The 230,686-nt window shown below is 60.1% G+C and carries 201 protein-coding genes, 1 tRNA gene, 1 pseudogene and 1 riboswitch (1 of these 204 running past the window's edge); of the genes and pseudogenes, 97 read left to right on the top strand and 106 right to left on the bottom strand.

Going from position 1 to position 230,686, the window contains the following annotated elements; genetic code table 11:
• From trpE to ACQ4MY_RS16255, 10 genes are all read right to left on the bottom strand, one after another.
• Window positions 1-1,477: anthranilate synthase component I (gene trpE, locus ACQ4MY_RS16210; RefSeq protein ID WP_440095810.1), on the bottom strand; the 1,477-nt coding region annotated here is incomplete at its 3' end.
• Between the two features lie 70 nt (window positions 1,478-1,547).
• Window positions 1,548-2,366: a phosphoglycolate phosphatase gene (locus ACQ4MY_RS16215; protein ID WP_212550057.1), complete on the bottom strand. Its 819-nt coding sequence runs from the start codon at window positions 2,364-2,366 to the stop codon at window positions 1,548-1,550.
• Entirely contained in the window at window positions 2,363-3,037 is a 675-nt protein-coding gene (gene rpe / locus ACQ4MY_RS16220; RefSeq protein ID WP_007918813.1) for a ribulose-phosphate 3-epimerase, read from the bottom strand. The genes ACQ4MY_RS16215 and rpe overlap by 4 nt, the downstream gene beginning before the upstream one ends.
• 79 nt (window positions 3,038-3,116) lie before the next feature.
• Window positions 3,117-4,265, bottom strand: coding sequence for an iron-containing alcohol dehydrogenase (locus tag ACQ4MY_RS16225; protein WP_008084118.1), 1,149 nt, complete (start codon window positions 4,263-4,265; stop codon window positions 3,117-3,119).
• A gap of 226 nt (window positions 4,266-4,491) precedes the next feature.
• Window positions 4,492-5,316, bottom strand: coding sequence for an ABC transporter permease (locus ACQ4MY_RS16230; protein ID WP_008084123.1), 825 nt, complete (start codon window positions 5,314-5,316; stop codon window positions 4,492-4,494).
• A gap of 13 nt (window positions 5,317-5,329) precedes the next feature.
• Window positions 5,330-6,577 (bottom strand): ABC transporter permease, encoded by a 1,248-nt coding sequence (locus ACQ4MY_RS16235; protein ID WP_034155096.1) that lies wholly within the window; start codon window positions 6,575-6,577, stop codon window positions 5,330-5,332.
• A 198-nt stretch (window positions 6,578-6,775) separates the two neighbouring features.
• Window positions 6,776-7,819, bottom strand: a complete 1,044-nt coding sequence (locus tag ACQ4MY_RS16240; RefSeq protein ID WP_008085222.1) for an ABC transporter substrate-binding protein — start codon at window positions 7,817-7,819, stop codon at window positions 6,776-6,778.
• Window positions 7,820-7,867: 48 nt separating this feature from the next.
• Complete coding sequence (locus tag ACQ4MY_RS16245; protein ID WP_440095812.1) at window positions 7,868-8,992, bottom strand: ABC transporter ATP-binding protein; 1,125 nt, start codon at window positions 8,990-8,992, stop codon at window positions 7,868-7,870.
• A 348-nt stretch (window positions 8,993-9,340) separates the two neighbouring features.
• Window positions 9,341-9,970 carry a response regulator gene (locus ACQ4MY_RS16250; RefSeq protein ID WP_008085218.1) on the bottom strand — a complete coding sequence of 210 codons (630 nt, stop codon included), beginning with the start codon at window positions 9,968-9,970 and terminating at the stop codon, window positions 9,341-9,343.
• Between the two features lie 118 nt (window positions 9,971-10,088).
• Entirely contained in the window at window positions 10,089-12,482 is a 2,394-nt protein-coding gene (locus ACQ4MY_RS16255; protein ID WP_008085216.1) for a PAS domain-containing sensor histidine kinase, read from the bottom strand.
• Window positions 12,483-12,555: 73 nt separating this feature from the next.
• On the opposite strand from ACQ4MY_RS16255, the gene ACQ4MY_RS16260 reads away from it, so the two are divergent.
• Window positions 12,556-13,545, top strand: a complete 990-nt coding sequence (locus tag ACQ4MY_RS16260; RefSeq protein WP_440095813.1) for an alpha/beta hydrolase family protein — start codon at window positions 12,556-12,558, stop codon at window positions 13,543-13,545.
• A gap of 100 nt (window positions 13,546-13,645) precedes the next feature.
• On the opposite strand, the gene ACQ4MY_RS16265 is transcribed toward ACQ4MY_RS16260, so the two are convergent.
• Genes ACQ4MY_RS16265 through ACQ4MY_RS16275 form a run of 3 tightly spaced genes read right to left on the bottom strand, consistent with a single transcriptional unit; the run spans window position 13,646 to window position 16,102 of the window.
• The gene (locus ACQ4MY_RS16265; RefSeq protein WP_440095815.1) at window positions 13,646-14,413 is read right to left on the bottom strand and encodes a DnaJ domain-containing protein; all 768 of its coding nucleotides are present in this window, start codon (window positions 14,411-14,413) and stop codon (window positions 13,646-13,648) included.
• A 1-nt stretch (window position 14,414) separates the two neighbouring features.
• Entirely contained in the window at window positions 14,415-15,086 is a 672-nt protein-coding gene (gene murU / locus ACQ4MY_RS16270; protein WP_440095816.1) for an N-acetylmuramate alpha-1-phosphate uridylyltransferase MurU, read from the bottom strand.
• Window positions 15,083-16,102: an aminoglycoside phosphotransferase family protein gene (locus ACQ4MY_RS16275; RefSeq protein ID WP_440095817.1), complete on the bottom strand. Its 1,020-nt coding sequence runs from the start codon at window positions 16,100-16,102 to the stop codon at window positions 15,083-15,085. The genes murU and ACQ4MY_RS16275 overlap by 4 nt, the downstream gene beginning before the upstream one ends.
• 130 nt (window positions 16,103-16,232) lie before the next feature.
• Here ACQ4MY_RS16275 and ACQ4MY_RS16280 point away from each other — a divergent pair, with 130 nt between their 5' ends.
• From ACQ4MY_RS16280 to ACQ4MY_RS16330, 11 genes are all read left to right on the top strand, one after another.
• Window positions 16,233-19,031, top strand: a complete 2,799-nt coding sequence (locus ACQ4MY_RS16280) for an LPS-assembly protein LptD (protein ID WP_440095819.1) — start codon at window positions 16,233-16,235, stop codon at window positions 19,029-19,031.
• Window positions 19,012-20,328 (top strand): peptidylprolyl isomerase SurA, encoded by a 1,317-nt coding sequence (gene surA / locus ACQ4MY_RS16285; protein WP_440095821.1) that lies wholly within the window; start codon window positions 19,012-19,014, stop codon window positions 20,326-20,328. Before ACQ4MY_RS16280 ends, surA begins: the two co-directional genes overlap by 20 nt.
• Entirely contained in the window at window positions 20,325-21,314 is a 990-nt protein-coding gene (gene pdxA, locus ACQ4MY_RS16290; RefSeq protein ID WP_008085203.1) for a 4-hydroxythreonine-4-phosphate dehydrogenase PdxA, read from the top strand. The genes surA and pdxA overlap by 4 nt, the downstream gene beginning before the upstream one ends.
• Complete coding sequence (gene rsmA / locus ACQ4MY_RS16295) at window positions 21,311-22,129, top strand: 16S rRNA (adenine(1518)-N(6)/adenine(1519)-N(6))-dimethyltransferase RsmA (RefSeq protein WP_008085201.1); 819 nt, start codon at window positions 21,311-21,313, stop codon at window positions 22,127-22,129. Before pdxA ends, rsmA begins: the two co-directional genes overlap by 4 nt.
• 113 nt (window positions 22,130-22,242) lie before the next feature.
• Window positions 22,243-22,623 carry a Co2+/Mg2+ efflux protein ApaG gene (gene apaG / locus ACQ4MY_RS16300; protein ID WP_008085199.1) on the top strand — a complete coding sequence of 127 codons (381 nt, stop codon included), beginning with the start codon at window positions 22,243-22,245 and terminating at the stop codon, window positions 22,621-22,623.
• A complete protein-coding gene (locus ACQ4MY_RS16305) occupies window positions 22,623-23,504 on the top strand; it encodes a symmetrical bis(5'-nucleosyl)-tetraphosphatase (protein ID WP_008085196.1) in 882 nt (293 codons plus the stop codon). The genes apaG and ACQ4MY_RS16305 overlap by 1 nt, the downstream gene beginning before the upstream one ends.
• 33 nt (window positions 23,505-23,537) lie before the next feature.
• Window positions 23,538-23,867, top strand: a complete 330-nt coding sequence (gene glpE, locus ACQ4MY_RS16310) for a thiosulfate sulfurtransferase GlpE (protein ID WP_008085194.1) — start codon at window positions 23,538-23,540, stop codon at window positions 23,865-23,867.
• A gap of 297 nt (window positions 23,868-24,164) precedes the next feature.
• Window positions 24,165-26,087: a PrkA family serine protein kinase gene (locus tag ACQ4MY_RS16315; protein WP_007910115.1), complete on the top strand. Its 1,923-nt coding sequence runs from the start codon at window positions 24,165-24,167 to the stop codon at window positions 26,085-26,087.
• Between the two features lie 121 nt (window positions 26,088-26,208).
• Window positions 26,209-27,480, top strand: a complete 1,272-nt coding sequence (locus ACQ4MY_RS16320; RefSeq protein WP_008085192.1) for a YeaH/YhbH family protein — start codon at window positions 26,209-26,211, stop codon at window positions 27,478-27,480.
• Window positions 27,477-29,039 carry a SpoVR family protein gene (locus ACQ4MY_RS16325; protein WP_440095822.1) on the top strand — a complete coding sequence of 521 codons (1,563 nt, stop codon included), beginning with the start codon at window positions 27,477-27,479 and terminating at the stop codon, window positions 29,037-29,039. The genes ACQ4MY_RS16320 and ACQ4MY_RS16325 overlap by 4 nt, the downstream gene beginning before the upstream one ends.
• 63 nt (window positions 29,040-29,102) lie before the next feature.
• A complete protein-coding gene (locus tag ACQ4MY_RS16330; protein WP_440095823.1) occupies window positions 29,103-30,326 on the top strand; it encodes a multifunctional CCA addition/repair protein in 1,224 nt (407 codons plus the stop codon).
• A gap of 105 nt (window positions 30,327-30,431) precedes the next feature.
• Here the strand turns inward: ACQ4MY_RS16330 and folK are convergent, their stop codons facing one another.
• Window positions 30,432-30,947: a 2-amino-4-hydroxy-6-hydroxymethyldihydropteridine diphosphokinase gene (gene folK, locus ACQ4MY_RS16335; RefSeq protein WP_158832506.1), complete on the bottom strand. Its 516-nt coding sequence runs from the start codon at window positions 30,945-30,947 to the stop codon at window positions 30,432-30,434.
• Window positions 30,938-31,294, bottom strand: a complete 357-nt coding sequence (gene folB, locus ACQ4MY_RS16340) for a dihydroneopterin aldolase (protein ID WP_008085185.1) — start codon at window positions 31,292-31,294, stop codon at window positions 30,938-30,940. Before folB ends, folK begins: the two co-directional genes overlap by 10 nt.
• 74 nt (window positions 31,295-31,368) lie before the next feature.
• Here folB and plsY point away from each other — a divergent pair, with 74 nt between their 5' ends.
• On the top strand, window positions 31,369-31,938 hold the full coding sequence (gene plsY, locus ACQ4MY_RS16345) for a glycerol-3-phosphate 1-O-acyltransferase PlsY (RefSeq protein ID WP_158832502.1): 570 nt from the start codon (window positions 31,369-31,371) through the stop codon (window positions 31,936-31,938).
• 23 nt (window positions 31,939-31,961) lie between these two features.
• Here the strand turns inward: plsY and tsaD are convergent, their stop codons facing one another.
• Window positions 31,962-32,987 (bottom strand): tRNA (adenosine(37)-N6)-threonylcarbamoyltransferase complex transferase subunit TsaD, encoded by a 1,026-nt coding sequence (tsaD, locus tag ACQ4MY_RS16350; protein ID WP_008085183.1) that lies wholly within the window; start codon window positions 32,985-32,987, stop codon window positions 31,962-31,964.
• A gap of 199 nt (window positions 32,988-33,186) precedes the next feature.
• Here tsaD and rpsU point away from each other — a divergent pair, with 199 nt between their 5' ends.
• The 16 genes from rpsU (at window position 33,187) to ACQ4MY_RS16430 (ending at window position 53,972) form a co-directional block, all read left to right on the top strand.
• Window positions 33,187-33,402, top strand: coding sequence for a 30S ribosomal protein S21 (rpsU, locus tag ACQ4MY_RS16355; protein WP_002551877.1), 216 nt, complete (start codon window positions 33,187-33,189; stop codon window positions 33,400-33,402).
• A gap of 486 nt (window positions 33,403-33,888) precedes the next feature.
• Window positions 33,889-35,853 (top strand): DNA primase, encoded by a 1,965-nt coding sequence (gene dnaG / locus ACQ4MY_RS16360; RefSeq protein WP_440095825.1) that lies wholly within the window; start codon window positions 33,889-33,891, stop codon window positions 35,851-35,853.
• A 67-nt stretch (window positions 35,854-35,920) separates the two neighbouring features.
• The gene (gene rpoD / locus ACQ4MY_RS16365) at window positions 35,921-37,765 is read left to right on the top strand and encodes an RNA polymerase sigma factor RpoD (protein WP_008085181.1); all 1,845 of its coding nucleotides are present in this window, start codon (window positions 35,921-35,923) and stop codon (window positions 37,763-37,765) included.
• Window positions 37,766-37,891: 126 nt separating this feature from the next.
• Complete coding sequence (locus ACQ4MY_RS16370; RefSeq protein WP_440095826.1) at window positions 37,892-41,638, top strand: EAL domain-containing protein; 3,747 nt, start codon at window positions 37,892-37,894, stop codon at window positions 41,636-41,638.
• 15 nt (window positions 41,639-41,653) lie between these two features.
• Window positions 41,654-41,730, top strand: a tRNA-Ile gene (locus ACQ4MY_RS16375).
• A gap of 401 nt (window positions 41,731-42,131) precedes the next feature.
• Window positions 42,132-42,758 (top strand): PBECR2 nuclease fold domain-containing protein, encoded by a 627-nt coding sequence (locus tag ACQ4MY_RS16380; protein WP_440095827.1) that lies wholly within the window; start codon window positions 42,132-42,134, stop codon window positions 42,756-42,758.
• Window positions 42,759-43,054: 296 nt separating this feature from the next.
• Entirely contained in the window at window positions 43,055-43,516 is a 462-nt protein-coding gene (locus tag ACQ4MY_RS16385) for an Lrp/AsnC family transcriptional regulator (protein ID WP_008085178.1), read from the top strand.
• A 221-nt stretch (window positions 43,517-43,737) separates the two neighbouring features.
• Window positions 43,738-45,420, top strand: coding sequence for a flavin monoamine oxidase family protein (locus tag ACQ4MY_RS16390; protein ID WP_440095828.1), 1,683 nt, complete (start codon window positions 43,738-43,740; stop codon window positions 45,418-45,420).
• A gap of 12 nt (window positions 45,421-45,432) precedes the next feature.
• Window positions 45,433-46,227 (top strand): carbon-nitrogen hydrolase family protein, encoded by a 795-nt coding sequence (locus ACQ4MY_RS16395; protein WP_440095829.1) that lies wholly within the window; start codon window positions 45,433-45,435, stop codon window positions 46,225-46,227.
• Window positions 46,228-46,265: 38 nt separating this feature from the next.
• Entirely contained in the window at window positions 46,266-48,680 is a 2,415-nt protein-coding gene (pqqF, locus tag ACQ4MY_RS16400; protein WP_440095830.1) for a pyrroloquinoline quinone biosynthesis protein PqqF, read from the top strand.
• A gap of 156 nt (window positions 48,681-48,836) precedes the next feature.
• A complete protein-coding gene (gene pqqA, locus ACQ4MY_RS16405) occupies window positions 48,837-48,911 on the top strand; it encodes a pyrroloquinoline quinone precursor peptide PqqA (protein WP_003422658.1) in 75 nt (24 codons plus the stop codon).
• Window positions 48,912-48,992: 81 nt separating this feature from the next.
• Window positions 48,993-49,904, top strand: a complete 912-nt coding sequence (gene pqqB / locus ACQ4MY_RS16410) for a pyrroloquinoline quinone biosynthesis protein PqqB (protein ID WP_008085173.1) — start codon at window positions 48,993-48,995, stop codon at window positions 49,902-49,904.
• Window positions 49,905-50,038: 134 nt separating this feature from the next.
• Window positions 50,039-50,791, top strand: coding sequence for a pyrroloquinoline-quinone synthase PqqC (gene pqqC / locus ACQ4MY_RS16415; RefSeq protein ID WP_042561405.1), 753 nt, complete (start codon window positions 50,039-50,041; stop codon window positions 50,789-50,791).
• Window positions 50,788-51,063 (top strand): pyrroloquinoline quinone biosynthesis peptide chaperone PqqD, encoded by a 276-nt coding sequence (gene pqqD / locus ACQ4MY_RS16420; RefSeq protein ID WP_008085169.1) that lies wholly within the window; start codon window positions 50,788-50,790, stop codon window positions 51,061-51,063. The genes pqqC and pqqD overlap by 4 nt, the downstream gene beginning before the upstream one ends.
• Window positions 51,035-52,195, top strand: coding sequence for a pyrroloquinoline quinone biosynthesis protein PqqE (gene pqqE, locus ACQ4MY_RS16425; protein WP_440095832.1), 1,161 nt, complete (start codon window positions 51,035-51,037; stop codon window positions 52,193-52,195). The genes pqqD and pqqE overlap by 29 nt, the downstream gene beginning before the upstream one ends.
• Complete coding sequence (locus tag ACQ4MY_RS16430; RefSeq protein ID WP_440095833.1) at window positions 52,161-53,972, top strand: prolyl oligopeptidase family serine peptidase; 1,812 nt, start codon at window positions 52,161-52,163, stop codon at window positions 53,970-53,972. The genes pqqE and ACQ4MY_RS16430 overlap by 35 nt, the downstream gene beginning before the upstream one ends.
• Window positions 53,973-54,083: 111 nt before the next feature.
• Here the strand turns inward: ACQ4MY_RS16430 and ACQ4MY_RS16435 are convergent, their stop codons facing one another.
• Together ACQ4MY_RS16435 and ACQ4MY_RS16440 are read right to left on the bottom strand one after the other, a co-directional pair.
• Window positions 54,084-54,242 carry a YqaE/Pmp3 family membrane protein gene (locus tag ACQ4MY_RS16435; RefSeq protein WP_003228885.1) on the bottom strand — a complete coding sequence of 53 codons (159 nt, stop codon included), beginning with the start codon at window positions 54,240-54,242 and terminating at the stop codon, window positions 54,084-54,086.
• Window positions 54,243-54,437: 195 nt separating this feature from the next.
• Window positions 54,438-55,721 carry an aspartate aminotransferase family protein gene (locus tag ACQ4MY_RS16440; RefSeq protein ID WP_440095834.1) on the bottom strand — a complete coding sequence of 428 codons (1,284 nt, stop codon included), beginning with the start codon at window positions 55,719-55,721 and terminating at the stop codon, window positions 54,438-54,440.
• Between the two features lie 169 nt (window positions 55,722-55,890).
• Here ACQ4MY_RS16440 and ACQ4MY_RS16445 point away from each other — a divergent pair, with 169 nt between their 5' ends.
• Entirely contained in the window at window positions 55,891-56,805 is a 915-nt protein-coding gene (locus ACQ4MY_RS16445; protein ID WP_008085162.1) for a LysR family transcriptional regulator, read from the top strand.
• A 227-nt stretch (window positions 56,806-57,032) separates the two neighbouring features.
• On the opposite strand, the gene ACQ4MY_RS16450 is transcribed toward ACQ4MY_RS16445, so the two are convergent.
• The 11 genes from ACQ4MY_RS16450 to bioB form a co-directional block, all read right to left on the bottom strand.
• The gene (locus tag ACQ4MY_RS16450; protein ID WP_440095836.1) at window positions 57,033-58,811 is read right to left on the bottom strand and encodes an acyl-CoA dehydrogenase C-terminal domain-containing protein; all 1,779 of its coding nucleotides are present in this window, start codon (window positions 58,809-58,811) and stop codon (window positions 57,033-57,035) included.
• A gap of 197 nt (window positions 58,812-59,008) precedes the next feature.
• Window positions 59,009-60,805, bottom strand: a complete 1,797-nt coding sequence (locus ACQ4MY_RS16455; RefSeq protein WP_440095837.1) for an acyl-CoA dehydrogenase C-terminal domain-containing protein — start codon at window positions 60,803-60,805, stop codon at window positions 59,009-59,011.
• A gap of 89 nt (window positions 60,806-60,894) precedes the next feature.
• Window positions 60,895-62,184 carry a GGDEF domain-containing protein gene (locus ACQ4MY_RS16460; protein WP_008085156.1) on the bottom strand — a complete coding sequence of 430 codons (1,290 nt, stop codon included), beginning with the start codon at window positions 62,182-62,184 and terminating at the stop codon, window positions 60,895-60,897.
• A gap of 197 nt (window positions 62,185-62,381) precedes the next feature.
• Window positions 62,382-64,484, bottom strand: coding sequence for a cytochrome-c peroxidase (locus ACQ4MY_RS16465; RefSeq protein WP_440095838.1), 2,103 nt, complete (start codon window positions 64,482-64,484; stop codon window positions 62,382-62,384).
• Window positions 64,485-64,757: 273 nt separating this feature from the next.
• Window positions 64,758-66,563, bottom strand: a complete 1,806-nt coding sequence (locus ACQ4MY_RS16470; RefSeq protein ID WP_008085151.1) for a phenylacyl-CoA dehydrogenase — start codon at window positions 66,561-66,563, stop codon at window positions 64,758-64,760.
• Between the two features lie 274 nt (window positions 66,564-66,837).
• Complete coding sequence (locus tag ACQ4MY_RS16475) at window positions 66,838-67,134, bottom strand: pyrroloquinoline quinone biosynthesis protein PqqE (RefSeq protein ID WP_158828765.1); 297 nt, start codon at window positions 67,132-67,134, stop codon at window positions 66,838-66,840.
• A 108-nt stretch (window positions 67,135-67,242) separates the two neighbouring features.
• Window positions 67,243-67,923 (bottom strand): dethiobiotin synthase, encoded by a 681-nt coding sequence (gene bioD, locus ACQ4MY_RS16480; protein ID WP_158828763.1) that lies wholly within the window; start codon window positions 67,921-67,923, stop codon window positions 67,243-67,245.
• Window positions 67,920-68,729 (bottom strand): malonyl-ACP O-methyltransferase BioC, encoded by an 810-nt coding sequence (gene bioC / locus ACQ4MY_RS16485; RefSeq protein ID WP_158828761.1) that lies wholly within the window; start codon window positions 68,727-68,729, stop codon window positions 67,920-67,922. The genes bioD and bioC overlap by 4 nt, the downstream gene beginning before the upstream one ends.
• Window positions 68,722-69,453, bottom strand: a complete 732-nt coding sequence (locus ACQ4MY_RS16490; protein ID WP_440095841.1) for an alpha/beta fold hydrolase — start codon at window positions 69,451-69,453, stop codon at window positions 68,722-68,724. The genes bioC and ACQ4MY_RS16490 overlap by 8 nt, the downstream gene beginning before the upstream one ends.
• A complete protein-coding gene (bioF, locus tag ACQ4MY_RS16495; RefSeq protein ID WP_440095842.1) occupies window positions 69,446-70,624 on the bottom strand; it encodes an 8-amino-7-oxononanoate synthase in 1,179 nt (392 codons plus the stop codon). Before bioF ends, ACQ4MY_RS16490 begins: the two co-directional genes overlap by 8 nt.
• 130 nt (window positions 70,625-70,754) lie before the next feature.
• Complete coding sequence (gene bioB / locus ACQ4MY_RS16500; RefSeq protein ID WP_008084274.1) at window positions 70,755-71,810, bottom strand: biotin synthase BioB; 1,056 nt, start codon at window positions 71,808-71,810, stop codon at window positions 70,755-70,757.
• Between the two features lie 91 nt (window positions 71,811-71,901).
• On the opposite strand from bioB, the gene ACQ4MY_RS16505 reads away from it, so the two are divergent.
• The 4 genes from ACQ4MY_RS16505 to ACQ4MY_RS16520 all read left to right on the top strand — a co-directional run bounded on the left by ACQ4MY_RS16505 (window position 71,902) and on the right by ACQ4MY_RS16520 (window position 76,846).
• Entirely contained in the window at window positions 71,902-72,636 is a 735-nt protein-coding gene (locus ACQ4MY_RS16505) for a ComF family protein (RefSeq protein ID WP_440095843.1), read from the top strand.
• A gap of 176 nt (window positions 72,637-72,812) precedes the next feature.
• Window positions 72,813-73,577 carry a TOBE domain-containing protein gene (locus ACQ4MY_RS16510; RefSeq protein WP_440095844.1) on the top strand — a complete coding sequence of 255 codons (765 nt, stop codon included), beginning with the start codon at window positions 72,813-72,815 and terminating at the stop codon, window positions 73,575-73,577.
• 70 nt (window positions 73,578-73,647) lie between these two features.
• Window positions 73,648-75,549 carry a PhoX family protein gene (locus ACQ4MY_RS16515; protein WP_440095845.1) on the top strand — a complete coding sequence of 634 codons (1,902 nt, stop codon included), beginning with the start codon at window positions 73,648-73,650 and terminating at the stop codon, window positions 75,547-75,549.
• Between the two features lie 322 nt (window positions 75,550-75,871).
• On the top strand, window positions 75,872-76,846 hold the full coding sequence (locus ACQ4MY_RS16520; RefSeq protein ID WP_008083831.1) for a serine/threonine protein kinase: 975 nt from the start codon (window positions 75,872-75,874) through the stop codon (window positions 76,844-76,846).
• A gap of 12 nt (window positions 76,847-76,858) precedes the next feature.
• Here ACQ4MY_RS16520 and mtgA read toward each other — a convergent pair whose 3' ends face one another.
• On the bottom strand, window positions 76,859-77,581 hold the full coding sequence (gene mtgA / locus ACQ4MY_RS16525) for a monofunctional biosynthetic peptidoglycan transglycosylase (protein WP_008083830.1): 723 nt from the start codon (window positions 77,579-77,581) through the stop codon (window positions 76,859-76,861).
• 74 nt (window positions 77,582-77,655) lie between these two features.
• On the opposite strand from mtgA, the gene ACQ4MY_RS16530 reads away from it, so the two are divergent.
• From ACQ4MY_RS16530 to trmB, 4 genes are all read left to right on the top strand, one after another.
• A complete protein-coding gene (locus ACQ4MY_RS16530) occupies window positions 77,656-78,027 on the top strand; it encodes a DUF423 domain-containing protein (protein ID WP_440095847.1) in 372 nt (123 codons plus the stop codon).
• Window positions 78,028-78,244: 217 nt separating this feature from the next.
• A complete protein-coding gene (thiS, locus tag ACQ4MY_RS16535; RefSeq protein ID WP_178116854.1) occupies window positions 78,245-78,445 on the top strand; it encodes a sulfur carrier protein ThiS in 201 nt (66 codons plus the stop codon).
• A gap of 60 nt (window positions 78,446-78,505) precedes the next feature.
• Window positions 78,506-79,300: a thiazole synthase gene (locus tag ACQ4MY_RS16540; protein ID WP_007913621.1), complete on the top strand. Its 795-nt coding sequence runs from the start codon at window positions 78,506-78,508 to the stop codon at window positions 79,298-79,300.
• Window positions 79,301-79,309: 9 nt separating this feature from the next.
• Window positions 79,310-80,035, top strand: a complete 726-nt coding sequence (trmB, locus tag ACQ4MY_RS16545) for a tRNA (guanosine(46)-N7)-methyltransferase TrmB (protein ID WP_008083818.1) — start codon at window positions 79,310-79,312, stop codon at window positions 80,033-80,035.
• Window positions 80,036-80,276: 241 nt separating this feature from the next.
• Here the strand turns inward: trmB and ACQ4MY_RS16550 are convergent, their stop codons facing one another.
• The 11 genes from ACQ4MY_RS16550 to ACQ4MY_RS16600 all read right to left on the bottom strand — a co-directional run bounded on the left by ACQ4MY_RS16550 (window position 80,277) and on the right by ACQ4MY_RS16600 (window position 87,977).
• Window positions 80,277-80,825 carry an RNA 2'-phosphotransferase gene (locus tag ACQ4MY_RS16550; RefSeq protein ID WP_440095960.1) on the bottom strand — a complete coding sequence of 183 codons (549 nt, stop codon included), beginning with the start codon at window positions 80,823-80,825 and terminating at the stop codon, window positions 80,277-80,279.
• 133 nt (window positions 80,826-80,958) lie between these two features.
• Complete coding sequence (locus ACQ4MY_RS16555) at window positions 80,959-81,282, bottom strand: DUF3392 domain-containing protein (protein ID WP_008083808.1); 324 nt, start codon at window positions 81,280-81,282, stop codon at window positions 80,959-80,961.
• Between the two features lie 35 nt (window positions 81,283-81,317).
• A complete protein-coding gene (hemW, locus tag ACQ4MY_RS16560; RefSeq protein WP_158834168.1) occupies window positions 81,318-82,523 on the bottom strand; it encodes a radical SAM family heme chaperone HemW in 1,206 nt (401 codons plus the stop codon).
• The gene (gene rdgB / locus ACQ4MY_RS16565; protein WP_007913634.1) at window positions 82,520-83,116 is read right to left on the bottom strand and encodes an RdgB/HAM1 family non-canonical purine NTP pyrophosphatase; all 597 of its coding nucleotides are present in this window, start codon (window positions 83,114-83,116) and stop codon (window positions 82,520-82,522) included. The genes hemW and rdgB overlap by 4 nt, the downstream gene beginning before the upstream one ends.
• Window positions 83,113-83,547: a DUF4426 domain-containing protein gene (locus ACQ4MY_RS16570; protein ID WP_008083800.1), complete on the bottom strand. Its 435-nt coding sequence runs from the start codon at window positions 83,545-83,547 to the stop codon at window positions 83,113-83,115. Before ACQ4MY_RS16570 ends, rdgB begins: the two co-directional genes overlap by 4 nt.
• 25 nt (window positions 83,548-83,572) lie before the next feature.
• The gene (gene metW, locus ACQ4MY_RS16575) at window positions 83,573-84,193 is read right to left on the bottom strand and encodes a methionine biosynthesis protein MetW (protein ID WP_007913638.1); all 621 of its coding nucleotides are present in this window, start codon (window positions 84,191-84,193) and stop codon (window positions 83,573-83,575) included.
• Window positions 84,194-84,200: 7 nt separating this feature from the next.
• A complete protein-coding gene (metX, locus tag ACQ4MY_RS16580) occupies window positions 84,201-85,340 on the bottom strand; it encodes a homoserine O-succinyltransferase MetX (protein WP_008083796.1) in 1,140 nt (379 codons plus the stop codon).
• 220 nt (window positions 85,341-85,560) lie between these two features.
• A complete protein-coding gene (locus ACQ4MY_RS16585; protein ID WP_440095848.1) occupies window positions 85,561-85,851 on the bottom strand; it encodes a DUF167 domain-containing protein in 291 nt (96 codons plus the stop codon).
• The gene (locus ACQ4MY_RS16590; RefSeq protein WP_250605812.1) at window positions 85,848-86,438 is read right to left on the bottom strand and encodes a YggT family protein; all 591 of its coding nucleotides are present in this window, start codon (window positions 86,436-86,438) and stop codon (window positions 85,848-85,850) included. Before ACQ4MY_RS16590 ends, ACQ4MY_RS16585 begins: the two co-directional genes overlap by 4 nt.
• A gap of 10 nt (window positions 86,439-86,448) precedes the next feature.
• Window positions 86,449-87,267, bottom strand: coding sequence for a pyrroline-5-carboxylate reductase (gene proC, locus ACQ4MY_RS16595; protein ID WP_008083786.1), 819 nt, complete (start codon window positions 87,265-87,267; stop codon window positions 86,449-86,451).
• Between the two features lie 23 nt (window positions 87,268-87,290).
• The gene (locus ACQ4MY_RS16600) at window positions 87,291-87,977 is read right to left on the bottom strand and encodes a YggS family pyridoxal phosphate-dependent enzyme (protein ID WP_440095850.1); all 687 of its coding nucleotides are present in this window, start codon (window positions 87,975-87,977) and stop codon (window positions 87,291-87,293) included.
• 56 nt (window positions 87,978-88,033) lie between these two features.
• On the opposite strand from ACQ4MY_RS16600, the gene ACQ4MY_RS16605 reads away from it, so the two are divergent.
• Together ACQ4MY_RS16605 and rarD are read left to right on the top strand one after the other, a co-directional pair.
• Complete coding sequence (locus tag ACQ4MY_RS16605) at window positions 88,034-89,068, top strand: type IV pilus twitching motility protein PilT (protein ID WP_008083784.1); 1,035 nt, start codon at window positions 88,034-88,036, stop codon at window positions 89,066-89,068.
• A 132-nt stretch (window positions 89,069-89,200) separates the two neighbouring features.
• Window positions 89,201-90,088, top strand: coding sequence for an EamA family transporter RarD (rarD, locus tag ACQ4MY_RS16610; RefSeq protein WP_440095852.1), 888 nt, complete (start codon window positions 89,201-89,203; stop codon window positions 90,086-90,088).
• Window positions 90,089-90,310: 222 nt separating this feature from the next.
• Here the strand turns inward: rarD and ACQ4MY_RS16615 are convergent, their stop codons facing one another.
• Window positions 90,311-90,829, bottom strand: coding sequence for a glycine cleavage system protein R (locus tag ACQ4MY_RS16615; protein ID WP_007910018.1), 519 nt, complete (start codon window positions 90,827-90,829; stop codon window positions 90,311-90,313).
• A 754-nt stretch (window positions 90,830-91,583) separates the two neighbouring features.
• On the opposite strand from ACQ4MY_RS16615, the gene ACQ4MY_RS16620 reads away from it, so the two are divergent.
• Window positions 91,584-93,761 (top strand): malate synthase G, encoded by a 2,178-nt coding sequence (locus ACQ4MY_RS16620; RefSeq protein ID WP_440095854.1) that lies wholly within the window; start codon window positions 91,584-91,586, stop codon window positions 93,759-93,761.
• Window positions 93,762-93,907: 146 nt separating this feature from the next.
• Here ACQ4MY_RS16620 and ACQ4MY_RS16625 read toward each other — a convergent pair whose 3' ends face one another.
• Window positions 93,908-94,354 (bottom strand): response regulator, encoded by a 447-nt coding sequence (locus tag ACQ4MY_RS16625; protein ID WP_008083781.1) that lies wholly within the window; start codon window positions 94,352-94,354, stop codon window positions 93,908-93,910.
• A gap of 258 nt (window positions 94,355-94,612) precedes the next feature.
• Between ACQ4MY_RS16625 and ACQ4MY_RS16630 the strand changes: the two genes are divergently transcribed.
• The 8 genes from ACQ4MY_RS16630 (at window position 94,613) to ACQ4MY_RS16665 (ending at window position 103,778) form a co-directional block, all read left to right on the top strand.
• Window positions 94,613-96,547, top strand: coding sequence for a DUF294 nucleotidyltransferase-like domain-containing protein (locus ACQ4MY_RS16630; RefSeq protein WP_440095856.1), 1,935 nt, complete (start codon window positions 94,613-94,615; stop codon window positions 96,545-96,547).
• The gene (locus ACQ4MY_RS16635; RefSeq protein ID WP_440095857.1) at window positions 96,544-97,251 is read left to right on the top strand and encodes a 3'-5' exonuclease; all 708 of its coding nucleotides are present in this window, start codon (window positions 96,544-96,546) and stop codon (window positions 97,249-97,251) included. Before ACQ4MY_RS16630 ends, ACQ4MY_RS16635 begins: the two co-directional genes overlap by 4 nt.
• A gap of 245 nt (window positions 97,252-97,496) precedes the next feature.
• Window positions 97,497-97,973, top strand: coding sequence for an RNA polymerase sigma factor (locus ACQ4MY_RS16640; protein WP_440095858.1), 477 nt, complete (start codon window positions 97,497-97,499; stop codon window positions 97,971-97,973).
• Entirely contained in the window at window positions 97,970-98,944 is a 975-nt protein-coding gene (locus tag ACQ4MY_RS16645; protein WP_440095859.1) for a FecR domain-containing protein, read from the top strand. The genes ACQ4MY_RS16640 and ACQ4MY_RS16645 overlap by 4 nt, the downstream gene beginning before the upstream one ends.
• Window positions 98,945-99,152: 208 nt before the next feature.
• Window positions 99,153-101,591 (top strand): TonB-dependent siderophore receptor, encoded by a 2,439-nt coding sequence (locus tag ACQ4MY_RS16650; protein ID WP_440095860.1) that lies wholly within the window; start codon window positions 99,153-99,155, stop codon window positions 101,589-101,591.
• Between the two features lie 74 nt (window positions 101,592-101,665).
• Window positions 101,666-102,796 carry a PepSY-associated TM helix domain-containing protein gene (locus tag ACQ4MY_RS16655; protein WP_440095861.1) on the top strand — a complete coding sequence of 377 codons (1,131 nt, stop codon included), beginning with the start codon at window positions 101,666-101,668 and terminating at the stop codon, window positions 102,794-102,796.
• On the top strand, window positions 102,793-102,972 hold the full coding sequence (locus ACQ4MY_RS16660) for a hypothetical protein (RefSeq protein WP_440095862.1): 180 nt from the start codon (window positions 102,793-102,795) through the stop codon (window positions 102,970-102,972). The genes ACQ4MY_RS16655 and ACQ4MY_RS16660 overlap by 4 nt, the downstream gene beginning before the upstream one ends.
• A gap of 176 nt (window positions 102,973-103,148) precedes the next feature.
• Window positions 103,149-103,778 carry a glutathione S-transferase gene (locus ACQ4MY_RS16665; RefSeq protein WP_008078080.1) on the top strand — a complete coding sequence of 210 codons (630 nt, stop codon included), beginning with the start codon at window positions 103,149-103,151 and terminating at the stop codon, window positions 103,776-103,778.
• Window positions 103,779-103,959: 181 nt separating this feature from the next.
• On the opposite strand, the gene creD is transcribed toward ACQ4MY_RS16665, so the two are convergent.
• Window positions 103,960-105,330 (bottom strand): cell envelope integrity protein CreD, encoded by a 1,371-nt coding sequence (creD, locus tag ACQ4MY_RS16670; RefSeq protein WP_440095864.1) that lies wholly within the window; start codon window positions 105,328-105,330, stop codon window positions 103,960-103,962.
• 141 nt (window positions 105,331-105,471) lie between these two features.
• Here creD and ACQ4MY_RS16675 point away from each other — a divergent pair, with 141 nt between their 5' ends.
• Entirely contained in the window at window positions 105,472-106,473 is a 1,002-nt protein-coding gene (locus ACQ4MY_RS16675) for an acyltransferase family protein (protein WP_440095865.1), read from the top strand.
• A gap of 2 nt (window positions 106,474-106,475) precedes the next feature.
• Here ACQ4MY_RS16675 and creC read toward each other — a convergent pair whose 3' ends face one another.
• The 3 genes from creC to rloA2 form a co-directional block, all read right to left on the bottom strand.
• Entirely contained in the window at window positions 106,476-107,894 is a 1,419-nt protein-coding gene (gene creC, locus ACQ4MY_RS16680) for a two-component system sensor histidine kinase CreC (RefSeq protein WP_440095867.1), read from the bottom strand.
• On the bottom strand, window positions 107,894-108,574 hold the full coding sequence (gene creB, locus ACQ4MY_RS16685; protein WP_440095868.1) for a two-component system response regulator CreB: 681 nt from the start codon (window positions 108,572-108,574) through the stop codon (window positions 107,894-107,896). Before creB ends, creC begins: the two co-directional genes overlap by 1 nt.
• Before the next feature lie 68 nt (window positions 108,575-108,642).
• Window positions 108,643-109,146 carry a retropepsin-like aspartic peptidase RloA2 gene (gene rloA2, locus ACQ4MY_RS16690; RefSeq protein ID WP_440095869.1) on the bottom strand — a complete coding sequence of 168 codons (504 nt, stop codon included), beginning with the start codon at window positions 109,144-109,146 and terminating at the stop codon, window positions 108,643-108,645.
• A gap of 245 nt (window positions 109,147-109,391) precedes the next feature.
• Between rloA2 and ACQ4MY_RS16695 the strand changes: the two genes are divergently transcribed.
• Entirely contained in the window at window positions 109,392-110,279 is an 888-nt protein-coding gene (locus tag ACQ4MY_RS16695; RefSeq protein WP_440095870.1) for an acyltransferase, read from the top strand.
• 1 nt (window position 110,280) lies between these two features.
• Here ACQ4MY_RS16695 and ACQ4MY_RS16700 read toward each other — a convergent pair whose 3' ends face one another.
• On the bottom strand, window positions 110,281-110,838 hold the full coding sequence (locus ACQ4MY_RS16700; RefSeq protein WP_008078091.1) for a DUF2780 domain-containing protein: 558 nt from the start codon (window positions 110,836-110,838) through the stop codon (window positions 110,281-110,283).
• A 150-nt stretch (window positions 110,839-110,988) separates the two neighbouring features.
• On the opposite strand from ACQ4MY_RS16700, the gene ACQ4MY_RS16705 reads away from it, so the two are divergent.
• Window positions 110,989-111,624 carry an RNA polymerase sigma factor gene (locus ACQ4MY_RS16705; protein WP_440095871.1) on the top strand — a complete coding sequence of 212 codons (636 nt, stop codon included), beginning with the start codon at window positions 110,989-110,991 and terminating at the stop codon, window positions 111,622-111,624.
• Complete coding sequence (locus ACQ4MY_RS16710; protein WP_440095872.1) at window positions 111,621-112,295, top strand: anti-sigma factor; 675 nt, start codon at window positions 111,621-111,623, stop codon at window positions 112,293-112,295. The genes ACQ4MY_RS16705 and ACQ4MY_RS16710 overlap by 4 nt, the downstream gene beginning before the upstream one ends.
• 120 nt (window positions 112,296-112,415) lie before the next feature.
• Here ACQ4MY_RS16710 and fdhA read toward each other — a convergent pair whose 3' ends face one another.
• The 8 genes from fdhA to ACQ4MY_RS16750 all read right to left on the bottom strand — a co-directional run bounded on the left by fdhA (window position 112,416) and on the right by ACQ4MY_RS16750 (window position 122,532).
• The gene (gene fdhA / locus ACQ4MY_RS16715; RefSeq protein WP_008086916.1) at window positions 112,416-113,615 is read right to left on the bottom strand and encodes a formaldehyde dehydrogenase, glutathione-independent; all 1,200 of its coding nucleotides are present in this window, start codon (window positions 113,613-113,615) and stop codon (window positions 112,416-112,418) included.
• A gap of 153 nt (window positions 113,616-113,768) precedes the next feature.
• The gene (gene purU, locus ACQ4MY_RS16720; protein WP_008086918.1) at window positions 113,769-114,626 is read right to left on the bottom strand and encodes a formyltetrahydrofolate deformylase; all 858 of its coding nucleotides are present in this window, start codon (window positions 114,624-114,626) and stop codon (window positions 113,769-113,771) included.
• A gap of 234 nt (window positions 114,627-114,860) precedes the next feature.
• The gene (locus ACQ4MY_RS16725; protein ID WP_053124537.1) at window positions 114,861-115,493 is read right to left on the bottom strand and encodes a sarcosine oxidase subunit gamma; all 633 of its coding nucleotides are present in this window, start codon (window positions 115,491-115,493) and stop codon (window positions 114,861-114,863) included.
• Between the two features lie 161 nt (window positions 115,494-115,654).
• Entirely contained in the window at window positions 115,655-118,672 is a 3,018-nt protein-coding gene (locus ACQ4MY_RS16730) for a sarcosine oxidase subunit alpha (RefSeq protein WP_160042124.1), read from the bottom strand.
• The gene (locus tag ACQ4MY_RS16735; protein ID WP_016986286.1) at window positions 118,669-118,998 is read right to left on the bottom strand and encodes a sarcosine oxidase subunit delta; all 330 of its coding nucleotides are present in this window, start codon (window positions 118,996-118,998) and stop codon (window positions 118,669-118,671) included. The genes ACQ4MY_RS16730 and ACQ4MY_RS16735 overlap by 4 nt, the downstream gene beginning before the upstream one ends.
• Before the next feature lie 13 nt (window positions 118,999-119,011).
• Complete coding sequence (locus ACQ4MY_RS16740; protein WP_440095873.1) at window positions 119,012-120,262, bottom strand: sarcosine oxidase subunit beta; 1,251 nt, start codon at window positions 120,260-120,262, stop codon at window positions 119,012-119,014.
• Between the two features lie 20 nt (window positions 120,263-120,282).
• Complete coding sequence (locus ACQ4MY_RS16745; protein ID WP_008086924.1) at window positions 120,283-121,536, bottom strand: serine hydroxymethyltransferase; 1,254 nt, start codon at window positions 121,534-121,536, stop codon at window positions 120,283-120,285.
• A gap of 285 nt (window positions 121,537-121,821) precedes the next feature.
• Window positions 121,822-122,532, bottom strand: a complete 711-nt coding sequence (locus ACQ4MY_RS16750) for a TraX family protein (RefSeq protein ID WP_440095874.1) — start codon at window positions 122,530-122,532, stop codon at window positions 121,822-121,824.
• 126 nt (window positions 122,533-122,658) lie between these two features.
• Between ACQ4MY_RS16750 and ACQ4MY_RS16755 the strand changes: the two genes are divergently transcribed.
• From ACQ4MY_RS16755 to ACQ4MY_RS16765, 3 genes and pseudogenes are all read left to right on the top strand, one after another.
• On the top strand, window positions 122,659-123,699 hold the full coding sequence (locus ACQ4MY_RS16755) for a threonine aldolase family protein (protein WP_064119210.1): 1,041 nt from the start codon (window positions 122,659-122,661) through the stop codon (window positions 123,697-123,699).
• 304 nt (window positions 123,700-124,003) lie between these two features.
• A pseudogene (locus tag ACQ4MY_RS16760) lies at window positions 124,004-124,538 on the top strand (REP-associated tyrosine transposase).
• A 179-nt stretch (window positions 124,539-124,717) separates the two neighbouring features.
• Entirely contained in the window at window positions 124,718-125,542 is an 825-nt protein-coding gene (locus tag ACQ4MY_RS16765; RefSeq protein ID WP_440095875.1) for an SDR family oxidoreductase, read from the top strand.
• A gap of 100 nt (window positions 125,543-125,642) precedes the next feature.
• On the opposite strand, the gene gbcB is transcribed toward ACQ4MY_RS16765, so the two are convergent.
• Entirely contained in the window at window positions 125,643-126,743 is a 1,101-nt protein-coding gene (gene gbcB / locus ACQ4MY_RS16770) for a glycine-betaine demethylase subunit GbcB (RefSeq protein ID WP_007911227.1), read from the bottom strand.
• A 297-nt stretch (window positions 126,744-127,040) separates the two neighbouring features.
• On the opposite strand from gbcB, the gene gbcA reads away from it, so the two are divergent.
• The gene (gene gbcA, locus ACQ4MY_RS16775) at window positions 127,041-128,336 is read left to right on the top strand and encodes a glycine-betaine demethylase subunit GbcA (protein WP_008083155.1); all 1,296 of its coding nucleotides are present in this window, start codon (window positions 127,041-127,043) and stop codon (window positions 128,334-128,336) included.
• 755 nt (window positions 128,337-129,091) lie between these two features.
• Here gbcA and ACQ4MY_RS16780 read toward each other — a convergent pair.
• From ACQ4MY_RS16780 to ACQ4MY_RS16810, 7 genes are all read right to left on the bottom strand, one after another.
• Window positions 129,092-129,658 (bottom strand): N-acetyltransferase family protein, encoded by a 567-nt coding sequence (locus tag ACQ4MY_RS16780; protein WP_440095876.1) that lies wholly within the window; start codon window positions 129,656-129,658, stop codon window positions 129,092-129,094.
• Between the two features lie 154 nt (window positions 129,659-129,812).
• Window positions 129,813-130,583 (bottom strand): electron transfer flavoprotein subunit beta, encoded by a 771-nt coding sequence (etfB, locus tag ACQ4MY_RS16785; protein WP_440095877.1) that lies wholly within the window; start codon window positions 130,581-130,583, stop codon window positions 129,813-129,815.
• A gap of 9 nt (window positions 130,584-130,592) precedes the next feature.
• Window positions 130,593-131,813, bottom strand: coding sequence for an electron transfer flavoprotein subunit alpha (gene etfA, locus ACQ4MY_RS16790; RefSeq protein WP_440095878.1), 1,221 nt, complete (start codon window positions 131,811-131,813; stop codon window positions 130,593-130,595).
• Window positions 131,813-133,762 carry a dimethylglycine demethylation protein DgcB gene (dgcB, locus tag ACQ4MY_RS16795; protein WP_440095879.1) on the bottom strand — a complete coding sequence of 650 codons (1,950 nt, stop codon included), beginning with the start codon at window positions 133,760-133,762 and terminating at the stop codon, window positions 131,813-131,815. Before dgcB ends, etfA begins: the two co-directional genes overlap by 1 nt.
• Before the next feature lie 163 nt (window positions 133,763-133,925).
• Window positions 133,926-135,986, bottom strand: a complete 2,061-nt coding sequence (gene dgcA / locus ACQ4MY_RS16800) for a dimethylglycine demethylation protein DgcA (RefSeq protein WP_440095881.1) — start codon at window positions 135,984-135,986, stop codon at window positions 133,926-133,928.
• 15 nt (window positions 135,987-136,001) lie between these two features.
• The gene (locus ACQ4MY_RS16805; protein ID WP_008083165.1) at window positions 136,002-136,532 is read right to left on the bottom strand and encodes a DUF5943 domain-containing protein; all 531 of its coding nucleotides are present in this window, start codon (window positions 136,530-136,532) and stop codon (window positions 136,002-136,004) included.
• A gap of 78 nt (window positions 136,533-136,610) precedes the next feature.
• Window positions 136,611-137,588, bottom strand: a complete 978-nt coding sequence (locus tag ACQ4MY_RS16810; RefSeq protein ID WP_008083166.1) for a dipeptidase — start codon at window positions 137,586-137,588, stop codon at window positions 136,611-136,613.
• 234 nt (window positions 137,589-137,822) lie between these two features.
• On the opposite strand from ACQ4MY_RS16810, the gene ACQ4MY_RS16815 reads away from it, so the two are divergent.
• The 4 genes from ACQ4MY_RS16815 (at window position 137,823) to ACQ4MY_RS16830 (ending at window position 139,444) form a co-directional block, all read left to right on the top strand.
• Window positions 137,823-138,224, top strand: coding sequence for a lysozyme inhibitor LprI family protein (locus ACQ4MY_RS16815; protein ID WP_008083168.1), 402 nt, complete (start codon window positions 137,823-137,825; stop codon window positions 138,222-138,224).
• 212 nt (window positions 138,225-138,436) lie between these two features.
• A complete protein-coding gene (locus tag ACQ4MY_RS16820; RefSeq protein WP_008083170.1) occupies window positions 138,437-138,691 on the top strand; it encodes a type II toxin-antitoxin system RelE family toxin in 255 nt (84 codons plus the stop codon).
• Entirely contained in the window at window positions 138,675-138,998 is a 324-nt protein-coding gene (locus ACQ4MY_RS16825; protein WP_008083171.1) for a helix-turn-helix domain-containing protein, read from the top strand. The genes ACQ4MY_RS16820 and ACQ4MY_RS16825 overlap by 17 nt, the downstream gene beginning before the upstream one ends.
• A 29-nt stretch (window positions 138,999-139,027) precedes the next feature.
• The gene (locus ACQ4MY_RS16830) at window positions 139,028-139,444 is read left to right on the top strand and encodes a DUF3010 family protein (protein WP_440095883.1); all 417 of its coding nucleotides are present in this window, start codon (window positions 139,028-139,030) and stop codon (window positions 139,442-139,444) included.
• Between the two features lie 143 nt (window positions 139,445-139,587).
• On the opposite strand, the gene ACQ4MY_RS16835 is transcribed toward ACQ4MY_RS16830, so the two are convergent.
• Entirely contained in the window at window positions 139,588-140,532 is a 945-nt protein-coding gene (locus ACQ4MY_RS16835) for a GlxA family transcriptional regulator (RefSeq protein WP_027610647.1), read from the bottom strand.
• Between the two features lie 206 nt (window positions 140,533-140,738).
• Here ACQ4MY_RS16835 and ACQ4MY_RS16840 point away from each other — a divergent pair, with 206 nt between their 5' ends.
• The 6 genes from ACQ4MY_RS16840 to ACQ4MY_RS16865 all read left to right on the top strand — a co-directional run bounded on the left by ACQ4MY_RS16840 (window position 140,739) and on the right by ACQ4MY_RS16865 (window position 146,178).
• Window positions 140,739-141,683: a choline ABC transporter substrate-binding protein gene (locus ACQ4MY_RS16840; protein ID WP_093429894.1), complete on the top strand. Its 945-nt coding sequence runs from the start codon at window positions 140,739-140,741 to the stop codon at window positions 141,681-141,683.
• Between the two features lie 75 nt (window positions 141,684-141,758).
• Entirely contained in the window at window positions 141,759-142,646 is an 888-nt protein-coding gene (locus tag ACQ4MY_RS16845; RefSeq protein WP_090286996.1) for a 3-keto-5-aminohexanoate cleavage protein, read from the top strand.
• A gap of 158 nt (window positions 142,647-142,804) precedes the next feature.
• Window positions 142,805-143,770 carry an L-carnitine dehydrogenase gene (locus ACQ4MY_RS16850; RefSeq protein WP_011336297.1) on the top strand — a complete coding sequence of 322 codons (966 nt, stop codon included), beginning with the start codon at window positions 142,805-142,807 and terminating at the stop codon, window positions 143,768-143,770.
• Window positions 143,771-143,903: 133 nt separating this feature from the next.
• Window positions 143,904-144,380 (top strand): thioesterase family protein, encoded by a 477-nt coding sequence (locus tag ACQ4MY_RS16855; protein WP_440095884.1) that lies wholly within the window; start codon window positions 143,904-143,906, stop codon window positions 144,378-144,380.
• 24 nt (window positions 144,381-144,404) lie between these two features.
• On the top strand, window positions 144,405-145,568 hold the full coding sequence (locus ACQ4MY_RS16860) for a gamma-butyrobetaine dioxygenase (RefSeq protein WP_440095885.1): 1,164 nt from the start codon (window positions 144,405-144,407) through the stop codon (window positions 145,566-145,568).
• Window positions 145,569-145,914: 346 nt separating this feature from the next.
• Window positions 145,915-146,178: a hypothetical protein gene (locus ACQ4MY_RS16865; RefSeq protein WP_400754496.1), complete on the top strand. Its 264-nt coding sequence runs from the start codon at window positions 145,915-145,917 to the stop codon at window positions 146,176-146,178.
• Window positions 146,179-146,341: 163 nt separating this feature from the next.
• On the opposite strand, the gene ACQ4MY_RS16870 is transcribed toward ACQ4MY_RS16865, so the two are convergent.
• Window positions 146,342-147,445 carry a GlxA family transcriptional regulator gene (locus ACQ4MY_RS16870; protein ID WP_007949927.1) on the bottom strand — a complete coding sequence of 368 codons (1,104 nt, stop codon included), beginning with the start codon at window positions 147,443-147,445 and terminating at the stop codon, window positions 146,342-146,344.
• Between the two features lie 540 nt (window positions 147,446-147,985).
• Window positions 147,986-149,362 carry an L-serine ammonia-lyase gene (locus ACQ4MY_RS16875; protein WP_440095887.1) on the bottom strand — a complete coding sequence of 459 codons (1,377 nt, stop codon included), beginning with the start codon at window positions 149,360-149,362 and terminating at the stop codon, window positions 147,986-147,988.
• A gap of 436 nt (window positions 149,363-149,798) precedes the next feature.
• Between ACQ4MY_RS16875 and ACQ4MY_RS16880 the strand changes: the two genes are divergently transcribed.
• The 3 genes from ACQ4MY_RS16880 (at window position 149,799) to choV (ending at window position 152,833) form a co-directional block, all read left to right on the top strand.
• Window positions 149,799-150,746, top strand: a complete 948-nt coding sequence (locus tag ACQ4MY_RS16880) for a choline ABC transporter substrate-binding protein (protein ID WP_158833444.1) — start codon at window positions 149,799-149,801, stop codon at window positions 150,744-150,746.
• Window positions 150,747-150,812: 66 nt separating this feature from the next.
• A complete protein-coding gene (gene choW / locus ACQ4MY_RS16885) occupies window positions 150,813-151,658 on the top strand; it encodes a choline ABC transporter permease subunit (RefSeq protein ID WP_008085763.1) in 846 nt (281 codons plus the stop codon).
• Window positions 151,655-152,833: a choline ABC transporter ATP-binding protein gene (gene choV / locus ACQ4MY_RS16890; protein ID WP_008085766.1), complete on the top strand. Its 1,179-nt coding sequence runs from the start codon at window positions 151,655-151,657 to the stop codon at window positions 152,831-152,833. The genes choW and choV overlap by 4 nt, the downstream gene beginning before the upstream one ends.
• A gap of 253 nt (window positions 152,834-153,086) precedes the next feature.
• On the opposite strand, the gene betT is transcribed toward choV, so the two are convergent.
• Window positions 153,087-155,084, bottom strand: coding sequence for a choline BCCT transporter BetT (gene betT / locus ACQ4MY_RS16895; RefSeq protein ID WP_038363124.1), 1,998 nt, complete (start codon window positions 155,082-155,084; stop codon window positions 153,087-153,089).
• 429 nt (window positions 155,085-155,513) lie between these two features.
• On the opposite strand from betT, the gene betI reads away from it, so the two are divergent.
• From betI to yccS, 9 genes are all read left to right on the top strand, one after another.
• Window positions 155,514-156,107, top strand: a complete 594-nt coding sequence (gene betI, locus ACQ4MY_RS16900; protein WP_008085771.1) for a transcriptional regulator BetI — start codon at window positions 155,514-155,516, stop codon at window positions 156,105-156,107.
• Window positions 156,108-156,195: 88 nt separating this feature from the next.
• Entirely contained in the window at window positions 156,196-157,668 is a 1,473-nt protein-coding gene (gene betB / locus ACQ4MY_RS16905) for a betaine-aldehyde dehydrogenase (RefSeq protein WP_440095889.1), read from the top strand.
• Between the two features lie 178 nt (window positions 157,669-157,846).
• Window positions 157,847-159,550 (top strand): choline dehydrogenase, encoded by a 1,704-nt coding sequence (betA, locus tag ACQ4MY_RS16910; RefSeq protein ID WP_008085774.1) that lies wholly within the window; start codon window positions 157,847-157,849, stop codon window positions 159,548-159,550.
• 281 nt (window positions 159,551-159,831) lie between these two features.
• Window positions 159,832-161,274 carry a TldD/PmbA family protein gene (locus ACQ4MY_RS16915; RefSeq protein WP_158833454.1) on the top strand — a complete coding sequence of 481 codons (1,443 nt, stop codon included), beginning with the start codon at window positions 159,832-159,834 and terminating at the stop codon, window positions 161,272-161,274.
• A complete protein-coding gene (locus ACQ4MY_RS16920) occupies window positions 161,274-162,611 on the top strand; it encodes a TldD/PmbA family protein (protein WP_440095890.1) in 1,338 nt (445 codons plus the stop codon). The genes ACQ4MY_RS16915 and ACQ4MY_RS16920 overlap by 1 nt, the downstream gene beginning before the upstream one ends.
• A 190-nt stretch (window positions 162,612-162,801) precedes the next feature.
• Window positions 162,802-164,229: a multidrug transporter subunit MdtD gene (mdtD, locus tag ACQ4MY_RS16925; protein ID WP_158833458.1), complete on the top strand. Its 1,428-nt coding sequence runs from the start codon at window positions 162,802-162,804 to the stop codon at window positions 164,227-164,229.
• Window positions 164,230-164,547: 318 nt separating this feature from the next.
• Entirely contained in the window at window positions 164,548-165,933 is a 1,386-nt protein-coding gene (gene dbpA, locus ACQ4MY_RS16930; RefSeq protein WP_008085781.1) for an ATP-dependent RNA helicase DbpA, read from the top strand.
• A 131-nt stretch (window positions 165,934-166,064) separates the two neighbouring features.
• Window positions 166,065-167,243 carry an NAD(P)/FAD-dependent oxidoreductase gene (locus ACQ4MY_RS16935; protein WP_440095892.1) on the top strand — a complete coding sequence of 393 codons (1,179 nt, stop codon included), beginning with the start codon at window positions 166,065-166,067 and terminating at the stop codon, window positions 167,241-167,243.
• 219 nt (window positions 167,244-167,462) lie between these two features.
• Window positions 167,463-169,655, top strand: coding sequence for a YccS family putative transporter (yccS, locus tag ACQ4MY_RS16940; RefSeq protein WP_440095893.1), 2,193 nt, complete (start codon window positions 167,463-167,465; stop codon window positions 169,653-169,655).
• A 112-nt stretch (window positions 169,656-169,767) separates the two neighbouring features.
• Here the strand turns inward: yccS and ACQ4MY_RS16945 are convergent, their stop codons facing one another.
• The gene (locus ACQ4MY_RS16945) at window positions 169,768-170,505 is read right to left on the bottom strand and encodes a substrate-binding periplasmic protein (protein ID WP_008081017.1); all 738 of its coding nucleotides are present in this window, start codon (window positions 170,503-170,505) and stop codon (window positions 169,768-169,770) included.
• 255 nt (window positions 170,506-170,760) lie between these two features.
• Here ACQ4MY_RS16945 and ACQ4MY_RS16950 point away from each other — a divergent pair, with 255 nt between their 5' ends.
• Complete coding sequence (locus tag ACQ4MY_RS16950) at window positions 170,761-171,213, top strand: GNAT family N-acetyltransferase (RefSeq protein WP_440095895.1); 453 nt, start codon at window positions 170,761-170,763, stop codon at window positions 171,211-171,213.
• Window positions 171,214-171,335: 122 nt separating this feature from the next.
• Here the strand turns inward: ACQ4MY_RS16950 and ACQ4MY_RS16955 are convergent, their stop codons facing one another.
• The 3 genes from ACQ4MY_RS16955 to ACQ4MY_RS16965 form a co-directional block, all read right to left on the bottom strand.
• The gene (locus ACQ4MY_RS16955) at window positions 171,336-171,632 is read right to left on the bottom strand and encodes a winged helix-turn-helix domain-containing protein (protein WP_440095896.1); all 297 of its coding nucleotides are present in this window, start codon (window positions 171,630-171,632) and stop codon (window positions 171,336-171,338) included.
• Between the two features lie 77 nt (window positions 171,633-171,709).
• The gene (locus ACQ4MY_RS16960) at window positions 171,710-172,201 is read right to left on the bottom strand and encodes a M48 metallopeptidase family protein (protein WP_158833468.1); all 492 of its coding nucleotides are present in this window, start codon (window positions 172,199-172,201) and stop codon (window positions 171,710-171,712) included.
• Between the two features lie 45 nt (window positions 172,202-172,246).
• Window positions 172,247-174,370 (bottom strand): putative bifunctional diguanylate cyclase/phosphodiesterase, encoded by a 2,124-nt coding sequence (locus tag ACQ4MY_RS16965; protein ID WP_440095897.1) that lies wholly within the window; start codon window positions 174,368-174,370, stop codon window positions 172,247-172,249.
• 321 nt (window positions 174,371-174,691) lie between these two features.
• Here ACQ4MY_RS16965 and ACQ4MY_RS16970 point away from each other — a divergent pair, with 321 nt between their 5' ends.
• Window positions 174,692-175,360, top strand: coding sequence for a polysaccharide lyase family 7 protein (locus ACQ4MY_RS16970; protein ID WP_158833472.1), 669 nt, complete (start codon window positions 174,692-174,694; stop codon window positions 175,358-175,360).
• 189 nt (window positions 175,361-175,549) lie between these two features.
• On the opposite strand, the gene ACQ4MY_RS16975 is transcribed toward ACQ4MY_RS16970, so the two are convergent.
• From ACQ4MY_RS16975 to tkt, 7 genes are all read right to left on the bottom strand, one after another.
• Window positions 175,550-175,924: a DUF6124 family protein gene (locus ACQ4MY_RS16975; protein ID WP_440095899.1), complete on the bottom strand. Its 375-nt coding sequence runs from the start codon at window positions 175,922-175,924 to the stop codon at window positions 175,550-175,552.
• 401 nt (window positions 175,925-176,325) lie between these two features.
• A complete protein-coding gene (gene fba / locus ACQ4MY_RS16980; protein ID WP_007913760.1) occupies window positions 176,326-177,390 on the bottom strand; it encodes a class II fructose-bisphosphate aldolase in 1,065 nt (354 codons plus the stop codon).
• A gap of 252 nt (window positions 177,391-177,642) precedes the next feature.
• The gene (locus tag ACQ4MY_RS16985) at window positions 177,643-177,975 is read right to left on the bottom strand and encodes an MliC family protein (RefSeq protein ID WP_440095900.1); all 333 of its coding nucleotides are present in this window, start codon (window positions 177,973-177,975) and stop codon (window positions 177,643-177,645) included.
• A gap of 57 nt (window positions 177,976-178,032) precedes the next feature.
• Window positions 178,033-178,254: a hypothetical protein gene (locus ACQ4MY_RS16990; RefSeq protein WP_007913756.1), complete on the bottom strand. Its 222-nt coding sequence runs from the start codon at window positions 178,252-178,254 to the stop codon at window positions 178,033-178,035.
• Window positions 178,255-178,288: 34 nt separating this feature from the next.
• A complete protein-coding gene (locus tag ACQ4MY_RS16995) occupies window positions 178,289-179,452 on the bottom strand; it encodes a phosphoglycerate kinase (protein ID WP_008081033.1) in 1,164 nt (387 codons plus the stop codon).
• A gap of 12 nt (window positions 179,453-179,464) precedes the next feature.
• Window positions 179,465-180,517: an erythrose-4-phosphate dehydrogenase gene (gene epd, locus ACQ4MY_RS17000; protein WP_093429868.1), complete on the bottom strand. Its 1,053-nt coding sequence runs from the start codon at window positions 180,515-180,517 to the stop codon at window positions 179,465-179,467.
• A gap of 161 nt (window positions 180,518-180,678) precedes the next feature.
• Window positions 180,679-182,676, bottom strand: coding sequence for a transketolase (gene tkt, locus ACQ4MY_RS17005; protein ID WP_440095902.1), 1,998 nt, complete (start codon window positions 182,674-182,676; stop codon window positions 180,679-180,681).
• Between the two features lie 270 nt (window positions 182,677-182,946).
• Between tkt and ACQ4MY_RS17010 the strand changes: the two genes are divergently transcribed.
• The 4 genes from ACQ4MY_RS17010 (at window position 182,947) to ACQ4MY_RS17025 (ending at window position 187,548) form a co-directional block, all read left to right on the top strand.
• Window positions 182,947-183,942 carry an ArsR/SmtB family transcription factor gene (locus tag ACQ4MY_RS17010; protein ID WP_440095903.1) on the top strand — a complete coding sequence of 332 codons (996 nt, stop codon included), beginning with the start codon at window positions 182,947-182,949 and terminating at the stop codon, window positions 183,940-183,942.
• A gap of 18 nt (window positions 183,943-183,960) precedes the next feature.
• On the top strand, window positions 183,961-185,151 hold the full coding sequence (metK, locus tag ACQ4MY_RS17015) for a methionine adenosyltransferase (RefSeq protein ID WP_008081040.1): 1,191 nt from the start codon (window positions 183,961-183,963) through the stop codon (window positions 185,149-185,151).
• A 236-nt stretch (window positions 185,152-185,387) separates the two neighbouring features.
• Window positions 185,388-187,055 (top strand): NAD-dependent DNA ligase LigB, encoded by a 1,668-nt coding sequence (gene ligB / locus ACQ4MY_RS17020; protein WP_440095904.1) that lies wholly within the window; start codon window positions 185,388-185,390, stop codon window positions 187,053-187,055.
• Between the two features lie 97 nt (window positions 187,056-187,152).
• Complete coding sequence (locus ACQ4MY_RS17025) at window positions 187,153-187,548, top strand: DUF1090 domain-containing protein (protein ID WP_008081047.1); 396 nt, start codon at window positions 187,153-187,155, stop codon at window positions 187,546-187,548.
• Window positions 187,549-187,715: 167 nt separating this feature from the next.
• On the opposite strand, the gene ACQ4MY_RS17030 is transcribed toward ACQ4MY_RS17025, so the two are convergent.
• Complete coding sequence (locus ACQ4MY_RS17030) at window positions 187,716-188,165, bottom strand: c-type cytochrome (RefSeq protein WP_008081049.1); 450 nt, start codon at window positions 188,163-188,165, stop codon at window positions 187,716-187,718.
• A 127-nt stretch (window positions 188,166-188,292) separates the two neighbouring features.
• Between ACQ4MY_RS17030 and mltA the strand changes: the two genes are divergently transcribed.
• The gene (gene mltA / locus ACQ4MY_RS17035) at window positions 188,293-189,477 is read left to right on the top strand and encodes a murein transglycosylase A (RefSeq protein ID WP_008081051.1); all 1,185 of its coding nucleotides are present in this window, start codon (window positions 188,293-188,295) and stop codon (window positions 189,475-189,477) included.
• Window positions 189,478-189,616: 139 nt separating this feature from the next.
• Here mltA and ACQ4MY_RS17040 read toward each other — a convergent pair whose 3' ends face one another.
• On the bottom strand, window positions 189,617-190,000 hold the full coding sequence (locus tag ACQ4MY_RS17040; RefSeq protein ID WP_008081053.1) for an MAPEG family protein: 384 nt from the start codon (window positions 189,998-190,000) through the stop codon (window positions 189,617-189,619).
• Between the two features lie 39 nt (window positions 190,001-190,039).
• Entirely contained in the window at window positions 190,040-190,873 is an 834-nt protein-coding gene (locus ACQ4MY_RS17045; protein WP_440095906.1) for an EamA family transporter, read from the bottom strand.
• A gap of 314 nt (window positions 190,874-191,187) precedes the next feature.
• On the opposite strand from ACQ4MY_RS17045, the gene ACQ4MY_RS17050 reads away from it, so the two are divergent.
• Together ACQ4MY_RS17050 and ACQ4MY_RS17055 are read left to right on the top strand one after the other, a co-directional pair.
• Entirely contained in the window at window positions 191,188-192,357 is a 1,170-nt protein-coding gene (locus ACQ4MY_RS17050; RefSeq protein ID WP_158833494.1) for an MFS transporter, read from the top strand.
• A gap of 261 nt (window positions 192,358-192,618) precedes the next feature.
• Window positions 192,619-193,881, top strand: coding sequence for a cation:proton antiporter (locus ACQ4MY_RS17055; protein WP_158833496.1), 1,263 nt, complete (start codon window positions 192,619-192,621; stop codon window positions 193,879-193,881).
• An 83-nt stretch (window positions 193,882-193,964) separates the two neighbouring features.
• Here the strand turns inward: ACQ4MY_RS17055 and ACQ4MY_RS17060 are convergent, their stop codons facing one another.
• Both ACQ4MY_RS17060 and ACQ4MY_RS17065 read right to left on the bottom strand, forming a co-directional pair.
• Window positions 193,965-195,248, bottom strand: a complete 1,284-nt coding sequence (locus ACQ4MY_RS17060) for an amidase (protein ID WP_440095907.1) — start codon at window positions 195,246-195,248, stop codon at window positions 193,965-193,967.
• The gene (locus ACQ4MY_RS17065) at window positions 195,235-195,651 is read right to left on the bottom strand and encodes a VOC family protein (protein WP_440095909.1); all 417 of its coding nucleotides are present in this window, start codon (window positions 195,649-195,651) and stop codon (window positions 195,235-195,237) included. The genes ACQ4MY_RS17060 and ACQ4MY_RS17065 overlap by 14 nt, the downstream gene beginning before the upstream one ends.
• Window positions 195,652-195,763: 112 nt before the next feature.
• On the opposite strand from ACQ4MY_RS17065, the gene ACQ4MY_RS17070 reads away from it, so the two are divergent.
• Window positions 195,764-196,660 (top strand): LysR family transcriptional regulator, encoded by an 897-nt coding sequence (locus tag ACQ4MY_RS17070; RefSeq protein WP_008081061.1) that lies wholly within the window; start codon window positions 195,764-195,766, stop codon window positions 196,658-196,660.
• Here ACQ4MY_RS17070 and ACQ4MY_RS17075 read toward each other — a convergent pair.
• Both ACQ4MY_RS17075 and ACQ4MY_RS17080 read right to left on the bottom strand, forming a co-directional pair.
• Complete coding sequence (locus tag ACQ4MY_RS17075; RefSeq protein WP_440095910.1) at window positions 196,636-197,517, bottom strand: formate/nitrite transporter family protein; 882 nt, start codon at window positions 197,515-197,517, stop codon at window positions 196,636-196,638. The two genes, ACQ4MY_RS17070 and ACQ4MY_RS17075, sit on opposite strands and share 25 nt — an antisense overlap.
• A gap of 185 nt (window positions 197,518-197,702) precedes the next feature.
• Entirely contained in the window at window positions 197,703-198,110 is a 408-nt protein-coding gene (locus tag ACQ4MY_RS17080; protein ID WP_016984776.1) for an acyl-CoA thioesterase, read from the bottom strand.
• A gap of 198 nt (window positions 198,111-198,308) precedes the next feature.
• Window positions 198,309-198,408, top strand: a riboswitch (S-adenosyl-L-homocysteine riboswitch).
• Window positions 198,409-198,431: 23 nt separating this feature from the next.
• Between ACQ4MY_RS17080 and ahcY the strand changes: the two genes are divergently transcribed.
• The 4 genes from ahcY to ACQ4MY_RS17100 all read left to right on the top strand — a co-directional run bounded on the left by ahcY (window position 198,432) and on the right by ACQ4MY_RS17100 (window position 203,972).
• Window positions 198,432-199,841 carry an adenosylhomocysteinase gene (gene ahcY / locus ACQ4MY_RS17085; protein WP_440095911.1) on the top strand — a complete coding sequence of 470 codons (1,410 nt, stop codon included), beginning with the start codon at window positions 198,432-198,434 and terminating at the stop codon, window positions 199,839-199,841.
• A gap of 173 nt (window positions 199,842-200,014) precedes the next feature.
• On the top strand, window positions 200,015-200,860 hold the full coding sequence (metF, locus tag ACQ4MY_RS17090) for a methylenetetrahydrofolate reductase [NAD(P)H] (protein WP_008083100.1): 846 nt from the start codon (window positions 200,015-200,017) through the stop codon (window positions 200,858-200,860).
• Between the two features lie 193 nt (window positions 200,861-201,053).
• Window positions 201,054-201,866 carry a substrate-binding periplasmic protein gene (locus ACQ4MY_RS17095; RefSeq protein WP_440095912.1) on the top strand — a complete coding sequence of 271 codons (813 nt, stop codon included), beginning with the start codon at window positions 201,054-201,056 and terminating at the stop codon, window positions 201,864-201,866.
• A 222-nt stretch (window positions 201,867-202,088) separates the two neighbouring features.
• Window positions 202,089-203,972 carry a DEAD/DEAH box helicase gene (locus ACQ4MY_RS17100; protein WP_440095913.1) on the top strand — a complete coding sequence of 628 codons (1,884 nt, stop codon included), beginning with the start codon at window positions 202,089-202,091 and terminating at the stop codon, window positions 203,970-203,972.
• Window positions 203,973-204,303: 331 nt separating this feature from the next.
• Here the strand turns inward: ACQ4MY_RS17100 and ACQ4MY_RS17105 are convergent, their stop codons facing one another.
• From ACQ4MY_RS17105 to ACQ4MY_RS17115, 3 genes are all read right to left on the bottom strand, one after another.
• On the bottom strand, window positions 204,304-204,879 hold the full coding sequence (locus tag ACQ4MY_RS17105) for a YceI family protein (protein WP_008083105.1): 576 nt from the start codon (window positions 204,877-204,879) through the stop codon (window positions 204,304-204,306).
• 31 nt (window positions 204,880-204,910) lie between these two features.
• A complete protein-coding gene (locus ACQ4MY_RS17110; protein ID WP_007913713.1) occupies window positions 204,911-205,462 on the bottom strand; it encodes a cytochrome b in 552 nt (183 codons plus the stop codon).
• Between the two features lie 339 nt (window positions 205,463-205,801).
• Entirely contained in the window at window positions 205,802-207,565 is a 1,764-nt protein-coding gene (locus ACQ4MY_RS17115) for a flavin monoamine oxidase family protein (RefSeq protein WP_440095914.1), read from the bottom strand.
• Window positions 207,566-207,787: 222 nt separating this feature from the next.
• On the opposite strand from ACQ4MY_RS17115, the gene ACQ4MY_RS17120 reads away from it, so the two are divergent.
• Together ACQ4MY_RS17120 and ACQ4MY_RS17125 are read left to right on the top strand one after the other, a co-directional pair.
• Window positions 207,788-209,194, top strand: a complete 1,407-nt coding sequence (locus ACQ4MY_RS17120) for an adenosylmethionine--8-amino-7-oxononanoate transaminase (RefSeq protein ID WP_150793237.1) — start codon at window positions 207,788-207,790, stop codon at window positions 209,192-209,194.
• Between the two features lie 209 nt (window positions 209,195-209,403).
• Window positions 209,404-210,123, top strand: a complete 720-nt coding sequence (locus tag ACQ4MY_RS17125; RefSeq protein ID WP_440095915.1) for a 16S rRNA (uracil(1498)-N(3))-methyltransferase — start codon at window positions 209,404-209,406, stop codon at window positions 210,121-210,123.
• Between the two features lie 111 nt (window positions 210,124-210,234).
• Here ACQ4MY_RS17125 and trhA read toward each other — a convergent pair whose 3' ends face one another.
• A complete protein-coding gene (gene trhA, locus ACQ4MY_RS17130) occupies window positions 210,235-210,852 on the bottom strand; it encodes a PAQR family membrane homeostasis protein TrhA (RefSeq protein WP_007913708.1) in 618 nt (205 codons plus the stop codon).
• A 187-nt stretch (window positions 210,853-211,039) separates the two neighbouring features.
• Here trhA and ACQ4MY_RS17135 point away from each other — a divergent pair, with 187 nt between their 5' ends.
• Entirely contained in the window at window positions 211,040-211,954 is a 915-nt protein-coding gene (locus ACQ4MY_RS17135; RefSeq protein WP_440095916.1) for a LysR family transcriptional regulator, read from the top strand.
• Between the two features lie 137 nt (window positions 211,955-212,091).
• Here the strand turns inward: ACQ4MY_RS17135 and madM are convergent, their stop codons facing one another.
• From madM to pilG, 16 genes are all read right to left on the bottom strand, one after another.
• A complete protein-coding gene (gene madM / locus ACQ4MY_RS17140; RefSeq protein ID WP_095049482.1) occupies window positions 212,092-212,856 on the bottom strand; it encodes a malonate transporter subunit MadM in 765 nt (254 codons plus the stop codon).
• A gap of 1 nt (window position 212,857) precedes the next feature.
• Window positions 212,858-213,274 carry a malonate transporter subunit MadL gene (gene madL / locus ACQ4MY_RS17145; RefSeq protein WP_212550144.1) on the bottom strand — a complete coding sequence of 139 codons (417 nt, stop codon included), beginning with the start codon at window positions 213,272-213,274 and terminating at the stop codon, window positions 212,858-212,860.
• A 66-nt stretch (window positions 213,275-213,340) separates the two neighbouring features.
• On the bottom strand, window positions 213,341-214,261 hold the full coding sequence (gene mdcH, locus ACQ4MY_RS17150) for a malonate decarboxylase subunit epsilon (RefSeq protein WP_440095917.1): 921 nt from the start codon (window positions 214,259-214,261) through the stop codon (window positions 213,341-213,343).
• A complete protein-coding gene (locus tag ACQ4MY_RS17155; RefSeq protein WP_440095918.1) occupies window positions 214,258-214,878 on the bottom strand; it encodes a malonate decarboxylase holo-ACP synthase in 621 nt (206 codons plus the stop codon). Before ACQ4MY_RS17155 ends, mdcH begins: the two co-directional genes overlap by 4 nt.
• Window positions 214,872-215,657: a biotin-independent malonate decarboxylase subunit gamma gene (gene mdcE / locus ACQ4MY_RS17160; RefSeq protein ID WP_440095920.1), complete on the bottom strand. Its 786-nt coding sequence runs from the start codon at window positions 215,655-215,657 to the stop codon at window positions 214,872-214,874. The genes ACQ4MY_RS17155 and mdcE overlap by 7 nt, the downstream gene beginning before the upstream one ends.
• The gene (locus ACQ4MY_RS17165) at window positions 215,654-216,505 is read right to left on the bottom strand and encodes a biotin-independent malonate decarboxylase subunit beta (RefSeq protein ID WP_064388093.1); all 852 of its coding nucleotides are present in this window, start codon (window positions 216,503-216,505) and stop codon (window positions 215,654-215,656) included. The genes mdcE and ACQ4MY_RS17165 overlap by 4 nt, the downstream gene beginning before the upstream one ends.
• Complete coding sequence (locus tag ACQ4MY_RS17170) at window positions 216,498-216,797, bottom strand: malonate decarboxylase subunit delta (protein ID WP_007913697.1); 300 nt, start codon at window positions 216,795-216,797, stop codon at window positions 216,498-216,500. The genes ACQ4MY_RS17165 and ACQ4MY_RS17170 overlap by 8 nt, the downstream gene beginning before the upstream one ends.
• Entirely contained in the window at window positions 216,797-217,669 is an 873-nt protein-coding gene (locus ACQ4MY_RS17175; RefSeq protein ID WP_440095921.1) for a triphosphoribosyl-dephospho-CoA synthase, read from the bottom strand. Before ACQ4MY_RS17175 ends, ACQ4MY_RS17170 begins: the two co-directional genes overlap by 1 nt.
• A complete protein-coding gene (gene mdcA, locus ACQ4MY_RS17180) occupies window positions 217,669-219,339 on the bottom strand; it encodes a malonate decarboxylase subunit alpha (RefSeq protein WP_440095923.1) in 1,671 nt (556 codons plus the stop codon). Before mdcA ends, ACQ4MY_RS17175 begins: the two co-directional genes overlap by 1 nt.
• Window positions 219,340-219,607: 268 nt before the next feature.
• On the bottom strand, window positions 219,608-219,973 hold the full coding sequence (locus ACQ4MY_RS17185) for a DUF6124 family protein (RefSeq protein ID WP_440095925.1): 366 nt from the start codon (window positions 219,971-219,973) through the stop codon (window positions 219,608-219,610).
• A 534-nt stretch (window positions 219,974-220,507) separates the two neighbouring features.
• Window positions 220,508-220,978: a chemotaxis protein CheW gene (locus ACQ4MY_RS17190; RefSeq protein ID WP_283438483.1), complete on the bottom strand. Its 471-nt coding sequence runs from the start codon at window positions 220,976-220,978 to the stop codon at window positions 220,508-220,510.
• Window positions 220,971-226,868 carry an Hpt domain-containing protein gene (locus tag ACQ4MY_RS17195; protein WP_440095926.1) on the bottom strand — a complete coding sequence of 1,966 codons (5,898 nt, stop codon included), beginning with the start codon at window positions 226,866-226,868 and terminating at the stop codon, window positions 220,971-220,973. Before ACQ4MY_RS17195 ends, ACQ4MY_RS17190 begins: the two co-directional genes overlap by 8 nt.
• An 11-nt stretch (window positions 226,869-226,879) precedes the next feature.
• Window positions 226,880-228,928, bottom strand: a complete 2,049-nt coding sequence (locus ACQ4MY_RS17200; RefSeq protein WP_053124698.1) for a methyl-accepting chemotaxis protein — start codon at window positions 228,926-228,928, stop codon at window positions 226,880-226,882.
• A gap of 143 nt (window positions 228,929-229,071) precedes the next feature.
• Complete coding sequence (locus tag ACQ4MY_RS17205) at window positions 229,072-229,611, bottom strand: chemotaxis protein CheW (protein WP_007913675.1); 540 nt, start codon at window positions 229,609-229,611, stop codon at window positions 229,072-229,074.
• Window positions 229,612-229,621: 10 nt separating this feature from the next.
• On the bottom strand, window positions 229,622-229,987 hold the full coding sequence (gene pilH / locus ACQ4MY_RS17210; RefSeq protein WP_053124759.1) for a twitching motility response regulator PilH: 366 nt from the start codon (window positions 229,985-229,987) through the stop codon (window positions 229,622-229,624).
• 60 nt (window positions 229,988-230,047) lie between these two features.
• Window positions 230,048-230,452 (bottom strand): twitching motility response regulator PilG, encoded by a 405-nt coding sequence (gene pilG, locus ACQ4MY_RS17215; protein ID WP_007913673.1) that lies wholly within the window; start codon window positions 230,450-230,452, stop codon window positions 230,048-230,050.
• Between the two features lie 225 nt (window positions 230,453-230,677).
• Here pilG and gshB point away from each other — a divergent pair, with 225 nt between their 5' ends.
• A protein-coding gene (gene gshB, locus ACQ4MY_RS17220; protein ID WP_122604418.1) for a glutathione synthase crosses the window boundary here: on the top strand, window positions 230,678-230,686 show its 5' end (the start). The gene runs 963 nt beyond the window's last position; only the first 9 of its 972 coding nucleotides appear in the window; it begins with the start codon at window positions 230,678-230,680; its stop codon lies beyond the right edge, outside the window.

Genomic DNA, 230,686 nt, shown 5'->3' on the forward strand with positions numbered 1-230,686 from the left:
AGTCCGGGGTTTGTTCGGCCAGGGCCACGGCGCGGAACATGGCGCGGCGTTTGTTCAGGGTTTCTTCCCATTCCAGGGCCGGCACCGAGTCGGCAACGATGCCGCCACCGGCCTGCACGTGCAGTTCGCCGTTTTTGATCACTGCGGTGCGGATGGCAATCGCGGTGTCCATGTTGCCGTTCCAGGCGAAGTAACCGACCGCACCGCCATACACACCACGCTTGACCGGCTCCAGTTCGTCGATGATTTCCATCGCACGAATCTTCGGAGCGCCGGACAAGGTGCCCGCCGGCAGAATTGCCCGCAGTGCGTCCATCGCCGTCAGCCCATCTTTCAGCTGGCCGGTGACGTTGGAAACGATGTGCATCACGTTGGAATAACGCTCGATGACCATTTTCTCGGTGAGCTTCACCGAACCAATCTCCGAAACACGCCCCGTATCATTACGGCCCAAATCGATCAGCATCAAATGCTCGGCGATCTCTTTGTCGTCCGACAGCAGGTCTTCTTCCAGCGCCAGATCGGCTTCTTCGGTCGCGCCACGTGGGCGTGTGCCGGCGATCGGGCGCACGGTAATCAAATTGTCTTCGACGCGCACCAGCACTTCCGGCGAACTGCCGACGACGTGGAAGTCGCCGAAGTTGAAGAAGTACATGTACGGCGTCGGGTTGAAGCAACGCAGCGCGCGGTACAGATCAATCGGTGCAGCCTTGAAGTCGATCGACATGCGCTGCGACGGCACGACCTGCATGCAGTCACCGGCGAGGATGTATTCCTTGATGGTGTCGACGGCTTTTTCGTAATCGTCCTGAGTAAAACTGGAACGGAATACTGGATCAGCCGATTGCTGCTTGCTGAAATCCAGGCCACGGCGCGGGGTGATCGGCTGGCGCAGTTGCTCCAGCAATTCCTGCAAACGTGCCTGACCTTGTTCGAAAGCATCGGCCTGCGCAGGGTCGGCGAGAACGATCGCGTGCATCTTGCCGGCAAGGTTGTCGAACACCACGACGGCGTCGGACACCATCAGCAGAATATCCGGCACGCCCAGTGGGTCCGGGTTCGGGCACTTGCCCAAGCGTTTCTCGACATAACGCACGCAGTCGTAACCGAAGTAACCGACCAGACCACCGTTGAAGCGCGGCAGACCGGCAATGGTCGGCACGTTGTAGCGCGTCTTGAAGGATTCGACGAAGGCCAGTGGGTCTTCAACGTCGTGGCTTTCGGTCTCGACGCCATCAACGGTGATGCTGACGTGATGATCGTGAACGCGCATGACCGTGCGGCACGGCAGACCGATGATCGAGTAACGCCCCCACTTCTCGCCACCCTGCACCGATTCGAGCAGGTAGGAGTTGGGCTGGTCGGCCAGTTTCAGGTAGATCGACAGCGGCGTGTCGAAGTCGGCCAGGGTTTCGCAGGCCAACGGAATGCGGTTGTAGCCGTCAGCGGCCAAGCGCAGGAATTCTTCGCGGATCATAAGGTGCCTCGTGGTGTGAGGTGCTATCAGTCAGGTATGCAAACGCGCCGGCAGGCCGGCCAGAAAGGAGTCAGGCGCGCCAACGCCAGCGGGCCAGGGCCTTGATGACTTTCATCCAGAGTTTGCGAGTGACCACCACGATGGCGTTTCCAGAATGGGATTGAGAAGCGTCGGGCAACGTTATCTCAGCGGCCGAACCGAGGCAACCGGGAATTAGCTTGCGCAGATCGTCGATCACCAGCGCCGGCGATTCTTCGGCAATCGGTCGGCCATGGTTGTAGCCATAACTCAGCGCCACGCACTTTACCCCCGCCGCTTTCGCCGCCAGCACATCGCTGCGCGAGTCGCCGACGAACAAGGATTGCGAGGCCGGGATGTTGGCCATTTTCATCACGAAGAACAGCGCCGCCGGATCAGGTTTCTTCTGCGGCAAGGTATCGCCGCCGATGATCCACTTGAAGTAGCGGCCGATCTTCATCTGATCCAGCAGCGGCGCGACAAAGCGCTCCGGCTTGTTGGTGATCAGCGCCATGGCCACGCCTTGCTTTTGCAGCCACTTGAGCGTGTCGCGCACGCCGGGATAGACCACGGTCAGCTCATGGCTGGCGCCATAAGCCTCCATGAACACTTCCAGCGCATGTTCGGCCTCGACGTCATCCACCGCCGAATGATCGATGCCACCGGCCAAAGCACGGCGCACCAGTACCGGCGCGCCGTTGCCGACCCATTCGCGCACCGCTTCGATGCCGGCAGGTTGGCGGCCGAGGGAGAGCAGCATGGTGTCCACCGCCGCTGCCAGGTCTGGAACCGAGTCGATCAGCGTGCCATCCAGATCGAACATCACCAGCCGAGGCAGTTTTCCCGGGAACAGCTGCTCAAACCCGCTCATGGGCGCGCCAGCGCCAGTTCGGAACGCATCTTGTCGATGACTTCCTGATAGTTCGGCGCATTGAAGATTGCCGAGCCGGCGACAAAGGTGTCAGCGCCAGCGGCAGCGATTTCGCGGATGTTGTTGACGTTGACGCCGCCGTCGATTTCCAGACGGATGTCACGGCCCGAAGCATCGATGATCGCCCGCGCTTCACGCAGTTTGTCGAGGGTACCGGGAATAAATTTCTGCCCGCCGAAGCCTGGGTTGACGCTCATCAGCAAGACCATGTCGACCTTGTCGATCACGTACTTGAGCACGTCCAGCGGGGTCGCCGGGTTGAACACCAGGCCGGATTTGCAGCCGCCTTCACGGATCAGCTGCAGCGAGCGATCAACGTGCAGCGTGGCTTCCGGGTGGAAGGTGATGTAGGTCGCGCCGGCTTCGATGAAGTCGCCGACGATACGATCCACCGGGCTGACCATCAGGTGCGCGTCGATCGGCGCGGTGACGCCGTACTTGCGCAGCGCCGCGCAGACCATCGGGCCGATGGTCAGGTTGGGTACGTAGTGGTTGTCCATGACGTCGAAGTGGACGAAGTCGGCGCCAGCGGCGAGAACATTGTCTACTTCCTCGCCGAGGCGGGCGAAGTCGGCGGAGAGAATCGACGGAGCAATTACGAAGGGCTGCATGACGCACCTTTTCTGAGCTAAATCACGATGGCGCGCATTGTAGCCTCATGCATTGCTGCGCGCACCGTGACCGCGATGATCAGTACGCCGCTCGGTAAATCTTCTCGATATCGACGGCGCTGAGTTTGCGCGGGTTATTGCGCATCAAGCGCTCGATCCCCGCGGCTTCCACCGCCATGGCCGGGATCGCTTCTTCCGGGACACCGAAACTGCGCAGGCCAGCGGGGATTTCCACCGCCGCGCACAAATCGGTCATCGCCTGCACGGCTTTATCCGCCGCCTCGGCTGCACTCAGATGAGCGGTCTTCACCCCCATGGCTTCGGCAATATCCTGCATGCGCTCGACGCAGGCCATCTTGTTCCAGGTCATGACATACGGCAGCAGCAAGGCATTGCTCACACCATGGGCAATGTTGAAGCGCCCGCCCAGCGGATACGCCAGCGCATGCACCGCACCGACCCCGGCATTACCGAACGCCATGCCGGCCATCAGGCTGGCAGTGGCCATGTCTTCGCGCGCTTGCAGGTTGGCGCCGTTGGCGTATGCCTTGGGCAAGGCTTTGGCGATAAGTTTGATTGCGCCGATGGCCAGCGCGTCGGTGATCGGTGAGGCATTCACCGACAGATAGGATTCGATGGCGTGTACCAGCGCGTCGACGCCACTGGCGGCGGTGACGCTGCGTGGGCAGGTCAGGGTCATTTGCGGGCTGACCAGCGCGACGTCGGGTAATAGATAGTCGCTGACGATGCCTTTCTTAAGTTGCGCGACTTTGTCCGAAAGGATGGCGACGTTGGTCACTTCGGAACCGGTGCCGGCGGTGGTCGGGATGGCGATCAGCGGCGGGCCTTTGCGCGGCACCTGGTCGACGCCGAACAGATCCTCCAGCGCACCGTGATATCCGGCGTAGGCCGCAACACTTTTGGCGATGTCGATGGCACTGCCGCCACCGAGGCCGATCAGGCCGTCATGCCCGCCCTCACGATAGACGCGCATACAGTCTTCAACGATGGCGATTTCCGGGTCTGGCAATACGCGGTCGAAAATCTCGTACTCGCGCCCGCCCAATTGGCACAGCGCCAGCTCGACGGTGCCGGATTTGACCAGCGCGGCGTCGGTGACGATCAGCGGGTTGTCGATGTCGAGGCGTGTGAGTTCGGCGGCCAGTTGTTCGATGGCGGCGGCGCCGGTGATCAGTTTGTGAGCGATTTTGAACTGGGACAGACTCATCGTGCGCAGCCTCTTATAGATGTGGGAGCTGGGCACAAGATTAGCTGGGGATTTGGGGTTGTCTGCTATTCACTCCATGAATGACCCAGTCGCGAGGACGGTACTCCCTGATTGTTCCCACGCTCTGCGTGGGAATACAGCCGGGGACGCTCTGCGTCCCATCCTCGAGCGGGAACGCGGAGCGTCCCGAGAGGCATTCCCACGCAGAGCGTGGGAACGATCAGCGTCAGACCTGGGCGGTGCGCAGTTTTTCGCTGCGGCCACGTAGCCATTCCAGGGTCAGCAGCAGGATGACCGAGAAGGCAATCAGCAAGGTCGCCGCAGCGGCAATCGTCGGACTGAGGTTTTCGCGAATCCCGCTGAACATCTGCCGAGGCAACGTCGCCTGCTCGGGACCTGCCAGAAACAACGTCACCACCACCTCGTCAAACGACGTCGCGAAGGCAAACAACGCCCCGGAGATCACTCCCGGCGCAATCAACGGTAAGGTCACGCGACGGAACGCGGTCAGTGGCGATGCACCGAGACTCGCGGCGGCACGCACCAGGTTGTGATTAAACCCCTGCAAGGTTGCCGACACCGTGATGATCACAAACGGCACGCCCAGCACCGCGTGCACGACGATCAGCGAGAAGAAGCTGTTGCCCAACCCCAATGGCGCGAAGAACAGGTAACTCGCCACACCAATGATCACCACCGGCACCACCATCGGCGAGATCACCAACGCCATCACCAGCGCTTTACCGGGAAAGTCACCGCGAGTCAGACCAATCGCCGCCAGCGTACCGAAGATCATCGCCAGCACCGTCGCCGCCGGGGCGACGATGATGCTGTTCTTCAGTGCGCGCATCCATTCCGCCGAGGCGAAGAAGTCGTGGTACCACTGCAGCGAGAAACCCTGCAGCGGATAGACCAGAAAACTTCCCGAGTTGAACGACAGCGGAATGATCACCAGCACCGGCAGAATCAAGAACAACAGAATCAGGCCGCAGAGAATCCGCAGGCTGTAGAACCACACCCGTTCGATGGGCGACATGTAAGGACTCAGCATCTCAAATTCCCCCTTAGCTCAGGCGCAGGCGACTGGCGCCTACCAGCCAGCTGTAAATCAGATAAAGCACCACGGTCGCCAGCAGCAACAACCCGCCCAGTGCGGTGGCCATGCCCCAGTTGATGCTGGTGTTGGTGTAGAAGGCGACGAAGTAGCTGACCATTTGATCGTTCGGGCTGCCGAGCAGCGCCGGGGTGATGTAGTAGCCGATGGCGAGAATGAACACCAACAGGCACCCGGCGCCGACACCGGCGTAGGTTTGCGGGAAGTACACCCGCCAGAAACTGGCGAACGGGTGGCAGCCGAGGGAAATCGCCGCGCGCATGTAGGTCGGCGAGATGCCTTTCATCACGCTGTAGATCGGCAGGATCATGAACGGCAGCAGGATGTGCACCATCGAGATGTACACACCGGTGCGGTTGAACACCAATTCCAGCGGTTTATCGATGATGCCCATGGCCATCAGGCCGCTGTTGATCAGCCCGCCCGATTGCAGCAGCACGATCCATGCGGCGACGCGCACCAGAATCGAAGTCCAGAACGGCAGCAGCACCAGAATCATCAGCAGGTTGCTCTGCCGCGATGGCAGGTTCGCCAGCAGATAGGCCAGTGGATAGGCGAGCAGCAGGCAGATCACGGTGATGACCAGGCCCATCCAGAACGTGCGGGCGAAGATGTCGAGGTAGATCGCCTGATCCGGGGTGGCCGGGGCGATTTCGCCGAGGTCGTCGATGCGGTGGTCGACGGACGCCAGCAAGTAGTACGGTGTGATGCTGCTGGTGTTGCGTTTGACCGCTTGCCAATAGGCCGGGTCGCCCCAACGTTCGTCGAGACCTTCCAGCGCTTCTTTATAAGAGGCCGGTTCGCTGGCGAAAGGCAGCGCCCGGGCGGTTTTGGTCAGCAGGCTGCGGTAGCCGGCCAATTCCATGTTCAAGCGCTTGGACAGATCGCCCAGCGTCTGGTTTTTACGTGCTTCGGCGAGGTCTTCGCCGGCGGCTTTGTAGACCGGTTCAGCGGGCAGGCCGCGGCCGTCCCAACTGGCGATGGCCGCCACGGTGCGCGGCATGCCGCCGACCACTTCCGGGTTGCCGACGCTTTTGTAGAGCAGCGCCACGATCGGCACCAGAAACACCAGCAACAGAAACAGCACCAACGGCGCGATCAGCGCTTGAGCCTTCCAGCGGTTGACCCGCTCGGCGCGCTTGAGCTTCTGCTTCAAGGTGGGGCTGTTGCCCTCGTTCAGGGGAACGGCGATGGCCATGACGTACTCCGCAAATCTTTGATCGTTACAGAGGCGGCGAACCACCTCGAACTTTAGCTACTGATCGTTCCCACGCTCTGCGTGGGCACGCATCCAGTGACGCTCTGCGTCACACGAGGACGCGGAGCGTCCCGGGCGGCATTCCCACGCAGAGCGTGGGAACGATCATCCGGTACACCGTCGGCCCGTGTGACGTGCTTATTTCGCAGCCCAGGAGTTGAAGCGCTGTTCCAGTTGCTCGCCGTTGTCAGCCCAGAAGCTGACGTCGATCTGCACCTGGTTGGCGATGTTTTCCGGGGTGGTCGGCATGTCTTTCAGGACATCCTTGGCCAGCAGAGGAACAGCCTGGGTGTTGGCCGGGCCGTAGGCGATGTTTTCCGAGTAGGTTTTCTGCTGTTGCGGCTGTACCGAGTAGGCGATGAACTTCTTCGCCGCTTCCGCGCGTTTGGCGTCCAGACCTTTCGGGATGGCCCAGGCGTCGAAGTCGTAGATGCCGCCGTTCCACACCACTTTCAGGTTGGATTCTTTTTGCACGGCAGCGATGCGACCGTTGTAAGCCGAGCTCATCACCACATCACCGGAAGCGAGGTATTGCGGCGGTTGCGCGCCGGCTTCCCACCACTGAATGCTTGGTTTCAGCTCATCAAGTTTCTTGAACGCGCGATCCTGGCCGCCCTTGCTCGCCAGCTCTTTGTAGACATCTTTCGGCGCCACACCATCGGCCATCAAGGCGAATTCGAGGGTGTACTTGGCGCCTTTGCGCAGGCCACGCTTGCCCGGGAATTTCTTGGTGTCCCAGAAATCCGCCCAGCTGGTCGGCGCGGTTTTCAGCTTGTCGGCGTTGTAAGCGAGTACGGTCGACCAAACGAAGAAGCCCACGCCGCACGGCTGAATCGCGCCTTTGACGTAGTCTTCGGTCTTGCCGAACAGTGCCGGGTCGAGTTGTTCGAACATGTCTTCGTCACAACCACGGGACAGTTCTGGCGATTCGACTTCGACCAAGTCCCACGACACGCTCTTGGTGTCGACCATGGCTTTGACCTTGGCCATTTCGCCGTTGTATTCGCCGGCGACGATCTTGCCGTTGCCCGCCGCTTCCCACGGTGCATAGAAGGCTTTGACTTGCGCCGCCTTGTTCGCCCCGCCAAACGACACCACGGTCAAATCCGGGCCAGCGGCCATAGCGCTTGCCGCACCCATCAGGCCCAGGGTCAGGGCGGTGAACTTCAGGGATCTCAACATTTATTGTTCTCTCCACGTGCAGGGTTGGTGTTGGTGTTGCCGGGGCGATCAGTTCGCCTCTAGAAGAGGATCGAGCGCGCGTACGTGCTCGACCTGCCAGCCAAGCGGAACCACGTCACCGACCGCGAGCGCAGGATCGAGCTCGGCAATCGGTTGTTTCACGAAGAAGTCGGTCTTGCCGCAGACTTCCAGGCGCACCCGGACGTGGTCGCCCAGATAGATGAATTCCGCCACCCTCCCTGAGAAGCGGTTGACGCATTGATCGCTCGAACCGTTGAGGCTGACGCGCTCCGGACGGATCGACAGGGTCACCGGTTCGCCGGTCTGGCCGACATTGACCGCCAGCGCCTCGACCTTTTCGCCACGGCCCAACTCGACCACGCAACGCTCGCCGGTCTGGCTGAGCAGGCGGCCGTTGAGGCGGTTGTTCTCACCGATGAAGTTGGCGACGAAGGTGTTTTTCGGTTCTTCGTAGAGGCTGCGCGGCGGGGCGATCTGCTGGATTTCGCCCTGATGAAATACCGCGACGCGGTCAGACATGGTCAGCGCTTCACCCTGATCGTGGGTCACGTAGACCACGGTCACACCGAGGCGCTGGTGCAGGTGTTTGATTTCCATCTGCATGTGTTCACGCAATTGTTTATCGAGGGCACCGAGGGGTTCGTCCATCAGCACCAGTTGCGGTTCGAACACCAGCGCTCGAGCCAATGCCACACGTTGCTGCTGACCACCGGACAACTGCGCCGGATAGCGCGAAGCGAACGCATCGAGCTGCACCATGCTCAGGACTTTCTTGACCTTGTCGTTGACGTCGCTTTTGTTCAGGCCACGGACGGTCAGCGGGAACGCGAGGTTTTCAGCGACGGTCATGTGCGGGAACAGCGCGTAGTTCTGAAACACCATGCCGATGTCGCGCTTATGCGGCGGCACGTTATTGATCGAGCGCCCGGCCAGCAGAATCTCGCCGGCAGTCGGCGTTTCGAAACCGGCGAGCATCATCAGGCTGGTGGTTTTCCCGGAACCGGACGGCCCGAGCAGGGTAAGAAATTCGCCTTTGCGAATGTCCAGGTTGAGGTCTTTGACGATCAGGTTCTCGCCGTCGTAGCTCTTCTGCACTCCACGAAAGCTGACCAGCACATCACTGGCCCCTGCGTTTGTATCGACCTGGCTCATACCCACACCTTTGTTGTTGATGACTGCTTGTGGATTAAGCCTAGTGGTTGCTGACAGGCACGCAAATCGGGGCGCAGGAGAGAATCGCCTCAGCCGGATGGAAGGTTGGGGGTAGGGATTGCCCTACAAGGATGGCGCTAACGGATACGGCAGTGAGAAGGGACAAGCTGCGAGCCGCAAGAACAAGCAAAAACGCCTGTCGCTAATGGATATGCCTACATTCTCAGGCTACACAGAGAATCCTGTGGGAGCTGGCTTGCCAGCGATAGCGGTAGTTCAGCCTGCATGGATGTGAATGACATTCCGTCATCGCTGGCAAGCCAGCTCCCACAAGGTTTTGTGATGTATCTAAAGGAGTTTGTGTTCCATCGCGTATTTGACCAGTTCGGCCAGCGAGGTGATGTTGAGCTTCTGCATCAGCCGCGCTTTGTGGGTGCTGATGGTTTTGCTGCTCAGCGCCAGTTGCTGGGCGATGTCGTTGACGTTGGCGCCTTGGGCCAGGCGCTCGAACACCGAGAATTCGCGTTCGGACAATAGCGAATGCAGCGGCCGGGCATCGGTCAGGCCGACTTCGAAGACCATGCGATCGGCCAGATCCGGATCGATGTAGCGCCCACCCGCCGCGACTTTGCGGATCGCCGTGAGCAGCAGCGCCGGATCGCTGTCCTTGGTCGCATAACCGGCCGCGCCGACCTTGAGCGCGCGCGCGGCCATCTGCGCTTCGTCATGCATCGACAGCACCAGAATCGCCGGTGGATTGTTCAGTGCGCGGATGCGCGGGATCGCCTCCAGACCATTGACCCCGGGCATGGAGATGTCGAGCAGCACCACTTCGCACGGTACATGGCGCAGGGTTTCCAGCAGTTGCTCACCATTGCTCGCCTCGCCCACCACTTGCAGATCCTTGGCCAGGCCGATCAACTGCTTGATGCCCTCGCGGACGATGGTGTGGTCTTCGGCTACCAGAACACGGATCACTTGCACTCTCCTCGGTTGTTGTTTTCAGGGCAAAAGATCGCAGCCTGCGGCAGCTCCTACATTGATCGCATTCCCCTGTAGGAGCTGCCGCAGGCTCGGGCCGCGATCGGACGATCTTTTAGCGATCCAAAGGCACCCACACTTTAAGACTGGTGCCCTCCCCCGGCTCACTCTCCAGCACCAACCGCCCACCCATGATCAACACCCGCTCACGCATGCCGACCAAACCAAACGAAGTTGGCCTACCCGTAGCGGCGACAAATCCTACGCCATCATCGGCAACCGTCAGGCACAACTCATCGCCCGCAAGCTCCAGCGTCAGTTCCACAGTATGCGCCTGAGCATGACGCATCACGTTGGTCAGCGCCTCCTGCAAAATCCGGAATAAGCCAATGGCCTTGGCATCACTGAGCGCCGGCAGATTGTCCGGCACCTGCACCAGACACGGAATCTGCGTGCGCGCTTCAAATCGCCGCGCCTGCCACTCGATCGCCGACGCGATCCCGGCATCGAGAATCGGTGGGCGCAACGCCGTCGCGACATCCCGCACCAGCTGGAACAACTGCGCGATCAGGCGCTTCATGCTGTTCAGCCGTTCATTCAGCCCTGGGTCGAGTTGCGCGTAGGCCAATTCGCACATCGATGTCTCCAGTTTCAGCACCGTGAGCATCTGCCCCAGCTCATCGTGAACTTCGCGGGCGATGCGCGCCTTCTCTTCTTCGCGCACGCTCTCCAGGTGCGCCGACAGTTCGCGCAGTTGCTCTCGCGACGCCGCCAGCTCCAGCTCGATGCGTTTGCTTTCGCTGATGTCCCAGACGATACCGTCCCAGACATACGCGCCATCTTCCAGTTGCCGGGTGATCGCCTTGATCTCGGCCCAACGCTGTTCGCCCTGCCGGGTGAGGATTCTGCCCTGCCACGACCAGTCGCTGTCGGTGTCCAGCGCCTGATCCTGGGTGCGGTGATAACTGGCCCGGTCGTCCGGATGGACCAGACTGCGCAGGCCCATATCGCGATGGGCGATGACGGCCGGGGCATAACCGACAAGGCTCTCGCTGCCTTCGCTGATGTAGGCAAAGTCGATCTGCCCGGTCACCGGCGCACGCTCCAGACGAAACACCAGCCCCGGCACGTTGGCGGCGATGCCTTGCAGCCGCGCCTCGCTTTCCTGCAACGCGGCCAGGGCGCGACGGCGCTCGGTGACGTCAGTCAGGTAAACCACCAGATACTCACTGTCACGAAAACGCAAAAAGCTCAGCGAAACATCCGCCGGCAAAATACTGCCGTCAGCGCGCACGCAACTGGTTTCAAAACTCAGCGGCCCTTCTTCACTGGCCCGCGCACGCTTCCACAGGTTGAGCCAGCGATCCATGTGCAGGCCCGGTTCGAAGTCGATCAACGGCCGCTCGATCAATCCGCCTGCGGAGTAACCGAGCATGTTCTCTGCCGCACGATTGGCGTAGCGCACATGGCTGTCCCAATTGACCCAGAGGATGCCGACGGTGCTTTGATCGATGGAAAACTGCGTCAGCCTCAGCGCTTCTTCGCTGGCGGCGCGCAAAGCGATGTCTTCGCGGGCGGCGAGCAGGCGCTGTTCGAGGCTGTGCTGTTGGCGCCGCTGCCAGAACACGATCGCCACGCAACTGAGCAGCATCACCGCAAACAACAGGCTGAGGTTCTGCCAGAAACCGGGCGACTCCGACAGTCGCGGGTATTTCGGCTGCAGCCATTGATTGTGCAGGCGCTCCAGATCTTTCGCCGGGATCGCGCGCAAAGCGCTTTGGACGATACCGGCCAGTTCCGGCCAATCCCGACGCGAGGCGACCCGCAACAATTGCGGCAGACCGATATCACCGACCACCACCAGTTCGGCGAACTCCGGCTCTGCTGACAATCGACCGAGTTGCGCCTCATCGACTACCGCATAAGACGCCTGCTGACTCAGCAACAATTGCAGCGCCTGACGTTCGAGCGGCACGCCTTGCAGGTTGAGATGGGGATAGTTGCCCCGCAGATAATCGGCGGTGGTGCTGGGCATGCGCACGGCGACGCGGGTCTGGCCGTCGAGTTTTTCCAGATCGATCGTGCCGCTGGCTTTCTGGTCGCTGACCACCAGTTGCGGCACACGCATGTACGGATCGGAAAATTGCCAGAGACGCAACGCGCCCGGGGTTTGCATCAGGCCCGGGGCGATGTCGATTTCGCCCTCGCGCACCGCTGCTTCCAGTTGCGCAAGGTCTTGAAAATTGCGCCAGCTCAGTTCGACATCGAGCACCCTGGCCAATGCTTTCATCAGTTCGACGTTGGCCCCGGACAGCTTCTGCAAACGCCGGTCGTATTGCGCAAACGGCGCCTGCAAGACCAGACCGACGCGCAACTCATGGTGCTGCGCGAGCCATTGCTGCTGGCTCGGCGACAATTGTGCGACCGGTGTCGGCGGCGCAGGCGCTGTCCAGCCCATCAAGGGAAACCACAAACAGCCGATAACCCACAGGCAGCAAAATCGCTTCATTGACGTCTCATACACTGACAAATTCTGACCAACCCATTAGGCTGCCGGGATACTTTCTGGCCTGGAATAACCGATGCCCTCTGTTTACCGCCTGGCAATGCCAGCATTGTGCCTGTCGCTGATCCTGCCTTGTGCGTTTTCCGTCGAAGCCGCCGATCCGGCGCCTGCCGCCACGGCAGAAAAACCCGCCGAAGAAAAACCGCTCGAACGCCAGCCACTGCTTGAGCGTAGTCAGGAAGAGGCCGTCGCACTCGGCCGTACGGTTCCGGCGCAAGAGCAGCAACAGTTGCAGGCTGGCGGCGAGACGTTCCTCGCCCTGTGGAAAAACGCCAACACCGCTGAACCCAAAGGTGCGGTCATTATTATCCCCGGCGCCGGCGAAACCGCTGACTGGCCTCAGGCAATCGGCCCGTTGCGGCAGAAACTGCCCGACGCCGAGTGGAGCAGCCTGAGTATCAGCCTGCCTGATCTGCAAAGCGATGCGATCGCACCGCGCGTCATTGAGCCCGTCGCCGCGCCGAAAGCGCCGGAAACCGGCAGCAAGGATGCCACCACCGCACAACCGATCGAGCAGGCCGCAGGCGGTGAAGCAGAGGTCGCCGATCAAGTCGTCGCCGAGACCGTGGAAGAACAGGAAAAGGCAGACGGCGAGCGCATCTTCACGCGCATCGACGCGGCTATTGCCTACGCCGAACAACAGGGCGCGCGCAGCATTGTCGTGCTCGGTCATGGCACCGGTGCTTATTGGGCGGCGCGTTATTTGAGCGAGAAACAGACCGCGCAGGTGGCGAAGTTTGTGATGGTCGATGCGCAGACACCGGCCAAGGCCAAACCGGCACTGGCCGAATTGACGCCGACGCTGAAATTGCCGACGGCGGATATTTTCTACATGGACAAGGTTCTGGATCGCAATGCCGCACTGGAGCGCATGCAGGCGAGCAAGCGTTTGAAGACCTCGGCGTTCAGCCAGGTGGCGTTGCAGGTGTTGCCGGACAAGAAGGCTGAGCAGGAACAGTTGTACCGTCGGGTGCGCGGCTGGTTGAATCCACAGAACAGCGACTGATAACAGCAAAAGCAAAAGATCGCAGCCTTCGGCAGCTCCTACAGGAAACGTGTTCCAAGGTAGGCGCTGCCGCAGGCTGCGATCTTTTGATCTTCAACGGTCAGCGAAAATCGCGTCGCTCGCGGATCAGCGTGTAGGCACTGTGCAGCTCCCGCGTCTTCTCGGTCGCTTCCCGCACCTGCGACGGCGTCGCGCCCGTGCCGGCAATCTTGTCCGGATGATGCCGACTCAGCAGCCGCCGGTATGCGCGTTTGATCTGCGCCGGTTCGCTATTGGCTGAAACACCGAGCAAACGCATCGCTTCCTGATAACTCACCGCCGCGCTGACAATCGGTCGCTTGCCGGGCTCGTAATCACTGGCCAACGCCTGCACCTGATGCGTCGTCCAGCCCAGCCACTTGCCCCATTGCGCCAACAACTCACGCTCATTGACGCCCGCGCGGCCATCGGCCCAGACCATCCGCCAGCAAGCACGCAAAACCCCTTCAGACGCGTGCGGCTGCGTACTCAGGCGTTTCAGATAACCACGCAGATTATCGCTACCAGACTTGCCACGGTTGAACGCGGCAATCGCCCGACGCGTCGCCGGCTCACTCATCTCCAGCGCGCGCATTTCGTTGCGCGCCTGGTGGATATGCCCGTCGGTAACACGGCCATCGCTCTTGGCCAGACGCCCAAGCAACACAAACAACAATTCGTCATTGCGCAGCATCGGCCGACCGCCGAGCTTCTCGCGCAAATGCCCCCAGCTCTGCAAGTGCAAACGCCGATCCAGCGCCTGTCCCAACAAAGCACCAAGCATGGCCCCCGGAATGCTGGCAATCGCAAAACCCGCACCGGCTCCAATCAGAGTCCCTGGCCACAACATCTCAGCGACTCGCTTCTATCAAGGTTTCGGCTTCGGCCAGACGCTCGTGGGTGCCGACATCGACCCAGTGACCTTTCAAGCGTTCGCCGCTGACCTCGCCTTGCGCCATGGCTTGGCGTAGCAGCGGTGCCAGTTTGAAAGCACCGTCGCTGCAGCCGTCGAACAATTGCGGATGAAGCACGGCGATGCCGCTGTAGGTCAGGGTCGCAGCATCTGCCTGGCCATCAATCACCTGACCGTCGACCAGGGAAAAGTCGCCAGTCAGGTGATGCCCCGGGTTGTCCGCCAGCACCAGATGCGCCAGGCCGTTGATCGGCTGGTGCAGCACGCTGAAGTCGTAATCGGTCCAGATATCCCCGTTGACCACCAGGAATGCGTCGTCGCCAAGCAATGGCAGCGCACGGAAAATCCCGCCGCCGGTTTCCAGCGGCTCGCCTTCCGGCGAGTACTGAATGCTCACGCCAAACTGCGAACCGTCGCCCAGATAATCCTCGATCTGCTGGCCGAGCCAGGCGTGGTTGATCACGATCTCGTCAAACCCTGCGGCCGCGAGGGCGCGCAGGTGATATTCGATCAGGGGCACGCCGCCAGCACGCACCAGCGGTTTCGGGGTGGTCAGGGTCAGCGGGCGCATGCGCTCGCCTTTGCCAGCCGCCAGAATCATTGCCTTCATGCTGTTGCTCCACCCCGCAGGCTGGTGAACAACGCTTGCAGCTCCGCCAGCTCAGGACGACGCGCGATCACTGCTTCTATATAAGAGAAGAAGCGCGGCACGTCGGCCAGATAGCGCGGCTTGCCGTCGCGATGGCAGATGCGCGCGAAAATGCCGATGACTTTCATGTGGCGCTGCACGCCCATCAGGTCGCTGGCACGCAGGAAGTCCTCAAAGTCCGGGTGTACCGGAATGTTCAGCGCCGAAGCTTGCTGCCAATACTTTTCCAGCCAGCCACGCACACGCTCTTCCGACCAGCTGAGGAAGGCGTCCTTGAACAGGCAGGTGACGTCGTAGGTCACCGGGCCGTAGACCGCATCCTGGAAATCCAGCACGCCGGGGTTCGGCTCGCTGAGCATCAGGTTGCGCGGCATGAAGTCGCGGTGCACCAGCACTTTGGGCTGGGCCAGGGCGCTGTCGATCAACAGGTCGCTGATCTGCTGCCACTGTTGTTGCTGAGTCGAATTGAATTCGACGCCCAGTTCACGCTTCACGTACCACTCAGGGAACAGTTCCAGCTCACGGCGCAGCAATGCGACGTCGTAACTCGGCAGCGGCGCAACCATCGGCAACTGCTGAAAAGCCAGCAATGCTTTCATGGCATCGTCGAATAACGCATCGGCATTTTCGCCATCGATCACGTCGAGATAGGTCTTGTTGCCCAGGTCATTGAGCAAAAGAAAGCCGCGCTCGAGGTCTTCGGCATAAATTTTCGGCACATTAATTCCGGATTTCGCCAGCAAAAACGCGATATCCACGAACGGTTTGCAGTTTTCCTGGGGCGGCGGCGCATCCATCACGACGAAGCTGCGACCAGCGCCTTCCCACCGGAAGTAGCGGCGGAAACTCGCGTCGCTACTGGCCGCGGTCAACGTGGCCGGGGGCACAGCGCCCCAGCCCTGATCTGCAAACAGGATTGCCAACTGCTCATCGAGCCAAACTTTCAGGTGTTGCAAGCGTACATCTTGGTCAGGCATTGCAAGGGTCTCCGACGGCGCTAGCCGTCAAGCGGGTCATGCTTTATTATCCAGCATCTTTTTCAGACCATCGAGAGGCGTGCGGCCCACACCGCGGGCAGATGGCACGCAGGAAGCCCGGACTAATAAGATGGCATTGAAATCCCCCGCGTTTCGTAAAAAATTTCCGTTGTTGGTAACCGGCAGTCTGCTGGCTATGCAACCTCTGGCCAGTCAATTCGTTGTTGCCGCCGAGCAGTATGACTGCTCCGTCTCGGCTTCGGGTGGTTGGGCCTGTGCGCCCAAATCAACCGCTGCTGCGTTGCCGCCACGTCCAGTGCATGACGGCAGTGCCGTCAGTGCCACCGGCGAAGCGGCGAGCGAGAACGGTTCGACTGCCGACACAGCCCCTAAAACGGCACTGGTCACCGAAGCCAAAGGCCGCGGCCTGAAATCCCGTAGCGAAGACTTCAGTCACCTCGACTGGGTTCCGCGCGAGAAGCTCACCGCCGCTCAACTGGCCGAGACCGGTCCGTACTGCTCTGGTGCCTATATCGAACCGATTCGTCCTGGCATGAATGACAAGACGAACAAAAGCGATGCTCCGACCTTTATCGGCGCAAAAGCCTCGCGCTATAACACCGATGATCAAGTCGGTACGCTGGCCGGTGATGTCGTCCTGCGTCAGGGCAGCATGCAGGTTGAATCCGACGAGGCGAGCCTGTATCAGGCCGAGAGCCGCGCCGAACTCAATGGCGACGTGCGCATCCGTGACAACGGCGCACTGATCGTCGGCGACCACGCCGACGTTCAGCTCGACACCGGTGAAGCCAAGGTCGACAACGCCGAATACGTGATGCACAAATCACGCATCCGCGGTAATGCGCTGTACGCCAAGCGTGCCGAAAACGCGATCATCCGCTTGAAGGACGGCACGTACACCACGTGCGAACCGAACAGCAACGCCTGGCAGCTCAAGGGCAACAACATCACCTTGAACCCGGCCACCGGCTTCGGTACCGCGACCAACGTGACGCTGCGCGTAAAAGACATTCCGATCCTGTATACGCCGTACATCTACTTCCCGATCGACGACCGTCGCCAGTCGGGCTTCCTGCCGCCGACCATCGGCACCGGCAGCGACACCGGCTTCATGCTGGTCACGCCGTACTACTTCAACCTGGCGCCTAACTACGACGCCACGCTGTACCCGCGTTACATGAGCAAGCGCGGCATGCTGGTCGAAGGCGAGTTCCGTTACCTGACCAAGTCGAGTGAAGGTCAGTTCGGCGCGGCGTATCTGAACGACGAAGATACCGATCGCAGCAAACAGACCGACTACGAAAAAAATCGCTACATGTACAACTGGCAGCACAAGGGTGGTCTCGACTCCCGCGTGATGACCCAGGTTGACTACACCAAGATCAGCGATCCGTACTACTTCCAGGATCTGACCACTGATCAGATCGGTGTGAAAAGCGAAGACTTCGTCAACCAGCAGGGTTCGGTGACCTATCGTGGCGACAGCTATACCGCGCGCCTGAATGCCCAGCAGTACCAGTTGGCTACCGTTTCGAACATCACCCCGTATGGCCGTCTGCCACAGATCACCTTCAACGGTCGGCTGCCGTATCACCCGGAAGGCTTGAATTTCGATTACGAGACCGAGCTGGTTCGTTTCGATCGTGATCTGGAAAACGGCAACTTCACCAACGAAGACGGAACAGTCGAGAGTCGCCTCGACAACAACATTACCGGCCTCGCTCGCGCCAACGGCGATCGTCTGAACCTGAAGCCGGGTGTCAGCCTGCCGATGAACTGGACCTATGGCTTCCTGAAGCCATCGCTCAAGTATCAGTACACCCAGTACCAACTGGATCTGGACGGCAAAGGCAAATCGCAGATTGATGCGATGACTGCCGAGCAGCAGAAGCTCAACGGCAAGTTCGACAGCAACCAGAACCGTGGCGTACCGATCGCCAGCATCGACAGCGGTCTGTACTTCGACCGAAACACGTCGTACTTTGGCAAGAACTATCGCCAGACCCTGGAGCCGCGCCTGTTCTACCTCTATGTACCCGAGGTTGATCAGGAAGACATTCCAGTGTTCGACACCAGCGAATACACCTTCAACTACGCCTCGCTGTTCCGCGACAACCGTTTCTCCGGCTCCGACCGTGTCGGCGACGAAAACAAACTGTCGCTGGGTGTAACCAGCCGCTGGATCGAAGACGACGGCTTCGAACGTCAACGCATCAGCGTCGGCCAGGCCTTGTACTTCAAGGATCGTGAAGTTCAACTGCCAGGCATCGATGCCAAGACCCGAGACGACGCCAGTGCCAACGTCTCCCCATACGCACTGGAGTACGAATACCGCTGGAATCGCGATTGGCGTACCACTGCCGACTACAACTGGGATCCGGACAGCCGTAGCCCACGGTCCGGCAGCGCAATGTTCCACTACCAGCCTGAAGACAACCCGAACAAGGTGGTCAACTTCGGTTATCGCTATCGCAACGACCAGGTCCGTTACGACCAGAACACCGGTAAATGGTCGGTGGGTGGTGGTGATTACGGCAGCCCGGGCGACAAGAACTACGTCAAGGACTACTACAAGATCCAGCAGCATGACTTCTCGGTCATCTGGCCGATCGTTCCACAGTGGAGCGCGATCAGCCGCTGGCAGTACGACTACAACCGCAACCGTACGCTGGAAGCCTTCGGTGGTTTCGAATACGACAACTGCTGCTGGAAACTGCGCCTGATCAACCGTTACTGGGTCAGCTATGACGAATTCAGTCAGAACGCCCCGGAAAACGAAAAAGGCGACCATGGCGTCTTCCTCCAAATTGTTCTGAAGGGACTCGGCGGCCTCACCGGCGCCAAGGTAGAGAGCTTCCTCGACAAAGGCATTCAAGGTTATCGTGAACGTGAAGACCAAGCTTTCTGATTGTCTGCGCCCGCTGATGCTGGGCGCGCTGTTCCTGGGTACTGCGGCCAACGCCGCAGTACAGTCCATCGATAAAGTGGTAGCGATCGTCGACAACGACGTGGTCATGCAAAGCCAACTGGACCAGCGTGTCCACGAAGTTCAGCAGACCATCGCCAAGCGTGGCGGCGGTTTGCCGCCTCCAGGCGTGCTGGATCAACAGGTGCTTGAGCGCCTGATCGTCGAAAACCTGCAACTGCAGATCGGCGAACGCTCCGGCATCCGCATCACCGATGAAGAACTGAACCAGGCTGTCGGCACCATTGCCCAGCGCAACAACATGACTGTGGATCAATTCCGCGCCGCTCTGGCTCATGACGGTCTGTCTTACGACGACGCCCGTGACCAGATCCGTCGCGAAATGGTCATCAGCCGTGTACGTCAGCGCCGTGTGGCAGAGCGCATCCAGGTGTCCGAGCAGGAAGTGAAAAACTTCCTCGCCTCCGACCTGGGCAAAATGCAACTGTCCGAAGAACTGCACCTGGCCAACATCCTGATTCCTACCCCGGAAAGCGCCAGCTCTGAAGCGATTCAGAGCGCCGCACGCCAGGCGATGGAGGTTTACCAGCAGCTCAAGCAGGGTGCTGACTTCGGCCAGATGGCCGTTGCCAAATCCGGCAGCGACAACGCACTCGAAGGCGGCGACATGGGCTGGCGTAAAGCCGCGCAACTGCCACCTCCCTTCGATCGCGAGCTGAGCAGCATGGCTGTCGGCGACGTGACTCAGCCAGCGCGCACACCGGGTGGTTTCATCATTCTCAAGCTGTTGGCCAAGCGTGGCGGCGAGACCCAGACCCGTGATGAGGTGCATGTGCGCCACATCCTGGTCAAGCCAAGCCCGATTCGCGACGAAGCCAAGACCAAGGCCCTGGTGCAATCGCTGTATGAACGCATCGTCGCCGGTGAAGATTTCGCCACCCTGGCGAAAAGCTACTCCGAAGACCCGGGTTCTGCGCTCAATGGCGGCGACCTGAACTGGATCGACCCGAACGCACTGGTTCCGGAGTTCCGCGAAGTGATGGCCAATACCCCGCAGGGTCAGCTGTCCAAGCCATTCCAGACCCAATACGGCTGGCACGTTCTGGAAGTCCTTGGCCGTCGCGCCACTGACAGCACTGAACAGGCCCGCGAGCAGCAAGCAATGACCGTACTGCGTAACCGCAAATACGACGAAGAGCTGCAAACCTGGCTGCGTCAGATCCGTGACGAAGCGTACGTAGAGATCAAACTCCCTGGTGCAGACCAGGCAGCGCAGTGAAACCCAAGCGTTTCGCGCTGACACCCGGCGAACCAGCCGGCATCGGTCCCGACCTGTGCCTGCTGCTCGCCTCGCAAGCCCAGCCACATCCCCTGATTGCCATCACCAGCCGCGACCTGCTCATCGAGCGGGCCGCGCAGCTGGGGCTGGCCATCAACTTGCTGGATGTCGGCCCGAATCACTGGCCGGACGCTCCGGCACCCGCCAATAGCCTGTATGTCTGGGATACACCGCTCAGCGCCCCCGTGGTTGCCGGGCAACTGGACAAGGCCAACGCCGCGTTCGTCCTCGAAACCCTGACCCGTGCCGGTAACGGCTGCCTCAACGGCGATTTCGCCGGGATGATCACGGCGCCTGTGCACAAAGGCGTGATCAACGAATCGGGCATCGCGTTCTCCGGGCACACGGAATTTCTCGCAGACCTGACCCATACCGCACAGGTAGTGATGATGCTGGCGACACGCGGTTTGCGCGTGGCACTGGTCACCACTCACCTGCCCCTGCGCGAGATTGCCGATGCGATCACGCCGGAACGGCTGGAACGGGTCACGCGAATTCTGCACAGCGATCTGCAAAACAAATTCGGCATCGCCCAGCCACGCATTCTGGTCTGCGGACTCAACCCGCACGCTGGCGAAGGCGGACACCTGGGCCATGAAGAAATCGACATCATTGAACCGACATTAGAGCGCCTGCGCGGCGAGGGCATGGACCTTCGTGGCCCGCTGCCTGCCGACACTCTGTTTACCCCCAAATATCTGGAGCACTGCGATGCAGTGCTGGCGATGTACCACGACCAGGGCTTGCCTGTGCTTAAGTACAAAGGCTTTGGCGCTGCGGTCAACGTGACCCTGGGCCTGCCGATCATCCGCACATCGGTCGACCACGGCACTGCCCTGGATCTGGCCGGCAGCGGCAAGATCGACACCGGCAGCCTGCAAGTCGCCCTGGAAACCGCCTACCAGATGGCCGAGACCCGTTTATGACCGAGCAATACCAACACAAGGCGCGCAAACGCTTTGGCCAGAACTTCCTGCACGATGCCGGCGTTATCGACCGCATCCTGCGCTCCATCAGCGCCAAGCCTGACGATCGTCTGCTGGAAATTGGCCCGGGCCAAGGCGCATTGACCGCCGGCCTGCTCAACTCCGGCGGGCAACTCGACGTAGTGGAACTGGACAAGGATCTGATCCCGATCCTCAACCAGCAGTTTGCCGGCAAGAGCAACTTCAACCTGCACCAGGGCGATGCGCTGAAGTTCGACTTCAACACGCTCAACGCCGCGCCGAACAGCCTGCGCGTGGTCGGTAACCTGCCGTACAACATCTCGACGCCGCTGATTTTTCACCTGCTGAACAACGCCGGCATCATTCGCGACATGCACTTCATGCTGCAGAAAGAAGTGGTCGAGCGTCTGGCCGCAGGCCCGGGCGGTGGTGACTGGGGTCGGCTGTCGATCATGGTTCAGTACCACTGCCGCGTAGAGCACCTGTTCAACGTCGGCCCGGGCGCGTTCAACCCACCGCCGAAAGTCGACTCGGCGATCGTTCGACTGGTGCCACATGCTGTGCTGCCGCACCCGGCCAAGGATCACAAGTTGCTCGAGCGGGTTGTGCGCGAAGCGTTCAACCAGCGTCGCAAGACCCTGCGCAACACCCTCAAGCAATTGCTCAGCAATGCCGAGATCGAAGCCGCCGGCGTCGATGGCAGCCTGCGTCCGGAGCAACTGGACCTGGCCGCGTTCGTACGCCTGGCTGACCAGCTCGCGATCCAGGTCCCGGCCTCCCCCGCCGCCGACTGACAAACGATGAACGCTATCGGGCAGGACGCCACTCTGGTTTACTGCCCGATACTTGCCTAGACTGATTCCCCATCAGCTACGCCCCGCGTTCCGCTTCGTTTAAGGCCTCTTGCATGTCCGATTCCCGTTACCAGGTCGATGTCAGCGTCGTCACCCACTATCTGGCAGACCAATCGCAACCCGAGCACGACCGCTTCGCCTTCGCCTACACCATCACCGTGCAGAACAATGGCGAGCAACCTGCACGTCTGATGTCGCGGCACTGGGTGATCACCGATGGTGATGGCCATGTCGAAGAAGTGCGTGGTGCAGGCGTAGTGGGTCAGCAACCGTTGATCGATGCCGGCCAGAGCCACACCTACAGCAGCGGCACGGTAATGACCACCAAGGTCGGCACCATGCAGGGCACCTATGAAATGGTCGCCACTGACGGCAAACATTTCGACGCCATCATCAAACCTTTCCGCCTGGCGGTGCCCGGAGCCCTGCACTGATGGCGACGTATGCCGTTGGCGACCTGCAAGGCTGCCTCGAGCCGCTCAAGTGCCTGCTCAAGCAAGTCGCATTCGATCCGATGCTTGACCGGCTGTGGCTGGTGGGTGATCTGGTCAACCGTGGGCCGCAGTCGCTGGAAACCCTGCGCTTTCTCTACGGCATGCGTGAATCGCTGGTCTGCGTGCTGGGCAACCATGATCTGCATCTGCTGGCTGCGGCGAAAAACATCGAGCGACTGAAGAAGTCCGACACCCTGCGCGAGATTCTTGAAGCGCCAGACTGCGCCGAACTGCTTGAATGGGTACGCCAGCAGAAGCTGATGCACTACGACGAACAGCGTGATGTCGCCATGGTCCACGCCGGCATTCCGCCGCAATGGTCGCTGCGTCGTGCCTTGAAGTGCGCTGACGAAGTCGAAACCGCGCTGCGTGATGACAACCTGCTTCCAGCCTTTCTTGACGGCATGTACGGCAACGAGCCGGCGAAATGGGACAACGACCTCAAAGGTGTGACGCGCCTGCGCGTGATCACCAACTATTTCACGCGCATGCGTTTCTGCACCGCCGAAGGCAAACTCGACCTCAAGAGCAAGGAAGGTCTCGACAGCGCGCCAGCAGGTTACAAACCGTGGTTTCAGCACAAGGAGCGCAAGACCAAGGGCCTGAGGATCATCTTCGGCCACTGGGCGGCCCTTGAAGGCAATATCCACGAGCCAGGCATCTCGGCACTGGATACCGGTTGTGTCTGGGGCGGCAGCCTGACCCTGATGAACGTCGACAGCGGCGAACGCCTGTCGTGCAAATGCGATGAACATGGCGGCCTCGCCCCCACGGTCGCACCACTTATCCCCGAAACGTCGCCAGTCAACGCACCGCGTTAGACTGCGCATTCAGCCGAGCAACAGGAACCCGCCATGAGCGAATTCAAACGAATCCCCCCGGAGCAGGCCCAGGCCCTGCGTGAGCAAGGTGCTGTCGTCGTCGACGTTCGCGACCCGGCGACTTTCGCTGCCCTGCACATCAGCGGCTCGAAGCATCTGGACAATCATTCCCTGCACGCCTTCATTCAAGGCGCTGACCTCGATGCACCGACCGTGGTCGTCTGCTATCACGGCAATTCCAGCCAGGGCGCTGCGGCGTACCTGATCAGCCAAGGCTTTTCCGACGTCTACAGCATGGACGGCGGCTTCGAGTTGTGGCGTACGACTTATCCTGCGGAAACCGCGCAAGGCATCGCCGAATAATTTTTTTGTCACGCGCAGGCCCCGGCTGCCGTGGGCCTGCGCGGGCAGACGAACGGTCTTGCCACAACTAATTACGTATCTCGCCTTTACCTCCTGAATTCCCAACTATCCTTAAGCCCAGGCCATCCAAAACAGGGGAGAGCCGGTACACCGGCGCACGGGTCATCGGGAGTGACTTTCGCGATTGTCGATCGTGGAAGTGTTCTGGGGGGTAAACAAACAGCCGCCAAAACGGTTGTTTGCCAGCATCGACTGAGTGATCCGGCGTCGGCTCCACGTATCGAGCGAGGTGACGTCATGAGTATCTTTAGCCACTTCCAACAACGCTTCGAGTCCACACGCCAGGAAGAACTCTCGCTGCAAGAGTACCTGGAGCTGTGCAAGAAAGACCGTAGCGCTTACGTTTCCGCCGCCGAGCGTCTATTGCTGGCCATCGGTGAGCCGGAACTGCTCGACACCTCGACCAACTCGAGGCTGTCACGCATCTTCTCCAACAAGGTGATTCGTCGCTATCCGGCCTTTGAAGACTTCCACGGGATGGAAGAATGCATCGACCAGATCGTTTCGTATTTCCGCCACGCCGCCCAAGGCCTGGAAGAGAAGAAACAAATCCTTTATCTGCTCGGCCCTGTCGGCGGCGGTAAATCGTCGCTGGCCGAGAAGCTGAAACAGCTGATCGAGAAAGTGCCCTTCTACGCGATCAAGGGCTCGCCGGTATTCGAATCACCTTTGGGTCTGTTCAACGCCACCGAAGATGGCGCGATCCTCGAAGAAGACTTCGGTATCCCACGGCGCTACCTGAACACCATCATGTCGCCCTGGGCGACCAAACGCCTGGCCGAATTCGGCGGCGACATCAGCCAGTTCCGCGTGGTCAAACTGTACCCGTCGATCCTCAATCAGATCGCCGTGGCCAAGACCGAACCGGGGGACGAGAACAATCAGGACATTTCCGCACTGGTCGGTAAAGTCGACATCCGCAAACTCGAGGAATACCCACAGAACGACGCCGACGCCTACAGCTACTCCGGTGCGCTGTGCCGGGCCAACCAGGGCCTGATGGAATTCGTCGAAATGTTCAAGGCACCGATCAAGGTGCTGCACCCACTGCTGACTGCGACTCAAGAAGGCAACTACAACAGTACCGAAGGCCTCGGCGCGATTCCGTTTACCGGGATCCTGCTCGCCCACTCCAACGAATCGGAGTGGCACACCTTCCGCAACAACAAGAACAACGAAGCGTTCATCGACCGGATCTACATCGTCAAAGTGCCGTATTGCCTGCGCGTCAGCGACGAAGTGAAGATCTACGACAAACTGCTGTTCAACAGTTCGCTGGCCAAGGCGCATTGCGCACCCGACACCCTGAAAATGCTCGCGCAGTTCACCGTGCTGTCACGCCTCAAGGAGCCGGAAAACTCCAACATCTATTCGAAGATGCGCGTCTACGACGGCGAAAACCTCAAAGACACCGATCCGAAAGCCAAGTCGATTCAGGAATACCGCGACTCGGCAGGCGTCGACGAGGGCATGAATGGTCTGTCGACTCGCTTCGCGTTCAAGATTCTCTCCAAGGTGTTCAACTTCGACCCGCATGAAATCGCTGCCAACCCGGTGCACCTGCTCTATGTGCTGGAACAGCAGATCGAACAGGAACAATTCCAGGCCGAAACCCGCGAGCGCTACCTGCGCTACCTGAAAGAGTACCTGGCACCGCGTTATATCGAATTCATCGGTAAGGAGATCCAGACCGCCTACCTCGAGTCTTACAGCGAGTATGGCCAGAACATCTTCGACCGCTACGTGCTGTATGCGGACTTCTGGATTCAGGATCAGGAATATCGCGATCCGGAAACCGGCGAGATCCTAAACCGCGTCGCCCTGAACGAAGAACTGGAGAAAATCGAGAAACCGGCCGGCATCAGCAATCCGAAGGATTTCCGCAACGAGATCGTCAACTTCGTGTTGCGCGCCCGGGCCAACAACAACGGCAAGAACCCGACCTGGCTCAGCTACGAAAAACTGCGCGTGGTCATCGAGAAGAAAATGTTCTCGAACACCGAGGATCTGCTGCCGGTCATCAGCTTCAACGCCAAGGCCAGCAAGGAGGATCAGCAAAAGCACAACGACTTCGTCACTCGAATGGTCGAGCGCGGCTACACCGACAAACAGGTACGGCTTCTTTCCGAATGGTACCTGCGGGTACGGAAGTCGCAGTGAAGCAGCTGCAAGCTTCTAGCTACAAGCTGCAAGAACAAAGCGCGTAACCCAGAGATGCCCGGGAACCTGCTTTTACTTGCAGCTTGAAGCTCACAACTTGAAGCTGCCCGGAGGGCTTCCTATGAGTTATGTGATCGACCGACGTCTGAATGGCAAGAACAAGAGCACGGTGAACCGCCAGCGCTTCCTGCGGCGTTACCGTGATCACATCAAAAAGGCTGTCGAAGAGGCGGTCAGCCGGCGCTCCATTACCGATATGGAACACGGCGAACAGATCAGTATTCCCGGTCGCGACATCGACGAACCGGTGCTTCACCATGGCCGCGGCGGCAAGCAGACCGTGGTTCATCCTGGCAACAAGGAGTTCACTGCCGGCGAGCACATCGCCCGGCCACCGGGCGGTGGCGGCGGACGTGGTCCGGGCAAGGCCGGCAATTCCGGCGAGGGCATGGACGAGTTCGTCTTCCAGATCACTCAGGAAGAGTTTCTCGAATTCATGTTCGAGGACCTGGAGCTTCCGAACCTGGTCAAACGCAACCTCAGCGGCACCGACACCTTCAAAACCGTACGTGCCGGGATCAGCAACGAAGGTAACCCGTCACGCATCAATATCATCCGCACCCTGCGTTCGGCGCACGCGCGGCGCATCGCTTTATCTGGCAGCAGCCGGGCAAAACTGCGTGAGGCGAAAGAAGAACTTGAGCGACTGAAACGCGAAGAGCCGGACAACTTCGGCGATATTCAGGAACTTGAAGCGGAAATCGAGAAACTCAGCGCGCGCATTCATCGCGTGCCGTTCCTCGACACCTTCGACCTGAAATACAACCTGCTGATCAAGCAACCGAATCCCAGTTCGAAAGCCGTAATGTTCTGCCTGATGGACGTTTCCGGCTCGATGACCCAGGCGACCAAGGACATCGCCAAACGCTTTTTCATCCTGCTGTACCTGTTCCTCAAGCGGAACTACGACAAGATCGACGTGGTGTTCATCCGCCACCACACCAGTGCGCGGGAAGTCGATGAAGAGGAGTTTTTCTATTCAAGGGAAACCGGCGGCACCATCGTTTCCAGTGCATTGAAGCTGATGCAGGAAATCATGGCCGAGCGTTATCCGAGCAACGAATGGAACATCTATGCAGCCCAGGCTTCCGACGGTGACAACTGGAACGACGACTCGCCGATCTGCCGTGACATTCTGATCAACCAGATCATGCCGTTTGTGCAGTACTACACTTACGTGGAGATCACCCCGCGCGAACATCAGGCCTTGTGGTACGAGTACGAACGCATCGCCGACGCCTTTTCTGACACTTTTGCCCAGCAGCAACTGGTCTCGGCCGGGGATATCTATCCGGTCTTCCGTGAACTCTTCCAGCGCAGGTTAGTGACATGACCGCCAAAGAGCAGAAGCGCCAACCCATTTCCACCGGCTCCGAATGGACGTTCGAGCTGATCCAGACCTACGACCGCGAAATCGCCCGTATCGCGGCCGGCTATGCGCTGGACACCTATCCCAACCAGATCGAAGTGATCACCGCCGAGCAGATGATGGACGCCTATGCCTCGGTGGGCATGCCGCTGGGTTACCACCATTGGTCCTACGGCAAACACTTCCTCAGCACAGAAAAATCCTACAGTCGCGGGCAGATGGGCCTGGCGTACGAGATCGTGATCAACTCGGATCCGTGCATCGCCTATCTGATGGAAGAAAACACCATCTGCATGCAGGCCTTGGTGGTGGCCCACGCCTGCTATGGCCACAACAGCTTCTTCAAGGGCAATTACCTGTTCCGCACCTGGACCGACGCCAGTTCGATCATCGATTATCTGGTGTTCGCCAAGCAGTACATCATGCAGTGCGAGGAGCGCCATGGCATCGACGCGGTGGAAGATCTGCTCGACTCCTGCCACGCGCTGATGAACTACGGCGTTGACCGTTATAAACGCCCCTACCCGATTTCCGCCGAAGAAGAACGCCGGCGACAGAAGGATCGCGAGGAACACCTGCAGAAGCAGATCAACGATCTGTGGCGCACCATCCCCAAAGGCGCGGACAAATACAGCGACAAGGACAACGCACGTTTCCCGGCCGAGCCGCAGGAAAACATCCTCTACTTCATCGAGAAACATGCGCCGTTGCTTGAGCCTTGGCAGCGCGAAATCGTGCGCATCGTGCGCAAGATCGCCCAGTACTTTTATCCACAGCGTCAGACCCAGGTCATGAACGAGGGATGGGCGACGTTCTGGCACTACACGCTGATGAACGACCTGTATGACGAAGGGTTGGTCACCGACGGCTTCATGATGGAGTTCCTCACCTCGCATACCAGCGTAGTGTTCCAGCCGGGATTCGACAGCCCCTACTACAGCGGCATCAACCCGTACGCACTGGGGTTCGCCATGTACCGTGACATTCGGCGCATGTGTGAAGAACCTACCGAGGAAGACCGTCACTGGTTCCCGGAAATCGCCGGGACCGACTGGCTGTCGACCATCAAGTTCGCCATGAGCAGCTTCAAGGATGAGAGCTTCATCCTGCAATACCTGTCTCCCAAGGTGATCCGCGATCTGAAGCTGTTCAGTATTCTCGATGACGATCAGAAGGATGACTTGCTGGTGCCGGCGATCCATGACGAAACCGGTTACCGGATCATCCGCGAAACCCTGGCTGCGCAGTACAACCTCGGCAATCGCGAACCGAACGTGCAGATTTACAGCATTGATCGACGCGGTGACCGCTCACTCACCCTGCGCCATCAGCAGCACGACCGCAAACCGCTCGGCGATTCCACTGAAGAGGTACTCAAACACCTGCACCGTTTGTGGGGCTTCGATATTCATCTTGAGACGCTGCAGGGTGACCAGATCATGAAAACCCATCATGTACCGCCGCGCAACGAGCACAGCGAAGGGGATTACGGTCGGCTCGACTTGGCCGTCATTCATCTTTGAAACGGTTCTAACCTCCGTAAATCCGGCGCAAGGGTTATCCTGTCGGGCTAACGGAGGTTTTTTATGCAGATTTTCAAGGTTGGCGGTGCGGTTCGTGATCGCCTGCTGGGCAAACCGGTTACTGACATCGATTGGGTCGTGGTCGGAGCCAGCACGGAAGAAATGCTCGCCAAGGGCTATCGCCCGGTCGGCGCGGATTTCCCGGTGTTTCTTCACCCAAAAAGCGGCGAGGAATACGCCCTCGCCCGCACCGAGCGCAAAAGCGGCCGTGGTTATGGCGGCTTTACGTTTCACGCCAGTCCCGAAGTCACGCTTGAAGAAGATCTGATCCGTCGCGACCTGACCATCAACGCCATGGCCGAGGACGACCAACAGAACATCACCGATCCGTACCACGGTCAGCGCGATCTTGAAGATCGAATCCTGCGCCACGTTTCTCCGGCGTTCGCCGAAGATCCGCTCCGAGTGCTGCGCGTTGCCCGCTTCGCCGCCCGCTATGCCGAGCTTGGTTTCAGCGTTGCACCGGAGACGCTCGAACTGATGCGTCAACTCAGTGAATCCGGTGAACTGGAGGCGCTGACCGCTGAGCGCAGCTGGAAAGAAATCTCCCGCGCGCTGATGGAAGATCAGCCACAGGTATTCATCCAAGTGCTCCGCGACTGTGGCGCGCTCAAGGTGTTGATGCCGGAAGTCGACGCACTGTTTGGCGTGCCGCAACCGGAAGCACATCACCCGGAAATCGACACTGGCGTCCACACACTCAGCGTGCTGGAGCAATCGGCGCTGCATAAACAACCGCTGACGGTGCGCTGGGCCTGCCTGCTGCATGACCTCGGCAAAGGCCTGACGCCGAAGGAAGAGTGGCCACGGCATATCGCCCACGAGCACACCGGATTGGAGCTGATAAAAGCCGTAAACGAACGCTTCAAGGCGCCGAAGGATTGCCAGGAATTGGCCTTGCTCGTTGGCAAGTACCACACCCACGGACACCGGGCGCTGGAGCTGAAGGCTTCGACGCTACTGGAGTTGTTGCAGAGTTTTGACGTGTATCGCCGGCCGCAACGGTTTGAAGAGTTTATCGTAGCGTGCGAGATGGATGCGCGGGGCCGCAAAGGGCTGGAGCAAAGAAGCTACCCACAGGCGGATTATTTGCGCGGTGCGGCAAAGGCAGCGCGTGAAGTCGCGGTGCAGCCGTTGCTGGAGAAGGGATTCAAGGGGCCGGAGCTGGGTGAGGCGCTGAAGCGTGAGCGGCTCAAGGCCTTGAAGGCTTACAAAGACAACGCTTGAAGCAAGATCAAAAGATCGTCCGATCGCGGCCCGAGCCTTCGGCAGCTCCTACAGAGAGATTTAGATTTCCATGTAGGAGCTGCCGCAGGCTGCGATCTTTTGCTTTTAAAGGTCCTCAGGCGTGAGCTGCTTGCCGCGCCACTCAAACCGGACCGGCGCCAGTACCTGATCAATCTGCGCCTCGGCCCACAACGTCGCGAAGCTTTTTCCCACACCCGGATGCACACGATCCGGCGCAATCAGCGACAACGGCCACAGCACAAAGGCGTTTTTCAGTATTTCAGCGCGCGGCAGGATCAAGCCATCGAAATTACCCGCCAGATCGCCGTACAACAGCACGTCGATATCCAGCGGCAAGCCCTTGCGATCCGGCGCGTAACGACCGTTATCCGCCTCGATGAATTTCAAGCGTCGATCCAGTTCCATCAACGGCAGGTCGGTATACGCCGACACCACAAAGTTGAAGAACGGCCCGCTCTTGATCCCCACTGGCTGGCTCTCGAACACCGCCGAACAGCGGATATCCACCAGAAACGTCGCCAAAGCATCAAGACCGGCGCGCAAGTGGGTTTCACGCTCGATATTGCTACCGAGCCCGAGATAGACCTGAGTCAGCGACATCCGCGCTCGATCTCCACACCCACACCGCCCTTGGCCGCTGGCACCGCGCCAGGCTTGGTCAGTTTCAGGCGTACCCAAGTGATGTTGAACTCATTCATCAGCACTTCGACCAGACGCTCGGCGAACGTCTCGACCAGTTGAAACTGTGCCTGCTCGGCAAAGGCCTGAATCCGTGTGGAAACGCTGGCATAGTCGAGCGCCAGGGTCAGGTCGTCACCGGCCGCGGCCGGGCGATTGTCCCAGGCGAAGCTCAGATCAAGACGCAGGCACTGTCGGATGCCGCGCTCCCAGTCGTAGGCACCGATCACGGTGTCGACTTCCAGGCCCTCGATAAACACTCTGTCCAAGCACTTTTCTCCGTTGCACGACAAGGGCGCAATGCGCCGTTAGAATCAGGGCGTCCTCGCCCGGAATAGTTAGCATGTTTTGGTTACTGGCGACTTTCGCCTACCTGCTCGGCTCGCTGTCCTTCGCCATTTTGCTCAGCCGCCTGACCGGAAATCCGGATCCGCGAATGAGTGGCTCGGGTAATGCCGGCGCCACCAACATGCTGCGCCTGGTAGGTCGCAAACTGGCGATCCTGACCCTGCTGGGTGACCTGTGCAAAGGCCTGGTGCCGGTGCTGATCGCAGCGGCGGCTGGCCTTTCGCTGCAGGATCAGGCCTGGATTGGCGTGTGCGCCGTGATCGGTCACCTGTTCCCGTTGTATTTTCGCTTTCGTGGCGGCAAAGGCGTCGCCACCGCTGCCGGCATGCTGCTGGGCCTGTATCCGCCCGCCGCGCTGCTGGCCGTGTGCGCCTGGCTGCTGACGTTCTACCTGACCCGCACCAGCTCACTGGCGGCGCTGATCGCCACGCCGCTGACCCTGCCGTTGCTGGCTTGGCAGGAACCGGAGGCGCTGTTGCCGATGAGCGCGCTGACACTGCTGATCGTCTGGCGCCACCGCGGCAATCTACGCGACCTGTTTGCCGGGCGCGAACGGCATTTTTAAATACCGCTCATGAGCGCCGCTCATCACAACGCCGACAATTGCTCCATCGGCCAGCGCGCCTGCACGCTGATCGCCAGACTTTCCTGCTGACCGGCCTGCAAACGCTGGCAACCGGCAAACGCGATCATCGCGCCGTTGTCGGTGCAGAACTCTGGACGTGCATAAAACACATCGCCCTTCATGTCGCCGAGCATCTTCTCCAGCGAAACGCGTAAGGCCTTGTTGGCACTGACGCCGCCAGCGATCACCAGACGCTTCATGCCTGCCTGTTTCAGGGCGCGCTTGCACTTGATGGTCAAAGTCTCCACCACGGCCTGCTGGAACGCCAGCGCGATGTCGCAACGGGCTTGCTCGTTGTCGTCCCCGGCGCTGACGCACTGCTGCCAGGCGTTGAGCGCGGAGGTTTTCAGACCGCTGAAGCTGAATTGCAGGCCCGGGCGATCGCACATCGGACGCGGAAAGGTGAAACGTCCTGCAACGCCCTTCTCCGCCAACTTGGCGATTTCCGGCCCGCCCGGATAATTGAGGCCCATCATCTTCGCGGTTTTGTCGAACGCTTCGCCGGCAGCATCGTCGAGCGTCTCGCCGAGCAAGGTGTATTGACCGATGCCATCGACCTGAACCAGCTGCGTATGACCGCCCGAGACCAACAAAGCGACGAACGGGAATTCCGGCGGTTTTGGCTCCAGCATCGGTGCGAGCAAATGCCCTTCCATGTGGTGCACGCCGAGCGCCGGAATGCCCCAGGCAAACGCCAGCGCCTGAGCGCAGGAAGCGCCGACGAGCAACGCGCCAACCAGGCCAGGACCCGCGGTATAGGCGATCGCGTCGATCTCGGTGGGTACACAGTCCGCTTCGGCCAACACCTGACGAATCAAGGGCAGCATGCGTTTGACGTGGTCACGCGAGGCGAGCTCCGGCACCACACCGCCATAGGCGCGGTGCAGGTCGATCTGACTAAACAGTGCGTCGGCCAGCAGACCGCGCTCACTGTCATATAATGCGACGCCGGTTTCGTCGCAGGAGGTTTCTAATCCCAGTACTAGCATGGGTTTGCGCCTTGTTTAGGCTGACTTCGAAGGCGCGCATAATAGTCGCCGCGGGATGCCCCGACCAGCGGTTTTCGATCAGAGGCTTTGCATTCCGAGCGATGAGGGGTTAACATCCGCAACCCTTAAAAACCGACGTCTTCAAGTGCTCTTTTGCCGCGAGGATGTTGACCCCGGTAATGAATGAAGGTAGCTCTGGATGCCAGCCGTCAAAGTTAAAGAGAACGAACCCTTCGACGTAGCTCTGCGTCGTTTCAAGCGCTCCTGCGAAAAAGCCGGTGTACTGGCTGAAGTTCGTAGCCGCGAATTTTACGAGAAGCCAACTTCTGAGCGTAAGCGCAAAGCAGCAGCCGCTGTTAAGCGTCACGCCAAGAAAGTTCAGCGCGAACAGCGCCGCGCCGTTCGTCTGTACTAATACACAGACGTTCGTAGCAAGCTTCTTTGCCTAAGCCCGGCTCTCAGCCGGGCTAATGGCATTTGCGTAAAACGCTTGATGCTTCAACGTCGAAGCCGCACACGCGACTTAGACGAATCTGCTTCACACGTCAGACCTGGCTCTTTTGCCAGCGGTGCACGTCTTTTCTGACGAGCCTTTCAAGGCTACTGACGAGCACACCCACTGATTCCTCTCACGACGATCAGCCCAAGGCACCTGCATGCGTGCCCGCTTTATTGAGCTATCCGAGGCCCTCAACCGGCCGTCAGCGGATTCAGCGCAACACTTTCAAATAGTCGAAGACTGATAGGTACTAACGTCAGTGGATTTTCGGCAGATACACTTCCCGACAGCGATTACGCAGACGACACCGGTCGAGCCGCACCTTTTGCGTGCTTCAAACAACGACCCGCGTCCGGCAGCCTTACGCATCGGACTTATTGCAGCGCAGACGACGAGAACGCCATGGCCGGGCTGATACCCCAGAGCTTCATTGACGACCTGCTGAACCGCACCGACATCGTCGACGTGGTCAGTTCGCGCGTGCAATTGAAGAAGGCCGGCAAGAATTACACCGCCTGCTGCCCGTTTCACAAAGAGAAAACCCCGTCGTTCAGCGTCAGCCCCGACAAGCAGTTCTATTACTGCTTCGGCTGCGGCGCCGGCGGTAATGCCCTCGGCTTTCTCATGGATCACGACAACCTGGATTTCCCCCAGGCCATCGAAGATCTGGCGAAAGCCGCCGGCATGGAAATCCCCCGCGAAGAAAGCGGCCGCGAGCGCAAGCCACGGCAACCGACTGATTCGCCGCTCTATCCGTTGCTCACTGCCGCTGCCGATTTTTACAAACAGGCCCTCAAGAGCCACCCCGCGCGCAAAGCGGCCGTGGATTACCTCAAGGGTCGCGGCCTGACCGGCGAGATCGCCCGGGATTTCGGCCTCGGCTTCGCGCCGCCAGGCTGGGATAACCTGTTCAAACATTTGAGCAGCGACACCCTTCAGCAAAAAGCCATGATCGACGCCGGGCTGCTGATCGAGAACGCCGAAACCGGCAAACGCTATGACCGCTTCCGCGATCGCGTGATGTTCCCGATCCGCGACACCCGTGGCCGCATCATCGCCTTCGGTGGCCGCGTACTCGGCGACGACAAACCGAAGTACCTGAACTCCCCGGAAACCCCGGTTTTCCATAAAGGTCAGGAACTCTACGGCCTTTATGAAGCACGCAAGAACAACCGCAACCTCGATGAAATCATCGTCGTCGAAGGTTATATGGACGTCATCGCTCTCGCCCAACAAGGCCTGAAAAATGCCGTCGCAACGCTGGGCACCGCGACCAGCGAAGAACACTTGAAGCGCCTGTTTCGCGTCGTGCCGAACGTGCTGTTCTGCTTCGACGGCGACCAGGCTGGCCGCAACGCTGCATGGCGGGCACTCGAAGCAACGTTGTCGAGCCTGCAGGACGGGCGTCGCGCGCGATTCCTGTTCCTGCCCGAAGGCGAAGACCCGGATACCCTGGTGCGCGCCGAAGGCACCGATGCGTTCAAGGCGCGAATCAATCAACATGCTCAGCCGTTGGCGGATTATTTCTTCCAGCAACTGACCGAAGAAGCCGACCCGCGCTCGCTCGAAGGCAAGGCCCATATGGCCACCCTCGCCGCACCGTTGATCGACAAAGTGCCAGGCGCCAACCTGCGCATCCTGATGCGTCAGCGCCTGAGCGAAATCACCGGACTGAGCAGCGAGACCGTCAGTCAGCTGGTGCAAAGCGCGCCGCAGGAAGCGCCGCCCGCTTACGACCCGGGCATCAATTACGACGCAATGCCGGACTACAGCGACTACCATCAGCCGCAGGCACAGGACATGTATGTGCCGCAGCAGGAGTGGACGCCGAAGAAACCCGGCGCTGGCGGCAAGAAGTGGGACAAGAAGCCCTGGGACAAGAACGGCAAGCGTGGCGGCGATCGCGACCAACAACGCCCGCGCACGCCGATTGGCGTGGAATCGCCAACCCTGACCGCCCTGCGAACACTGCTACATCACCCGCAATTGGCTGAGCGCGTCGAGGACGCCGGGCACATTGCGGACGAAAATCAGACCAACGCCCAGTTGCTTGTGGCGCTGCTCGAAGCCGTACAGAAGAATCCCAAGCTAAACTCATTTCAGTTGATCGCGCGATGGCACGGCACTGAACAGGGTCGCCTGCTCAAGGCGCTGGCAGAAAAAGAGTGGCTGATTGATGGAGATAACCTTGAACAACAGTTTTTCGACACCATTACTAGCTTGTCAGCCCGCCAACGCGAGCGAAATCTTGAACAGTTACTCAGGAAAGCCCGTCAAAGCGAACTGAGTATTGAAGAGAAAAATCAACTGCGCGACCTTCTTAGTCGCAATGTTTCCGCATCAAACCCGACCTCAACTGGCGCGTGAGGTCATAGCTCAGGTATAATCCTCGGCTTGTTTTTTGCCCGCCAAGACCTTCAGTGGATAGGGTGTTATGTCCGGAAAAGCGCAACAGCAGTCTCGTATTATTGAGTTGATCAAACTGGGTCGTGAGCAGAAGTATCTGACTTACGCCGAGGTCAACGACCACCTGCCCGAGGATATTTCAGATCCAGAGCAGGTGGAAGACATCATCCGCATGATTAACGACATGGGGATCCCCGTACACGAGAGTGCTCCGGATGCGGACGCCCTTATGTTGGCCGACGCCGATACCGACGAGGCCGCTGCGGAAGAAGCAGCCGCCGCGTTGGCAGCGGTGGAGACCGATATCGGTCGCACCACTGACCCGGTGCGCATGTACATGCGTGAAATGGGTACGGTCGAGCTTCTGACTCGTGAAGGCGAAATTGAAATCGCCAAACGAATCGAAGAAGGCATCCGTGAAGTGATGAGCGCAATCGCGCACTTCCCTGGCACGGTTGACCATATTCTCTCCGAGTACACTCGTGTGACCACCGAAGGTGGCCGCCTGTCCGACGTCCTGAGCGGTTATATCGACCCGGACGACGGCATTGCGCCGCCTGCCGAAGTGCCGCCGCCTGTCGAAGCGAAAGTCGCGAAAGCCGACGACGAAACCGACGACGATGAAGCCGAATCTTCCGATGACGAAGAAGAAGCCGAAAGCGGTCCGGATCCGGTTATCGCCGCCCAGCGTTTTGGCGCGGTCGCCGACCAGATGGAAATCACCCGCAAGGCCCTGAAAAAGCACGGTCGCAGCAACAAGGCAACGATTGCCGAATTGCTGGCTCTGGCCGAGCTGTTCATGCCGATCAAACTGGTACCGAAGCAATTCGAAGGTTTGGTTGAACGTGTTCGCGGTGCCCTGGATCGTCTGCGTCAGCAAGAGCGCGCGATCATGCAGCTGTGCGTACGTGATGCACGTATGCCACGCGCCGATTTCCTGCGTCAGTTCCCTGGCAACGAAGTCGACGAAAGCTGGTCCGACGCCCTGGCCAAAGGCAAGAGCAAGTACGCCGAAGCCATCGGCCGTGTGCAGCCGGACATCATCCGTTGCCAGCAGAAACTGATCGCGCTGGAAACCGAGACCGGTCTGACCATCGCTGAAATCAAGGACATCAACCGTCGCATGTCGATCGGTGAGGCCAAGGCCCGCCGCGCGAAGAAAGAGATGGTTGAAGCCAACTTGCGTCTGGTGATCTCGATCGCCAAGAAGTACACCAACCGCGGCCTGCAATTCCTCGATCTGATCCAGGAAGGCAACATCGGCTTGATGAAAGCGGTAGACAAGTTCGAATACCGTCGTGGTTACAAGTTCTCGACTTATGCCACCTGGTGGATCCGTCAGGCGATCACTCGCTCGATCGCCGACCAGGCCCGCACCATCCGTATTCCGGTGCACATGATCGAGACGATCAACAAGCTCAACCGTATTTCCCGGCAGATGTTGCAGGAAATGGGTCGCGAACCGACCCCGGAAGAGCTGGGCGAACGCATGGAAATGCCTGAGGATAAAATCCGCAAGGTATTGAAGATCGCTAAAGAGCCGATCTCCATGGAAACGCCGATCGGTGATGACGAAGACTCCCATCTGGGTGACTTCATCGAAGACTCGACCATGCAGTCGCCAATCGATGTCGCCACTGTTGAGAGCCTTAAAGAAGCGACTCGCGAAGTGCTGTCCGGCCTCACTGCCCGTGAAGCCAAAGTACTGCGCATGCGTTTCGGTATCGACATGAACACCGACCACACACTCGAAGAAGTGGGCAAACAGTTTGACGTAACGCGTGAGCGGATCCGTCAGATCGAAGCCAAGGCGCTGCGCAAGCTGCGCCACCCGACGCGAAGCGAGCATCTGCGCTCCTTCCTCGACGAGTGATACCAGAACCCCCGGCCCAGGCCGGGGGTTTTGTTTATGTGGCAGATTAAATCCCGCGCATCCCCCCTCCCCCGCATACCCCGTCTACACTCGAAACAATCATCCCCGAGCCATAACGAGAGCGTTATGCCCAGATTGGCGTCCGTGCTTTTTTTGCTGTCACTGATGATCTGGACCGCAACGGCTGACGCGCTGACTCTGACCGATGAAGAACGTAGCTGGCTGGCGGCTCACCCGGACTTGCACCTGGGTGTCGATGCGTCGTGGCCGCCCTTTGAGTTTCGCGATGATCAGGCGCGTTATCAGGGCTTGGCGGCCGACTATATCGACGTGATTCGCCAGCGTCTGGCGATCAAACTGACGCCAATCGAACCGGTGAGCTGGACGGAGGTGCTGGAACAGGTCAAACAGGGCAAGATCGACCTGCTGCCGGGCATCATGTCCACCCCCGAGCGCCAGTCCTATCTGTCGTTCACCCGCCCCTATCTGGACTTCCCGATTGTCATCCTCGCCCACGTCGGCGGTGCTCAGCCGCGCAAACTTGAAGACTTGTACGGCCTGAAAATCGCCGTGGTGGAAAACTACGCGCCGCATGAGTTGCTGCGCACCCACCACCCGGACCTGAACCTGGTGGCCATGCCCAACGTCAGTTCCGCACTGCAGGCGCTGGCCACCGACGAAGTCGACGCGGTGGTCGGCGATCTGGCGTCCAGCGTCTGGAGCCTGCGCCAACTGAAACTCGATGGCCTCTACGTCAGCGGCGAAACCCCCTATCGCTACCAACTGGCGATGGGCGTACCGCGCGACAACAAGATATTGGTAGGGATTATCGACAAAGTCCTGGCTGATATGAGTCCGGCCGAAATCAGCAGCATTCAAGAACACTGGGTCGGCAACGTCCTCGATCATCGGACGTTCTGGTCAGATCTGCTGATTTACGGGCTGCCAGGCCTGCTGCTCTTGGTGGGCGTGTTGGCCGTGGTGATCCGCATCAACCGGCGTCTGAGTTCGGAAATTGCCCGGCGCATCGACCTCGAACAAGAACTGCGCAGCAGCGAGTATCACTATCGCGGTCTGGTGGAGAGCCTGTCGGCGATCGCCTGGGAAGCCCGGATGAGCGACTTCACCTACAGCTACGTCTCACCGCACGCCGAAGACTTGCTTGGATATCCGCTGTCGCATTGGCTGATTCCGGGGTTCTGGCGCAACATCATCTACCCGGCAGACCTGACTCGCGCCCAGAGCTTCTGCGACCACGAAGTGCTGGCCGGGCGCGATCACAGTCTCGATTACCGGGTGATCACTGCCGACGGTCGCTGCCTGTGGGTGCGCGACATCGTCAGCCTGATCGAGCACGGCCACGAACCGGTGATGCGCGGTCTGATGATCGACATCAGCGAAACCAAGCGCACCGAAGAAGCACTGCGCCTGTCAGAGCAGAAATTCGCTTCGGTGTTTCAGCAATGCCCGGACATTCTGGTGATTGCGCGGTTGTCCGACGGCTGCCTGCTGGAGGTCAACGAAGCCTTTGAGGAACAGATTGGATTGAAGGCCGAAGAAGTCATCGGCCAGACCGCCACCGACCTGAATATCTGGGGCATTCCCGGGGTCGGCCCAGGCCTTTTGCAGCGCTTGCAGGCGGGCAGCATTCGCAATCTGGAAATGCCCTTTCGCCGCAACAACGGCCAGGTATTCACCGGCCTGATTTCTGCAGAGCCATTCGACCTCGACACCACGCCTGCACTGGTGGTCGTGGTGCGCGACATTACCCAGCTCAAGGAAACCCAACAGCAACTGCAAACCTCCGAGGAGAAATTCGCCAAGGCCTTCCACGCCTCGCCGGACGGTTTGTTGCTGTCGCGCCAGAGCGATGGTCTGCTGCTGGAGGTCAACGAAGGCTTCAGCCGCATCACCGGTTTCAACAGCGCCATGTCAGTGGATCGCTCGGCACTGGATCTGGGCATCTGGGTCAATCTCAACGAGCGTAAACAGATGCTCGACCTGTTGCATCGCGACGGTTTTGTCCGCGACTTCACCTGCCATATCCGCCGCAGCGACGGGCAGATTCGCCTCTGCGAGGTCTCCAGCCGACCACTGCCGATCGGCGATGAAGACTGCATGCTGACCATCGCCCGCGATATCACTGAACGCCATCTGATGCAGGAAAAACTGCAACAAGCCGCGACCGTATTCGAGAGCACCGCCGAAGGCGTATTGATCACCGACACGCAGCAGCACATCAGCGCGGTCAATCGAGCCTTCACCGAAATCACCGGCTACAGCGAAAGCGAAGCGCTTGGTCATACGCCACGCTTGCTCGCCTCCGGCCTGCACGACAGCGCGTTTTATGCGGCGATGTGGCATCAGTTGACCGACGAGGGTCACTGGCAAGGCGAGATCTCCAACCGGCGCAAGAACGGCGAGCTGTACCCGAGCTGGCTGACCATCAGTGCCGTGCGCAACCGCGATAAATTCATCACTCACTTTGTCGCAGTGTTTGCCGACATTTCCAGCCTCAAGCACGCGCAGGCCAAGCTCGATTACCAGGCTCACCATGACCCACTGACCGGCCTGCCAAACCGCACGCTGTTTGAAAGTCGCTTGCTCATGGCGCTTAACAGTCAGCAGGAAAACGGCGGTCAGGGCGCGGTGCTGTTTCTCGACCTCGACCGCTTCAAACACATCAACGACAGTCTCGGTCACCCGGTCGGCGACCTGCTGCTCAAGGGCATTGCCGTGCGCTTGAAAGAGCAGTTGCGCGACATCGACACCGTTGCGCGCCTGGGTGGCGATGAATTCATCATCCTGCTGCCCGGCCTGCAACAGCCCAGCGACGCCGACAACATCGCCACCAAACTGCTCAACTGCTTCGGCGCGCCGTTCCAGGCCGGTGAACACGAGTTTTTCATCAGCGCCAGCATCGGCACCAGTCTTTATCCGCGCGATGGTTGCGACGTCGCCACGCTGGTGAAAAACGCTGACGCGGCGATGTACCGTTCCAAGGCCAAGGGCCGCAACCGCGTCGAAAGCTACACTCGCGACCTCACCGCCCAGGCCAGCGAGCGCGTGGCACTGGAGCACGAACTGCGCCGGGCCATTGAGCGCGATGAACTGTTTCTCTATTACCAACCGAAGATCAGCCTGGAAGATCACAGCTTGGTCGGCGCCGAAGCACTGATCCGCTGGCGTCACCCGACTTTCGGCGACGTGCCGCCGGAGCACTTCATCCCGCTGGCCGAAGAGAACGGCATGATCCTGCAGATCGGCGATTGGGTACTGGAAACGGCCTGCCGCCAGATGTTTGAATGGAATCAGGTCTACGACAGCCTCGGCCCGCTCTCGGTCAACCTCGCCGGCGCGCAACTGCGCCAGCCCAACCTGTTAGGGCGCATCGAACAACTGCTCAAGGACAACCGCCTGCAACCGGATTTACTGCAACTGGAAATTACCGAGAATTTCATCATGAGTCAGGCCGAAGAGGCGCTGGCGGTGCTGCACCAACTCAAACACCTCGGCGTGCAACTGGCGATCGACGACTTCGGCACCGGCTATTCCTCCCTCAGCTACCTCAAGCGCTTGCCGCTCGACATCCTCAAAATCGACCAGTCCTTCGTCCGCGGACTGCCTGACGACCCGCACGATGCCGCGATTGTCCGCGCCATCATCGCCCTCGGTCGCAGCATGCAATTCACCGTGATCGCCGAGGGCGTGGAAACCCAGGCGCAACAGCAATTCCTCGCCGCCGAAGGCTGCGAACAGATCCAGGGCTACATCGTCAGCCTGCCGCTGCCCCCGGAAGAATTCGCCGCTACGTTTCTGCGTGTAACCGTATCGGATTATTCGGATAGCACAGCCGAGAAACCGTCGCTATAATCCGCGACCTACTGAGGGCCTATAGCTCAGTTGGTTAGAGCAGAGGACTCATAATCCTTTGGTCCACGGTTCAAGTCCGTGTGGGCCCACCAAATTGAAAGCCGCGCTAAATGCGCGGCTTTTTCTTGGGCGAGTGGTTGGGGGTCAGTGTTGGCGAGCGCAATGTTCGGAAGACTTCCCCGAAGGCTGTAGGCAAGTTCCGAAGCTGTGGTTTTGAGAAGTGTTGCGCCTGTTTGGCGTTGGTTTGACGGGATACTCTTGAGACGTCGCTGCTTATCAGCGGTCGGGCTTGGAAACCCGTCGAAATCGGAAGCCACAGGCTTAATACCAATCAAGAACATGCCCGCCATGCCTAGGATCGCCATCGCGATCATGCACAAATTGCGCGGGCCTTTTAGCCGGGTATCTTTCCACCCACCAGCGCACTGTTAGGAATACAACTGCAAGGTCTGTAGGAGTATTCCTAACCTATGTTTTCTGCACCGTTTCTACCTTGTTGAGGACTTATTCCGACAGTAATCTCCGGACGCCTCCGCCCGCCCAGGATCGATTTCATGCTCGTGAATGCTGCGCCACTGATAAGGAAGCAGCCGACCAGCAAACCTGGATCGACCTCGCCTTACCCGATCTCAGAACCTTATCGAGAGAACTTCGGTCAGCCGCAATAGAAGAGGTAAAAAGGGCCGAGGACGCAGAAGGCGCGCTCAAAATCCTCTCGGATCACTTTGGGTTTGTCGACGAGTCATTATTGGCCGTTACCATCCTCACGCCCATCGGGAACGTCGCGATCCTGAGAGACAAACTGGCCCACATCGTCGAGAAACGTCCAGATTCCCGAGAACGTTATGTTCGACATGCCATAGATACGCTGACGGGACCTTTTGAAGTATGGAAAGTACTCTACGATAACGGCGGATACCGAATGGCATTCATTAACGCCTACGAGGCAAAAAACGACATGCTTGTCGTGGTCGATGTGCGAAACGGGCATGTCCTCTGGAACTACATGCACGCGCCCGCCAGAGCGATGAACAAACACCGCCAAGGCGAGCTTTTGTACAAGCGGTACATTCTTGAAGACAAAGAAAAGGGCAGCCATTTGGCTGCCCTTAATATTTGAATCCTGATATTTGCATCCTCAGGAAATGGGATGAAGAGGTCTCACCTTACACCGATGTTGCAGCATCGCTGAGGTACCTACGTCCACTAATGCCCTGCAAGGCAGCGGATTTCGCGCTCTTGCTGGCATTCTTGATAAATAGGCCAACCAAGTCAAATCAAATATCCGATGTATTGTTTCAGCGCAACGATGCCATCGATTCTTGGGTGAACAATTCAAACATCGCCTGCAAGCGTGTTGCAGACAGTGTCTGTAACATGCGTACTCACCGCCCCCACACCCATGGAACCGCCCCCTTGCCCGACACCCGCCCACCCGCGCTCGATGAAATCGATCGTCAGCTGATCGCCGCCCTGCAAATCAACGCCCGCGAAAGCGTGGCCATGCTTGCTCGGCAATTGGGCATTGCGCGCACCACCGTGACCTCTCGATTGGCGCGGCTGGAAAAAGCCAAAGTGATTACCGGCTATGGCGTGCGTCTCGGTCAGCGGGTGGTCGATGGCGGCTTGCAGGCCTACGTCGGGATCAAGGTGCAGCCGCGTTCCGGCAAGGAGGTGGTGCGCCGGTTGAGTGCGATGGCGCAGGTGCAGCAGTTGTGTGCGGTGAGTGGCGAGTTTGATTATGTGGCGTGGTTGCGCAGCGATTCGCCGGAGCAGCTGGATCAGTTACTCGATCAGATTGGCGGCGTGGATGGGGTCGAGAAGACCACGACTTCGATTATTTTGAGTAGCAAGGTTGATCGGGGGCAGCCGGTTTGAGTGTTGATCATGATTTTTCGGTTGGTGGATGGACCTCTTCGCGGGCAAGCCTTGCTCCTACAAGGGACAGTGTGTAGCGAATGATCGTCATACTGATCAGGTTATTGGCAAAACGACGACACTTTGCGTCTTATTAACGTGTTCCACGCTCCCTAGAATGGCTGGCATCTTTTCCTATACTCAGACGCGCATTCCGCGTCGGGTCGCCAGCAAGGTCAGCCATGAACAAGAACAATCGCCATCCTGCAGACGGTAAGAAACCAGTCACCATTTTCGGCCCGGACTTTCCGTTCGCGTTTGACGACTGGATCGAACACCCGGCCGGTCTCGGCACTATCCCTGAACACAATCATGGCGCAGAAGTGGCGATCGTCGGTGCGGGCATCGCTGGTTTGGTGGCGGCTTACGAGTTGATGAAACTCGGCTTGAAACCGGTGGTGTATGAAGCGTCAAAGCTGGGCGGGCGTTTGCGTTCGCAAGCGTTCAACGGCACTGACGGCATCGTCGCTGAACTCGGTGGTATGCGCTTCCCGGTGTCGTCCACCGCGTTCTATCACTACGTCGACAAGCTCGGCCTCGAAACCAAACCTTTCCCGAACCCGCTGACGCCAGCCTCCGGCAGCACCGTGATCGATCTGGAAGGCAAAACCCATTACGCGCGGAAACTGGCGGATCTTCCTGCGCTGTTTCAGGAAGTGGCTGACGCCTGGGCGGATGCGCTGGAGGCTGGCTCGCAGTTCGCCGACATCCAGCAAGCCATTCGCGACCGTGACGTGCCGCGCCTGAAAGAGCTGTGGAATACCTTGGTGCCGCTGTGGGACGACCGCACGTTCTATGACTTCGTCGCCACTTCCGAGGCCTTCGCCAAACTGTCGTTCCATCACCGCGAAGTGTTCGGTCAGGTTGGGTTTGGCACTGGCGGCTGGGACTCGGACTTCCCGAATTCGATGCTGGAAATCTTCCGCGTGGTGATGACCAACTGCGACGATCACCAACACCTGGTGGTCGGCGGCGTCGAGCAAGTGCCGCAAGGCATCTGGCGGCATGTGCCGGAGCGCTGCGTGCATTGGCCTGAAGGCACCAGCCTGAAATCCCTGCACCGTGGCGCGCCGCGCTCCGGCGTGAAGAAAATCGCTCATGCGCTGGATGGCCGTTTCGCGGTCACCGACAACAATGGCGACACCCGCGAATACGCCGCCGTGCTGACCACGTGCCAGAGCTGGCTGCTGACCACGCAGATCGAATGCGACGAAACCCTGTTCTCGCAGAAGATGTGGATGGCCCTCGACCGCACTCGCTACATGCAGTCGTCGAAGACGTTCGTGATGGTCGACCGTCCGTTCTGGAAGGATAAAGATCCAGAAACCGGCCGCGACTTGATGAGCATGACCCTCACCGATCGCCTGACCCGTGGCACCTATCTGTTCGACAATGGCGATGACAAACCGGGCGTGGTCTGCCTGTCGTATTCGTGGATGAGTGACGCATTGAAAATGCTCCCGCACCCGGTGGAAAAACGCGTAGAACTGGCGCTGAACGCACTGAAAAAAATCTACCCAAAAGTCGATATCGCCGCGCGAATCATTGGCGATCCGATCACCGTGTCGTGGGAAGCCGACCCGTACTTCCTCGGTGCCTTCAAAGGTGCCCTGCCCGGCCACTATCGCTACAACCAGCGCATGTACGCGCACTTCATGCAGGACGAGATGCCGGCCGAGCAACGCGGGATTTTCATCGCCGGCGACGACGTTTCGTGGACGCCGGCCTGGGTCGAAGGTGCGGTGCAAACCTCGCTCAACGCGGTGTGGGGGATCATGAAACATTTCGGCGGGTCGACACATAAAGCGAACCCGGGCCCCGGTGACGTGTTCAAAGACATCGGCCCTATCGCCCTGCCCGAGTAAGAGGAATCCCTGATGCGTGTAGCCCTTTACCAATGTCCACCGCTGCCACTGGAACCCGCCGCCAACCTGCAACGCTTGCATCAAGTGGCGATGGAGGCCAAGGGCGCGGATCTGCTGGTGCTGCCGGAGATGTTCATGACCGGCTACAACATTGGCCCCGAAGCGGTCAGCACCTTGGCCGAGGTCTACAACGGTGAATGGGCGCAGCAGATCGGGCGGATCGCCAAGGCTGCGGGTCTGGCGATTGTTTATGGCTATCCGGAACGCACCGCCGACGAGCAGATTTACAACGCCGTGCAACTGATCGATTCGCACGGCGAGCGCTTGTGCAATTACCGCAAAACGCATCTGTTCGGTGATCTGGATCGCTCGATGTTCAGCCCCGGCGACGATGATTTTCCGATCGTCGAACTCAACGGCTGGAAGCTCGGTTTCCTGATCTGCTACGACCTCGAGTTTCCGGAGAACACCCGCCGTCTGGCGCTCGCCGGCGCCGAGCTGATTCTGGTGCCGACGGCGAACATGATTCCGTTCGATTTCGTTGCTGACGTCACCGTGCGATCGCGCGCCTTCGAAAACCAGTGCTACGTGGCCTACGCCAACTATTGCGGCAGCGAAGGCGACATCCACTACTGCGGGCAAAGCAGCCTCGCCGCACCGGATGGCAGCCGCATCGCCCAGGCCGGACTCGACGAAGCGCTGATCATCGGCGAACTGGATCGACAGTTGATGCTCGACTCCCGCGCCGCCAACCGCTACCTCAGCGACCGCCGCCCGGAGCTTTACGGCGCGCTCAACCGGCGCTAATCCGCTAGCATTGGCACTTCACTGTTCTGGAAGTGCCCATGCCTGCGCCGACTCACCCCCGCCCCCACACTGAAACCCTGGCCAACGGCTTGCGTGTGACCCTGCGTCATTTACCCGGCCTGAAGCGCAGCGCCGCCGCGTTGCGCGTGGCTGCCGGTAGCCATGACGTGCCGCTGGAGTGGCCGGGGCTGGCGCATTTTCTCGAGCATTTGCTGTTTCTCGGCACCGAGCGTTTTCCTACGAGCGAAGGGCTGATGGCCTACGTGCAAGGTCAAGGTGGCCAGGTCAATGCCAGCACTCGCGAACGCACCACTGACTTTTTCTTTGAGTTGCCGACGCGCTCGTTCAGCGATGGGCTGGAGCGTCTGTCAGACATGCTCGCCAAGCCGCGTATGAATCTGGACGATCAGTTGCGGGAACGGGAAGTGTTGCAGGCGGAATTTGCCGCTTGGTCGCAGGATCCTGCAGCGCAGCAGCAGTTTTCCTTGTACGAAGGTTTACCCGCAGAGCATCCGTTGCGCGGGTTTCATGCAGGGAATCGGGACAGCCTGCACATTGAGCAGCCGGCATTTCAACAGGCGCTCAACGATTTCCATCAGCAGTTTTATCAGACGGGGCAGATGACACTGAGCTTGGTCGGGCCGCAGAGCCTCGAAGAGTTGAAAGCGCTCGCTGAGCAATTCGCGGCGGCTTTGCCGGTTGGGGATAACGTTGCGCAGGCGGCAACCGTGCCGCTGGCGGTGAAAAGTTATCAACAGGTCAGTGAGCGACGCGGCAATCTGCTGTTTGCGTTTGATGCCTTGCCTGAGTCATCCGTCGAGGCTTTGGCTTTTCTTTGTCATTGGCTGAACAGCTCAAAACCCGGCGGGCTGCTCGCGCATTTGCAGGAGCAAAAACTGGCAGATGGATTGAACGCCGCGCCGGTTTATCACTTCGACGGGCAAGCGTTGTTGCATCTGGAATTCACCGCTCCAGCGGAATCGTTAAACGCTATTCGCGAACAACTGCTCGATTGGCTGAGTTTCTTTGCTCAGCAAGATTGGACGCCATTGCGCAAGGAATACGCGGCCCTGCTTGAACGTCAGCAGCAAGTCAGCGGCGCCCTGCAACTGGCGCGGCTGGACAGTGAGCAATTGGAAAATGGCCTGTCCGAGACAGGCGTAACAGCCCTCTCACAGATCCTCGGCGAAATCGGCACTGTGGATAACTTCAGCGATCATTGGCACCTGCCTGCCGCCAATCCTTTCCTGCGAGCCAATGAACCGTTGGCCAATGCCGGACTGATTCGCGGCCAGACCAGCGCCCACCGAGGCCTGCGCACGTTCGCTCAGGATCGTTCGCGCGGCCGTCGTGAACGCTCGCCAATGCAGTTCAGCCAAGCGTTGCCGGACAGCACTGATGCAGGCGCGATTTATCTACGTTGGCAGATGGAGGCCGCCGCCAGCACTGATCTGCAATCGCGGTTGCAGCGCAGTCTTCGGCAAACGCAGCAAGATGCGCGTGAGGCCGGCGTCGAGCTGATTTTCAGCGCCACTGGCAATCAGTGGCTACTGAAACTCACCGGATTGCAGGAGCCAATGCCCGGCGTCCTCGAGCACGCGCTGAAATGTCTGACACAGGTTGACGCCGATTCATCGCTTGCTGAGCCGAAACCGCCGCTGATCCCCATTCGCCAACTGCTTGAAATGCTGCCGGAACATGTTCTGCCATCAGCCAAAACCGGCGATGACGCGAATCACCTGTGGACAACTTCGCGTTGGGACGGCCTCGCTCTGGGGCTCAACCCACACACGCAATCTGCCATGGGCCTGGCGCTGAGCCGTATTCCCGGGATCCCGGACAATCAGCTGCCAACGCCGACGACGATTAAAGAGCAAAAACACTGGAGCTACATCAATACCGGCGCCAGCGAACACGCCTTGCTGCTGTATTGCCCGACCGCCAACCGCGACATCGCCGACGAAGCCGCCTGGCGAATGCTCGCGCAACTTGGTCAGACGCCCTTCTACCAACGTCTGCGAGTCGAATTGCACTTGGGCTACGCGGTGTTCAGTGCGTTGCGCCAGATGCAAGGCCAGACCGGCCTCCTCTTCGGCGTGCAATCGCCAAATGCCAAACCTGCGGCGTTGCTTGGGCATATCCAACAGTTTCTCAACGGCATGCCCGCGCTGATCGAACAGCTCGATGAGGCCAGCCTCAGCCGCCACCGGCAAAACCTCGGCAATCAATTCGACGACGCCACACTGGCCAGCAAAGAGGCGGCTGAATTGCTCTGGCAGGCAAAACTCGCGGGCCACTCGTCGGATTTTCTTGAACAGTTGACCGCCGCCATCCATCAACTGGATCGCCAGACATTGCTCGCGGCTGCTCAACGCTTGATCAACGCAGACGGCGGCTGGCTCTGCCTCGCCAGCGATCCAGCGTGCGAAACCCCGTGGCAAGCGACAAATTGATCATTACCGAGGCTGCAAGGAGCTTTCTCAAAGATTCACGGGCATTTACCCGGAAATTTTGAGTAACATAGCAGCCTAACTATTTGGAACATCTCTGCGCTGCCGTGGACTATAACTATGGACAGCGCTATCCCACCCACCCTGAGGAGACACACCATGTCCTGGACAAAACCGGCTTACACCGACCTGCGTATCGGCTTCGAAGTCACCATGTACTTCGCCAGCCGCTGAGTTCTGCTTACATAGAACTGCAGTGCAACGCCTCGGCTCGCCGGGGCGTTTTATTTTCCGCGTTGAAATGATGGAGTGTTCATGTTCGTCCAGATTCTGGGTTCGGCCGCTGGCGGCGGTTTTCCGCAGTGGAACTGCAACTGCGTCAATTGCGCAGGCTTTCGCGACGGCAGCCTGAATGCCAAGGCCCGCACCCAATCGTCCATCGCGATTTCCGATGACGGCGTGAACTGGGTGCTGTGCAACGCCTCGCCGGACATCCGCGCGCAGCTGCAAAGCTTCGCCCCGATGCAACCGGGCCGTGCCCTGCGCGACACCGGCATCAGCGCAATCATCCTGATGGACAGCCAGATCGACCACACCACCGGCCTGCTCAGCCTGCGCGAAGGCTGCCCGCATCAGGTCTGGTGCACGGACATGGTTCACGAAGACCTCAGCACCGGTTTCCCGCTGTTCAAGATGCTCACGCACTGGAATGGTGGGCTGGACTGGAACCGCATCGAACTCGATCAGAGCTTCACTGTGGCGGCGTGCCCGAACCTGCGTTTCACCCCGCTGCCGTTGCGCAGCGCCGCGCCGCCGTACTCGCCGCACCGTTTCGATCCGCATCCGGGCGACAACATCGGCCTGATCGTGGAAGACCTGAACACCGGCGGCAAATTGTTCTACGCGCCGGGACTGGGCAAGGTCGATGCGCCACTGCTGGAAATCATGGCGAGCAGCGATTGCCTGTTGGTCGACGGCACAATGTGGGACGACGATGAAATGCAACGTCGCGGCGTTGGCACACGTACTGGCCGTGAGATGGGCCATCTGGCGCAGAACGGGCCTGGTGGCATGCTCGAAGTGCTGGAGCAACTGCCCGAGCAGCGCAAGGTACTTATCCACATCAACAACACCAACCCGATTCTCGACGAAGATTCGCCGGAGCGTGCGGAGTTGGCGCGGCGTGACGTTGAAGTGGCGTTCGATGGCATGAGTATTGTGCTGTAGCGGATGGCCCCATCGCTGGCAAGCCAGCTCCCACAAGGTTCTGTGGCGTACACAAAACCTGTGGGAGCTGGCTTGCCAGCGATGACGTCCTGACAGACACCACAGAATCCAACGGTTGTTCCCGGAGAACAGACATGACTGACACGCCAATGTCCCCCACCGAATTCGAAGCCGCCCTGCGCGCCAAAGGCGCCTACTACCACATCTACCACCCGTATCACGTGGCGATGTATGAAGGCCGCGCCACCCGCGAGCAGATTCAGGGCTGGGTCGCCAACCGCTTCTACTATCAGGTGAACATCCCCCTGAAAGACGCGGCGATCCTTGCCAATTGCCCGGACCGGGAAATCCGCCGCGAATGGATTCAACGTCTGCTCGATCACGACGGTGCCCCCGGTGAAGACGGCGGCATCGAAGCCTGGCTGCGCCTCGGTCAAGCGGTCGGTCTCGACCCGGATCAACTGCGCTCCCAGGAATTGGTATTGCCCGGCGTGCGTTTCGCCGTCGACGCCTACGTCAACTTTGCCCGCCGCGCCAGTTGGCAAGAAGCCGCCAGCAGCTCGCTGACTGAACTGTTCGCGCCGCAGATCCACCAGTCGCGCCTCGACAGCTGGCCGCAGCATTACCCGTGGATCGACCCGACCGGTTACGAATACTTCCGCACCCGCCTCGGTCAGGCCCGGCGTGATGTCGAGCACGGTCTGGCGATTACGCTGGAGCACTACAAGACGCGCGAAGGCCAGGAGCGCATGCTGGAAATTCTCCAGTTCAAACTGGACATTCTTTGGAGCATGCTCGATGCCATGAGCATGGCCTACGAACTGAACCGCCCGCCGTATCACAGCGTGACCGAACAACGCGTCTGGCATAAAGGAATCACCTTATGAGTTTCGACCGCAGCAAAGTACCGAGCTGGCGTCCCGGCTACCGCTTCCAGTACGAACCGGCGCAAAAAGGCCATGTGCTGCTGTATCCGGAAGGCATGATCAAGCTCAACGAAACGGCTGCGCTGATTGGTGGTTTGATTGACGGCGAGCGCGATGTCGCGGCGATCATTGCCAAACTCGATGAGCAGTTCCCCGGCGTGCCCGAGCTCGGTGATGACATCGAGCAATTCATGGAGGTTGCCCGTGCTCAGCACTGGATCGAACTTGCCTGATCTGCCGCCCAAGCCTGATATCGGCCTGCCGCTGTGGCTGCTCGCCGAGCTGACTTATCGCTGCCCGCTGCAATGCCCGTACTGCTCCAATCCGCTGGATTTCGCCGAGCAGGGCAAAGAGCTGACCACAGAACAATGGATCAAGGTGTTCCGCGAGGCGCGGGAGATGGGCGCGGCGCAACTGGGCTTTTCCGGTGGCGAGCCGCTGGTGCGTCAGGATCTCGCCGAGCTGATTCATGAAGCGCGGCAGTTGGGTTTCTACACCAACCTGATCACCTCCGGCATCGGCCTGACCGAGCAGAAAATCAGCGACTTCAAGAAGGCCGGCCTCGATCACATCCAGATCAGTTTCCAGGCCAGCGACGAGCAAGTGAACAACCTGCTCGCCGGCTCGAAAAAAGCCTTCGCGCAGAAGCTGGAAATGGCCCGCGCAGTGAAGGCCCACGGCTATCCGATGGTGCTGAATTTCGTCACCCATCGGCACAATATCGACAAGATCGACCGCATTATTGAGCTGTGCATTGCGCTTGAAGCCGACTTCGTCGAACTCGCCACTTGCCAGTTTTACGGTTGGGCGCAGCTCAATCGTGTCGGCCTGTTACCGACCAAGGAACAACTGGTGCGCGCCGAACGCATCACCAATGAATACCGCGCGAAGCTGGAAGCCGAAGGGCATCCGTGCAAGCTGATTTTTGTCACCCCGGATTACTACGAAGAGCGCCCGAAAGCCTGCATGAACGGTTGGGGCAGCATCTTTCTGACGGTCACCCCGGACGGCACCGCCCTGCCCTGCCATGGCGCCCGACAGCTGCCGGTACAATTTCCCAATGTGCGCGATCACAGCATGCAGCACATCTGGTACGACTCGTTCGGCTTCAACCGCTTTCGCGGTTACGACTGGATGCCCGAGCCGTGCCGCTCGTGCGATGAGAAAGAAAAAGACTTCGGCGGCTGCCGCTGCCAGGCATTCATGCTCACCGGTGATGCGAGCAACGCTGACCCTGTGTGCAGCAAATCCGAACATCACGGCGTGATCCTCAAGGCCCGCGAAGAAGCCGAGACCGCCACCCAAACCATCGAACAACTGGCCTTCCGCAATGAACGAAACTCACGCCTCATCGCCAAGGGCTGAGCCTTTCAGCGCTTCGCAAGCCGTCGCTGCCGGCATGGACTTCGCCGAGTTGCAACTCGGCGCCAATGGGCTGTTCTGGAATGAATATCGTCCGGAAGATGCCGCGTGCCGGATCTGGCATTGGCGCGATGGTGTGGCGAAATGTCTGACGCCGGATGGCTTCAGTGTGCGCAGTCGGGTGTACGAATATGGCGGTGGCGCGTTTTGTCTGACGCCGGATGGGGTGGTTTTCGTCGCTGAGGCGGATCAGCAGTTGTATCGGCAGACGCTGGATGGCGAGCCTGCGGCGCTGACATCGGGCGAGTGTCGTTATGGCGATGTGCATTTTGCTTTCGGCCAGGTGCTGGCGGTGGAAGAACAGCGTGATCAACATCGGCTGGTGGCAATTGATCTGGCGGATGGGACGCGACATTTGTTGGTTGAGGGCGCGGATTTTTATGCGGCGCCAACACTCAGCCCGGATGGCCAGCGTTTAGCGTGGATCGAGTGGAGTCGACCGCACCAGCCGTGGACATCGACTCGACTGATGGTGGCTGAGCGCCTGGCGGACGGTGCATTCAGTTCGCCGCGCTGCGTGGCTGGCGCCGAGATTGAAGAGTCCATTCAACAACCACGATTTGATGCTGAAGGTCGGCTGTATTGCCTGACTGATCGCGGTGGTTTCTGGCAGCCATGGGCTGAGACTTCTGATGGTTTGAAGCCATTGCCCGCTGCTCAGGCCGATCATGCACCGGCGCCTTGGCAACTCGGCGGCTGCACCTGGTTACCTGTTGAAGATTCAGTTTTAGCCAGTCGGAGTGAAGGTGGTTTTGGCCGTCTGACATTGGGCGATGAAGATTTCACCGGTGACTACAGCCGCTTCCGTCATCTGGCTCTGGATGCGCAATTTATCTACTGCATCGCGGCCTCGCCGATCAGCCCTTCGGCGGTTATTGCCATTGATCGAGCAACGCGTGAAGTGAAAGTGCTGGCCGGTGGCGTGGCGCCCCTGCCCGCCCAGCGCATCAGTCGTCCGCAAACGTTGCGTTATCCAAGCGGATCGGGCGAAGCGCATGGGTTTTTCTATCCGGCCATGAGCGGCGAGACGAAACCGCCGCTGGTGGTGTTCATCCATGGCGGCCCGACGTCGGCCTGCTATCCGATGCTCGACCCGCGCATTCAATACTGGACGCAACGCGGCTTCGCCGTCGCCGATCTCAACTATCGCGGCAGCAGCGGTTATGGCCGGGAGTATCGTCAGGCGTTGCATCTGAGCTGGGGTGAGGTGGATGTCGAGGACGCTTGCGCGGTAGTGAGCTATCTCGCCGAACAGGGTTTGATCGACGGTAATCGCGCGTTCATTCGAGGCGGCAGCGCAGGCGGTTACACCACGTTGTGCGCATTGGCGTTCAAGCAGGTATTCCGCGCTGGCGCCAGCCTTTACGGGGTCAGCGATCCGGTGGCGTTGGCTCGGGCGACGCATAAGTTCGAAGGCGATTATCTGGACTGGCTGATCGGCGATCCCGAGCGAGACGCCGAACGCTACGCCGCCCGCACGCCACTACTGCACGCCGACAACATCCGCGTGCCGGTGATTTTCTTTCAGGGTGAACTCGACGCAGTGGTTGTCCCGCAACAGACCCGCGACATGGTCACGGCACTGGAGCAGAACGGCATCCCGGTCGAAGCCCATTATTACCCCGACGAGCGCCACGGCTTCCGCCGCGCCACCAATCAGGCGCATGCGCTGGAACAGGAGTGGAAATTCTATCGACGGGTGATGGGATTTACAGACTGAAACCCTCTCCCTGTAGGAGCTGCGGCACGCTGCGATCTTTTGATCCTGATCCTCGAATTAAAATCAAAAGATCGCAGCGTGCCGCAGCTCCTACAGGTTTATGCCGCTGACTCAGCGCTTGGCGATGATGTACACCGCATGCACGATCCCCGGAATATACCCGCACAACGTCAGCAGAATGTTCAACCAGAACGCCCCGCCAAACCCGACCTGCAGAAACACGCCCAGTGGTGGCAACAGAATAGCGATGATGATGCGAATAAAATCCATGGGGCAGCTCCTGAATGGGGGTTGGCTCACTTGAGCCATACAAGCTAATCGACCCGCGCCGTTCGTCAGGGTTCAGTGCAACTGCCATTTGATCGCCACCACCTCACAAAAAAAACGCCCCACGCCAAAAGAATCAGGCGTGGGGCGTGCGTTATACCGCGAGACGGTTCTGGAAATCGGGTAGGAAACTTCAGCTCAGACGGCAATCCCTTTGCGGCATTGCAGCTGTGCGGTGCGCACGCGGGCGAACGCGCGACCCAGGCGCAGGAGCATTTCGTCGATGTTGGTTTTGCTCACGGTGAGCGCCGGGGTGAAGCGCAGGCAGTTGGCTTGCGGGGCGTTGAGCAGCAGGCCTTCGTGCAAGGCGGCGTGGACGACGGCGTCGGCGCAATCGTCCGACAGGGTCAGTCCGTAGAACAGGCCTTGGCCGCGCAGTTCGCCGTGGTCGTAGCGGTGCGCCAAGCGGGCCATGCCTTCGCGCAGGTGCTGGCCGTTGTCGTTGACCTGCTGGAGAAAGCTGCGATCGTGCACACTGTCGAGCACCACCAGCCCGGCTGCGGTCATCAGCGCGTTGCCGTGATGCGTGCCGCCGAGTTCGCCCGCCTCGAAACAGCAGGCCCTGCCCCGCGCCAGCAGCGCCGCCAACGGCACACCGCCGCCAAGCCCTTTGCCGAGCACGACGATATCGGCACGCACGCCGTAGGACTGTTCCGCGAGCAAGGTGCCACAGCGACCAATGCCGGTTTGCACTTCGTCGAGGATCAGCAGAATGCCCAACTCACGGCACAGTCGTTCGACACCTTTGAGGTAATGCTCGGTGGCCGGAACAACGCCGGCATCGCTCTGGGTCGGTTCAAGCATGATCGCCACGGTTTGCGCATCGACCGCCGCGTGCAGCGCTGGCAAGTCGTTGAACGGCACCGGATCGAACCCCGGCAGCAACGGCGCGAAACGATTGTGCAGATTGCAGCTGTCCGAAGCAGAAATCGTTGCCAGGCTGCGGCCATGACAACCCTGCTTCGCAACAATAATCCGCGAGGCGCCGCCGCGATGCAGTTGGCCCCACTTGCGTGCCAGTTTGATCGCCGCTTCACAGGCTTCGCTGCCGCTGTTGAGCAGGTAAGCCTGATCGCTGGCGGTAGCGGCGCACAGCCGCTCGGCGAGGCTGAGCATGCCGCGATTGTGCAGGTTGAAACCGGGATTGATCAGCGCCTGCGCCTGACTGCTGATGGCTTTGACCAGCGCCGACGGGCTGTGGCCGAGGCTGTTGGCGCCGCCGGCCTGAGAAAAGTCGAGATACGCGCGGTCGTTACTGTCCCATAGCCACGAACCCTGACCACGAACGAATACCTGCTGCGGCCGTTCGACACTGGGCATCAGCCGCTCGGCGTTAAGACTTTCGCTGTTTTCAGAGAAATTGGCCTCGAACGCGAGGTCATCAAGACTCGGCGCCTGGCGCCGCAAACTGAACAGATTCATTGCAAAAAACCTCGTTTGAGGTGTTTTGAACTGCCTATGTAAACACTGTCGAAGCGAACGCTATTCATCGCGCTTTCTGGCCCTGTAAGCCTTGTGAATGCGGTTAGACTAGGCGCACTGACGGCTTCGGGCCATTTCGATTTCTCAGCATTTTCGATAAGCATTACTTATGGATTTCAAACAACTGCGTTATTTCGTCGCGGTCTACGAAGAGGGCCATGTCGGCCGGGCGGCGGAGCGCCTGTCGATCTCGCAGCCAGCGTTGTCGCAGCAGATCCGCCAACTTGAGCAGAACCTCGACGTCACGCTGTTCGAGCGCAGCAGCAAACGTCTGCTGCCGACCCTCGCCGCACACACTTTGTACAACCATGCCTTGCCGCTGCTCGATGGTTTGCAACGGGCACGCGAGGCGTTGGGCAACTTCAAGGGACAGGCCTTGCGCACGCTGGCGATCGGCGTACTGCAAACGGTTCACACCAGTCTGGTGCCGCAAATGCTTGAGCGGGTGCGCAAGGCGCAGCCGCATCTGGTGGTGCAGATTTATGAATTGACTGGACTTGAGATCGAGCGGCGCCTGCTCAACGGGTCGCTGGACATTGGCATCAGTTATCTGCCGCCGCGCCAACCGGGCCTGCATGGCGTGATGCTCTATGAAGACGAACTGACGCTGGTGATCCCGGCGGATCATCCGTTGCGCGAATTCAAGAAAGTCTCGATGCGCCAGGCCGCCGAATTGCCGATGCTGCTGTTGGGCGAGGAGTTCCAGATCCGCCAGATCTGGCAGGCGCAACTCACAGCCTTGGGACGGCGCCCGCAAGTGCAGGCCGAACTGAACAATATGGTGGGGATTCTCGACAGTCTGCCGCACACCAAATTGGCGACGGTGCTGCCTGGGCGTTCGCAGAAGGAATACGACGATCAGGATCTGCTGTGGAAACCGCTGAGCGAGCCACGGGTGCCGCTGAAGGTGGGTCTGGTGTGTCGCGATGTGCAGCGCCAGCAGGCCTCGTTGGCTCTTTTGCGGACATTGCTGGAAGAAGTGATGGAACGCGAGATGAAGCCAACGCTTGATCCGCTGGCCTGACTACTTTTCTGCAGGCAAAAGAAAACCCCGCCGAAGCGGGGCTTTGCAGACTGTTTCCCTGACATCCATTTCACTCCGCCACCCTGGCAGAATCCTACGTGTCCGTGTTGTTGCTTTGCGCTTCCTGCGCGACGTCCATGAAATGTAGATTAGCTCTGGATCCAATTTCCGACTATGGGAGAACAGCAGCACGTCATGTAAGAGAATGCTTACATGACGTTACATCATCAGAATTGCGCCGCATCCAGCAGGAACAGCGACTCGCTGCCAGCCTTCACCGACGCGCTCAACGAGTGAATGCGCGGCAACAGACGGGCGAAGTAGAAGCGTGCGGTGCCGAGCTTGCTGGCGTAGAAATCGTCCTGCGCTTCTTTGCCCAGCGCAGCTTTGGCCATCAGTGCCCACATGTAAGCGTAGGAAACGTAGCCGAACGCTTGCAGATATTCGACCGAGGCCGCGCCGATTTCGTTCGGGTTGTTTTTCGCCCGATCCAGTACCCACGACGTCAGCTCGTCGAGGGTGTCGACGGCATCGTTCAGCGGCTTGGTGAATTCGCCCAGATCGGCGCTGGCAGTCGCGGTGAAGTGGCGGATCTCGTCAGCGAACAGCTTGTAGAACGCGCCGCCGCTGCCGACGATCTTGCGACCGACCAGATCCAGCGCCTGAATGCCGTTGGTGCCTTCGTAGATCTGGGTGATGCGCACATCACGCACCAGTTGTTCCTGGCCCCACTCACGGATGTAGCCATGGCCACCGAAAATCTGTTGGCCGTGCACGGTGGTTTCCAGACCGAGATCGGTGAGGAACGCTTTGGCCACCGGCGTCAGCAACGCGACCAGATCTTCGGCACGCTTGCGGGTCGCGGCGTCTTCGCTGAACTTGGCGGTGTCGAGTTGCATCGCCACGTAAGTGGAGAACGCACGGCCGCCTTCGTTCGAGGCTTTCATGGTCAGCAGCATGCGCCGCACGTCCGGGTGGACGATGATCGGGTCAGCGACTTTGTCTTTGTTTTGCGCGCCCGTCGGTGAACGGCTTTGCAGACGGTCGCGCGCGTATTCAACGGCGTTCTGATAAGAGCGCTCGCCGGTCGCCAGGCCTTGGATGCCGACGCCCAGACGCTCGTAGTTCATCATGGTGAACATCGCGTTGAGGCCTTTGTTCGGCTCGCCGACCAGATAACCCACGGCTTCGTCGAAGTTCATCACGCAGGTCGCGGAGGCCTGGATGCCCATCTTGTGTTCGATCGAACCGCAGTTCGCCGGGTTGCGCGCGCCGAGGCTGCCGTCGGCGTTGACCATGAACTTCGGCACGAGGAACAGCGAGATGCCTTTAGGGCCCGCCGGGGCGTCCGGCAGTTTCGCCAGCACCAGGTGAATGATGTTTTCGGTGAGGTCGTGTTCGCCACCGGTGATGAAGATCTTGGTACCGCTGACCTTGTAGGAACCGTCGGCCTGAGGCTCAGCCTTGGTACGAATAATCCCCAGGTCGGTGCCGGCGTGCGGCTCGGTCAGGCACATCGAACCGGCCCAGATGCCGGCGTACATGTTCGGCAGGTACGCGGCTTTCAGCTCTTCGCTGGCGTGGGCGTTGATCGACAGGCAGGCACCGGCGGTCAACATCGGGTACAGACCGAAGGACAGGCTGGCGGAGTTGACCATTTCTTCAACTTGCGCCGACACGGCTTTGGGCATGCCCATGCCGCCGAACTCTGGATCACCGCCCACGCCGACCCAACCGCCTTCGGCGTAAGTCTGATAAGCCTGTGGGAAACCGGCCGGGGTGGTGACGGCGCCGTCGGCCCAATGGCAGCCTTCTTCGTCAGCGGCACGGCTCAAAGGCGCGATGCTTTTGCTGGTGACCTTGCCGGCCTCTTCGAGAATGGCTTCAACGGTTTCGGCGTCGACGGTCTCGGCCAGTGCCGGCAGTTCGGCCCAGAGTTTGGCGACCTCGAACACTTCATTGAGGACGAAGCGCATATCGCGCAGCGGCGCTTTGTAGTCAGCCATGGCAAACCTCGCAAGATCTAAACGGTGATTCGTGGAATGATGTTTTCGTTGAGCCCGAGTGTACCTCAACAACTTTTGCGACACATAGGGTCAACCGGTGACTGATTTGTTATTTTTAGTCACCACAAAAAATCGCAGCCCCGCCAACCCCAAATTCCCTGTAGGAGCTGCCGAAGGCTGCGATCTTTTGATCTTCTTTAAAGCGCAAACAACTCCGCCGGCAACTTCATCAAACAATCACTCCCCGCCTCAATCGCCGCCCGATGCGCCGCCGTACGTGGCAACAAGCGCTTGAAGTAAAACTCGCACGTCGCCAATTTCCCGCGCAGATAATCCGCCTCGCCCTCGCCCGCCTCCAATTGCGCCTGCGCCACCCACGCCATGCGCAACCACAGATAACCGAGAATGATGTAACCGCTGTACATCAGATAATCCACCGACGCCGCGCCCACTTCATCAGGGTTCTTCATGGCCGCCATGCCGACCTTCATGGTCAGGTCGCCCCACTGCTGATTCAGCTCGTTGAGCTGCGCAACAAAACTGCCCAACTGCGGATGGTCAACATTGGTCGCGCAGAACTTGTGGACGATTTTGGTAAAGCCGCGCAGCAATTTGCCCTGACTGCCGAGCACCTTGCGCCCGAGCAGATCCAGCGCCTGAATGCCGTTAGTGCCTTCGTAAATCGGTGCAATCCGACAATCGCGAACCAACTGTTCCATGCCCCATTCACGAATAAAACCGTGGCCGCCAAATACCTGCATGCCGAGGTTGGTCACTTCCAGCCCGCTGTCGGTCATGAACGCTTTGCAGATCGGCGTGAGAAACGCCAGCAGGTCTTCAGCCTCCTGGCGCGCGTCGGCGTCGCTGTTCAGATGTGCGGTATCGAGCAACTGCGCGGTGAAGTAGGTCAGTGCGCGGTTGCCTTCGTTGAAGGCTTTCATGGTCAGCAACATGCGCCGCACGTCGGGGTGGACGATGATTGGGTCGGCGACTTTGTCCGGGGCTTTGGCGCCGGTCAGTGAGCGCATCTGCAAGCGGTCGTTGGCGTATTTGATCGCGCCCTGAAAGCTTGCCTCGCCCAGACACAAGCCCTGCATGCCGGTGCCGAGGCGCGCGTGGTTCATCATGGTGAACATGCAGTTGAGGCCCTTGTTCGGCTCGCCGATCAGGTAGCCCTTGGCGCCATCGAAGTTGAGCACGCAGGTGGCCGAAGCCTTGATGCCCATCTTGTGTTCGATCGAACCACAGGAAACACCGTTGCGTTCGCCCGCTTCGCCCGCCGTGTCCGGCAAGAACTTCGGCACGATAAACAGCGAGATGCCCTTGGTCCCGGCTGGCGCGTCCGGCAGTTTCGCCAACACCAGATGGATGATGTTGTCGCTCATGTCGTGCTCGCCGGCGGAGATGAAAATCTTGCTGCCGGTGACCGCATAACTGCCGTCAGCCTGAGGCACGGCGCGGGTCTTGATGATGCCCAGATCGGTGCCGCAGTGGGCTTCGGTCAGGCACATGGTGCCGGTCCACTGGCCGGCGGTGAGTTTGCTCAGGTAGGTTTCTTTCTGCTCGGCGCTGCCGTGGGCGTGGATCGCCGACATCGCGCCGTGGGTCAGGCCCGGGTACATGCCCCACGAGGTGTTGCTGGAGCCGACCATTTCGCTGATCACCAACCCCAGCGAACTCGGCAGACCCTGGCCGCCGTAGGTCGGATCTGCCGCCAGACCATGCCAGCCACCTTCGACATATTGTGCGAAAACCTGCTTGAAGCCTGTAGGCGTTGTCACCACACCGTTGTCGAAATGGCAGCCCTCCTCGTCACCGCTGCGATTGAGCGGCGCCAGAACGTTTTCGCAGAACTTCGCGCCCTCTTCGAGGATCGCGTTGATCATGTCCGGGCTCGCGTCATCCGCGCCGAGGGCGGCGTAGTTGGCGTGGAAGTCGAAGACGTGGTCGATCAGAAAGCGCATGTCGCGCAGGGGAGCTTTGTATTCAGGCATGGTGGCTTCTCCGTCAGCAGATTCCTCAACCTACTGCCGGCCACCACGCCCGACAATCATTGTGCAGACGCTGAATGCGCCGTCATCACTCAACCTGCGGCCGTGCCCATGCGCACCGCGCCACGGCGGTTCTGGCCGAACGCGACGACGCAGTTTCGCCCTGCGCCTTTGGCGCTGTAGAGCGCCTCGTCGGCTGATTTCAGGACTTGCTCGGGGTTGCGCTGCTCAACGCGCTCGGCGACGCCGATACTCACCGTCACCGACACGCTCGAAGCACCCGAGCCGGCGCGACGCTGACGTCCTTGTTGGTCGTCGTTCGGGCGGTTTTCCTGATTGCGCAGTTGAATGTTGTAGGACGCAATCGACTCGCGAATCACTTCCAGATGCGGCATGCACTCTTCAAGGGTTTTGCCTGCAAACACCAGGGCGAATTCCTCACCGCCATAGCGATACGCCCTACCGCCACCGCTGATTTTCGACAGCTTGCTGGCGACCAGACGCAGCACTTGGTCACCAACATCGTGGCCGTGGGTGTCGTTGAATTTCTTGAAGTGGTCGACGTCGCTCATCGCCAGCACATAGTTGCGGCCGAGGCGCTGCATGCGTTCGTTGAGTGCGCGACGCCCCGGCAGACCGGTGAGTTCGTCGCGGAAGGCCATTTGATAAGCCTCGTGCGCAACGGCGGCGGCGATCATCAACATCACCTGGCTGCACATGATGTTCAGGGTAAACGGCAGGATGAAGGTTTTCGGCAGCATCCAGAACACGCCGAGCAGGCCGACCAGTTGGGCCGCGTGCAGCGGGCGCGGGTTGCGCCAGTACTGCCAGGCCAAGAGCAGGAACGCCGAGATAAATACCGGATAGGACAGCTGGATCAGGCTCATCCAAGCGCCGTGCAGCGCCGGCCAGCGGATTTCCGAGAGCCACATCAACAGCGCCTGGGGATAACTTTGCTCAAGCCCCAACGCCACGCTGCCAAACGCGAGTAGAACGGCGAAGCGCGCGACCATGTCCTGAAACAGGTGCGTGCGCTCCTGCCACGCGGCAAACAGGCCAAACAGCAGCGGCAAGAGCAGACAGACCAGATGGAAGACCACGGCGGCGTCTTCGCGCACTTTGCCGTTGTCGCGGTAATAGTCGGTCTGGGTATCGAGCAGAAAGTAGGCGATGTACACCGTGAGCATCAGAAACAGTTCGCGCTGACGTCGGTATACCGCGCAGTAAGCGCCACCCAGCAACAGCACCAACGTCGGCAACACGTTGAACAGCGAAGTGAAGAACACGTTGAGGTCTTTGACGTACGCAGCCGCCAACCCCGCGAGTAACAACAGCAGCGAAGGTAAGAAATGACTGAAACGTACAGCGGAAGAACGCGGCAAGGGTAAAGCTCCGACCCGTCATGGCAAAAAAGATGGCATTGTGCCTGCAATGTGGCCAGTTAAGCACACAATGTGATCCAGATCACAGCCAGTCTCTTTAACGGCAGAAAACCCGACTATCTGAGCGTTTTGCCAAGTTTTTTGCCCTGCGCGGTGTGCTGGCCACCATGACTGATGGCCAGCCTTGGAAAAAACTCTTACAGATCGTTATAGAACGGCAGCAATGGCCCCTCCGCCGGGCTCCGTCCCTCGGCACCGTAGGGCTTGAGATTGAGCGAAGCATCCGCTGCTTGCCGCGTCGTGACCTTCGGACTGGCCGGACGCTGAGTCACGACATTTTCATCGCCGACATGGCCCTGCGGAATCACCAGTGACGGATGATCGAACGGCGCCCGCTCCCAGGCCACGCGCGGATCGGTCAGGCCGATTTCCATGAATTTCACCAGTGCATCGATCTCATCCGGGGTCAGGTTGAGGTTGGTCATGTCAGGATCGAGGTTCGAGGTGTTGTGCTGATTCGCCGAAGGATGCTCGAAACCGCTGGTGTTGTTGGCGTCCTCGCCACGGCGATCACCGCCGCGGTTATAAAACTCCATGACTTGCTTGAGCGTCGCGCGGCTGCCGTTGTGAAAGTACGGCCCGGTCAGCGCGATGTTGCGCAGGGTCGGCGTCTTGAAGGCGCCATCGACCGAATCGCGGAAGTTGACGTTGGGTTTGAGCGTGGCGTCGCACGGAATCGCTGCGCTCAGCGGTGCTTCGAAGGTGCAGACGTCGACATCCAGCGGATCGGCAATGCTGGCGCCCTGCAACAGCTTGTTGTACTGACGGCTGAATGACCACGGATTGCCCCAGGCATCTGTCCCGCCAAGCGCGAGGTCTTCGGAAGTCGGGCGCACGCCGGTGTTGTAGAAACCGTTGTCGTAGAGCGTGGTGAGGTTGTCGGCCATGACCATGCGCTCGATGCGTTCACGCGGGTGCATCAACAGGCGGCTGGCGGCATTGGTCAGCTCCGCACCGCCATGGCAGTTCACACATTTACCCTTGCCGAGAAACAGACTCATGCCCTGGACCTGCTGCGCATTCATGGCGGTTGAATCGCCTTGCAGGTAAGCATCGATGGGCGCCTGATCGGAGATCAACGTGGATTCGTACATCTGAATCGCCAGACCGAAGAACAACGGGAAATTGGCTTCCATCTGCGTATACGGCGCACCACCCACCAGCACGTTTTGCGTGGCGTTCCACAGGCGTGGCTGGAAGGCGTTCTTGATCAGTTCGCGATAGGTCGGGCGCCGCGCGCCGGACACCGAGGCGAGCACGGAATCGTTGGAGGAAATCCGTTGTTGCTTGAGCATCAACTGATCGAGCATGCGCCGGCCGATGTCGGCGAAAGTACGGCCGCCGCAGGACATCTCCACCCCGCTGCCCGGCGGGCCTACTGCTTGCGATGCGGCGGAAGCGTCGTTAAGCGCCAGCCGGACTTTGCTGGCCACGGTGCTGCGCTCGGCGGTTACGTAAATCCCTGCATCGGGATCGCGGTTGCCGAACGGCGAGAAGCCGTTGAACACGTTATTCGCGCGGCCATCCCAGAAATTGCGCACGTTGAACGCCGCGTTGATCACCGACGGCGCGTTACGCCCGGTGCTGCGGCGCACGTTGATGCCGCCGACCTGGAAAATACCGTCGGGCTGCTGGGTGCATTTGTCGAAGCGCGGCTGGTTGGGTTTGACGAAATTGGCGTCGAACACGCCCTGTGAGCCGATCACGTCATCGCTCGAATAGACGATCGGCGAATTGCGTTCCAGTGGATTGCTCAGCACATGGGTCGGGAAGTCGGTTTTCTTCAGCGTGTAGTTCGGCCCGCCCTTGCCGCCGGACAAGGTCGCGTAGGACGCCACGTCACCGGATATGTCGGAGGCCACGAAGGGCTTGTTGAAAATCGAGGCGACGTTAGCGTTGGTGTGTGCCTGGCCGGGGTTGAGCTGGTTGGTGATGCGGTGGTCGACGCCAGCGTGATAGTGGCAGGACGCGCACGCGGTGGCGCCATCGCTGCCGACTTCCATGTCCCAGAACAGCGCTTTGCCGAGCAGAATCGCGGCGGAGCGGTTGAGCACGTAGTCGGTCATCAAGTCCACCTTGCGCCCGCCTTCTGTCCCCGACGGATCGGGCGGCAGCATGCCACGCAGCGATTGCAGGCTCGGCACTTCCGGTACTGGCGGATCCACTTCGGCGGGCGTTGCGGCCATTGCGCCGGAGGCTGCGAGTGCGAGGGGTAGCCAGACAAGTCGGCTGATGTTCATGTGCTTCACCCTGACGGTTGTTGTTATGCGTTTTGCCGGGCGAGAGGCGTCGTGGAACAGCACAGGATTTCTCATGAGCGCCGGTTAATCCGGGCAGTGCAATTAATTGGCCATCTTACTTGGAAACATTTTGAATCAATAAACGCGGGGACAGCGCGCTGGCAGCCACCGTTTCTGCTGGGGAATCGTCCCCAGAGTCGGGGATAAATCCAACGCAAAAAAAAACCGCTGCACCCGAAGGCGCAGCGGTTTTTCAAGAGACTGCGTTAAGGCTTAGTAGCCCAGTGCGAAGTCTTCTTCTTTCATGTCCATCAGGTTGTTGGCACCCGACAGCATGGTCGCCACGTGCGTACGGGTACGCGGCAGGATGCGCTGGAAGTAGAAGCGCGCGGTTTGCAGCTTGGCGGTGTAGAACGCAGCATCGCCGGTGCCTTCTGCCAGCTTTTCAGCGGCCAGACGCGCCATGTCGGCCCAGAAGTAAGCCAGGCAGGCATAACCGGAGTACATCAGGTAGTCCACGGAGGCCGCGCCGACTTCTTCGCGATCTTTCATGGCGGCCATGCCGACCTTCATGGTCAGCTCGCCCCATTCCTTGTTGATTGCCGCCAGCGGTGCGACGAATTCTGCAACGGCTTCGTTGCCTTCGTTGTTCTGGCAGAACTTGTGGACGATCTTGGTGAAGCCTTTCAGGGCTTCGCCTTGCGTCATCAGCACTTTACGGCCGAGCAGGTCGAGTGCCTGGATACCGGTGGTGCCTTCGTACAGCATCGAAATGCGGCTGTCGCGAACGTTCTGCTCCATGCCCCACTCGGCGATGAAGCCGTGGCCGCCGTAGATCTGAACGCCGTGGTTGGCGGATTCGAAACCGACTTCGGTCATGAACGCTTTAGCGATCGGGGTCATGAAAGCCAGCAGTGCGTCGGCTTTCTTCTTTTCTTCTTCATCGACGCCGTATTTGACGATGTCGACCTGTTTGGCGGTGAAGTACACCATCGCACGGTTGCCTTCGGCGAACGCCTTCATGGTCAACAGCATGCGGCGTACGTCAGGATGAACGATGATCGGGTCAGCGGCTTTTTCCGGCGCTTTCGGGCCAGTCAGCGAACGCATTTGCAGACGATCGCGAGCGTATTTCAGGCCGCCCTGGAAACCAATTTCGGCGTGGGCCAGACCTTGCAGCGCGGTACCCAGACGTGCGGTGTTCATAAAGGTGAACATGCAGTTCAGGCCTTTGTTCGCCGGGCCGATCAGGTAACCGGTAGCGCCGTCGAAGTTCATCACGCAAGTGGCGTTGCCGTGGATGCCCATCTTGTGTTCCAGCGAACCGCATGTCACTGCGTTGCGCTCACCGACGGTGCCATCAGCGTTCGGCATGAACTTTGGAACGATAAACAGCGAGATGCCTTTGGTGCCAGCCGGTGCGTCCGGCAGGCGGGCCAGCACGATGTGGACGATGTTATCGGCCATGTCGTGTTCACCGGCCGAGATGAAGATCTTGGTGCCGGAAACCTTGTAGGAGCCGTCGGCCTGAGGTTCGGCCTTGGTGCGCAACATGCCCAGGTCGGTGCCGCAGTGCGGTTCGGTCAGGCACATGGTGCCGGTCCATTCGCCGGAAACCAGCTTGGTCAGATAGGCTTCTTGCTGCTCAGGCGTGCCGTGCTCGGAGATGGTGTTCATCGCGCCGTGCGACAGGCCTGGGTACATGCCCCACGACCAGTTGGCTTCGCCAACCATTTCGCTTACGGCCAGACCCAGCGACTCCGGCAGGCCTTGGCCGCCGTGCTCGACGTCGTGCGCCAGGCTTGGCCAGCCGCCTTCAACGAATTGCTTGTAAGCCTCTTTGAAGCCCGTCGGGGTTTTCACGCCGGACTCGCTCCAGGTGCAACCTTCGAGGTCGCCCACGCGGTTCAGCGGTGCCAGTACCTGCTCACAAAACTTGGCGCCTTCTTCGAGAATGGCGTCAACCATGTCCGGAGTTGCGTCTGCGCAAGCCGGAAGGCTCTGATAGTGCGCTTCGTAGCCGAGCAGCTCGTCACGAACGAAGCGAATATCACGCAAGGGGGCCTTGTAGTCAGGCATAGCGATAAACCTCTGCTGATGTAACCGGGAATGAACGACCGCGTTGATTTGTTGTGACGGTCAAACAGTTGTTTGAAACATACGTTTACGCCGAAATCTTGTCAAGCATCGATCTTTTGCCGTTCGTCATCACGTCCGGTAAACGCTGGGCACAGCAAACCGCCATTGGCTCAGGCGAGTCATCGGCGCTGAAAAAAGATTAGTTGAGGGAGAAGGACTTACAACGAAAAACGCCGCGACAAGGCGCGGCGTTCAGGAAACTGATGGCAAAAAATCAGGCAAATGTATCGATGATTGTCCCGAGCATTTCATCGGATGCCTTGGCAACCTTCACGCCCAGCTCCGCCTGGAGCTTGCCCTGAGACATCTCGACCATATTGCTGGCCAGATCAGATTGCTGAGCACGATCCACGCCACGCAGACGATCGACCTGCACTTCGGACGACTGGCTGATCACCGAGCGTTCAATCGTATTATTGGCAATCTGGCTGGCAGCCTGATCGACGCGGTTTTGCCCGCTCTGAATCGAGCTCAGACCGGCATAAAAAGCTGTGTTACCGGAGATTTCCATAACGGTTCTCATCCTTGGGAAGGATCAATGGCTGCCATTGAAGCAGAGGTGTCAGAAAAACACCCGTCAAAAACACTAATGGCACAGTGCCTGCCCATAGAGAAAAGCTTAGTCGAGCAAATCCAGCTGTAAATGATCGGCCACTGCTTCTGCGCTCAAAACCTTGAGTTTCGGCACGCGCCCCAGACACGGTGCCGGAATCCGCTCAGCCAATGTCGCCAGATTCTCCTCCAGCCGCGAGGTCTTTGGATCAATGATATTCGCCACCCACCCCGCTAACTGCAGGCCATCACGGGCGATTGCCTCAGCTGTCAGCAGCGCATGACTGATGCAACCCAGTCGCACACCGACGACCAGAATCACCGGCAGCTTCAACGCAATCGCCAAATCCGACAAATTATCCTGATCCGCCAACGGCACGCGCCAGCCACCCGCGCCTTCAATCAAGGTGAAATCGGCGTTCATGGCCAGAATCTCGCGCATCGGCGCCAACAACGATTGCACGGTCAGCGCCACACCCGCTTCACGCGCCGCCAAATGCGGCGCGATGGCCGGCTCGAACGCCACCGGATTGACCTGTTGATAAGTCAGCGGCACCGAACACTCGGCCAGCAGCGCTAGCGCATCCGAATTACGCAAACCCTTGGGCGTGACATCGCACCCGGACGCCACCGGTTTGCCTGCCGCCGTGCTCAAGCCTGCCGACCGCGCCGCGTGCAGCAACCCCGCGGCAACCGTGGTCTTGCCGACATCGGTGTCGGTTCCGGTGATGAAATAGGCTGCGCTCATACGGGTTTCTCCAACACGGCGTAGACCACCTGATAAGTCGCCGGCAACCCCGACGCCTCACGGAACTGCTCGTAAGCTTCAACCAAGCCGAGAATCCGCGCGCGCCCGGTCAAACCGCCCGGCCGTCCCGGATTCAGATTGTGTGCGCCCAAGGCTTTCAATTCATGGGTCAGGCTGCGCACATCCGGGTAATGCAGCACGTGCGCCTGTTTCTCCAGACTCAACGTGCGTAAACCGCTGGCCGCGCACATTTGCTCATAGCGAGCGAACTCGCGGAAGCGGTTGACGTGCACCAGCCCGTCGACCTGCCGCCAGCTGTCGCGCAACTCAAACAGCGTCCCTACACAAAGACTAGCAAACGCAAAAATTCCGCCCGGTTTCAGTACGCGAAAGGCCTCGCTGAGCACTGCTTCGAAATCCGCACACCACTGCACCGCGAGGCTGGAGAAGATCAGGTCGCAGGTCGAATCCTGCAACGGCAGCCGCTCGGCATCGCCAGCAATAAAATGCTGCGCACCACCCAACGGACGTGCGTGCTCGAGCATGCCCTCAGCAATGTCCAGCGCCACACCGTGGCTCTCGGCAAACCGCGAAGCCAACGCGCGGGTGAAGTATCCCGTGCCACAACCGAGATCCAGCCAGCGCGCCGGTACAAACTCCGTCGGCAAGCGCTGAATCAACTGTGTACCGACATCACGTTGCAACTCGGCGACGCTGTCGTAACTGGCCGCCGCGCGAGAAAAAGAGGCCGCGACCTGACGCTTGTCAGGCAAGCCGCCAGGCAGCACAAGAGACAAATCAGTCATCACCGCACTCATGTAAAAAAGCCTGGATCGCACCCGCCAGTCCGTGGGGGTCTTCCAGAAGAAACGCATGACTGGCCTGTTCGATCAGACCAATTTCGATATCCGGCAACAAGGCGAACAACGCCCCCGCTGCTTCCGCCGGCACCAAACCGTCCTGCCCGGCGAACAGATGCAACTGCGGCCCGCGAAACGCCTGCAGCGCATCGCGAGTATCCATTTGCGCAAGCAGCTCCAGCCCGGCCATCAATGCTGACGGCGACGTATTCGGCGCACCGCCGAGCAGCAATCGCGACAGGCCGCGCGGGTCTTGCGCGCCTTGAACACACAGCAAAGAGAACCGTTTGAGGGTCGTGCGCGGGTCGGCCTGGCAACCGGCGAGAAACGCGTCGAACGTCTCGCCCGCCATCGCACTCGGCCATTGCTCATGGGTAACAAAACAAGGATTGCTCGCCAGCGTCAGCAATCCGCAGCAACGCTCGCCACGCCGCGCCGCCAATTCGCAGGCGAGCATCCCACCCAACGACCAGCCACCGAGCCACACGTCCTGAGGAATGCGCTCATCAAGTTCGTCGAGCCAGTCTTGCAGATCGCGGGAATCCAGCTCGGGTAACGGCTCGATGTCGACTTTCAGGTGTGCATCGAGACCTTGCAACGCCGCCGCCAAGGGCTCCATCGGCGATACGCCGAGGCCCCAACCGGGCAGCAGAATCAGGCGATCACGCATGGCTTGGCTCCGACGAAAGTTGGGCAAAGCAATCGGCCAGTCCTGCTAACAATAGCTGCACCTGCGCTTCACTGTGGGCGGCGGTCAGGGTCACACGTAAACGCGCGCTGCCGGCAGGCACGGTTGGCGGACGGATCGCAGTAACCATCAGCCCGCGCTCGCGCAACATCTGCGACAAGCGCACCGCGCGCCCGGCGTCGCCAATCATGATCGGCTGGATCGGCGTGAAGCTGTCCATCAGCTCCAGGCCGATATGCTCGGCGCCTTGGCGGAACTGACGGATCAGCGTTTGCAGATGCGCCCGGCGCCAATGCTCGGTGCGCAGCAACTCCAGACTTTTCAGCGTCGCGCAGGCCAACGCGGGGGGCTGGCTGGTGGTGTAAATGTATGGGCGGGCGAACTGGATCAGGCTTTCGATCAGCTCCTCGCTGCCCGCGACGAAAGCGCCAGCCGTGCCGAAGGCTTTGCCGAGGGTGCCGACCAACACCGGCACGTCCTCCTGACTCAGTCCGAAATGCTCGACGATGCCGCCGCCATTCGCACCAAGCGGGCCGAAACCGTGCGCGTCATCGACCATCAGCCACGCGCCTTTGGCCTTGGCTGCGCGGGCGAGTGCCGGCAAGTCGGCCAGGTCGCCGTCCATGCTGAACACGCCGTCGGTGACCACCAGCGTGTTGCCGGTGGCTTTCTCCAGGCGCTTGGCCAGACTTTGCGCATCGTTGTGCAAATAGCGATTGAAACGCGCACCGGACAACAAACCGGCATCCAGCAGCGAAGCATGATTGAGGCGGTCTTCCAGCACCGTATCGCCCTGCCCGACCAGCGCGGTGACCGCACCGAGGTTGGCCATGTAACCGGTGGTAAACAGCAGCGCACGCGGGCGACCGGTGAGGTCGGCCAAGGCTTCTTCGAGTGCATGGTGCGGGCCGCTGTGGCCGATGACCAGGTGCGAAGCGCCGCCACCGACACCCCAGCGCTCAGCGCCGGCGCGCCAGGCTTCGATCACTTGCGGGTGATTGGCCAGACCGAGGTAATCGTTGTTGCAGAAGGCGAGCAACGGTTTGCCGTCGACCACCACTTCAGGCCCCTGCGGGGATTCAAGCAGCGGGCGCTGGCGATAAAGATTTTCGGCACGACGGGCAGCAAGGCGTGCGGCGAGATCGAAAGACATGCAGGCCTCGACAGTAAAAAACAACTTTGTAGGAGCTGCCGCAGGCTGCGATCTTTTGATCTTGTCTTTTTAAAAACAACAGCAAAAGATCGCAGCCTTCGGCAGCTCCTACATGAAATCCGTGGGGCGATCAGACGGCGGCGTTGTAGAACTGCTCGCTGCTCTTCTGTTCAACCAATGCCTGCTCGATCGCCGCTTGGTGAACCTCGTCGGCATGCTCTTCACGCGCTTCCGGCTGAATGCCCAGGCGCGCAAACAGTTGCATGTCCTTGTCGGCCTGCGGGTTGGCAGTGGTCAGCAACTTGTCGCCGTAGAAAATCGAGTTGGCGCCAGCGAAGAAAGCGAGGGCCTGCATCTGCTCGTTCATCGCTTCGCGGCCGGCGGACAGGCGCACGTGGGATTGCGGCATGAGGATACGGGCCACGGCGAGCATGCGGATGAAGTCGAACGGGTCGATGTCTTCGGCGTTTTCCAGCGGCGTACCGGCGACCTTCACCAGCATGTTGATCGGCACCGATTCCGGGTGTTCCGGCAGGTTGGCCAACTGGATCAGCAGATTGGCGCGGTCATCCAGCGACTCGCCCATGCCGAGAATCCCGCCCGAGCAGATTTTCATCCCCGATTCACGTACATAGGCCAGCGTTTGCAGGCGCTCGCTGTAAGTGCGGGTGGTGATGATGCTGCCGTAGAACTCCGGCGAGGTGTCGAGGTTGTGGTTGTAGTAATCGAGGCCGGCCTTGGCCAGCGCTTCGGTCTGATCCTGATCGAGACGGCCGAGGGTCATGCAGGTTTCCAGGCCCATGGCTTTCACGCCTTCAACCATTTTCAGCACGTACGGCATGTCTTTGGCCGACGGGTGCTTCCACGCCGCGCCCATGCAGAACCGCGTAGAGCCGATGGCCTTGGCGCGTGCCGCCTCTTCGAGGACTTTCTGCACTTCCATCAGTTTTTCTTTTTCAAGGCCGGTGTTGTAGTGACCGGACTGCGGGCAGTACTTGCAGTCTTCCGGGCAGGCGCCGGTCTTGATCGACAACAGCGTCGAAACCTGAACGCGGTTGGCGTTGAAATGTGCGCGGTGCACCGTTTGCGCCTGGAACAGCAAGTCGTTGAATGGCTGTACGAAGAGGGCTCTGACTTCGGCCAGTGACCAGTCGTGACGCAGGGTGGCGGTGGTGCTCGCGCTCATGGGTAATTCCTTGGTTATGCTTGGCTGGCGACTGGGGAAACGGAATACCCACAGGCGCTACACGGATGTTCGGCATATTTAAGGAAGAGTCATGCGCTGTCAACCACCATACAAAGAGTCGGTTTACATCTGTTTAAAAAACGTACAAATCTGTTTGTTGTGCGATGAGCCCGCAGACGCAGAAATGCCAATGTGCGTGGCGTGCGAGACCGAACTGCCATGGCTGGGTGATCACTGCATCACCTGCGCGCTGCCGCTGGCGGCGGCGGACATGACATGTGGTGAGTGCCTGCTAGAGCCTCCAGCGTTCGAACAGGTCGTCGTGCCGTGGCTGTATGGTTTCCCGGTGGACAGTTTGATAACGCGCTTTAAACACAACGCGAAATGGCCGTTTGGCCACCTGCTCGCCGACGTTCTCGGGCAATACCTGCAACATCGCTTCGAAGAGGACGTACCAAGACCGGAGGCGCTGTTGCCGGTACCGATGGCGAAACAACGTTTGCGTCAGCGTGGTTTCAATCAGGCTGCGATGCTGGCGCGATGGCTGGGCAAGTCCCTTGATCTGCCGTGCGAGGAGCAGGTCCTGCGCAGGCTGCAGAACACCAGCGCCCAGCAGGATCTCGACGCCAAGGCGCGTAAACGCAATCTGCTGCAAGCCTTCAGCCTCAATCCCGATGCACAGGTGAAGGGCCGACATCTGGCGTTGATCGATGATGTGCTGACGACCGGCGCCACGGCCCAAGCGTTGGCCCGATTGTTGATGAATGCCGGCGCAGCAAGAGTTGATGTTTATTGCCTGGCCCGCACACCAAAACCCGGAACCTGAAGCCAACACATCCCCCCTGTAGGAGCTGCGGCACGCTGCGATCTTTTGATCTTGTTTTTAAAGATCAAAAGATCGCAGCGTGCCGCAGCTCCTACAAGGGATTGGGTTTGGCTTGACTCTGGCGTTGCAAGCGGCCAACTTCACTTCCCACCGCCACAGCTAAAAAGCCCCCATTCATGTCCATGCCTTCCCTGTTGTCCCAGCACATCGTCCGCCGTCCGCAGCGTATCGCCCTGCTGCAACACATCGCCGAACAGGGCTCGATCACCCGCGCCGCAAAAAGCGCCGGCCTGAGCTACAAAGCGGCGTGGGATGCCATCGATGAGTTGAACAACCTCGCGCAAAAACCGCTGGTGGAGCGTGCCGTCGGCGGCAAGGGTGGCGGCGGCGCGAAACTGTCCAGCGAAGGCCAACGGGTATTGCGCCTCTATCAAAAGCTGCAAGCCTTGCAGGCCCAGGTGCTGGAAGCCGCGGAAGACGCCAGCGACCTCGATCTGCTCGGTCGTTTGATGCTCCGCACCAGCGCACGCAATCAGTTGCACGGCAAGGTTGTGGCGATTGAAAGTCAGGGTCGCAATGACCTGATCCGCCTCGAACTCGCCGAAGGCCTGCACCTCGACGCGCAAATCACCCACGACAGCACCGTGCATCTGGAACTGCAGGCCGGTACCGAAGTGGTGGCGCTGATCAAGGCCGGCTGGCTCGAACTGCTGACCGTCGAACAACCTGCAACGTCTGGTCACAATCTTCTCACCGGCACCACCGAAGCCATTCTCGATGCCGAGGACGGCCCCAGCGAAGTGCGCATTACCCTGCCCAACGGCCATACCCTCTGCGCTCTGGCTGAGCCGCTGGACTTGCGCACCCGTGGTCTGATCGTCGGGCAAGCGGTGCAGGTGCAGTTCTCACCGTCCAACGTGCTCATCGGTACGCCGCTCTAGTCGGGCGCTGCAACGAAAGCGTCATCGACGCTCATTAAGGTGGCTGCCAAAACCAAGCAGGGAGCCTGATGTGAGCCTATTAGAAGAAAACCAATCGACTGACCTGGAAAAAATGGTCGGCCTCAGCCGTCGCGGCTTCATCGGCGCCGGCGCGTTGTGCGGCGCGGCGATGTTCCTCGGCGGCAGTCTGTTGAGCCGCAGCGCACTGGCCACCGGCGTCAGCGCTGGCAACAGCCGCCTGCTCGGTTTCGAGAGCATTCCGGCGGCCACCACTGACGTGATCAGCCTGCCCAAAGGCTACAAGTCTTCGGTGCTGATCAGTTGGGGCCAGCCATTGCAGAAAAACGGCCCGGCCTTCGACCCGAGCGGCAACGGCACCGCCGCCGCACAAGAAGTGCAGTTCGGCGACAACAACGACGGCATGAGCCTGTTCGCCTTCCCTGACGATCGCAACCGCGCGTTGATGGCGATCAACAACGAATACACCAACTACCGCTACCTCTACCCGCACGGCGGCATGCCGCAGTCGGCCGAAGACGTGCGCAAGGCACTGGCCTGCGAAGGCGTGTCGGTGATCGAGGTACAGCGCAAGAACGGTCAGTGGCAGTTCGTTCAAGGCTCGCGTTACAACCGCCGCATCCACGGCAACTCGCCGCTGCGCATCAGCGGTCCGGCAGCCGGCCACGATCTGATGAAGACCGCTGCCGACAAGCACGGCAAGAAAGTCCTCGGCACCTTCCAGAACTGCGCCAACGGTAAAACCCCGTGGGGCACTTACCTGACCTGTGAAGAAAACTTTACCGACTGCTTCGGCAGCAGCAACGCCCAGCAGCAGTTCGACCCGGCGCAAAAGCGCTACGGCGTGTCGGTCGCCAGCCGCGAAATCAACTGGCACCCGTACGACCCGCGCTTCGACATGGCGAAAAACCCCAATGAACTCAACCGTCACGGCTGGGTGGTCGAGATCGATCCGTTCGATCCGAAATCGACCCCGGTCAAACGCACCGCGCTGGGCCGCTTCAAACATGAAAACGCCGCACTGGCCGAGACCGATGACGGTCGCGCCGTGGTGTACATGGGCGACGACGAGCGTGGCGAGTTCATCTACAAATTCGTCAGCCGTGACCGCATCAACCATCGCAACGCCAAGGCCAACCGCGACATCCTCGATCACGGCACCTTGTACGTGGCCAAATTCGACAACGGCGACAGCAACCCCGACCACCCGAAAGGCCAGGGCCAGTGGATCGAACTGACCCACGGCAAAAACGGCATCGACGCCAGCAGTGGTTTTGCCGATCAGGCCGAAGTGCTGATCCATGCGCGCCTTGCCGCCAGCGTGGTTGGCGCCACGCGTATGGACCGCCCCGAATGGATCGTCGTCAGCCCCAAGGACGGCCAGGTTTATTGCACCCTGACCAACAACGCCAAACGCGGCGAAGACGGCCAACCCGTCGGCGGGCCGAACCCGCGCGAGAAGAACGTCTACGGGCAGATCCTGCGCTGGCGCACCGACCGCGACGATCACGCTTCGAAGACGTTTGCCTGGGATCTGTTTGTGGTTGCCGGTAATCCGGGTGTGCATGCCGGGACGCCGAAGGGCGGTTCGAAGAACATCACCCCGCAAAACATGTTCAACAGCCCGGATGGTCTGGGTTTCGACAAGGCTGGCCGCTTGTGGATTCTCACCGACGGCGATTCGAGCAACGCTGGCGACTTTGCCGGAATGGGCAATAACCAGATGCTCTGCGCCGATCCCAAGACCGGTGAGATTCGCCGGTTCATGGTCGGGCCGATTGGTTGTGAGGTGACGGGGATCAGCTTCTCGCCGGATCAGAAGACGCTGTTTGTCGGGATTCAGCATCCGGGGGAGAACGGTGGTTCGACGTTCCCGGAGCATTTGCCGAATGGCAAGCCGCGCTCGTCGGTGATGGCGATTACCCGTGAGGATGGCGGGATCGTCGGCGCCTGATAAGCCCTCATCGCTGGCAAGCCAGCTCCCACAGGGAAACGCATTTCTAATGTGGGAGAACGGTGGTTCGACGTTTCCTGAGCATCTGCCGAATGGCAAGCCACGCTCGTCGGTGATGGCGATTACCCGCGAAGATGGCGGGATCGTCGGCGCCTGACAGGCCCTCATCGCTGGCAAGCCAGCTCCCACAGGGAACGCATTTCTAATGTGGGAGCTGGCTTGCCAGCGATGGCGTCAGCGAAGACACCAACCACCTCCCCCGCTGCCATCTGCGCTACCATGCTGGGCCGGACGCGGCAGCCTGCTGCGCGCAGGAGTCAGCATGGCCCACCCGTTTGAAACCCTCACCCCCGACCTCGTCCTCGATGCCGTTGAAAGCATCGGTTTCCTCAGTGATGCGCGCATTCTGGCGCTCAACAGCTACGAGAACCGCGTCTATCAGGTCGGCATCGAGGACTCCGAACCGCTGATAGCCAAGTTCTACCGTCCGCAACGCTGGACCAACGAAGCAATCCTCGAAGAACACAAATTCACCTTCGAACTGGCCGACGTCGACATCCCGGTGGTTGCACCCATGATCCACAACGGCGAAACCCTGCACGAACACGCCGGTTTCCGCTTCACCCTGTTTCCGCGTCGTGGCGGCCGGGCGCCGGAGCCGGGCAATCTTGACCAGCTGTATCGCCTCGGCCAGTTGCTCGGGCGGATTCACGCGGTCGGCGCGACGAAGCCGTTCGAACACCGTGAAGCCCTCGCCGTGCAGAACTTCGGCCACGCCTCGCTGAACACTTTGCTCGAAGGCAACTTCATTCCGAAAAGCCTGCTGCCGGCCTACGAGTCCGTCGCCCGCGACCTGCTCAAACGTGTGGAAGATGCCTACGCCAACACGCCCCACCAGAACATCCGCATGCATGGCGACTGTCACCCCGGCAACATGATGTGCCGCGACGAGATGTTCCACATCGTCGACCTCGACGACTGCCGCATGGGCCCGGCGGTGCAGGACATCTGGATGATGCTCGCCGGCGACCGTCAGGAATGCCTCGGGCAGTTATCGGAATTGATGGATGGCTACAACGAATTTCACGATTTCGACCCGCGCGAACTGGCGCTGATCGAACCGCTGCGCGCCTTGCGTCTGATGCACTACAGCGCGTGGCTGGCACGACGCTGGGATGACCCGGCGTTCCCGCACAGTTTCCCGTGGTTCGGCACCGAGCGTTATTGGGGCGATCAGGTGTTGGCGTTGCGCGAACAACTGTCAGCGCTCAATGAAGAGCCGCTGAAGTTGTTCTGATGCAGGAGAGGATCAGCGCGCCCACGGTGCCCGGCGCGAATCGTTGAGACCCAGCAGATAGCTGTCGCCACCCAACTGGCTCATCTGCTGGCGAATCCAGCCGGCGCGGCGCGACACGTAAGCGGTCGGATGGCTGGCGCTCCACACGCGCGGATTCGGCAACACCGCCGCCAGATAACTCGCCTGCTGGCGGGACAGCGACTTGGCGCTCACACCGAAATGATGACGGGCGGCAGCTTCGGCGCCGAACACACCGTCATCCCACTCGACGCTGTTCAGGTACACCTCAAGAATCCGCTGCTTGGGCCAGAACACCTCGATCAGCGCGGTGAACCAGGCTTCGAGGCCTTTGCGCAGATAACTGCGCCCGGCCCACAGAAACAGGTTTTTCGACACTTGCTGGCTCAAGGTGCTGGCGCCGCGAATCGAACCGCCGAGTTCGTTGTGCGCGAGTGCGGCCTGAATTGCGCTGAAATCAAAACCCCAGTGCTCGGGGAATTTCTGATCTTCACCGGCCATGACCGCGACTTTGAGATCGTCGGAGATCTCGTCCCACGGCTTCCACGTGCGTTGCAGATCAATCGGCTCGCCGTCGACCCACGACTCGACCTTGCGCTCGACCATCAGCGCCGTACCCGGCGGCGGCACGAAACGAAAGATCAGCACCAGCACGATGCTGCCGCCCGCGAACCAGAGCAGAGCCTTCGTAAGACGACGGAAAATAGTACGCAGCATAGAGATGGCTTGGCCGAACCCGTGGAGCGGGCCATTATACAGACCCTGCCGATCGAGTCTGACTGGAGTTCTTCATGTTGCGTGGCTTTCTGCTGCTGGCCGCTTTCTTTGGTTTTACTGGTGTCGCACTCGGCGCTTTTGCCGCCCACGGCCTGAAAAACCGTCTGACGCCGGAATATCTGGCAATTTTCCACACCGGCGTCACCTACCAATTGGTGCACACCGTGGCGCTGTTCGGCGTCGCGCTGCTGGCTACGCATGTTCAGGGCCGACTGGTCACCTGGGCCGGCGTGTCCTTCACCGTCGGCATTCTACTGTTCTCCGGCAGCCTGTACGTGCTGACCACCACCGGCATCAGCAAGCTCGGCATCATCACCCCGTTCGGCGGCCTGGCCTTCCTGATTGGCTGGCTGTGCCTGGGCCTCGCCGCGTGGCGCCTGACCTGACCTGACCTGACCCACCATGAAACCGCTCCCTGTAGGAGCTGCCGCAGGCTGCGATCTTTTGATCTTGAAAAACAACATCAAAAGATCGCAGCCTGCGGCAGCTCCTACACGGGCCTGGGCATTTCAGCGGGGCAGCGGGTTTAAAGACGAATGGCTTGGGTCACCCTGTCTGATCGGGCTAGAATGCCAGCCCCTAAAAATGATGGCGGCGTTGCGCATGCGCATTCAGTTGAACGGCGAATCCCTTGAACTGCCCGACGGTGAAACCGTTGCGGCCCTGATCACCCGTCTGGAACTGACCGGACGCCGGGTAGCAGTTGAACTCAATCTGGATATCGTCCCGCGCAGCCTGCATGCCGACACCACGCTCAATGACGGCGACAACGTTGAAGTGGTGCACGCCATCGGCGGCGGCTGATTGCCAGGCCCGCGAGGGCACAGAATTCTGCAAGACCCTCACTCCTAAAGAGGATTCCCCATGAGCATCGTTCGTAGCGACAAGCCTTTTGTGCTGGCCGGTCGTACTTACCAGTCGCGTTTGCTGGTTGGTACCGGCAAGTACCGTGACATGGAAGAAACCCGTCAGGCCATCGAAGCCTCGGGTGCCGAGATCGTCACCTTCGCCGTGCGCCGCACCAACCTCGGTCAGATCGAAGGCGAGCCGAACCTGCTCGACGTATTGTCGCCAGAGCGCTACACCTTCCTGCCGAACACTGCCGGTTGCTACGACGCCATCGAAGCCGTGCGCACCTGCCGCCTGGCCCGTGAGTTGCTCGACGGTCATAACCTGGTGAAGCTGGAAGTACTGGCTGACCAGAAGACCCTGTTCCCTAACGTCATCGAAACCCTCAAGGCTGCCGAAACGCTGGTCAAGGAAGGTTTCGACGTGATGGTGTACACCAGCGATGACCCGATCATCGCCCGTCAACTGGCGGAAATCGGCTGCATCGCGGTGATGCCGCTGGCCGGTCTGATCGGTTCCGGTCTGGGGATCTGCAACCCGTACAACCTGCAGATCATCCTCGAAGAAGCCAAGATCCCTGTGTTGGTCGATGCCGGTGTCGGCACTGCGTCCGACGCAACCATCGCCATGGAACTGGGTTGCGATGCGGTGCTGATGAACTCGGCCATCGCCCACGCCCAGCAGCCGGTGATGATGGCTGAAGCCATGAAACACGCCATCGTTGCAGGCCGTCTGGCCTACCTCGCTGGCCGTATGCCGAAAAAACTCTATGCCAGCGCCTCTTCGCCGCTGGATGGTCTGATCAAGTAAGAGCCATTGATGACTGAATCGAACGACACGCCTATCCAGCCGGAAGAAGGCGACGAGCGCCAACACCGCCGCATCAAGAGTTTCGTGATGCGTGCCGGGCGCATGACCGAAGGCCAGCAAAAAGGTCTGGATCAAGGCACGCCGCTGTTCGTCCTGCCGCTGGCCGACGCGCCGGTGGATTACGATCAAGTGTTCGGCCGTTCGGCACCGCGCTCGCTGGAGATCGGTTTCGGCATGGGCCACTCGCTGCTGGAAATGGCCGCGGCGGCGCCGGATCAGGATTTCATTGGCGTTGAGGTTCACCGTCCGGGTGTTGGCGCGCTGCTCAATGGCGTGCTGACGCAGGGCCTGACCAACCTGCGGGTCTACGATTGCGACGCGATCGAAGTGCTCAACCGTTGCATCGCCGACAACAGCCTCGATCGCCTGATGCTGTTTTTCCCGGACCCGTGGCACAAGAGCCGTCACCACAAGCGTCGTATCGTTCAGGCCTCGTTCGCTGAACTGGTGCGCAGCAAGTTGAAGGTCGGCGGCATTCTGCACATGGCCACCGACTGGGAACCGTATGCCGAATACATGCTGGAAGTGATGAACGTCGCGCCGGGCTACCGCAACCTCGCCGAAGACGGCAAGTGCGTGCCGCGCCCTGCCGAACGCCCGATCACCAAGTTCGAACGCCGCGGCGAACGTCTTGGCCACGGCGTCTGGGACCTGAAGTTCGAAAAACAGTCCTGAGCCAATGCAATACCACCTGTAGGAGCCGAGCTTGCTCGCGAAGGCGCCCGCTCATTCAACATCAACGTTGACTGACACGCCGCCATCGCGAGCAAGCTTTGCTCCTACAGTTGTTTTCGGGGCTGCACCCAAGCGAAACAGGTAGGAACTGCGGCACGCTGCGATCTTTTGATCCTGATTTTCAAGATCAAAAGATCGCAGCGTGGCGCAGTTCCTACAGTTGTTTTGAGTGCCCGAAAAATCACACGGGCGAAAGAAATCGAGCGGGCACCTGCTCAGTCAGCCAGACGCCATTTTCGGCCTGATAGAACTTGTAGCCCTGCTCCTCCATCTGCTGCGCCGCAACCTGCAGAACGACTAACGTTCCATAGCGTTGACCCACGGCCGAGGCGGTGGCGATCTCCTCGGACAAGTGCACGTGATGGCGTTTCCCGGGAATCAAACCCTGTTCGTGGATCGAGTCGAGAAAACGCGTCGCAGTGCCGTGATACAGCGTTCGAGGTGGCTGTTTCTGCACGAATTGCAGATCAACGCTTTTCGTCGAGTGCCCCTGAACCGCGCGGATAGAGTGGCCGTCTGCAGAAATCGCAAAACGCTTCTTGTCACTGCTGGCCACGACGTTTTCAATCAGCTCGCGACTCAACTGCCTGCCGTCACCCGCAGCCCCGCTGATCAGAGCGTCGATACTCGCCCAGCCCTCAGCATTAAGCGCCAAGCCGATTGCCTGAGGTTCGTGACGCAACACGAAGCTGAGAAATTTGCTTGTCTCGTCCAGCAACTTTTTACTCATGACCGTCCCTGATTCCCGGCAAAAAAATAAAACCCACGCTTGTAGGAGCTGCGGCACGCTGCGATCTTTTGATCCTGATTTTCAAGATCAAAAGATCGCAGCGTGCCGCAGCGCCTACAGTTGTTTTCTGGTGTTAGCGGCGGTCGGCGACTACGCCGATGAGGACGAGGACTACCAGCAGCACTGGCGCCAGGCTGTAATTGTTGAACTGGCTCAGGCCTTTGATCACCCACGGCGTGGCGTAGATCAGTGCCGCGCCGCTGCCGATCAGACACAACAGCGCCATCAATGGCACGCGCAAGGCGCCGGCGATGCTGCCCAGGCGTTGCTCGACCCAGCCTTTGAAATCGGCGCCGAACAGCACCAGCAAGCAGCCGACCAGCGCCAGGGCGATTTCCGAGAGGTTGCTGCGGCTCCAGCGGGAGACGGTGGCGAGCAGGTCGAGTATCAAATCCATGCGTTTTCCCTTGGGACAGAAGTTGAGGGTTGAGCTCAGTTCAGAAATTGTTGCAGCAAATCGTTGAGGAACAGCTGTCCGCGCTCGGTGGCCGCCAGACGTGACGGTTCGACCTGCAACAGACCGCTTTGTTCTGCCGCTGCCCGGCCTTCGGCGAGGCTTTCCAGCGACAGCCCGGTACGCTCCGGGTACAGGCGCGATTCCACACCCGCAGTCAGGCGCAACGCGTTCATCAAAAAGTCGAACGGCAGCTCATCATTGGTCAGCGATTTCTCGCCAGCCTGAAAATTTTTCGCCGGATTCAGATAGTCCTTCGGCAGCCGTGTCTTCCACGTCCGCACGATGCGCCCGTCCGGATGGCTCAACTTGCCATGCGCACCCGCGCCAATACCGATGAAGTCGCCAAAACTCCAGTAATTGAGGTTATGCCGCGCCGGACGTCCGGCCTGTGCATAAGCCGAGACTTCGTACTGCGCGTAACCATGCTCGGCCAGCAGCGCCTGCCCGGCTTCTTGAATGTCCCACAGCGTGTCGTCTTCCGGCAGCACCGGCGGCTGATTCCAGAACACCGTGTTCGGCTCCAGCGTCAGTTGATACCAGGAGATGTGCGTCGGATTCAGCTCGATAGCCTGGCGCAGATCGCTCAAGGCATCGTCCAGCGACTGATCGGGCAAACCGTGCATCAAGTCGAGGTTGAAGTTATCGAACCCGGCCTGCCGCGCCATCCCGGCCGCGCGCACCGCTTCGTCACCGTTGTGGATGCGGCCCAGTGCCTTGAGCTTTTCCTGCTGGAAGCTCTGGATACCGATCGACAGACGATTGATCCCCAGCTTGCGGTAGGCGACAAACTTCTCTTGCTCGAACGTGCCCGGATTGGCTTCCAGGGTGATTTCGATGTCGTCGGCAAACGGAATGCGCTGCTCGACGCCTTCAAGCAAACGCCCAAGCGCTTCGGCGCTGAACAGGCTCGGCGTACCACCACCGAAGAAGATCGACGTCAGCTCACGGCCATAAACCGCGTGCAGATCCTGATCGAGATCGGCCAGCAAGGCGTCGACGTATTCCTGCTCCGGCAACACCGGGCTGGCGGTGTGCGAGTTGAAATCGCAATACGGGCATTTGCGCACACACCATGGGATGTGGATGTACAGCGACAAGGGCGGCAGCGTGGGCAGCGGCGCCCGAGGCGAAGAAGCGGCGCCGCCGACGATTAGCGACGACGCGGAGGAATCACGGGTCATTTCAGGCCCAGACGCTGGCGCAGCAGATCCATTGCACGGGCGCGGTGGCTGATCTGGTTCTTGTCGGCCGGGCTCAGTTCGGCACTGGACACGTCGCGTTCCGGCACCCAGAACAGCGGGTCATAACCGAAACCGTGCTCGCCACTGGCAGCGGTCAGAATCCGTCCGTGCCACAGGCCTTCGCAGAGGATCGGCAACGGATCGTCAGCGTGACGCACTAGCGCCAGCACGCACACAAACTGTGCACCGCGCTCGGCTTGCGGCACGTCCTTCAAGGCGTCGAGCAGTTTGGCGTTGTTCGCCGCGTCGCCCTTGCCATCGGCATAACGCGCCGAATAGATGCCCGGCGCACCGCCAAGGAAATCCACCGCCAGACCGGAATCGTCGGCCAGCGCCGGCAGCCCGGAAATGCGTGCGGCGTTGCGCGCCTTGAGGATCGCGTTCTCGACGAACGACAGACCGGTTTCTTCCGGCTCGACCTTGCTCCACTCGCCAATCGAGCGCAGTTGCACCGATTCGCCGAGCATGGCCTGAAGTTCTTTGAGTTTGCCGGCGTTATGGCTGGCCAGTACGAGCTGCTTGATGTTCATCATTCGCCGGGAAAGAGTTCTTGGTTGAAATTGATGGTGTTGATCTTGTCGCCGTTCTGCACCTTGATTTCAAAGGTGCGGGTTTCCTGCTGTTCCACCGGGTACTGGGCGATGTAGTAGATCGCGCCCTGTTCGGTGACCTGGCGGAAGTTCAGCGGCACGCTCTGGCTGGTCAGGTCTTTGACCGTGCCGGTGACGTTGGCGACCAGTGGTTTGCCGTCCTTGATCACCGAGACATTGATCACGCCCTGATTCTTGCTGCGGATCAGCTCCGCTGCCTTGGCGATGTCCGGTTGCAGGAACGTCGAGTTGAAAGTGTTGTAGTGCACCGTCACGTCGCCAAAGGTTTCCTTGCGCTCACCTTTGATGACATCCGCTGCCAGTGCGCTGGCACTCAGGCAGGCGGTCAATAACAACAACGCTAAACGACCCATGATCGTCTCCTCGAAATGACGGGATTCAGACCGCGACTTTGTGGTCTGCAAGCTGCGGGCTGCTGACGCGGTAGATACCGATCTCACCTAACAGATTAGGCCATAGCTTACTGGCCCACCCGTGGCGGTGCTGTTGATCCACGGCAAGCCGATCAATGACCTTCGCATCACGTTCGCGACACAGTTCTTCAAAGTCTTCGAAGGTGCAGAAGTGAATGTTCGGCGTGTTGTACCAGGTGTACGGCAGAAACTCGGAAACCGGCATGCGCCCCTTGCTCGCCAGGTACCAGCGGCAGCGCCAGTGACCGAAGTTCGGGAAGGTAATGATGCATTGGCGACCGACCCGCAGCATTTCGTCGAGGATCTTGTCCGGGTAGTGCACGGCTTGCAGGGCCTGGGTCATGACGACGATGTCAAAACTGTTGCTGGCGAAGTTGCCCAGGCCCTTGTCCAGATCCTGCTCGATGACGTTGACGCCTTTGGCCACGCATTGGGCGATGTTGTCGGCGTCGTTTTCCAGGCCATAACCGGTGACGTTCTTGTTGTCGCGCAGCCAGGTCAGCAGCTCGCCGTCACCGCAACCGAGGTCGAGGACGCGGCTGCCGGCGGGGATCCATTCCTGGATGATTTCCAGATCAGCTCTCATGGCTTTCTCACAACGTGATGCGGTTCATGTAATTGCCGAACGCCTGCAAGTAGCGCGGGATCGGAATCAGGAAGGCGTCGTGGCCCTGCGGTGCGTCGATTTCCAGATAACTGACGTCCTTGCGCGCCGCCATCAGCGCATCCACCAGTTCACGCGAACGCGCCGGGGAGAAACGCCAGTCGGTGGTGAACGACATCACGCAGAACTTGGCCGTGGCGTTGGCGAAGGTTTTCGCCAGGTCATCGTCGAAGTTCGCCGCCGGGTCAAAGTAGTCCAGCGCCTTGGTCATCAACAGATAAGTGTTGGCGTCGAAGCGTCCGGAGAACTCTTCGCCCTGATAACGCAGGTAGCTTTCGACCTGGAACTCGACACTGTGGAAGTCGTAGTTGAGCTTCTCGCTCTTCAGGCCACGGCCGAATTTCTCGCCCATCGAATCGTCGGACAGGTAGGTTATGTGCCCGACCATCCGCGCCAGCATCAAACCGCGCTTGGGGATCACGCCCGCTTCCTGGAACGAACCGCCGTGGAATTCCGGATCGGTCAGGATCGCCTGACGCGCGACTTCGTTGAAGGCGATGTTCTGCGCCGACAACTTCGGTGCCGAAGCGATGGCCAGGCAGTGACGTACGCGATCCGGGTAAGTGATGGTCCATTGCAGCGCCTGCATGCCGCCGAGGCTGCCGCCGATCACCGCCGCCCACTGGCCGATGCCGAGCAGGTCAGCGAGGTGTGCCTGGCTGTGTACCCAGTCTTCCACGGTGAGCACCGGGAAGTCGGCACCGAACGGTTTGCCGGTCTCGGGGTTGATGCTGCTCGGGCCGGTGGAGCCGTTGCAGCCGCCCAGATTATTCAGGCTGACCACGAAGAACTTGTTGGTGTCGATCGGTTTGCCCGGGCCGATGCAGCTGTCCCACCAACCGGGCTTGCGGTCGTCGACGCTATGGTAGCCAGCGGCGTGATGATGGCCGGACAAGGCGTGGCAAATCAGCACGGCGTTGCTCGCTTGCGCGTTCAGCGTGCCGTAGGTTTCGTAGATCAGGTCATAGGCGGCCAGCGACCGGCCACAGGCCAAGGCCAGCGGTTCGCTGAAGTGCGCGGTTTGCGGCGTCACCAGACCAACAGAATCGGGGGGAAAGGCAGTTGGCATCGACCCTGCTCTCGTTGAAATGAGGCGTAAGTCTAAAGACCGGGGGGGTTAGCGGCAAGCAACGATCGGGCCTCATTCATTGAACGCGCCCCCTGTGGTGAGGGGATTTATCCCCGTTGGGTGGCGAAGCCGCCCCCTGCGTTCTACCAGCCAAACCGGGTTGGCAGGTTTTACGACTGCTGCGCAGCCGAGCGGGGATAAATCCCCTCGCCACAGGAGATCAGAGGCGCACTAGTCCGGGCAAATCCGGCAACTTCTTTGGCGAGCAGATTTTCACCCGCTTCTGCCGGTTCAACTCACCGCTGAGCAAACTGACCTGACTCTTGGACACTCCAAACGCCTTGGCCAGAAAGCCCATCAGATACGCATTGGCCTTGCCCTCGACCGGCGGTGCGGTCAGGCGGATCTTCAGGCGATCGCCGTGCAGCCCGGCGAAGTCATCGCTGCGGGCTGCCGGTTGCAGGTGACACTCGAGGATCAAGTCGTCACCGTCCCATCGAAACCAGCTCACATCAGCAGACGGAGGATTTCCGGCATCATCGTCATCGCGGCCAGATTGTTGATCACCAGCATGTCGATCAGCTTCAGCGCAAGGAAGGCAAAGATCGGCGACAGATCCAGACCGCCGAGATTCGGCAGGAACTTGCGGAACGGCGCCAGCGCCGGCTCGCAGATCTGATTAACCAGCTCAGCACCCGGATTGTGGCTGCCCGGTGCGACCCACGAGAGAATCACGCTGATGATCAGGGCGAAGAAGAAGATCTTCAGGAACAGCGCGGTCACGCCGATGATCGACCAGATAAACAGTTGCAGCGGATTACCGGTGGTGCCGTAAGTCAGCAGCAGGGTCAGCGCCATCAGTGCCAGTTGCACCAGAATCGCCAGCACCAGCGACGACATGTCCAGGCCGAACAGGCTCGGAATGATTCGGCGCAGTGGCTTGAGCAGGGGCTGGGTCGCTTTGACAATGAACTGGCACAGCGGGTTGTAGAAGTTCGCCCGCACCAGTTGCAGCACGAAACGCAGCAACACGATCAGTAGGTACAGACTGCCGAGGGTTTGCAGCACGTAAACCGCTGCAGTGTTCAATCCAATCATGTAAGGCTCCTTATTTGCCCAGTTGTTCGGCCATTTCGGCCGAGCGGTGCGCGGCGGCGCCGAGTGCAGTTTCGACCAGGGCTTCGAAGCCATTGGCCTGGAATGATTTGATCGCCGCTTCAGTGGTGCCATTTGGCGAGGTCACGCGGCGACGCAGTTCGGCAGCATCGACATCACTGGAGACGGCCATGTGTGCCGCGCCCAACGCCGTTTGCAAGGTCAGTTGTTCGGCGATTTCCTTGGGCAGACCGAGTTTGACGCCAGCGGCGGTCATGGCTTCGATCAGCAGGAAGAAGTACGCCGGGCCGGAACCGGACACGGCGGTCACCGCATCCAGTTGCTGTTCTTCGTTCAGCCACAGCGCGATGCCGACGGCGGACAGCAGCTCTTCGGCTTGCTGACGCTGCTCGGCAGTCACTTCGCTGGTCGCGTACAAACCGCTGACGCCCTGACGCAGCAGCGCCGGGGTGTTCGGCATGCAGCGCACGATCGGCTGCTCGCCGAGCCACGCGGTCATGCTCGCGCAAGTGATGCCGGCGGCAATCGACACCACCAGCTGATTCGGTTTCAGACTCGGGCGAAGCGCTTCGCACACGGTTTTCATGGCTTGTGGCTTGACCGCCAGCACGATCACGTCGACGCCGTCGATGGCCTGAGCATTGTCGGCAAAGGTTTCGATGCCGTGTTCAGCGCTGACCCTGGCACGGGTTTCTTCGCCCGGATCGCTGGCACGGATGTGGGCAGCTTCCAGACCTTTGGCGCGCAGGCCGCCGATCAAACTGGCAGCCATGTTGCCGGCACCGATAAAGGCAATACGTGTGTTGCTCATGTGTGGTCCTTATCTGGAAACGTTCAAGATTGGGAATAGTCACGCGCGCCAAACAGGGCCGTACCGATACGCACCCAAGTGGCGCCTTGGGCAATCGCCGACTCAAGATCGTGGCTCATGCCCATGGACAGTGTGTCGAGCGGCAAATCGAGGCTGGCCTGCAATTTCTGCACGGCGGCGAAGGCCGCGTCTTGCTCGGCGCGGTCGTCGGTCGGCTCGGGGATTGCCATCAAGCCGCGCAGTTTCAAACGCGGCAAAGTGCTGATCGCAGCGGCCAGCGCCGGCAGATCGTCAGGCGTGCAGCCGGATTTACTGACCTCACCGCTGACGTTGACCTGAATGCAGATGTTCAGCGACGGCAGCTCGGCCGGGCGCTGTTCGGACAGACGTTGAGCGATTTTCAGGCGATCCACGGAGTGCACCCAGTCGAAATGCTCGGCAATCGCGCGAGTCTTGTTCGATTGAATGGGGCCGATGAAGTGCCAGATCAAGGGCAGGTCGGCCAGTTCGAGCTGTTTGCCCAAGGCTTCCTGCAGGTAGTTCTCACCAAAGTCGCGCAGGCCGGCGGCATACGCTTCGCGCAGGGCCTCGGCGGGTTTGGTTTTGCTCACGGCGAGCAACTGGACGCTGTTTTCAGGACGGTGTGCGGCTTGGGTCGCGGTCTGGATGCGCGAACCAACGTGGGAAATGTTGTCTGCTATCGTGGACATCAAGAGGCGCCGGCGGTCTGAAGGTTCGCGGCATTCTACTGGAAACGAGGATCGCTATGGATATCACTGAACTGCTGGCCTTCAGCGCCAAACAAGGCGCTTCCGACCTGCACCTGTCGGCCGGTCTGCCGCCGATGATCCGCGTCGACGGCGATGTACGGCGGATCAATCTGCCGCCGCTGGATCACAAGCAAGTGCACGAGCTGATCTACGACATCATGAACGACACCCAGCGGGTCGACTTCGAGAAACATCTGGAAACCGACTTTTCCTTCGAAGTCCCCGGCGTCGCGCGTTTTCGGGTCAACGCCTTCAACCACAACCGTGGCGCCGGCGCGGTGTTCCGTACCATCCCGTCGAAAGTGCTGAGCATGGACGACCTCGCCATGGGCGATGTTTTCCGCAAGATTACCGATGCCCCGCGCGGGCTGGTGCTGGTCACCGGGCCGACCGGTTCGGGCAAATCGACCACGCTGGCGGCGATGATCGATTACCTCAACAACCATCGTCATCACCACATCCTGACCATCGAAGACCCGATCGAATTCGTTCACGAATCGCGCAAATGCCTGATCAATCAGCGTGAAGTTCACCGCGATACCCGCAGTTTTGCCACCGCACTGCGCTCGGCACTGCGCGAAGACCCGGACGTGATTCTCGTCGGTGAGATGCGCGATCTGGAAACCATTCGCCTGGCGCTGACCGCCGCAGAAACCGGGCATCTGGTGTTCGGCACCCTGCACACCACGTCGGCGGCGAAAACCATCGACCGGGTGGTCGACGTGTTTCCCGGCGACGAGAAATCGATGGTGCGCTCGATGCTCTCGGAATCGCTGCTGGCGGTAGTCTCGCAGACGCTGATCAAGAAGATTGGCGGCGGCCGGATTGCGGCGCACGAGATCATGCTCGGCACGTCGGCGATCCGTAATCTGATCCGCGAGGACAAGGTGGCGCAGATGTATTCAGCGATTCAGACCGGAGGATCGCTGGGCATGCAGACCCTCGACATGTGCCTGAAAGACCTGGTGACCAAGGGCTTGATCAGCCGCGAGCATGCCCGGGAGAAAGCGCGGACGCCGGATAATTTCTGATCACTGTTGATGAGCCTTCTCTGGGGAGGCTCATTCCTTCGTTCACACATTCCTGACCAATCAACTGCGGCACTGGCTGACAAACCTCCTTACAATCCCCTCCTTTGTTAGCTGCCTAAGCAAGGATTCTGCATGCAAGCCGCCAACCCGCGTCGCGGGTACATCCTGGGCCTTACCGCCTACATCATCTGGGGCCTGTTCCCGATCTACTTCAAAGCCATTGCCGAAGTCCCGGCGGTCGAGATCATCATCCATCGGGTGCTGTGGTCGGCGCTGTTCGGCGCGTTGCTGCTGATGGTGTGGAAACACCCGGGCTGGCTGCGCGAGTTGCTCGACAACCCCAAGCGTCTGGCGATTCTGGCCCTGAGCGGCACGCTGATCGCGGCCAACTGGCTGACGTACGTGTGGTCGGTGAACAACGGACGCATGCTGGAGGCGAGCCTCGGTTATTACATCAATCCGCTGGTCAACGTATTGCTGGGGATGCTGATTCTTGGCGAACGTCTGCGGCGGATGCAGTGGCTTGCGGTTGGGCTGGCGGCGGTGGGTGTGGCGCAGCAGGTCTGGCAGGTCGGCAGTCTGCCGTGGGTGTCGCTGGTGCTGGCGCTGACCTTCGGTTTTTATGGGCTGATCCGCAAACAGGCTCCGGTCAAGGCGTTGCCGGGCCTGGTGGTGGAAACCTGGATGCTGGTGCCGATTGCCATCGCCTGGCTGCTGTTCAATCAGACCGCGACCAGCGCGCAACCCGAGTTCTGGACCACGTCGCAAGCCTGGTGGCTGGTCGCCGCTGGCCCGGTGACGCTGGTGCCGCTGGTGTGTTTCAACGCGGCGGCGCGGCATCTGCCCTACACCACGCTGGGCTTCCTGCAATACCTGGCGCCGACGCTGGTACTGCTGCAAGCGGTGCTGCTGTTCGGTGAGCACTTGTCGTCCAGCACGCTGGTCGCGTTCATCTTTATCTGGGCTGGCTTGGCGGTGTACAGCGTCGACGCGTGGATAGGTTTGCGCCGGCGCAGCTGATCAAAAAATATACAAACCTCCGCAGGCCACGGTTCTCGTGGCCTGCAACGTTCCTTCCCAAGGTTATCCACAGCGTGATCCCCGCCGTTTGTGCGCAACTCACTGAATACTGGCGGTTTTTTGATCAACTCCAGCAAAGCCACGGCGGGCGTGGCGTTGCTCGCAGTCTCTACAGGTTATCCACAGGCAGGTGCACGTTAAAACTGGATAACCTGCTCAGCGTTAAACGTCTGTGCGTAACACCAATTCGACCATCAGATCATCGGCCAGGGTTTCCAGGCGCGACTGCAACACGTCGAGCGATAAAGTCAGCGGCACGGCGAGAATCGCTTCGGCATGGAACAGCGGTTCACTGCTCATCGGTGCGGGGCGCACTTCGGTCACCAGCCTTTCAAGGTTCACGCCCTGCTCGCTGAGCAAGCGGGTGATGTCACGGACGATCCCCGGGCGGTCGTTGCCGACCAATTCCATGGCAATCGGTTTCCAGGTGCAGGATTGTTCGATTCCGCTTTCAGCAATCAGTACGCGAATGCCATGAGTCGACAGCGCTTGTAGGGAATCGACTAATTCGTCGTAAGCCTCTGCCGGCACGCCCACCCGCAGAATCCCGGCAAACTGCCCGGCCATCCGCGACATGCGACTTTCCAGCCAGTTACCGCCGTGCTCGGCAATGCATTGGGCAATACGCTCGACCTGCCCGGGCTTGTCCGGGGCGAAAACGGTGAGTACGAGATGGTCCATGGCGCCGCCCTCTTGTCATGACTGTTGTTATAGAAGGGGAAGTATAGGCAAGGGCGTTGATTCAGCCTGACCCGACCTGCCTTGCTGGGAAACTGTGCCTGGGTTTGGGTTTGGGTTTGGGTTTGGGTTTGGGTTTGGGTTTGGGTTTGGGTTTGGGTTTGGGTTTGGGTTTGGGTTTGGGTTTGGGCATGAACCTGTGGCGAGGGGATTTATCCCCGTTCGGCTGCGCAGCAGTCGTAAATCCTGCCAATTCGGTTTATCTGCCAGAACGCTGGGGGCGGCTTCGCCACCCAACGGGGATAAATCCCCTCACCACAAATAACCTCACCACAAATCCACTCGCGCAGGTGAGGGCACCAAAACTGTGCCATAGCAGCCAAATAGTATTTATGTGTACAACTTTTGATATTTAGCTGGAACAATCCAATGGTTTTTTGAGAACATCCCGTTCCGCGATGTGACCGCAATGCGACATGAGGTCGCAGAACGACGTAATTAGTCTGATTTTCACAAGCGCAACTCATCATGTAGTATGCCGCAGCGCGCACTACATAACGCTGTATCAATGTCTGCCCAAGGCATGTTCGCAACCCTGAAAGCCCCGTCAGCAAGGCCCCAAGCCTTTGATTGGTCCCAGCCCAGCCGCCAGCAATGGCATGTACTGGTCGGCAGGTTTGTGGTTTAAATGGCCAGAGGCTTCATTGTCAAATTGAAGAGCTGAAAAGCGAAATAGCTGAGCAGAGTGAGGCAAGCAATGACTGAACACGTTCAAGTCGGTGGCCTGCAGGTCGCCAAAGTCCTGTTCGACTTCGTGAACAACGAAGCCATTCCCGGTACCGGCCTCACCGCCGAAAAATTCTGGGAAGGTGCCGACAAGGTCATTCATGACCTGGCGCCGAAGAACAAAGCCCTACTCGCCAAACGCGATGACTTCCAGGCACGCATTGACGCCTGGCATCAGGAACGCAGCGGTCAGGCGCACGACGCCGTGGCCTATAAAGCCTTCCTGCAAGAAATCGGTTATCTGCTGCCAGAAGCGGCTGATTTCCAGGCAACGACACAAAATGTCGATGATGAAATCGCCCGTACCGCCGGCCCGCAACTCGTTGTGCCGGTGATGAACGCCCGCTTCGCTCTCAATGCCTCGAACGCCCGCTGGGGTTCGCTGTACGACGCCCTCTACGGCACCGACGCGATCAGCGAAGACGGTGGCGCGGAAAAAGGCAAAGGCTACAACAAGGTGCGTGGCGACAAAGTCATCGCCTTCGCCCGTGCGTTCCTCGACGAAGCCGCGCCATTGGCTGCGGGTTCTCACGTTGATTCGACCGGCTACAAGATCGCTGACGGCAAACTGCTGGTCACCCTCAAGGATGGCAGCAACGCTGGCCTGCGCGACAATGCGCAACTGATCGGTTTCCAGGGCGACGCCAACGCGCCAATCGCCATCCTGCTGAAACACAACGGTCTGCATTTCGAAATCCAGGTCGACGCCACCACCCCGGTTGGCCAGACCGACCCCGCCGGCGTCAAAGACATCCTGATGGAAGCGGCCCTGACCACCATCATGGACTGCGAAGACTCCGTGGCCGCCGTCGATGCCGACGACAAAGTGGTGATCTACCGCAACTGGCTCGGCCTGATGAAGGGCGACCTGTCGGAATCCGTGTCCAAGGGCGGCCAGACCTTCACCCGCACCATGAACCCGGATCGTACCTACACCGCGCCGAATGGCGGTGAAGTGACGCTGCACGGTCGTTCGCTGTTGTTCGTGCGTAACGTTGGTCACCTGATGACTATCGACGCGATCCTCGACAAAGACGGTAACGAAGTGCCGGAAGGCATCCTCGATGGTCTGGTCACTTGCCTCGCGGCGATGCACAACCTCAATGGCAACACCTCGCGCCGCAACACTCGCACCGGCTCGGTCTACATCGTTAAACCGAAGATGCACGGCCCGGAAGAAGCGGCGTTCACCAACGAGTTGTTCGGGCGCATCGAAGACGTGCTCGGTCTGAAACGCAACACGCTGAAAGTCGGGATCATGGACGAGGAGCGCCGCACCACGGTCAACCTCAAGGCCTGCATCAAGGCAGCCAGCGAGCGCGTGGTGTTCATCAACACCGGTTTCCTCGACCGCACCGGCGACGAAATCCACACCTCCATGGAAGCCGGCCCGGTTGTGCGCAAGGCCGACATGAAGGCTGAGAAGTGGATCGGCGCCTACGAGAACTGGAACGTCGATATCGGTCTGAGCACCGGCCTGCAAGGTCGCGCGCAAATCGGTAAAGGCATGTGGGCGATGCCCGACCTGATGGCGGCGATGCTTGAGCAGAAAATCGCGCACCCACTGGCTGGCGCCAACACCGCTTGGGTTCCATCGCCGACTGCCGCTGCACTGCACGCGCTGCATTACCACAAGGTCGACGTGTTTGCCCGTCAGGCCGAACTGGCCAAACGTGCTCGCGCGTCGGTCGACGACATCCTGACCATCCCGCTGGCGGTCAATCCTAACTGGACGCCAGAGCAGATCAAGAACGAACTGGACAACAACGCCCAGGGCATTCTTGGTTACGTGGTGCGCTGGATCGACCAGGGTGTGGGTTGCTCGAAAGTGCCGGACATCAATGACGTCGGCCTGATGGAAGACCGTGCCACGCTGCGTATCTCCAGCCAGCACATCGCCAACTGGCTGCGCCACGGCGTGGTGACCGAAGCGCAAGTGATGGAAAGCCTCAAGCGCATGGCGCCAGTGGTTGACCGTCAAAACGCCAACGACCCGCTGTACCGTCCACTGGCCCCGAACTTCGACAGCAACATCGCCTTCCAGGCGGCGGTCGAACTGGTGGTTGAAGGCACCAAGCAGCCGAACGGTTACACCGAGCCGGTTCTGCACCGTCGTCGTCGCGAGTTCAAGGCCGCTAACGGCCTGTAAATTTGCGCTGATGTGAAAAAGCCCTGATCTTTGGATCAGGGCTTTTTTATTGGACGCAGAATCAAAAAGATCGCAGCCTTCGGCAGCTCCTACATGAGATCACCTGTAGGAGCTGCCGAAGGCTGCGATCTTTTGATCTTCAAACCTCAGGAATCGATACCTAATTCATGTTTCACCAACGCCAATAACTTCACCGTATCAATCGGCTTGAGCAGAAAATCCACCACGCTCAAATGCATCGCCGCAATCGCGTCCTTCACATCGGCATCGCCCGAGACAATGATGATCGGCATCGCCGCCCGCACCGATTCGCGTACCTGCCGAATCAAATCCAGGCCATCGACATTGCCCATGCGCAGATCGGTGATCACCAGGCCAATCGAAGGTTTCTCGGCGAGCATCTTCAGGGCTGTCTCGCCACTGGCCGCCGTCATGCAACGAATACCGTCCAACGCGAGAATCTCCGACAACAGCTCCCGGGCGTCCTTGTCGTCATCGACGATCAGTACACGCTGCGGCGGCAGATCGGGTTCGAGCATTACTGCGCTGAGCGCCTCTCGCTCGGCATCGCTCAAAATATCGTGGTCGGACATGGCGTTCTCTAAGTGTTCAAAACAGTCCCTTGGCAAGTGGTCAGACATCGCTGGGCAGAGCTTCAATGTGCACTTCGTCGGATTTTTTTCCAAGGGGGTAACCAAGGGAATTTCCGACTGTTTGCGTAGGGCATCTCCGAAACTTCGCCAATGGTGGCAAAACCTAGACTTACGTCCAATGGGCACCCTGTCCGTAGGGGCCGACCATGGCCGTAACGATCCGACAACAACAATTCGAAAAAGACTGCGGTAATGGTTATGAGTAAAGCGGACGCCTTCACCCAGGCAGGGAAAACCGCGGTATTGCAGAACATTCAGGGCACCCTGCAATTCCTCCAGCGCTTCCCGCCCTTCAATCAGATGGAACATGCCCACCTCGCATATCTGGTGGAGCAATGCCAACTGCGGTTTTACGCTCAGGGCGAGAGCATCATCAAACCCGTCGACGGCCCGGTCGAGCACTTCTATATCGTCAAGCAGGGCCGGGTGGTCGGCGAACGCCAGCACATCACCAAACCCGGCACCGAGACCACGTTTGAAATCACCACCGGCGAATGTTTTCCGCTGGCCGCACTGCTCGGCGAACGCGCGACGCGCACCGAGCATCTGGCCGGCGAAGACACCTTCTGCCTGCAACTGAACAAACTGGCGTTCATCAAGCTGTTCGCCCTCTCCAATGCCTTCCGTGATTTTGCCTTGCGCGGGGTCAGCAGCCTGCTTGATCAGGTCAATCAGCAAGTGCAGCAGAAAGCCGTGGAAACCCTCGGCACCCAGTACTCGCTGAACACCCGCCTCGGCGAGTTGGCCATGCGTCATCCCGTGACGTGCAGCCCGGACACGCCACTGCGCGAAGCGGTGAAGCTGATGCACGAGCAACAGGTCGGCAGCATCGTCGCCGTAGACGAAAACAAAGCACCGCTGGGGATTTTCACCCTGCGCGATTTGCGCCATGTGGTGGCCGAAGGTATCGGTGATTTCAGCGAAGCCATCGAACGCCACATGACCCGCGCGCCCTTCTATCTGTCGCCGGATCACAGCGCGTTCGATGCGGCGATTGCCATGACCGAACGGCACATCGCTCACGTCTGCCTGGTCAAGGATCAACGCTTGTGCGGCGTGGTCTCCGAGCGCGACCTGTTTTCTCTGCAACGGGTCGATCTGGTGCATCTGGCGCGGACCATCCGCAGTGCGCAACGCGTCGAACAATTGGTGACCCTGCGCGGCGAGATCGGCCAACTGGTCGAACGCATGCTCGCCCATGGCGCGTCCTCGACGCAGATCACCCACATCATCACCTTGCTCAACGACCACACCGTGTGCCGGGTGATCGAGCTGACCCTCGCCGAAAAAGGCGACCCTGGCGTGCCGTTCAGTTGGCTGTGTTTCGGCAGCGAGGGCCGCCGCGAGCAGACGCTGCACACCGATCAGGACAATGGCATTCTGTTCGATGCCCGCGACGCTGCACATGCCGCAGAGATTCGCGGCAAGCTGCTGCCCATCGCCCAGCAGATCAACCAGAGCCTGGCGCAGTGCGGCTTTACCCTGTGCAAAGGCAACATCATGGCCGGCAACCCCGAGCTGTGTTTGTCGCGGGCGGAATGGGCGCGACGTTTTGCGGCGTTTATTCGTGAGGCGACGCCGGAGAACCTGCTCGGGTCGAGCATTTATTTCGATCTGCGCGTGGTCTGGGGCGATGAACAAAGCTGCGAGCAATTGCGCCGGGGCATTCTTGATCAGGTCGGCGACAACCGTTTGTTCCAACGCATGATGGCCGAGAACGCCTTGCGCAACCGTCCGCCGGTGGGGCGTTTCCGTGAGTTCGTATTGGCGCGCAAGAATGGCGAAAAAGCCACGCTGGATCTGAAGGTTCAGGGCCTGACGCCGTTTGTGGACGGCGCACGCTTGCTGGCGTTGGCCAACGGTATCGACGCCAACAATACCCTCGAACGCTTCCGTCAGTTGGTCGATAAAGAAGTCATCGAACGGCTGGACGGCGCGGCGTATGAAGAGGCGTATCACTTCATTCAGCAGACGCGCATGCAGCAACATCAACTGCAGACGCGGGAGAATTTGCCGTACTCCAACCGTGTCGATCCCGACAGCCTCAATCATCTCGACCGACGCATCCTCCGCGAATCCTTGCGTCAGGCGCAACGCCTGCAAAGCAGCCTGACCTTGCGGTATCAGCTATGAGCCTGTTTTCGTGGCTGCGCCCGGCGAGTCCGGTGGTGCCGGCGGACTTGCAGCAGCGTCTGGCCAAGCTGCCGGTGATCACCGAGCTGAGCGACTGCAGCCTGCGTGAGCAACGCTGGGTGGTGCTGGATCTGGAAACCACCGGGCTCAACCTGAACAAGGATCGCGTGCTGTCGATCGGCGCGGTGGTGATCGAGGACGGCGCGATCGACTTCAGTCAGCAATTTGAGCGCACCTTGCAATGCCGGGAGTTGAAGCTCAGCCCCAGTGTGTTGATTCATGGACTGGGGCCGAATGCGATTGCCGCTGGTAGTGAGCCGGCCGAGGCGTTGCTGGAATTGCTGGAGTTTATTCGCGACAGCCCGGTGCTGGCGTTTCATGCGCCGTTTGATCAGCACATGCTCGGGCGTGCGGTGAAGGAGCATCTGGGGCACAAGTTGCAGCAGGTGTTTGTGGATGTCGCCGACATTGCACCGCTGGTGTGCCCGCAAGCGCAGATTCGCGAGGCGGGGCTGGATGAGTGGATCGACTGGTTCAAGCTCGAAGTGTTCGAGCGGCATAACGCAAGTGCCGATGCGCTGGCCACGGCGGAACTGGCGTTGATCCTGTTCAGCCGCGCGCGCGCGCAGCAGATTCATAGCCCGCTGAATTTGCAGCAGCGCCTGAGCCAATGGAAACGCCGCCAGCAAGCCCCGTCCTTCTAAAAGCCCCCTGTAGGAGCTGCCGCAGGCTGCGATCTTTTGACCTTGATCTGCAAAAACAAGATCAAAAGATCGCAGCCTGCGGCAGCTCCTACAGGTTTATCCAAACGTGTCACCTGACCAGTGGCCAATTGCTAACCATTCCCACCTCTGCCAGAATCGCGAACAATTCGCGTTAGTTAATATTTCCCAATCGGTGATGTCCGGTGTCGTCAGTCCCAAGCCCTCACAGTGAACTTGTTGGTGCGATGTATCGCGACCATCGCGGTTGGCTGCTGGCGTGGCTGCGGCGCAACGTGGCCTGCCCGCAACGTGCCGAAGACCTCAGTCAGGACACCTTCGTGCGCCTGCTCGGCCGCGACGAGCTGCTGACACCCCGCGAACCACGAGCGTTTCTGGTGGCGATCGCCAAAGGCCTGCTGTTCGACTACTTCCGTCGCGCCGCGCTGGAACAGGCCTATCTCGCCGAATTGATGCTGGTCCCTGAAGGTGAACAGCCTTCTATAGAAGAACAGCAACTGATCCTCGAAGACCTCAAGGCCATCGACCGCCTGCTCGGCAAACTGTCGACCAAGGCCCGCGCCGCGTTCCTGTATAACCGTCTCGACGGCCTCGGCCACGCCGAGATCGCCGCCAGGCTCGGCGTGTCGGTACCGCGCGTGCGCCAATATCTGGCGCAAGGCATTCGCCAGTGCTACATCGCCCTGTACGGTGAACCGACATGAGTCCCGCCAGCTCCAGACCGGTGCCTGCGCATGTGCTGGACGCGGCGATTGCCTGGCAACTGACCCTCGATTCGAGCAGCCCGCTGGAACGCGAAGAGTTCGCCAAATGGCACGCGGCGCATGAAGAACACGCCCGCGCCTGGCGCCAGTTGGGCATGCTTGATCAACGTTTCAGTGTGGCCAAAGGCCCGGCGCGCAATGCACTGCTGCAATCACGCGAAGGCATTCGCCGGCGAGTGCGCAAGCTCGGCAGCGGGCTGGCCAGCGTTGTGGTGATCGTCGGTCTCGGGCTGTTCGCCAGTGAACGGTGGCTGCCGCTGGACTACTGGCTCGCCGATCAGCGTACGGCCACGGGCGAACAACGCACCGTGCGCCTGGCCGATGGCACCGTACTCAACCTCAACACCCACAGCGCAGTGGATGTGCGTTTCGATGAGAAGCGCCGACTGATCGTGTTGCAGGAAGGCGAGATTCTGGTCGAAACCGGCCACGGCGATGCGCGGCCATTTATTGTCGAAACCCGCGAGGGTAGCATGCGCGCCCTGGGCACGCGCTTCCTGGTCAAGCGCGAGGACGAAGGCACACGCCTGAGCGTGTTGCAGTCGGCGGTGGCGGCCCACGCGCAATTCAATCCTGAAGAACAGATCCTGCGCGAAGGCCAACAAGTGCTGCTGCGCAGCGATGGCCTGGGCTCGATTGTCGCCCTCAACCCCGGCGCCGATGCGTGGACGCGCGGCATGCTGGTGGTCGACAACGCGCGGCTGGGCGATCTGTTGCATGAGCTCGGGCGTTATCGGCGTGGGCATCTGGGTGTGGCGCCGGAAGTGGCGGACTTGCGGATTACCGGCAGCTTCCCGCTGCATGACACCGATAAAGCCCTAAACGCCCTGCTGCCCACTCTTCCGGTGCAGATCGAGCAGCACACACAATATTGGGTGACGGTCGCGAAGGCTGATTCCAAGCCTGAATGATCAGGTGGCTGAGCGGTTGCTATCGCGAGCAGGCTCACTCCTACAGTTGAAATGCGTTCCCCTGTAGGAGTGAGCCTGCTCGCGATGGCGTCATCCGCCACACCGCTGTTTTCCGCAAATCAAAATTATTTTCATCCAGCCCTATCACTTTTCGAGTTTCATCCGGCACACAGGCAATTGAGAAATATTTCCATTCAGGAGCCGCCGTATGTCCCGTTCGCTAGACACCTTGTTGCGCCCCAGTCTGCTGGCCGTCGCCATTGCTTTCAGCACCCCGCTGATCAGCAGCCCGTTGCTCGCCGCTGAACAAGCGTCCAGCGTGCGCGCCTACAACCTGCCGGCCGCACCGCTGTCGACCACCCTGAACCAGATCGCCAGCCAGGGCGGCCTCGCGCTGTCGCTGAATCCGGCGCTGGCGGCGGGCAAGACCTCGGCACCGGTCAGCGGCCAGTACGACGCGGCCGGCGCCCTGCGTGCGGCCCTGCGCGGCACCGGTCTGCAACTGGAGCAAAGCAGCGCGGGCACCTACAGCCTGGTCGCCGTGCCTGACGGCGCAATGGCCCTGCCGGAAACCGCGATCATCGGCGTCGAAAACACCGAAAGCGCCTGGGGCCCGGTTGAGGGCTACACCGCCACCCGCACCGCCACCGGCACCAAGACCGACACCGCGCTGGTCGAAGCACCGCGCTCGATCTCGGTTGCGACCCGCCAGCAAATGGACGACCGCAGCGTACACAGCCTCGATGACGCCGTGCGCTACATGCCGGGCATCACCGCCAGCAGTTATGGCAGCGATACGCGCATCGACTGGCTGCGCGTGCGCGGTTTCGAGCCGACCCAATTCCTCGACGGCCTGCCGCTGCCACGCGGTGTGTACGCCAACCCGAAACCAGAAACCTGGAACCTCGACCGCCTCGCCCTGCTCCGTGGCCCGGCGTCGTCGGTGTACGGCCAGACCCCGCCAGGCGGTTTGCTCGACATGGTCAGCCGCCGGCCGAGCGCCGAAGCCAGCAGCGAAATCCAGTTGCAGTACGGCAGCGACAACCACCGTCAGATCAACTTCGCCAGCACCGGCAAGATCGATGACGCCGGCCAGTTCCTGTATGGCATCAGCGGCGTGGTGCGCGACAGCGACACGCAGATCGACCACATCGAAAACAAGCGCTACAACATCGCGCCGAGCCTGACCTGGAACATCGACGACGACACCAGGCTGACTTTGCTCACGCAGTTCACCCGCGACGATACCGGCGTCACCAGCCAGTTCTATCCGATTCAAGGCACCAAGATCGACATGCCGTTCGGCAAGATCTCCCACCACAAGAACCTCGGTGATCCGGACTACGACTACTACGACCGCACTTACTACGCGCTCGGCTATGCCTTCGAACATCGCCTGAACGATGTCTGGCAGTTCAAGCAGAACCTGCGTTACACCAAGTCGGACCTGGCGTTCCAGACCGTCACCGTCAACAGCTACAACCCGTCGTTCGCCGGTTTCACCGTGGACGATCAGGGCAATGTCGGCCGCGGCACCACCAACGTCGATGAAGACATCAGCCAATTCGCCGTGGACAACAACTTCCAGGCCGATTTCGCCACTGGCGACATCCGCCACACGCTGCTGCTGGGTCTCGATCATCAGCGCAGCAACACCAACTACACGTCGATCTTCGGCTCCGCACCGAGCATCAACGTCAACAACCCGATCTACGGCCAGACCATCGTGCGTCCACCGCGCTCCAGCGCGTTTTACGATTACGACCAGAAGACCACCCAGACCGGTCTCTACGTGCAGGACCAGATGGCCCTCGACCAGTGGCGCCTGACCCTCGGCGGGCGTGAAGACTGGGTACACACCAGCACGCAGTTCATCAACAAGGGCGACGCCACCAACACCCAGCGTGACAAGGCGTTCAGCGGCAACGCAGCGATCAGCTACGTGTTCGACTCGGGTTTTGTGCCGTACCTGTCCTACGCCGAATCGTTCCAGCCCACCAGCGGCGCCGACGCCACCTCGACCGACTCGTTCAAGCCGACCGAAGGCAAGCAGTGGGAACTGGGTATCAAGTACCAGCCGCCGGGCAGCAAAACCCTGCTCAGCGCTGCGGTGTATGACCTGACCCAGAAAAACGTTTCGGTCAATTCCATCGTCAACAACGTGACCATCACCAGCCAGACCGGCGAAGTGAAAGTCAAAGGCCTGGAGCTGGAAGCGGTCTCCGATGTGACCGATAACCTGAAAGTCATCGCCGCCTACACCCTGGCCAAGTCCGAAGTGCAGAAAGGCGTCGACAAGGGCAACCGCCTGCAACTGATGCCGAACCAGCAAGCCTCGCTGTGGACCGACTACACCTGGCACACCGGCGTACTCGACGGCTTCGGCGTTGGCGCCGGCGTGCGTTACACCGGCAACACCTACGGCGACAAAGGCAACACCTGGCTGGGCAAGGCGGATGCCTATACCGTGTTCGACGCGAGCGTGCATTACGACCTCGGCCGTCTGGACAACAGCCTCAAAGGCGCGTCGCTGGCAGTCAACGCGACCAACCTGTTCGACAAGGACTACATTTCCACCTGCGACGGTTTCTATTGCTACTACGGCGACCAGCGCAGCGTCGTCGCCAGTGCCACTTACAAGTGGTAAGCGACTGAGCTGAACCAGGCCCTGTTACCAGGCCGTCCCTCGGGGACGGCTTTGGTGTTTTTGAAGGTCATGAAATGAAAAGTAAAACAATTCGTCGCTGGTCGTTTATCCACACCTGGACCAGCCTGATCTGCACCGTGTTTTTGCTGATGCTGGCATTGACCGGTCTGCCGTTGATCTTCAGCCATGAAATCGACCACCTCCTCGGTAACGCCCCGGAACTGCGGGAGATGCCGGCCGACACGCCGCAGCTCAATCTGCAGCAACTGGTGGATGCCGCGCAGAAACATCGACCGGGTGAAGTCATGCAGTATTTCGGTTACGACGATGAAGACCCGAACGCGGCGTTCGCGATCATGGCGAAAACCGCCGGCACCGAACCGAACTCCTCGCACACCTTCATGCTTGATGCACGCACCGGTGAAGCGCTGGAAACCCCCTCGGCCAACGGCGGTTTGATGCTGTTTATCCTGCGCCTGCACGTCGACATGTTCGCCGGGCTGCCGGGCAAGTTGCTGCTGGCGTTCATGGGCTTGCTGTTTGTCGTGGCCATCGTGTCCGGGACGGTGCTGTATTTGCCGTTCATGCGTCGGTTGAAATTCGGCACCGTGCGCCAGGACAAATCGACGAGGTTGCGCTGGCTCGACCTGCATAACCTGATCGGCGTGGTCACGCTGACGTGGGCGTTGGTCGTCGGCGTCACCGGCGTGATCAGCGCCTGCGCCGACCTGCTGATTGCCGCCTGGCGCAATGATGCACTGACCGCGCTGGTCGAGCCTTACCGCGATGCCCCGCCGCTGACGCACCTGGCGCCGGCCACGCGTTTGCTCGACATCGCCGCTGAAGTCGCGCCAGGCATGAAGCCGGATTTCATTGCCTTCCCCGGCACGCGGTTTTCCAGCGAGCACCATTACTCGGTGTTCATGAAGGGCGGCACGCACCTGACCTCGCATCTGCTGACGCCGGTGCTGATCGACGCGACGACTTTGCAGGTCACCGCCGTCGCCGAACGCCCGTGGTACATGGACGCCATGGGTATGTCGCAACCGTTGCACTTTGGTGACTACGGCGGCATGCCGATGAAAATCCTCTGGGCCACGCTTGATGTACTGACCATCATCGTCCTCGGCAGTGGCGTGTACCTGTGGGTGGTGCGCCGCAAAGCGGCCAAGCCCGTGCCGGAAACGGCGGAGGCCTCTGCATGAAGCCGCGTCAGTCGAATTTCTGGAAAGTCTTCAGCACGCCGATCGTGATAGCGCTGCTCAGTGCGGCAGGGTTGTTTGCGGCGCTGCTGGGTGACGGCATCTGGGATGCGTTGAGCTGGGTCGGGCTGGGTGTGCCGGCGGTTCTGGCCATAAAAGGTCTACTGCTGCGAAGCTGAAAAACCTTTGTAGGAGTGAGCCTGCTCGCGATAGCGGTGGGTCATCCAACATTGATGTTGAATGTGATTACGCTATCGCGAGCAGGCTCACTCCAACATTGGGTCCGGCATGAGGCTTGAGGTCGTGGGCTGACACGCTATGCTGCTCCCTCATCGTTCTGATCGAGACCCTGCCAATGTCCGCCCCCAGCATGACCCTGTACCACAACACGCTTTCCCCGTTCGTACGCAAAGTGATGGTGCTGCTGCACGAGACCGGCCAGCAGGATCGTGTCGCGTTGCAAGACTGTGTGCTCAGCCCGGTCAGCCCCAGCGCTGAACTCAACGCCGACAACCCGCTGGGCAAGATTCCGGCCCTGCGCCTGGCCGATGGCAACGTCATCCATGACAGCCGTGTGATCCTCGAATACCTCGACCATCAACATGTCGGCAATCCGCTGATCCCGCGCGAAGGCGCGGCCCGCTGGCGCCGTCTGACCCTCGCTTCAATGGCTGACGGGATCATGGACGCCTCGGTGATGGTGCGTTATGAACAAGTGCTGCGTGCCCCGGAAAAGCACTGGGACGAATGGCTGGAGGCCCAACGCGAGAAGATCCGCCGCGCCCTGAATCTGTTGGAGAACGACGCGATTGCCGAGCTGACCAGCCACTTTGACGTGGCGGCGATCAGCGTGGCCTGCGCGTTGGGCTACCTGGATCTGCGTTTCCCGGATCTGGGCTGGCGTGAGGCCAACCCGCAACTGGCTAACTGGTTTTTTGAAGTGAGTCAGCGACCGTCCATGATCGCGACCATGCCCAAGCCTTAGTTTTTTGGCGCCTGCTCCGGCCTCATCGCGAGCAGGCTCACTCCTACAGTTGACCGCACTTCCCTGTGGGAGTGATCCTGCTCGCGATGGCGGCAACTCGGTTCCACAGGCAAATAGCCGATAATCCGCGTCATCAATTCATCCTTCCAGCGATGATCCTCACGCAACCCCAGCGACCGGCTCATTGCATTGCCCCCACATCAAACTCCAATGGTTTGGCGGGTTTCTGCCCTATTCCGTACCAATCCAGTTTGCGCGTCAGCACCATGAACACGCCGAGCAGACCGAACAGCAACAGCGAGCCCATCAGCAAGGCGTAATCCTCGGCGCTGAGCAATCCATAAAGCAGCCCATACAACGCCGCCAGCCCCGCCGAAAAACTCAAGCCATGGCGCACGCTGCGCAGCACATGGCAAACGTAAAACCCGATCAACAACACGCAACCACTGGCCGACAGCAGATACGCCAGGGCAAAGCCGATGTGCTCCGACAACGACAGCAACAACAGATAAAAGAACGCCAGCGCGACACCCACCAATGCGTACTGCACCGGGTGCACCGCCAGGCTTTTGAGCACTTCGAAGAGAAAGAAACCGGCGAACGTCAGAACGATGAACAGCAGCGCATATTTGATCGCCCGGTCACTCTTCAAGTACTGATCCACCGGATCGATAAAACTCACGCCGAAACTGCGACCGTTGAACGCCGCGCAGTCATTGCTGGCCACGCAACGGCTCATCGCGTCCTGCAAGTTGGTGGAGAAGAACGTGGTCTGCCAGTCAGCGGTGAAGCCCTGATCATTGATCTCACGCTTCGCCGGCAGGAAGTTGCCGATGAAGCTTGGATGCGGCCAGTTGGCACTGAGGCTGACACTGCTGGTTTTGCCCACAGGGAGCACTTGCAATGAACCGGTGCCTTGCAGGCGCAGGTCGAACGCGAAGGCCAGTTCGGTGTTTTTGCTGGTGTCGAGCAGCGGCAACGTCACGCGCACGCCTTCGCCGAGCCAGCCAACCTGCGTGCCCGGCACAAAGTCCAGGCGCTGCCCTTCGAACTCCAGTTTCAGGGCATTTTCGATTCCGCGAATGTCGCTGATACCGACAGCGAGAAACGGCGCATCGAACCGATAGTCAGTGAAATCTTCCTTGATGCCCAATTGCGCCGGCAACGAGAAATGCCCGTCGATGCGATTGTCGGCATGGAACAGCCGCGCCTCGTAAATACCCCGGGCGCGCAGTTCGGTCTGCACCTGGCCATCGAGTTCGAAACGTTCCGGCAGGAAATACAGACGCCCGCGCTCTTCGCGTGGATCGTCGTAGCGCTGATTGGTCTTGTCGTTGATCTTCCAGTTGTGAATCACTTTGCGATACGGCACCACCATCACCGGCCCGCTCACCTGCTGGCTGTAACTGGAGCTGCGGGCGATGTCTTCAAGTACGCCGTCACGCAGTTGCTGACGCTCGTCGATGACGCCATCGATCATCAGCAGGGGAATCAGCAACAGCAGGATCAGCAGGGCAATCGCCCCCAGTTTCAGTGCCAGACTTCGGTTCATCAGGTCGCTCCCTTGTTGGAATGGGGCGAGTCTGCGAGCGCTATATGGTTTTGAGATGGAGGTTGTGTGGGATTTGCGTGGAAATACCTGTAAAAGGTTTTTCCCATTTACAGGGCAGTGCTCAGATAAAGGACGATCACGTTGCGCAACAACTCATTCGATTTGATCAGGCACCTGGCGGCGTTGATGGTGCTGGTCAGCCATCACTTTGCCCTGTCGGGCCTGGAAGAACCGGGCATTGCCGGTTACAACTCGCTGGGCGGTATCGCCGTGACGGCGTTCTTTTCGATTTCCGGCCTGCTGATCAGCCAAAGCTTTCTCAACGCGCGCAGCTTTGCCGATTATCTGGGCAAGCGTGTGGCGCGCATTTTCCCGGCGTTGATCCTTTGCGCTTTTGTGATGACGTACCTCGCCGGGGCGGTGTTTGCCGACGGCTATGTCACGGGCTTCGGCGCCCTGCTCGACTTTCTGCGCATATCGGTGTTCGGGCGGGCCACCATTGAACCGATCACCCAGGGATTTATTGTCAGCGAATCCTTCAACGGCAGCCTCTGGACGCTGAAGATCGAGTTCGGCTTTTACCTGTTGCTGGCGCTGGCATTGGGCATGTACAGACGAGCACTGATGCCGTGGGTGTTGCTGGCTGCGTTTGGCGTGGCGACTTACGTTCTGGGCAATCACGTGCCTGGCGCGCTGGCGCAAAAGCTGGCGGTTTACAGCGCGGCCGGCATCGCGTTCTTTGCCGGCGCAGTGATTGCCTTCAACCACCAATACTTGAGCGATCGCCGCGTGCTGGCAATCGCGCTGGTGACTGGGGCAGGCCTGATATTTTTCAGCGTCGGCACGCCGCTGGCCAGCGTGCTGACGACCTTGGGTTTGTGCCTCGCGACCCTGAGCCTGGGCTTGCTGTACGTCGACAAAAGCCTGCGCGGACGATTCGATATTTCCTACGGGATGTATCTGTACGCCTTCCCGGTGCAGCAACTGATCATCAACAAGACCTCACTGACGTTTGTTCCGTCGATGCTCGTGTCGGCCTTGATCGTGATTGTGCTGGCCACGATTTCGTGGCGCCTGGTCGAGCAGCCGGCGCTGCAGTTTGTCCATCGACGAAAGCGCGCACTGGCCGCCACACAGCCCTGACGTTACGGCAGGCTGAGCGTCACTTCGACGCCTCCGGGCACATTGCGCACAGCCAGCCGACCACCATGCAACTTGGCCACTTCTTCAACGAAGTTAAGCCCCAGCCCGGTGCTTTTGCGGCCGCTGTCGGGACGGGGCAGTGAGTAAAAGCGTTCGGTCAGGCGCGGCAAGGCGTAATCGGGAATCGCTGCCGTTTCATTGAACAATCGAAACTCGATCTGTTCGCCAACGCGCTCGGCACTGAAACGCAACACACCCTGCTTCGGGGTGAAATCCAGTGCATTCTCCAGCAGATTGCCCAGCGCCTGACGCAGCAGAAACGGCTCGCCGATCAGCAACAGCTCCGCAGCAATCGTCTGCTCGACGCGCAATTGCTTGGCCTCGATTCGCGCGGCCTGGCCCTGCAACAGTGCGTCGACCAACACTGCCAACGGCACCGCCACTCGTTCTTCAAGACCCTGACGCTGTTCAACTTGCGCCAGGTTCAGCAGGCGCTCGATCAACTGCTGCATCCGCGCACTTTCGCTATCGATGTTGCCGACGAAACGCAGGCGCTGCACGGGCGGCATTTCACCTTGCAGCAACTCGGCTGCGCCACGAATCGCCGCCAACGGGCTCTTCAATTCATGGGTCAGCGTGTGCACGTAGCGTTCGACGTAGGCCTTGCCCTCCAGTTGCGTGCGCATCTGTTCGACCGCCGTGGCCAGTTGCTCCAGCTCGCCGCCGCGATAGTGCGGCACTTCCACGCGCCGGCCTTCGCTCACGGCCTGGGCATAACCGGTCAGGCGATGCAGTGCGCGGCTCAGCCACCACGACAGCAACGCGCCAAACAACAGGCCGAGGCCGATCAGGCCGGCGCCATAAAACAGCAGGCGCCGTTCGGTGCGATCGACATAGGGCTGCAATGAGCTGTTGGGTTTGGCCACGGTGACCACGCCGATAATCTGGCCGTTGTCGCGGATCGGCGCGCCGACGTGCATCACCGATGAACTGGCATCATGCGGATCGCTGCGGGTCGAGCGTGCGCCGTATTCGCCGCGCAACGTCAGGTAGACGTCGTTCCAGCGCGAGTAATCCTGGCCGACCGCGACGCCGCTGGAATCGAGCACGACAATGCCTTTGGCGTCGGTCACGTAGATACGGTGGTTGACCTGATTTTTCGGCAAGCCCCAGATCGTCGCTTTCGGCTGGCGCTCGCCATAGGCACGCAGCAGTTCGGGCCAGCGATTTTCGCTGAGGGTTCCGGCCTTGAAATCGTCACGTAGTATTTCCGCCATCAGGTTCGCGGTGTCCACCAGGGTTTCTTCGGTGGACTGGCGCACGCCGGGGCGGATTTCTTCCATCACGGTGTTGAGCACGAAATAACCGGTCAGGCCGATAAACAGCACATACACCAGAAATATCCGCAGCCCCAGTGACATCAGCTGTGCCCCGGGCTGTAACTGTATCCGAGGCCACGGTGGGTCTGGATCGGTTCGGCCTCGGCACGCACCAGGCGTAGTTTGGCGCGCACGCTTTTGATGTGGCTGTCGATGCTGCGCTCGTAGCCGGCGTCGGCCGCCACGCCCAGCGCGTCGAGCAATTGCTCGCGGCTGAACACCCGTTCGGGTTGTTCGAGCAGGCATTGCAACAGGCGGAATTCGTGGCGAGTCAGGCTCAAGGGCTGGCCGCGATAGCTGATCTGTACGCGTTCAGGGTCGACGCGAAACAGCGCCGAAGCGACGTCCACCGGGGCTCGCGGCGCCATGCGTTTGAGGATGGCCTTGACCCGCGCCGCCACCTCGCGAGGACTGAACGGCTTGACCACATAGTCGTCGGCGCCGATCTCCAGCCCGACCACACGATCAATCTCTGCATCACGAGCGCTGAGGAACAGCACCGGCACTTCGCTGAAACGCCGCAGCTGTTTACAGGTTTCGAAACCGCTGATATCCGGCAGGCCGATGTCGAGGATGATCAGGTCGGCCGGGGTCTGCCGCTGATGTTCCAGCGCCGCCGCGCCAAGGCTCAGCCACGTGGTGCCGAACCCCTCGCCTTGCAGGGCGAAAATCAGCGTGTCGGCAATCGCCGCTTCGTCTTCGACAATCAGGATATGAGGCATGGCGTCCGAGCCCGAGGGTTAAGTGCGCGAACGGTGCCCCAAGCCTGACGTTACGTCAATGAGACCACTTAGCAGTCCGGCTTGTCGGCGGTGAAGCGCCGCGCCGGATTCACGGCTGCGCCGAACTCGCGCAAGGCTTTGGCACCGATCAGCAGCGGGTAGTTGAAGTTGCTGCGGTCGGTCAGGTTGACCTCAACGGTACGCTTGACGTTGCCCAGACACAGCTCCAGATCGACCACCGGACGCTTGGCGACTTCGGTGCTTTCGCCCTCGTCCTCTTCATCCGAGCGGCTCTTGATCTTGCTGATCCGCGCGACCTTGTGTTCGTAGACTTTGTTGCCGGCGTCTTTGGTGCCGAGGCGGAAACGCACCCAGTCGTCGCCATCACGGGTGAAGGTTTCGATGTCCTTGGCCGACAGCGAGGCGGTCAGCGCGCCGGTGTCCATCTTGGCCTTGAGCACTTCACCGCCGATTTCCGGCAGCGCGATGTATTCGTAGCGCCCGTACAGGGTCGGCTCGGCGGCCATGACCGGCAGGGCGACGAGGGCAAACAGTGCAAGGAGGGATTTCACGTAAGGGGCTTCCTTGGGGAGTTGGGCAACGGGATTTTAGACCGTTGCCTTTGAAAACGTTCGGCTCTATCAGGATCAAAAGATCGCAGCCTTCGGCAGCTCCTACAGGGATCGGGTAGGAGCTGCCGAAGGCTGCGATCTTTTGATCTTAAGGGTTAAAAGGTGAAACATTCGTCAGCGCCGATTTGGCCTGTCGCGCGAAGCTGCTTATCATGACGCGCCCAACCCACGTCATAGAGTTGCTTATGCGCCGCCTGCTCACCGGCTGTTTCGTCACCCTGCTGCTGTTGCTCAACACCCTGATCCTGATCGGGCCGCTGCTGGTGTTTGCCTTGCTCAAACTGGTCGCGCCGGGCCGCTGGCGCGACTATGCGTCGGCGGCGGTGATGTGGATCGCCGAGACCTGGGCCGAGATCGACAAGCTGATTTTCCGCCTGTGCATTCCCACCCAATGGGACATTCGCGGCGGCGAAGGCCTGCGCGGCGACACGTCTTATCTGGTGATCAGCAACCACCAATCGTGGGTCGACATTCCGGCGCTGATCCAGACACTGAATCGGCGCACGCCGTTCTTCAAATTCTTCCTCAAGAAGGAACTGATCTGGGTACCGTTTCTGGGGCTGGCGTGGTGGGCGCTGGATTACCCGTTCATGAAGCGCTACACCAAGGCATTCCTGGCGAAGAACCCCGAGCTGGCGGGCAAGGATCTGGAAATCACCAGACAGGCCTGCGAGCTGTTCAAGCGTCAGCCGGTGACCGTGGTGAATTATCTGGAAGGCACGCGCTACACGGCGGCGAAAAGCGCCGAACAGCAATCACCGTTCAGCCACCTGCTCAAGCCCAAGGCCGGCGGCGTGGCATTTGTGTTGGCGGCGATGGGTGAACAACTGGACGCGATTCTCGACGTCACCGTGGTTTATCCACAGGCACAGATTCCGGGGTTCTGGGACTTGATCAGCGGCAACGTGCCGAGAGTCATCATCGACATCCAGACCCGCGAACTCGACCCGGCGCTGTGGCAGGGCGATTACGAAAACGATCCGGCGTTTCGCCAGACGGTCCAGAGCTGGGTCAACCAGCTCTGGAGCGAGAAGGATCAGCGCATCGCCGAACTGCGCAGCGAGCGCCGCTGAATCAGCTACCGGTGCCGGCGCCCCAGATGCTGCCCAGGCTTTGCAACAGCGGGCCGCCGACGCCTTGGTCACCCAAGTATTTGAGCAGCACCGGGGCAAACTGGCCGACCATGCCGCTGTCCATGCCCAAGGCACCGAAAGCATTGTTCAGGTCATTGGTGTCCTTGACGTTGCCCAGCGCGTTTTCCAGACCGGCGGACTTGCCGGACTGACCGAGCAACCCGCTCAACGCCGCCAGGTTACCGCTACCGCCCGACAGCTTGTCGATGCCCGGTACTTCCTTGGCCAACTGCGAATAATCGGTGCTGCTCAATTGATTCTTGGCCAAGCCAAGCATGGCGCTGGTGCCGCCGACGGCTTGTTGCGGGGTAACGCCCAGACCGGTGACGGCTTGCAGCAGACCGGCGGTTTCCGAAGTCGGCGCGGCGGCCGTGGCAGCGTTGCCGCCCTGCATGCCTGCAGCAGCCTTGGTCACATCGTCGAGGCTGAAACCGGCAAACACCGGGCTGGCCGCAAGGGTCATCAGCGAAGCCATTGCAATACCACGTGAAATCTTCATTCAGACATCCTCTTGCGCTGTGAAAACCACCCGTTGAATGGGCAGCGAAACTGCCGGTTTGACCGGGTATCCGCCGGCATGTTCCGGCGCGGCGCATCCATTTTCATCCGGCCTGCGTATATAAACCGTGAAATCCCGGACACCCTCGCGATGAATGGCACAACCGCTGTCGCTGAACTAGCCTGTGAACAGTCCGAGTCGCGCCCTCGTGCGTTCAGCCTTGCCTGGAGAGTCGTCATTTCCATCGCCGACACCGATCAGTTGCGACAGCTGTTGGCCCAGTGTTCACTGGGTGATCGTCGCGCCTTCGAAACCTTGTACCGCAGCGTCGGCCCACGCCTGCATGGCGTAGCCCTGCGCTTCATGGGTCGTGCGGATCTGGCCGAAGAAGTGCTGCAGGAAGCCTTCGTGCGCATCTGGAACAACGCCTCGCGCTACGACGCGCACCTGTCGGCACCGCTGACCTGGATGATCAACATCACCCGTAATCAAGCGATCGACCAGTTGCGCAAACACCGCGACCGCCCGTTGACCGATCTGGAACAGGACGCCCTGCCGGACGAAAGTCCCTCGGCCCATGATCAGTTGAGCAGCGCCCGTGAGGCCCGCGCCCTGAACCGCTGCCTGGAAACCCTCGACGGCATGCAGCGTCAGTCGATCACTGTGGCCTACTTTCAGGGATTGTCCTGCTCGGAACTGGCCGAACACCTGGCCACACCGCTGGGGACGGTGAAATCGTGGATCCGCCGTGGCATGGAACGCCTGCGTCGGTGCCTTGAATCATGAACTACCAGACCCCCGCCCTGCGCCGCGCCCTCGCCGCCGATTACGCCATCGGCCTGATGTCGGCGCCTGCGCGGCGACGGTTTGAACAGTTGTTGCTGGATGACGCAGCGTTGCGAACGGAAGTGGCGCAATGGCAGGAAACGCTGGTGAGCCTCACCGAATCGCTGCCGGAACATCCGTTGCCCGACCGCGTCTGGCACGGCATCACCGCGCGCATCGAACCGCAAGTGCTGCATGTTCCCGAGAAGCGGCCATTCTGGAATTGGCTGCGGCTTGCGGCGGCAGCATGTTCGATCGTCGTGCTGGTGTTCCTCGGTTCGCTGTACAACCGCGATGATGCCCGCTTTCACGCCACGCTGCTGACCGCCGACGCGCAACCGGCGCTGAAGGTCGAGGCGCATGCGGATTACCTGCAGGTCGAGCCGCTGACACTGGCTGCCGTCGCGCCTGATCGCAGCCTGGAACTGTGGGTGATTCCCGCCGACGGCAAACCGATCTCGCTGGGTGTGATCCCGGTGGGGGGCAAGGGTAAAGTCGAGTTGAGCGAGGCGCAGAGGGTGTTGATTGGTCAGCCGATTGCGCTGGCGGTGAGTCTTGAGCCTAAGGGTGGTTCGCCGACTGGGCAGCCGACTGGGCCGGTTCTGTATCAAGGGGCGCTGGCGGCTCTCTGAGTGCATAAAGTCAAAAGATCGCAGCCTTCGGCAGCTCCTACATCGATCCGTGTAGGAGCTGCCGAAGGCTGCGATCTTTTGATCTTAAAAAAAGGCGACCCGAAAGTCGCCCTCTCTTACTTACGCCGCACTAAACAACTTATGCGGATCAATCACAAACTTCTTCGGCACGCCCGCATCGAACTCGCCATAGCCTTCCGGCGCCTGATCCAGACTGATCACCTGCACACCCACCACTTCGGCGATATTGATGCGATCCCACATGATCGCCTGCATCAACTGGCGGTTGTACTTCATCACTGGGGTCTGGCCGGTGTGGAAGCTGTGGGATTTCGCCCAGCCCAGACCGAAGCGAATGCTCAGGCTGCCCATTTTTGCGGCGGCATCCACAGCACCCGGATCTTCGGTCACGTACAGGCCAGGAATACCGATTTTGCCCGCTACGCGCACCACGCCCATCAGCGAGTTGAGCACGGTGGCCGGGGCTTCCGATTTCGCGCCGTCGTGGCCATGACCGCGTGCTTCGAAGCCGACGCAGTCCACCGCGCAGTCGACTTCCGGCTCGCCGAGCAGCGCGGCGATCTGTTCGTGCAGCGGTGCATCTTTCGACAGGTCGACGATTTCAAAACCTTGCGCCTTGGCGTGGGCCAAACGGATGGTGTTGACGTCGCCGATGATCACCACCGCAGCACCGAGCAGACGTGCAGACGCGGCAGCGGCCAGACCGACCGGGCCAGCGCCGGCAATGTACACGGTGCTGCCCGGGCCAACGCCGGCAGTGACCGCGCCGTGGTAACCGGTCGGGAGGATGTCGGAGAGGCAGGTCAGGTCGCGGATTTTCTCCATGGCCTTATCGCGATCCGGCAGTTTCAGCAGGTTGAAGTCGGCGTACGGCACCAGCACGTACTCGGCCTGGCCACCGGTCCAGTCGCCCATGTCGACATAACCGTAAGCGCCGCCGGCACGGGCCGGGTTGACGGTCAGGCAGACGCCGGTGTGTTGCTCCTTGCAGGAACGGCAGCGCCCGCAAGCGACGTTGAACGGTACCGAGACCAGATCACCGATTTTCAGGTTTTCGACGTCGGAGCCTTTTTCGATCACCTCGCCGGTGATCTCGTGGCCCAGCACCAGACCGGTCTGCGCCGTGGTACGGCCGCGCACCATGTGTTGGTCGGAGCCGCAGATGTTGGTGGAAACCACTTTGAGAATGACCCCGTGCTCGATCTTGCGACCGCGCGGGTCCTGCATTTTCGGATAGTCGATTTTCTGCACTTCGACCTTGCCCGCGCCGAGATACACCACACCACGATTGCCAGACATGCTTTCACCTCGCTGTTGTTTTTATGGAACCGCGTTGCCCAGGCAGGCAGCGCGTTAAATGCTCGGTAAATCAAAAGATCGCAGCCTTCGGCAGCTCCTACATGAATCGCACCCTCCTGTAGGAGCTGCCGAAGGCTGCGATCTTTTAGCGATCTAGAGAACGACCGTACGATTGGCGTTCAAAAACACCCTTCTTTCGATGTGATATCCAACCGCCCGCGCCAACGTCAGGCCTTCAATATCGCGCCCCTTGGCAATCAGATCCTCAGGGTAATGACTGTGATCCACCGCCTCGACGCCCTGGGCAATGATCGGCCCTTCATCCAGATCGTTATTGATGTAATGCGCCGTCGCGCCGACCAGTTTCACGCCCTTGTTATAGGCCTGGTGATACGGCTTGGCCCCCTTGAAACCCGGCAACAGCGAGTGATGAATGTTGATCGCCTTGCCATCGAGCTTGCGGCACAGTTCCGGCGACAGCACCTGCATGTAGCGGGCGAGGATCACCAGTTCAGCGCCGGACTCTTCGATCACCTGCCACACCTGACGCTCCTGCGACGGCTTGTCGTTGGGGTCGAGGGGGAAATGGTAGTAGGGAATCTGGTGCCAGTCGGCCAGCGGCTTGAGATCCGGGTGATTGGACACCACCGCCGCAACGTCCATCGACAACTGGCCGATGCGCTGGCGATAAAGCAAGTCGTTGAGGCAGTGATCGGCCTTGGAAACCATGATCACCACTTTTGGCCGGTAGTTCGGCGCGGTCAGCTCGAAGATCATGCCAAAGGCCTGGCCACGTTCAGCGAGACCGGCGCGGAAGGATTGCTCGTCGAAGCCGTCAGGCTGACGGAATTCCACGCGAATGAAGAAGCGCCCGGAGAGGCGGTCATCGAACGAATGGTGCTCGGTGACGTAGCAACCCTGCTCGAACAGAAAACGCGTGACCGCGTCCACGGTGCCGAGGACGCTGGGGCAGTCGGCGGTCAGAATCCATGTGTCTGGGGCGCGGCTCATGGTGCGGTGACTCCTGTTACAACAACGGTGAGCAGAGTGAACTCTGAACTGGGCTGACCTGTGCTGAACTGCTTTTGTGGCGAGGGGATTTATCCCCGATGAGTGGCGAAGCCGCCCCAAAATCAATCACCGCGGTTTATCAGGTAGATCGTATTCACAGGTTTTGCAACTGCTTCGCAGCCGAACGGGGATAAATCCCCTCGCCACAGAAGCAGGCACGATAGCCATTCAGTGTCAGGCCTGGACGCTGAGGCCGTACTCGGCCGATGCATCCTGCAACCACAACCACCAGTAATCCGAGAAGCTGCGACGGATCAGCAGCTCCCAAGTGTCTTCAGCGGTATGACGAATCATCAGCTGCGACTTGGCAAACACCGTGCCGACCGCTTTACCCACCGGAAAATTATTCGGGTGCACGTCGTAGCTGGTCGATTTCATCAGCACCTGACGCACGTTCGGCCCGCTCAGTTCGAGCACTTGCTGGCCGCCGCTGACGTTGACGATCGCAACGTGCAGATCGCCCAGTGCTTCACGCAGTTTCTGTTCGGCGGCGAACTCTTCACCGCTAGGCACGATCAGCAGCCACTCGTCCGGGCCCATCCATTGCAGGCTGGTTTCGCCTTTGACGATAACGCTCAGCGCGCCGGGCAGTTCGATGCCCAAGGCCTTGTGCACACCGGCGGCGAACGCGGCATCGTGGCCATCGCCACGGATGGTCAGGTGACCGAGGAGTTTCTTTTCACGCACGATCACGCCGGCGTTCTTGCGGCCCTTGCCGACCAGGCTGGCGAGGTCGGCATGGTGCAGCGACGACTCGGCCTTGGCCCCGGTGGTCGGGCGTTGTTGGTAAACATTGGCTGTGGTCATAAAGCACCTTTGCTGAATTCTGACTTGAGCCCTGTGTAGGCAGATCTACCGCTATCGCGAGCAGGCTCACTCCTACAAGGGGTACGCGATCACCTGTAAGGAGTGAGCCTGCTCGCGATGAAGTCACCGCAGCGCAACTGCACTCCCCAGGCGCCGAACCATCAAATATTCTGGCGATCACCCTTCGGATCGAAGAACACCGAAGACACGATTTCCGCCTCGATCACGCTGCCATCGGCCAGCGGTGCAAACACCCGCTCACCGAGGCGCTTCAGACCGCCCTTGACCACACCCATGGCAAACGAATAGCCGAGGGAGTTGTGCGCGTAACTGGAAGTCACGTGGCCGACCATGGTCATCGGAATCGCCTGTTTGGTGTTGAACACCAGTTGCGCACCTTCCGGCAGCCACACGTTCGGGTCGATCGGCTTCAGACCGACCAGTTGCTTACGCTGATCCTTCACGCAGTCTTCACGGTTCATGCCACGCTGGCCGATCCACGAAAACGGTTTGGTGCGACCGACGCACCAGCCCATGTTCAAGTCGTCCGGGGTCATCGAGCCGTCAGTGTCCTGACCAACGATGATGAAACCCTTCTCGGCGCGCAGGACGTGCATGGTTTCAGTGCCGTACGGGGTCAGGTTGTACTGCTTGCCGGCCTCGACGATTTTCTCCAGCACGCCCATCGCATAGTCGGCCTGCACGTTGACTTCGTACGACAGCTCACCGGTGAACGAGATACGGAACACCCGCGCCGGCACGTCGCCGACCAGACCTTCTTTCCAGGTCATGAACGGGAACGCTTCGTTGCTCAGATCAATGTCGGTCACGGCGCTGAGCAGCTTGCGGCTGTTCGGCCCCGACAGGGTCATGGTCGCCCAGTGGTCGGTGACGGACGTGAAGTAGACCTTCATGTCCGGCCATTCGGTCTGGTGGTACAGCTCCAGCCATTGCAGCACGCGCGCCGCGCCGCCAGTGGTGGTGGTCATGACGAAATGGTTGTCGGCCAGACACGCCGTGACACCGTCGTCGAAGACCATGCCGTCTTCTTTGCACATCAAACCGTAGCGAGCCTTGCCCACGTCGAGCTTGGTCCAGGCGTTGGTGTACACGCGGTTGAGGAACTCGCGGGCATCCGGACCCTGGATGTCGATCTTGCCGAGGGTCGAGGCGTCGAGCAGGCCGACGCTGTCGCGCACGGCTTTGCATTCGCGCTTCACCGCTGCATGCAGGTCTTCACCGTTTTTCGGGAAGTACCATGGACGTTTCCACTGACCGACGTCTTCAAACTCGGCGCCGTTCTTCACGTGCCAGGCATGCAGGGCGGTGTGACGCACCGGTTCGAAGATGTGCCCACAGTGACGACCGGCCACGGCGCCAAAAGTCACCGGCGTGTAGTTCGGACGGAACATCGTGGTGCCCATCTGCGGGATGGTCACGTTCAGCGAGCGGGCGGCGATGGCCAGACCGTTGACGTTGCCGAGCTTGCCCTGATCGGTGCCGAAGCCCAGCGCGGTATAGCGTTTGACGTGTTCGACCGACTCGAAACCTTCACGAGTTGCCAGCTCAATGGCAGCAGCGGTCACGTCGTTTTGCAGGTCGACGAATTGCTTCGGCGCCCGTGCGGTGTTCTTTTCATGCGGCACCTGGAACAGCGCCAGCGTCGGTTCTTCGTGACGGCTCAGGGCTTTCGGCAGCACGCCTTCGACAGTCTGGAAACCGGCTTCAGCGGCAGCGCGCACGCCACCTTCAAAACCGTCAGCCAGCGAATCGCCGAGACCGTAAACACCGTTGATGCCACCGACGCACACGCGTTTCTGCGGTGCTTCGCCCGGTACGAAACCGAGGATGTCTTCGCGCCAGGTCGGCTTGCCACCGAGGTGCGAAGCCAGGTGAACAACCGGGCTGTAACCGCCGGAACTGGCAACCACATCGCAGTCGAGCCACTCGCCAGGACTGGTCACGGCGTGCGCTTTGACATCGATCGCGGCAACGCGGGCAGCGGTGACGCGTTTGCTGCCACGGGCCTCGATCACGGCGCTGCCAGTGAGAATCCGAATACCTTTGGCACGGGCTTCTTCTACCAATGCACCACGCGGATTGCTGCGCGCATCGGCGATGGCCACCACTTGCAGACTGGCGTCGAGCCAATCCAGCGCGACGCGATAGGCGTGATCGTTGTTGGTGCTGAGAACAAGCTTCTTGCCCGGTGCCACGCCATAACGGCGCACGTAAGTCGACACCGCACCGGCCAGCATGTTGCCCGGCACATCGTTGTTGCCGTAGACCAGCGGACGCTCGCAAGCACCGGTCGCCAGCACCACTCGCTTGGCGCGGACACGGTGAATGCGCTGACGCACCTGACCAATCGGCGCACGGTCACCGAGGTGATCGGTGAGACGTTCGTGAATGGTCAGGAAGTTGTGGTCGTGGTAACCGTTGACCGTGGCGCGCGGCAACAGCAGCACGTCCGGGGTGTTCTTCAATTCGGTGATGACACTGGCGACCCAGTCCATCGCCGGTTTGCCGTCGAGACTTTCGCGCGAGTCGAGCAGGCTGCCGCCGAACTCTTCCTGCTCGTCCGCCAGAATCACTCGGGCACCGCTGCGCGCCGCCGCCAGTGCAGCGGCGAGACCGGCCGGGCCAGCGCCGACGATCAGCACGTCGCAGTGCTGGTTCATGTAGTCGTAAGTGTCCGGATCGACTTCGGTCGGCGAACGGCCCAGACCGGCAGCCTTGCGAATGTACTTCTCGTAGGTCATCCAGAACGACTGCGGATACATGAAGGTTTTGTAGTAGAAACCCGGCGGCATCAGCTTGCCGCCGACTTTGCCGAGAATGCCCATCATGTCGTTGTTGACGCTCGGCCAGCCGTTGGTGCTGGTCGCGACCAGACCTTGATACAGCGCCTGCTGCGTGGCGCGCACGTTGGGGATTTGTGTAGCTTCGGTAGCGCCGATCTGCAGCACCGCGTTCGGCTCTTCGGCACCGGCGGCGAAGATGCCGCGCGGACGCGAATACTTGAAGCTGCGGCCAATGATGTCGACGCCGTTGGCGATCAGCGCGGCGGCCAGCGAGTCACCCTCGAAGCCTTTGTAGCTCTGACCGTTGAAGGTGAAGCTCAGCACTTTGTTGCGGTCGATCCGTCCACCGTTGGACAGGCGATTGGTCTGGCTCATACCTTCTCTCCCAGCGCCGTCGTGGCTGTTTTCGCCGTATCAGCCTTGTCGGTGAATTGCGGCTTGGTGCCGATCTTGTAGGTTTCGAGAATCTCGTAGGTCACGGTGTCGCGGGTGACGTTGAAGTACTGGCGGCAACCGGCGACGTGATCCCACAACTCGTGGTGCAGACCGCGCGGGTTATCGCGGAAGAACATGTAGTCGCCCCACTCCTCGTCGGTGCAGGCGCCAGGGTCGAGCGGGCGCGGAATGTGCGCCTGACCGGATGCGTGGAATTCCTCTTCGGAGCGCAGTTCGCCGCAGTGAGGACAGAAGATATGCAACATGGGATTTCTCCTGTTAGTGGGCAACCGCAGCAGCGCCGTGTTCATCGATCAACGCACCGTTGTGGAAACGGTCGATGGAGAAAGGTGCGGCCAACGGGTGCATTTCACCCTTGGCCAGACTCGCGGCAAACACGTTGCCCGAGCCAGGAGTTGCCTTGAAGCCACCGGTGCCCCAACCGCAGTTGAAGAACATGTTCGGTACCGGGGCTTTCGAAATGATCGGGCACGCGTCCGGCGTGGTGTCGACGATGCCACCCCACTGACGGTTCATGCGTACGCGCGACAACACCGGGAACATCTCGACGATAGCCTGAATGGTGTGCTCGATCACCGGGTACGAACCGCGCTGGCCGTAGCCGTTGTAGCCGTCGATACCGGCGCCGATCACCAGGTCGCCCTTGTCGGACTGGCTGATGTAACCGTGCACGGCGTTGGACATGATCACGCTGTCGATAATCGGCTTGATCGGCTCGGACACCAGCGCTTGCAGGGGGTGGGATTCGATCGGCAGACGGAAACCGGCGAGCTTGGCCATGTGTCCGGAGTTACCGGCCGTGACCACGCCGACGCGCTTGGCGCCGATAAAACCCTTGTTGGTTTCAACGCCGATGCACACGCCGTTTTCCTTGCGGAAACCGATCACTTCGGTCTGCTGAATCAAGTCCACGCCCAAGGCGTCGGCGGCACGGGCAAAGCCCCAGGCCACGGCATCGTGACGGGCGACGCCGCCGCGACGTTGAACGGTGGCGCCCATCACTGGGTAGCGGGTGTTTTTCGAGCAGTCGAGGTACGGAATCTCGTCAGCCACTTGCTTGGCGTTGAGCAGCTCACCGTCGACGCCGTTGAGGCGGTTGGCGCTGACCCGACGCTCGGAATCACGAATGTCCTGCAGGGTGTGGCACAGGTTATAGACGCCGCGCTGGGAGAACATCACGTTGTAGTTGAGGTCCTGCGACAGGCCTTCCCACAATTTCATCGCGTGTTCGTAAAGATGCGCCGACTCGTCCCACAGGTAGTTGGAGCGCACGATGGTGGTGTTGCGCGCAGTGTTACCGCCGCCCAGCCAGCCCTTCTCGACCACGGCGACGTTGGTGATGCCGTGTTCTTTCGCCAGATAGTAGGCAGTCGCCAGACCGTGCCCGCCGCCGCCGACGATGACCACGTCGTAGACCTTTTTCGGCGTCGGCGTGCGCCACATGCGCTGCCAGTTTTCGTGGTGGCTGAGAGAGTGTTTGAAGAGGCCGAAGCCCGAATAGCGTTGCATAGTCAGTTACTCCAGAACACTCAGCGATAAACCGGGAAGTCCGCGCACAGGGCCGACACTTGCTGGGCAACATTGGCCTCGACATCGGCATCACCGAGGTTGTCGAGGATGTCGCAGATCCAGCCGGCCAACACTTCGCACTGGGTCACCTTGAAACCGCGCGTAGTGACGGCCGGGGTGCCGATGCGCAGGCCCGAGGTCACGAACGGCGATTGCGGGTCGTTCGGCACGGCGTTCTTGTTGACGGTGATGTGTGCACGGCCAAGGGCGGCGTCAGCGTCTTTGCCGGTCAGGCCCTGACGGATCAGGCTGACCAGGAACAAATGGTTATCGGTGCCGCCGGACACTACATCGTAGCCACGTTTGATAAATACGCTGGCCATCGCCTGAGCGTTGTCGATCACTTGTTGCTGATAAGCCTTGAAGCCTGGCTCCAGCGCTTCCTTGAAGCACACGGCTTTACCGGCGATGACGTGCATCAGCGGGCCGCCCTGAGCGCCGGGGAACACGGCAGCGTTGAGCTTCTTCTCGATCTCTTCGTTGGACTTGGCCAGGATCAAGCCGCCACGTGGACCGCGCAGGGTTTTGTGCGTGGTGGTGGTGACCACGTCGGCGTACGGCAGCGGGTTCGGGTACAGACCGGCGGCAACCAGACCGGCAACGTGGGCCATGTCGACGAAGAGCAGCGCGCCGACCTTGTCAGCGATCTGACGGAAGCGCGGGAAGTCCAGGGTCTTCGAGTAAGCGGAGAAACCGGCGACGATCATTTTCGGCTTGGATTCGACGGCGAGACGCTCGACTTCGTCGTAATCGATCAGCCCGGTGTCGGTGTTGATGCCGTACTGAACAGCGTTGTAGAGCTTGCCCGAGGACGACACTTTGGCGCCGTGGGTCAGGTGACCGCCGTGGGCCAGGCTCATGCCGAGAATGGTGTCGCCCGGCTGGATCAGCGCCAGGTAAACAGCGCTGTTGGCCGAGGAACCGGAGTGTGGCTGGACGTTAGCGTAATCGGCGCCGAACAGTTGTTTGGCGCGTTCGATGGCCAGTGCTTCGACTTTATCGACGTGCTCGCAGCCACCGTAGTAGCGCTTGCCCGGATAGCCTTCGGCGTATTTGTTGGTCAGGCCGCTGCCTTGCGCTTCCATCACGCGTTTGCTGGTGTAGTTCTCCGACGCGATCAGCTCGATGTGATCTTCCTGACGTTGCTCCTCGGCATTCATCGCCGCCAGCAGTGCATCGTCGTAACCCTGGATCTGGTCTTGCTTGCTGAACATCGCGTCTCTCCCAGCGGCATCTGTGCGCCATTCGTCTCGGTAAGGCACTGGCAATCACGGCAGTGCCCTTTGATGCCGATGGTATGACCGGCGCAGACAGCTCAAATGCCTGCGCGCGCCACGCAAAGGTGCGTTTACGACATGGCCGGAAATGCCATTGCCAGACTCGATCTCGAAAACACTGGAGAACCCTGTGGGAGCTGGCTTGCCAGCGATGGCGGCGGCACATCCGGCATTGATGGTGGCTGACCCACCGCTATCGCTGGCAAGCCAGCTCCCACAGGGTTATGCGGCGACCTGGCGGATAAGTAGTAGCAGGAAGAAATGTGTGGGGTAGAGGGCGTAAGCCCAACGGCGCATCGGTGGCGGCTGCAGGTGTCGCCCATGTCGCAACAGGAACATTCCGAGCATTGGCGCAAACAGACAAATGACAATCCCAAGGATCGCAACACTACTGCCGAACCTCGCCGAGTCGTACAGCACTTGCCATTGATTGGCGGCGAGACAAATCAATCCCGACAGCACGCTGAAATACCACGGACGGCGAAACACCAGCAGCATCGCCAACGGCAGCAATACCCCGAAGAAGCCGAACATCAGTCGCTCCGGAAACACAGCGGCCAGCGCCAGTGCGGCGACGCCCAACAATCGCGCCATGATCGAGGGGTCCTGCCACGCACGCGCCACGAGCAATCCCAGCGCCAGCGTCGGCAGCACATTCAGTGTATTGGGATCGGGAATGAACAGCCGGTACGGAATCTCGCTCACCAGGCTGAACAGCAACAACCAACCCAGATACCGCCATTCCATCCTCCGCGAACCATCGCGCGAAAGATTCGCCGCCATCGCCAGGCAAAACCACGGAAACGCCAACCGCCCCGGCACGTACAGCCAATCGGCGGAGAACCCGACATATCGCAGGTGATCGAGCAACATGCTCAGCAGCGCCAGCCACTTGAGCAGATCCAGCGCGCTGTCGCGTTTAGTCAGGTGCATAATCGGCCTGCGTCCATGTAATGTTCTGACAGCGACATCCCGTGTGCTCCCCGGAAGATCTTCGGTAAAGTGCGCACCATCATTGACCACGAGCCTTCACAAGAGTCTCGACCACGGAAGCCGGCCATGACCGACAAGAGCCAACAATTCGCCAGCGACAACTACTCCGGTATCTGCCCTGAAGCCTGGGCTGCGATGGAGCAGGCCAACCACGGCCACCAGCGCGCTTATGGCGACGATGAATGGACTGCACGCGCGTCCGACCATTTCCGCAAACTGTTCGAAACCGACTGCGAAGTATTCTTCGCCTTCAACGGCACCGCCGCCAACTCGCTGGCCCTGTCGTCGCTGTGCCAGAGTTACCACAGCGTGATCTGCTCGGAAACCGCTCACGTCGAAACCGACGAATGCGGCGCCCCGGAATTCTTCTCCAACGGCTCGAAACTGCTGATCGCCGGCACTGAAAACGGCAAGATCACCCCGCAGTCGATCCGCGAAGTCGCGCTCAAGCGCCAAGACATCCACTACCCGAAACCGCGCGTGGTCACCCTGACCCAAGCCACTGAAGTCGGCAGCGTCTACACCCCGGAAGAAGTCCGCGCCATCAGCGCCACTTGCAAGGAGTTGGGCCTGCACCTGCACATGGACGGCGCGCGCTTCTCCAACGCTTGCGCCTTCCTCGGCTGCTCGCCAGCGGATCTGACCTGGAAGGCCGGTGTCGATGTGCTGTGCTTCGGCGGCACGAAAAACGGCATGGCCGTGGGTGAAGCGATTCTGTTCTTCAACCACAAGCTGGCGGAAGATTTCGACTACCGCTGCAAACAGGCCGGGCAACTGGCGTCGAAAATGCGCTTCCTCTCGGCACCGTGGGTCGGCATTCTCGAAACCGACGCCTGGCTGAAATACGCGCGCCACGCCAACCACTGCGCGCAATTACTCGCGGAACTGGTTAGCGACATTCCCGGCGTCGAACTGATGTTCCCGGTGCAGGCTAACGGCGTGTTCCTGCAACTGTCGGAACCGGCCATCGCCGCCCTGACCGCGAAGAACTGGCGCTTCTACACCTTCATCGGCAAGGGCGGCGCACGCTTCATGTGCTCGTGGGACACCGAAGAAGAACGCGTCCGCGAACTGGCGCGCGACATCCGCGAAGTCATGTCCGCCTGACCTGACTCCTGCGCACTGATCGTTCCCACGCTCCGCGTGGGAATGCCTCCCGGGACGCTCCGCGTTCCAGCCCCACATGCTAAACACCGCTATGACGCGGAGCGTCAGTGGCTGCATTCCCACGCGGAGCGTGGGAACGATCTTCGGTCGGGAATGACTTTTCCCAACGGCACTTCAGACTTCTCTGCTAGCGCGATCACTTCGTCCGCCTCACCCTGATCGTTCCCACGCTCTGCGTGGTAACGCCTCCCGGGACGCTCCGCGTTCCATTCCCGTCGCACCGCAAGATTCAAGGAAGAATCCCATGGGCCGCAGCCGCTACACCATTACTGAAACCGACAAACCGCATTTCCTGACTTGCACGATCATGGAATGGTTACCGCTGTTCATCCGCCCCTACATCGTCGACCACCTGCTCAACTGCTGGCGTTATCAACAGACCCACCATGACTTGAAGCTGTACGGCTACGTGATTCTGGAAAACCATCTTCACTTCGTCGCTCAGGCGCCCGACCTGAGTAAATGCCTCAGCCAATTCAAATCTTTCACCGCGCGTCAAATCTATCGATGATCTGCAAAGCAAAGGTGCCGACAAAGCTCTGCAACGCCTGCGCTTTAGCAAACGCGCGCATAAGCAGGATCGGGTTTACCAGTTGTGGCAGGAAGGCTCCCACGCAGAGATGGTTTATAGCGAATCGGTGATGCGCCAGAAGCTTGAATACATCCACAACAATCCAGTGAAACGCGGGTATGTGGACTTGCCGGAGCATTGGCGTTATTCGAGTGCCAGGGACTACGCGGGAATGCCGGGGCTAATTGAGGTTCAGTACTGGTATTGAATGGGACGCAGAGCGTCCCGGGCTGCATTCCCACGCAGAGCGTAGGAACGAGCAAATTGAGTCCGCCTGACCTTGATCGTTCCCACGCGGAGCGTGGGAACGATCAAAATTGCGTTGCCTCTTGGTCTACATTGTCTGTCGAGCCCTCCGCTCACATAACAATAAGCAGGAGCATCGGCATGTCGTTACAAGGCAAAACCCTGTTCATCACCGGCGCCAGCCGTGGCATTGGCCGTGAGATTGCGCTGCGTGCCGCGAGGGACGGGGCCAATATCGTGATTGCGGCGAAGAGCGCCGAACCCCACGCCAAATTGCCCGGCACCATCCACAGCGTCGCCGCCGAAGTCGAAGCGGCGGGTGGCAAGGCGTTGGCGTTGCAGGTGGATGTACGTGATGAGGACGGCGTACGCCGGGCTCTCGCCCAGGCCAACGAACATTTCGGCGCGATCGATGCGCTGGTGAACAACGCCGGGGCGATCAAGTTGACCGGTGTGCAGCACGTCGAACTCAAACGTTTCGACCTGATGCACCAGATCAACACCCGCGCGGTGCTGCTGTGCAGCCAGGCCGCCCTGCCCTATCTGAAAAAATCCGCCGGGCACATTCTCAACCTGTCGCCACCGCTGAATCTGGCGAGCAAGTGGTTTGCACAGTTCAGCCCTTACACCGTGACCAAGTACGGCATGAGCATGCTGACGCTGGGGATGAGTGAGGAGTTCGCCGGTTACGGCATCAGCGTCAATTCGCTGTGGCCGCAGACGATGATTGCCACGGCGGCGATTGAGTTTCAGTTGGGGAACCGGGAGTCGTTCAAGCAGGCGCGAACGCCAGCGATCATGGCGGAAGCGGCTCATGTGATTTTGGATAGCAGCGGACGGCAGATTACCGGGCGGTTGTTGATTGATGAGGAGATTTTGCGCGAGAGCGGCATGACCGAGTTCAATCACTACCGCTTTGAACCGGACAGCACCGCACCCCTGATGCCCGACCTGTTCATCGACTGAACACAACCCATGTAGGAGCTGCCGAAGGCTGCGATCTTTTGATCTTCAAAAACAAGATCAAAAGATCGCAGCCTTCGGCAGCTCCTACATAGGGATCCCGTTAGAAATCGATACGGACGTCGCCTTTAGGCACGCTGCAGCACGACAGAATGAACCCCTCGGCCTCGTCGTCCTCGGTAATCCCGCCGTTGTGCTCCATCTCCACTTCGCCCCCCAGCTTGAGCACCTTGCACGTCCCGCAAATCCCCATGCCGCAGGCTTTCGGGATCATCAGGCCAAGCTTGGCCGCCGCCGCATGCACAGTCTCACCCGGGGCCACACGAATGCTCTTGCCGGACGAGGTGAACTCGACCTGATGCAGATCCGCCGCATCGATCTCCGGCGCATCCGCTGCCTGTTCGGCTTGCTCCACCGCATCGGCACGCGCTTCTGGTGGCGTCGCACCGAAGGATTCTTCGTGATAACGCGACATGTCATACCCGGCCACTTCCAGCAGGCGCTTGACCGCGTTCATATACGGCGTCGGGCCGCAGCAGAACACTTCGCGCTCAAGGAAGTCCGGCACCATCAGCTCAAGCATCTTGTGGTTCAGGTAACCGCGATAACCGGCCCACGGCTCACCCAAGCCATGCTTCTCGCAGATCAGGTGCAGGCTGAAGTTGTCGATCCGCGACGCCATGTGTTCCAGCTCGCGGTGGTAAATGATGTCTTTCGGCGAGCGCGCGCTGTGGATAAAGGTCATGTCGACGTTGGCGTTGGTGTCGTAAAACCAGCGCGCCATCGACATGCACGGCGTGATACCGACGCCGCCGCTCAGATAGAGGACTTTCGGGCTCGGGAAGTCGATGGCATTGAACAGCCCGACCGGCCCGTGCACCGCCAATTCCTGCCCTTCATGCAGCGTGTCGTGCAACCAGTTCGAAACCTTGCCCCCCGGCACCCGTTTGATCGTCACCGAAAAGCTGTACGGCACCGACGGCGAACTGGAAATGGTGTACGAGCGCATGATCGGCTGGCCTTCGATTTCCAGTTCCAGGGTCACGAACTGCCCGGGCTTGAAGAAGAACAGGATCGGCTGGTCGGCCATAAAGCAGAAGGTGCGCACGTCCCAGGTTTCCTGGATGACTTTGACGCAACGGACGATGTGTCGGCCATTGGCCCAGGTCTGGGTGGTGACCGGATTCAGGAAGCTGTTGGACATGCTGTTCTCCACGGCCGACTGTCGGCCTCATGTCGGCGATTCTGCGTATAGCGCGAACCGCCCGTTTACCTATCCGCGACATCGGCATACTTATCGCGACCAGCCCCCAACCACCGGGGGTTGCGCGTCGGGAACAGATTGCACCATGTCGCCCATGGATAAGGTTCCGCCCCGCGCCGGCCCCACACTCGCCCCAACACCAAGACAGCTTCTTTACACCTTGCGTAGCAACCGTTAGCAGCACACCTGATCAGCCACTTTTCGCCGGCCACGCAGATGGCCATGAGGATCACATCGATGGACGTCACCGCAAAAATCAGCCTGGGCGATCCGCTGGAACCCGCACGCAAGGCCACCGCACAAATGCTCCAGGAGCGCGAGCGGACGTTTTCGCTGCCACAACCGTTTTACAGCGATGAACGACTCTTCGATATCGACATGCAGGAGATCTTCCAGAAAGAGTGGTTGATCGCCGGCATGACCTGCGAGATCCCGGCGAAAGGCAACTACCTGACACTGCAGATCGGCAAGAACCCGATCATCGTCATTCGTGGCGCTGAAGGCGTGGTCCATGCCTTCCACAACGTCTGCCGCCACCGTGGCTCGCGCCTGTGCACCAGTGAAAAAGGCAAGGTCGCCAAACTGGTCTGCCATTACCACCAGTGGACGTACGAGCTGGACGGTCGCCTGCTGTTCGCCGGCACCGAAATGGGCGCCGACTTCGACATGAAGCAGTACGGCCTCAAACCAGTGAACGTGAAGACCGCCGGCGGCTACATCTTTATCAGCCTGGCGGAGAATCCACCGGCCATTGATGACTTCCTGTCGACGCTGAACCATTACATGGAACCGTACGACATGGAGAACACCAAGGTGGCGATCACCACCACCTTGATGGAAAAGGCCAACTGGAAACTGGTGCTGGAAAACAACCGCGAGTGCTACCACTGCAACGCGTCGCACCCGGAACTGCTGAAAACCCTGCTGGAATGGGACGACGTCACCGATCCGCGCGCCGATCAGGCGTTCAAGGATCACGTCGCCGCCTCTGCCGCGGCCTGGGAGGCCGAGAAGATTCCTTATGCCCACGCCAGTTTCGGCCTGCGCAACCGCATCGTGCGCATGCCGTTGCTCAAGGGCACCGTGTCGATGACCCTCGACGGCAAACAGGGTTGCGCGAAACTGATGGGCCGGATCAAGAACCCGGACCTCGGTTCGATGCGCATCCTGCACCTGCCGCACTCGTGGAACCACTGCATGGGCGACCACATCATCGTCTTCACGGTGTGGCCGATCAGCGCGCAGGAAACCATGGTCACCACCAAGTGGATCGTGCACAAGGACGCGGTCGAGGGCGTGGATTACGACGTCGAGCGCATGCGTCAGGTGTGGGATGCGACCAATGATCAGGATCGGCGCCTCGCTGAGGAGAACCAGCGCGGGATCAACTCGACGGCGTATCAGCCTGGGCCTTATTCCAAGACCTATGAGTTTGGTGTGGTCAACTTCGTGGATTGGTACAGCGAGCGCTTGCTGAACAACCTTGGGGCCGAGCCTGCGCCTTACCTCAAAGGTGTCCCGGTTCAGGGCTGAGCAAGATCAAAAGATCGCAGCCTTCGGCAGCTCCTACAGGTGGAATGCGTTCCCCTGTAGGAGTGAGCCTGCTCGCGATAGCTATCTCACATTCACCACATCCCTAAACCTTGATTGCACAATTTCTGATCAACCACCCCGCACCCCATACCCACCAAGCCCCCCAGCCTTCAGCAAACAAGTTATCCACACACCAACCCACAGCAAATGGGGACAACTGTTGATGATTCGAAAAATATCCCACTGATTTGCAAAGAAAAACCGTGACTTATCCAGAAGTACTGTTTTGAAAACACATTGATCGCTTTTTGATCAACAGCCTGCAAGCCACGCCATTCGTGGCGTTTAGCGGATGGCAAACACCTTATCCACAGAAGCGCCAACAGAGATCGGGGGTAACTTTACGCCTGCTGTGGAAAAGCCCTGAAGACTGCGAAATATCAGGCTCTACGGGCAATTCATCGGATAGAAAACGCAAATTGATCAGTTATTGATCAACTCTCTGAAAGCCACGTTTTATATAGCTCTCATGGGTTAGCGAACATCTTATCCACAGAAGCGCCAACAGAGATCGGGGGTAACTTACGCAGTTATCCCGCAGAAAAACCCCATAAAAACCGTAACTTAGGTTGGTTGTTTTTTGATCTGCGGCCTGCAAGCCACGGCGGACATGACTTGCAGCGAAGGGCGAACACGTTATCCACAGACTGACCAACAGGGATTGTGTGTAAACCCTCGTCAGTGGATAACCGAGTTCATGCTCGGTGCATCAGATAGGCCTCGCCCGTCACCCGGATCATCGGATGCGGAACCACTTGGCAGGTTTTGACGATGCCGAAGCCATGCCGCTCATAGAAGCGGCGGGCGCCGGTGTTGGCGGCGTAGTCGATCAGGCTCAGGCCTTTAAGCGCCAGTTGCTCAGCACGCGCCTGGGCATGTTGGAGGAACTGCACGCCCAAGCCCAGATTGCGCCAGCCCTCATGCAGCGCCAGGCTGGAGATGTACAACGAATCCGGCACTTCCATATCGGCATACGGTGCCAGCACCGGATCGGTGGGCGGCGTTGGCTCGGGATCTTCGCGCATGGCGTAGCTGTGCATCATGCCAACAACCTGACCTGCAGCCTCGGCGATCAGGCAGTTCTGCCAAGAGAAATCCACGTCGTCGCGGGCATAACGTCGCTCGCCGACATCCAGCAGCGCCTCCCCAGGCTCGGCCAACTGGCTCCAGATGTAATCCGAGGCGCCCTCCGAGGAAATCTGAAACAAACGCGCAATGTCGCGCGCATCCGTGCGCCGGGCAGGTCGAAACTCAACGGTCATTCACATTATTCCTATGGCAAACCCACCAACCTGTAGGAGCTGACGAGTGCAACGAGGCTGCGATCTTTTGATCTTGGTATTTGAAAACAAGATCAAAAGATCGCAGCCTCGTTGCACTCGTCAGCTCCTACAGAGATTTGGGGGGTGTCGGGTGTCAGCGGACCACGCCTTCTTCGATAAGGAGTTTGAGGATGGCTTCGGCGCCGGCCTGTGGGGTGACGCCTTTGAGCACTTGCCCACCGCCGCCACTGGCTTTGGCGGTCGCGGCTTTCATGCGGTCGGCGCCGCTTTTGGCTTTGATCACTTTCAGGCGTTTAGGCCTTGGTTTGGCCGGTTGCAGGGTGGCTACAGACAGGAGTTCATCGTCAACAACCTCGACGTCGTCAGCCTCCAATACGCCACGCCGCGCCGGGCCGTAGGCGCTCTGCCGAGGTTTCGGCGCAGCGTTATCCACAGTCGCGAGGAACGGCAGCTTCACCTTCAACCGTCGCCGCTGACCACGCGGCAAGGCTTGCAGCACCAGCGCCGAGCCGTCGCTAATCGACTCGACCTGCGCCAGCCCAACCACCAGCGGCCAGCCCAGCCCCTCGGCCAACAGGAACGGCAACATCCCCGAACCTTCACCGGTTTCCGCCTGGCTGCCGGTCAGCACCACTTGCGCACCGGCATCACGCAGATACGCGGTCAACGCTGGCAAGGCATCGGCGCCAGCGGGCTGCTCCAGCACATGCATCTGCTCCAGGCCCATGCCCAGATAGGCGCGCAGTGCCGGTTCCGCCACGTCGCCGGCGTGCAGCACTTGCAGGTTATCCCCAGCCAGTTGCAGGCCCAACTCCACGGCGCGCGCGTCCTGGTCGGCGCGACGCGGGCGACCGGAAGTCGGGTGGGCGCCGATTGAAACCAGACTGATAACTTTCGTGTTCATCGCGTTTCCTTAGGCCGCATCGCGCTTGGATTCATTGCGGTAAGCCGAAACGGCTTCGATCAACGCTTGCAGAATCGCCGCGCTCTCGCCGATCACCGAGAGGTCGGCACGCTTGATCATGTCGCAACCCGGATCGAGATTGATCGCCACCACCTTGTCGCAGGCGCCAATACCTTGCAGATGCTGGATCGCCCCGGAGATACCCACAGCCACATAGACCCGCGCGGTGACCCAGGTGCCCGACGCGCCGACCTGACGATCACGCGCCATGAAGCCATCGTCCACCGCGACCCGCGAGGCGCCTTCGGTAGCACCGAGCGCCGCCGCCGTTGCGTGGAACAGCTGCCAGTCCTTGACGCCGTTGCCGCCGGAGAAAATGAATTCGGCTTCGGCCATCGGAATCGCCGCCGGATCTACTGCTACGGCACCGAGATCTTCGATTCGCGACAGGCTGCGCGCGACGCTTGTGGATAACTCCACCGGCAAGGCTTCATGACGGGTTTCGCTGACCGGCTCGGCGCATTCGGCGGCAGCCAGAATCAACCGCGCAACCGGCCGGGCAAGGTCTTGCAGCCCAGCGCCAGCGCGGCCGATGCACTCTTGATCCTTGACCTGCCAGACCCGTGTGGCCGGGCGCTCGCCGAGTGCCGCCGCAAAGCGTCGACCGAGTTCGCCGCCACCGCTGCGACTGTCTGGCAATAGCCAGTGGCGCGGATTGAACTGGTTATCCACAGCGCGCAGACCCTGTACCCGTTGCTCCGGTGCATAACCGCTGAATTCTTCACCTTCAAGCACCAGCAAGCGATCCACCCCGGCAGTGGCGAAAGCATTTTCCTTGTGCTCGCCAAAGACCACCGCCAATACGGCGCCGTCCTGGCCAGCGAGTTGATGGGCAAGGCCGAGCAAGTCACGGTCGTGGCTGCTCAAGCGGCCACCGACCATGTCCGGCACCACGTTGATATAGAACGCCGGGGCCGGCACTTGATGCAGCGGCAATTGCACTTCAACAGTCGCCGAACGTTTGACCGCACCGCCCTGTTGCGCGCCACTGCGATCGATACGTTTGATGCCATTGGGGCCGATAAAACCGATGCCGTGCAGATTCTTGCGGATGACGCCATTCGGCCCCATCCAGCTGTGTTGCGCCGGTTGCATCGCCGCGTGCAGCGGGTGCAGGCGGTTACGCGCAATCCATTCAGCGCGCGGGTCGCGGCGGATAATGTCGCTCATCAGTGGGCCTCCGCAGGTTCACGTTTGGCCGGGGTCGCAGGCTTGCTCGGCGCGGCGTCTTCAAGCAGCGCGTCGGCGACCAGTTCGGCAATGTCCTTGATCAGCGGACGCGGTTCGACCACGCCTTCGAGCATCGCCGTGCACTGTGGACAACCCACGGCTACCAGTTCGGCGCCGGTCTCGCGGATGTCTTCCATGCGCATGTCGGGAATCCGCTGCTTGCCCGGAATGTCAGTGATCGGCGCCCCGCCGCCGCCGCCGCAGCAGCGCGAACGGAAGCCGGAACGTTGCATCTCTTTGACTTCGATGCCGAGCGCACGCAGCACTTCACGCGGCGCTTCGTACTCGCCGTTGTAGCGACCGAGGTAGCACGGATCGTGATAGGTCACGCTGTTGCCTTTGTGCTGGCCAAGATTCAGCGCGCCGGCCTGAATGATTTCCGCCATGTAGGTGCTGTGGTGCTGCACCAGGTAGTTGCCGTCGAACGCGCCGTACTCGTTTTTCAGCACGTGAAAGCTGTGCGGATCGCAGGTGACGATGCGGTTGAAGCTGTATTTGCCCAGGGTCTGGATGTTGCGTTTGGCGAGCAACTGGAAGGTTGCTTCGTCGCCCAAACGGCGCGCTACGTCGCCGCTGTCACGCTCTTCAAGACCAAGCACGGCGAAGTCGATTTTCGCCGCTTTCAGCACTTTGACGAAGGCGCGCAGAGTGCGTTGGTTGCGCATGTCGAACGCGCCGTCGCCAACCCAGAACAGCACGTCGGTGGATTTCTTTTCGCTGAGCAGATTGAGGTTCAAGTCCGCCGCCCAGTTCATCCGCCCGCCCGGAGCGAAACCACCGGGGTTGTCAGTAGCGATGAGATTTTCGAGGACTTCGGCGCCCTTGTTCGGGGTCACGCCTCTCTCCAGGGTCAGGTGACGGCGCATGTCGACGATGGCATCGACGTGCTCGATCATCATCGGGCATTCCTCGACGCAGGCGCGGCAGGTGGTGCACGACCACAGGGTTTCGGCGTCGACCAGACCGTTGACGATCGGTTGATGCGGATTGCCGCTGTGTTCGCCAATGGGTTTGCCGGGATACGGGCTGCCGGCGAATCTTGCATCGGTGCCGCCCGCGAGGCCGACGACCATGTCCTGAATCAGCTTTTTCGGGTTCAGTGGCTGGCCGGCGGCGAAGGCCGGGCATGCAGCTTCGCACTTGCCGCACTGCACGCAGGCGTCAAAACCGAGCAACTGGTTCCAGGTGAAATCTACGGGTTTCTCAACACCCAACGGCGCTGACGGATCATCGAGATCCAAAGGCTTCAGGCCCGTGGAACGACCGCCGCCAAAGCGTTCAGCGCGACGGTGCCAAGCCAGGTGCAAAGCACCGGCAAAGGCGTGTTTCATCGGCCCGCCCCAGGTCATGCCGAAGAACAGTTCCGACACGCCCCACAACACACCGATCCCCAAGATGGCCGCGAGCACCCAGCCACCGAAGTTCTCTGGCAGGATTCCGGCAACGGGCAAAGTCAGCAAAAAGAACGACGCCGAGAATGCCAACAAGCTTTTCGGCAGGCGCATCCACGGGCCTTTCGAGAGCCGCGCTGGCGGGTTGCGCCGACGCAGATAAACGAAGATCGCGCCAACGAACATCACTGCCGTCATCAGCAGCAGCGCGTAGCCGAGAATGCGGTTGTGCAAGCCGAAACCGTGCACCAGCAGCGCCAGTACAATCGACGCCACCGCACCGCCGGCCGTGGCCACGTGCGTGTTGGCGATGTATTTGTCCCGCGCGACGACATGGTGCAAATCGACCATGTAACGTTTGGGCATGGCGAACAGGCCGCCGATCAGATCGACCTTCGAGGCCCGGCCCCGGCGCCACATGGCCACCCGCCGCAACGCGCCGAGGACACCAAGGCCGATAGCTGCGAACAACAGGATTGGAAGAAGGGTGTTCAACATGGTGAAGCTCCCACCAGTACAACCTGGAGAAACACGGCGTTCAATGATCGTTCCCACGCTCTGCGTGGGAATGCATCCCGGGACGCTCCGCGTCCCAAGCGGACGCAGAGCGTCCATTGCGGCATTCCCACGCAGAGCGTGGGAACGATCGGTTCACTAGCCCTTAGAAATCCTTGCAGAGCCGCAGGGCGTCATAGATCGCGGCGTGGGTATTGCGCTGCGCCACGCAGTCGCCGATGCGGAACAGCAAGTAGCCGTCGCCCGTCTCGCTCAGCGAAGGTTGCGGCTGGATCGCGAACAACGCTTCGACGTCGATCTGGCCCTTGTTGCGCGAACCCTCTTTGAGCGCGTAGTAGATTTCCTCATCCGGACGCACGCCGTTCTCCACCACCACCTGGTCGACCACCCGTTCCTCTTTGGCGCCGGTGTATTCGTTTTCCAGTACCGCGACCAGTTTGTCGCCTTCGCGGTAGACCTTTTCCAGCATCATGTCGCCGGTCATGATCACTTCTTTCGGGTACATGCTGCGGTAGTAGGTCGGGAACGACGTACCGCCGATGGCCACGCCCGGTTTGATGTCGTCGGTGACGATCTCGACCTGGCTGCCCTTGTCGGCGAGGAAGTCGGCGACCGACATCCCGGTGAACTCGCAGATGGTGTCGTAGACCAGCACGTTCTTGCCCGGCGCGACCTTGCCGTCGAGCACGTCCCAGCTGCTGACCACCAGCCCTTCGGCGGCGCCCCAGTGTTCGTTCTGTTCCAGATACGGATGCCCGCCGACCGCCAGCACCACTACGTCCGGACGCAAGTCCATGATGGTGTCGGCATCAGCCGCCGTGCCCAGGCGCAGATCGACTTTCAGCCGCGCCAGCTCCAGCTGGAACCAGCGGGTGATGCCGGCGATCTGGTCGCGCTGCGGCGCTTTCGAGGCGGTGGTGATTTGCCCGCCGATAAATTCTTTCTTCTCGAACAGGGTCACGTCGTGGCCACGCTCGGCGGCAACGCGTGCCGCTTCCATGCCGGCCGGGCCGGCACCGACGATGACCACTTTGCGTTTCGGCCCGGTGGATTTCTCGATGATGTGCGGCACGCCCATGTATTCACGGGAGGTCGCGGCGTTCTGGATGCACAGCACGTCCAGACCTTGGTACTGGCGGTCGATGCAATAGTTGGCGCCGACGCACTGTTTGATCTGGTCGATCTGGCCCATCTTGATCTTGGCGATCAGGTGCGGGTCAGCGATGTGCGCGCGGGTCATGCCGACCATGTCGACGTAACCGCCTTCAAGAATCCGCGTAGCCTGGTTCGGGTCCTTGATGTTCTGTGCGTGCAGCACCGGCACCTTGACCACGTCCTTGATCCCGGCGGCCAGATGCAGGAACGGCTCCGGTGGATAACTCATGTTCGGAATCACGTTGGCCAGGGTGTTGTGGGTGTCACAACCCGAGCCGACGACGCCGATGAAGTCGAGCATGCCGGTGTCGTCGTAATACTTGGCGATCTGCTTCATGTCCTCGTGGGACAAACCGTCCGGGTGGAACTCGTCACCGCACAGACGCATGCCCACGCAAAAATCGTCACCGACCTCGGCGCGCACGGCTTTCAGCACTTCCAGACCGAACTTCATCCGGCCTTCGAAGGTGCCGCCCCATTCGTCGGTACGCTTGTTGACGCGCGGGCTCCAGAACTGGTCGATCATGTGCTGGTGCACCGCCGACAGTTCAACGCCGTCAAGACCACCGGCCTTGGCCCGGCGCGCGGCCTGGGCGTAGTTGCCGATGACCCGCCAGATTTCTTCCGGCTCGATGGTTTTGCAGGTGGCGCGGTGTACCGGCTCACGGATCCCCGACGGCGACATCAGGGTCGGCCAGTTGAAGCCGTCCCAGCGCGAGCGCCGGCCCATGTGGGTAATCTGAATCATGATCTTGGCGCCATGCTTGTGCATGGCGTCGGCCAGATTCTGGAAGTGCGGGATGATTCGGTCGGTCGACAGGTTGACCGAGCTCCACCACTCCTGCGGGCTGTCGATGGCGACCACGGAGGAGCCGCCACAGATCGCCAGGCCGATGCCGCCCTTGGCTTTCTCTTCGTAATACTTGACGTAGCGGTCGGTGGTCATGCCACCGTCAGTCGCGTAGACCTCGGCGTGCGCGGTGCTGAGCACGCGGTTGCGGATGGTCAGTTTGCCGATCTGGATCGGCTGGAACATTGCTTCGAAAGCCATGGCACGGTCCTCGGCTTACAACGGCTTGACGGTGAACAAGCCGTCATCGTGGCCCTCTTCGGAGCCTCCGTAGACTTGTTCGGCGACAGTGCGAATCTTGCTGCCACGGGCTTCAAGAATCTGATCCATGGCCCCGGCAAACCAACCGGTGAACATGTAATCGACCTTGCGCCCGACCTTGCCGTAGACGTAGACGAACGCCGAGTGTTCGAGCTTGACGCTGGCGGTGCCTTTGTCGAGGTCGATGTCCTGGATCTTGAACAGGCCCCAGCCGCGTTGCGACAGGCGTTTCATGTAGTGCTCGAACACCGCGACGCCTTCCAGGCCGTGGCATTCGGCTTCTTTTTCGCACCAGTGCCAAGCAGATTTGTAGCCGGCCTTGTAGAGGATTTCTGCGTAGGCCTCAGCGCCCAAAACCTCTTCGATGCCCATGTGGTTGTTGACGAAGAAGTGACGCGGCACGTAGAGCATCGGCAGGGCGTCGGAGGTCCAGACACCGGTCTCGCTGTCGACTTCGATTGGCAATTGCGGGGCGATCTTGGCCATGGAAACTTAACTCCAGAAAATTTTGTGTGTTGCCCCCGGCGCGGACGGCCGGGGGAAAGGATTCAGAAGTGCGGTGGCTTATTCGCCCCAGACATCCTTGAGGACGTTGACCCAGTTTTCGCCCATGATCTTGCGCACCACGCGCTCGGGATGGCCGCGCTTGAGCAGGGTTTCGGTCAGGTTGGGGAACTCGCCGACGGTGCGAATGCCCAGCGGGTTGATGATCTTGCCGAAGCTGGTCAGACGACGGGCGTAGCCCTTGTCGTGGGTCAGGTATTCGAAGAAGTCCTGCCCGTGACCCTGGGTGAAGTCGGTGCCGATACCGATGGCGTCTTCGCCGACGATGTTCATCACATATTCGATCGCTTCGGCGTAGTCGTCGATGGTCGAATCGATGCCCTTGGCGAGGAACGGCGCGAACATGGTCACGCCGACAAAACCGCCGTGGTCGGCAATGAACTTCAATTCTTCATCGGACTTGTTGCGCGGGTGCTCTTTCAGGCCCGACGGCAGGCAGTGGGAATAGCACACCGGTTTTTTCGATTCGAGGATGACTTCTTCAGAAGTCTTGGAACCAACGTGAGACAGGTCGCACATGACGCCGACGCGGTTCATCTCGGCGACGATTTCGCGGCCGAAACCCGACAGGCCACCGTCACGCTCGTAGCAACCGGTGCCGACCAGATTCTGGGTGTTGTAGCACATCTGCACGATGCCGACGCCGAGCTGCTTGAACACCTCGACATAGCCGATCTGGTCTTCAAAGGCGTGGGCATTCTGGAAGCCGAAAAGGATGCCGGTCTTGCCCTGCTCCTTGGCTTTGCGGATGTCGGCGGTGGTGCGCACCGGCATCACCAGGTCGCTGTTGTCGCGGATCAGCTTCTGGCTGGCAGCGATGTTGTTCACGGTCGCCTGAAAGCCTTCCCACACCGACACAGTGCAGTTGGCCGCCGTCAGACCGCCCTTGCGCATGTCTTCAAACAGCTCGCGGTTCCATTTGGCAATGATCAGACCGTCGATAACGATGCTGTCGGCGTGTAATTCGGCTGGGCTCATCAGGCGTCCCCTTATTGGCGATTCATGCGCCGAATCGTCTGCCGGCGCTTTGGGGCCAGCATATGCCTCGGTGCCGGGGCGACCGGGTGCAAAAACGACAGGGGAATTGCCGAAAGCGTCAATCCGCGACAAAGGGTCGCCAGACGCTCCGATCAGCTACCTGTTCAAGCCCGCAAGCTTGAGCCAGAATCTCCGGCATCTTGGAAACACCACTGGATTAGAGCGGCGACAACAATGAAATCGATCTTCCTGGCTTTGGCTTTGATTGCGACCGGCGTACACGCCGCCGAAGAATCCGACAACAACCCCTGCGACGCCGTCGAAAACGACGTCCAGACCCTGGAATGCTCGACCTACAGCCGCACGACCGCCGAAGACCTGCTCAAGGACAACTACGCCAGCCTGACCGAACGCATGCAGACCGCCTACGGCAAAAACGCCACGCAACTGGCGGATATCACCGCCAAACTCAAAACCGCACAGCAGCAGTGGCTGAAGACGCGGGATGCGGATTGCGCGGTTGAGGCATTCCCGGCTACGGCGGGGAGCAAGGCGTTCACGATCGCGCAGAATGACTGCGTGGCGCGGATGAGTGATGAGCGGTCGGAGTTTTTGGAGTCGATTGGGCAGGAATAGTCTTAAGTACTCCGATGAAAGCGGGACTCGCTCTCTGCTTTCATCGCGTCAATCTCCTCTTCCTACAATAGATACCGTGCCTGCCTACACGTATTGCGTGAATGCCTTTATCTGAGGGGTTCTCACGCAATACGCTGACATCTGTTTCCAGTTGGCCAACCGAAAAATATAAGTAAAGATTCGCCAATCTTATAAAAGACTTATATTCTTCCATGAACAGCATCCACTGGACTCGAAAGGCCGTTAAGCAACTACTGAAATTGCACTGCGTTCATCAAGGACAGGTTCGTGATGCCATCACGGCGCTCGCTGACATGCCTGATGTCGGCAACGTCAAATCATTGGTTGGACATGAATACGCTTACCGACTGCGAGTCGGCAATTATCGGGTCATGTTCGACTGGGACGGCGCAATCAAAGTGGTCAGTATTCAAGAGGTCAAAAAACGCGATGAACGCACCTACTGACATCCAAATAATCAACGACGCCGAGGGCAAACCGGCCTTCGTGGTCATTCCCTATGCGCAATACGTTGCACAGAAAGTAAAACCTGATCTGATCCCCCATGAGGTGGTTAGCCGCATGGTCGACGGGGCGACACCGATTCGGGCCTGGCGCGAATATCTAAACCTGACGCAAGAAGAAGTCGCCAACCGCATGGGCATTTCGCAACCGGCGTTTGCTCAACAGGAAGCGGTGTCCAAGCCTCGTAAAGCGACACGCGAGAAAATTGCAGCGGCGTTCGGCATCACCGCCAATCAGCTTGAGCTGTAAGCTGCGCCCTTCACTTCAAGGAATTCCCCATGAACATCTGCGGCATTGAAATCAAAGGCAGCGAAGCGATCATCGCCGTGGCCGCTCTCGACGGTTCGGCCTTGAGCCACGTTCCCCTTGCCACCAAGAAGATCGCCCTCGAAGAGGATGACGAAGCGGCCAACGTGAAGTTGTTCGCGGCGCAGGTGGCGTCGTTTGTGCGGGAGAACTCGATTGATCGGATTGCGATCAAGAAGCGCAGCAAGAAGGGTGAGTTTGCTGGTGGGCCGACGACGTTCAAGATTGAGGGGATTTTGCAGTTGCTTGACGGCTGTGAGGTGACGTTGTTGTCGCCGCAGACGATCAATGCGCAGGCGAAGAAGCACAATTTTGAACTGCCGGGGACGTTGAACAAGTATCAGCATGAGGCTTATAAGGCGGCGTGTTCGGCGCTGGTGAAGAAGTAACCCGATTCCCGAAATCACCTTGGAACCTGTGGGAGCGGGCTTGCCCGCGATGGCGGTGTGTCAGGCAATAACAATGTTGGATGTGCTGGCCTCATCGCGGGCAAGCCCGCTCCCACAGGGTTCTAGGGTGTTGCTGAAACCACTCAGGCCTGGGCGGTACGCCGGTCTTCGCGCGGGCAGCGGGCGAAGCGGGCGCGGTAGCTGCGGGTGAAGTACGACGGGGATTCGAAGCCGCAGGCGATGCTGACTTCGAGCACGCTCATGTCGGTCTGGCGCAGCAGCTGCCGGGCCTTTTCCAGGCGTAGGCGCAGATAGAAATTGCTCGGCGTATCGTTCAGATGCAGCCGAAACAACCGTTCCAGTTGCCGCCGCGTCACCTTGATCGATTCTGCCAATTGCAGCGTGGTCAGCGGCGGCTCGCTGTGCTGCTCCATCTCGCCGATCACCTGCACCAGTTTCTTGTTGTTGATCCCGTAACGCGTGGCGACTTCCATGCGCTGGTGGTCTTTGCGCGGACGGATGCGCCCCAGCACAAACTGCTCGCTGACCTGAATCGCCAGTTGCGGGCCATGGGCCTGAGCGATCAGATCGAGCATTAGATCGATAGAAGCCGTACCGCCGGCCGAGGTGATTCGCCGGCGGTCGATCTCGAACAGCTCCTGGGTCACGCTGAGCTGTGGATAAGATTCCTTGAATGCGTCGATGGCTTCCCAGTGCAGGGTCAGGCGATGGCCATCGAGCAGGCCCGCCTCGGCAAGGACGAAGCTACCGGTGTCGATGGCACCAAGGGTCACGCCTTCGTTATCCAGACGCCGCAACCAGTGTTCAAGGGTTGGTGTGGCAAATTTCAGCGGTTCAAACCCGGCCACCACCAACAGCGTCGCGCCTTTCTTCAACGGCTCCAGCGCCGCATCGGCGTTAACCGACATGCCGTTACTCGCCAGCACCGCCCCGCCATCGGCGCTCAACACATGCCAGCGGTACAACTCGCCACGAAAGCGGTTGGCCACGCGCAGCGGTTCGATCGCAGAAATAAAGCCGATGGCGGAGAACCCCGGCATCAGCAGAAAGTAGAAATCCTGGGACATGTGCGCACTCGATTCGCGGGTAACGAGAGGGAGGGTAGCGTGGCTCGTTGATACGCCGATTGTCGTCGGCGTTCAAGCGCACAGGTCGCTACAGTGCAAATGCCAGTCGCCGCAGTGCGCTTTCATGGGCGTATAGCTGCGTAACTTTGCATCACCGGCACGACAGATGCCGGAACTCACAATAACGACCTGCCGAGGAACCCGACATGAAACGACTGATCAGCAGCTGTGTTCTTGCACTCAGCGGTACCGCTTTCTTGAGCGCCAGCGTCATGGCGGCTGAACCCGCCTCGTGCCAGAACGTACGCATGGGCGTGGTCAACTGGACCGACGTGATCGCCACCAGTGCCATGACCCAGGTCCTGCTCGACGGCCTCGGCTACAACACCAAACAAACCAGCGCGTCCCAGCAAATCATCTTCGCCGGGATTCGCGATCAGCGCCTCGACCTGTTCCTCGGTTACTGGAACCCGCTGATGACGCAGACCATCACCCCGTTCGTCGATGCCAATCAGGTCAAAGTGCTTGAAGCACCAAGCCTGAAAGACGCTCGCGCGACCCTCGCGGTACCGACTTATCTGGCCGACAAAGGCCTGAAAACCTTCGCTGACATCGCCAAGTTCGAAAAAGAGCTGGGCGGCAAGATCTACGGCATCGAGCCTGGCTCGGGCGCCAACACGCAGATCAAGGCAATGATCGCCAAGAACCAGTTTGGCCTCGGCAAGTTCCAGTTGGTCGAGTCCAGTGAGGCCGGCATGCTCGCCGCTGTCGATCGCGCCGTGCGCCGCAAAGAAGCCGTGGTGTTCTTCGGCTGGGCGCCGCACCCGATGAACGTCAACGTCAAAATGACCTATCTGACCGGCAGCGATGACGCCCTCGGCCCGAACGAAGGCATGGCCACCGTGTGGACCGTCACCGCACCGAAATACGCCGAGCAGTGCCCGAACGTTGGCCGTCTGCTGACCAACCTGACGTTCACTGCCGAGGACGAGAGCCGGATGATGCAGCCGCTGCTCGACCACAAGGACGCTTTCGAATCGGCCAAGCAATGGCTCAAGGATCACCCCGAAGACAAGCAGCGCTGGCTCGAAGGTGTGACTACTTTCGATGGCAAACCGGCCGCTGAAAACCTCCAGCTGACCAGCAAATAACTCACCCCGAATCAACGCTCCGCAGCCCCGAAAAGGGCTGCGGACAGACCCATCACGCCTGAAGGAAACCGCACCATGAACCACGACGTCATCATCACCTGCGCACTCACCGGTGCTGGCGACACGACCGCCAAGAGCCCGCACGTGCCGGTCACCCCGAAACAAATTGCAGCGGCGGCCGTTGAAGCGGCCAAGGCCGGCGCCACCGTCGTGCACTGCCATGTGCGCGATCCGCAGACTGGCAAGTTCAGCCGTGACGTGGCGCTGTACCGGGAAGTGATGGAGCGCATCCGCGAAGCCGACGTCGACATCATCGTCAACCTTACCGCCGGCATGGGCGGCGACCTCGAAATCGGCGCTGGCGAGAACCCGATGGAGTTCGGCCCGAACACCGACCTGGTCGGCCCGTTGACCCGTCTGGCTCATGTTGAAGCACTGCTGCCGGAAATCTGTACCCTTGATTGCGGCACGCTGAATTTCGGCGATGGCGACACCATCTATGTCTCCACACCAGCGCAACTACGTGCCGGCGCCAAGCGCATTACTGAGCTGGGCGTGAAAGCCGAGCTGGAGATTTTCGACACCGGTCACCTGTGGTTTGCCAAGCAGTTGATCAAGGAAGGTCTGCTCGATAACCCGCTGTTCCAGCTGTGCCTGGGCATTCCTTGGGGCGCGCCGGCGGATACCACCACGATGAAAGCCATGGTCGACAACCTGCCCGCCGATGCGGTGTGGGCCGGGTTCGGGATTGGCCGGATGCAGATGCCGATGGCGGCGCAAGCGGTGTTACTCGGCGGCAACGTGCGGGTCGGGCTGGAAGACAACCTGTGGCTGGACAAAGGCGTGCTGGCGACCAATGGCCAATTGGTTGAACGCGCCAGCGAAATCCTCAGCCGACTCGGTGCCCGCGTGCTCACCCCTGCCGAAGGCCGCAAGAAAATGGGCCTGACCCAGCGCGGCTGACCCTCTGCTCAAAAAATGGGGCTCTGACTGCCCCCCAAATTTCACCTGTAGGAGCTGCCGAAGGCTGCGATCTTTTGATTTTGTTTTTCAAGATCAAGATCAAAAGATCGCAGCCTTCGGCAGCTCCTACAGGGATTACTTTCCACGAGAAAATTCCTATGAGCTTTATCACTGAAATCAAAACCTTCGCCGCGCTGGGCAGCGGTGTCATCGGCAGTGGCTGGGTAGCCCGTGCGCTGGCCCATGGGCTGGATGTCGTGGCCTGGGACCCGGCGCCCGGCGCTGAAGCGGCGCTGCGCAAACGCGTGGCCAATGCCTGGGGTGCGCTGGAGAAAAACGGTCTGGCGCCAGGCGCATCGCAGGATCGTCTGCGCTTTGTCGCGACCATCGAAGAATGCGTGCGCGATGCCGATTTCATTCAGGAAAGCGCCCCGGAACGTCTGGAGCTGAAACTCGATCTGCACAGCAAAATCAGCGCAGCAGCCAAGCCGAATGCGTTGATTGGTTCGAGCACTTCGGGGCTGTTGCCGAGCGAGTTCTACGAGAGCTCGACGCATCCGGAACGTTGCGTGGTCGGCCACCCGTTCAACCCGGTTTATCTGCTGCCACTGGTGGAAGTGGTCGGAGGCAAAAACACCGCGCCGGAAGCCGTTCAGGCGGCGATGAAAGTCTACGAATCCCTCGGCATGCGCCCGCTGCATGTGCGCAAGGAAGTGCCGGGATTCATCGCCGATCGCTTGCTCGAAGCGCTGTGGCGTGAGGCGCTGCATTTGGTCAACGACGGTGTCGCGACCACGGGCGAGATCGACGATGCGATCCGTTTTGGCGCTGGATTGCGCTGGTCGTTCATGGGCACGTTCCTGACTTATACGCTGGCCGGTGGCGATGCCGGGATGCGCCACTTCATGTCGCAATTCGGCCCGGCGTTGCAGTTGCCGTGGACCTATCTGCCGGCGCCGGAACTGACTGACAAGTTGATCGATGATGTGGTCGATGGCACCAGTGATCAGCTCGGCCGTCACAGCATTTCGGCGCTGGAACGCTATCGTGATGATTGCTTGCTGGCGGTGCTGGAGGCGGTGAAGACCACCAAGGAGAAGCATGGGATGAGTTTCAGCGAATAGGCCGTTTAATGATCGTTCCTACGCTCTGCGTGGGAATGCAGCCCGGGACGCTCCGCGTCCCAGAAGCGTGACGCAGAGAGTCACAGGAGGCGTTCCCACGCAGAGCGTGGGAACGATCGCGCCAGGAGAAAACATGCCCACCCTCACCACCTACCAAACCAAAATCATCCCCGACTGGGTCGACTACAACGGCCACCTGCGCGATGCCTTCTACCTGCTGATTTTCAGCTACGCCACCGACGCCCTGATGGATCGCCTCGGCATGGACAGCAACAACCGCGAAGCCAGCGGCCACTCGCTGTTCACCCTCGAACTGCACCTCAACTATCTGCACGAAGTGAAGCTCGACAGCGAAGTCGAAGTACACACGCAAATCATCGGCCACGACAGCAAGCGCCTGCACCTCTATCACAGCCTGCACAAGGTTGGGGAGGATCAGGAACTGGCCGGCAACGAACAAATGCTCCTCCACGTCGATCTCGTCGGTCCGCGCTCGGCACCGTTCAGCGCCGACACCTTGAGCCGTCTGCAAGCCATCGTCACCGAGCAGAAAGACCTGCCCGCTCCCGCTTACATCGGCCGCGTTATTGCGCTGCCACCCGCCCGGTAATTCCATCGATCGCAAGGAGCCGCCATGAACACCGCTGCCGCTGTTGCCGACTTCCGTACTTATCCGTTGATCAGCGCGCTAAGCGGCGTGCAGAGCCTGGCGGATCGCGAGGCCATTGAATGGGCTGACGGTCGCATCAGCCCGTTTCACCACGTTTGGCTGCGGGACAATTGCCCGTGTGAACGTTGCGTCTACAACGTCACCCGTGAGCAGGTTTTCGAGATTGTCGACGCCGCTGAAGATCTGAAACCCGCAGCCGCACACATCGATACCGACGGCTGCCTGCGCATCGACTGGCAGGACGGCCATCTCAGCCGTTTCGATCCGGGCTGGTTGCGCGCACACGCCTACGACGACGATTCCCGTGCCGAACGATTGGCCGGCAAACCGAAACCCTATCTGTGGCGCAGCGATTTGCAGTTGCCGGTGTTCGAGTACGCGGCGCTGATGAATGACAACGCCGCCCTGCTGCAATGGATGATCGCCATCCGCGACATCGGCCTGACGCAAGTGCGTGGCGTGCCCACCGAGCCCGGTTCGCTGAAGCTCATTGCCCAACGTATTTCGTTCATCCGCGAGAGCAACTTCGGCGTGCTGTTCAATGTGCAATCGAAGGCCGATGCCGACAGCAATGCCTACACCGCTTTCAACCTGCCGTTGCACACCGACCTGCCCACTCGCGAGCTGCAACCGGGGCTGCAATTTCTGCATTGCCTGGTGAATGACGCCGAGGGCGGCGAGAGTATTTTTGTCGACGGTTTCGCGATTGCCGATGCGTTGCGCAGCGAAGATCCGGCGGCGTTTCAGGCGTTGTGTGAAATCCCCGTGGAGTTTCGCAATAAGGATCGGCATAGCGACTATCGCTGCCTGGCGCCGATCATTGCTTTGGATGCTCTGGGCAGGGTCGCCGAGATTCGCATGGCGGACTTCTTGCGCGGGGCGTTTGAGACGTCGGTGGAACAGATGCCGTTGTTGTATCGGGCGTATCGGCGGTTTATTGCGATGACCCGCGAGCCGCGGTTTCGGCTGATGCAGCGGCTCAATCCCGGCGAGCTGTGGTGCTTTGATAACCGCCGCACGTTGCATGCGCGCAATGCGTTTGACCCGGGCACGGGGGCGCGGCATTTTCAGGGCTGCTATATCGACCGGGATGAGTTGTTGTCGCGGATCCTCGTGTTGCAAAGATAGACCGTTAAAAGATCGCAGCCTTCGGCAGCTCCTACAGAGAAACGCATTCCAATGTAGGAGCTGCCGAAGGCTGCGATCTTTCGCTTTGCAGCAGGCCAAAAAAAGCCCCGATACCAGCCGTGACAGGATCGGGGCGCAAGCTACTGTTGAGGAGCTGCCTTGCGAGGGTGACCAAACCTTCGTGAAGCGAGCTTGCGCCAGTGTGCCCACTCCCCTTGTTGACGAGTTAGCCGAAAACGACCTGTTCATAGTCGTCGCGGCCACGCTGACAAAACGCCCTTGCCGTGCCCGCCCCAGCCTTACAGAATCGAATCAAGACCTCCGTTGCCACAGAAGGATTTGCGTGATGATGTACGCCGATTTGATTGACCAGGAAGATCTGTTGGGCCAGCTCAAGGCGTTGGGTATTCAAGTACCCAGTGGTACGACCGCCGAGCAGGCTTGCGAGTGCGCGGTGCGCGGTCTGGATAATGTTCGCGCGTTTGAACTGCGCAAGATGGTCAAGGACATGTACACCAGCGGCGCCAGTATCCAGCCGGCAGTGCGGCAGGCGATCGACAAACAGTTGTTGCCGGCACTCGCCAATTTCCAGCAAAGCCACAGCGCCTGACAGCAGATCAAAAGATCGCCGCCTTCGGCAGCTCCTACATTGGAACGCATGATCGTTCCCACGCTCTGCGTGGGAATGCCTCAACGGACGCTCCGCGTTCGGTTTTTTGGGACGCAGAGCGTCCCGGGCTGCGTTCCCACGCAGAGCGTGGGAACGATCCTTATCAGAGCCTTACGCTGGCAAACGTCGACTCATTGCGCGCCTGACTCAACGCCGACATCGGCCCCGACAGCGGCGACATCACGATCGCTTGCGGCAGCGGCAGCATCGCCACTTGCTGGGTGGTATTGGAACCTACGCGCTCGTCACGCGGCGGAATGCCGAAGTATTCGCGGTAGCACTTGGAGAAGTGCGGCGTCGATACAAACCCACACACCGAAGCCACTTCGATGATCGACATCGGCGTCTGCTTGAGCAATTGCCGGGCGCGGATCAGGCGCAGCTTCAAGTAGTAACGCGACGGCGAGCAGTGCAGGTATTTCTGGAACAACCGCTCCAGCTGTCGACGCGACACGGCGACGTACACCGCCAATTCATCCAGGTCGATCGGCTCTTCCAGATTGGCTTCCATCAGCGCAACGATTTCCTGCAGTTTCGGCTGATTGGTGCCGAGCATGTGCTTGAGCGGCACGCGCTGGTGATCCTGTTCGTTGCGGATGCGTTCGTAGACAAACATTTCCGAGATCGCGGCGGACAGTTCACGGCCGTGATCGCGGCTGATCAGGTGCAGCATCATGTCCAGCGGCGCGGTGCCGCCGGAGCTGGTGAAACGGTTACGGTCGAGAGTGAACAGACGCGTGCTCATGGCCACGCGCGGGAAAGCTTCCTGCATCGCCGCGAGACATTCCCAGTGCACGCTGCAATCGAAACCGTCGAGCAACCCGGCGCAGGCCAGTGCCCAACTGCCGGTGCACACGGCGCCGAGACGCTTGGACTGACGCGCCTGGCTTTGCAGCCACGAGACGTGCTCACGGGTAACGGTGCGTTGAATGCCGATGCCGCCGCAGACGATCACGGTGTCCAGTGGCGGGGCTTTGTGCATGGAGGCGTCAGGAGTGATTTGCAGACCGTCACTGGCCCACACCTGGCCGCCATCGACGGTGAGGGTGCTCCAGCGATACAGCTCGCGACCGGACAATTGGTTGGCCATGCGCAGGGGTTCTACTGCGGAGGCCAGAGAAATCAGCGTGAAATTGTCCAGCAGCAGAAAGCCGATGGATTGAGGCGCACGGTTCTGGGGTTGGGCCCCGGAGTTGAACGACGTCATCGCGGTATCTCCTCACACAAAGCGGGTGATGGCCTCAGGCGGAGGCTCTTGTTATTGCCAGCGTTCTCGCGTGGGAGACGGGCTTTGTTATGACAGAGCAATTGCCATGCCTAAAATTGGATGGCCGTTCAATAACTCCTGAAAACGACGTCGCGACGCGTCTATACGAGCCGTCCGACGAAAGGTATTTCGAAGTGCCATCAGCGACGGGGAAAGCGCGGTTCAGGTGGCTGTGAGCAAATCGGTAGCACTTGTGGGAACTGGCCTGCGCGCGGTTTGCGGGGAGTGTCACCGCAAGCACGGGTGACAGACGGTAGGAGGGCTGGGCGCGTGTAACAGCTGGGAAAGACTCTTATCTGATTGCGACGCGCTAAAAGGTGGCGTGGTTTATTGACCGTGTTCACTTAGCGCGCAGTTTTGACTGGTCTGACGCTATCGCTGGCAAGCCAGCTCCCACATGGATTTTCAGTATGATCAAGATATCTGTATCACCACAGAACCTGTGGGAGCTGGCTTGCCAGCGATAGGGGCAACTCGGTCTCAGCACTCGACGGCACTGACCGCCAACCCACCGCGCGAGGTCTCTTTATATTTGTCATGCATGTCGGCACCGGTATCACGCATGGTGCGAATCACCCGATCCAGCGAGATAAAGTGCTGACCATCCCCGCGCAGCGCCATCTGCGCCGCGTTGATCGCTTTTACCGCGGCAATCGCATTGCGCTCAATACACGGCACTTGCACCAGACCGCCGACCGGATCGCAGGTCAGCCCAAGGTTGTGTTCCAGGCCAATCTCCGCCGCGTTGCACAACTGCTCCGGCGTAGCACCGAGAATTTCCGCCAGCCCCGCCGCCGCCATTGCGCACGCCGAACCGACTTCACCCTGACAGCCCACCTCGGCGCCCGAGATCGAAGCATTCTTCTTGCACAGAATCCCCACCGCCGCCGCACTCAGGAAGTAGTCGACCACGTTGGCGTCCGTCACCGCTTCGCTGAACTTCATAAAATAGTGCAACACCGCCGGAATGATCCCCGCCGCACCATTGGTCGGCGCCGTGACCATGCGCCCGCCCGCTGCGTTCTCTTCATTCACCGCCAACGCAAACAGGTTGACCCACTCCATCGCACTCAGCGTCGAGCCAATCACATTGGGCTTGCCCAATTCCTGAAGACTGCGATGCAACTTCGCCGCACGCCGCCGCACATTCAAACCGCCGGGCAGGATGCCTTCGTGCTTGAGCCCCTGCTCGACGCAATCCTGCATCGCCCGCCACAGTTTCATTAGCCCAGCGCGGATTTCTTCCTCGCTGCGCCAGACCTTCTCGTTAGCCATCATCAATTCAGCGACGCGCAAGTTGTTCTTCTTGCACAGATCCAGCAGTTCAACCGCGCTGGAAAAGTCATACGGCAATTCAGTGCGATCCAGATCGACGACACCGCTGGACGCCTGCGCTTCATCCACGACAAAACCGCCGCCAACCGAATAGTAGGTGTCGCGATGCAATTCACCGTGATCGCCTTCAGCAACAATCGTCATGGCATTGGGATGGAACGGCAGGTTTTCATCGATCAGGCGCATGTCCCGCGCCCAGACAAACGGCACCGATAAACGACCATCCAATAAAAGCGTGTGAGTTTCACGCAGTGCCTGAATGCGCGGGCCAATCTGCGCCGGGTCGATTGCGTCCGGCCATTCGCCCATCAGGCCCATGATCACCGCGTTGTCGCTGCCGTGACCGATGCCGGTGGCTGACAGCGAACCGAACAGCTGCACTTCGATCCGCCGCACCTGTTCCAGGTGATGCTGGCCCCGCAACGACTCGACAAACAACGCCGCCGCGCGCATCGGCCCGACGGTGTGGGAACTGGAAGGGCCGATGCCGATTTTGAACAGGTCGAAAACGCTGATAGCCATTGCTGCAGAGCTCCTGAGGATGCCGGTCCGGGACGCGAAAGCGCCCGCTGGCGGAGCTGCTACGCTCAAGCTGCGATCCGCCGGAATGCCCGCATCATCAGGCTTTTGTCGGAACGCACGGCGTCTGGCACCGACGCACTCATGTCCACCAGCGCCGCGCCGTTTTCGCCCCGGTTTTCACCGTTTTTGTGCGGTTCAGAGGGCTGATCGGGGCAGAAAAAAGCTGTAAACGACGTCACCGACACTAGATACGACCATCCCTGTACTGGATACGACCCCCCCTGTAGGCGTCAGATTTTCACTGGTACATGATCGTTATGACTCGATTGCAAGGCGCCGTGGTAGAGCTGTCTCCAGAACGCCATCCAACCGCAACCTATAAGTGCGGTGGTCCACAGTCGGAACACTGCCAAAAAAAACACCAAGGAGTCCATCCATGAAAGGTTCCCCGTCGTTGTTATTGGCCGCCATGCTGAGTCTGCCGTTACTGGCGCAAGCTGCAGAACCGGCGCAGTGCAGTACCGTGAATTTCTCCGATGTCGGCTGGACTGACATCACCGCGACCACCGCCACCACCTCCGTTGTCCTCAACGCCCTCGGCTACAAGACCAAGACCACCATGATTTCCGTACCCGTGACCTACAAGTCGCTGGCCGACGGCAAGAACATGGACGTGTTCCTCGGTAACTGGATGCCGACCATGGAAAACGACATCAAGGCCTACCGCGACGCCGGCACGGTGGAAACCGTGCGCACCAACCTCAAGGGCGCCAAGTACACCCTCGCCGTGCCGCAAGCCCTGTATGACAAAGGTCTGCATGACTTCGCCGACATCGCCAAATTCAAAAAAGAACTCGACGGCAAGATCTACGGGATCGAGCCGGGCAACGACGGCAACCGCCTGATCCAGAGCATGATCGACAAGGATGCCTTCGGCCTGAAAACCGCCGGTTTCAAAGTCGTCGAATCCTCCGAAGCGGGCATGCTCTCGCAGGTTGATCGCGCGCAAAAACGCGACACCGCCGTGGTCTTCCTCGGCTGGGCGCCACACCCGATGAACAAGCGCTTCAAGATTCAATACCTGACCGGTGGCGATGATTTCTTCGGCCCTGATTTCGGTGCGGCGACCGTGGCGACCAACACCCGCAAGGGTTACGCCGAGGAATGCAGCAACGTCGGGCAGTTGCTGAAGAACCTGGAGTTCAACGTCGACATGGAAAGCGAACTGATGGGCAACATCCTCGACGACAAGATGAAGCCTGACGCGGCCGCCAAGGCCTGGCTGAAAAAGAATCCACAGGTGCTCGATACCTGGCTCGCTGGCGTGACCACCATTGACGGTAAACCTGGCCTGGAGGCCGTGAAAGCCAAGATAGCTCAGTAATCGCTTATGCCGAGGGAGCTTGCTCCCTCGGGCTGTTTATTTCCTTGCATGCGGACGTTCACTACCATGCTGATTGATCAGAAAATACCTTTAGGCCAGTACATCGCGGGCTTCGTTGAATGGTTGACGCAACACGGCGCCAACACCTTCGACGCAATCGCCGTGACACTGGAAACGATGATCCACGGCGTGACGTTTGCGCTCACCTGGTTCAACCCTTTTGTCTTGATCGGCCTCATCGCCCTGCTCGCGCACTTCATCCAGCGCAAATGGGGATTGACCGTTTTCGTCATCGCTTCCTTTCTGCTGATCCTCAATCTGGGGTACTGGCAGGAAACCATGGAAACCCTCGCCCAGGTGCTGTTCGCGACCCTGGTCTGCGTGGTCATCGGCGTGCCGTTGGGCATCGTCGCCGCGCACAAACCGATGTTCTACACATTAATGCGTCCGGTACTCGATCTGATGCAGACCGTACCGACCTTCGTATACCTCATTCCTACCCTGACCCTCTTCGGGCTGGGTGTGGTGCCGGGCCTGATCTCCACGGTGGTGTTCGCCATCGCTGCGCCGATCCGCCTGACCTACCTGGGCATCCGCGATGTCCCGCAAGAACTGATGGACGCCGGCAAAGCCTTCGGCTGCTCGCGTCGTCAATTGCTCTCACGGATCGAACTGCCACACGCCATGCCGAGCATCGCTGCCGGCATCACCCAGTGCATCATGCTGTCGCTGTCGATGGTGGTGATCGCGGCACTGGTAGGCGCCGACGGACTCGGCAAACCGGTGGTCAACGCACTGAACACTGCTGATATCGCCCTGGGCTTCGAAGCAGGCCTGGCGATCGTACTGCTGGCGATCATGCTCGACCGTATCTGCAAACAACCCGACGCCAAAGTAGGGGGTGACGCATGAGCATAATTCGCTTCGAAGACGTAGACGTAATCTTCTCCAAGGATCCACGCGAGGCGCTCAAGCTGCTCGATCAGGGCATGACCCGCAACGAGATCCTGAAGAAAACCGGGCAGATCGTCGGCGTGGAAAAAGCCACGCTGGACATCAACAAAGGCGAAATCTGTGTACTGATGGGCCTGTCCGGTTCGGGCAAGTCGAGCCTCTTGCGCTGCATCAACGGCCTCAACACCGTGAGCCGTGGCAAGCTGTTCGTCGAGCATGAGGGCAAGCAGATCGACATCGCCTCCTGCACCCCCGCCGAGCTGAAAATGATGCGCACCAAACGCATCGCCATGGTCTTCCAGAAGTTCGCCCTGATGCCATGGCTGACGGTGCGCGAGAACATCAGTTTCGGTCTGGAAATGCAGGGTCGTCCGGAGAAAGAACGGCGCAAACTGGTCGACGACAAACTCGAACTGGTCGGCCTGACGCAATGGCGCAACAAGAAGCCCGACGAACTCTCTGGCGGCATGCAGCAGCGTGTCGGTCTGGCGCGGGCGCTGGCGATGGACGCCGATATTTTGCTGATGGACGAACCGTTCTCGGCACTCGACCCGCTGATCCGTCAGGGCCTGCAGGATGAACTGCTGGAACTGCAACGCAAGCTGAGCAAGACCATTGTGTTCGTGAGTCACGACCTTGATGAAGCACTGAAGCTCGGTAGCCGCATCGCGATCATGAAGGACGGCCGGATCATCCAGTACAGCGTGCCGGAAGAGATCGTGCTGAACCCGGCGGACGACTATGTGCGGACCTTTGTCGCGCACACCAATCCGCTCAACGTGCTCTGCGGGCGCAGCCTGATGCGCACGCTGGACAAGTGCAAACGCATCAACGGTTCGGTGTGTCTGGATCCGGGCGGTGATTCGTGGCTGGACCTGGCGGAAGGCAACACCATCAAGGGCGCGCGGCAGAACGGTTCGGTGCTGGACCTGCAGAACTGGGCGCCGGGGCAAGCGGTAGAAGGGCTGGAGCGCAAGCCGACGCTGGTGGACTCGAACATCGGCATGCGTGACGCCTTGCAGATTCGTTATCAGACCGGCAACAAGCTGGTGTTGCACGATAACAATCATGTGGTGGGGATCCTGGGCGACAGCGAGCTGTATCACGCGTTGCTGGGCAAGAACCTGGGGTAACAACCCCGGACACAAAAACGCCGCGAGAGGATCGCGGCGTTTTTGTTAGTGCAGATATTCAGCTGTGAATACAGGATCTGTGGCGAGGGGATTTATCCCCGATGGGCCGCGAAGCGGCCCCAAGTCGTCAAACGCGGTAATCCAGGAAAACCGCGTTTGACGGTTGCAGGACTGCTTCGCAGCCCATCGGGGATAAATCCCCTCGCCACAATGGTTCTGCGGTGCGGCTGATTGCACTGCAGAACTTCAAGTCTTAGCTATACACCCGGCCAAGGAGCTGCCGATGGCTTTCAAACTGATCGAGCACATCCCGCGTGATCTGATCCTGCGTGAAGCCCATCAGGTCGTAATCCTGGCTGCCGTTGTGCAAATACACTTCAGCGCGGTAGTAACGCTGGCGTGCTTCATCGGACTGCGCCGATTCAGTCGGCGTCGCCAGATAACCGTCCAGGCTGACTTCGTAAACGAAAGGGTTGCCCTCTTCCATCTCGACGCGCACGCCCATGCAGCGCTTGGATTTACCCAACAGCGTCTGCACTTCCAGACCCTGCGCACGCATCTGCGCGGTGGCGTCTTCCAGCGCCGGGCTGACTTGCTTGTCCATGAAACGCTGCACCACCGATTGGCTCGGCTGCAGATCCAGTTGCGTCAGACGCTCGCTGAAACCGCGACGACCGCGCTCTGCCAATTGCGCTTGCTCCTGTTCGATCTGCACGTCCTGGCGCATCGCCTTGTGCAGGCCGAACATGAAGAACACCAACACCACCGAGAACGGCAGACCGGCCAGCACCACCATGGTTTGCATGGCTTCGAAGTTACCGGCAAACAGCAGACCGATGGTCACCAAGGTGATCACCACCGACCAGAAGATCCGCAGCCAGTGCGGCGCATCTTCGTCGACGTTGCCGCCCTTGCAGGACAGATTCGCCATCATCACCGCGCCAGAATCGGCCGGGGTCAGGAACAGCACGAAGCCAACGAAGATCGACACACCGATGACGACTTTCGACGCCGGGTAATGTTCAAGCAATTGATAGATCGCCATCGACGGCTGTTCCAGCGCCGTCTTGCCGAGTTCCACCGCACCATGGTTCATCACCAGGTCCAGCGCCGAGTTACCGAAGATCGACAGCCAGGCCAAGGTGAAGCCCAGCGGAATCAGCAGCACGCCGGCGACCAGTTCACGCACGGTACGACCACGGGAAATACGCGCGATGAACATGCCGACGAATGGCGCCCAGGAAATCCACCATGCCCAATAGAACAGGGTCCACAGGCCCATCCAGCGCTCGGACTTGGCGTTGTCGCCTTCGTACACATAAAGGTCAAAGGTTTTCAGCACGATGCCATTGAGGTAATCGCCGATGTTCTGCACGAAGCCGTTGAGCAGGTGCAAGGTCGGGCCGAACAACAGCACGAAAATCAGCAGACCGCTGAACAGCACGATGTTCAGGTTGGACAGACGACGGATGCCGTTTTCCACGCCGGACACGGCAGCGATGGTCGCAACGGTGCTCATCACGATGATCACGATCAACAGGTTAGTGTTGCTGTGTTCCATGCCGAACAGGTTTTCCAGGCCCGACGACACTTGCAGCGAACCGATCCCCAGGTTCGTCACCAGACCCAGCAGGGTCACGAACATGCCGAAACCGTCCACCGCATGACCGGCCGCGCCTTTGACCCAACGCTCGCCGACCAGCGGATACAGCGCCGAACGCAACGCCAGCGGCTGGTTATGACGGTACGCAAAGTACGCCACGGCCAGACCGACCAGCGCATAGATCGCCCAGCCGTGCAGGCCCCAGTGCAGGAAAGTCAGTTGCACCGCCTGACGTGCGGCCAGGTTGCTGGCCGAGGCGCCTTCCGGCGGATTGAAGTAGTGATCCAGTGGCTCGGACGCGCCGAAGTACAGCAGCGAAATACCGATACCCGACGAGAACAGCATCCCCGCCCAGGCGCCGTAACTGAAATCCGGGGTGTCGTCCTTGCTGCCCAGTTTGAGTTTGCCGTACGAGGAAAACGCCAGGCCCACCACAAACACCAGGTAGGCGGCGATGACCACCATGTAGTACCAGCCGAAGCTGCGCGACAACCAGGCCTGAGCGATACCCAACAGTCTGCCGGCCTCTTGCGGGGCGATAATCAGAATGGCGGTCAACAACAGAATCAGCGCGGTAGAGGTGTAAAACACCCAACCGTTGACCGTCACCTTCTCGGGCGGGGTCTTTATAAGCGAGGCAGAACTCATGGCACAAATGCTCCAGGCAGTGCGAGAGAAGAACACAAGGCAACACGGAACCCGACCAATCGGTTAGTTGGCAGCCGACCGGCGGGTGATATAAAGACACCCCGAAAAAAGCCCGAACCTGCCGAAATGGCGCTGCGAATCGCTTTCGTGGCCGAAGGTGGACGGACGTTCATCCGAAACCTGGCCCTGAGCGTCTTGCCCTTTCAACACGTCCATCGAATCGCGAACCGCGCCATGCCCCATACAGGTTTCGAGCATTTTCGGATGTCGGTTTTATCGCCACTTACACGTAGGAAAAATCTGTAGGCAGCGACGATTTGTCGCAGATCTTATTCTTTGTTGATTGAACGTTCAATCAAAACAAAATAGACTGGCCGTCAATCCGATAGGCGTCATTCGCCGCTCGGAAGGCCTAAGGAGATGTGCAAGATGCCCAAGGTCGGTATGCAACCCATCCGCCGCCAACAACTGATCGAAGCCACTTTGCAGGCGGTCGATCAGGTCGGAATGGGGGACGCCAGCATTGCGCTGATCGCCCGTTTGGCCGGTGTCTCGAATGGCATCATCAGTCATTACTTTCAGGACAAGAACGGCCTGATTGCCGCCACGATGCGGTATCTGATGACTGCCCTCAGCGAGAGCGTCACCGCGCGCCGTCAGGCGCTGGCAGATGACAGCCCACGGGCGCATCTGCAGGTGATCATCGAAGGCAACTTCGACGCCAGCCAGGTCAATGGCCCGGCAATGAAAACCTGGCTGGCCTTTTGGGCCACCAGCATGCACCAGCCGTCATTGCACAGGTTGCAGCGGATCAACGATCACCGTCTGTATTCCAACCTGTGCTGCCAGTTCCGCCGTGTGTTGCCGCTCGAAGATGCGCGCAGCGCAGCGCGTGGCCTGGCAGCGTTGATTGACGGTTTGTGGTTGCGCGGCGCTTTGTCGGGAGACGCTTTCGACACGGCGCAGGCGCAACAGATCGCTTACGAATACATGGATTTCCAATTGGCCAAGAAGGTGAGCTAGAGCACACAGAAAACGCTCGGCCCCTGAACGCCACCGCAGCCTCACCGCGGTGGTCAACGCCAACCACCAATGCACTTGCGAGGACACTATGGCCCGTTTCGAACTGCAAAAACTTTACATCGATGGCGCGTACTCTGACGCCGGCAGCGATGCCACCTTCGAAGCCATCAACCCGGCTAACGGTGAAGTCCTCGCACTGGTGCAACGTGCGACCAAGGAAGACGTCGAGCGCGCCGTGGTCAGCGCTGAAAAGGGCCAGAAAATCTGGGCCGCGATGACCGCCATGGAGCGTTCGCGCATCCTGCGTCGCGCCGTCGACATCCTGCGCGAGCGCAACGATGAACTGGCCGCGCTGGAAACCCTGGACACCGGTAAATCCTTCTCCGAAACCAAGTACGTCGACATCGTTACCGGTGCTGACGTGCTGGAATACTATGCAGGCCTGGTGCCCGCCATCGAAGGCGAGCAGATCCCGCTGCGTGACACTTCTTTCGTCTACACCCGTCGCGAGCCACTGGGCGTGGTTGCCGGCATCGGCGCGTGGAACTACCCGATCCAGATCGCGCTGTGGAAATCCGCGCCAGCCCTGGCGGCCGGTAACGCGATGATCTTCAAGCCAAGCGAAGTCACCTCGCTGACCACCCTGAAACTGGCCGAGATCTACACCGAAGCCGGCGTTCCAAACGGTGTGTTCAACGTGCTGACCGGCAGCGGCCGTGAAGTCGGCACCTGGCTGACCGAGCACCCGCGCATCGAAAAAATCTCCTTCACCGGCGGCACCGACACCGGCAAGAAGGTGATGGCCAGCGCTTCGGCATCGTCGCTGAAAGACGTGACCATGGAACTGGGCGGCAAGTCCCCGCTGATCATCTGCGACGACGCCGATCTCGATCGCGCTGCCGACACCGCGATGATGGCCAACTTCTACAGCTCCGGTCAGGTCTGCACCAACGGCACTCGCGTGTTCGTTCCGGCGCACCTGAAAGCCGCTTTCGAAGCCAAGATTGTTGAGCGCGTTGCACGCATCCGCATCGGCAACCCGGAAGACGAAAACACCAACTTCGGCCCGCTGGTCAGCTTCGCGCACATGGAAAGCGTGCTCGGCTACATCGCCAAGGGTAAAGAGCAAGGCGCCCGCGTCCTGTGCGGCGGCGAGCGTCTGACCGACGGCGAATTCGCCAAAGGCGCATTCGTCGCTCCAACCGTGTTCACCGATTGCACCGACGACATGACCATCGTTCGTGAAGAAATCTTTGGTCCGGTGATGGCGATCCTCTCCTACGAAACCGAAGAAGAAGTGATCCGCCGCGCCAACGACACCGACTTCGGCCTGGCCGCCGGCATCGTCACCAAAGACCTGAACCGCGCGCACCGCGTGATTCATCAACTGGAAGCCGGTATCTGCTGGATCAACGCCTGGGGCGAGTCCGACGCAAAAATGCCGGTCGGCGGCTACAAGCAGTCGGGTGTTGGCCGTGAAAACGGCATCAGCTCGCTGAACAACTTCACCCGCATCAAATCGGTACAGGTCGAGCTGGGCGATTACGTTTCGGTGTTCTAACCCGAGATTTGCATTGCCCGCGAAGGCCTCTTCGCTGGCAAGCCAGCTCCCACAGGTTTGGGGTCGTCCATCAAATCTGTGGCAGCCCCCAATCTTTGTGGGAGCTGGCTTGCCAGCGATTCGAGTGCGCAGCACTCGCCGAGGTCAGACCTGACCATATCTAAAGAGGGTGCATCCAATGTCCCAAGAATTCGATTACATCATCATCGGTGCCGGCTCGGCCGGTAACACCCTGGCGACCCGTCTGACTGAAGACGCCGGCGTCACCGTTCTGCTGCTCGAAGCAGGCGGCCCTGACTATCGCCTCGACTTCCGCACGCAAATGCCGGCTGCTCTGGCGTTCCCGCTGCAAGGTCGTCGCTACAACTGGGCGTACGAAACCGACGCCGAGCCACACATGGACGGTCGCCGGATGGAATGCGGTCGCGGCAAAGGCCTCGGCGGTTCTTCGCTGATCAACGGCATGTGCTACATCCGTGGCAACGCGATGGACTACGACGGCTGGGCGAAACTGCCGGGCCTTGAAAACTGGTCGTACCTCGACTGCCTGCCGTACTTCCGCAAAGCCGAAACCCGCGACATCGGCCCGAACGATTACCACGGTGGCGAAGGCCCGGTCAGCGTGACCACGCCGAAGGCTGGCAACAACCCGCTGTTCCACGCCATGGTTGAAGCTGGCGTACAAGCCGGTTACCCGCGCACCGAAGACTTGAACGGTTACCAGCAGGAAGGCTTCGGCCCGATGGACCGCACCGTGACGCCGAACGGCCGTCGTGCTTCCACCGCCCGTGGCTACCTCGACACCGCGAAAAAGCGTTCGACCCTGACCATCGTCACCCACGCCCTGACCGACAAGATTCTGTTCGAAGGCAAGCGTGCGGTTGGCGTGCGTTACCTGGTCGGTTCGGCGGAAGAGCGCGTTGAAGCCAAAGCGCGTAAAGAAGTGCTGCTGTGCTCCGGCGCCATCGCTTCGCCGCAGATTCTGCAGCGTTCCGGTGTCGGCCCGGCCGAGCTGCTGAAATCCCTCGACATCCCGGTCGTTCACGATCTGCCGGGCGTCGGTGAAAACCTGCAGGATCACCTTGAGCTGTACCTGCAATACGCTTGCACCCAACCGGTTTCGCTGTACCCGTCGCTGCTCTGGTACAACCAGCCGGCCATCGGTGCCGAATGGCTGTTCAACGGCACCGGCATCGGCGCCAGCAACCAGTTCGAAGCCGGCGGTTTCATCCGTTCGCGTCCGGAATTCGAATGGCCGAACATTCAGTACCACTTCCTGCCGGTGGCGATTAACTACAACGGCAGCAACGGTGTGAAAGAGCACGGTTTCCAGGCGCACATGGGTTCCATGCGTTCGCCGAGCCGTGGTCGCATCCAGGCCAAGTCGAAAGACCCGCGCCAGCACCCGAGCATCCTGTTCAACTACATGGCCACCGAGCAAGACTGGCAGGAATTCCGCGACGGCATCCGCCTGACCCGTGAAATCATGCAGCAACCTGCGCTGGACGCTTTCCGTGGCCGCGAAATCAGCCCGGGCATCGAAGTGCAAACCGATGAGCAGCTGGACAAGTTCATCCGCGAGCACGCCGAAACCGCGTTCCACCCATCCTGCTCGTGCAAGATGGGCACCGACGAGATGGCTGTAGTGGATGGCGAAGGTCGCGTGCACGGCATGCAGAGCCTGCGTGTGGTCGATGCCTCGATCATGCCGATCATTACCACCGGTAACCTGAACGCGCCGACGATCATGATCGCCGAGAAAATCGCCGACAAGATCCGTGGCCGCCAGCCGCTGCCACGCAGCACCGCGCCGTACTACGTAGCGGGCGATGCACCGGTCAAAGGCAAGCCGATGCGTGATATCACCCCGGCTGCTCAGTAAGACTTGATAGCGCATCAAGGCTGATCGCTGGCAAGCCAGCTCCCACAGGGTTTTGTGTCGTTCACACATATCGTGTTCAGCAAAAAACCTGTGGGAGCCTGGCTTGCCAGCGATGGGGCCCTGAGATTCAGCACAAATTCCCTCGCTGCACAGTAAAACCCCCTACACCCCCTCTTCACTTGATCCTACCCCCCCGCAGGCCTACTCTAGACCTCGCGCAACCGTTTCACCCCCTTCCTCGCCGTAGCTCTACCGCTTCCCCCTGACAAGGAGGTTCCCGAATGTTCGATTTCCACCCCCAGCTCAAGCAGCGCTTCGCTGCCTTGCGCACGGGCGCTGAGTTTTTTTCCCTGCGGTATGTACGCGAGTCCGGCCAGTACCTGTCGGTACGCAAGAACGTCGCCGAACCACCGAGCCTGAGCCGTGACGAAGGTGCGATGCTCACCGTTCGCGTCAATGGCGTTGAGGCCTACGCGGCCACCAATGACTTGTCGCAACAAGGCCTGCAAGCCGCGCTTGAACGCGCCGAACTGCAAGCCCGCCGGCTCAAGCCGCACGCCTTGCTCGACCTGCGTGATCAGCCGGTGTCCAGCGACCGCGCTGATTACTTTTCACCCAATCTCGAACAACCCTTTCCGTCCCTGAGCGAATGCTTCGAGCTGCTCGGTGCGGAATCCGCCTCGGTGCCAAAGGATGAGCGCCTGGTGAACTGGGAAGTGAGCATCGGCATCACCCACGTCGAACAGATCTACCTGAGCAGCGCCGGGGCTGAATTGCGCCAGGCCCAGCGCTTCGTCTACCCAGGCCTCGACGTCACCGCCTACGACGGCAACGACAGCCAGACCCGCAGCCTCGGCCGCGAAAACTTCGGCCAACAGGGCGGCGCGGACGTGATCAGCCGTTGCGGACTGATCGGTGCTGGCCCGCAAGTCGCCGATCAGGCGCTGCAACTGCTGCTCGCGCCGAACACGCCGCAAGGCCCGCGCGACCTGCTGTTAATGCCCGATCAGATGATGCTGCAGATCCACGAATCCATCGGCCACCCGCTGGAACTCGACCGCATCCTCGGCGACGAGCGCAATTACGCCGGCACCAGTTTCGTCAAAGCCAGCGACTTCGGCAGCCTGCAATACGGCTCGAAACTGCTCAACGTGACCTTCGATCCGGGCATTCCCGAAGAGCTCGCCAGCTATGGCCATGACGACGACGGCACCCAGGCCAGCAAACAATTTCTGATTCGCGAAGGCCTGCTGCTGCGGCCGCTGGGCGGTGCGCTGTCGCAGTTCCGTGCCGGCATGGATGGCGTCGCCAACAGCCGCGCCTGCGGCTGGAACCGCGCGCCGATCGACCGCATGGCCAACCTCAATATCGAACCGGGTGATCAGCCGTTGAACAAACTGATCGAAGGCATCGAGCACGGCATTTTGATGAGCACCAACCGTTCGTGGTCGATCGACGATGCGCGCAACAAATTCCAGTTCGGCTGCGAATGGGGCCAGTTGATCGAGAACGGTGAACTCAAAGGCGTGGTAAAAAACCCGAACTACCGGGCGATTTCCGCGCACTTCTGGAAAAGCCTGCGCGCCGTCGGCGACGCCAACACCGTCAAGGTGCTCGGCACGCCGAACTGCGGCAAGGGCGAACCGAACCAGGTGATCCGCGTCGGCCACGCTTCGCCGGCCTGTGTATTCAGCAACGTTGATGTGTTTGGGGGAGACGCCTGATGAGCATTTCGAAGAGTCAGTCCGACGCCTTCAAGGTCATGGTCAATTGGCTGCGCGACAGCGTACGCGAGCCGGAACAGTTCACCCTCAGCTATGCCGCCGAGTCTTCGGCGTTCGTGCGTTTCAACCACGCCAAGGTGCGCCAGGCCGGGCAAGTGCAGCAGGCCAACATCGTTCTGAAGCTGATCAACGACGGGCGTCATGCCGACCTGCAAGTCACCCTGTCCGGTGATCAGGAAGGCGATCTGCAACGCCTCGCCGAAGGTCTGCAACAACTGCGCGAAACCCTGCCGCTGCTGCCGCAGGATCCGTATCTGCTGCTCAACCACAACGGCTGGCAGAGCCAGAACGTGCAGGAACATCCGTTGCCGGACACGGAACAGGTGGTCGATGAAATCTGCGCGGCGGCTGAAGGTCTCGACTTGGTGGGATTCTATGCCGCCGGCCCGATCAGCCGTGGTTTCGCCAGTTCTTCGGGGGCGTTCGGCTGGCATCAGGCCAACAGTTTCAACTTCGATTTCAGCCTGTTCCACGACAATGGCGAAGCGGTGAAAGCCAGCTACGCCGGGCATGACTGGAGCAGCGAGGGGTTCGCCAAGCGCTTTGCTCAGGCGCGCGAGCAACTGGAATTTCTCGGTCGGCCGTTGCGCACCTTGGCACCGGGGCAGTACCGCGCGTATCTGGCGCCAGCGGCGCTGGAAGAAATCATGGGCATGTTGAGCTGGGGCGGTTTCTCGGCGCAGTCGATTGCCAGCAAAAGCAGCCCGTTGCAGAAGTTGTATGTCGGCGATCAGGCGTTCAGCCCACTGGTGTCGCTGGACGAAAAGGTCAGCGACTCACTGAGCCCGGCGTTTTCCGGCGAAGGTTATCCGCGCAGTGATCTGCGTTTGATCGTCGAGGGCAAGGCTGGCGATCAACTGGTCGGCTCGCGCAGTGCCGCCGAATACGGCTTGACGGCCAACGGTGCCAGCGGCGGTGAATCGCCGAGTGCGCTGAACATGGCTGCCGGTGATCTGTCTCAGGCAGAGATCCTCAAGCAGTTGGGCACCGGGTTGTACATCAGCAACCTGTGGTACCTGAACTTCTCGGATCAACCGGCGGCGCGCATGACCGGTATGACTCGTTTTGCGACCTTCTGGGTCGAGAACGGCGAAATTCAGGCGCCGGTGAGCACCATGCGTTTTGACGACAGCGCTTACAGTCTGCTGGGTTCGCAACTGGAGGCGCTGACGGCAGAGCGCGAGTTGCTTTTGTCGGCGAGTACGTACAGCCAGCGCAATACCTCGTCGGCATTGCTGCCGGGCGCGTTGGTCAGCCGTTTGACCTTGACCCTGTAAAACAAAGATCCCCGGCACACAGGGGATCAACTGTTGGAATAGAAACTGTGGCGAGGGGATTTATCCCCGATGGACTGCGCAGCAGTCCCGCTTTTTTGGGGCCGCTGCGCGACCCATCGGGGATAAATCCCCTCGCCACAGGGTTTCATGTTTGAACAAGAATCTGGATTAACTACCCATCAGAGGTTCCATGCCCAACCGCCCGCCTCTCGACGCCATCACCGCCCGCTGGTTGCCGTGGGTCGTGGCCATTGCGTTTTTCATGCAGTCCCTCGACGGCACCATTCTCAACACCGCCCTGCCCGCCATGGCCCGCGATCTCGCCGAGGATCCGTTGCGCATGCAGGGTGTGGTCATCTCTTACATGCTCACCGTGGCATTGCTGATCCCGGCCTCTGGCTGGATCGCCGACCGCTTCGGCACCAAGAAAATCTTCTTCGGCGCGATCCTGCTGTTCAGCTTCGGCTCTTTGCTTTGCGCGCTGTCGAGCAGCCTGAGCATGCTGATCGGCGCCCGAGTGATTCAGGGCCTGGGCGGTGCGCTGATGTTGCCGGTCGGGCGCCTGGTGGTGTTGCGTGCTTATCCGCGATCCGAACTGGTGCGGATCATGGGCTTCATCACCATTCCCGGTCTGCTCGGCCCGTTGATCGGCCCGACCATGGGCGGCTGGATGGTCGAATACCTGACGTGGCACTGGATCTTCCTGATCAACCTGCCGGTCGGCGTCATCGGTTGCTATGCGGTGTGGAAGTTCATCCCCGACCTGCGCGGCACCGAGCGTACTCGCTTCGATAGTTTGGGTTTCCTGCTGTTCGGCGCGGCGATGATCCTCATCACCATCGCCATGGAAGGCCTCGGCGAACTGCACTTGCCGCACCTGCGGGTGATGTTGCTGCTGTTCGGCGGCATGGCCTGTCTGGCGGCGTACTGGTTGCGCGCCGGGCACATCGAAAACCCGCTGTTTGCGCCGTCGCTGTTCAAGACCCGCACCTTTGCCGTCGGCATTCTCGGCAACCTGTTTGCGCGTCTGGGCAGCGGCGCGTTGCCGTTTCTGGTGCCGTTGCTGCTGCAAGTGGCGCTGGGTTATTCACCGTCGCAAGCGGGGATGAGCATGTTGCCGCTGGCGGCTGCGGCGATGATCGCCAAGTGGGTGGCGCGACCGCTGATTGAGCGGCTTGGTTATCGCATCGTCCTCACCGGCAACACGCTTGCGCTGGGGATCATGTTGGCGAGTATGGGACTGGTCAGCGAACAGACACCGTACTGGTTGCTACTGTGTTTGCTGGCGGTGCTTGGCGCGATCAACTCGCTGCAATTTACGGCGATGAACACGGTGACGTTGATTGATCTGGATGATGCGAGCGCCAGCAGCGGCAACAGCTTGCTGTCGGTGGTCGCGCAGTTGTCGTTGAGTCTGGGCGTGGCGTGCGCGGGTGCTTTGCTTGGCGGGTTTACGGCGGAGGTCGGTAATGATGGTGTGGAGACTGTGCTCGGTGCCTTCCAACTGACCTTCGTCACTGTCGGGATCATGGCGATGTTGGCCGCGACGATCTTCTCGCAGCTGTCGAAAGAAGACGGCCGCCGCGCGAAACGGCCGGAAGAACACATTGAACACTGATTCATGCTGAAGGGCTTCTGTGAGAAGGGAATTGTGGTGAGGGGCTTTTGTGGTGAGGGGATTTATCCCCGATGGGTTGCGTAGCAGCCCCAAAAGGTTGAATGCGATGGGTCTGATGTACCGAGGTGGCGGGTATAGGGGGTGCTGCGCACCCCAACGGGGATAAATCCCCTCGCCACAGATAAATCCCCTCGCCACAGGTTTATTTGTAGTCAGGAAAGCCTAGGCTCAAATTCACTCGCTGTTCGTCCAGAACTTTCGAGGAAAGTGGCACGGGGCTGCTACACTGCGCGACATTTTGTTTTGCAGGCCAGTCCCGTGACCACCATCGCCACCGCTTTTAATACTCTGCCGCTGTCCGCCGCCATGCTGGCTAACCTCGAATCCCTCGGTTATGCCCAGATGACGCCGATCCAGGCGCAGAGCTTGCCGGTGATCCTCAAGGGGATGGACCTCATCGCCCAGGCCAAGACCGGCAGCGGCAAGACCGCCGCGTTCGGCATCGGTCTGCTCAACCCGATCAACCCGCGTTATTTCGGTTGCCAGGCGCTGGTGATCTGCCCGACGCGTGAGCTGGCCGACCAGGTCGCCAAGGAAATCCGTCGTCTGGCCCGTGCCGAAGACAACATCAAAGTCCTGACCCTGTGCGGCGGCGTGTCGTTTGGCCCGCAGATCGCTTCGCTGGAGCACGGCGCGCATATCATCGTCGGCACCCCGGGGCGCATTCAGCAGCACCTGCGCAAGGGTTCGCTGGTCCTCGATGGCCTGAACACGCTGATCCTCGACGAAGCCGATCGCATGCTCGACATGGGCTTCTACGACGCCATCGAAGACATCATCGTCAAGACTCCGGAGCGTCGTCAGACCCTGCTGTTCTCCGCGACGTACCCGGTGGGCATCAAGCAACTGGCGTCGAAGTTCATGCGTGATCCGCAAACGGTGAAAGCCGAAGCGTTCCACGATGACACGCAGATCGAGCAGCGCTTCTACGAGATTTCCCCGGAAGATCGCATGAGCGTGGTGACCAAAGTCCTCCACCACTTCCGCCCTGCTTCGTGCGTGGCGTTCTGCTTCACCAAGCAGCAAGTGCAGGAAACCGTCGATCACCTGACCGCCAAAGGCATTTCCGCCGTCGGCCTGCACGGCGATCTCGAACAGCGTGATCGCGATCAGGTGCTGGCGATGTTCGCCAACCGCAGTACGTCGGTACTGGTCGCCACCGACGTTGCCGCCCGTGGTCTGGACATCGATGCGCTGGACATGGTGATCAACGTCGAACTGGCGCGCGATTCGGAAATCCACATTCACCGCGTCGGCCGTACCGGTCGTGCTGGCGAGAAAGGCATCGCGATCAGCCTGGTTGCACCGGGCGAAGCGCATCGCGCGCAAGCCATCGAGCAACTGCAAAAATCGCCGTTGAATTGGGATCAGGTCGATAACCTCAAGTCCCAGGGCCTCGCGCCGCTGCAGCCGCCGATGACCACGCTGTGCATCGGTGCTGGCCGTAAAGACAAGGTTCGTCCGGGCGACATTCTTGGCGCACTGACGGGTGATGCCGGTATTCCGGGTGCTCAGGTTGGCAAGATCGCGATCTTTGACTTCCAGGCTTACGTCGCTGTTGACCGCACCGTGGCCATGCAAGCCTTGCAGCGCCTGAACGACGGCAAGATCAAGGGCCGCTCGCTGCGCGTCCGCATCCTCTGACCTGATCGTTCCCACGCTCTGCGTGGGAATGCATCCCGTGACGCTCCGCGTCACATAACAACGGACGCAGAGCGTCCATGGCAGCATTCCCACGCAGAGCGTGGGAACGATCATTGTGTGAGGACACCGTTTTGCGCTCTACCGAAGTCGTGATCATTGGCGCTGGCGCCGCTGGGTTGATGTGTGCACTGACCGCCGCCGGGCGTGGGCGTCAGGTGTTGCTGCTCGACCATGCGAACAAGGCCGGCAAGAAAATCCTGATGTCGGGCGGTGGCCGCTGCAATTTCACCAACATGTACACCGAGCCAAGCAATTTCCTCTCGCAGAACTCGCATTTCTGTAAATCCGCACTGGCGCGTTACACCCAGTGGGATTTCATCGGCATGGTCGCCAAGCACGCCGTGCCCTACCACGAGAAAAAACTCGGCCAGTTGTTCTGCGATAACAAATCCAGCGACATCCTCGAAATGCTCCTCACCGAGTGCGATCAGGCCGGCGTCGAGTTGCATCTGGACACGTCGATCCAGACCATCGAGAAAGTAGAGAGCGGTTACCTGCTCGACACCACCCTCGGTCAGGTCCAGTGCCAGTCGCTGGTGATCGCTACCGGCGGCCTGTCGATCCCGACGCTGGGCGCCACCGGTTTTGGTTATCAGGTGGCCAAGCAGTTCGGCCATGAACTGTTGCCGACCCGCGCCGGCCTGGTGCCGTTCACCATCACCGATCAGCTCAAGGAATTGTGCACCGAGCTGTCCGGGACGTCGGTGGATTGTCTGGTCATCTGCAACGATCAGAGCTTTCGCGAGAACATCCTGTTTACTCACCGCGGCCTCAGCGGCCCGGCGATTTTGCAGATTTCGTCATTCTGGGAATCGGGTGACACGGTGGAGATCAATCTGCTGCCGGATCACGACGCGGCGAGCTGGCTACAAGAGCAAGTGGCCGAGCGTCCCAACAGCGAGTTGAAAACGTTGCTGGGTGAAATCTTCACCAAAAAGATGGCCAACCTGCTGGCGGACAACTGGTTTGTCTCCAAGCCGATGAAGCAGTACACCCACGCGGAACTGGCGGAAATCGCCGAGAAGCTCGGCAGCTGGAAAGTCGTGCCGGCGGGCACGGAAGGCTATCGCACTGCAGAGGTAACACTCGGTGGCGTTGATACCCGCGAAGTGTCGTCCAAGACCATGGAATCGCTGAAAAGCCCGGGCCTGTATTTCATTGGCGAAGTCCTCGACGTCACTGGCCACCTGGGCGGCTTCAACTTCCAGTGGGCCTGGGCCTCCGGCTACGCCGCCGCGCAATACGTCTGAGCGAAACAACACTCCCCCTGTAGGAGCTGCCGAAGGCTGCGATCTTTTGATCCTGTTTTTTAAGATCAAGATCAAAAGATCGCAGCCTTCGGCAGCTCCTACAAGGGGTCGCGGGGCGATCAAGGAACACTTTTTGCTGTCAGATGTGATCGGCGCCATTGCGCCGGCGTCATTACTGGCTCAATTTAGCGGCATCGCCTCGGAAGGCCTTCGCACTTCATGTCCTCGACCTCGTTTCGTCAGTCTTTGCGGCGCCTGTGGGCGCTGGATAAATTCAGCTACAGCGTGCGGGTGTTCATCGCCCTGACCGGCAGCATGGCGCTGTGTTGGTATCAGGATGAAATGGGCCTGCTGATCCCGTTGTTCCTGGGGATTATCGCCAGCGCCCTGGCCGAAACCGACGACAGTTGGCAGGGCCGCCTCAACGCCCTTGCCGTGACGCTGGTGTGTTTCAGCATCGCCGCGCTGTCGGTGGAATTGCTCTTCCCCTACCCCATCGTGTTTGCCATTGCCCTGGCGCTGGCGAGTTTCGGCCTGACCATGCTCGGTGCGCTCGGCGAGCGTTATGGGGCGATTGCTTCGGCGACGCTGATTCTGTCCGTGTACACGATGATCGGCGTCGATCAACGCGGTGGCGCGGTCACCGATTTCTGGCACGAACCGATGCTGCTGGTCGCGGGTGCCGCGTGGTACGGCTTGCTCTCGGTGGTGTGGCAGGCGCTGTTTTCCAACCAGCCGGTGCAGCAAAGTCTGGCGCGATTGTTTCGCGAATTGGGTTTTTACCTGAAGCTGAAAGCCTCGTTGTTCGAGCCGATCCGCCAGTTGGACGTCGAAGCCCGGCGCCTGGAGCTGGCGCAACAAAACGGCCGCGTGGTCGCTGCACTCAACAGCGCCAAGGAAATCATTCTGCACCGCGTCGGAAATGGTCGCCCCGGTTCGAAAGTCAGCCGCTACCTGAAGCTGTACTTCCTCGCGCAAGACATTCACGAACGCGCCAGCTCTTCGCACTATCCGTACAACGCCCTCGCTGATGCGTTTTTCCACAGTGACGTACTGTTCCGCTGTCAGCGCCTGCTGCGCCAACAAGGCAAAGCCTGCCGCGCGCTGGCCGAATCGATCCAGATGCGCCAGCCGTTCATTTACGACGCGAGCTTCGCCGAAGCGCTGAGCGACCTCGACGCTTCCCTCGAACACCTGCGCATCCAGAGCAACCCGGCCTGGCGCGGATTGCTGCGCTCCCTGCGCGCACTGGCGGCCAACCTCGGCACCCTCGACCGTTTGCTCAGCGACGCGAGCAACCCCGACGCCCTGGCCGATGCGACCGACAGCAGCCTGCTCGACCGCTCGCCGCGCAACTTCAAGGACGTCTGGATTCGCCTGCGCACGCAACTGACGCCGACGTCGCTGTTGTTCCGTCACGCTTTGCGCCTGCCGCTGGCGTTGATCATCGGCTATGGCATGGTGCATCTGATTCACCCGTCGCAAGGTTACTGGATCATCCTCACCACACTGTTCGTCTGCCAGCCGAACTACGGCGCCACTCGACGCAAACTCGGTCAGCGGATTTTCGGCACAGCCATCGGCCTGACCGTGGCCTGGGCGCTGTTCGATCTGTTCCCGAGCCCGTTGGTGCAGTCGTGTTTCGCCATCGCCGCCGGCGTGGTGTTCTTTACCAACCGCACCACCCGCTACACCCTGGCGACTGCAGCGATCACCATCATGGTGCTGTTCTGCTTCAACCAGGTGGGCGACGGTTACGGGCTGTTCCTGCCACGACTGTTCGATACCCTGCTCGGCAGTTTGATTGCCGGGCTGACGGTATTCCTGTTCCTGCCGGACTGGCAGGGTCGACGCCTGAACAAAGTGCTGGCCAACACCCTGACCTGCAACAGCATCTATTTACGGCAGATCATGCAGCAATACGCCGCCGGCAAGAGCGACGACCTCGCCTACCGTCTAGCCCGGCGCAATGCGCACAACGCCGATGCGGCGCTGTCGACGACGCTGGCGAACATGCTCATGGAGCCGGGGCATTTCCGTAAGGAAGCGGATGTCGGTTTCCGTTTCCTGGTGCTGTCGCACACGTTGCTGAGTTATCTGTCAGGGCTGGGTGCGCATCGCGAGACTCAATTGCCGGCGGAGGTGCGCGAGCATCTGATTGATGGCGCCGGGGTGAAGCTGGCGGCGAGTATCGATGAAATCGCCCAAGGGCTGGCGAGCAAGCAGCCGGTGGCGATTCAGAGCGACGAGGAAGAAGCGCTGGCCAATGAGCTGGAGCAGATGGCTGATGAGATTGATGAGGGACAACGGTTGGTGCAGACGCAGTTGGCGTTGATCTGCCGGCAGTTGGGGCCGTTGCGCACTTTGGCGGCGCACCTGATCAAGGATACCTCAGAAATCAGTGGCGGTTGACAGGACGCCATCGCGAGCAGGCTCACTCCTACAGGGGAACGCATTCCAAATTGTAGGAGTGAGCCTGCTCGCGATAGCGACATCTGCCACACAGAAGATTCTGGATCGACCCTCACATCCCATGCTGGCGAAGCAACTTGTCATAACTGCCATCCGCCTTCATCGCCGCAATCGCCTTATCAAACCCCGCGACAATCTGCTCATGCTGCGGATTCTTCAGGCTGACCAAAATATGCAGGCTGTTCTCACTCAACGGCTTGGGCAAAAACTCCACCGCGTTGCGCACCTTGGCGGATTCACGCGCCAGGTAATACTTGGCCACGTACTCATCCTCCAGCGTCAACTTGACCCGATCCGCCGCGAGCATGCGCACGGCCATGGCAAAGTTATGCACAGGCACTTTCTGCAGTGCGGTGTCGGCATCGAACGGCGCGGAATAGGCATAACCGCGCACCACCGCAATCGGATAAGTGTGCAGTTGTTGCAGATTGGCATAGTCGAGTGGCGTGTCTTTGCGCTTGAGAAAGCGGATGCGGTTGAGCAGGTATTCCCCGGAAAACTCCCCGAGTCTGGTCCGCTCGTCGTTGTACCAGGCGTTGACCAGCACATCGTAACGGCCCTCACCAACCCCCAGCAGCGCCCGCGCCCAAGGTACCTGCTCATAACCGCTGGCATAACCGGCCCGGGCCAGCGCGGTGCTGACAATGTCGGTGGCCAGGCCACCATTGACCAGCGTGTCGTCGGTAAAGGGCGGCCAGATATCAAACACCAGCCGCAGCTTCTCCGCTGCAGCGCTTTGACTCAGCAACAGCAATCCGATCAAAGCAAAGGCTCGATGCAATCGCGGCATGCTTGAAAATCCTTAGCGGGCGGGCTGCCCAGCGTGTTTTCAGTCAAAACCCCAAGGCCCCTTACCGGCGAAACCCAGGCACTAACATTAGCTCAATGGAGCCAATGCACTGCGCTCACCAGCAGATTACACAAAGAAGTCATCCGTGCGAGAAAGGAATGATGGCATTTTGACCTTTGTCACAGACTCTTACGCCATACAGACATCTTTGGCGCGGGCGCTTAGTATCGGGCGACACGTTCAAGGAATCGGCACATGACAATCGAGTGGGTCTGCAAACATCACAGTGATCTGGGCAAGGAACAGTTGTACGCGCTATTGAAGCTGCGGTCGGACGTGTTCGTGGTCGAACAGAAATGCGCCTATCCGGACCTCGACGGCCAGGATCTGGAAGGTGATACCTACCATTTGATGGGTTGGGATGACGACCAGTTGATGGCTTATCTGCGTCTGCTCGACCCGGAGTCTCAGGGCGGTGACGTGGTGATCGGCCGCGTGATTACTGCGCCGCAAGGGCGTGGCAAAGGGTTGGGGCACGAGATGATGGAACAGGCGCTGAAACAGGCCGAGAAGCATTGGCCGCAAGTGCCGATCTATCTGTCGGCGCAGGCGCATTTGCGGGGGTATTACGGTAAGTACGGGTTTGTTGTGGCGGGTGAGGAATATCTCGAGGATGACATTCCGCATATCGGCATGCGTCGTTCTTAAGGGCCTCATCGCTGGCAAGCCAGCTCCCACAGGTTCAACGGTGAACACAAATTTTGTGTCCGACTGATAAGCCTGTGGGAGCTGGCTTGCCAGCGATGGCGTCAGCTCGATCACTGCAAGAATTAAAGATACTCAAGCACAGCCTTGATCTGCCGCAGATTGCGCTCGATCCACCCGCGATCAATCGCCCCCCACTCACGAATCCGGTAGCGCCCGGCATGGTTGCGTGCGCCCTCTTCCTGCTCGAACTCACAAACAATATCCAGATCAGCCAACGCCGCGATGGTGTCCTGCGCGGTGCGCCGGGGCATGCCGGTGACGTCGGTCAGCGTTGGGACGCTGGGGGCCAGGCCGCTGTCGATCAGGTACGCCACATACAAACGGCGGTAGAAACTGCTTTTGGTCTTGCTTACGTCCATGCATGGACCCCGTTGATTAGAAAGTCAAAAGATCGCAGCCTTCGGCAGCGCCTACAGGGGCTGTGATTTTTTGATCTTTATTGCATGTCGCGCCAGGTCAGGTACACGCGCAGATCGAACTCGATCTGGTGATACCCCGGCAGCATGTGCTCGCACAATTTATAAAACGCCTTGTTGTGATCCGACTCTTTGAAATGCGCCAGTTCATGCACGACGATCATTTTCAGAAAGTCCGGCGCGGCCTCCTTGAACAACGAGGCGATACGAATTTCTTTCTTGGCCTTGAGCTTGCCGCCCTGCACCCGCGACACCGTGGTGTGCAGGCCCAACGCGCGGTGGGTCAGGTCGAGACGGTTGTCGAACAGCACCTTGTCGATGGCCGGGGCGTTGCGCAGGTATTCCTGTTTCAGGTCCAGTGCGTAGCTGTACAACGCCTTGTCGCTCTGCACATCGTGCCGCCCCGGATAACGCTGGCTGAGGTAATCGCCCAGGCGCCCTTCGGCGATCAATTGGCGCACCTGATCCTGCAATTGCGCGGGATAGGCCTGGAGGTACTTCAACACAGTCATGGACGGGCGACACGGTTCGAAAAAAGGTGCGCCAGTGTAGCGAATTCAACCGGGCAGCGCGCTCCAGTCGAAAGGCTCGGCGAAGCTGGCGGCGTCTTCGGCGATCAACGGCCGCGCGACGAGGAAACCTTGCACGTACTCGCAACCGTGGGCTTGCAGCCAATGGTATTGCTCGACGGTTTCGACCCCTTCGGCAATCACCAGCAAACCGTATTGTTTGCACAGATTGATCACCGTACTGACCAGTGAGGCGTCGCGAGCAGAGTCCGGCAATCGGGCGATGAGATGGCGATCAAGTTTGAGCGTGTCCAGTTCCAGATCACGAAGGTGCGCCAGCGAGCAAGGCCCGGAACCGAAGTCATCGAGCGCGACCCGAACCCCGAGATTACGCAGCAAGCGCAGTTGCTTGCGGGTCTCATCGGGGTTTTGCATCAGCGCCTCTTCGGTCACTTCGACTTCCAATTGCCGAGGCTGCAACGCGTGGCGCTCCATCACCTGACGCAACTCGGTGACCAGATTCGGCAAGCTGAATTGGGTGTTGCTCAAGCTCACGCCAAGCACCAGATCCTCAGCGAACAGGGTTTCCCAGGCTTTGCGCTGGCCGGCGCCACGATGATAAATCCAACTACCGAGCCGACTGATCAACCGCGCTTCTTCCAGCAACGGCAGGAACAGCCCCGGCGGGACATCGCCGACGCTGGGGTGCTGCCAGCGCAACAAGGCTTCAAAACCGCGAATCTGCCCGGTATCAATGGCCACCTGCGGCTGATAGACCAGGTTGAAATCGCGGTTCTCGATGGCGGTGCGCACGCTCTCTTCAAGCATCAAGCGCGAGCGCGCGCGACCGTTCATTTCGTGATCATAGAAGCGATACTGCTGACGCCCGGCGCGCTTGGCTTCATACATGGCGATGTCGGAGGCACGCAGCAATCCGTCGAGGTTGGAACCGCAATCCGGGAACGTAGCGATGCCGATACTGGCGCCGAGCGCGATGTCGAGTCCTTCGATTTGCTGACAGATCGACACACGCTCGATGAGTTTTTCTGCAATTTTCGCCGCTTGCTCGGGAAACTCCAGATCCAGCAACGCGGTGAATTCATCGCCGCCCATGCGCGCAAGAATGTCGAACGGGCGCAGGCACGCCTTCAATTGCTCGGAGACCCAGCGCAACACGCGGTCGCCGGCATCATGCCCCAACGAGTCGTTGACCCGTTTGAAACCGTCGAGATCCAGGTACAACAGCACCCAACTGCTGTCGCTGCGTTCGCCGCGCAACAGCAGGTTTTCCACCGTCTGGTAAAAGCCTCGGCGATTGAGCAGGCCCGTCAGTGGATCGGTCACGGCCTGAAACTCGAGTTGTTGGTGCAAGTGGCGCACCACCGACATGTCGAGCACCGTCACCACCATCGCATGTTGTTCGCTGGGCAGCGCCGCGCAGGACAAGGCCACCGGCACCTGCTGGCCGGGCGCAGTGCGCAATAACGCGTCGTGCAGTCTTAACGTTTCCCCGCGTTTGTAACAGGCGTAGAAATCGGAATCGGCCCACAGCGGAATATGCGGTTTCTGCAGGTAATCGAGAAACTCCTGACCCTCCAGCTCCTTCACGGGCGCATTGAGCAGCCGCGAGATCGCCGGATTGGCGAAGCGGATCAAACCGTCCTCACCCACCACCAGAATCCCCTCGGCGGCGTTATCCAGCACCGAGGCATTGAAGGCTCGCGCCACTTCCAGATCATGGCTCAAACGCTGCAAAGCACGGCGGTTACGCTGGTGCTCCAGCAATGCCTGCACTTTGGGCTTGAGAATCTGCGGGTCGAACGGTTTGAACAGGTAATCCACCGCGCCACTGGCATAGCCCTTGATCACGGCATCCTGGGATTGCTCGTTGGCGGTGAGAAAAATAATCGGTGTAAGCCTTGTGCGCTGGCTGCCGCGCATCAGCCGCGCGACCTCGAAGCCGTCCATGCCCGGCATCTGCACATCCAGCAGCACCAGATCGACGTCGTGTTCGAGCAACAGACTGAGCGCCTCGAAACCGGAGGCAGCGGTGATGACCTGCCAGTCCTGACGTTGCAGCAACGCGCGCATGCTGATCAGGTTTTCAGGGTAATCATCAACGATTAAAAGGACAGAGCTGCCTTCACCTGGCTGGGGTTGCGCGCATTCCATGCTGCTTCTCTTGTCGGGACTACAGGCCGGTTCCGGTAAAAACCGTACACATACTGAGCGTTCACTCTAGTCCGGGATCTGTAAAAGCAATAGCTGTCATCAGGCCATCATTTAACCAAACGTGCCATTTACCGACTAACGGTCACCGCTACAGCCCCCGGAATCCGGCAAAGATGGCATTTCGACAGGATGTTGACGTCAATCATCTGCCAAACGGGCGTTAACAAAAAACATCACTACGCTTATAAAGACCGCCCCCAAAAGGCGCGGACTAGAGCTTCTGGCACCCGCGTTCAGGATGAACTGAGTGGAACAACCGACATGATCGATCTCGCAACCTGGAACCTCAGCGTTCCCGTCGGCAGCCCGCCATACACCGTTGAAACCTCGAAGCTGGTAAAAGGCTTCAAGGATCAGTACTTCCATTCCGACACCGGCACCTTGTTCTTCTGGTCACCGGTTACCGGGTCAAAAACCGAAAACGCCATTTATCCGCGCACTGAACTGCGCGAGACCTACAGCAACGGCACGCTGCGCAACTGGTATTACCCGGATGCCGACAATCTTCTGCGCGCGACGGTTACGGTCAACAAAGTGCCGAGCTCCGGAAAAATCGTCATCGGCCAGATTCACGCCTACGAAAGCCAGAAGCCGATGGTCAAACTCGAGTACCAATACAAGACCAAAACCGAGACCGGCAACCTGGTGATCAAAGTCCGCATGCACCCGGACGAGGATGAAAGCCGCGTTATCACCTTGGCGACCGGGATCAAGCTGGATCGCGAATTCAACTACCTCATTCACTTGAGCCCCGGCGGCGCACTCGGCATCAGCGCGGCGGGTTATCAGTGGGATTCACAGATCAGCGCGACTTGGCGGGTGAAGCCGCTGTACTTCAAAGCCGGGGTTTATGTGCAGGACAACACCGGATACACCAGTGAAGGCGGCCAGGTCACCTTCTCCAAACTCGACATCGATCACGATAAATAACTTCGCCGAGGCCCCCCAAACCCTGTGGGAGTTGGCTTGCCAACGATGACGGCCTCAAAGCCACCCGATTTCCTACGGTTCACATCCGATCCAACTGTAGGAGTGAGCCTGCTCGCGATGACGGACCAACATCCAGCATCAGTGCTGCTGATCCACCGCAATCGCGAGCAGGCTCACTCCTACAGGGGGTCAGCTGGGTGTTACAGACCGCGTCACTTCCACATTATCCAGCACCCGATTTACCGCCAGCTCAGCCAGCATGATGATCTGCTGAATCGCCAGAATCGTATGCCGCTGCGGGATATCGACATACGCCGCAATATCGCTGGTCATGATGCTCGCCGAAGCCAGTGATTCGCAGGCGTGGGCCAACAGGCTTTCGTTATCCATGTCAGGAGCAACCTGAAACATGGTGCTGGGCTTGTGGAATCTCAGGGCGGTGACGTTCGGTTTGAGGTAATGATCTAGCGCACGCTCGGCAGCGTCGTGGAGCTTTCTTGAATCGAGGGATTCGTACGGGGATGTGCAATCGCCTTCAGGCGGATTGGGTGTTGGTTTGATCATCGTGAAACTCCAAGTGATGCATTGAGCTGCCACTGATCGCTGCGACGCGACGGAGGGAGGGAGGCAGCTGTACGCGGGGTCGCAGACCGGATCACTTGGAAATCCGGCATACCCGAGGGTATTCCGCGCACAGCCACCATCGACCAAACACAAACACCGAGGCGTTGTGGTTTGGGGTGGCGATTATGCACCAAGTGAGCTGAACGGACTGCGACGTCCGATCGCTGAATTCAGCGATCCCCAGAGCCTATCTATCCCACTTCCGACGGACAACCGACGCGAGCTGTCGGAATAATCACTCCGAACGCCAATATCTGTAGGACAAGCACTTTGCCTACAACCCGCCCACAAAAAACCCGCCTCTCGGCGGGTTTCTTGAATCAGCGGTCCAACACTCAGGCTTAGTTAACCTTAGCGTTCAACTCACCCTTCAGATAACGCTGATACATCGCTTCCAGCGAGATCGGCTTGATCTTCGAAGCATTACCCGCAGTACCAAACGCTTCATAACGAGCGATACACACATCACGCATCGCAGTCACGGTCGCGCCGAAGAATTTACGTGGGTCGAATTCGCTCGGGTTGGTGGCCATCAGGCGACGCATCGCACCGGTGGATGCCAGACGCAGGTCGGTGTCAATGTTGACCTTACGTACGCCGTACTTGATGCCTTCGACGATTTCTTCAACCGGTACGCCGTAGGTTTCTTTGATGTCGCCGCCGTACTGGTTGATGATGGCCAGCCACTCTTGTGGCACCGAGGACGAACCGTGCATCACCAGGTGGGTGTTCGGGATGCGCTTGTGGATTTCCTTGATGCGGTCGATTGCCAACACGTCACCGGTAGGTGGCTTGGTGAACTTGTAGGCGCCGTGGCTGGTGCCGATGGCGATGGCCAAGGCGTCGACTTGGGTGCGTTTAACGAAGTCAGCGGCTTCTTCCGGGTCGGTCAGCATTTGGCTGTGATCCAGAACGCCTTCAGCGCCGATGCCGTCTTCTTCACCGGCCATGCCGGTTTCCAGCGAACCCAGGCAGCCCAGCTCGCCTTCTACCGAAACGCCGCAGGCGTGAGCCATGGCCACGGTTTGTTGGGTAACGCGGACGTTGTAGTCGTAGTCGGTCGGGGTCTTGCCGTCTTCGCCCAGCGAGCCGTCCATCATCACCGAGCTGAAGCCCAGTTGGATCGAGCGCTGGCAGACGTCAGGGCTGGTGCCGTGGTCCTGGTGCATGCACACCGGGATGTGCGGGAATTCTTCGATCGCGGCCAGGATCAGGTGACGCAGGAATGGCGCGCCGGCGTATTTGCGAGCGCCGGCCGAAGCCTGAACGATCACCGGGGAGTCAGTCTTGTCAGCGGCTTCCATGATGGCGCGCATCTGCTCAAGGTTGTTGACGTTGAAAGCTGGAACGCCGTAGCCGAATTCGGCTGCGTGGTCCAACATCTGGCGCATGCTGATAAGTGCCATTGTGTGTGTCTCTCCCGGTTGAGGGTCGTTAATCGTGCCAGCCTGCCGGAGCGGCGGCGGCTATTCAAGTGATTGCAGATCGGGGGTTGAGGCCCGGTCTGGTGATTCGATAAAGCCAATTCTTCAGAACTGCGCAGAACCCTTGTAGGAGTGAGCCTGCTCGCGATAGCCATCTTGCAGTCAATATTGCAGCGACTGTCATACCGCTATCGCGAGCAGGCGAAGGCCTACATTGGGCCTGCGGTGTTGCAATTACTCGGCTTTGCAGCCGCGGCCGATCAGGTCATTGGTGGCGACCCAGTACACCAGGCCTTCCTCACCCTTGACGTGAAACGCCAGCATGCCGTCGCTGTACAGCGTGCCCGAAGCGCCCGGCTCTTCTTTCAGGCGATAGACCTGATCGCCGCCACCCAGTCGAACGTCGACTTCCTTCTGGCCGGCATCGGCGTAACGCCAGAGCACTTTGGCCTGGCTATCGCAGATCCAGGTCGTCCAGTTATCCGCCGGGGCAGACGACTGGAACAGGTTCAACTGCGCGCAACCGCCCAACAATGCCAACGCCGCAATGGCGATCAAGCCTTTCATCCGTGTTCCTCGACTGACGGCGCACGCCGCCAGCCCTGAGTTAAAGAGTCAGACCCGTCAAGGACAACCATGTTCCTTGGCCGGGGTTTGCGTCTCGTATTTGTCCAGGCCGTCCGGACCCGAGCGCTTGTTCAGCACCGGGTTGGTTTCAGCCTGCCAGTCGGCCTGATAGCAGCCCTTCTGCGACTCGCTCGGTGCCGGCGTCGCTTCGGCCTTCGGATTACTCCCGCAGGCCGCCAGCGTACCGGTCAGCAACAACAGCGCTAACGACTTGACCATGTAAACACTCCTTTGCCTGGCCAAACGGGCGGCCTCAGGCCTTGGCCCGGCTTTCCAGGACTTCAACGGCTGGCAGCACTTTGCCCTCGACGAATTCGAGGAACGCGCCACCACCGGTGGAAATGTAGGAGATTTGCTCAGCCACGCCATATTTATCGATCGCGGCCAGAGTGTCGCCACCGCCAGCGATAGAGAACGCCGAGCTTTCAGCGATAGCCTGGGCCAGCACTTTGGTGCCGTTGCCGAACTGGTCGAATTCGAACACGCCGACCGGGCCGTTCCACAGAATGGTTTTCGACGATTTCAGCAATTCAGCGAAGTTGGCTGCGGTTTGCGGGCCGATGTCCAGAATCATGTCGTCGGCAGCAACGTCAGCGATCAACTTGACGGTGGCTTCGGCGGTTTCAGCGAATTCTTTGGCAACCACAACGTCAACCGGCAATGGCACGCTGACTTTTGCAGCGATGGCGCGTGCGGTGTCGAGCAGATCCGGTTCGTACAGCGATTTGCCAACCGGGTGACCGGCCGCCGCGAGGAAGGTGTTGGCGATGCCGCCGCCGACGATCAGTTGATTGCAGATCTGGCTCAGGCTGTTCAGCACGTCGAGTTTGGTCGAGACCTTGGAGCCGGCAACGATGGCCGCCATCGGCTGAGCCGGTGCGCCGAGGGCTTTGCCCAGTGCATCCAGTTCAGCGGCCAGCAGTGGACCAGCGGCCGCAACTTTGGCGAACTTGGCCACGCCGTGGGTCGAACCTTCGGCGCGGTGAGCGGTGCCGAACGCGTCCATCACGAACACGTCGCACAGGGCGGCGTATTGCTGGGCCAGTTCGTCAGCGTTCTTTTTCTCGCCTTTGTTGAAGCGCACGTTTTCGAACAGCACGATGTCGCCGGCCTTGACGTCAACGCCACCGAGGTAATCAGCCACCAGCGGCACTTCACGGCCCAGCGCTTTGCTCAGGTAGTCAGCGACAGGCTTGAGGCTGTTCTCGGCGGAGAACTCGCCTTCGGTCGGACGGCCAAGGTGCGAGCAGACCATCACGGCCGCGCCTTTTTCCAGGGCCAGCTTGATGGTCGGCAGCGAAGCCAGGATACGCGCATCGCTGGTGACAACACCGTCCTTGACTGGGACGTTGAGGTCTTCGCGGATCAATACGCGCTTACCTTGCAGATCGAGGTCGGACATCTTCAACACGGTCATGGGTCGCACTTCCTACGGTTTTTTTGAAGTTGCTGTTTGCAGATAGTGTTCTGCAACGTCCAGCATTCGGTTGGCAAAACCCCATTCGTTGTCGAACCAGGCCAGGATGTTCACCAGCTTGGGGCCGGAAACACGGGTCTGACTGGCATCGACGATGGCCGAATGTGGGTCATGGTTGAAATCACAACTGGCATGCGGCAGCTCGGTATAGGCGAGCAGGCCTTTGAGCGGGCCACTGGTGGCGGCCTCGCGCAGGATCCGGTTGACCTCATTGGCGTCGGTCGCGGTAGCGGTCTGCATCGTGATGTCGAGGCAGGACACGTTGACCGTCGGCACGCGTACGGCTTTGGCTTGAATTCGCCCGGCAAGTTCCGGCAGCAGACGCTCGATGCCACGCGCCAGACCGGTGGACACCGGGATCACCGACTGGAATGCCGAACGGGTACGGCGCAGGTCTTCGTGGTGATAGGCGTCGATCACCGGCTGATCGTTCATCGCCGAGTGAATCGTGGTGATCGACACGTAATCGAGGCCGATGGCCTTGTCGAGCAGACGCAACAGCGGCACACCGCAGTTGGTGGTGCAGGAGGCGTTGGATACCAAGAGTTCGTCGCCGGTCAGGCAATCCTGATTGACGCCGTAAACGATGGTGGCGTCGACATCCGCCTCGCTGGCCATCGGCTGCGAGAACAGCACGCGCGGCGCACCAGCGTCGAGAAAGCGCTGGCCGTCTTCACGGGTGTTGTAGGCACCGGAGCATTCCAGCACCAGATCGACGCCCAGCGACGCCCAATCGATGCCTTCAGGGGTAGCACTGCGCAGAACCTTCACGCAGTCGCCATTAATATGCAGACAATCGCCTTCTACTCGCACTTCGCCGGGAAAACGGCCGTGGGTGGAGTCGAAGCGTGTCAGGTATTCGATGCTGGCCATGTCCGCCAGATCGTTGATCGCGACAATTTCAAACCCGGCTTTCTCGCCTCGCTCAAACAACGCACGCAAGACGCAACGACCAATCCGGCCGTAGCCGTTGAGTGCAACTTTGTAAGGACGCGGTTGAGGCATGGGGTTCTCGATAGTATTCGCTACAACACAACCCCCATGTAGGAGCTGCCGGAGGCTGCGATCTTTTGATCCTGTTTTTTCAAGATCAAGATCAAAAGATCGCAGCCTCCGGCAGCTCCTACAGGGGAATGCGGTGGCTGGGGCCACCGCATTCGTACTGCTTAGTCTTCCAGCAGTTCTTCAGCCTGACCCAAGATGTTTTCCAGGGTGAAGCCGAACTCTTCGAACAGTGCCGAAGCCGGAGCCGATTCGCCGTAAGTGGTCATGCCGATCACACGACCTTCCAGACCCACGTACTTGAACCAGAAGTCGGCGTGAGCCGCTTCGATGGCGATACGCGCGCCAACCTGCAACGGCAGCACGTCCTGCTTGTAGCCCGCGTCCTGAGCGTCGAACACGCTGGTGCACGGCATCGAAACAACGCGCACTTTGCGGCCCTGCTCGGTCAGCTTGTCATAAGCCTGAACCGCCAGACCGACTTCCGAACCGGTCGAAATCAGGATCAGCTCAGGCTCGCCTGCGCAGTCCTTCAGTACATAACCGCCACGGCTGATGTCGGCGATCTGGCCGGCATCGCGTTCCTGGTGTTGCAGGTTCTGACGCGAGAAGATCAGCGCCGAAGGGCCGTCCTTACGCTCCAGAGCGTTTTTCCAGGCCACGGCCGATTCAACGGCATCGGCTGGACGCCAGGTGTCGAGGTTTGGCGTGGTGCGCAGGCTGGTCAGTTGCTCGATCGGCTGGTGCGTCGGGCCGTCTTCGCCCAGACCGATGGAGTCGTGGGTATAGACGTGGATGACTTGCTTCTTCATCAGCGCGGACATGCGCACGGCGTTGCGGGCGTATTCCATGAACATCAGGAAGGTCGCGCCGTAAGGCACCAGGCCGCCGTGCAGGGTCACGCCGTTCATGATTGCGGTCATGCCGAATTCGCGCACGCCGTAGTACATGTAGTTGCCGCTGGCGTCTTCAGCGCTGACGCCTTTGCAACCTTTCCACAGGGTCAGGTTGGAACCGGCGAGGTCAGCCGAACCGCCGAGCAGTTCCGGCAACAGCGGGCCGAAGGCGTTCAGGGTGTTCTGGCTGGCTTTACGGCTGGCAATGGTTTCGCCTTTGGCCGCGACTTCAGCGATGTAAGCCGAAGCTTTTTCGGAGAAGTCAGCCGGCAGCTCACCGCTCAGACGACGGATCAGCTCGTTGGCTTCGGTCGGGAATGCAGCGGAGTAAGCAGCGAAACGCTGATCCCACTCGGCTTCGGCCGCGCGACCTTTTTCCTTGGCATCCCACTCGGCATAGATGTCGGCCGGGATTTCGAACGGACCGTAATTCCAGTTCAGCGCCTTGCGGGTCAGGGCGATTTCCGCGTCACCCAGTGGGGCGCCGTGGCAGTCTTCTTTGCCCTGCTTGTTCGGCGAGCCGAAACCGATGGTGGTCTTGCAGCAGATCAGGGTCGGCAGCGGGCTCTTGCGCGCGGTTTCGATGGCGGTCTTGATCTCTTCCGGGTCGTGACCGTCAACGTTGCGGATCACTTGCCAGTTGTAGGCTTCGAAACGCTTCGGGGTGTCATCGGTGAACCAGCCTTCGACTTCGCCGTCGATGGAGATACCGTTGTCATCGTAGAACGCGATCAGCTTGCCCAGACCCAGCGTACCGGCCAGGGAAGCGACTTCGTGGGAAATGCCTTCCATCATGCAGCCATCACCCAGGAACACATAGGTGTGGTGGTCGACGATGTCGTGGCCAGGGCGGTTGAACTGCGCGCCCAGTACTTTCTCTGCCAGGGCGAAACCGACGGCGTTGGCCAGACCCTGACCCAGCGGGCCGGTGGTGGTTTCAACGCCCGGGGTGTAACCGAACTCCGGGTGGCCCGGGGTGCGGCTGTGCAGTTGACGGAACTGCTTGAGGTCGTCGATCGACAGGTCGTAACCGGTCAGGTGCAGCAGCGAGTAGATCAACATCGAGCCGTGGCCGTTGGACAGCACAAAGCGGTCACGGTCGGCGAACGATGGATTGCTCGGGTTGTGCTTGAGGTAGTCGCGCCAAAGCACTTCGGCGATATCTGCCATACCCATAGGGGCACCGGGATGGCCGCTGTTGGCTTTTTGCACGGCATCCATGCTGAGGGCACGAATGGCGTTGGCACGCTCACGACGGCTAGGCATCGCTGATCTCCTGGGTTCTGGTAAGTCGAAACGGAAAAAAGGAGGGCATTTTCCCTCACCGGAGCGCCTCGGGGCAATGACAGATAGTCATCGGGGGGCGTTTTTCCAATGGATAGCGGCGCTTTCTGTTGGTGAAACCTTTCCGCTACTCGTTTGTAGAGTTAACCGGTGAGTGAGAAGTGCAATAAAAAGCGCCATTGATCCAGCAATATCAAAACTTTTTGATATTGCTCTTGCGATGAATTCCCCCCGTCACTAGACTGCGGCCCTATGAATTTACGCGTGCCTTCCATTCGCCATGACGATTGCGACGAGCTGGCGGCCCTGTGCAAGGCCGGCGGCGATCCGTTGCGGCTGAATGTATTGCGCGCGCTGGCCAACGATTCGTTTGGTGTACTGGAGCTGGCGCAGATTTTCGGCATCGGTCAATCCGGCATGAGTCATCACCTTAAAGTGTTGGCGCAGGCCGATCTGGTGGCGACACGCCGCGAAGGCAACGCGATCTTTTATCGCCGTGCCCTGCCCCACACCGATCTGTTGGGCGGCAAGTTGCACGCGGCATTGTTAGAAGAAGTCGACAATCTGGATCTACCTGACGACGTGCAAGCGCGCATCGAGCAGGTTCACGGCCAACGCGCCGCCGCCAGCCAGGACTTTTTCGCCCGGGTCGCGGAGAAATTTCGCGCCCAGCAGGATTTGATCGCAGGCCTGCCGCAGTACCGCGACAGCGTGCTGGCCCTGCTCGACAAACTGAACTTCAATGGTGCGGCCACGGCCATTGAAGTCGGCCCCGGCGATGGTGCTTTTCTGCCGGAACTGGCGCGTCGTTTCGGCACCGTAACCGCGCTGGACAACAGCCCGGCGATGCTCGAACTGGCGCGTCAGGTATGTGAACGTGAACAGTTGGCTAACGTCAGCCTGCAATTGGCCGATGCATTGAACGGCACAAGCCTTCAGGCCGATTGCGTGGTGTTGAACATGGTGTTGCACCATTTCGCCGCGCCGGCCGATGCGCTCAAGCACATGGCCGACCTGCTGCAACCGGGCGGTAGTCTGCTCGTGACAGAGTTATGTAGCCACAACCAGAGTTGGGCCAGGGAGGCCTGCGGTGATCTGTGGTTGGGGTTTGAACAGGACGATTTGGCCCGTTGGGCCACCGCTGCGGGACTCGTTCCCGGGGAAAGCCTCTATGTGGGCTTACGTAATGGTTTCCAGATCCAGGTTCGCCACTTTCAGCGACCGGCTGGCGACACTCACCATCGGTAAATTCAGGAAAACATCGAGATGAGCGAATACTCCCTCTTCACCTCCGAGTCCGTGTCCGAAGGGCATCCGGACAAAATCGCCGACCAGATTTCCGATGCGGTGCTGGACGCCATCATTACCCAGGACAAACACGCACGCGTTGCCGTGGAAACTCTGGTCAAGACTGGCGTGGCCATCGTTGCCGGTGAAGTGACCACCAGCGCCTGGGTCGATCTGGAAGAGATCGTGCGTAACGTGATTCTCGACATCGGCTACAACAGCTCCGACGTCGGCTTCGACGGCGCGACCTGCGGCGTGATGAACATCATCGGCAAGCAGTCCCCAGACATCAACCAGGGTGTTGACCGTGCCAAGCCTGAAGATCAGGGCGCCGGCGACCAAGGCCTGATGTTCGGCTACGCCAGCAACGAAACCGACGTTTTGATGCCAGCGCCGATCACCTTCTCGCACCAGTTGGTACAGCGTCAGGCCGAAGCCCGTAAATCGGGCCTGCTGCCTTGGCTGCGTCCAGACGCCAAGTCGCAAGTGACTTGCCGTTACGAAGGCGGCAAGGTTGTCGGTATCGACGCGGTTGTTCTGTCGACCCAGCACAACCCTGAAGTGTCGTACAAAGACCTGCGCGAAGGCGTGATGGAGCTGATCGTCAAGCACGTACTGCCTGCCGAACTGCTGAGCAAAGACACCCAGTTCCACATCAACCCGACTGGCCAGTTCATCATTGGCGGCCCGGTAGGTGACTGCGGTCTGACCGGTCGCAAGATCATCGTCGACAGCTACGGCGGCATGGCCCGTCACGGCGGCGGCGCGTTCTCCGGTAAAGATCCATCGAAGGTTGACCGTTCGGCTGCCTACGCTGGCCGTTACGTTGCCAAGAACATCGTCGCTGCCGGCCTGGCCGAGCGTTGCGAGATTCAGGTTTCTTACGCGATCGGCGTGGCTCAGCCTACTTCGATCTCGCTGAACACCTTCGGCACCGGCAAGATCAGCGACGACAAGATCGTCAAACTGGTGCGTGAAGTGTTCGACCTGCGTCCATACGCAATCACCACCATGCTCGACCTGCTGCACCCGATGTACCAGGAAACTGCAGCGTACGGCCACTTCGGTCGCACGCCAGAGACCAAGACTGTTGGCGAAGACACCTTCACCACGTTCACCTGGGAAAAAACCGACCGCGCCGACGCCCTGCGCGCTGCTGCTGGTCTGTAAGACTTCCCCGGCGGTACCCAAAAGCCCCGCACGGTTCGCGCCGTGCGGGGCTTTTTTATGGCTGCAAGATCAAAAGATCGCAGCCTTCGGCAGCTCCTACATTGATCAGGGTAGGAGCTGCCGAAGGCTGCGATCTTTTGATCTTCCGACGTTGAAACAACCCGATAAACACCCGTCCGACCTCGCTCAGAATCCTGACTAACCTTCAAAAACCTCCATGAGCAAGGACGCTCACGATGCATTGGTTTTTGTTTGTTTTGCTGCACCTCCTATGCCTGACTGGCTACGCGTCTCAATGCCCGGACTGGACACCCACCCAAGCCCAGCGCGAAATCACCGTCCTGCAAAACCAGATCAACCAATGGGACGACGCCTACCACCGCGAAGGCCGCTCACTGATTGCCGATGAACTCTACGACCAGTCCCTTGCGCAACTGAACGAATGGCGAGCGTGTTTCAAACTGTCCTCGCCAACCGATCCTTTGCGTACAGCTTCAGGCTCAATCGCGCACCCCATCGCCCACACCGGTCTGGATAAAATTCACAAAGCCGAGGCCGTAGAAACCTGGCTACGCGAGCGCAAGGATGTCTGGATACAACCCAAAGTCGATGGCGTCGCGGTGACGTTGATTTATCGCGAGGGCGTTTTGCAGCAGGCAATCAGTCGCGGGGATGGGGTTAGTGGTCAGGACTGGACGTCGTCGGCGCGCAACATCAAAGCCATCCCGCAACGCCTCACACAACCGTTGGATCTGCTCGTGCAGGGCGAACTCTACTGGCAGCTGAACGAGCACGTGCAAGCCCGATCCGGGAGTGTTAAGGCTCGCGCCACCGTCGCCGGCCTGATGGCACGCAAAAACCTGGAGGCCGAACAAGCCGCCGGAATTGGACTGTTTGTCTGGGACTGGCCTCAGGGCCCAGCGCAATTGCCCGAGCGAATCGCCGCGCTGACAAAACTGGGTTTCGCCACAATTGAACCCTACAGCCATCCCGTCATCGACTTTGATGCCGCACAGAAATGGCGCGATCACTGGTATCGCTCGCCCCTGCCCTTCGCCACTGACGGAGTGGTGTTGCGTCAGAGTCAGCGTCCACCTGCCGAGCGCTGGCAAGCGCGTGCGCCTTATTGGGCAATTGCCTGGAAATATCCGTTTGCCCAGGCGCTGGCTGAAGTCCGCAGGGTCAACTTCAAAGTCGGTCGAACCGGGCGCATCACGCCAGTACTCGAACTCAAATCCGTCATGCTCGATGACCGTGAGATCAAACGGGTCAGCGCCGGTTCCTTCAAGCGCTGGCAAGAGCTGGATATTCGCCCCGGTGATCAAGTGGCAATCAGCCTCGCCGGCCTGACCATTCCACGGCTCGACAGCGTGGTGCTGCGCGCCACCGCACGCACAGACCTCATCATTCCCCGCACCGACGACTTTCACGCCCTGAGTTGCTGGCAACCCACGCCCGGCTGCGAAAGCCAGTTTCTCGCCCGTTTGACCTGGCTCAGTGGCAAGCAAGGGCTGGCCATGCAACATGTCGGTCGTGGCACCTGGGAGAAACTTTTGGAAACAGGCCGCCTGAACAACCTGCTGGATTGGCTGACCCTCGATGCCCAAGAGCTTGCTAACATTGCCGGCTTCGGCGAACGCAGCAGCGAGCGCCTGATGCACAGTTTCCACAGCGCCCGACAACAGCCGTTTGCACGATGGCTAAAAGCATTGGGCTTGCCGCCGACCGGTCAGGCACAACTGGCGGGGTCATGGCAGGCGCTGGCACAACGTGACACCGAACAATGGCAAGCAGAAGCCGGTATCGGCCCCGGTCGCGCGGCGCAATTGAGCGCATTCTTTCGCGACCCGCAGGTGCTAGCCTTGAGCGAAACCTTACAGGCCGCCGGAATCGACGGTTTCTGAACACGTAATCCCGGCCCGCCGGGAACCCAACGGTCGCCGAGGCGCTCCAACAGCGCAGTGCCTACCCGACCCGAACGCCTTTGCACATGGAGCTTTTATGAAATTTCTCGCACCGCTGGCCATGCTGACCTTCTGCGGCATGCTTGCCGCCCCTGTCATGGCCGAAGAAGACGGCCCGGGCCTGACCGGCTGCGCCGCCAAGAAGCAGGGCATCATCAACCAGATCGAACAGGCCAAATCGCGCGGCAATGCCGATCAGCAGGCTGGCCTGGAAAAAGCCCTGAGCGAAGTGACCGAACACTGCACTGACGCCGGCCTGAAGAAAGAGCGCGAAAACAAAGTGCTCGAGGCCAAACACGAAGTGAGCCAGCGCCAGGCGGATCTGGACAAGGCGATGAAGAAAGGCGATCCGGAAAAGATCAACAAACGCAAAGACAAACTCGCCGAGTCGCGTAAAGAACTGCAGGACGCGCTGGACGAAATCGACAAGTAATTGATGCCCTTGTGGCGAGGGGATTTATCCCCGATGGGCTGCGAAGCGGCCCCAAGTCCATTCAACTCAGCTGTAACAGGCATACCTGGTTGAATGGATTTGCGACGGCTACGCCGCCGATCGGGGATAAATCCCCTCGCCACTGGGTTACTCAGCAGTCTTGAAGATCAATGATCGCGAAACTGTTTATGGCAAGCGCTGCAGGCATCTTCAACTTTCTGCACCGCAGGCCCGAGGTTGCTGGCCTTGTACGGCTGAACCTGGCTCGCGATCACCAATTCACCGGTGGCTGTTTCCAGTTGGCGGGCCATGTCCTGAAACTGTGCCTGTTTCTGCCAGACATCGTCCTTGGCGCTGGTGTGATCTTCTTCGCGAACCTGGGGGAAGTGTTTCCACGGCTCATGAGACAACGCGTCGAGTTTCACCGCACCTTCGGCGAACTTCGGCCCGTCGAACGGAATGCGACCACGCAACATGCCGCCGAGGTCTTCAGCGGTCTTGAGCATCTGTTTGAAAATGGCCTTGCGCTGGCCCAGCGGAGAATTCGGATCGACACCGCCACAGGCGGACAAGGTCAGACAGGCCAGCAATACAACAGCAATTCTTTTAAGAGTCATGGTGGCTTCAGGTCACGGAATCGGCGGCCAGTATCCTCGCGTCACCGACAAACACCAATAGCCCTATTAAAATTGAGGGTTGTCTGAACGCATGGAGCATTCGGGCGACCGGCACAGGAATCACTCCATGAACAGCCGTTCCCCGGCCTGGCGTCACCCGCTGATCCCGACCCTTGCGCTGCTGGCAATGCTTGCCGGCTGCACCGGTGGCGACAACGCCAAGCCGAAAACCCACGCCCTGGCCACTTACTCCAGCGCTAGCTGGGAAGCACTGCCGGCGGTGTCCGACAGCGATCTGGTCGCCGGTTTCGGTTCGTGGCGCAGCGCCTGCACCCGACTCAAGGCTGATGCGGTATGGGGCACCACCTGCGCAGCCGCCGCCAATGTGCCGCAGAGCGCCACGGAGATTCGTGCGTTCCTCAAACAGAATCTCGACGTTTACGGCCTGCGCGCCGAAAACGACAACCCCAACGGCTTGATCACCGGCTATTACGAGCCGGTCTACCCCGGCAGCCTGACCCCCACCGCGGTGGCCAATGTGCCGGTGTATGGCGTGCCCGAAGACATGATCATTGTCTCGCTCGACAGCATTTATCCGGAACTGAAAGGCAAGCGCCTGCGCGGACGTCTTGAAGGCCGCGTGCTCAAGCCTTACGACGATGCCGCGACCATTGAATCGAAAGGCATCAAAGCCCCCGTGGTTGCCTATCTGACCGATCCGATGAACCTGCAATTTCTGCAGATCCAGGGTTCCGGGCGGATTCAGACCGAGGACGGCAAACAGCTGCGCATCGCCTACGCCGATCAGAACGGCCATCCGTACCGGCCGATCGGCCGCTGGCTGGTCGAGCAAGGCGAGTTGAAGAAAGAAGACGTGACCATGAGCGCGATCAGCAACTGGGCCAAGGCCAACCCGGCGCGCATCCCGGAGTTGCTCGGCAGCAACCCCAGTTATGTGTTCTTCACCCGCAACCCGGACAGCAACGAAGGCCCGCGCGGTTCGCTGAACGTGCCGCTGACTGCCGGCTACAGCGCAGCGGTGGATCGCAAGGTGATTCCGTTGGGCAGTCTGTTGTGGCTGTCGACCACGCGCCCGGATGGCACGGCACTGGTGCGCCCGGTGGCGGCGCAGGATACCGGCGGCGCGATTGCCGGCGAAGTGCGTGCGGATCTGTTCTGGGGCACGGGTGACGCGGCCGGACAACTGGCCGGGGACATGAAACAGCAAGGACAGATCTGGATGCTCTGGCCAAAAGGCGCGGCGCTGCCGCAAGTGCCGCAGGTGGCTGATACACCCAAGGACAAATCCTGAGATGTTTGTTGCCTGATCAATCGCCATCGCGGGCAAGCCCGCTCCCACAGTAATTGATGGTGACCACACATTTTGTGTACACCAAAAAAACCTGTGGGAGCGGGCTTGCCCGCGATGAGGCCATCAGCAACACTGATAATCAAACAGACACAAAGAAGAACGAAGCAATCAACCCCATCCCCACAAACCACACCAGCGAACGCAGGATCGCCCAGTCCGCCAGGTAGCAAATGATGTACAGCAGGCGACTGGTGATAAACAGCACCGCCAGCACATTCACCGTCACCAGCTCCGCCGTGCCCACCAGGTGCGCGACTATTACCGCCGCAGCAAACGCCGGCGTCACTTCAAAGCTGTTCATCTGCGCCGCATGCGCGCGTCTTGCGACACCGTTGAGGCTTTCGAGAAAGTCGCGCGGATCATGGTTGTCACTCAGGCGGTAGCCGCCCACGGCCTTGGCCACCCCTGTGCAGATATACGGCAGGAAAATCGCGATCAACACACACCACAGAGCCACCGTCATAACGCCGTCCTTCTTTCGAGTTTTAGAATTCGCGAGCGGTCAGAACTTCATCACCAGCATGCCGATCAGCACCAACCCACAGGCTAAGAGCCGTGGCCGGCCAAAAGGTTCTTTGAGGTAGCGCATGCCGAACAGCACCACCAGGATCACGCTGATCTCGCGCAACGCTGCCGCCTCCGCAATCGAGCCCAACTGCATCGCCCATAGCACCAGAGCGTAGCTGGCCAATACGCAGAAGCCCACCGCCAAGCCCAGCTTCCATTGCTCACGCCAGAACTGCATGAACGCCGGACGCTTGGCGACCCATGCCAGCAGCGGAAACGGCCAGGCACTGAGCAACGTGACCCAGACCAGATAATCCAGCGGATGCGACCAGCGCCGCAGCGCCTGGCCATCGATGTAGGTGTAGCAGCCGATGCACAGGCCGATCAGTGCCACCACCGGCAGCATCGACCACGGCAAGTGTTTGCCACCGCCGCCCTGCCACAGCAGGCACGCCATGCCGAAGGGGATCAGCATGATCCCGAAGATCTGCTGCGTGGTGAGCACTTCACCGGCGAAGATCAAGGTCAGCGCCAGCACCACCAGCGGCGACAGCCCACGCATCAGTGGATAAACCAGCCCCAGATCGCCGACCCGATAGGCCTGGATCAGCAGATAGCGGTAGAGCAATTCAAACGCCGCTGAAGCCAGAATCCATGGCCAGATTTCCGTCGGCGGCAGGCTCACAAACGGAAACGCGATGGCGACAACCAGCAGCGCCACGGTGTCCATGCACGCCACCACCAAAAGCCGTTCGGCGCTGAACTTGATCAACGTATTCCACGTCGCATGCAACAGCGCCGCCATCAATACCAAACCCGTCGCCAGCACCCTTCACCCCTTATTTTTATGAGTCCCCGTGTAGGAGCTGCCGGAGGCTGCGATCTTTTGATTCTGATTTTCAACAACAAGATCAAAAGATCGCAGCCTTCGGCAGCTCCTACAGTGAAAATCGATAATTCGAATAGTCAGATTATTGATTCGCGATGTGTCAGCAGCTGTTTATACTGCAAGCGACCACGCCGCACTCAGTTGCGCACAGAAAAATTCCAATAATTCCTGCCTGCACCGCCTCTCTTCGAGATCGGTCGTCGGCCTGCGTATGCCTGATCAACGCGTCAAGACTAACGACAGAGACCTTGCGCATGCCACTCGCCTTGCTTGCACTCGCTGTTGCCGCGTTCGGCATCGGCACCACTGAATTCGTCATCATGGGCCTGCTGCCCGACGTTGCCCGCGACCTCGCCGTGAGCATTCCGCATGCCGGTCTGCTGATCACCGGTTACGCGCTGGGCGTTGTATTCGGCGCGCCGATCCTGGCGATCGGCACGGCCAACATGCCACGCAAAGCGACATTGCTGGGCATGACGCTGATGTTCATCCTCGGCAACATCCTCTGTGCCCTCGCCCCCAACTACGCAACGCTGATGGCCGCGCGGGTGGTCACGGCGCTGTGCCATGGCGCATTTTTCGGTATCGGTTCGGTGGTTGCCGCCGGGCTGGTGGCGCCGAACAAACGCGCTCAGGCGATTGCGATGATGTTCACCGGGCTGACCCTGGCCAACGTGCTCGGCGTGCCATTGGGCACAGCGCTCGGCCAGTACGCCGGCTGGCGTTCGACCTTCTGGGCGGTGTCGGTTATAGGTGTCATCGCTGCCCTCGCACAATGGTTGTGGCTGCCGAAACACATCCCCATGGACAAGGCCAACCTCGCCAGCGAATTCAAAGTGCTGGGCAAGGTCAATGTGCTGCTGGCGTTGGGCATGAGTGTGCTGGCCTCGACCAGTCTGTTTAGTGTGTTCACTTATATCGCGCCGATCCTGCAGGACATCACTGGCGTCAGCCCTCACGGTGTGACCGTGATGTTGCTGCTGTTCGGTGTCGGTTTGACCGGCGGCAGCATGCTCGGCGGACGTTTGGCCGATAGCCGTTTGTTGCCTTCGCTGGTCGGTGTGGCCCTGGCAGTGGTGGTGATTCTGGCGGCGTTCAGCCAGACCAGCCGCTCGGTGGTGCCAGCAGCGATCACCCTGGTGCTGTGGGGGATTTTTGCCTTTGCGCTGTGCCCGATCCTGCAACTGCTGATCATCGATCAGGCGCATGAAGCACCGAATCTGGGCTCGACGCTGAACCAGAGTGCGTTCAACCTCGGCAACGCGGCGGGTGCATGGATCGGCGGGTTGGTGGTTGCCAGCGGCGCAGATCTGGCCGACTTGCCTTGGACGGGTGCCGTGGTCGGTGTGTTGACGGTACTGACGGCGTTGTTCTTCATCTACCTGCAACGGCGCAGCGCGACTGCGGTCAATGTGTCCGGCTGAAGAACTCGAGATCACCGGACGCAGCCTATCGCTGGCGAGGGGATTTAGCGAAACATCGCACCGCTCCATTCGGCGACGCAGTCGTCGTAATCCCGGCGATCCGGTCGGTGGTGACTGTTTTGGGGCTGCTTCGCAGCCCAGCGGGGATAAATCCCCTCGCCACAGGAGACATCATGTGTCCTCGACCTGTGCGAACCCATCCAACCCTTGCACCGAAGAATCGGTGCGCTGTCTTTCCACCCCTCATCCAAAGGACCCCGGATGCTTGAACTCGTCGCCGCTTTCATCTGTTTGACCACCCTCCTCACCTTCGTCAACTTCCGCTTCATCGGCCTGCCGCCGACCATCGGCGTGATGGTTACCGCGTTGATGTTTTCCCTGCTGCTGCAAGGCCTCAGCGTGCTCGGCTACCCCGGCCTCGAAGAACGCGTGCAGCAACTGATCGGCCAGATCGACTTCGGCGATCTGCTGATGAACTGGATGCTGTCGTTCCTGCTGTTCGCCGGCGCCTTGCACGTGAACCTCAACGACTTGCGCAGCTACCGCTGGCCCATCGGCCTGCTGGCGACCTTCGGTGTCCTGATCGCCACGGCGGTGATCGGCAGCCTCGCCTACTACATCTTTGCCCTGTTCGGCTGGCACGTGAGCTTCCTTTACTGCCTGTTGTTCGGCGCACTGATTTCGCCGACTGACCCGATCGCGGTGCTCGGCGTACTGCGAACCGCCAACGCCTCGAAACCGCTGAAAACCACCATCGTTGGCGAATCGCTGTTCAACGACGGTACCGCGGTGGTGGTGTTCACCGTGTTGCTGGGCATCGCCCAACTTGGCGAAACCCCGACCGTTGGTGCCACCGCCCTGCTGTTCGCGCACGAAGCTATTGGCGGCGTCGTGTTCGGCGGGCTGATCGGTTATCTGGTCTACCTGATGATCAAGAGCATCGAGCAGCACCAGATCGAAGTGATGCTGACCCTTGCGCTGGTGATCGGCGGTTCGGCAATGGCCAGCGAACTGCACGTTTCGGCACCGATCGCGATGGTGGTAGCCGGTCTGATCATCGGTAACCTGGGGCGCAACCTGGCGATGAACGACATGACCCGCAAATACCTCGACGGTTTTTGGGAGTTGCTCGATGACATGCTCAACGCGCTGCTGTTTGCGCTGATCGGCCTGGAGCTGTTGCTGCTGCCGTTCAACTGGTTGCACTTGGCGGCGGCAGGTTTGTTGGCGGTGGCGATTCTGTTGTCGCGCCTGCTCACCGTGGCCCCGGCGATTGTCCTGCTGCGCCGTTGGCGCACGGTGCCGCGCGGCACCATCCGCGTGTTGACGTGGGGTGGTTTGCGCGGTGGCGTCTCGGTGGCGCTGGCACTGTCGCTGCCGCTGGGCACCGAACGTGACTTGTTGCTGAGCATCACCTACATCGTCGTGCTGTCGTCGATTCTGGTGCAGGGCCTGACCATTGGCCGGGTTGTCCGTGGGGTGACAGCCCCACAGGGCGCCAGCGCAGCCGATGCTGCGCACTGACACTTGACCGGACTCCGTCGCAGCGCATCTGCGCTGCGACGGAGTGCATGCAACACCCTCCCCGCCCGATGCGACCTCTTCCGTTAGCCGGACGCTCTCAGCACCGCATCCACCTGCTCGGCCGCGTGCAAAAGAATGCTGTCGTCTCGAAAACCGCCAATCATTTGCAGACCTGCAGGCAACGCCCCGGCATTGCGCACGAGCGGAATGTTGATCTGAGGCAAACCGAACGCCATCCAGAATTTGCTGAAATCCGAAGGCCCGGTCGCGCCAAGGCCCAACGGGGCGACGATGCCGCAGCTCGCCCCCAGCATGGCGTCAAACGGTTTGAATATCGGTTCCAGCACAGCGGCCAATGCTGCCAAACGTTTCTTTGCCGCAGATTCCTGTTCCCACGTCGTCAGGCGGGCGCGTTCGATCATCGCCAACACTTCATCGCTGAGTAGCTCCGGCTGCGCTTGCAGTTCTTTGGCCAGTGACCGGGCGCCCTCGCAATCGTTGATCAAAAAATGGTCATCGAATATCGTCGCAAAATCCTCCGGCAACTCCACCTCGCGCACCTGATGGCCCGCCCGGCGCAGATCTTCAACGGCAGCGTCCAGCGATCTGGCGATGTCCTCGTCGACCTGATCCCAGCGCGCGGTGCGACAGAAGCCGAACGTGCACAACTGCCGCTCATGAGCACTCGCCGGCAACCCAGGGATCAAGACCTGAGCCATCAAGTGCAGATCACGCACCGAGCGGCCATACCAACCCACCGTGTCGAAGCTCGGCGCCAGGGGTTTTACCCCCTCCAGAGAAACCAGGCCATAGGTCGGTTTGAACGCATACAGTCCGCAATACGAGGCCGGTTTGATCAACGATCCAGCGGTCTGCGTGCCCAAGGCGATCGGAAAAAAACCGGCCGCCATCCCCGCTGCCGAGCCGGCACTGGAGCTTCCCGGCGTCCGCTCGAAATCATGCGGATTACGCGTCGGCCCGGTGTGCATGTACGCGAATTCGGTGGTGTGGGTCTTGCCCATGATCACCGCGCCGGCCTGACGCAACAGCGCGACGACATGCGCATCACGCGAAGGACAGTTGCCTGCATAGATCGGCGAGTAAAAACCCGTGGGATGATCGGCGGTGTCGAAGATGTCCTTGATCCCCACCGGCACACCGGCAAGGAGGCCATTGGTATTGCGGTTTTTAATCTGGCGAGCCTGGCGGCGTACCTGATCCGGGTCGACCGCAACAAAGGCTTGTACGCTGTGCTCCTGGGCTTCGACACAATCGAGAAAATGCTCGGCGACCGATTCTGCGCTCACCATGTCCGAACGCACCATGTGCGAAATGGCAGTGGCGTCAGCCTGATTAAAATTGTGCATAGATACCCTGCAGATCAGTGAAGCCCTTTATCTCGATCGGGTTTCCGGCAGGGTCCAGAAAAAACATGGTCGCCTGCTCACCGGGCTCGCCGGCAAAACGAAGGCTGGGTGGCAGGACAAATTCCACTTGGGCTTCGATCAAGCGGTCTTTCATGACGTGCCAGTCCGACATTTCGAGGATCACGCCCAGGTGCGGCATCGGCACGTTGTGCTCACCGACTTTGCCGGTGTTACTCACCGCAAAGGGCTCGCCCAGATGCAACGACAATTGATGTCCGAAAAAATTGAAATCGACCCAGGTGTCGGTGCTGCGCCCTTCTTCGCATCCCAATAAATCCCCGTAGAACTGGCGGGTAACCTGCAAATCGCGGACGTGCATCGCGAGATGAAAAATCGATTGCATAGAGAACTCCTGACGATCGCCGGACGATAGAAACTGCTCAACGGTTGAAGACTGTGCGGTTTGCATCAAAAGAGCTAGCCTGTAATTCTTTCCCTCATCGAAAGCCTTTCTTATGGACTCGCGCTATTTAAGAAGCCTGATCACCGTCGTCGAATGTGGCTCGATCGCCCATGCCGCGCGCGTCGAAGGCTTGACGGCCGCAGCGATCAGCCAGCGCATTCTCGCCCTCGAACGGCAACTCGGCTTTGAGCTGTTATCCCGCGTCGGCCATGCCGCCAAGCCGAGTCAGGCCTGCCTCGATTTACTGCCCAGGGCCAGACGCATCGTGCGCGAAGTGGCGTTACTGGCGGGAGATGCGGACCTCGCAGGGCTGACGGGACCGTTGCGCATCGGCGCGATTTCCACGGTTCTGACCGGGCTGTTGCCGGGAGCACTGCGCGCACTGACCGAGTTGGCGCCGGGGCTGACGCCGGTGATCGTGCCGGGAACATCGCGGTCGTTGTATCAAGCACTTCTTTCGCGAGAAGTGGATGCGGCGATCCTAGTGGTGCCGCCGTTCGAGTTGCCCAAAGCGCTGCAAGCGGTGTCCCTGCGCAAGGAGCCGCTGGTGTTTCTGTCGAAGGAAGTGTCGGCGCAGAGCATCCCCGCACAACTGATGAACCAGCCCTACATCCGTTACGACCCTGACGCATGGGGCGGACGGCACGCCGAGCACTATCTGGCGGAGCATGGACTGACGCCGACGCCGCTGGTCGATCTCGACGCGCTGGAAACCATTGCCATGCTGGTGACGGGCGGCATGGGCGTGAGCCTCGTGCCCTATTGGTCCGGTTTTGAGCAATGGGCTCAGCAATGTGCGGTAAGCCCGCTTGGCACTGACCGCTACGACCGCGAGATAGCGCTGATCAGCCCCGCCCAGACCGATCGGCCGAACATGATCAGCGCCTTGTGCAAGGCGCTTTCAACCGCCGCCCCTGAGCGCAATCAATCTTTCTTCGACTCGCCTTGATCGTCTTCAGGGCCCTCGACTTTCGCCGAGCCGCTCTCGCTGCGGATCTGCGCGTGGCTGATCAGGGCGAAGATAAAACTGCCGCCGATGATATTGCCCGCCAGCGTAGGGCCGGCGAAGACCATCCAGAAATCACTCCACGGCAACTCGCCGGCAAACACCAGGTACGACACTTCGGCCGAACCGACGACGATGTGGGTGAAATCGCCGAGCGCCATGAGGTAGGTGATGAGGATGATGATCCACATCTTCGCGCTCTCCATGGACGGGATCATCCAGACCATGGTGGCGATCATCCAGCCGGAAACGATGCCTTTGGCGAACATCTGGCTGGCGTGGTTTTCCATGACCTTGCGGCCGATTTCGAGGAAGGCGTGGTCAGTCTTGGTGTCGAAGATCGGCAGTTCGAGCATCACGTATGCCACCAGAATCGTGCCACACAGGTTGCCGACCAACACCACTGTCCACAGGCGGATCAGCCGGCCGAAGTTGCGGATCGTCGGTTTGGTCATCACCGGCAGCACGGCGGTCAGGGTGTTTTCGGTGAACAGTTGCTGGCGGGCGAGGATCACCGCGAGGAAGCCTGCGCAGTAGCCGAAACTGGCGATCACCTTGAATTCGTCGCCCTCGGGCAGGCGTGAATTGAGCAAGCCCATGCCCATCAGTGACAGGCCCATGGTCAGCCCGGCGGCGAGCGCCGACCACCAGAGTGCGGCAATGCTGCGCTCCAGCTCCTGATCGCCTTGGGTGCGGATGATTTCATGCAGGACGGCCGCACGGGGCGGCTGGTTTTTCTCGACTTCGTGCTGCTCTTTGGCCGAGAGGTCGGGGGTCTTGCCGTCGGTGGGCGTGGTCATGGCGAGGGAACCGTGGGGGGTGGTGTTTAGCTACGACCCTTGCGGCTTGTAATACGTTCTGTGAGCGCCAAGCAAATCCTCCGCCGGACCTGTAGGAGCTGCCGAAGGCTGCGATCTGTTGATTTTGATTTTTTAGAAACAAGATCAAAAGATCGCAGCCTGCGGCAGCTCCTACAGGGGTCGCGTTATTTGGTGACTAATTCATCTTCCTGGAACTGGTCTTTGACGTATTTGATTTCGGTGCGGCCGTGCGGTGCCGGCAAACCGTCTTCGCCGAGGTTCACAAACACCATCTTCTCAACCGTCAGAATGCTCTTGCGGGTGATCTTGTTGCGCACTTCGCAGGTCAGGGTAATCGAGGTGCGGCCGAACTCGGTGGCGGTGATGCCCAGTTCGATGATGTCGCCCTGGCGCGAGGCGCTGACGAAGTTGATTTCGGAAATGTACTTGGTCACCACGCGCTGATTGCCCAGTTGCACGATGGCGTAAATCGCCGCTTCTTCGTCGATCCAGCGCAGCAGGCTGCCACCGAACAAGGTGCCGTTGGGGTTGAGGTCTTCGGGTTTTACCCATTTGCGGGTGTGGAAATTCATCTTCACTCCTGAGTGTCTTGCCGAACGATGGACGGTATCTTGGCAGACTGAGCGGTCAGGCTCCATGCGGCTTCGACTATGGTCGTCATTAACGATCTTCATCTGGCCGACAGAAACCCTTTGGAAGATCAGTCTAGACGGCTATAATCGCCCCCGTTTCAAAACGGTCATCTTCACTTGATACCGTTTTCCCGCCACCTGTCCGAGGGGCGCTGCAGCAGGTTCAACCTGTCAGGCTCGGATGGGGCGTTGACCGGCCTTAGGCTGGACACTAAACGCACAACGGCGCCCATTCGCATACATTACGAATGGAGGCTCTTCATGAGCGCTGTTATCACGCCTGCAGATTTTAACGATTACAAAGTTGCCGACATGTCCCTGGCTGCCTGGGGCCGTCGCGAAACCATCATCGCCGAATCGGAAATGCCGGCTCTGATGGGTCTGCGTCGCAAGTACTCCGGCGAACAGCCGTTGAAAGGCGCCAAGATCCTCGGCTGCATCCACATGACCATTCAGACTGCCGTGCTGATCGAAACCCTGGTTGCCCTGGGTGCCGAAGTACGCTGGTCGTCGTGCAACATTTTCTCGACTCAGGATCAGGCTGCTGCCGCTATCGCTGCTGCCGGCATCCCGGTTTTCGCCTGGAAAGGCGAGACTGAAGAAGAGTACGAGTGGTGCCTGGAACAGACCATCCTGAAGGATGGCCAGCCATGGGACGCCAACATGATCCTCGACGACGGCGGCGACCTGACTCAACTGCTGCACGACAAGTACCCACAAGTACTGGATCGCGTTCACGGCGTGACCGAAGAAACCACCACCGGCGTACACCGTCTGCTGGACATGCTGGCCAAAGGCGAACTGCGCATCCCGGCCATCAACGTCAACGACTCGGTAACCAAGTCCAAGAACGACAACAAGTACGGCTGCCGTCACAGCCTGAACGATGCGATCAAGCGTGGTACCGACCACCTGCTGTCCGGCAAGCAAGCGCTGGTCATCGGTTACGGTGACGTGGGCAAGGGCTCCGCTCAGTCCCTGCGTCAGGAAGGCATGATCGTCAAGGTTTCCGAAGTTGACCCGATCTGCGCCATGCAAGCGTGCATGGACGGTTTCGAACTGGTTTCGCCGTTCATCGACGGTATCAACAACGGCACCGAAGCAAGCATCGACAAAGCGCTGCTGGGCAAGATCGACCTGATCGTGACCACCACCGGTAACGTCAATGTTTGCGACGCGAACATGCTCAAAGCCCTGAAGAAGCGCGCTGTGGTCTGCAACATCGGTCACTTCGACAACGAAATCGACACTGCTTTCATGCGCAAGAACTGGGCATGGGAAGAAGTGAAGCCGCAAGTACACAAGATCCACCGTACCGGCGCTGGCGCTTTCGACGCACAGAACGACGACTACCTGATCCTGCTGGCCGAAGGCCGTCTGGTTAACCTGGGTAACGCCACTGGTCACCCAAGCCGCATCATGGACGGTTCGTTCGCCAACCAGGTTCTGGCGCAGATCTTCCTGTTCGGCCAGAAATACGCCGACCTGTCGCCAGCCCAGAAAGCCGAGCGTCTGACCGTTGAAGTACTGCCGAAGAAACTCGACGAAGAAGTGGCCCTGGAAATGGTTCGCGGCTTCGGCGGCGTGGTCACTCAACTGACCAAGCAACAGGCTGACTACATCGGCGTCACCGTCGAAGGCCCGTTCAAGCCGCACGCTTACCGCTACTGATTGGCTGAGCGTCGACGCGGTGTGCCTGGCGCACCGCGTTGCCTGACTGGCGCTGCTGACCGCTCTGTGTAGGAGCTGCCGCAGGCTGCGATCTGTTGATCTGCAAAGATCGCAGCCTGCGGCAGCTCCTACGGGGTGCAGCGTCCGGCTTACGTGTTTCCAAGGGTATGACCATGTCCCAAGACCGTCGCTACAGCTTCGAGTTCTTCCCGACCAAGACCGATGCTGGGCATGAAAAACTGCTCGCCACTGCCCGTCAGCTGGCCACTTACAACCCCGATTTCTTTTCCTGCACCTATGGCGCTGGTGGTTCGACCCGTGATCGCACCCTCAACACCGTTCTGCAACTGGAAAGCGAAGTCAAAGTACCGGCCGCACCGCACCTGTCGTGCGTCGGCGACAGCAAGGACGACCTGCGCGGCCTGCTGAACGAGTACAAGGCTGCCGGCATCAAGCGCATCGTTGCCCTGCGCGGTGACCTGCCGTCCGGCATGGGCATGACCAGCGGTGAGCTGCGTCACGCCAATGAACTGGTGGAATTCATTCGTGAAGAAACCGGCGATCATTTCCACATCGAAGTGGCTGCTTACCCGGAGATGCATCCGCAAGCGCGCAACTACGAAGACGATCTGGCCAACTTCATCCGCAAGGCCAAGGCCGGTGCCGACAGCGCGATCACCCAGTACTTCTTCAACGCCGACAGCTACTTCTACTTCGTCGAGCGTTTGCAGGCGCAGGGTGTCGATCTGCCGATCGTGCCGGGGATCATGCCGATCACCAACTACAGCAAACTCGCGCGCTTCTCCGATGCCTGCGGTGCGGAAATCCCGCGCTGGATTCGCAAGCAACTGGAAGCCTACGGCGATGACACGCAAAGCATTCAGCGCTTTGGTGAGCAAGTCGTCAGCGAGATGTGCGAGCGCCTGTTGCAGGGCGGCGCGCCGGGGCTGCACTTCTATTCCATGAACCAGGCTGAGCCTAGCCTGGCGATCTGGAATAACCTGAAGTTGCCGCGCTGAAGCAGCTGCAAGCTTCAAGCTGAAAGCGACAAGCAAGATCAAAAGATCGCAGCCTTCGGCAGCTCCTACATTGAGATTTCGTATCCCGTGTAGGAGCTGCCGAAGGCTGCGATCTTTTGCTTTTAAATGCCCGAAGCAGAGCTTGTGCCGGCACTTTCTGGCTCTTTCGCGTTTCTCGTCGTAATCTCAAGCCATGCCTTTGATCACGCAGTTATTCGCCGTGCTGGTTTTTGCTTGCCTGAGCTTCGCCGCTCGGGGCGAGAAGTTGCGTATTGTCACCGAGCCGTGGGCGCCTTACGTCTATGAAGAGAACGGCAAGAACCTCGGTCTCGACTACGAAACCACGGCCATCGTCTTTAAACGTCTGGGTATCGAAGTGGAATGGCAATTCCTCCCGTGGAAGCGCTGCCTGTCAATGCTGGAGACCGGTCAGGCTGATGGCGCGCTGGATATCTTTCACAGCGACGAGCGCGATGCCACCCTGCTCTACCCGAGCGAACCGCTGTCGGACGTCGAGTTCGTGATGTTCTACGCCAACGCCCGGCCGCATCCGTTCAGCAAACTCGAACAACTCAAGGGCCTGACCATCGGCACCTCACCGGGTTATCTGTACAGCCCCGACTTCAGCAATTCGACGCTGTTTACTCGGGAGCCGGCGCCGACCCACGAAGCCAACTTCGGCAAACTGGTGCGCGGTCGCATCGACCTGTTGATCACCGATCGCCGCGTTGGTCAGCACTTGCTCGATGAATTGAATATTCGCGATCAGATCAGTGAAAATCCGACCGTTATTAGTCGTCAGAGCCAGTTTTTGGCAGTTCGGCGCAATGCCGGCATGGATTTGCTGGTGCAACGTTTCGGTGCCGAACTCAAACGTTTCAAGCGTGAACCGGCGTATGCGGAGCTGAGCACACGCTACGGCGCCGCCCCGTCCGAGGTCACGCCGCTGGGCAATGCCTCGGCTAGCAGTAAAACCGTTGAGCAGCAGGAAAGCAGCGCGCAGTGATTGCTCTGTTATACTCCGGCGTTCCCGCCAGGCTCACGCCCGGACGCCCGGAACCGTAACAGGCCTCTCGACCCGCTACAGCGCAGCCTCCCAGCCCGCGCGAGCGCTCCAGACGTGCCTTCGGAACCGCAGCAGGACCGGACGGGATTGCGTCCTCTTAAACGTGATTCGCGCCAGGCAAGACTCCCATTGGGCCAAGCCCTAACTAAAACAGGATTACTCATGTCCTTTGCTTCCCTCGGTCTCTCCGAGGCTTTAGTCCGCGCCATCGAAGATGCGGGCTATACCGAGCCTACTCCGGTGCAACAGCGGGCCATTCCCGCCGTGTTGCAAGGTCGCGACCTGATGGTGGCGGCTCAGACAGGTACCGGTAAAACCGGCGGTTTCGCCCTTCCGATCCTGGAGCGGTTGTTCCCCAACGGTCACCCGGACAAATCCCAGCGTCATGGCCCGCGCCAACCGCGCGTACTGGTCCTGACCCCGACCCGCGAACTCGCGGCCCAGGTACACGAGAGCTTCAAGATCTACGCCCGTGACCTGAAATTCGTCAGCGCCTGCATCTTCGGCGGCGTCGGCATGAACCCACAGGTTCAGGCCATGTCCCGCGGTGTTGACGTGCTCGTTGCCTGCCCGGGTCGTTTGCTTGACCTGTGTGGCCAAGGCAGCGTTGACCTGTCCCACGTGGAAATCCTCGTCCTCGACGAAGCCGACCGCATGCTCGACATGGGCTTCGTGCACGACGTGAAGAAAGTTCTCGCGCGCCTGCCGTCCAAGCGTCAGAACCTGCTGTTCTCGGCGACGTTCTCCAAGGACATCACCGATCTCGCCGGCAAGCTGCTGCACAACCCGGAACGCATCGAAGTGACGCCGCCGAACACCACGGTCGAGCGCATCGAACAACGCGTCTTCCGTCTGCCGGCCAGCCACAAGCGTGCGCTGCTGGCGCACCTGATCACCGCCGGCGCGTGGGAACAGGTGCTGGTGTTCACTCGCACCAAGCACGGCGCCAACCGTCTGGCCGAGTACCTGGACAAACACGGCCTGCCGGCTGTGGCGATCCACGGTAACAAGAGCCAGAACGCGCGCACCAAAGCGCTGGCCGACTTCAAGGCCAACCAGGTACGCATTCTGGTTGCCACCGACATCGCCGCACGCGGTCTGGACATCGATCAGTTACCACACGTGGTCAACTTCGAACTGCCGAACGTCGATGAAGATTACGTTCACCGTATCGGCCGTACTGGTCGTGCCGGTCGTTCGGGCGAGGCGATTTCGCTGGTCGCGCCGGACGAAGAAAAACTGCTGAAAAGCATCGAACGCATGACCAAGCAGAAAATCGCCGACGGCGACCTGATGGGCTTCGATTCGAGCACCATTGAAGCCGAGAAGCCGGAAGTGCGTGAGCGTCCGGACGTGCGTAACCCGCGCAATCCACGTGGCCCACGCGGCGACGGGCCGAATGGCGGCGGCGGCGGTGGCGGCGGTCGTAAAGACAAAGGCAAAGACAAGGGCAAAGAGAAGCCGGCCGGTGAACGTGGCGAGCGTCCTGCCCGTCAGCAGAAACCGCGCGAAGGCACTCCGGCCCGTGAACAGCGCCCAAGCCAGCCGCCACGTGCGGCGGCTGATCGTGCACCGGACGAGTTCCTCGACGACGATGTGGATAACTTCGGTAACCGCGTTGACTACGTGCCAAAGCCTGCTCCTGCTGGCGGTCGCGGCCGTCGTCCGGGCGCACCGGCCCAGGGCGCAGGCGCAGGTTCGGGCGCACCACGCGGCGGTCAGTCGCAAGGTCGCCAGAACGGTCCGCGCAACAGCAACGGTTCGAGCACCGGCACCCCGCCAGCCAAACGCAGCGGCCCGCGCAACGGCGCACCGCGTGATGGTCAGCCGGCGCGTCGCGATGACGCTTCGTCCTCGCGCAACCGTCGTCCAGCCCGTGACGATCAGCCACGCAGCGAACCGGCCGTACAAAACCCGCGCAGCACTGGCCCGAAGATCATGCACAAGGAATCGAAAGCCGACCGCTTCCCGACGCCTGAGCAGCTCGATCAACTGCCAAGCCGCCCACGTGGCGAAAAACCAGCACTGCTGACCCGCAATCGCTGAGTTAACGCTGCAATGAAAAATGCCCCGCCTCGCAAGAGCCGGGGCATTTTTTATCCCTCCGCCACTATCCTGATTCACACAATCCCCCTGTGTACACCACCCCTGTGGCGAGGGGATTTATCCCCGATCGGCTGCGAAGCAGTCGCAGATCAAGCGAACGCGGTCCGTCAGATGCACCGCGTTGTTAGATTTTGGGGCCGCTGCGCGACCCATCGGGGATAAATCCCCTCACCACAAAAAGCCCGACCCCACAGGGAATTGTGTTGTGGCGGGCAATAAAAAACGCCCCCGGCCTTTCAACCGGGGGCGTTTTTATGTGGCAGGGGGAAAGTTATTTAACTTTCACGCCTTCCAGCGAGATGTCCAGATCCGCAGTTTGCGAGGTAGGACCTGGGCCCTTGATCCCGAAATCGTTCAGGTTCAGGGTGGTCTTGGCGTTGAAGCCAGCACGCTCGCCGCCCCATGGATCCTTGCCTTCGCCGTTGAACGTAGCCTTGAAGGTTACTGGCTTGGTCACGCCGTGCAGGGTCAGGTCGCCAGTCACGTCAGCAGTCTTTTCGCCGGTCGATTTAACGGCGGTGGAAACGAACTTGGCGTCAGCAAACTTGCCCACGTCGAGGAAGTCTTTGCTGGCGATGTGCTTGTCACGCTCAGCGTGGTTCGACCACAGGCTGGCGGTTTTCACGTCTACAGCGATCTTGCTGGCTTCAGGCTTGGCCGAATCCCACGAGAAGGTACCGTCGAAATCTTTGAAAGTACCGTGGATGAAGCTGTAACCCAGGTGGCTGATTTTCCAGTCAACGAAGGCGTGCTGACCTTCCTTGTCGATTTTGTAGTCCGCTGCCATGGCCTGGGCCGAGAGCAGTGCAGAACCGATTGCCAGAGCGGCCAGAGTCTTTTTCAACATGCTTTCTTTTCCTTTGAGTCGAGGTTGAATTTCAGGCTTTGCGACCGAGCATTCGTGTCAGGGTCGCATCACGATCGATAAAGTGGTGCTTCAATGCTGCCAACGCATGGAGACCGGAAAAAATTACCAGCGCCCACGCCAGCCAGAGATGAATCACCCCGGCGGTATCTGCCTGATCCGGTAGTCCGGAAACCAGTGCAGGAACTTCAAACAGGCCAAACACCGGGATCCCGACACCGTCTGCGGTGGAAATCAGGTAACCGGCAAGCATCACAGCGAACAGCGCCAGATACAGAAACCCGTGGCCGAACTTGGCGCCGATGCGGGTCATCCGGCTGTAGCTCTGCAGCGTCGGCGGTGGTGGGCTGATAAAGCGCCACAGCACCCGCAACACCATCACGGCCAGCAACACCAGGCCAATACTCTTATGCAGATCCGGCGCCTCTTTGCGCCAGCTGCTGTAGTAATCCAGCCCGACCATCCACAAGCCCAGCGCGAACAGCCCGAAGACCACCAGCGCCACGCCCCAGTGCATGAAGATGCTGACCCAACCATAGCGCGAAGAAGAGTTACGTAGCTGCATTGCCCAAATCCTGTGAGAACTGCGAACCAAGACTAGCGAGTTATCTATCGAATTAAAGCGGAAAATTTCGCTTTGAAATATCGAGAAATACGATCAAGAGTCTGTAAGTGGCGTGTTAAGGAAAGATTAAAGGGAAAAGTGTGGCGGGATGTTGTTTCTGAGCAATGGATTTTTGTTGGCAGAGCTGGCTCTATCGCGAGCAGGCTCACTCCTACAGTTGGCCGTATTCCAACTGCAGAAATGCGATCCCTTGTAGGGAGTGAGCCTGCTCGCGATAGCGGTCTTACAGGCAAAAAAAAGCGCGGCATAAAGGCCGCGCTTCTTCATTCACCGCAAGGCTTACTGCGCCTTGGTCTCGGTCGTTGCCGCAGGCTTGGCCGCTGGCTTCTTCGCCGGTTCAGCCTTCTTCGCTGCCGGTTTCGCCGCAGGCTTTTTCGCCTCGGTTTTCGCAGCAGGTTTCTTCGCCGCAGGCTTGGCCGCCGCTTTCTTCGCTGGCTCAGCCTTCACCGGTGCCGCAGGCTTCGGTGCTTCCACCGGAGCTGGCGCAACTGCCGGAGTCGGCGCAGGTGCTGGTGCTACCGGAGCAGGAGCCGGCTCTGGCGCCTTCACTGGCTCAGGCTTCTTCTCGTCATCCGAACCACCAAACAGGTTGCTGAAGAAGTTACCCTTCTTCGCCGCCACGGCACCCGCCGCCGCTGCTGCAGCCGGCACCACTTTCACTGGCTCAAAGGATTTGCCTGCCGCCAGATCTTCAACCTGACTGGCCGCACGCTGGCCGGTGCGCAGTGCGCCTTCCAGGGTGCCCGGGTACAAGGTATCGGTGTGTTCGCCAGCGAACGTCACGCGCTGCAGCGGACGTTCCCACAGGCGCCAGAACTTGCTGATCTGGCCCGGGCCGTAAGCCAGGTAAGCGCCGCCCATCGACGGGTCGGTGCTGTAGCGACGGATTTCATAACCGGTGAACGAGCCACGGGCCTGTGGATAAAACGCGTGCAAACGGATCAGTACCTGATCGACCATCTGCTTGTCGCCGAACGCCTGCATGACACGAGCGTTGTCGCCGGACAGGTTGATCACCACGTTGGCGCCGCCCTTCAGCGCAGGCTCGATCCAGAGCATGCCGAGACCGGTGTTGCTGTAGATCTCGCCGGACATGCGCGCCTTGCTTTCCCACACTGGCGTCTTGAACTTCAGCATGATCTGGTCGCGCCAGCCGTAGTTGGTGCCTTTGATCGCAGCCATGTGCTGGGCATCCAGCGCTGGCGTCAACGCAATCTTGTTCAGTGCACGCAGCGGCACGGCCAGCACCACGTAGTCAGCCTGATAGCCAACGCTGCCGACCTTGACGGTCACGCCGTCCTTGTCCTGATTGATCGCCGACACCGGCGAGTTGGTCTTGATGGTCTTGATCTGTTTGACGAACGCTTGCGCCAGCACCTGGCTGCCGCCGACCAGACGCGAAGCGCGCAGGTCACGGTCGGAGATGCCGCGATACACGCGGTTCTGCTGAGCGAAATACAGCAGCGACAGACGCGAAGGCTCGTCGTAGTGAGTGCGGATGTCCTGGTTGATCAGCTGACGCGCGGTGGCCGGCAGGTTCTGCTTGTCGAGCCAGCTCGATACGGTGATCTGATCCAGTGCGTGCAGGGTGTTGGTCGCCGCCGGGTTCTGCGGGTCGTCGATCGAGCGCGCCAGATCGTCGAGGGTTTTCTGGTAGCGCTTCAAGGCGTCGGCGGTAGCCGGTTGCTTGGTCGCCAGATCAGCGGCGGAGAAATACTCGCCGTCGATCAGGTAGCCCGGGGTCCGCACGAACTCAGGTGCCGGCGTGGTGCCGAGCTTGAAGGTCGACACGTACTTGTTCAGCACCGGCTGGGTCTTGTCGTTGCCGATCCACTCGCTGGTGGCCATGCCCGAGCGCCCGCCCAGGCTCGGTTTGGCTTCCAGCAGCGTGACCTGCCAGCCCTTGTTTTGCAGTTCGTAGGCAGCAGTCAGGCCCGACAGGCCACCACCGATCACGATTGCGGTTTTATCCTTGGCCAGCGCCGTAACGCTGAACAGCCCCAACATCACCAGCGCACAGGCGCGCAGCCAACCGACAGACATTCAGCGAACTCCGGAAATACCACAGAAAAAAGCAGTTGTGCGGGTCAGACGACCCAAAGAACCGCGAAGAATACGTTAGCCATCAAAACGCCGCCAGCGACGTCTATCGGCTCATACAAAGTAGCTCAATCGACACAATGGGTTGTTCCCGCGCGACGCATTGCATAGGCTTGCGCGATTGTTTGCCCGCGCCTGACGCGAGCCGCCTCGAGGAGACTGTAAATGGGCCTGAATAACCAGTGGATGCAACGCGACCTCGCGGTGTTGTGGCATCCCTGCACCCAGATGAAAGACCACGAACAGCTGCCGCTGATCCCGATCAAGCGCGGCGAAGGCGTCTGGCTCGAAGACTTCGAAGGCAAGCGCTACCTCGACGCGGTCAGCTCGTGGTGGGTCAACGTGTTCGGCCACGCCAACCCGCGGATCAACCAGCGCATCAAGGATCAGGTCGATCAGCTGGAGCACGTGATTCTGGCCGGTTTCAGCCATCAACCGGTGATCGAGCTGTCCGAGCGTCTGGTGAAGATGACGCCGGAAGGCCTGAACCGGGTGTTCTACGCCGATAACGGTTCGTCCTGCATCGAAGTCGCGCTGAAAATGAGCTTTCACTATTGGCTCAATCGCGGCCAACCGAACAAAAAGCGCTTCGTCACCCTGACCAACAGCTACCACGGCGAAACCATGGCAGCGATGGCGGTCGGCGACGTGCCGCTGTTCACCGAAACCTACAAAGCGCTGCTGATGGACACCATCAAAGTGCCGAGCCCGGATTGCTACGGGCGCCCCGAAGGCATGAGCTGGGAAGAGCATTCGCGCAACATGTTCGCCGCCATGGAACAGACCTTGGCAGAGAACCATGACAGCGTTGCGGCAGTGATCGTCGAGCCGTTGATTCAGGGCGCCGGTGGCATGCGCATGTATCACCCGGTTTATCTGAAGCTGCTGCGCGAGGCCTGCGACCGTTATGGCGTGCACCTGATCCTCGATGAAATCGCCGTCGGCTTCGGTCGCACCGGGACGATGTTTGCCTGCGAGCAGGCCGGCATTCGTCCGGACTTCCTCTGCCTGTCGAAAGCCCTGACCGGCGGCTATCTGCCGTTGGCGGCGTGCCTGACCACTGATGAGGTCTACAGCGCGTTCTACGATGACTATCCGACCTTGCGCGCCTTCCTCCATTCGCACAGCTACACCGGCAACCCGCTGGCGTGCGCGGCGGCACTGGCGACGCTGGATATCTTCGAGCACGACAACGTCATCGAGAACAACAAGGCCCTGGCCCAGCGCATGGCCTCGGCGACGGCGCATCTGGTGGATCACCCGAACGTGTCGGAAGTGCGTCAGACCGGCATGGTCCTGGCCATCGAGATGGTCAAGGATAAAGCCACCAAAGAGGCCTACCCTTGGCAGGAGCGTCGCGGCTTGAAAGTGTTCCAGCATGCGCTGGAGCGCGGCGCGTTGCTGCGACCGCTGGGCAGCGTGGTGTATTTCCTGCCGCCGTACGTGATCACCCCGGAGCAGATCGACTTCCTCGCCGAAGTCGCCAGCGAAGGCATCGACATTGCCACGCGTGACAGCGTTAGCGTCGCCGTGCCAAAAGACTTCCACCCCGGCTTCCGCGATCCGGGTTGATTGCTATCTAAAGGTTTGAAAAGAACCCTGTGGCGAGGGGATTTATCCCCGATGGGCGGCGAAGCCGCCCTAAAATCAGCAATCGCGGTGAACCAGAATGATCGCATTCTCTGATTTCACGCCTGCTGCGCAGCCGATCGGGGATAAATCCCCTCGCCACAGAAGCTCTTCACTACAGTGACTACGCGCCAATTTTTTAGAGACCCGAAATGAGACTGTCCCGCTTCTTTATCGACGCTCCCCTGAGCACCGGCGAACACGAATTGCCGGAGGCCCAGGCGCATTACATCAGCCGCGTGCTGCGCATGGCCGAGGGCGATGCGGTGCAGTTGTTCGACGGTTCCGGCCATGAATTTCGCGGCACCCTGCTGGAAGTCGGCAAGAAACGCGTGACCGTGCAGATCGACGAGCAATTCGCCGGCCAGGTCGAATCGCCGCTGCACATCCACCTCGGCCAGGGCTTGTCCCGTGGCGAGCGGATGGATTGGGCGATTCAGAAAGCCACCGAACTGGGCGTGAATGAAATTACGCCGATCTTCAGTGATCGCTGCGAAGTCCGCCTCAAGGACGAACGTGCCGACAAGCGCCTGCTGCACTGGCGTCAGGTGGCGGTCAGCGCTTGCGAGCAATGTGGGCGTTCGCGGGTGCCGGTGATTCATCCGCCGGTGTTGTTGGCGGACTGGATCAAGCAGACCGAAGCCGAGTTGAAGCTGGTGCTGCATCCGGTGGCCGAGCCGTTGGTGAGCCATGCCAAACCGGCGACACTGGCGTTTCTGATCGGGCCTGAAGGTGGTTTGACGGACGCCGAAGTCGAGCAAGCCAAAGGCAACGGCTTCCACGCCGCCCGCCTCGGCCCGCGGGTGTTGCGCACCGAGACTGCGCCAGTGGTCGCTCTGGCTGTGGCCCAACAGCTTTGGGGTGATTTCTAGGGTCTCATCGCTGGCAAGCCAGCTCCCACAGGATCCTTGTTGGCCACAACATCCGTGAACAACGCTAAACCCTGTGGGAGCTGGCTTGCCAGCGATTGGCCGCGCCTCGGGCTACAGGACATAAAACAGAATCGCGACAAAGTGCAGCAAGCTCCCCGCGATCACAAACAAATGCCAAATCCCGTGCGCATGTCGCAACCGGTGATCAAGGGCAAAAAAGATAATCCCCACCGTGTACAAAACCCCGCCCGACGCCAGCCAGGCAAACCCGGTCGTGCCCAGCGCCGCAATCAACGGCTTAACCGCCACCAACACAATCCAGCCCATCACCGCGTAAATCACGATGGACAGAATCCGCGCCTCCGAGCGCGGTTTGATCTCCTGCAAAATGCCGATCAGCGCCAGCCCCCAGACAATCCCGAATAACGTCCAGCCCCACGGCCCGCGCAGGGTCACCAGGCAGAACGGTGTATAGCTGCCGGCAATCAACAGGTAGATCGAAAAGTGATCGACCTTCTTCATGATCGCTTTCTTGCGCCCGCGCACGCTGTGGTACACGGTGGAGGCGCTGTAGAGCACCAGCAAGGTAAACGCGTAAATCGCCACACTGACAATCTTCCACGGGCTGCCGTCGAGGCAGGCGATCACCAACATCCAGACGCCGCCGACAAAAGCCGCCACTGCCCCGACCAGATGGGTCCAGGCGTTCAATCGTTCTCCGTGATACATGTATTGCTTACCTCATATTCATTACCGCAGCGCGCAAGGCTCGGGCCTTGAGCGTAAAAGCGCAATCAAAAGATCGCAGCCTGCGGCAGCTCCTACCTTCCAACGCATGCCAATGTAGGAGCTGCCGAAGGCTGCGATCTTTTGATCTTCAAGGCACAATCGGCCAATACCAAAAAGAGTCCGCGCCATGCTGATCGACGAAGAATTGACCCTGAAAAAACTCGAGGTGTTCCTCGCTTTCATGCGCACCGGCAACCTCGCCCGTGCTGCTGCCGAGTTGCAGACCAGCAACGTCAGCGTGCACCGCGCCATTCATTCGCTGGAAAGCGCCCTGCGCTGCCCGCTGTTCAAACACGAAGGCCGCAACCTGACGCCGCTGGAAAGTGCTTACGTGCTGGAAGAACGCGCGCAGAAGCTGATCAACGACGTGGTCGAAAGCGTGCGCCTGACCCGCGAAGCCGCGGGGTTCTCCGCTGAACGCTTCAAACTCGGCTCGCTGTACTCGCTGACAGTGAAAACCGTACCGCAGCTGATCATGGGCCTGAAAATCCGTCGCAGCGAACTCAACATCGACCTGATCCTCGGCTCGAACATTGACCTGCTCTACAAGCTGAAAAACATGGAAGTCGACGCGATTCTGGTGTCGCTGGACGACAGCATCAACGACCCGGATTGCGAGCAGATTGCGCTGTTTTCCGACGACATCTTCCTCGCCACTCCGGCGGATTCAAAGTTTGCCCAGCGCAGTGAAGTGGATCTGGCTGAGGTGCGCGATGAAACCTTCATTACCCTGACCCAAGGTTTTGCGACCCATCAGGACGGTGTGCGGGTGTTCAAGCAGGCGGGGTTCGAGCCGAAGGTGGCGATGCAGGTGAATGACATCTTCACGCTGTTGAGCATGGTCAGCTCGGGAGTGGGTTATGCGTTGCTGCCGGGGCGGATTGCGGCGGTGTATGAGAACCGGGTGAAACTGATTCCGTTGCAGGAGAAGTACCGGTTGCAGCAGCACATCGGTGTGGTGTTTTTGAAAGCCAAGGAGCGCGATCCGAATTTGCTGGCGTTGCTGGCGGAGTGCCGGATGTATGCCAACCGCCAGGCCTGACACCGCGTCGCCCGCATCGCTGGCAAGCCAGCTCCCACAGGGTTTTGTGCTGATCCGGAGATCTTCTTCCAACACAAAACCTGTGGGAGCTGGCTTGCCAGCGATGGCGTGAGACCCGCCAATGTAGAATCCGAAAATCAGCCAACAATCCCGCGAACAATGAAGAACAACAACGAAGGCCCCAGCAAGCACCCCAGCCCGGTATGGAACGTCGCCGTCAACGCCCCATAAGGCACCAACCGCCGATCCGTCGCCGCCAATCCAGCTGTAACGCCGCTGACAGTCCCGGCCAAACCACCAAACACCATCGCCGAACGCGGGTTATCCAGGCCCATCCAGCGCGCCGCGACCGGCGTGCCGACCATCACCAGAATCGCCTTGATCAACCCGGTGGCAATCGACAGCGCCATCACATCCGACGTCGCGCCAATCGCCGCACCCGTCACCGGCCCGACAATGTAAGTCACCGCGCCCGCGCCAATAGTGGTCATGCTCACCGCATCGCGATAACCGAACGCCCAGGCCATGCACGCGCCAACAATGAACGGCAGAATCGTGCCCAGCAGCAGCGCAATCACACCAATCAACCCGGCCTTCTTCGCCTCGGTCGCCTGCACTTCAAACGCTGTGGCCACAATCGCAAAGTCACGCAGCATCGCCCCGCCCATCAGGCCGATGCCGGAGAACAACGTCAGGTCCGCCAGGCCTTTCTGCCCGCCAGTCATGGTGCCGCCGACCCATGCCAAAACCAGACCGATGACGATGGCAATCGCCGAGCCGTGAATGCGTCCGAACGTCAGGCGTTTGGACAGAATCACCGACACCCACATGATCACGCCGACAAAAGCGAAGGCAGTGACCAAGCCGTTGTGTTCCAGACCTTTCTCGATGAGATCCCACATATCAGCGGCCTCCTACTGGCGTGCCGACCGGGGAGACTTCCGCCGGCTCGTCAGGCAGTGGCTCGCCCTTGTGAGTGCGGCTGATCAGGGCAATCGTAAAACCGCAGACCACCACCGAACCAATCGCCGCCAGCACTGCGACCGTGCCGCCGTGCAGCGCGGTGACGACGTTCTGTTGCGCGGCCATCGCCACCACCACCGGAATGTACATCGCGCCCCAAAAGCCGACGCCCATCTCGCAATCCTTGGTCATGCCGCCGCGTTTCTGCATCCACAACCGCGCGCAGATCAACAGGATCATGGCGATGCCGACCCCGCCGACGTTGGATTTGACGCCCAACAACGCGCCGAGCATGTCACCCATGATCACCCCTGCCAGCGTACAGATCGCGAGCAGCGCCACACCGTAAATAATCATTGTTGTAGTCCTCAAAGTGCATCGTCGAATGTTGTTTTTGTTGTTCGAAGCTTGAGTCGCGGCGGTTTAGAGTTGGCGGCTACCCTCCTCACGCAACAGCGCTTGCAGGGTGTCGAGGCGCGCACTGTCGAAGGCTGTGACCGTGCCTTGCTCGAACACCCGGCGCGCCAGCCCGGTCAGCACCGCACCGGGCGGCAGTTCGATCTGTAAACGCACGCCGCGCTCATAAGCGCTTTGCACGGTGCCGCGCCAGTCCACTACGCGACACATGTTGAAGGCGAGGTCATCGCGCAGCGCTTCTATTTTGGTCACAGGGCGTGCGAGGCTGCCGCTCAGGTAAGCGATTTTCGGGGTTTTCAGTTCAACCTTGGCGAAGGCTTCGGCGAGGGTTTGCGCCGGTGCGTCCAGCAGGGGACAGTGCGACGGCACGCTCACCGCCAGACGTTTTGCCAGACCGGCGCCACGACTGCGCGCCAGTTCGGCCACGGCTTGCATGGCCTCGTCACTGCCGGCAATCACCACCTGATTGTCGGCGTTGATGTTGGCCAGATACACCGGCGAATCTGCGCTGTGCACCTGCGCCAGCAGTGTTTCGACTGTGGATAATTGCAGACCGATGATCGCGGTCATGCCGTAGCCCTGTGGATAAGCCTGCTGCATCAACTCACCGCGCAGGCTGACCAGATGCAACGCCTCGCTGAAGCTCAATGCGCCCGCAACCACCGCTGCCGGGTAAGCGCCGATGGACAGGCCGGCGACGTAATCCGCCGTGAGTCCGTCCTGCAACAATTGCCGTGAAGCTGCGACTCCGGCGATCAGCAAACAGAGTTGAACTGCTCTAGTCGTTCGCAATGCTTCGGCAGAATCGAGCAGCAAAACATCTTCACCAAGCACATCACTGGCCTCGACCAGCGTTTCCCGAGGCAAGTGCTGGAGCATGCCTGCCTGCTGCGCACCCTGACCGGGGAATACCAACAAGCTGCTCACGCTGCCTGCTCCTGCGGGTTCCATGGATCAACCACCAGGCAGGCCTGATGAGCATTTTTCAGCAGCACGCGCGCCGAACCGCTGGCCCACTCACGCAACGCCACAGCACCGAACGGCGTCTGCAATTGCATATCGACCCGGCACACGGCTTGATCGAAAATCGCGACGAATTTGCGTGCCTGATTACGGGTGATCAGTTGCGGTGTACGCAGAATCAGATCGAGATCGCTGGCCGCGTGCATCGCGGTAAAACCACTGGCCAATTCAAACCCGACACTGCCGCTGACACCCCAGACCCAACCGCAATCGTCGAGCATTGGCCGCAGTTGTTTGAGCGCCTGCATGACCGGCAGATCGCGCTCGCAGTCGACGTGACACAGCGCTTCGGGAGTGACCCGACAGGCAATCGAATCGACCGCCATAAACGCCGCCAAGCGCTGCTCGCGCAACACACCGCGCACACCGACCGCGACAAAACCTTCATCGCTCAGCGCTCGCCGCACGACCACAGGTTGCCCGGCGGCCAGCGACTCGACGGCCCACAACGGCGCATCCGCCGGCAACTGAGCCGGGGTCATGCCCCAGAGCAGATCGTGGGCCAGAGGCGTGTTCACCACTGCGCCCTCAACAGTTCGCGCACTTTGCTGGAAGCAGCGCGATTTTTCGCGCCGAGACGATTGCTCAGATCAGTGCTGGAGATATCGCTGATGGCTTGTTTCAGGCACTCGTTCACCCGCGCCAGATCCTCCGCCGTCGGCTGTTCAATCTGCTGCACCGACAGGGTTTCCCAGAGCAATCCGAGACTCGCATAACTGTCGATGTCATAAGCCATCGGCGGCACACTGGCGGCCAGCGCTTCCAGTTCTTCAACACTGCGCAAGGTCACCCGCGCCGCCGACGCCTTGCCCATCGCATGCACCATCACGCCCGGATCACGCAGCGCGATCAATCGATTGGCCTGGTAGCCATGAGCCAGAAACGCCCCGGACATCGCTTTACCGACCAACAACGCAATCACCGGATGCCCGGCCAGACGCGCACGGGCGTAACTGTCCGCCGCACCGGCCAACGCCTGATGAATGCCGAGCGCTTCTTCGCGCCGACCATAAGCCTGGCTCGGCACATCGACGATGGCGATGATCGGGCGCTTCTGCGCTTTATCGCGGTCAGCCGTGATCGCGTCATCCACAACCTTGGCCAGACCCCAGCCTTCGAGCAAGCCGACTTCGCCGTTGCGAGCGCGAGGAAAACGATTGTCCGGGTCAGCGACCACAGCGATAAAACGCCCCAGCTCACCGTCAGCAACCTTCAACGATGGCGGCAGTCCTTCAACACTTTTAGCGCCCGCGCTCAAGGCGGTGAACCAGTTCAAACCGCGCAGTGAATAACCGCTCATGAGCGCTCTCCTTGATACAGATCGCGAACCACCGACGGCTCGATTTGCGGGTCAGTGTTCAGACTGCTGAGTCGTTGCAGAAACCACTCAGCACGTTGGCTACGTGGCTGCTTTGGCAAACCCTGCTGCAGTAATTCACCGACCTGCTGACGAATCTTCGCCACGTCATCGGCGACATAACGATCCACCAGACCACTGGCAAACCGCTGCTCGCCACCGGTCAGGCTCCAGATGAAGGGCCGGTCGCGAGAGTCATATTCTTCGATCCCCGCTTCCTGTTCGATGACCTGCGGGCCGTTCAAACCAAGGCGCGCTTCCTGAGTCACCAGCAAATAACTGCACAGCGCCGCCGCAATCGACATGCCGCCGAAACAACCAACGCTACCGGCAACCACACCGACCACCGGTTGGTACTGCTGCAAATCGACAATCGCCGCATGAATATCGGCAATGGCCGCCAGCCCGAGATTGGCTTCCTGCAAGCGCACGCCACCGGTTTCCAGCAGCAACACCGCGCGCGTCGGAATACCTTTGCGGTTGTCTTCAGCCGCCAGTTCCAGCGCGCCGGCAATCTTCGCCCCGCCGACTTCGCCAAGGCTGCCACCCTGAAACGCGCCTTCAATCGCGGCGATCACCACCGGCAAACCGTCGAGGCTGCCCTTGGCGATCACCACGCCGTCATCGGCCTGCGGCACCACGCCCTGACGTTCAAGCCACGGCGACATCACCCGTTGAAACGGATCAAGCAACTCACGAAAGCTGCCAGCATCGAGCAAGGCCTTGGCCCGTTGCCGCGCGCCGAGTTCGACGAAGCTGTGTTTGTTGAGCAACGCGGCGCTGTCAGTCATGGCCGATCTCCTCGAAACCTTGTTCCAGTCGCAAGCGCACCACGCCCGGCGTCGCGCCGAAGTCGTGGATATCGATGGCCATTGCTGGCGGTGTGGTGCCGTCGAACATCCGCGCAAACAGATGCTGCCAACGCAATTGCGCGCCGTTGACCGAGGTCTGCACATTGATCGTCAGCTTGCCGGCCAGGCCCGGTTCGATCAGCACTTCCAGATCACCCGAGCCGACACAACCGACCAGCGCGCGACCGCGTGGCGGCTGCCCGGCGGGGAATTCAAACGATAGGGTTTCCATCAAAACGCTCCCTGAGAGATGCCGTCGCGCTCGATACGGTCGAGCAGCAGCGTGGCGGCGAGCAAGTCGGCGGCGCCACCGGGCGAGGCATTCAATGCGATGAGTTGTTGATCCAGTTCGTGCAGCCGGCGGCGACCGCTGAGGCTGGCGCTGCCACCGGCGTCGAGCACCGCTTGCGCGCCGGACTGCATGGCGTGCAGACCCTCTTCACCGGCACGGTAGAGCACGCAGGTGTCGACCAGATTGGTCATGATGGCGAGCAAAGCGTCGAGCCGGGCGTTTTGTTCGCCGTGGCCATTGGCGCGGCTGCGCTTGAGTTGTGGCAGGCCGCGTTGCAGCACCGAGGGGAAGCCGAGTTGTGCTTCTTCCCGAGCACCGCGAGCGCCGTAACGCAGGGCGACTTGGGCGCCGTGGCTCAGTGGTTTGGGTGCGTAGCGGTCATCCAACAAGGCCAGACGTGCAGCGCGCAGGGTTACAGCGTTGGCGCTGGAAGATTGCGGTTCCAGTGCAGTGGCCGTCACCAAAAGGCCCAAGGCCCAGATCGCCCCGCGATGCGTGTTCACGCCATTGGTGGTCGTGAGCATGGCTTGCTCGCCCTCACGACCGATGCGGCCAATCGCTTCGCGCAACGTTGAATCAACTTCGCCGATTGCGCCCGCCGCTTCAGCCATCTCCTTGAACGCCGGCCACAACGACAGCGCCGAAGCGTGCATCAGACCCAAGTGCAGATCGGTGTGCGCGCCGTTGCCGCGACGGTCAACCAGTGCCGGTTTCGGCGACAGATCGGCTTCGTCGATCAACGCGTCCACCGCCAGATCGGCCAATCGATCAGCCAGGGACAGCGGCTTCGCTTGCAGGTTAAGTGCGTGCATTACCAGCTCCTGAATTTCGCGGGCGGGTTGTACAGACCGCCAGACCACTCGACCAGATCGGCCACGCTTTTCGCCGCGAGCAATTCGCGGGTGGCGTCGGTGCGGCGGATGCCGAGGTCTTCGGGCAAGGCGATCAGGCCTTCGCGGCGCATACGTTCGGTGTCTTTCGGGTTGTGGCGCAGGCCGATGGCGGTGACGCCTGCAACGGCGGCGATCATTGCCTGGCGCTCTTCCAGCGAGCGTGCCTTGTACAGGTAGGCGATGCCTTCTTCGGTGAGCAGGTGGGTGACGTCGTCGCCGTAGATCATGATCGGCGCCAGCGGCATGCCGCTTTTCTTCGCCACCTCGACCGCGTCGAGGGTTTCAACGAAGGTCGGTTTGCCGCCCTCCTGGAACGTCTCGACCATTTGCACCACGAGTTTTTTGCCGCGTTCGAGCATCGGCTGCTGCGAGTCGTCGTGGCGCATGTCCAGCCACGCCGGGGTGCCGTGACGGCGACCGCGCGGGTCGTGGCCCATGTTCGGCGCGCCACCGAAACCGGCGAGGCGGCCACGGGTCACGGTTGAGGAATGGCCATCGCCATCGACCTGCAACGTCGCGCCGATAAACAGATCTACCGCGTACTGCCCGGCGAGTTGGCAGAACATCCGGTTGGAACGCAGCGAGCCGTCACGGCCGGTGAAGAACACGTCGGGGCGCGCGGCGATGTAGTTTTCCATGCCCAGTTCAGTGCCGAAGCAATGCACGCTTTCGACCCAGCCACTTTCAATCGCCGGGATCAGCGTCGGGTGCGGATTGAGCGTCCAGTTGCGGCAGATCTTGCCTTTAAGGCTGAGGGATTCGCCGTAGGTCGGCAGGATCAATTCGATGGCGGCGGTGTTGAAACCGATGCCGTGGTTGAGCGACTGCACGTTGTGTTTTTCGTAAATCCCGCGAATCGCCATCATCGCCATCAACACGTGCACAGGCTTGATGTGGCGTGGGTCGCGGGTGAACAGCGGTTCGATGTAGAACGGCTTGTCGGCCACCACGACGAAATCGACCCATGACGCGGGGATATCCACACGCGGGAGTTCGCTGACGTCGTCGACCAATTGGTTGACCTGGACGATGACGATGCCGTCGCTGAACGCGGCTGGTTCGATCAGTGCCGGGGTGTCTTCGGTGCTCGGCCCGGTGTAAATGTTGCCGGCGCGGTCGGCCATGAACCCGGCCGAGAGCACGACGTTGGGGATCAGATCCACCACCAGTCGCGCGTAGAGTTCGATGTAAGTGTGGATCGCGCCGACTTCCAGCAGGCCGTCTTCGAGCAACTGGCTGATGCGCAGGCTCTGGGTGCCGGCGAAGGAGAAATCGAGCTTGCGGGCAATGCCGCGTTCGAACAGGTCGAGGTGCTCGGAGCGGCCGACGCTGGGCATGATCATGTGCAGATCGTGGAGCTTTTCCGGATCAGCCTTGGCCAGCGAGCGCGAGAGGAAATCTGCCTGCTTCTGGTTGTTGCCCTCCAGCACCACACGGTCGCCGGGATGAATCAGCGCTTCGAGCGCGGCGACGATCTTGTCGGTGGGCAACACCACACCGTCGGCCAGCCCGCGCACCTTGTCGAGGCGGCGCTGCTTCTCATCGCGCCGCCGCGTCCAGCGCGAGTCGGGGGGAATTGTTGTTGTCATGCTCACTCCACGGGGTTCGCTGTCGTGGAGCTAAGGTAGGCGCGTGGGGTGGGGGCATCAATCAAGCACGGTGGTGAATCATTACGCTGAGCGTAACGTTCGCCGACGCCTTCGCGAGTAGGAGCTGTCGAGTGAAACGAGGCTGCGATCTTTTGATCTTCAGCATCAACATCAAAAGATCGCAGCGTGCCGCAGCTCCTACAGGGGACGTATTCCAACTGTAGGAGTGAGCCTGCTCGCGATGGCGTCGCATGGGTCGACGCATTAATCAGTCAGTCGGCACCAATCTGTCCAACACGCGATTGACAGCCATTTCCGCCACCATCACCACTTGCGCAATACCTTGCAGGGTCTTGCGGTGCGTGCCTTCAACCATGGCTGCGTGATTGTTGAGCATCACCGTGGCCGAGCCGAGGGTTTCGCTGGCGTCGGTCAGCAGGGATTCGGTGTCGGCGTTGGGGTTGGCCATGTACAGCGTGTTCGGGGTGTAGGGCGTGGCCATGAGGTCGGCGTTGGTCGGGCCGAGGTAATGGTCGAGGGCGCGTTCGGCGGCTTCGTGGAATTTCTTTGAGTCGGGGGACTCGTAGGGGGATGCCGGGTCGGTGGGCGGCGGGTTAGGCGTTACTTTGAACATGGGGATGAACCTCTATTAGGCCTCACCATCTCGCTGCTAAACGGTAGGGTGGCGGCTATGCGCAAGTTAGCAGACCGGTCAAACCCCAACCCGGCGCACCCGAAGGTGCCATGCGCACAGCCACCATCAAGCGCAGGCGAATGCCTGACTGGATGAGACTTGTACAACCGAGGTAAGGACAAAGCCGGGCTGCTAAACCCGATCACTGGGAATCAGTGACCCGATCCACGTTACGCAGCCAGCCCACGGCGCACAAGCCGGCGGATTCTGGTACATGCGTAGGCAGCGGCGCAAGGATTTGTAGGCTAGGGAGCCGTAACACCGGGTGTCTTTAAACAGATGTGCCGGAAAGTGTTTAAGGCATGACAGAAATCGGGGATTTGCCTGTAGGAATTTGGTCATGTTGCTGGCCCCATCGCTGGCAAGCCAGCTCCCACAGTGTCCGAGTTGTATTCGAATTTTGTGCACCACACAAAAACCTGTGGGAGCTGGCTTGCCAGCGATCAGGCCAGTCAGAGCAACACGAATTCTGCATCAGTGGACCAGCCCAGCATCCACCAACAACTTCTCCAACCCCAACAAATCCGGCACCTTCGCCACCTGCTCCCCGACCTGCACCGCCGCCTGCTCCAACGCACACAACGGCACATCGACATAACTCAACTGACTGTCGAGCTTGTAAGAGCGCGGAATCCCCTGCACCAGCAGCGCAATGAACTTCAACTCCGGCAATCCACCCAGCGCATTGAGAATCACGATCCGCGCGCGCTCGCCAATGACAATTTTCTGCCCGCACGCCGACTCGAAACTCAGGAGCGGAATCTGCCGCTCACGCCACTTCACTCGCCCCAGATACCACGGCGGCGTATCCAGATCGAAAGCGCTGGCTTGGTAATCGATCAATTCAGCAACAGCGACGTTAGGCAGGATCAAATTGCGATCCGCCAGCGGCAGCAATAGCCCGGTCAGTTGACTGGTGCGCTGATTATGCCGGCGCTCATGCATGTTTCTTGCTCCACTGGGCAATGCTTTCAAGCAGCACCGACTCTTGATACGGCTTGCCGAGGTAGTCGTTGACGCCAATCGCCATCGCGCGGTCGCGGTGTTTTTGGCCGGTGCGTGAGGTGATCATGATGATCGGCAGGTGTTGCAGGCGCTCGTCGTTGCGCACCTGGGTGGCGACTTCGAAGCCGTCCATGCGCGGCATTTCGATGTCGAGCAGCATCAGGTCGGGCATGTGCTCTTCGAGCAGCAGCATGGCGTCGACTCCGTCCTTGGCGGTCAGCACGTTCATGCCGTGACGTTCGAGCAAGCGGCTGGTGACCTTGCGCACGGTGACCGAGTCGTCGACTACCATCACCAGTAGCGGCTTGTGCGGTTCGCTATCGATCTCCGGCAGCGTTGGTGTCTGCGCAATCCGTGCCTGCATCGCCCGAATCGGCGCGAGCAAATCAAGAATCAGCACCACCCGGCCATCGCCGAGAATCGTCGCCCCGGACACGCCCTGCACCGCCGCGAATTGCGCACCGAGGCTCTTGACCACGATCTCGCGGGTGCCGGCCATGGTGTCGACCTGCACGGCGATGCGCCGGTCGTTGTAATGCACCAGCAGCACCGGCAACGGCAGGTTCTGCCCCAGCAGTTTCGGTCGTGGCGCGGTTTTCAGCAGTTCGCCGAGGTAGCACAGCTCATAGGTCTGGCCGCCGTATTGGTAGCGCGGCGGATCAACACGGAAGTGCGCTTCCAGATCATTCGGCAACACGCGAACAATGCCTTCGATGGTGTTCAGCGGAATCGCGTATTGATCCTCGCCACACTGCACCATCAGCGCACGGTTGACCGACACGGTGAAAGGCAGACGAATGCGGAAATGCACGCCCTGCCCCGGCACCGAATCAATGCTCATGCTGCCGCCGAGCTGCCGCACCTCTTCATGCACCACGTCCATGCCGACGCCGCGCCCGGAAATCTGCGTAATCTTTTCCGCTGTGGAAAACCCCGGTTGAAGGATGAACTGCAACACGTCGCGGTCGCTGATCTCGGCTTCCGGCGCGAGCATGCCGCGCTTGATTGCCTTCTTGCGCACCGCTTCCAACGGCACGCCGGCACCGTCGTCGCGAATGTCGAAAACAATGTCGCCGCCCTCGCGGGACAGGTCGAGGCTGATCTGCCCTTGCGCCGGTTTACCCGCCGCCAGCCGCACTTCGGCGGACTCCAGACCGTGGTCGACGGCGTTGCGCAGCATGTGTTCCAGCGGCGCCGCCATACGCTCCAGCACGTTGCGATCCATCTCGCCTTCAGCGTTGCCGACGACAAACGCGACGTCTTTGTTCAGCTCTTCGGCGACCTGGCGGACGATGCGTTTCAAGCGCGGCAACATGCGCTCGAACGGCACCATGCGCGTACGCATCAGGCCCTCCTGCAATTCGGTGTTGATGCGGCCCTGTTGCTGCAACAGGTTCTCGGCGTCGTGGTTGCGGCGGTCGAGGGTTTCCTTGAGGTCGAGCAAGTCGGATGCCGATTCGAACAGCGCCCGCGACAATTGCTGCAATTGCGAATGGCGGTCCATTTCCAGCGGGTCGAACTCTTCGTAACCGAGGCGTTCGGCGTCGACTTGCTGGCGGCTGAGAATCCGCCCTTGGGTTTCCGTGTCGAGGCGGCGCAGCTGATCGCGCATGCGCTCGATCGTGGTTTCCATCTCGTTCAGGGCGATCTGTGCGTCGTTGACCTGCTGTTCAATACGGCCACGGAAGATCGAGGTTTCCCCGGCCAGATTGACCAACTCGTCGAGCAGTTCGGCGGAGACTTTGACCATGTCCGCGCCAGCCTCGGCAGCCGGCGGTGCCGCGTCAGTCTTGACCTGCACAGGTGGCACTGGCGGCTTTACTACCGTTACCGGATGACTGAAATTCTGGATCGCATTGATCAACCGATCCGCCGGCGGGCACGGTTGCCCGGCGCGCACGCCATCGAGCATTTGCGCCAAGCGATCATGCCCACGCTGCACCAGCGCAAACAGTTCCGCCGACGGCTGCAAAGCGCCGCTGGAAAGACTTTCGTAAAGGTATTCCAGCTCATGCGCGAGGTCGCCGATCGGGCCGATCTCGACCATCCGCGCGCCACCCTTGAGCGTGTGCAGATCGCGCAGCAGGGTTTCCACTTCCTGACGATTGCCCGGCTCGGCCTGCCAGCGCAGCAGCGCGGCGCCGGAATTTTCGATGATGTCGAAACCTTCTTCGAGGAAGATTTCCAGCAGCTCCGGGTCGTGACCGGCGCTGTCGTGCTCGGTTATTGCTGGCGGCGTTTCGGCAACGTTTTGGCCTTGGCGGACCTGACGGATCGTTTCGATCAGTTCCTGTGCCGGCGTCAGCGGCTGATGGTTTTGCAACTGATCAAGCAACAGCGCCAAGCGGTCATGGCTCTTGAGCAGCAAGCGCCCCAGGCTTTCGCTGTAGTGATAGCGACGATCAACCAGACCTTCGTAAAGGCTTTCCAGCTCCTGTGCCAGATCGCCGATGGCCTCGACTTCGGCCATCCGCGCGCCACCCTTGAGCGTATGCAAATCGCGCTGCAACGAGGACAGCGGCGCAACGTTGTCCGGGTCGCTCAGCCAGCGCTGCAAGGCTTGGCCGGAACTGTCGAGAATGTCCACGGCCTCTTCAAGGAAGATCTCGACAATCTCGTCATCGGGTTCAAGCGCCGTTGCCTTTTGCTGCAACTCAGCGGTGGCGCTGCCCAGTTCACGGATGCTCAGGGTGCGGCTGCCGTCGCTGCGAATCAGGCCCATCGACGACGGGTCGAGGCTTTCATCGAGCAGATCATGCAACGCGCGGATTCGCTCAGGCTGCGGGGTGACTTCCTGGCCGGCAGCCAGTTCGTCGAGCATGTTGATCAGCGCTTCGTGGGCATTTTGTGCTTCGTGAAAAAACCGCTCGCTGACCGCCAGACTGCTTTCTTCGACGGCGCCGTAAAGATCGAGCAAAGCCTCGCACAACACATCGACCGGCAGCAGATCGGCGAGGTGCGCGCCCTCGCCCAGCGTGGTCAATTCATCGAGCAGCGCGCTGAGTTCCTGACGCTCGCCGGGGTGCTGCTGCCAGCGCTGCAACAGGCTTTCGGCGTCGAGGAGGATGTCCATGCCTTGGGCGAGAAAGTTGTTGATCAGTTGCGGGGCGCGCTTGATCCGCAGGCCGGTGTTCGGCGCATCGAGGATCGACGCCAACCGCTCGGCCAGCAGTTCATCGGTGCGCTTGATCAGCGACTGCGCGCCGACAATCGGCGCCAGCGGATCGTGTTTGAGCTGACGCAAACCGACGCGAAACAAGCCATCGGCTTCAAGGAGCAATTCCACTTCATCCAGATCCAGCGGCAACTGGTGCGCCTTGAATTCGCGAGCCAGTTGATCGAGCGGCGCCGCCAGTTCGGCAATCGGCAACACGCCGGCCATCGACGCGCTGCCCTTGAGCGTGTGCAAGGCGCGCTGCAATTCGTCGCTGGCCTGCAGTGGTACATGCTCGGCGGCTTGATCGAGGAAACGGTTGAGGCTGGCGAGGTGGGTTTCCGCTTCGTTGCGGAAGATCTCCAGCAACAGTGGGTCGAGCGCCGCGACATCGTCGACGTCTTCAGCGGCCATCGGCTCGTCACCCTTAGCCAAGGCGTGCGCGCGGACGGCGAGTTGATCGACATCGCTGCGCTGACGCTGGCGGTTGATGGCAAATTCGCTGATCAGTTCCGGCAGCAACAGCACCGTGTCGGTCAGCAGTTGCTGGACGACCGAGCCGGGTTCGACGCTTTGTTCGAGCACGCGATTGAGCAGGTTTTCCACCGACCAGGCCAGCTCACCGAGGATCAACGCGCGCACCATGCGCCCGCTGCCCTTCAAGGTGTGGAAGGCGCGACGCAGTTCAGTCAGCGCATCGCGATCCTGCGGATTGGCAGCCCAGCGCGGCAGGTATTCGTGGAGGACTTCGAGGACTTCATCGGTCTCTTCGAGGAACACTTCGCGCAGCTCATCGTCGACCGGTTCTTCATCGGCCGGCGGCGGCATCAGGCTGCCGGGGGTGATCAGCGCCGGCGGATTGAGCGCTGACACCGGGCTGGCCAACACGTCGGCCAGCGACTGCACGATGTCCGGATCGTCGAGTGCTTGCATGTCCTGCATCACCAGCGCTTCGCTGGGGGAGAGCACGTCCTCGAGCACGGGAACATGCGGCTCATTTGGAAAGAACCCCAGACTGGCGAGGGATTTATGCGCGACATCCAGCAGGTGTTCGCCCGGTGCCTGCGGGTCGTCGCTCAAGCGTTCAAGGTAATACTCAAGGCTGCTGATGACATCGGCCAGATGATCCAGTTGTTCCCAACCCGGTTCGTGCGGATCGAGCAGCAAATGTTCGCGGATAAAACCGTTGCAGGCCTCAACCAGACTCGCCGCGCGGTTCAGCGGAATCATCGCCAGTGCACCACGCACTTGAGTCAGCAGCGCCGGCAACGGTTGCAGGTGTTGGCGATCCCAATCGGCGTCGATGTAGTCGACGATCATGTCCTTGGCCTGTTGCAGGCAGATGCGCGCTTCCTTGATGACGATCTGATGGATCTGCGTCAGGTCGGTGGTCGGCAGGCGCGCGTCTTCCGGGCTTTCCGGCTCGACGGTGCCGACCATCCCGGCCAGCGTCGCCTCGACGTAGAGCAAGGCGCCGGCGACGTCCATCAGGATCGCGTCGTTCGGTTCGCGCTGGCCCTGGGCAAGGCTCAGCACCACCGCCAATTGATCGATGATGACTTTGCGCGGCTGACCGAATCCGAGCACGGCGAGGGTGTCGGCGATTTGTCGCAGCGGCGCGAGCAGGCTTTCCAGATCCGAAGTGTGCTGGCGGTCGCTGCGCACGAACAGGTCGAGGCGCTCCTTGACTCGCACCAGCTCTTCGCACAATGCCGCCAGCACCGAACGCATCGCGTCGCGGTCGGGGCCAGCGAGGCGTGCGCGTTCTTCATCGACCATCGCGCTGTCGGGCAGCGCGTCGTCCAGGGAGTAGCGATCTTTCATGGTCAGCATCTGCCCGGTGGGATGTTCGGCTTTGGCAATATAGAACAACAGGCTTTTCAGCAGCTCCGGCGGTGGCGGCTGGTTGAGGCCGGCCATGCCTTGATCGAGCAGACGCTTTAGCTCTTTGTCGGCGTCCTTGAACAGGCTGCGCAGCGCCGGGCTGTTGGCGATCACGCCTTCGCGCATGCCTTCGACCAGCGCCGAGGCGACTTGCCACAATGGACTCAGCGGTGTGTCGCCGCTTAACGCTTCGAGGCGAGTAAAGACTTTCGCCAGATAACCGAGGTGGGTCTGGTCGTCCTGTTCACGCAGCAAGCCGACCAAGGCCATTTGCAGTGTCTGCCGGAGTTTGCGCAGCACGTTGGGCAACTCTGGCGGTTCCAGCAGCGCCAAGGCCTCTGCGCTCAGCGGCGGCAGCTCGGGCAATTGCGGGCTGAACAGGCTGGTTTCTGACAATAGGCTTTCGCCCCGGGCGCTGCGCAGATCGTTGATCAGCGGCAGCACCACCAGCGGTAAATCACGCCGGGCGCTTTGCACGCGGTCGAGGTAGATCGGCAATTGTCCGAGCGCTTGCAGCAACAAATGCAGCGCTTCGTCGCGATGGCTGACGCGCTCTTGCTGCAGGGCTTCGACCAGATGTTCCATCTCTTCGGCGAGCAAGGCTGCACCGTAGAACTCGACCATCTGCAGGCTGCCGTGCACCTGATGGATGTAATCCAGGCACTCGTCCAGCCCCGGAAAAGCCTGCGGATCATCGAGCACGGCTTCAATCGCCTGATGCGCCTGTTTCAGCGTTTCGGCAATTTCGCCTTTGACCCATTCGAGGGCCACATAGTCGTGCCGATCACCCATAACCACTCCACTCACGCTTTGTCTTTCGCCGCCGGCAAGGTGAATCCGGACACCGAGCGCCGCAGCTGGCTGGCCATTTTCGTCAGGTTGCCGATGCTCTCAGCGGTGGCGGTGGAGCCGGACGAGGTCTGCGAGGTGATCTGCTGGATCACATTCATTGTCAGGGAAATCTGCCCGGCCGACGTCGTCTGCTGCTGCGCCGCGTTGGAGATGCTTTGAATCAGCGCCGCGAGGGTTTTCGACACGCCTTCGATTTCTTCCAGGGCCACACCGGCATCCTGCGCCAGTCGCGCGCCGCGCACCACTTCGGTGGTGGTTTGTTCCATGGAAATAACGGCTTCGTTGGTATCGGTCTGAATCGCCCGCACCAGGGTTTCGATCTGCCGAGTGGCGGCGGACGAGCGCTCGGCCAACCGTTGCACTTCGTCGGCAACCACGGCAAAACCGCGCCCGGCATCACCGGCCATCGACGCTTGAATCGCGGCGTTGAGGGCGAGGATGTTGGTCTGGTCGGCGATGTCATCGATCAGGCTGACGATATCGCCGATTTCCTGCGACGACTCGCCGAGACGCTTGATGCGCTTGGCGGTGTCCTGGATCTGCTCGCGAATGTTGTCCATGCCGTGGATGGTGTTGTGCACCACCTCGTTGCCCTTGTTGGCGATCTCCACGGAACGCTCGGCTACCGCCGAAGACTCGGCGGCGTTGGCCGAGACCTGATCGATGGATTCAGCCATGTCGCTGATCGCCGTCGAGGCTTCGGAAATCTGCTGGGCCTGATGCTCCGAGGCTTGCGCCAGGTGCATGGCGGTGGCTTGGGTTTCCTGCACGGCGGCGGCGACCTGGCCAGCGGTGAGGTTGATGGTGGCGACCAGATCGCGCAGTTGGTCGACGGAATAGTTGATCGAGTCGGCGATGGTGCCGGTGAAGTCTTCGGTCACCGAGGCGGTTACGGTGAGGTCGCCATCGGCAAGGTCTTCGATTTCGTCGAGCAGGCGCATGATCGCGTTCTGGTTGCGCTCATTCTTCTCGGCGGTCTCGCGCAGTTGCCGGTTGGTTTCGCGCACCATGACCATGCCGATCAGGATGATCGAGGCCAGTGCCAGCAAACCGAGGACGTAGCCGCCGATGGTGTCGGTGTTGCGCCCGCCCGCGAGGTTTTCAAAACCGGTGGCCAGGTGCGAGGCTTCGTCGAGCAGAGTTTGCGAGAGGCTGAAGATATTGCTCGCCGATTCGCGAACCTTGAACAGCTCGGGCGAGGTTTCGAGGATTTCATCGACGGAACCGGAGACGAATTGGAACAGCTCGGAGATTTCACTCAAACGCGCGCGGGCGTCGCGGTCTTCGACCTGAGTGATTTTCAGCGTCGGGTTGCCTTGCAGCATGCCATTGAGCACTTGGCCGAAACGGGTAGCGTCGCGGCCAAAGGCATCGGCGGCTTGCTGCGAGTTTTCGTCACCGGCGAGCACGGTGTTGACCGCGCCGAGGATGCGCTCGGCCAGCAGCGATTGACGCTGGGCCATCGCTACTTGTGCAGCCGGGGCACCACGCTGAAGGAGGATTTCGACGACTTTTTCGTATTCGATCTGCAACTGCGGCACGGTTTCGGCCAGGGTCGCGGCGACTTGATGCAGCGACAATACGGTCTGTTCGCTGGAGAGAATCGCGTCGGTGTTTTTCAGCAGACGTTCCCAGTCCAGCTGCACGGCGCGCATTTCCGGGCGCACGGTGGCGGGGGCTGGCGGCAGGCCGGTGACCGGGTCGCCCTTCTTCAGGTAACCCCAGCGCAGGGCGAAATCGTTGCGCGCATCGCTGAGCAACTTGAACGCCGCAGCCTTGCCGGCGGCGGCTTCGGTGGCGTTTTTGGCGATGCGTTGCGAGAGCACGCGCAGCTCACCGGCGTGGCCGATGTACTGTTTGTCGTAGTTCGCCTGGGTGTTGAGGTAAGCGAAGTTGGCGAACAGCAGCATGATGAACACGATCAGTGCGATGAACAGCACGATGATCTGCGAGCGACTGCGCGATCCTTCCGCCGGCTTGCCTGTTTTTGCTTTTATCATCGGTCCTCGCCTTGGGAACGGTTCACTTACCCTGTAGGAGCTGAGCTTGCTCGCGAAAGCGGTGGGTCAGCCAACATTGATTGCGCCTGACACGCCCTCTTCGCGAGCAAGCTCGGCTCCTACAAGGGACGGTGTTGAATCTGTTATATCGCGACGCTCATGAACACCGGGGATTTCGCCAGCGCGAACAGGCTGAACACCCGCCAGTTCTGCTCGCGCCGAAAATAGCCTTTGACGAACTCGGCCTTGGAGCCCTGGCGCTTGCTGATCGAGATCGGTTCGAAGCTGTCCTGCTCGAAATGCTGCAGACCAATAACCTCATCGACCATCAGCCCGGCAAACACGTCCCCATGCTCCACCACCAACACCCGCCGCTGTTTGCGCAGCGGCGACAGTTCATGCCCGAAGAAACCACACAAATCCATGATCGGCAGCAACCGTCCGCGCAGATTAGCCACACCCTTGACCCACGGCTTGACCCCGGGCAACTGGGTGAAGCGCGGTTCGTGCAGCACTTCGCTGACTTCGCCCATCGGCGCCACATACCAGTGTTCGCCGAGGCGAAAGCCGATGCCGCTCCAGCGATCCTGGCGCGCCGGTTGCGACGGCAAGTCCGCCGCCAGCAAGCGGCAGCGCTGATCGATCTGCCAGAGCAGTTCGAACGCGGTCAGCGATTCGCTCATGGTTGCGCGATCAGCCTTTGAGTACGTTGTTCAGGGTCTTGATCAGGGTGTCTTCGTCGACCGGTTTGGTCAGGTAGTCCTTGGCGCCCTGACGAGTGCCCCAGACCTTGTCGGTTTCCTGATCCTTGGTGGTGATGATGATCACCGGGATGTGCGTGGTGTCGGCATCCTTGGTCAGCTGACGGGTTGCCTGGAAACCGTTGAGGCCGGGCATGACGATGTCCATCAGTACCGCGTCAGGTTTTTCCTGCCGGGCCAAGGCCACGCCGTCCGCGCCGTTTTCGGCCTTCAACACTTCATGGCCGTGCTTTTCCAGCATGCCGGTGAGTTTGTACATTTCAGTCGGCGAATCATCGACGATCAGGATACGTGCCATGGTTTTCCCCATTTTTCTTGTCGACGCCCGGCCCGCTGACCGCGCGTCTCTGTACGTGTCTTACTGCGGCAAAACGGCGGCAAAGCCCGGAACATGGGCCTGAATCGCGTTGAGCAGTTCTTCCTTGCTGAAAGGCTTGGTCAAAAATTGATCAGAACCGACAATCCGCCCCTTGGCCTTGTCGAACAGCCCGTCGCGCGACGACAGCATGATCACCGGCGTGGCCTTGAACGCACTGTTGTTCTTGATTAAAGCGCAGGTCTGATAACCATCCAGACGCGGCATCATGATGTCGACAAAAATGATTCCGGGATGGTTGTCGGCGATCTTCGCCAAAGCGTCGAAACCGTCGATCGCCGTAATCACTTCGCACCCGACATTCTTCAACAATGTTTCGGCGGTGCGACGAATCGTTTTCGAGTCGTCGATCACCATGACCTTCAAGGCGCTGGACTGCTGTTCCATAAGAGGGCTCTACCGTCGCCTTTGCGAATCAAATTGTCCGTTTTGCGATGAGTAATGGCTGGAAACCCTTGATGCTCAAGGGCCAGCACGGCTTGGCAGCCTTTTTAGCACAGTCTCCAGATGCAATCTATCGACGGGTTTTTCCTTGACCGAAAACCCGCCCGGCGCCACTCTGGCGGCACTTTTTCAATACCGATCCGGTAGCCAATTTTCGAGGAAAACCCAATGAGCGTT

It is taken from the genome of Pseudomonas sp. SM4 (assembly GCF_051913165.1).
In the GTDB taxonomy this organism is placed as follows: Bacteria; Pseudomonadota; Gammaproteobacteria; order Pseudomonadales; family Pseudomonadaceae; genus Aquipseudomonas.

Bases quoted from the DNA above. Each gene is read 5' to 3' on its own strand.
- ACQ4MY_RS16215 (WP_212550057.1), bottom strand. From the start codon at position 2,366: ATGAGCGGGTTTGAGCAGCTGTTCCCGGGAAAACTGCCTCGGCTGGTG.
- rpe (WP_007918813.1), bottom strand. From the start codon at position 3,037: ATGCAGCCCTTCGTAATTGCTCCGTCGATTCTCTCCGCCGACTTCGCC.
- ACQ4MY_RS16225 (WP_008084118.1), bottom strand. From the start codon at position 4,265: ATGAGTCTGTCCCAGTTCAAAATCGCTCACAAACTGATCACCGGCGCC.
- ACQ4MY_RS16230 (WP_008084123.1), bottom strand. From the start codon at position 5,316: ATGCTGAGTCCTTACATGTCGCCCATCGAACGGGTGTGGTTCTACAGC.
- ACQ4MY_RS16235 (WP_034155096.1), bottom strand. From the start codon at position 6,577: ATGGCCATCGCCGTTCCCCTGAACGAGGGCAACAGCCCCACCTTGAAG.
- ACQ4MY_RS16240 (WP_008085222.1), bottom strand. From the start codon at position 7,819: ATGTTGAGATCCCTGAAGTTCACCGCCCTGACCCTGGGCCTGATGGGT.
- ACQ4MY_RS16245 (WP_440095812.1), bottom strand. From the start codon at position 8,992: ATGAGCCAGGTCGATACAAACGCAGGGGCCAGTGATGTGCTGGTCAGC.
- ACQ4MY_RS16255 (WP_008085216.1), bottom strand. From the start codon at position 12,482: ATGAAGCGATTTTGCTGCCTGTGGGTTATCGGCTGTTTGTGGTTTCCC.
- ACQ4MY_RS16260 (WP_440095813.1), top strand. From the start codon at position 12,556: ATGCCCTCTGTTTACCGCCTGGCAATGCCAGCATTGTGCCTGTCGCTG.
- ACQ4MY_RS16265 (WP_440095815.1), bottom strand. From the start codon at position 14,413: ATGTTGTGGCCAGGGACTCTGATTGGAGCCGGTGCGGGTTTTGCGATT.
- murU (WP_440095816.1), bottom strand. From the start codon at position 15,086: ATGAAGGCAATGATTCTGGCGGCTGGCAAAGGCGAGCGCATGCGCCCG.
- ACQ4MY_RS16275 (WP_440095817.1), bottom strand. From the start codon at position 16,102: ATGCCTGACCAAGATGTACGCTTGCAACACCTGAAAGTTTGGCTCGAT.
- ACQ4MY_RS16280 (WP_440095819.1), top strand. From the start codon at position 16,233: ATGGCATTGAAATCCCCCGCGTTTCGTAAAAAATTTCCGTTGTTGGTA.
- rsmA (WP_008085201.1), top strand. From the start codon at position 21,311: ATGACCGAGCAATACCAACACAAGGCGCGCAAACGCTTTGGCCAGAAC.
- apaG (WP_008085199.1), top strand. From the start codon at position 22,243: ATGTCCGATTCCCGTTACCAGGTCGATGTCAGCGTCGTCACCCACTAT.
- ACQ4MY_RS16305 (WP_008085196.1), top strand. From the start codon at position 22,623: ATGGCGACGTATGCCGTTGGCGACCTGCAAGGCTGCCTCGAGCCGCTC.
- glpE (WP_008085194.1), top strand. From the start codon at position 23,538: ATGAGCGAATTCAAACGAATCCCCCCGGAGCAGGCCCAGGCCCTGCGT.
- ACQ4MY_RS16315 (WP_007910115.1), top strand. From the start codon at position 24,165: ATGAGTATCTTTAGCCACTTCCAACAACGCTTCGAGTCCACACGCCAG.
- ACQ4MY_RS16320 (WP_008085192.1), top strand. From the start codon at position 26,209: ATGAGTTATGTGATCGACCGACGTCTGAATGGCAAGAACAAGAGCACG.
- ACQ4MY_RS16325 (WP_440095822.1), top strand. From the start codon at position 27,477: ATGACCGCCAAAGAGCAGAAGCGCCAACCCATTTCCACCGGCTCCGAA.
- ACQ4MY_RS16330 (WP_440095823.1), top strand. From the start codon at position 29,103: ATGCAGATTTTCAAGGTTGGCGGTGCGGTTCGTGATCGCCTGCTGGGC.
- folK (WP_158832506.1), bottom strand. From the start codon at position 30,947: ATGTCGCTGACTCAGGTCTATCTCGGGCTCGGTAGCAATATCGAGCGT.
- plsY (WP_158832502.1), top strand. From the start codon at position 31,369: ATGTTTTGGTTACTGGCGACTTTCGCCTACCTGCTCGGCTCGCTGTCC.
- tsaD (WP_008085183.1), bottom strand. From the start codon at position 32,987: ATGCTAGTACTGGGATTAGAAACCTCCTGCGACGAAACCGGCGTCGCA.
- rpsU (WP_002551877.1), top strand. From the start codon at position 33,187: ATGCCAGCCGTCAAAGTTAAAGAGAACGAACCCTTCGACGTAGCTCTG.
- dnaG (WP_440095825.1), top strand. From the start codon at position 33,889: ATGGCCGGGCTGATACCCCAGAGCTTCATTGACGACCTGCTGAACCGC.
- rpoD (WP_008085181.1), top strand. From the start codon at position 35,921: ATGTCCGGAAAAGCGCAACAGCAGTCTCGTATTATTGAGTTGATCAAA.
- ACQ4MY_RS16370 (WP_440095826.1), top strand. From the start codon at position 37,892: ATGCCCAGATTGGCGTCCGTGCTTTTTTTGCTGTCACTGATGATCTGG.
- ACQ4MY_RS16390 (WP_440095828.1), top strand. From the start codon at position 43,738: ATGAACAAGAACAATCGCCATCCTGCAGACGGTAAGAAACCAGTCACC.
- ACQ4MY_RS16395 (WP_440095829.1), top strand. From the start codon at position 45,433: ATGCGTGTAGCCCTTTACCAATGTCCACCGCTGCCACTGGAACCCGCC.
- pqqF (WP_440095830.1), top strand. From the start codon at position 46,266: ATGCCTGCGCCGACTCACCCCCGCCCCCACACTGAAACCCTGGCCAAC.
- pqqB (WP_008085173.1), top strand. From the start codon at position 48,993: ATGTTCGTCCAGATTCTGGGTTCGGCCGCTGGCGGCGGTTTTCCGCAG.
- pqqC (WP_042561405.1), top strand. From the start codon at position 50,039: ATGACTGACACGCCAATGTCCCCCACCGAATTCGAAGCCGCCCTGCGC.
- pqqD (WP_008085169.1), top strand. From the start codon at position 50,788: ATGAGTTTCGACCGCAGCAAAGTACCGAGCTGGCGTCCCGGCTACCGC.
- ACQ4MY_RS16430 (WP_440095833.1), top strand. From the start codon at position 52,161: ATGAACGAAACTCACGCCTCATCGCCAAGGGCTGAGCCTTTCAGCGCT.
- ACQ4MY_RS16435 (WP_003228885.1), bottom strand. From the start codon at position 54,242: ATGGATTTTATTCGCATCATCATCGCTATTCTGTTGCCACCACTGGGC.
- ACQ4MY_RS16440 (WP_440095834.1), bottom strand. From the start codon at position 55,721: ATGAATCTGTTCAGTTTGCGGCGCCAGGCGCCGAGTCTTGATGACCTC.
- ACQ4MY_RS16445 (WP_008085162.1), top strand. From the start codon at position 55,891: ATGGATTTCAAACAACTGCGTTATTTCGTCGCGGTCTACGAAGAGGGC.
- ACQ4MY_RS16450 (WP_440095836.1), bottom strand. From the start codon at position 58,811: ATGGCTGACTACAAAGCGCCGCTGCGCGATATGCGCTTCGTCCTCAAT.
- ACQ4MY_RS16455 (WP_440095837.1), bottom strand. From the start codon at position 60,805: ATGCCTGAATACAAAGCTCCCCTGCGCGACATGCGCTTTCTGATCGAC.
- ACQ4MY_RS16465 (WP_440095838.1), bottom strand. From the start codon at position 64,484: ATGAACATCAGCCGACTTGTCTGGCTACCCCTCGCACTCGCAGCCTCC.
- ACQ4MY_RS16470 (WP_008085151.1), bottom strand. From the start codon at position 66,563: ATGCCTGACTACAAGGCCCCCTTGCGTGATATTCGCTTCGTTCGTGAC.
- ACQ4MY_RS16475 (WP_158828765.1), bottom strand. From the start codon at position 67,134: ATGGAAATCTCCGGTAACACAGCTTTTTATGCCGGTCTGAGCTCGATT.
- bioD (WP_158828763.1), bottom strand. From the start codon at position 67,923: ATGAGCGCAGCCTATTTCATCACCGGAACCGACACCGATGTCGGCAAG.
- bioC (WP_158828761.1), bottom strand. From the start codon at position 68,729: ATGACTGATTTGTCTCTTGTGCTGCCTGGCGGCTTGCCTGACAAGCGT.
- ACQ4MY_RS16490 (WP_440095841.1), bottom strand. From the start codon at position 69,453: ATGCGTGATCGCCTGATTCTGCTGCCCGGTTGGGGCCTCGGCGTATCG.
- bioF (WP_440095842.1), bottom strand. From the start codon at position 70,624: ATGTCTTTCGATCTCGCCGCACGCCTTGCTGCCCGTCGTGCCGAAAAT.
- bioB (WP_008084274.1), bottom strand. From the start codon at position 71,810: ATGAGCGCGAGCACCACCGCCACCCTGCGTCACGACTGGTCACTGGCC.
- ACQ4MY_RS16505 (WP_440095843.1), top strand. From the start codon at position 71,902: ATGCGCTGTCAACCACCATACAAAGAGTCGGTTTACATCTGTTTAAAA.
- ACQ4MY_RS16510 (WP_440095844.1), top strand. From the start codon at position 72,813: ATGTCCATGCCTTCCCTGTTGTCCCAGCACATCGTCCGCCGTCCGCAG.
- ACQ4MY_RS16520 (WP_008083831.1), top strand. From the start codon at position 75,872: ATGGCCCACCCGTTTGAAACCCTCACCCCCGACCTCGTCCTCGATGCC.
- mtgA (WP_008083830.1), bottom strand. From the start codon at position 77,581: ATGCTGCGTACTATTTTCCGTCGTCTTACGAAGGCTCTGCTCTGGTTC.
- ACQ4MY_RS16530 (WP_440095847.1), top strand. From the start codon at position 77,656: ATGTTGCGTGGCTTTCTGCTGCTGGCCGCTTTCTTTGGTTTTACTGGT.
- thiS (WP_178116854.1), top strand. From the start codon at position 78,245: ATGCGCATTCAGTTGAACGGCGAATCCCTTGAACTGCCCGACGGTGAA.
- ACQ4MY_RS16540 (WP_007913621.1), top strand. From the start codon at position 78,506: ATGAGCATCGTTCGTAGCGACAAGCCTTTTGTGCTGGCCGGTCGTACT.
- trmB (WP_008083818.1), top strand. From the start codon at position 79,310: ATGACTGAATCGAACGACACGCCTATCCAGCCGGAAGAAGGCGACGAG.
- ACQ4MY_RS16550 (WP_440095960.1), bottom strand. From the start codon at position 80,825: ATGAGTAAAAAGTTGCTGGACGAGACAAGCAAATTTCTCAGCTTCGTG.
- ACQ4MY_RS16555 (WP_008083808.1), bottom strand. From the start codon at position 81,282: ATGGATTTGATACTCGACCTGCTCGCCACCGTCTCCCGCTGGAGCCGC.
- hemW (WP_158834168.1), bottom strand. From the start codon at position 82,523: ATGACCCGTGATTCCTCCGCGTCGTCGCTAATCGTCGGCGGCGCCGCT.
- rdgB (WP_007913634.1), bottom strand. From the start codon at position 83,116: ATGATGAACATCAAGCAGCTCGTACTGGCCAGCCATAACGCCGGCAAA.
- ACQ4MY_RS16570 (WP_008083800.1), bottom strand. From the start codon at position 83,547: ATGGGTCGTTTAGCGTTGTTGTTATTGACCGCCTGCCTGAGTGCCAGC.
- metW (WP_007913638.1), bottom strand. From the start codon at position 84,193: ATGAGAGCTGATCTGGAAATCATCCAGGAATGGATCCCCGCCGGCAGC.
- metX (WP_008083796.1), bottom strand. From the start codon at position 85,340: ATGCCAACTGCCTTTCCCCCCGATTCTGTTGGTCTGGTGACGCCGCAA.
- ACQ4MY_RS16590 (WP_250605812.1), bottom strand. From the start codon at position 86,438: ATGATTGGATTGAACACTGCAGCGGTTTACGTGCTGCAAACCCTCGGC.
- proC (WP_008083786.1), bottom strand. From the start codon at position 87,267: ATGAGCAACACACGTATTGCCTTTATCGGTGCCGGCAACATGGCTGCC.
- ACQ4MY_RS16600 (WP_440095850.1), bottom strand. From the start codon at position 87,977: ATGTCCACGATAGCAGACAACATTTCCCACGTTGGTTCGCGCATCCAG.
- ACQ4MY_RS16605 (WP_008083784.1), top strand. From the start codon at position 88,034: ATGGATATCACTGAACTGCTGGCCTTCAGCGCCAAACAAGGCGCTTCC.
- rarD (WP_440095852.1), top strand. From the start codon at position 89,201: ATGCAAGCCGCCAACCCGCGTCGCGGGTACATCCTGGGCCTTACCGCC.
- ACQ4MY_RS16615 (WP_007910018.1), bottom strand. From the start codon at position 90,829: ATGGACCATCTCGTACTCACCGTTTTCGCCCCGGACAAGCCCGGGCAG.
- ACQ4MY_RS16620 (WP_440095854.1), top strand. From the start codon at position 91,584: ATGACTGAACACGTTCAAGTCGGTGGCCTGCAGGTCGCCAAAGTCCTG.
- ACQ4MY_RS16625 (WP_008083781.1), bottom strand. From the start codon at position 94,354: ATGTCCGACCACGATATTTTGAGCGATGCCGAGCGAGAGGCGCTCAGC.
- ACQ4MY_RS16630 (WP_440095856.1), top strand. From the start codon at position 94,613: ATGAGTAAAGCGGACGCCTTCACCCAGGCAGGGAAAACCGCGGTATTG.
- ACQ4MY_RS16635 (WP_440095857.1), top strand. From the start codon at position 96,544: ATGAGCCTGTTTTCGTGGCTGCGCCCGGCGAGTCCGGTGGTGCCGGCG.
- ACQ4MY_RS16640 (WP_440095858.1), top strand. From the start codon at position 97,497: ATGTATCGCGACCATCGCGGTTGGCTGCTGGCGTGGCTGCGGCGCAAC.
- ACQ4MY_RS16645 (WP_440095859.1), top strand. From the start codon at position 97,970: ATGAGTCCCGCCAGCTCCAGACCGGTGCCTGCGCATGTGCTGGACGCG.
- ACQ4MY_RS16650 (WP_440095860.1), top strand. From the start codon at position 99,153: ATGTCCCGTTCGCTAGACACCTTGTTGCGCCCCAGTCTGCTGGCCGTC.
- ACQ4MY_RS16655 (WP_440095861.1), top strand. From the start codon at position 101,666: ATGAAAAGTAAAACAATTCGTCGCTGGTCGTTTATCCACACCTGGACC.
- ACQ4MY_RS16660 (WP_440095862.1), top strand. From the start codon at position 102,793: ATGAAGCCGCGTCAGTCGAATTTCTGGAAAGTCTTCAGCACGCCGATC.
- ACQ4MY_RS16665 (WP_008078080.1), top strand. From the start codon at position 103,149: ATGTCCGCCCCCAGCATGACCCTGTACCACAACACGCTTTCCCCGTTC.
- creD (WP_440095864.1), bottom strand. From the start codon at position 105,330: ATGAACCGAAGTCTGGCACTGAAACTGGGGGCGATTGCCCTGCTGATC.
- creC (WP_440095867.1), bottom strand. From the start codon at position 107,894: ATGTCACTGGGGCTGCGGATATTTCTGGTGTATGTGCTGTTTATCGGC.
- creB (WP_440095868.1), bottom strand. From the start codon at position 108,574: ATGCCTCATATCCTGATTGTCGAAGACGAAGCGGCGATTGCCGACACG.
- ACQ4MY_RS16695 (WP_440095870.1), top strand. From the start codon at position 109,392: ATGCGCCGCCTGCTCACCGGCTGTTTCGTCACCCTGCTGCTGTTGCTC.
- ACQ4MY_RS16700 (WP_008078091.1), bottom strand. From the start codon at position 110,838: ATGAAGATTTCACGTGGTATTGCAATGGCTTCGCTGATGACCCTTGCG.
- ACQ4MY_RS16705 (WP_440095871.1), top strand. From the start codon at position 110,989: ATGAATGGCACAACCGCTGTCGCTGAACTAGCCTGTGAACAGTCCGAG.
- ACQ4MY_RS16710 (WP_440095872.1), top strand. From the start codon at position 111,621: ATGAACTACCAGACCCCCGCCCTGCGCCGCGCCCTCGCCGCCGATTAC.
- fdhA (WP_008086916.1), bottom strand. From the start codon at position 113,615: ATGTCTGGCAATCGTGGTGTGGTGTATCTCGGCGCGGGCAAGGTCGAA.
- purU (WP_008086918.1), bottom strand. From the start codon at position 114,626: ATGAGCCGCGCCCCAGACACATGGATTCTGACCGCCGACTGCCCCAGC.
- ACQ4MY_RS16725 (WP_053124537.1), bottom strand. From the start codon at position 115,493: ATGACCACAGCCAATGTTTACCAACAACGCCCGACCACCGGGGCCAAG.
- ACQ4MY_RS16730 (WP_160042124.1), bottom strand. From the start codon at position 118,672: ATGAGCCAGACCAATCGCCTGTCCAACGGTGGACGGATCGACCGCAAC.
- ACQ4MY_RS16735 (WP_016986286.1), bottom strand. From the start codon at position 118,998: ATGTTGCATATCTTCTGTCCTCACTGCGGCGAACTGCGCTCCGAAGAG.
- ACQ4MY_RS16740 (WP_440095873.1), bottom strand. From the start codon at position 120,262: ATGCAACGCTATTCGGGCTTCGGCCTCTTCAAACACTCTCTCAGCCAC.
- ACQ4MY_RS16745 (WP_008086924.1), bottom strand. From the start codon at position 121,536: ATGTTCAGCAAGCAAGACCAGATCCAGGGTTACGACGATGCACTGCTG.
- ACQ4MY_RS16750 (WP_440095874.1), bottom strand. From the start codon at position 122,532: ATGCACCTGACTAAACGCGACAGCGCGCTGGATCTGCTCAAGTGGCTG.
- ACQ4MY_RS16755 (WP_064119210.1), top strand. From the start codon at position 122,659: ATGACCGACAAGAGCCAACAATTCGCCAGCGACAACTACTCCGGTATC.
- ACQ4MY_RS16765 (WP_440095875.1), top strand. From the start codon at position 124,718: ATGTCGTTACAAGGCAAAACCCTGTTCATCACCGGCGCCAGCCGTGGC.
- gbcB (WP_007911227.1), bottom strand. From the start codon at position 126,743: ATGTCCAACAGCTTCCTGAATCCGGTCACCACCCAGACCTGGGCCAAT.
- gbcA (WP_008083155.1), top strand. From the start codon at position 127,041: ATGGACGTCACCGCAAAAATCAGCCTGGGCGATCCGCTGGAACCCGCA.
- ACQ4MY_RS16780 (WP_440095876.1), bottom strand. From the start codon at position 129,658: ATGACCGTTGAGTTTCGACCTGCCCGGCGCACGGATGCGCGCGACATT.
- etfB (WP_440095877.1), bottom strand. From the start codon at position 130,583: ATGAACACGAAAGTTATCAGTCTGGTTTCAATCGGCGCCCACCCGACT.
- etfA (WP_440095878.1), bottom strand. From the start codon at position 131,813: ATGAGCGACATTATCCGCCGCGACCCGCGCGCTGAATGGATTGCGCGT.
- dgcB (WP_440095879.1), bottom strand. From the start codon at position 133,762: ATGTTGAACACCCTTCTTCCAATCCTGTTGTTCGCAGCTATCGGCCTT.
- dgcA (WP_440095881.1), bottom strand. From the start codon at position 135,986: ATGGCTTTCGAAGCAATGTTCCAGCCGATCCAGATCGGCAAACTGACC.
- ACQ4MY_RS16805 (WP_008083165.1), bottom strand. From the start codon at position 136,532: ATGGCCAAGATCGCCCCGCAATTGCCAATCGAAGTCGACAGCGAGACC.
- ACQ4MY_RS16810 (WP_008083166.1), bottom strand. From the start codon at position 137,588: ATGAGCCCAGCCGAATTACACGCCGACAGCATCGTTATCGACGGTCTG.
- ACQ4MY_RS16815 (WP_008083168.1), top strand. From the start codon at position 137,823: ATGAAATCGATCTTCCTGGCTTTGGCTTTGATTGCGACCGGCGTACAC.
- ACQ4MY_RS16820 (WP_008083170.1), top strand. From the start codon at position 138,437: ATGAACAGCATCCACTGGACTCGAAAGGCCGTTAAGCAACTACTGAAA.
- ACQ4MY_RS16825 (WP_008083171.1), top strand. From the start codon at position 138,675: ATGAACGCACCTACTGACATCCAAATAATCAACGACGCCGAGGGCAAA.
- ACQ4MY_RS16830 (WP_440095883.1), top strand. From the start codon at position 139,028: ATGAACATCTGCGGCATTGAAATCAAAGGCAGCGAAGCGATCATCGCC.
- ACQ4MY_RS16835 (WP_027610647.1), bottom strand. From the start codon at position 140,532: ATGTCCCAGGATTTCTACTTTCTGCTGATGCCGGGGTTCTCCGCCATC.
- ACQ4MY_RS16840 (WP_093429894.1), top strand. From the start codon at position 140,739: ATGAAACGACTGATCAGCAGCTGTGTTCTTGCACTCAGCGGTACCGCT.
- ACQ4MY_RS16845 (WP_090286996.1), top strand. From the start codon at position 141,759: ATGAACCACGACGTCATCATCACCTGCGCACTCACCGGTGCTGGCGAC.
- ACQ4MY_RS16850 (WP_011336297.1), top strand. From the start codon at position 142,805: ATGAGCTTTATCACTGAAATCAAAACCTTCGCCGCGCTGGGCAGCGGT.
- ACQ4MY_RS16855 (WP_440095884.1), top strand. From the start codon at position 143,904: ATGCCCACCCTCACCACCTACCAAACCAAAATCATCCCCGACTGGGTC.
- ACQ4MY_RS16860 (WP_440095885.1), top strand. From the start codon at position 144,405: ATGAACACCGCTGCCGCTGTTGCCGACTTCCGTACTTATCCGTTGATC.
- ACQ4MY_RS16865 (WP_400754496.1), top strand. From the start codon at position 145,915: ATGATGTACGCCGATTTGATTGACCAGGAAGATCTGTTGGGCCAGCTC.
- ACQ4MY_RS16870 (WP_007949927.1), bottom strand. From the start codon at position 147,445: ATGACGTCGTTCAACTCCGGGGCCCAACCCCAGAACCGTGCGCCTCAA.
- ACQ4MY_RS16875 (WP_440095887.1), bottom strand. From the start codon at position 149,362: ATGGCTATCAGCGTTTTCGACCTGTTCAAAATCGGCATCGGCCCTTCC.
- ACQ4MY_RS16880 (WP_158833444.1), top strand. From the start codon at position 149,799: ATGAAAGGTTCCCCGTCGTTGTTATTGGCCGCCATGCTGAGTCTGCCG.
- choW (WP_008085763.1), top strand. From the start codon at position 150,813: ATGCTGATTGATCAGAAAATACCTTTAGGCCAGTACATCGCGGGCTTC.
- choV (WP_008085766.1), top strand. From the start codon at position 151,655: ATGAGCATAATTCGCTTCGAAGACGTAGACGTAATCTTCTCCAAGGAT.
- betT (WP_038363124.1), bottom strand. From the start codon at position 155,084: ATGAGTTCTGCCTCGCTTATAAAGACCCCGCCCGAGAAGGTGACGGTC.
- betI (WP_008085771.1), top strand. From the start codon at position 155,514: ATGCCCAAGGTCGGTATGCAACCCATCCGCCGCCAACAACTGATCGAA.
- betB (WP_440095889.1), top strand. From the start codon at position 156,196: ATGGCCCGTTTCGAACTGCAAAAACTTTACATCGATGGCGCGTACTCT.
- betA (WP_008085774.1), top strand. From the start codon at position 157,847: ATGTCCCAAGAATTCGATTACATCATCATCGGTGCCGGCTCGGCCGGT.
- ACQ4MY_RS16915 (WP_158833454.1), top strand. From the start codon at position 159,832: ATGTTCGATTTCCACCCCCAGCTCAAGCAGCGCTTCGCTGCCTTGCGC.
- ACQ4MY_RS16920 (WP_440095890.1), top strand. From the start codon at position 161,274: ATGAGCATTTCGAAGAGTCAGTCCGACGCCTTCAAGGTCATGGTCAAT.
- mdtD (WP_158833458.1), top strand. From the start codon at position 162,802: ATGCCCAACCGCCCGCCTCTCGACGCCATCACCGCCCGCTGGTTGCCG.
- yccS (WP_440095893.1), top strand. From the start codon at position 167,463: ATGTCCTCGACCTCGTTTCGTCAGTCTTTGCGGCGCCTGTGGGCGCTG.
- ACQ4MY_RS16945 (WP_008081017.1), bottom strand. From the start codon at position 170,505: ATGCCGCGATTGCATCGAGCCTTTGCTTTGATCGGATTGCTGTTGCTG.
- ACQ4MY_RS16950 (WP_440095895.1), top strand. From the start codon at position 170,761: ATGACAATCGAGTGGGTCTGCAAACATCACAGTGATCTGGGCAAGGAA.
- ACQ4MY_RS16955 (WP_440095896.1), bottom strand. From the start codon at position 171,632: ATGGACGTAAGCAAGACCAAAAGCAGTTTCTACCGCCGTTTGTATGTG.
- ACQ4MY_RS16960 (WP_158833468.1), bottom strand. From the start codon at position 172,201: ATGACTGTGTTGAAGTACCTCCAGGCCTATCCCGCGCAATTGCAGGAT.
- ACQ4MY_RS16965 (WP_440095897.1), bottom strand. From the start codon at position 174,370: ATGGAATGCGCGCAACCCCAGCCAGGTGAAGGCAGCTCTGTCCTTTTA.
- ACQ4MY_RS16970 (WP_158833472.1), top strand. From the start codon at position 174,692: ATGATCGATCTCGCAACCTGGAACCTCAGCGTTCCCGTCGGCAGCCCG.
- ACQ4MY_RS16975 (WP_440095899.1), bottom strand. From the start codon at position 175,924: ATGATCAAACCAACACCCAATCCGCCTGAAGGCGATTGCACATCCCCG.
- fba (WP_007913760.1), bottom strand. From the start codon at position 177,390: ATGGCACTTATCAGCATGCGCCAGATGTTGGACCACGCAGCCGAATTC.
- ACQ4MY_RS16985 (WP_440095900.1), bottom strand. From the start codon at position 177,975: ATGAAAGGCTTGATCGCCATTGCGGCGTTGGCATTGTTGGGCGGTTGC.
- ACQ4MY_RS16990 (WP_007913756.1), bottom strand. From the start codon at position 178,254: ATGGTCAAGTCGTTAGCGCTGTTGTTGCTGACCGGTACGCTGGCGGCC.
- ACQ4MY_RS16995 (WP_008081033.1), bottom strand. From the start codon at position 179,452: ATGACCGTGTTGAAGATGTCCGACCTCGATCTGCAAGGTAAGCGCGTA.
- epd (WP_093429868.1), bottom strand. From the start codon at position 180,517: ATGCCTCAACCGCGTCCTTACAAAGTTGCACTCAACGGCTACGGCCGG.
- tkt (WP_440095902.1), bottom strand. From the start codon at position 182,676: ATGCCTAGCCGTCGTGAGCGTGCCAACGCCATTCGTGCCCTCAGCATG.
- ACQ4MY_RS17010 (WP_440095903.1), top strand. From the start codon at position 182,947: ATGAATTTACGCGTGCCTTCCATTCGCCATGACGATTGCGACGAGCTG.
- metK (WP_008081040.1), top strand. From the start codon at position 183,961: ATGAGCGAATACTCCCTCTTCACCTCCGAGTCCGTGTCCGAAGGGCAT.
- ligB (WP_440095904.1), top strand. From the start codon at position 185,388: ATGCATTGGTTTTTGTTTGTTTTGCTGCACCTCCTATGCCTGACTGGC.
- ACQ4MY_RS17025 (WP_008081047.1), top strand. From the start codon at position 187,153: ATGAAATTTCTCGCACCGCTGGCCATGCTGACCTTCTGCGGCATGCTT.
- ACQ4MY_RS17030 (WP_008081049.1), bottom strand. From the start codon at position 188,165: ATGACTCTTAAAAGAATTGCTGTTGTATTGCTGGCCTGTCTGACCTTG.
- mltA (WP_008081051.1), top strand. From the start codon at position 188,293: ATGAACAGCCGTTCCCCGGCCTGGCGTCACCCGCTGATCCCGACCCTT.
- ACQ4MY_RS17040 (WP_008081053.1), bottom strand. From the start codon at position 190,000: ATGACGGTGGCTCTGTGGTGTGTGTTGATCGCGATTTTCCTGCCGTAT.
- ACQ4MY_RS17050 (WP_158833494.1), top strand. From the start codon at position 191,188: ATGCCACTCGCCTTGCTTGCACTCGCTGTTGCCGCGTTCGGCATCGGC.
- ACQ4MY_RS17055 (WP_158833496.1), top strand. From the start codon at position 192,619: ATGCTTGAACTCGTCGCCGCTTTCATCTGTTTGACCACCCTCCTCACC.
- ACQ4MY_RS17060 (WP_440095907.1), bottom strand. From the start codon at position 195,248: ATGCACAATTTTAATCAGGCTGACGCCACTGCCATTTCGCACATGGTG.
- ACQ4MY_RS17065 (WP_440095909.1), bottom strand. From the start codon at position 195,651: ATGCAATCGATTTTTCATCTCGCGATGCACGTCCGCGATTTGCAGGTT.
- ACQ4MY_RS17070 (WP_008081061.1), top strand. From the start codon at position 195,764: ATGGACTCGCGCTATTTAAGAAGCCTGATCACCGTCGTCGAATGTGGC.
- ACQ4MY_RS17075 (WP_440095910.1), bottom strand. From the start codon at position 197,517: ATGACCACGCCCACCGACGGCAAGACCCCCGACCTCTCGGCCAAAGAG.
- ACQ4MY_RS17080 (WP_016984776.1), bottom strand. From the start codon at position 198,110: ATGAATTTCCACACCCGCAAATGGGTAAAACCCGAAGACCTCAACCCC.
- ahcY (WP_440095911.1), top strand. From the start codon at position 198,432: ATGAGCGCTGTTATCACGCCTGCAGATTTTAACGATTACAAAGTTGCC.
- metF (WP_008083100.1), top strand. From the start codon at position 200,015: ATGTCCCAAGACCGTCGCTACAGCTTCGAGTTCTTCCCGACCAAGACC.
- ACQ4MY_RS17095 (WP_440095912.1), top strand. From the start codon at position 201,054: ATGCCTTTGATCACGCAGTTATTCGCCGTGCTGGTTTTTGCTTGCCTG.
- ACQ4MY_RS17100 (WP_440095913.1), top strand. From the start codon at position 202,089: ATGTCCTTTGCTTCCCTCGGTCTCTCCGAGGCTTTAGTCCGCGCCATC.
- ACQ4MY_RS17105 (WP_008083105.1), bottom strand. From the start codon at position 204,879: ATGTTGAAAAAGACTCTGGCCGCTCTGGCAATCGGTTCTGCACTGCTC.
- ACQ4MY_RS17110 (WP_007913713.1), bottom strand. From the start codon at position 205,462: ATGCAGCTACGTAACTCTTCTTCGCGCTATGGTTGGGTCAGCATCTTC.
- ACQ4MY_RS17115 (WP_440095914.1), bottom strand. From the start codon at position 207,565: ATGTCTGTCGGTTGGCTGCGCGCCTGTGCGCTGGTGATGTTGGGGCTG.
- ACQ4MY_RS17120 (WP_150793237.1), top strand. From the start codon at position 207,788: ATGGGCCTGAATAACCAGTGGATGCAACGCGACCTCGCGGTGTTGTGG.
- ACQ4MY_RS17125 (WP_440095915.1), top strand. From the start codon at position 209,404: ATGAGACTGTCCCGCTTCTTTATCGACGCTCCCCTGAGCACCGGCGAA.
- trhA (WP_007913708.1), bottom strand. From the start codon at position 210,852: ATGTATCACGGAGAACGATTGAACGCCTGGACCCATCTGGTCGGGGCA.
- ACQ4MY_RS17135 (WP_440095916.1), top strand. From the start codon at position 211,040: ATGCTGATCGACGAAGAATTGACCCTGAAAAAACTCGAGGTGTTCCTC.
- madM (WP_095049482.1), bottom strand. From the start codon at position 212,856: ATGTGGGATCTCATCGAGAAAGGTCTGGAACACAACGGCTTGGTCACT.
- madL (WP_212550144.1), bottom strand. From the start codon at position 213,274: ATGATTATTTACGGTGTGGCGCTGCTCGCGATCTGTACGCTGGCAGGG.
- mdcE (WP_440095920.1), bottom strand. From the start codon at position 215,657: ATGAGCGGTTATTCACTGCGCGGTTTGAACTGGTTCACCGCCTTGAGC.
- ACQ4MY_RS17165 (WP_064388093.1), bottom strand. From the start codon at position 216,505: ATGACTGACAGCGCCGCGTTGCTCAACAAACACAGCTTCGTCGAACTC.
- ACQ4MY_RS17170 (WP_007913697.1), bottom strand. From the start codon at position 216,797: ATGGAAACCCTATCGTTTGAATTCCCCGCCGGGCAGCCGCCACGCGGT.
- ACQ4MY_RS17175 (WP_440095921.1), bottom strand. From the start codon at position 217,669: ATGCACGCACTTAACCTGCAAGCGAAGCCGCTGTCCCTGGCTGATCGA.
- mdcA (WP_440095923.1), bottom strand. From the start codon at position 219,339: ATGACAACAACAATTCCCCCCGACTCGCGCTGGACGCGGCGGCGCGAT.
- ACQ4MY_RS17185 (WP_440095925.1), bottom strand. From the start codon at position 219,973: ATGTTCAAAGTAACGCCTAACCCGCCGCCCACCGACCCGGCATCCCCC.
- ACQ4MY_RS17190 (WP_283438483.1), bottom strand. From the start codon at position 220,978: ATGCATGAGCGCCGGCATAATCAGCGCACCAGTCAACTGACCGGGCTA.
- ACQ4MY_RS17195 (WP_440095926.1), bottom strand. From the start codon at position 226,868: ATGGGTGATCGGCACGACTATGTGGCCCTCGAATGGGTCAAAGGCGAA.
- ACQ4MY_RS17200 (WP_053124698.1), bottom strand. From the start codon at position 228,928: ATGATAAAAGCAAAAACAGGCAAGCCGGCGGAAGGATCGCGCAGTCGC.
- ACQ4MY_RS17205 (WP_007913675.1), bottom strand. From the start codon at position 229,611: ATGAGCGAATCGCTGACCGCGTTCGAACTGCTCTGGCAGATCGATCAG.
- pilH (WP_053124759.1), bottom strand. From the start codon at position 229,987: ATGGCACGTATCCTGATCGTCGATGATTCGCCGACTGAAATGTACAAA.
- pilG (WP_007913673.1), bottom strand. From the start codon at position 230,452: ATGGAACAGCAGTCCAGCGCCTTGAAGGTCATGGTGATCGACGACTCG.